Source organism: Aggregicoccus sp. 17bor-14, assembly GCF_009659535.1.
Lineage (GTDB): Bacteria > Myxococcota > Myxococcia > Myxococcales > Myxococcaceae > Aggregicoccus.
Genome location: NZ_VJZZ01000012.1, coordinates 56,718 through 260,516 on the forward strand (window position 1 = coordinate 56,718; position 203,799 = coordinate 260,516).

General features: G+C 73.6%; 178 protein-coding genes. 90 read left to right on the forward strand and 88 right to left on the reverse strand.

The window, feature by feature from the left end:
- Positions 1-182: 182 nt before the first annotated feature.
- Both FGE12_RS21635 and FGE12_RS21640 read left to right on the forward strand, forming a co-directional pair.
- On the forward strand, positions 183-1,397 hold the full coding sequence (locus FGE12_RS21635) for a right-handed parallel beta-helix repeat-containing protein (RefSeq protein ID WP_153868450.1): 1,215 nt from the start codon (positions 183-185) through the stop codon (positions 1,395-1,397).
- 11 nt (positions 1,398-1,408) lie between these two features.
- Positions 1,409-2,089 (forward strand): DUF4336 domain-containing protein, encoded by a 681-nt coding sequence (locus FGE12_RS21640; RefSeq protein WP_153868451.1) that lies wholly within the window; start codon positions 1,409-1,411, stop codon positions 2,087-2,089.
- Here the strand turns inward: FGE12_RS21640 and FGE12_RS21645 are convergent.
- The 6 genes from FGE12_RS21645 to FGE12_RS21670 all read right to left on the reverse strand — a co-directional run bounded on the left by FGE12_RS21645 (position 2,086) and on the right by FGE12_RS21670 (position 9,457).
- Positions 2,086-3,075, reverse strand: coding sequence for a DUF1028 domain-containing protein (locus tag FGE12_RS21645; protein WP_153868452.1), 990 nt, complete (start codon positions 3,073-3,075; stop codon positions 2,086-2,088). The genes FGE12_RS21640 and FGE12_RS21645 overlap by 4 nt on opposite strands.
- Positions 3,075-3,779, reverse strand: a complete 705-nt coding sequence (locus FGE12_RS21650) for a dihydrofolate reductase family protein (protein ID WP_153868453.1) — start codon at positions 3,777-3,779, stop codon at positions 3,075-3,077. The genes FGE12_RS21645 and FGE12_RS21650 overlap by 1 nt, the downstream gene beginning before the upstream one ends.
- A gap of 93 nt (positions 3,780-3,872) precedes the next feature.
- Positions 3,873-7,490 (reverse strand): transcription-repair coupling factor, encoded by a 3,618-nt coding sequence (gene mfd, locus FGE12_RS21655; protein ID WP_153868454.1) that lies wholly within the window; start codon positions 7,488-7,490, stop codon positions 3,873-3,875.
- A gap of 106 nt (positions 7,491-7,596) precedes the next feature.
- Entirely contained in the window at positions 7,597-7,908 is a 312-nt protein-coding gene (locus tag FGE12_RS21660) for a hypothetical protein (protein ID WP_153868455.1), read from the reverse strand.
- Between the two features lie 64 nt (positions 7,909-7,972).
- Positions 7,973-8,335, reverse strand: coding sequence for a GFA family protein (locus FGE12_RS21665; protein ID WP_153868456.1), 363 nt, complete (start codon positions 8,333-8,335; stop codon positions 7,973-7,975).
- A gap of 24 nt (positions 8,336-8,359) precedes the next feature.
- On the reverse strand, positions 8,360-9,457 hold the full coding sequence (locus tag FGE12_RS21670; protein WP_153868458.1) for a fibrinogen-like YCDxxxxGGGW domain-containing protein: 1,098 nt from the start codon (positions 9,455-9,457) through the stop codon (positions 8,360-8,362).
- 174 nt (positions 9,458-9,631) lie between these two features.
- On the opposite strand from FGE12_RS21670, the gene FGE12_RS21675 reads away from it, so the two are divergent.
- The gene (locus FGE12_RS21675; RefSeq protein ID WP_153868459.1) at positions 9,632-10,195 is read left to right on the forward strand and encodes a DUF2378 family protein; all 564 of its coding nucleotides are present in this window, start codon (positions 9,632-9,634) and stop codon (positions 10,193-10,195) included.
- A 13-nt stretch (positions 10,196-10,208) separates the two neighbouring features.
- Here the strand turns inward: FGE12_RS21675 and FGE12_RS21680 are convergent, their stop codons facing one another.
- Positions 10,209-11,741, reverse strand: a complete 1,533-nt coding sequence (locus FGE12_RS21680) for a hypothetical protein (RefSeq protein WP_370459099.1) — start codon at positions 11,739-11,741, stop codon at positions 10,209-10,211.
- 26 nt (positions 11,742-11,767) lie between these two features.
- On the reverse strand, positions 11,768-13,108 hold the full coding sequence (locus FGE12_RS21685) for a bifunctional glycosyltransferase/class I SAM-dependent methyltransferase (RefSeq protein ID WP_153868460.1): 1,341 nt from the start codon (positions 13,106-13,108) through the stop codon (positions 11,768-11,770).
- A gap of 115 nt (positions 13,109-13,223) precedes the next feature.
- On the opposite strand from FGE12_RS21685, the gene FGE12_RS21690 reads away from it, so the two are divergent.
- Positions 13,224-14,198 (forward strand): nucleotidyltransferase family protein, encoded by a 975-nt coding sequence (locus FGE12_RS21690; RefSeq protein WP_153868461.1) that lies wholly within the window; start codon positions 13,224-13,226, stop codon positions 14,196-14,198.
- Positions 14,199-14,306: 108 nt separating this feature from the next.
- Complete coding sequence (locus tag FGE12_RS21695) at positions 14,307-15,605, forward strand: UDP-glucose/GDP-mannose dehydrogenase family protein (protein WP_153868463.1); 1,299 nt, start codon at positions 14,307-14,309, stop codon at positions 15,603-15,605.
- A 21-nt stretch (positions 15,606-15,626) separates the two neighbouring features.
- Here the strand turns inward: FGE12_RS21695 and FGE12_RS21700 are convergent, their stop codons facing one another.
- Complete coding sequence (locus FGE12_RS21700; RefSeq protein ID WP_153868464.1) at positions 15,627-15,968, reverse strand: hypothetical protein; 342 nt, start codon at positions 15,966-15,968, stop codon at positions 15,627-15,629.
- A 66-nt stretch (positions 15,969-16,034) separates the two neighbouring features.
- Entirely contained in the window at positions 16,035-17,357 is a 1,323-nt protein-coding gene (gene astB, locus FGE12_RS21705) for an N-succinylarginine dihydrolase (protein WP_153868466.1), read from the reverse strand.
- Between the two features lie 55 nt (positions 17,358-17,412).
- Here astB and FGE12_RS21710 point away from each other — a divergent pair, with 55 nt between their 5' ends.
- The 11 genes from FGE12_RS21710 (at position 17,413) to FGE12_RS21760 (ending at position 26,741) form a co-directional block, all read left to right on the forward strand.
- Complete coding sequence (locus tag FGE12_RS21710) at positions 17,413-18,360, forward strand: lysophospholipid acyltransferase family protein (RefSeq protein ID WP_370459100.1); 948 nt, start codon at positions 17,413-17,415, stop codon at positions 18,358-18,360.
- 14 nt (positions 18,361-18,374) lie between these two features.
- On the forward strand, positions 18,375-19,022 hold the full coding sequence (locus tag FGE12_RS21715) for a hypothetical protein (RefSeq protein ID WP_194798147.1): 648 nt from the start codon (positions 18,375-18,377) through the stop codon (positions 19,020-19,022).
- Positions 19,019-19,606 carry an LptA/OstA family protein gene (locus FGE12_RS21720; RefSeq protein WP_194798148.1) on the forward strand — a complete coding sequence of 196 codons (588 nt, stop codon included), beginning with the start codon at positions 19,019-19,021 and terminating at the stop codon, positions 19,604-19,606. Before FGE12_RS21715 ends, FGE12_RS21720 begins: the two co-directional genes overlap by 4 nt.
- Entirely contained in the window at positions 19,603-20,337 is a 735-nt protein-coding gene (gene lptB, locus FGE12_RS21725) for an LPS export ABC transporter ATP-binding protein (RefSeq protein WP_194798149.1), read from the forward strand. The genes FGE12_RS21720 and lptB overlap by 4 nt, the downstream gene beginning before the upstream one ends.
- Before the next feature lie 311 nt (positions 20,338-20,648).
- The gene (gene rpoN / locus FGE12_RS21730; RefSeq protein WP_153868469.1) at positions 20,649-22,163 is read left to right on the forward strand and encodes an RNA polymerase factor sigma-54; all 1,515 of its coding nucleotides are present in this window, start codon (positions 20,649-20,651) and stop codon (positions 22,161-22,163) included.
- A gap of 101 nt (positions 22,164-22,264) precedes the next feature.
- On the forward strand, positions 22,265-22,516 hold the full coding sequence (locus tag FGE12_RS21735) for a DUF1059 domain-containing protein (RefSeq protein WP_153868470.1): 252 nt from the start codon (positions 22,265-22,267) through the stop codon (positions 22,514-22,516).
- A 19-nt stretch (positions 22,517-22,535) separates the two neighbouring features.
- The gene (locus tag FGE12_RS21740) at positions 22,536-23,300 is read left to right on the forward strand and encodes a hypothetical protein (RefSeq protein ID WP_153868471.1); all 765 of its coding nucleotides are present in this window, start codon (positions 22,536-22,538) and stop codon (positions 23,298-23,300) included.
- 99 nt (positions 23,301-23,399) lie between these two features.
- Entirely contained in the window at positions 23,400-24,281 is an 882-nt protein-coding gene (locus FGE12_RS21745; RefSeq protein ID WP_153868473.1) for an SDR family oxidoreductase, read from the forward strand.
- Positions 24,282-24,376: 95 nt separating this feature from the next.
- Positions 24,377-25,066 carry a ribosome hibernation-promoting factor, HPF/YfiA family gene (hpf, locus tag FGE12_RS21750; RefSeq protein WP_153868474.1) on the forward strand — a complete coding sequence of 230 codons (690 nt, stop codon included), beginning with the start codon at positions 24,377-24,379 and terminating at the stop codon, positions 25,064-25,066.
- Positions 25,067-25,203: 137 nt separating this feature from the next.
- Positions 25,204-26,124, forward strand: a complete 921-nt coding sequence (locus FGE12_RS31025; RefSeq protein ID WP_153868475.1) for an ABC transporter substrate binding protein — start codon at positions 25,204-25,206, stop codon at positions 26,122-26,124.
- A 155-nt stretch (positions 26,125-26,279) separates the two neighbouring features.
- Complete coding sequence (locus tag FGE12_RS21760; protein ID WP_153868477.1) at positions 26,280-26,741, forward strand: PTS sugar transporter subunit IIA; 462 nt, start codon at positions 26,280-26,282, stop codon at positions 26,739-26,741.
- A 25-nt stretch (positions 26,742-26,766) separates the two neighbouring features.
- Here FGE12_RS21760 and FGE12_RS21765 read toward each other — a convergent pair whose 3' ends face one another.
- Together FGE12_RS21765 and dtd are read right to left on the reverse strand one after the other, a co-directional pair.
- The gene (locus FGE12_RS21765) at positions 26,767-27,162 is read right to left on the reverse strand and encodes a hypothetical protein (RefSeq protein ID WP_153868479.1); all 396 of its coding nucleotides are present in this window, start codon (positions 27,160-27,162) and stop codon (positions 26,767-26,769) included.
- A 41-nt stretch (positions 27,163-27,203) separates the two neighbouring features.
- Complete coding sequence (gene dtd / locus FGE12_RS21770; protein ID WP_153868480.1) at positions 27,204-27,665, reverse strand: D-aminoacyl-tRNA deacylase; 462 nt, start codon at positions 27,663-27,665, stop codon at positions 27,204-27,206.
- Between the two features lie 304 nt (positions 27,666-27,969).
- On the opposite strand from dtd, the gene dacB reads away from it, so the two are divergent.
- Positions 27,970-30,279: a D-alanyl-D-alanine carboxypeptidase/D-alanyl-D-alanine-endopeptidase gene (gene dacB / locus FGE12_RS21775; protein WP_194798150.1), complete on the forward strand. Its 2,310-nt coding sequence runs from the start codon at positions 27,970-27,972 to the stop codon at positions 30,277-30,279.
- 39 nt (positions 30,280-30,318) lie between these two features.
- Here dacB and FGE12_RS21780 read toward each other — a convergent pair whose 3' ends face one another.
- Positions 30,319-30,930: a DUF488 family protein gene (locus FGE12_RS21780; RefSeq protein ID WP_370459101.1), complete on the reverse strand. Its 612-nt coding sequence runs from the start codon at positions 30,928-30,930 to the stop codon at positions 30,319-30,321.
- A 219-nt stretch (positions 30,931-31,149) separates the two neighbouring features.
- Between FGE12_RS21780 and FGE12_RS21785 the strand changes: the two genes are divergently transcribed.
- Both FGE12_RS21785 and FGE12_RS21790 read left to right on the forward strand, forming a co-directional pair.
- The gene (locus tag FGE12_RS21785) at positions 31,150-32,481 is read left to right on the forward strand and encodes an MFS transporter (RefSeq protein ID WP_153868483.1); all 1,332 of its coding nucleotides are present in this window, start codon (positions 31,150-31,152) and stop codon (positions 32,479-32,481) included.
- Between the two features lie 196 nt (positions 32,482-32,677).
- A complete protein-coding gene (locus tag FGE12_RS21790) occupies positions 32,678-33,184 on the forward strand; it encodes a single-stranded DNA-binding protein (protein WP_153868484.1) in 507 nt (168 codons plus the stop codon).
- A 109-nt stretch (positions 33,185-33,293) separates the two neighbouring features.
- Here the strand turns inward: FGE12_RS21790 and FGE12_RS21795 are convergent, their stop codons facing one another.
- The gene (locus FGE12_RS21795; RefSeq protein ID WP_153868485.1) at positions 33,294-33,965 is read right to left on the reverse strand and encodes a succinate dehydrogenase; all 672 of its coding nucleotides are present in this window, start codon (positions 33,963-33,965) and stop codon (positions 33,294-33,296) included.
- Between the two features lie 268 nt (positions 33,966-34,233).
- Between FGE12_RS21795 and FGE12_RS21800 the strand changes: the two genes are divergently transcribed.
- The 6 genes from FGE12_RS21800 to FGE12_RS21825 all read left to right on the forward strand — a co-directional run bounded on the left by FGE12_RS21800 (position 34,234) and on the right by FGE12_RS21825 (position 43,018).
- Positions 34,234-35,118 (forward strand): Hsp33 family molecular chaperone HslO, encoded by an 885-nt coding sequence (locus FGE12_RS21800; protein WP_153868487.1) that lies wholly within the window; start codon positions 34,234-34,236, stop codon positions 35,116-35,118.
- Between the two features lie 89 nt (positions 35,119-35,207).
- Entirely contained in the window at positions 35,208-36,239 is a 1,032-nt protein-coding gene (locus tag FGE12_RS21805) for an amino acid dehydrogenase (protein WP_153868489.1), read from the forward strand.
- 111 nt (positions 36,240-36,350) lie between these two features.
- Complete coding sequence (locus FGE12_RS21810) at positions 36,351-37,043, forward strand: phosphoribosyltransferase (RefSeq protein WP_370459102.1); 693 nt, start codon at positions 36,351-36,353, stop codon at positions 37,041-37,043.
- Between the two features lie 25 nt (positions 37,044-37,068).
- The gene (gene selB / locus FGE12_RS21815) at positions 37,069-38,985 is read left to right on the forward strand and encodes a selenocysteine-specific translation elongation factor (protein ID WP_153868490.1); all 1,917 of its coding nucleotides are present in this window, start codon (positions 37,069-37,071) and stop codon (positions 38,983-38,985) included.
- Positions 38,982-41,504, forward strand: a complete 2,523-nt coding sequence (locus FGE12_RS21820) for an ATP-binding protein (protein WP_153868491.1) — start codon at positions 38,982-38,984, stop codon at positions 41,502-41,504. The genes selB and FGE12_RS21820 overlap by 4 nt, the downstream gene beginning before the upstream one ends.
- Before the next feature lie 107 nt (positions 41,505-41,611).
- Positions 41,612-43,018 carry a sigma-54-dependent transcriptional regulator gene (locus FGE12_RS21825; RefSeq protein ID WP_370459111.1) on the forward strand — a complete coding sequence of 469 codons (1,407 nt, stop codon included), beginning with the start codon at positions 41,612-41,614 and terminating at the stop codon, positions 43,016-43,018.
- Between the two features lie 349 nt (positions 43,019-43,367).
- Here FGE12_RS21825 and FGE12_RS21830 read toward each other — a convergent pair whose 3' ends face one another.
- The 8 genes from FGE12_RS21830 to nuoE form a co-directional block, all read right to left on the reverse strand.
- Entirely contained in the window at positions 43,368-44,117 is a 750-nt protein-coding gene (locus tag FGE12_RS21830) for a hypothetical protein (RefSeq protein WP_153868493.1), read from the reverse strand.
- A 978-nt stretch (positions 44,118-45,095) separates the two neighbouring features.
- On the reverse strand, positions 45,096-46,655 hold the full coding sequence (locus FGE12_RS21835) for an NADH-quinone oxidoreductase subunit N (protein WP_153868494.1): 1,560 nt from the start codon (positions 46,653-46,655) through the stop codon (positions 45,096-45,098).
- A gap of 27 nt (positions 46,656-46,682) precedes the next feature.
- A complete protein-coding gene (locus FGE12_RS21840; RefSeq protein WP_153868495.1) occupies positions 46,683-48,383 on the reverse strand; it encodes a NuoM family protein in 1,701 nt (566 codons plus the stop codon).
- Positions 48,380-50,599 (reverse strand): NADH-quinone oxidoreductase subunit L, encoded by a 2,220-nt coding sequence (gene nuoL / locus FGE12_RS21845; RefSeq protein WP_153868496.1) that lies wholly within the window; start codon positions 50,597-50,599, stop codon positions 48,380-48,382. The genes FGE12_RS21840 and nuoL overlap by 4 nt, the downstream gene beginning before the upstream one ends.
- A 33-nt stretch (positions 50,600-50,632) precedes the next feature.
- Positions 50,633-50,935 (reverse strand): NADH-quinone oxidoreductase subunit NuoK, encoded by a 303-nt coding sequence (gene nuoK, locus FGE12_RS21850; protein WP_153868497.1) that lies wholly within the window; start codon positions 50,933-50,935, stop codon positions 50,633-50,635.
- Between the two features lie 30 nt (positions 50,936-50,965).
- Positions 50,966-51,475, reverse strand: coding sequence for an NADH-quinone oxidoreductase subunit J (locus FGE12_RS21855; protein ID WP_194798151.1), 510 nt, complete (start codon positions 51,473-51,475; stop codon positions 50,966-50,968).
- On the reverse strand, positions 51,472-52,806 hold the full coding sequence (gene nuoF / locus FGE12_RS21860; RefSeq protein ID WP_153868498.1) for an NADH-quinone oxidoreductase subunit NuoF: 1,335 nt from the start codon (positions 52,804-52,806) through the stop codon (positions 51,472-51,474). Before nuoF ends, FGE12_RS21855 begins: the two co-directional genes overlap by 4 nt.
- Before the next feature lie 42 nt (positions 52,807-52,848).
- Complete coding sequence (gene nuoE / locus FGE12_RS21865) at positions 52,849-53,337, reverse strand: NADH-quinone oxidoreductase subunit NuoE (RefSeq protein ID WP_370459112.1); 489 nt, start codon at positions 53,335-53,337, stop codon at positions 52,849-52,851.
- Between the two features lie 301 nt (positions 53,338-53,638).
- Between nuoE and FGE12_RS21870 the strand changes: the two genes are divergently transcribed.
- From FGE12_RS21870 to FGE12_RS21880, 3 genes are read left to right on the forward strand one after another with little or no spacing between them, the layout of a single operon-like run.
- Complete coding sequence (locus FGE12_RS21870) at positions 53,639-54,088, forward strand: response regulator (RefSeq protein WP_228530980.1); 450 nt, start codon at positions 53,639-53,641, stop codon at positions 54,086-54,088.
- Between the two features lie 10 nt (positions 54,089-54,098).
- A complete protein-coding gene (gene serB, locus FGE12_RS21875; protein ID WP_153868500.1) occupies positions 54,099-55,331 on the forward strand; it encodes a phosphoserine phosphatase SerB in 1,233 nt (410 codons plus the stop codon).
- A 5-nt stretch (positions 55,332-55,336) separates the two neighbouring features.
- Positions 55,337-55,687, forward strand: a complete 351-nt coding sequence (locus tag FGE12_RS21880) for a DUF309 domain-containing protein (protein ID WP_153868501.1) — start codon at positions 55,337-55,339, stop codon at positions 55,685-55,687.
- Between the two features lie 32 nt (positions 55,688-55,719).
- On the opposite strand, the gene asd is transcribed toward FGE12_RS21880, so the two are convergent.
- Entirely contained in the window at positions 55,720-56,847 is a 1,128-nt protein-coding gene (gene asd / locus FGE12_RS21885; protein WP_228530981.1) for an aspartate-semialdehyde dehydrogenase, read from the reverse strand.
- A gap of 234 nt (positions 56,848-57,081) precedes the next feature.
- On the opposite strand from asd, the gene FGE12_RS21890 reads away from it, so the two are divergent.
- The 3 genes from FGE12_RS21890 to FGE12_RS21900 all read left to right on the forward strand — a co-directional run bounded on the left by FGE12_RS21890 (position 57,082) and on the right by FGE12_RS21900 (position 60,226).
- Positions 57,082-57,951 carry an ABC transporter ATP-binding protein gene (locus FGE12_RS21890; protein ID WP_194798152.1) on the forward strand — a complete coding sequence of 290 codons (870 nt, stop codon included), beginning with the start codon at positions 57,082-57,084 and terminating at the stop codon, positions 57,949-57,951.
- Positions 57,948-59,513, forward strand: a complete 1,566-nt coding sequence (locus FGE12_RS21895) for a hypothetical protein (protein WP_228530982.1) — start codon at positions 57,948-57,950, stop codon at positions 59,511-59,513. The genes FGE12_RS21890 and FGE12_RS21895 overlap by 4 nt, the downstream gene beginning before the upstream one ends.
- 89 nt (positions 59,514-59,602) lie before the next feature.
- Complete coding sequence (locus FGE12_RS21900; RefSeq protein ID WP_153868504.1) at positions 59,603-60,226, forward strand: carbonic anhydrase; 624 nt, start codon at positions 59,603-59,605, stop codon at positions 60,224-60,226.
- Between the two features lie 33 nt (positions 60,227-60,259).
- Here the strand turns inward: FGE12_RS21900 and FGE12_RS21905 are convergent, their stop codons facing one another.
- Entirely contained in the window at positions 60,260-61,087 is an 828-nt protein-coding gene (locus FGE12_RS21905; RefSeq protein WP_153868505.1) for a YihY/virulence factor BrkB family protein, read from the reverse strand.
- Positions 61,088-61,425: 338 nt separating this feature from the next.
- Here FGE12_RS21905 and FGE12_RS21910 point away from each other — a divergent pair, with 338 nt between their 5' ends.
- Together FGE12_RS21910 and FGE12_RS21915 are read left to right on the forward strand one after the other, a co-directional pair.
- A complete protein-coding gene (locus tag FGE12_RS21910; RefSeq protein WP_153868506.1) occupies positions 61,426-62,244 on the forward strand; it encodes an alpha/beta fold hydrolase in 819 nt (272 codons plus the stop codon).
- Positions 62,245-62,415: 171 nt separating this feature from the next.
- Positions 62,416-62,613, forward strand: coding sequence for a CPXCG motif-containing cysteine-rich protein (locus FGE12_RS21915; RefSeq protein ID WP_153868507.1), 198 nt, complete (start codon positions 62,416-62,418; stop codon positions 62,611-62,613).
- Here FGE12_RS21915 and FGE12_RS21920 read toward each other — a convergent pair.
- Positions 62,610-62,813, reverse strand: a complete 204-nt coding sequence (locus tag FGE12_RS21920; RefSeq protein ID WP_153868508.1) for a hypothetical protein — start codon at positions 62,811-62,813, stop codon at positions 62,610-62,612. The genes FGE12_RS21915 and FGE12_RS21920 overlap by 4 nt on opposite strands.
- A 111-nt stretch (positions 62,814-62,924) precedes the next feature.
- Positions 62,925-63,419, reverse strand: a complete 495-nt coding sequence (locus FGE12_RS21925) for a VOC family protein (protein ID WP_153868509.1) — start codon at positions 63,417-63,419, stop codon at positions 62,925-62,927.
- Between the two features lie 292 nt (positions 63,420-63,711).
- On the opposite strand from FGE12_RS21925, the gene FGE12_RS21930 reads away from it, so the two are divergent.
- Positions 63,712-64,161 carry an Hsp20/alpha crystallin family protein gene (locus FGE12_RS21930; protein WP_153868510.1) on the forward strand — a complete coding sequence of 150 codons (450 nt, stop codon included), beginning with the start codon at positions 63,712-63,714 and terminating at the stop codon, positions 64,159-64,161.
- Positions 64,162-64,253: 92 nt separating this feature from the next.
- Here FGE12_RS21930 and FGE12_RS21935 read toward each other — a convergent pair whose 3' ends face one another.
- The 6 genes from FGE12_RS21935 to FGE12_RS21960 form a co-directional block, all read right to left on the reverse strand.
- On the reverse strand, positions 64,254-64,841 hold the full coding sequence (locus FGE12_RS21935; protein ID WP_153868511.1) for a response regulator: 588 nt from the start codon (positions 64,839-64,841) through the stop codon (positions 64,254-64,256).
- A gap of 102 nt (positions 64,842-64,943) precedes the next feature.
- Positions 64,944-65,459, reverse strand: a complete 516-nt coding sequence (locus tag FGE12_RS21940) for a KdsC family phosphatase (RefSeq protein ID WP_370459103.1) — start codon at positions 65,457-65,459, stop codon at positions 64,944-64,946.
- A gap of 50 nt (positions 65,460-65,509) precedes the next feature.
- The gene (gene kdsA / locus FGE12_RS21945) at positions 65,510-66,337 is read right to left on the reverse strand and encodes a 3-deoxy-8-phosphooctulonate synthase (protein ID WP_153868513.1); all 828 of its coding nucleotides are present in this window, start codon (positions 66,335-66,337) and stop codon (positions 65,510-65,512) included.
- Positions 66,334-68,016, reverse strand: coding sequence for a CTP synthase (locus FGE12_RS21950; protein WP_153868514.1), 1,683 nt, complete (start codon positions 68,014-68,016; stop codon positions 66,334-66,336). Before FGE12_RS21950 ends, kdsA begins: the two co-directional genes overlap by 4 nt.
- A gap of 119 nt (positions 68,017-68,135) precedes the next feature.
- Entirely contained in the window at positions 68,136-68,369 is a 234-nt protein-coding gene (locus tag FGE12_RS21955) for a hypothetical protein (RefSeq protein ID WP_194798153.1), read from the reverse strand.
- 422 nt (positions 68,370-68,791) lie between these two features.
- A complete protein-coding gene (locus FGE12_RS21960) occupies positions 68,792-70,555 on the reverse strand; it encodes an ABC transporter ATP-binding protein (protein WP_370459104.1) in 1,764 nt (587 codons plus the stop codon).
- A 100-nt stretch (positions 70,556-70,655) separates the two neighbouring features.
- Between FGE12_RS21960 and FGE12_RS21965 the strand changes: the two genes are divergently transcribed.
- Positions 70,656-71,501, forward strand: coding sequence for an aldo/keto reductase (locus FGE12_RS21965; RefSeq protein ID WP_153868516.1), 846 nt, complete (start codon positions 70,656-70,658; stop codon positions 71,499-71,501).
- Positions 71,502-71,566: 65 nt separating this feature from the next.
- On the opposite strand, the gene kdsB is transcribed toward FGE12_RS21965, so the two are convergent.
- Positions 71,567-72,298: a 3-deoxy-manno-octulosonate cytidylyltransferase gene (kdsB, locus tag FGE12_RS21970; protein ID WP_153868517.1), complete on the reverse strand. Its 732-nt coding sequence runs from the start codon at positions 72,296-72,298 to the stop codon at positions 71,567-71,569.
- Between the two features lie 94 nt (positions 72,299-72,392).
- Here kdsB and wecB point away from each other — a divergent pair, with 94 nt between their 5' ends.
- From wecB to FGE12_RS21985, 3 genes are all read left to right on the forward strand, one after another.
- Positions 72,393-73,523 carry a non-hydrolyzing UDP-N-acetylglucosamine 2-epimerase gene (wecB, locus tag FGE12_RS21975; protein ID WP_153868518.1) on the forward strand — a complete coding sequence of 377 codons (1,131 nt, stop codon included), beginning with the start codon at positions 72,393-72,395 and terminating at the stop codon, positions 73,521-73,523.
- Positions 73,524-73,765: 242 nt separating this feature from the next.
- On the forward strand, positions 73,766-74,209 hold the full coding sequence (locus FGE12_RS21980; RefSeq protein ID WP_153868519.1) for a hypothetical protein: 444 nt from the start codon (positions 73,766-73,768) through the stop codon (positions 74,207-74,209).
- 27 nt (positions 74,210-74,236) lie between these two features.
- The gene (locus FGE12_RS21985; protein ID WP_153868520.1) at positions 74,237-75,193 is read left to right on the forward strand and encodes an RluA family pseudouridine synthase; all 957 of its coding nucleotides are present in this window, start codon (positions 74,237-74,239) and stop codon (positions 75,191-75,193) included.
- Positions 75,194-75,218: 25 nt separating this feature from the next.
- On the opposite strand, the gene FGE12_RS21990 is transcribed toward FGE12_RS21985, so the two are convergent.
- Positions 75,219-75,851, reverse strand: coding sequence for a LysE family translocator (locus FGE12_RS21990; protein ID WP_153868521.1), 633 nt, complete (start codon positions 75,849-75,851; stop codon positions 75,219-75,221).
- 9 nt (positions 75,852-75,860) lie between these two features.
- Positions 75,861-76,769 carry a DMT family transporter gene (locus FGE12_RS21995; RefSeq protein ID WP_153868522.1) on the reverse strand — a complete coding sequence of 303 codons (909 nt, stop codon included), beginning with the start codon at positions 76,767-76,769 and terminating at the stop codon, positions 75,861-75,863.
- A 114-nt stretch (positions 76,770-76,883) separates the two neighbouring features.
- Between FGE12_RS21995 and FGE12_RS22000 the strand changes: the two genes are divergently transcribed.
- Both FGE12_RS22000 and FGE12_RS22005 read left to right on the forward strand, forming a co-directional pair.
- Positions 76,884-78,275: a PLP-dependent aminotransferase family protein gene (locus FGE12_RS22000; protein ID WP_153868620.1), complete on the forward strand. Its 1,392-nt coding sequence runs from the start codon at positions 76,884-76,886 to the stop codon at positions 78,273-78,275.
- Positions 78,276-78,337: 62 nt separating this feature from the next.
- Positions 78,338-79,198: an NAD-dependent protein deacetylase gene (locus FGE12_RS22005; protein WP_153868523.1), complete on the forward strand. Its 861-nt coding sequence runs from the start codon at positions 78,338-78,340 to the stop codon at positions 79,196-79,198.
- Between the two features lie 58 nt (positions 79,199-79,256).
- Here the strand turns inward: FGE12_RS22005 and purF are convergent, their stop codons facing one another.
- Positions 79,257-80,708 carry an amidophosphoribosyltransferase gene (purF, locus tag FGE12_RS22010; protein ID WP_153868524.1) on the reverse strand — a complete coding sequence of 484 codons (1,452 nt, stop codon included), beginning with the start codon at positions 80,706-80,708 and terminating at the stop codon, positions 79,257-79,259.
- Positions 80,709-80,896: 188 nt separating this feature from the next.
- Here purF and FGE12_RS22015 point away from each other — a divergent pair, with 188 nt between their 5' ends.
- Positions 80,897-82,201: a hypothetical protein gene (locus FGE12_RS22015; protein WP_153868525.1), complete on the forward strand. Its 1,305-nt coding sequence runs from the start codon at positions 80,897-80,899 to the stop codon at positions 82,199-82,201.
- Positions 82,202-82,243: 42 nt separating this feature from the next.
- On the opposite strand, the gene yhbY is transcribed toward FGE12_RS22015, so the two are convergent.
- From yhbY to FGE12_RS22040, 5 genes are all read right to left on the reverse strand, one after another.
- Positions 82,244-82,534, reverse strand: coding sequence for a ribosome assembly RNA-binding protein YhbY (gene yhbY / locus FGE12_RS22020; protein ID WP_153868526.1), 291 nt, complete (start codon positions 82,532-82,534; stop codon positions 82,244-82,246).
- Between the two features lie 89 nt (positions 82,535-82,623).
- On the reverse strand, positions 82,624-85,038 hold the full coding sequence (locus FGE12_RS22025) for a DnaJ domain-containing protein (protein WP_153868527.1): 2,415 nt from the start codon (positions 85,036-85,038) through the stop codon (positions 82,624-82,626).
- Between the two features lie 119 nt (positions 85,039-85,157).
- Positions 85,158-86,105: an alpha/beta fold hydrolase gene (locus FGE12_RS22030; RefSeq protein ID WP_194798154.1), complete on the reverse strand. Its 948-nt coding sequence runs from the start codon at positions 86,103-86,105 to the stop codon at positions 85,158-85,160.
- Positions 86,106-86,301: 196 nt separating this feature from the next.
- Complete coding sequence (locus FGE12_RS22035) at positions 86,302-87,078, reverse strand: VOC family protein (RefSeq protein ID WP_153868529.1); 777 nt, start codon at positions 87,076-87,078, stop codon at positions 86,302-86,304.
- A gap of 56 nt (positions 87,079-87,134) precedes the next feature.
- Positions 87,135-87,929: a hypothetical protein gene (locus tag FGE12_RS22040; RefSeq protein WP_370459105.1), complete on the reverse strand. Its 795-nt coding sequence runs from the start codon at positions 87,927-87,929 to the stop codon at positions 87,135-87,137.
- A gap of 116 nt (positions 87,930-88,045) precedes the next feature.
- On the opposite strand from FGE12_RS22040, the gene FGE12_RS22045 reads away from it, so the two are divergent.
- Positions 88,046-88,816, forward strand: a complete 771-nt coding sequence (locus FGE12_RS22045; RefSeq protein WP_153868531.1) for a TSUP family transporter — start codon at positions 88,046-88,048, stop codon at positions 88,814-88,816.
- Positions 88,817-88,835: 19 nt separating this feature from the next.
- Here FGE12_RS22045 and FGE12_RS22050 read toward each other — a convergent pair whose 3' ends face one another.
- From FGE12_RS22050 to FGE12_RS22130, 17 genes are all read right to left on the reverse strand, one after another.
- Positions 88,836-89,042, reverse strand: coding sequence for a hypothetical protein (locus FGE12_RS22050; protein ID WP_153868532.1), 207 nt, complete (start codon positions 89,040-89,042; stop codon positions 88,836-88,838).
- Positions 89,043-89,135: 93 nt separating this feature from the next.
- Positions 89,136-89,651 (reverse strand): YfbM family protein, encoded by a 516-nt coding sequence (locus FGE12_RS22055; protein WP_153868533.1) that lies wholly within the window; start codon positions 89,649-89,651, stop codon positions 89,136-89,138.
- A gap of 13 nt (positions 89,652-89,664) precedes the next feature.
- Entirely contained in the window at positions 89,665-91,332 is a 1,668-nt protein-coding gene (locus tag FGE12_RS22060) for a methylmalonyl-CoA mutase (RefSeq protein WP_153868534.1), read from the reverse strand.
- A 6-nt stretch (positions 91,333-91,338) separates the two neighbouring features.
- Positions 91,339-91,848 (reverse strand): biotin/lipoyl-containing protein, encoded by a 510-nt coding sequence (locus tag FGE12_RS22065; RefSeq protein ID WP_153868535.1) that lies wholly within the window; start codon positions 91,846-91,848, stop codon positions 91,339-91,341.
- Between the two features lie 24 nt (positions 91,849-91,872).
- A complete protein-coding gene (gene accC, locus FGE12_RS22070; protein WP_153868536.1) occupies positions 91,873-93,381 on the reverse strand; it encodes an acetyl-CoA carboxylase biotin carboxylase subunit in 1,509 nt (502 codons plus the stop codon).
- An 88-nt stretch (positions 93,382-93,469) separates the two neighbouring features.
- Positions 93,470-94,099 (reverse strand): hypothetical protein, encoded by a 630-nt coding sequence (locus FGE12_RS22075; RefSeq protein WP_153868537.1) that lies wholly within the window; start codon positions 94,097-94,099, stop codon positions 93,470-93,472.
- Between the two features lie 121 nt (positions 94,100-94,220).
- Positions 94,221-95,318: a chemotaxis-specific protein-glutamate methyltransferase CheB gene (gene cheB / locus FGE12_RS22080; protein WP_153868538.1), complete on the reverse strand. Its 1,098-nt coding sequence runs from the start codon at positions 95,316-95,318 to the stop codon at positions 94,221-94,223.
- Complete coding sequence (locus FGE12_RS22085) at positions 95,315-96,181, reverse strand: protein-glutamate O-methyltransferase CheR (RefSeq protein WP_194798155.1); 867 nt, start codon at positions 96,179-96,181, stop codon at positions 95,315-95,317. Before FGE12_RS22085 ends, cheB begins: the two co-directional genes overlap by 4 nt.
- The gene (locus FGE12_RS22090; protein ID WP_370459106.1) at positions 96,178-96,825 is read right to left on the reverse strand and encodes a chemotaxis protein CheW; all 648 of its coding nucleotides are present in this window, start codon (positions 96,823-96,825) and stop codon (positions 96,178-96,180) included. The genes FGE12_RS22085 and FGE12_RS22090 overlap by 4 nt, the downstream gene beginning before the upstream one ends.
- Positions 96,822-98,492 (reverse strand): methyl-accepting chemotaxis protein, encoded by a 1,671-nt coding sequence (locus FGE12_RS22095; RefSeq protein WP_153868539.1) that lies wholly within the window; start codon positions 98,490-98,492, stop codon positions 96,822-96,824. Before FGE12_RS22095 ends, FGE12_RS22090 begins: the two co-directional genes overlap by 4 nt.
- Entirely contained in the window at positions 98,489-100,180 is a 1,692-nt protein-coding gene (locus tag FGE12_RS22100) for a chemotaxis protein CheA (protein WP_153868540.1), read from the reverse strand. The genes FGE12_RS22095 and FGE12_RS22100 overlap by 4 nt, the downstream gene beginning before the upstream one ends.
- A gap of 16 nt (positions 100,181-100,196) precedes the next feature.
- Entirely contained in the window at positions 100,197-100,694 is a 498-nt protein-coding gene (locus FGE12_RS31030; protein ID WP_153868541.1) for a chemotaxis protein CheD, read from the reverse strand.
- Positions 100,691-101,533, reverse strand: a complete 843-nt coding sequence (locus FGE12_RS22110) for a GAF domain-containing protein (RefSeq protein ID WP_153868542.1) — start codon at positions 101,531-101,533, stop codon at positions 100,691-100,693. Before FGE12_RS22110 ends, FGE12_RS31030 begins: the two co-directional genes overlap by 4 nt.
- Before the next feature lie 11 nt (positions 101,534-101,544).
- Positions 101,545-101,919 (reverse strand): response regulator, encoded by a 375-nt coding sequence (locus FGE12_RS22115; protein ID WP_194798156.1) that lies wholly within the window; start codon positions 101,917-101,919, stop codon positions 101,545-101,547.
- A 306-nt stretch (positions 101,920-102,225) separates the two neighbouring features.
- Positions 102,226-103,788 carry an acyl-CoA carboxylase subunit beta gene (locus FGE12_RS22120; protein WP_153868543.1) on the reverse strand — a complete coding sequence of 521 codons (1,563 nt, stop codon included), beginning with the start codon at positions 103,786-103,788 and terminating at the stop codon, positions 102,226-102,228.
- A 58-nt stretch (positions 103,789-103,846) separates the two neighbouring features.
- On the reverse strand, positions 103,847-104,443 hold the full coding sequence (locus FGE12_RS22125) for a PilZ domain-containing protein (RefSeq protein ID WP_153868544.1): 597 nt from the start codon (positions 104,441-104,443) through the stop codon (positions 103,847-103,849).
- A gap of 114 nt (positions 104,444-104,557) precedes the next feature.
- Positions 104,558-105,994 carry a hypothetical protein gene (locus FGE12_RS22130; RefSeq protein ID WP_153868545.1) on the reverse strand — a complete coding sequence of 479 codons (1,437 nt, stop codon included), beginning with the start codon at positions 105,992-105,994 and terminating at the stop codon, positions 104,558-104,560.
- A 249-nt stretch (positions 105,995-106,243) separates the two neighbouring features.
- Between FGE12_RS22130 and FGE12_RS22135 the strand changes: the two genes are divergently transcribed.
- Together FGE12_RS22135 and FGE12_RS22140 are read left to right on the forward strand one after the other, a co-directional pair.
- Positions 106,244-108,412 (forward strand): TonB-dependent receptor plug domain-containing protein, encoded by a 2,169-nt coding sequence (locus tag FGE12_RS22135; protein WP_153868546.1) that lies wholly within the window; start codon positions 106,244-106,246, stop codon positions 108,410-108,412.
- Positions 108,413-108,518: 106 nt separating this feature from the next.
- Positions 108,519-110,027 carry an ATP-binding protein gene (locus FGE12_RS22140; RefSeq protein WP_153868624.1) on the forward strand — a complete coding sequence of 503 codons (1,509 nt, stop codon included), beginning with the start codon at positions 108,519-108,521 and terminating at the stop codon, positions 110,025-110,027.
- A 60-nt stretch (positions 110,028-110,087) separates the two neighbouring features.
- On the opposite strand, the gene FGE12_RS22145 is transcribed toward FGE12_RS22140, so the two are convergent.
- The 7 genes from FGE12_RS22145 to FGE12_RS22175 all read right to left on the reverse strand — a co-directional run bounded on the left by FGE12_RS22145 (position 110,088) and on the right by FGE12_RS22175 (position 120,070).
- On the reverse strand, positions 110,088-111,470 hold the full coding sequence (locus FGE12_RS22145; protein WP_153868547.1) for a sigma-54 dependent transcriptional regulator: 1,383 nt from the start codon (positions 111,468-111,470) through the stop codon (positions 110,088-110,090).
- Positions 111,471-111,539: 69 nt separating this feature from the next.
- Positions 111,540-114,353: a FrgA protein gene (locus FGE12_RS22150; RefSeq protein ID WP_153868548.1), complete on the reverse strand. Its 2,814-nt coding sequence runs from the start codon at positions 114,351-114,353 to the stop codon at positions 111,540-111,542.
- A 50-nt stretch (positions 114,354-114,403) separates the two neighbouring features.
- Positions 114,404-115,069 (reverse strand): RDD family protein, encoded by a 666-nt coding sequence (locus tag FGE12_RS22155; RefSeq protein WP_370459107.1) that lies wholly within the window; start codon positions 115,067-115,069, stop codon positions 114,404-114,406.
- A gap of 342 nt (positions 115,070-115,411) precedes the next feature.
- Positions 115,412-115,678 (reverse strand): GlsB/YeaQ/YmgE family stress response membrane protein, encoded by a 267-nt coding sequence (locus tag FGE12_RS22160; RefSeq protein WP_153868549.1) that lies wholly within the window; start codon positions 115,676-115,678, stop codon positions 115,412-115,414.
- Positions 115,679-115,829: 151 nt separating this feature from the next.
- The gene (locus FGE12_RS22165) at positions 115,830-116,576 is read right to left on the reverse strand and encodes a 16S rRNA (uracil(1498)-N(3))-methyltransferase (protein WP_194798157.1); all 747 of its coding nucleotides are present in this window, start codon (positions 116,574-116,576) and stop codon (positions 115,830-115,832) included.
- Positions 116,577-116,579: 3 nt separating this feature from the next.
- Positions 116,580-117,452 carry a 50S ribosomal protein L11 methyltransferase gene (locus tag FGE12_RS22170; RefSeq protein ID WP_153868550.1) on the reverse strand — a complete coding sequence of 291 codons (873 nt, stop codon included), beginning with the start codon at positions 117,450-117,452 and terminating at the stop codon, positions 116,580-116,582.
- Between the two features lie 14 nt (positions 117,453-117,466).
- A complete protein-coding gene (locus FGE12_RS22175) occupies positions 117,467-120,070 on the reverse strand; it encodes a pitrilysin family protein (RefSeq protein ID WP_153868551.1) in 2,604 nt (867 codons plus the stop codon).
- A gap of 200 nt (positions 120,071-120,270) precedes the next feature.
- Here FGE12_RS22175 and FGE12_RS22180 point away from each other — a divergent pair, with 200 nt between their 5' ends.
- The 3 genes from FGE12_RS22180 to FGE12_RS22190 are packed head-to-tail and all read left to right on the forward strand — an operon-like array spanning position 120,271 to position 124,533.
- Positions 120,271-122,457, forward strand: coding sequence for a hypothetical protein (locus FGE12_RS22180; protein WP_153868552.1), 2,187 nt, complete (start codon positions 120,271-120,273; stop codon positions 122,455-122,457).
- Positions 122,458-122,479: 22 nt separating this feature from the next.
- Positions 122,480-123,715, forward strand: coding sequence for a radical SAM family heme chaperone HemW (gene hemW / locus FGE12_RS22185; protein ID WP_228530983.1), 1,236 nt, complete (start codon positions 122,480-122,482; stop codon positions 123,713-123,715).
- A 20-nt stretch (positions 123,716-123,735) separates the two neighbouring features.
- Positions 123,736-124,533, forward strand: a complete 798-nt coding sequence (locus tag FGE12_RS22190; protein ID WP_153868553.1) for a hypothetical protein — start codon at positions 123,736-123,738, stop codon at positions 124,531-124,533.
- A gap of 3 nt (positions 124,534-124,536) precedes the next feature.
- Here the strand turns inward: FGE12_RS22190 and FGE12_RS22195 are convergent, their stop codons facing one another.
- Positions 124,537-125,289, reverse strand: a complete 753-nt coding sequence (locus tag FGE12_RS22195; RefSeq protein WP_153868554.1) for a hypothetical protein — start codon at positions 125,287-125,289, stop codon at positions 124,537-124,539.
- Positions 125,290-125,436: 147 nt separating this feature from the next.
- On the opposite strand from FGE12_RS22195, the gene FGE12_RS22200 reads away from it, so the two are divergent.
- The 4 genes from FGE12_RS22200 to FGE12_RS22215 all read left to right on the forward strand — a co-directional run bounded on the left by FGE12_RS22200 (position 125,437) and on the right by FGE12_RS22215 (position 130,749).
- Positions 125,437-126,852 carry an amidase family protein gene (locus tag FGE12_RS22200; protein ID WP_153868555.1) on the forward strand — a complete coding sequence of 472 codons (1,416 nt, stop codon included), beginning with the start codon at positions 125,437-125,439 and terminating at the stop codon, positions 126,850-126,852.
- Positions 126,852-127,478, forward strand: coding sequence for a TetR/AcrR family transcriptional regulator (locus FGE12_RS22205; RefSeq protein WP_153868556.1), 627 nt, complete (start codon positions 126,852-126,854; stop codon positions 127,476-127,478). Before FGE12_RS22200 ends, FGE12_RS22205 begins: the two co-directional genes overlap by 1 nt.
- A gap of 220 nt (positions 127,479-127,698) precedes the next feature.
- Complete coding sequence (locus FGE12_RS22210; protein WP_153868557.1) at positions 127,699-129,102, forward strand: hypothetical protein; 1,404 nt, start codon at positions 127,699-127,701, stop codon at positions 129,100-129,102.
- A 78-nt stretch (positions 129,103-129,180) separates the two neighbouring features.
- Entirely contained in the window at positions 129,181-130,749 is a 1,569-nt protein-coding gene (locus tag FGE12_RS22215; RefSeq protein ID WP_370459108.1) for a tetratricopeptide repeat protein, read from the forward strand.
- Positions 130,750-130,755: 6 nt separating this feature from the next.
- Here FGE12_RS22215 and FGE12_RS22220 read toward each other — a convergent pair whose 3' ends face one another.
- The 3 genes from FGE12_RS22220 to FGE12_RS22230 all read right to left on the reverse strand — a co-directional run bounded on the left by FGE12_RS22220 (position 130,756) and on the right by FGE12_RS22230 (position 136,457).
- Positions 130,756-131,937, reverse strand: coding sequence for an ABC transporter substrate-binding protein (locus FGE12_RS22220; protein WP_153868558.1), 1,182 nt, complete (start codon positions 131,935-131,937; stop codon positions 130,756-130,758).
- A 17-nt stretch (positions 131,938-131,954) separates the two neighbouring features.
- Positions 131,955-135,791 (reverse strand): hypothetical protein, encoded by a 3,837-nt coding sequence (locus tag FGE12_RS22225; RefSeq protein WP_153868559.1) that lies wholly within the window; start codon positions 135,789-135,791, stop codon positions 131,955-131,957.
- Positions 135,792-135,854: 63 nt separating this feature from the next.
- The gene (locus tag FGE12_RS22230) at positions 135,855-136,457 is read right to left on the reverse strand and encodes a phospholipase D-like domain-containing protein (RefSeq protein ID WP_153868560.1); all 603 of its coding nucleotides are present in this window, start codon (positions 136,455-136,457) and stop codon (positions 135,855-135,857) included.
- A gap of 82 nt (positions 136,458-136,539) precedes the next feature.
- Here FGE12_RS22230 and FGE12_RS22235 point away from each other — a divergent pair, with 82 nt between their 5' ends.
- A complete protein-coding gene (locus FGE12_RS22235; protein ID WP_370459109.1) occupies positions 136,540-138,036 on the forward strand; it encodes a phytoene desaturase family protein in 1,497 nt (498 codons plus the stop codon).
- Positions 138,037-138,054: 18 nt separating this feature from the next.
- On the opposite strand, the gene FGE12_RS22240 is transcribed toward FGE12_RS22235, so the two are convergent.
- A complete protein-coding gene (locus FGE12_RS22240) occupies positions 138,055-139,098 on the reverse strand; it encodes a hypothetical protein (protein ID WP_153868562.1) in 1,044 nt (347 codons plus the stop codon).
- A 94-nt stretch (positions 139,099-139,192) separates the two neighbouring features.
- The gene (locus FGE12_RS22245) at positions 139,193-140,224 is read right to left on the reverse strand and encodes a hypothetical protein (protein WP_153868563.1); all 1,032 of its coding nucleotides are present in this window, start codon (positions 140,222-140,224) and stop codon (positions 139,193-139,195) included.
- Positions 140,225-140,379: 155 nt separating this feature from the next.
- Between FGE12_RS22245 and FGE12_RS22250 the strand changes: the two genes are divergently transcribed.
- Positions 140,380-141,069, forward strand: coding sequence for a hypothetical protein (locus FGE12_RS22250; RefSeq protein WP_153868564.1), 690 nt, complete (start codon positions 140,380-140,382; stop codon positions 141,067-141,069).
- 3 nt (positions 141,070-141,072) lie between these two features.
- Here the strand turns inward: FGE12_RS22250 and FGE12_RS22255 are convergent, their stop codons facing one another.
- Together FGE12_RS22255 and FGE12_RS22260 are read right to left on the reverse strand one after the other, a co-directional pair.
- Positions 141,073-143,565 (reverse strand): ATP-binding protein, encoded by a 2,493-nt coding sequence (locus FGE12_RS22255; protein ID WP_153868565.1) that lies wholly within the window; start codon positions 143,563-143,565, stop codon positions 141,073-141,075.
- Positions 143,566-143,685: 120 nt separating this feature from the next.
- Positions 143,686-145,548, reverse strand: a complete 1,863-nt coding sequence (locus FGE12_RS22260) for a serine/threonine-protein kinase (protein WP_153868566.1) — start codon at positions 145,546-145,548, stop codon at positions 143,686-143,688.
- Positions 145,549-145,670: 122 nt separating this feature from the next.
- Here FGE12_RS22260 and FGE12_RS22265 point away from each other — a divergent pair, with 122 nt between their 5' ends.
- From FGE12_RS22265 to FGE12_RS22275, 3 genes are all read left to right on the forward strand, one after another.
- On the forward strand, positions 145,671-146,297 hold the full coding sequence (locus FGE12_RS22265) for a uracil-DNA glycosylase family protein (RefSeq protein WP_153868567.1): 627 nt from the start codon (positions 145,671-145,673) through the stop codon (positions 146,295-146,297).
- A gap of 71 nt (positions 146,298-146,368) precedes the next feature.
- Entirely contained in the window at positions 146,369-147,187 is an 819-nt protein-coding gene (locus tag FGE12_RS22270; protein WP_153868568.1) for a hypothetical protein, read from the forward strand.
- Positions 147,188-147,329: 142 nt separating this feature from the next.
- Positions 147,330-148,247, forward strand: coding sequence for an OmpA family protein (locus FGE12_RS22275; RefSeq protein WP_228530984.1), 918 nt, complete (start codon positions 147,330-147,332; stop codon positions 148,245-148,247).
- A gap of 36 nt (positions 148,248-148,283) precedes the next feature.
- On the opposite strand, the gene FGE12_RS22280 is transcribed toward FGE12_RS22275, so the two are convergent.
- Together FGE12_RS22280 and FGE12_RS22285 are read right to left on the reverse strand one after the other, a co-directional pair.
- The gene (locus FGE12_RS22280; protein ID WP_194798158.1) at positions 148,284-148,700 is read right to left on the reverse strand and encodes a secondary thiamine-phosphate synthase enzyme YjbQ; all 417 of its coding nucleotides are present in this window, start codon (positions 148,698-148,700) and stop codon (positions 148,284-148,286) included.
- Positions 148,697-149,425 carry an alpha/beta hydrolase gene (locus FGE12_RS22285; protein ID WP_153868569.1) on the reverse strand — a complete coding sequence of 243 codons (729 nt, stop codon included), beginning with the start codon at positions 149,423-149,425 and terminating at the stop codon, positions 148,697-148,699. The genes FGE12_RS22280 and FGE12_RS22285 overlap by 4 nt, the downstream gene beginning before the upstream one ends.
- Before the next feature lie 60 nt (positions 149,426-149,485).
- Here FGE12_RS22285 and FGE12_RS22290 point away from each other — a divergent pair, with 60 nt between their 5' ends.
- The 4 genes from FGE12_RS22290 to def all read left to right on the forward strand — a co-directional run bounded on the left by FGE12_RS22290 (position 149,486) and on the right by def (position 153,126).
- A complete protein-coding gene (locus tag FGE12_RS22290) occupies positions 149,486-150,175 on the forward strand; it encodes a PilZ domain-containing protein (protein WP_153868570.1) in 690 nt (229 codons plus the stop codon).
- Positions 150,176-150,289: 114 nt separating this feature from the next.
- Positions 150,290-151,339 (forward strand): GlxA family transcriptional regulator, encoded by a 1,050-nt coding sequence (locus tag FGE12_RS22295; RefSeq protein WP_153868571.1) that lies wholly within the window; start codon positions 150,290-150,292, stop codon positions 151,337-151,339.
- A gap of 13 nt (positions 151,340-151,352) precedes the next feature.
- Entirely contained in the window at positions 151,353-152,492 is a 1,140-nt protein-coding gene (locus FGE12_RS22300) for a DJ-1/PfpI family protein (RefSeq protein ID WP_153868572.1), read from the forward strand.
- Positions 152,493-152,526: 34 nt separating this feature from the next.
- Positions 152,527-153,126, forward strand: coding sequence for a peptide deformylase (gene def, locus FGE12_RS22305; RefSeq protein WP_153868573.1), 600 nt, complete (start codon positions 152,527-152,529; stop codon positions 153,124-153,126).
- A 7-nt stretch (positions 153,127-153,133) separates the two neighbouring features.
- On the opposite strand, the gene FGE12_RS22310 is transcribed toward def, so the two are convergent.
- The gene (locus FGE12_RS22310) at positions 153,134-153,430 is read right to left on the reverse strand and encodes a hypothetical protein (protein ID WP_153868574.1); all 297 of its coding nucleotides are present in this window, start codon (positions 153,428-153,430) and stop codon (positions 153,134-153,136) included.
- A 55-nt stretch (positions 153,431-153,485) separates the two neighbouring features.
- Here FGE12_RS22310 and FGE12_RS22315 point away from each other — a divergent pair, with 55 nt between their 5' ends.
- The 5 genes from FGE12_RS22315 to FGE12_RS22335 all read left to right on the forward strand — a co-directional run bounded on the left by FGE12_RS22315 (position 153,486) and on the right by FGE12_RS22335 (position 161,343).
- The gene (locus tag FGE12_RS22315; protein WP_228530985.1) at positions 153,486-154,214 is read left to right on the forward strand and encodes a DUF1990 family protein; all 729 of its coding nucleotides are present in this window, start codon (positions 153,486-153,488) and stop codon (positions 154,212-154,214) included.
- Positions 154,215-154,220: 6 nt separating this feature from the next.
- Positions 154,221-155,537, forward strand: coding sequence for a DUF1990 family protein (locus FGE12_RS22320; RefSeq protein ID WP_153868575.1), 1,317 nt, complete (start codon positions 154,221-154,223; stop codon positions 155,535-155,537).
- Between the two features lie 201 nt (positions 155,538-155,738).
- Positions 155,739-158,663 carry a serine/threonine-protein kinase gene (locus FGE12_RS22325; protein ID WP_153868576.1) on the forward strand — a complete coding sequence of 975 codons (2,925 nt, stop codon included), beginning with the start codon at positions 155,739-155,741 and terminating at the stop codon, positions 158,661-158,663.
- 59 nt (positions 158,664-158,722) lie between these two features.
- Positions 158,723-160,195, forward strand: a complete 1,473-nt coding sequence (locus tag FGE12_RS22330) for a M28 family peptidase (protein WP_153868577.1) — start codon at positions 158,723-158,725, stop codon at positions 160,193-160,195.
- Positions 160,196-160,359: 164 nt separating this feature from the next.
- Positions 160,360-161,343, forward strand: coding sequence for an aldo/keto reductase (locus tag FGE12_RS22335; RefSeq protein WP_153868578.1), 984 nt, complete (start codon positions 160,360-160,362; stop codon positions 161,341-161,343).
- A 22-nt stretch (positions 161,344-161,365) separates the two neighbouring features.
- On the opposite strand, the gene FGE12_RS22340 is transcribed toward FGE12_RS22335, so the two are convergent.
- Positions 161,366-162,334 carry a lipase gene (locus FGE12_RS22340; protein ID WP_194798159.1) on the reverse strand — a complete coding sequence of 323 codons (969 nt, stop codon included), beginning with the start codon at positions 162,332-162,334 and terminating at the stop codon, positions 161,366-161,368.
- Positions 162,335-162,464: 130 nt separating this feature from the next.
- Between FGE12_RS22340 and speD the strand changes: the two genes are divergently transcribed.
- The 9 genes from speD to uvrA all read left to right on the forward strand — a co-directional run bounded on the left by speD (position 162,465) and on the right by uvrA (position 172,879).
- Positions 162,465-162,794 (forward strand): S-adenosylmethionine decarboxylase, encoded by a 330-nt coding sequence (speD, locus tag FGE12_RS22345; protein ID WP_194798160.1) that lies wholly within the window; start codon positions 162,465-162,467, stop codon positions 162,792-162,794.
- On the forward strand, positions 162,791-164,698 hold the full coding sequence (locus FGE12_RS22350) for a DUF4178 domain-containing protein (protein ID WP_194798161.1): 1,908 nt from the start codon (positions 162,791-162,793) through the stop codon (positions 164,696-164,698). Before speD ends, FGE12_RS22350 begins: the two co-directional genes overlap by 4 nt.
- Positions 164,698-164,859, forward strand: coding sequence for a hypothetical protein (locus FGE12_RS30085; protein ID WP_194798162.1), 162 nt, complete (start codon positions 164,698-164,700; stop codon positions 164,857-164,859). Before FGE12_RS22350 ends, FGE12_RS30085 begins: the two co-directional genes overlap by 1 nt.
- Positions 164,860-164,906: 47 nt before the next feature.
- Positions 164,907-165,086 carry a DUF350 domain-containing protein gene (locus FGE12_RS22355; RefSeq protein ID WP_370459113.1) on the forward strand — a complete coding sequence of 60 codons (180 nt, stop codon included), beginning with the start codon at positions 164,907-164,909 and terminating at the stop codon, positions 165,084-165,086.
- A 13-nt stretch (positions 165,087-165,099) separates the two neighbouring features.
- Positions 165,100-166,599, forward strand: a complete 1,500-nt coding sequence (locus tag FGE12_RS22360; protein ID WP_194798163.1) for a polyamine aminopropyltransferase — start codon at positions 165,100-165,102, stop codon at positions 166,597-166,599.
- Complete coding sequence (locus tag FGE12_RS22365; protein ID WP_153868635.1) at positions 166,590-168,248, forward strand: FAD-dependent oxidoreductase; 1,659 nt, start codon at positions 166,590-166,592, stop codon at positions 168,246-168,248. Before FGE12_RS22360 ends, FGE12_RS22365 begins: the two co-directional genes overlap by 10 nt.
- 147 nt (positions 168,249-168,395) lie before the next feature.
- Entirely contained in the window at positions 168,396-168,872 is a 477-nt protein-coding gene (locus FGE12_RS22370; RefSeq protein ID WP_153868580.1) for an Lrp/AsnC family transcriptional regulator, read from the forward strand.
- The gene (locus tag FGE12_RS22375; protein WP_370459110.1) at positions 168,869-170,095 is read left to right on the forward strand and encodes a PLP-dependent aminotransferase family protein; all 1,227 of its coding nucleotides are present in this window, start codon (positions 168,869-168,871) and stop codon (positions 170,093-170,095) included. The genes FGE12_RS22370 and FGE12_RS22375 overlap by 4 nt, the downstream gene beginning before the upstream one ends.
- Before the next feature lie 165 nt (positions 170,096-170,260).
- Positions 170,261-172,879, forward strand: coding sequence for an excinuclease ABC subunit UvrA (uvrA, locus tag FGE12_RS22380; RefSeq protein WP_153868581.1), 2,619 nt, complete (start codon positions 170,261-170,263; stop codon positions 172,877-172,879).
- A 24-nt stretch (positions 172,880-172,903) separates the two neighbouring features.
- Here the strand turns inward: uvrA and FGE12_RS22385 are convergent, their stop codons facing one another.
- Together FGE12_RS22385 and dusA are read right to left on the reverse strand one after the other, a co-directional pair.
- Positions 172,904-173,341 (reverse strand): hypothetical protein, encoded by a 438-nt coding sequence (locus tag FGE12_RS22385; RefSeq protein WP_153868582.1) that lies wholly within the window; start codon positions 173,339-173,341, stop codon positions 172,904-172,906.
- A gap of 79 nt (positions 173,342-173,420) precedes the next feature.
- Positions 173,421-174,425, reverse strand: coding sequence for a tRNA dihydrouridine(20/20a) synthase DusA (gene dusA / locus FGE12_RS22390; protein ID WP_153868583.1), 1,005 nt, complete (start codon positions 174,423-174,425; stop codon positions 173,421-173,423).
- Positions 174,426-174,656: 231 nt separating this feature from the next.
- Here dusA and FGE12_RS22395 point away from each other — a divergent pair, with 231 nt between their 5' ends.
- Positions 174,657-175,055 (forward strand): hypothetical protein, encoded by a 399-nt coding sequence (locus tag FGE12_RS22395; protein ID WP_228530987.1) that lies wholly within the window; start codon positions 174,657-174,659, stop codon positions 175,053-175,055.
- A 20-nt stretch (positions 175,056-175,075) separates the two neighbouring features.
- Here the strand turns inward: FGE12_RS22395 and FGE12_RS22400 are convergent, their stop codons facing one another.
- A complete protein-coding gene (locus FGE12_RS22400; protein WP_153868585.1) occupies positions 175,076-176,527 on the reverse strand; it encodes a lipase maturation factor family protein in 1,452 nt (483 codons plus the stop codon).
- A gap of 178 nt (positions 176,528-176,705) precedes the next feature.
- Here FGE12_RS22400 and FGE12_RS22405 point away from each other — a divergent pair, with 178 nt between their 5' ends.
- Entirely contained in the window at positions 176,706-178,100 is a 1,395-nt protein-coding gene (locus FGE12_RS22405) for a hypothetical protein (protein WP_153868586.1), read from the forward strand.
- A gap of 12 nt (positions 178,101-178,112) precedes the next feature.
- Here the strand turns inward: FGE12_RS22405 and FGE12_RS22410 are convergent, their stop codons facing one another.
- From FGE12_RS22410 to FGE12_RS22425, 4 genes are all read right to left on the reverse strand, one after another.
- Positions 178,113-178,712 (reverse strand): hypothetical protein, encoded by a 600-nt coding sequence (locus tag FGE12_RS22410; RefSeq protein WP_194798164.1) that lies wholly within the window; start codon positions 178,710-178,712, stop codon positions 178,113-178,115.
- A 71-nt stretch (positions 178,713-178,783) separates the two neighbouring features.
- On the reverse strand, positions 178,784-181,096 hold the full coding sequence (locus FGE12_RS22415) for a BamA/TamA family outer membrane protein (RefSeq protein WP_153868587.1): 2,313 nt from the start codon (positions 181,094-181,096) through the stop codon (positions 178,784-178,786).
- 129 nt (positions 181,097-181,225) lie between these two features.
- Positions 181,226-182,599, reverse strand: coding sequence for a sigma-54 dependent transcriptional regulator (locus tag FGE12_RS22420; RefSeq protein ID WP_153868588.1), 1,374 nt, complete (start codon positions 182,597-182,599; stop codon positions 181,226-181,228).
- Positions 182,596-183,777 (reverse strand): HAMP domain-containing sensor histidine kinase, encoded by a 1,182-nt coding sequence (locus tag FGE12_RS22425; RefSeq protein WP_153868589.1) that lies wholly within the window; start codon positions 183,775-183,777, stop codon positions 182,596-182,598. The genes FGE12_RS22420 and FGE12_RS22425 overlap by 4 nt, the downstream gene beginning before the upstream one ends.
- A gap of 448 nt (positions 183,778-184,225) precedes the next feature.
- On the opposite strand from FGE12_RS22425, the gene FGE12_RS22430 reads away from it, so the two are divergent.
- A complete protein-coding gene (locus FGE12_RS22430) occupies positions 184,226-185,146 on the forward strand; it encodes a helix-turn-helix domain-containing GNAT family N-acetyltransferase (protein WP_153868590.1) in 921 nt (306 codons plus the stop codon).
- A gap of 5 nt (positions 185,147-185,151) precedes the next feature.
- On the opposite strand, the gene FGE12_RS22435 is transcribed toward FGE12_RS22430, so the two are convergent.
- Positions 185,152-187,605 carry an ABC transporter permease gene (locus FGE12_RS22435; RefSeq protein ID WP_153868591.1) on the reverse strand — a complete coding sequence of 818 codons (2,454 nt, stop codon included), beginning with the start codon at positions 187,603-187,605 and terminating at the stop codon, positions 185,152-185,154.
- Between the two features lie 156 nt (positions 187,606-187,761).
- On the opposite strand from FGE12_RS22435, the gene FGE12_RS22440 reads away from it, so the two are divergent.
- Together FGE12_RS22440 and FGE12_RS22445 are read left to right on the forward strand one after the other, a co-directional pair.
- Positions 187,762-188,700 carry an ABC transporter ATP-binding protein gene (locus FGE12_RS22440; protein ID WP_153868592.1) on the forward strand — a complete coding sequence of 313 codons (939 nt, stop codon included), beginning with the start codon at positions 187,762-187,764 and terminating at the stop codon, positions 188,698-188,700.
- Positions 188,697-189,989 carry an ABC transporter permease gene (locus tag FGE12_RS22445; RefSeq protein ID WP_153868593.1) on the forward strand — a complete coding sequence of 431 codons (1,293 nt, stop codon included), beginning with the start codon at positions 188,697-188,699 and terminating at the stop codon, positions 189,987-189,989. The genes FGE12_RS22440 and FGE12_RS22445 overlap by 4 nt, the downstream gene beginning before the upstream one ends.
- A 14-nt stretch (positions 189,990-190,003) precedes the next feature.
- Here the strand turns inward: FGE12_RS22445 and FGE12_RS22450 are convergent, their stop codons facing one another.
- Positions 190,004-191,110: a nitronate monooxygenase family protein gene (locus FGE12_RS22450; RefSeq protein WP_194798165.1), complete on the reverse strand. Its 1,107-nt coding sequence runs from the start codon at positions 191,108-191,110 to the stop codon at positions 190,004-190,006.
- 115 nt (positions 191,111-191,225) lie between these two features.
- Between FGE12_RS22450 and FGE12_RS30090 the strand changes: the two genes are divergently transcribed.
- Both FGE12_RS30090 and FGE12_RS22460 read left to right on the forward strand, forming a co-directional pair.
- Positions 191,226-191,567: a hypothetical protein gene (locus tag FGE12_RS30090; protein ID WP_194798166.1), complete on the forward strand. Its 342-nt coding sequence runs from the start codon at positions 191,226-191,228 to the stop codon at positions 191,565-191,567.
- Between the two features lie 156 nt (positions 191,568-191,723).
- The gene (locus FGE12_RS22460; RefSeq protein WP_153868596.1) at positions 191,724-193,649 is read left to right on the forward strand and encodes a propionate--CoA ligase; all 1,926 of its coding nucleotides are present in this window, start codon (positions 191,724-191,726) and stop codon (positions 193,647-193,649) included.
- Positions 193,650-193,689: 40 nt separating this feature from the next.
- Here FGE12_RS22460 and FGE12_RS22465 read toward each other — a convergent pair whose 3' ends face one another.
- Both FGE12_RS22465 and FGE12_RS22470 read right to left on the reverse strand, forming a co-directional pair.
- The gene (locus FGE12_RS22465; RefSeq protein WP_153868597.1) at positions 193,690-194,922 is read right to left on the reverse strand and encodes a benzoate/H(+) symporter BenE family transporter; all 1,233 of its coding nucleotides are present in this window, start codon (positions 194,920-194,922) and stop codon (positions 193,690-193,692) included.
- A gap of 20 nt (positions 194,923-194,942) precedes the next feature.
- Positions 194,943-195,515, reverse strand: coding sequence for a helix-turn-helix domain-containing protein (locus FGE12_RS22470; protein WP_153868598.1), 573 nt, complete (start codon positions 195,513-195,515; stop codon positions 194,943-194,945).
- Positions 195,516-195,600: 85 nt separating this feature from the next.
- Between FGE12_RS22470 and FGE12_RS22475 the strand changes: the two genes are divergently transcribed.
- The 9 genes from FGE12_RS22475 to FGE12_RS22515 all read left to right on the forward strand — a co-directional run bounded on the left by FGE12_RS22475 (position 195,601) and on the right by FGE12_RS22515 (position 203,624).
- Positions 195,601-196,323: an SDR family oxidoreductase gene (locus tag FGE12_RS22475; RefSeq protein WP_153868599.1), complete on the forward strand. Its 723-nt coding sequence runs from the start codon at positions 195,601-195,603 to the stop codon at positions 196,321-196,323.
- The gene (locus FGE12_RS22480; protein ID WP_153868600.1) at positions 196,320-197,342 is read left to right on the forward strand and encodes an S-adenosylmethionine:tRNA ribosyltransferase-isomerase; all 1,023 of its coding nucleotides are present in this window, start codon (positions 196,320-196,322) and stop codon (positions 197,340-197,342) included. The genes FGE12_RS22475 and FGE12_RS22480 overlap by 4 nt, the downstream gene beginning before the upstream one ends.
- A 139-nt stretch (positions 197,343-197,481) precedes the next feature.
- Complete coding sequence (locus FGE12_RS22485; protein WP_153868601.1) at positions 197,482-197,961, forward strand: RNA polymerase sigma factor; 480 nt, start codon at positions 197,482-197,484, stop codon at positions 197,959-197,961.
- Positions 197,962-197,963: 2 nt separating this feature from the next.
- Complete coding sequence (locus FGE12_RS22490; protein WP_153868602.1) at positions 197,964-198,770, forward strand: hypothetical protein; 807 nt, start codon at positions 197,964-197,966, stop codon at positions 198,768-198,770.
- Positions 198,767-201,109 (forward strand): caspase family protein, encoded by a 2,343-nt coding sequence (locus tag FGE12_RS22495; protein ID WP_153868603.1) that lies wholly within the window; start codon positions 198,767-198,769, stop codon positions 201,107-201,109. The genes FGE12_RS22490 and FGE12_RS22495 overlap by 4 nt, the downstream gene beginning before the upstream one ends.
- A gap of 113 nt (positions 201,110-201,222) precedes the next feature.
- Positions 201,223-201,642: a hypothetical protein gene (locus FGE12_RS22500; protein WP_153868604.1), complete on the forward strand. Its 420-nt coding sequence runs from the start codon at positions 201,223-201,225 to the stop codon at positions 201,640-201,642.
- 60 nt (positions 201,643-201,702) lie between these two features.
- A complete protein-coding gene (locus tag FGE12_RS22505; RefSeq protein WP_153868605.1) occupies positions 201,703-202,416 on the forward strand; it encodes a MotA/TolQ/ExbB proton channel family protein in 714 nt (237 codons plus the stop codon).
- 3 nt (positions 202,417-202,419) lie between these two features.
- Positions 202,420-202,845, forward strand: a complete 426-nt coding sequence (locus tag FGE12_RS22510; protein ID WP_153868606.1) for a biopolymer transporter ExbD — start codon at positions 202,420-202,422, stop codon at positions 202,843-202,845.
- Positions 202,846-202,853: 8 nt separating this feature from the next.
- Positions 202,854-203,624: an energy transducer TonB gene (locus FGE12_RS22515; protein WP_153868607.1), complete on the forward strand. Its 771-nt coding sequence runs from the start codon at positions 202,854-202,856 to the stop codon at positions 203,622-203,624.
- Positions 203,625-203,799 lie beyond the last annotated feature (175 nt).

A 203,799-nucleotide genomic window follows, 5' to 3' on the forward strand; every position in this document is an offset into this window, starting at 1 on the left:
CCGTTGTGCGGGCTCTCCCCGCGGGGGCCGGCGACCGCTTTCGGGCGATGGGCTCGGCGCTGCGGAGCGCATCCGCACCTGTTCGAAGCGCGATGCTGCGCTCGCACTGGCGAGCGAATGGTGCGGGGCTGGCCTGAAGCGCAACTGTCCGGGCTCCTCCTTCCAGCCTGGAGCCTCCGCGCATGTCCCTGCCGTCCTGCCGCACCGTGCTCTGCTGCGCTGCCCTGCTCGTCCTCGCCGCCTGCGAGCCGGACTTCCCCGGGCCCGGGAGCCCGGGCTACTTCCGGGTGGACACGCTCGTGGACGGGGCGGACCCCACGCCCGGCGACGGGCTCTGCGGGGTGGGCGCGCGCGGCTCGTGCACCCTGCGCGCGGCCGTGATGGAGAGCAACGCCCGGCCCGGCCCCAACACCATCGAGGTCCCCGCGGGCACCTTCACCCTGCGGGCCTCGGGCAGCGGCGATGCGGAGCGCGGGGACCTGGACGTGCACGGCAGCATCCGCGTGCTGGGCGCCGGCATGAACGCGACCCTCATCGATGCGGGCCCCATCTTCGACCGCCACTTCGAGCTGCACGACGGCCGCCTCGAGCTCCTCGACCTCACCCTGCGCCACGGGCAGGGCGAGGGCGCGGCGGTGGCGGTGAACGCAGGCCTGTTGCTGCTGCGCCGCGTGGCGGTGCGCGACAATACCGCCGACTTCAGCGGGGGCGCCCTGCGCAACAGGGGCGTCGCCACGCTCGAGGACTGCCTCTTCGACGGCAACGCGGGCCCCCGCGTCGGTGCGGTGGCCAACCTGGCCACGATGGGGGTCGAGCGCTGCACCTTCAGCCACAACACCAGCGGCGCCACCGGAGCCATCACCAACGAGGGCGGGTTGACCCTCTCCAACAGCACCGTGAGCGGGAACAAGGCCAACAGCGGCACCGGCGGCATCACCAACCTGGGCCCCGCCTCCCTCACCCTCGTCAACGTCACCATCACCGACAACGAGGCGGGCAGTGACGACACGGATCGCGCCGGCGGCCTGGCCAACAACGGCGTCGCGCGGCTGAGCAACACGCTCATCGCGGGCAACCGCAACCGGTTCGGGGGCCAGGTGGACTGCGCCGGCACGCTGACCTCCGGGGGCTACAACCTCGTCCAGAACCCAGGCACCGAGTGCAAGCTCGTGGGGGACCTCACCGGCAACCTGCTGGGCAGCGTGGCGGAGCTGGGCCCCCTGCAGGACAACGGCGGCCCCACCCCCACGCACCTGCTCGCCGCCCGCAGCCCGGGCCGCGACGCCGCGAACCCGGCCGCCCCCGGCAGCAGCGCCACCGCGTGCCGGACGGTGGACCAGCGCGGCGTGGCCCGGCCCCAGTCGGGCCGCTGCGACATGGGCGCGACCGAGCAGTAGGCTCCCCGCCCATGCAACTGCACGCGCTGGGTGAAGGGCTGTGGTCGCTGGAGCAGACGCTGCGCTTTCCCGGCGGCGTCACCCTGCCGCTGCGCGGGCTCGCAGTGCGGCTCGCGGACGGCGGGCTCGCGCTCATCAGCCCGCCGTCGCAGCTCGCCCAGGGGCGCAGCGGGCTCGAGACCCTGGGCCCGGTGCGCGCGCTGGTGGCGCCCAACCTCTTTCATCACCTCGGGCTGCCGGCGGCGCAGCGGCTGTTCCCCGAGGCGCGCGTGTTCCGCCGCCCGGGGCTGGACGCGAAGCGCAAGGAAGTGCGCTTCACCGACCTGCTCACGGAGCAGCCGCCGGAGCTGTGGGCGGACGTGCTCGCGCACGTGGAGGTGGGCGGCATGCCGCGCGTGCAGGAGATGGCCTTCGTGCACGGGCCCAGCCGCACGCTGCTGCTCACCGACCTCTGCTTCAACGTCCACCGCGCGCCCAACCGGCTCACGCGCTTCTTCATGAGGCTGAACGGAGCCTGGGAGCGCTTCGGCCCCTCGCGCATCGCGCGCGGCGCGATGAAGGACCGCGCCGCGGTGCGCGCGGCGGTGGACCGGATGCTCGCGCACGACTTCGAGCGCATCGTGGTGGCGCACGGAGACGTGGTGGAGACGGGCGGGCGCGCCGCGCTCGAGCGCGCCTTCGCCTCCCTCTAGCGCTTGATGGCGCGCTCGAAGCCCGGCTCCTGGCGCAGCGCCTCCAGGTCCGGGTCTCCGCGCGCCTGGTGGGCGAGCTTGGGGTTCCCCTTCACCGCGAGCTGCAGCGCCTGCAGCGCCTCGGCCTTCTTCCCGGCGCTGGTGCGGATGACGGCGAGGTCGTAGCGCACCTCGGGGAGGATGCTCTTCGCACCCGTCTCGGCCTCCTTCGCGGTGCGCTCGATGAGGGGCAGCGCGTCCGCGGGGCGCTTCTGGGTGTGCGCCGTCCAGGCCATGTTCCACAGCCCGTTCACCCGGCCGATGCCCACCAGCCGCCGCAGCTCCACGAGCGGGCGCGGGTGGTCGTCCACGCGCACGTCGATGTAGCGGTCCGTGTAGCCGCCGAAGCCGCCGTGGGGGCGCGCCACCACGAGCGCCGCGGACTGGCGGCCGCGCGAGTCGCCGCCCTTCGCGTCCCCGGCCTCCACCGCGGCGAGCATGCGCGCGGCGAGGTCTCCCTTCGTGCCGAGGAAGGCCTTCTCCATCGCCTCCACCACGTCTGCACCCGTGAGGATGTTGCCCTGCACGGCGTAGTTCGGCCCGTGCCGGCCGCCCGCCCAGGCGTTCGCCGCGGGGCCGGTGTAGGTCGCGGACTCGCCCTTCGCGGACACCATGCCGAGCTGGCGCGCGGAGGGGTCCGCGTCCTCCTTCGTGAGCCGCTGCACCACCTGCTCGGGGGGCAGCCCCTGCGCGAGCAGCTCGAGGCCGTGCGTGCCGTACAGGCCGTTCACGTTCGCCTGCGTGGCGACGGCGCCCACCCCTGCGCGCACGTAGGGCACGGCGGTGCCCACGGCGAAGAAGCGCGAGGCCACTGCGACGCCCACCTCGCCGGACTCGGGGTCCGCGGCGACGATGGAGAAGGTGGCCACGTTGTCCGGGCGCTTGGGGTCTCCCGCGTGCGCCACCGGCACGCACAGGAGCGAGAGCAGCAGCAGCGCGCGCGCCATCACTTGGCACCTCCCCGGCCGAGCACGCGGTAGCGCAGCCACACCACGCCCTTGGGCAGCTGCCGCACGCTGGTGAGGCGCAGGTTCATGGGGCCGTGCTTGCGGCGGCCCGCCACGTCGAACACGGTGGGCACCTCCATGGTGCCGTCCACCACGGGGGCGAAGACGAGGCTCAATTCGTCGATGAGGCCAGCGTTGAGGAAGGCGCCGTTGATCTTCCCGCCGCCCTGGATGGACACGCGCCGGATGCCGAAGTGCGCGCGCAGCTTCTCGAGCGCGAGCGCGAAGTCCACGTCCTGCTTCCCCGCGAAGAGGTAGGAGATGTTCCGCTCGCGCAGGAAGTCGAGGTAGGCGCCCGTCGCGCGCTCGGTGAGCACCACGATGAGCCGGTCGCCGTTGACGTCGTTGGAGCGCCAGTTGAGGCGGCCGCTCGCGTCGATGGCCACCGCGAAGCTCTTGGCTCCGTCCTCGACGACCCAGTCCGTCTTCGGCGTGCGGCTGCGCGAGGCCCGGGCGCCCGCGCGGAAGCGCCCCGGGCCCGAGAACTCCTGCATGGTGACGGTGCCGCACACCCAGGCCTGGGTCTTCAGCTGGTCCGCAGTCTTGTCGTACAGCCCCGGCGTGGCGACGCCGCGGGGCCACTCGTCGATGACGATGCGGCCGTCCACCGAGGGCATCATGTGGCAGATGACGTAGGGCTTCATGCGAGGGCCTCGAGGTGAGGGAGATGCCCAGTTTCACCGAGCCCCCCCGGGCCAGCTGCCCCTTCTGTGCCCTGCGGTGGACTGCCGGACAGCTCAGGCCTGCGGCAGTGCGCAGGTGCCCAGGTCGCGCAGCACCTTCTTCGCCTCGTTCACCGCCTCGCGGCCCTTCACGCCCTCGGGCAGGCGCGCCACGAGCTTCATGTCCGGCGTGAGGCGGTACAGCCCCTTGGAGCGCTGCACCAGCGCCGCCACGCGGTGGCCGTCCAGCAGCGCGTCACCGCCCAGGGTGACGACGAGGCGGCCGGGCCCGGCCTCGAGCGCGCGCAGGCGCAGCTCGCGCATGTCGATCTTCAGCAGGGTGGTCTCGCAGAGGTTGTCCACCTCGTCGGGCAGCTCTCCGTAGCGGTCCACCAGCTCGTCGCGCAGCTCCTGCACCTCGTCCGGGGTGCTGGCCTGGCTGAAGCGCTTGTAGAAGACGAGCCGCTGGTGCACGTCCGCCACGTAGTCGTCCGGGATGAGGCTCGCGAACGGGAAGGTGACCTCGGGCTCGATGTGCGTGCGCGGCGGCTCGCCGCGCATCTCGCTCACCGCCTCGTCCAGCAGCTGCGTGTACAGGTCGAAGCCGATGGCGGCGATGGAGCCGGACTGGTCGGGCCCGAGCAGGTTGCCCGCGCCGCGGATCTCCAGGTCGTGGCTCGCGATGCTGAAGCCCGCGCCCAGCTCGGTGAAGTTCTGCAGCACCTCGAGCCGGCGCTGCGCGTCCTTCGTCACCCCGCGGCGCGCGGGCACCATCAGGTACGCGTACGCGCGCTCCTTCGAGCGGCCCACGCGGCCGCGCAGCTGGTAGAGCTGCGCGAGGCCGAAGGTGTCCGCGCGGTTCACGAGCATGGTGTTCGCGCTCGGGATGTCGATGCCGCTCTCGATGATGGAGGTGGCGAGCAGCACCTGGAACTTCTTGTCGGTGAAGGCGAGCATCACCTTCTCCAGCTCGCCCTGGTGCATCTGGCCGTGGGCCACGCCAATGGAGACCTGGGGCACCAGCTCCTTGAGCGTCTGCTCCATCGCGTGGATGGACTCCACGCGGTTGTGCACGAAGAACACCTGGCCGCCGCGGGCGACCTCCCGCTCGATGGCCTCCTTGATCTGCGGCGGGTCGTACTTGATGACGAAGGTGCGGATGGCGCGCCGGTCCTGCGGCGGCGTCGCGATGATGCTCATGTCGCGCACGCCGGACATGCTCATGTGCAGGGTGCGCGGGATGGGCGTAGCGGTGAGGGTGAGCACGTCGATCTGCGTGCGCAGCCGCTTGAGCTGCTCCTTGTGCTTCACGCCGAAGCGCTGCTCCTCGTCCACGATGAGCAGCCCCAGGTCCTTGAAGGCCACCTCGCCGCCCAGCAGCTTGTGGGTGCCGATGAGCACGTCCACCTTGCCCTCCTTCGCGCGCTGCAGGATGGCGCGCACCTCGGGGGGCTTCTTGAGGCCGCTGATGACCTCCACGGTGACGGGGTAGTCCTTGAAGCGCTTCTTGAACGACAGGTAGTGCTGCTGGGCGAGCACGGTGGTAGGCACGAGCACCGCCACCTGCTTGCGGTCCAGCGCCGCCTTGAAGGCCGCGCGCATGGCGACCTCCGTCTTGCCGTAGCCCACGTCGCCGCAGACGAGCCGGTCCATCGGCTCGGGCTTCTGCATGTCCGCGAGCACGTCCTCGATGGCCTTGAGCTGGTCCGGCGTCTCCTCGAACTCGAAGTCCGCCTCGAACTGGCTGAAGTAGCGGTCCGGCGCGCTGAAGGCGTGGCCGGGGTGCGCCTTGCGCGCGGCGATGATCTGCAGGAGCTCCGCCGCCATCTTCAGCAGCTGCTCCTTCACCCGCCGCTTCGTCTTCTCCCAGCTGGTGCCGCCCAGCTTGTCGAGCGCGACCTTGTCGGGGTCTCCGCCGGTGAACTTCTGGATGAGCCGCATGCGGCCCACCGGCAGGTAGATCTTGTCCTTGCCGGCGTACTCGAGCACGAGGAAGTCCCCGGGCACGCCGTTCACCTGCATCTTCGTCAGGCCCGCGTAGCGCCCGATGCCGAAGTCGGTGTGGACGATGAGGTCCCCCTCCTTGAGGTCCCCGAAGCCCGCGCTGAACGCGTCCGTCTTCTTGCTGCGGCGCACGCGGCGCCGCGCGCGCACGCCGAAGATCTCCTCGTCCGCGAGCAGCGCGAGCCCGCTGCGCGCCCCCTCGAGCTGCGGCGCCACGAAGCCCGCGCTGATCTCCATGGGGAACAGGTGCGCGCTCACGCTGGGCTCGTAGAGCGCCGCGGGGTCCCCGAGCGGCTCCTGGTGCACGCGCACCATCACGTTGCGGTCCAGGAGCAGTCGCTTGAGCCGGTCCGCCTGGGAGAGCGTGCCGCAGGCGACGGCCAGCGCCACGCCGCTCTCGCGCCAGCGCTGCATGCGCTCGATGAGCGGGCTGAGCGCGCCCTCCTCGCCGTGGTGCGCGAGGATGGCCTCGCGCACGTCGTGGGTGGTGCCGAAGGAGAAGGCCACCGGCGCCGCGGCGTCCTCGGCCGCGGTGAGGCTGAGCCCGCCGCCCTCGAGCACCCGGAAGGCCTGCAGCTGCGCGCGCACCTGCTCGGGGGAGAGGAACAGCTCGGGCGGAGGCTGGGTGAGGTCGCCGCGCGCGTCCGCGTCCGCGCTCTCGCGGGCGAGCTCCTCCCAGAGCTCGCCGGCTGCCCGGTCCACGCTGACGGGGTCGTCCACGTAGAAGAGCGGCGCCTCCTTCGTCCACAGCCCCAGGTACTCGAACACCGTGCCCAGGCCGCCCTCGAAGAAGCCGGCGAGCAGCCCCTCCATGCCGAAGGGGGGAAGCCCCTCGCGGATGGCATCCAGGCGCTCGCGCAGCTTGATGGTGGGCAGGTTGATGCGCTCGGCGGCGGCGCGCGCGGCGGCCTCGGCGCGGGGGCGCGTCTCGTCGTTGAAGAGCACCTCGCGCGCGGGGGCGAGATGGACCTCCTGCAGCGCGTCCGTGGTGCGCTGGGTGTCCGGGTCGAAGAGGCGCACGCTCTCGATGGTGTCGCCGAAGAACTCGAGCCGCACCGGCTGCGTGTACAGCGGGCTGAACACGTCCAGGATGCCGCCGCGCACGCTGAAGGTGCCCGGGTCCTCCACCAGGGGGCTCGAGAGGTAGCCCATCGCGGCGAGCTTTCGCGCGAGCCCGTCGCGGTCGTGGTCCTCGCCCACGCGGATGCGCGCACTGAGGCTCGCCATCACCCCGGGCGGCACCATGCGCCGCATCAGCGCGCCCACGCTGAGCACCAGCGCGGGGAAGCGCGTGCCCTGCGCGAGGTGGAAGAGCGCGCCCAGCCGCTCACTCACCGTGACGGGCTCGGGGCTGAGCTCGTCGTAGGGCAGCACCTCGTCCGCCGGCAGCCGCACCACGCGTGGCGCGAGCGGGGTGCCCTCGCCGCCCAGGAAGAACGCCAGGTCGTGCGCCAGGCTCTCGGCCGAGTCCTCGTCCGCCGTGACGCAGACGAGCGGGACTTGGAGCTGCCCGGCGAGCTGCGAGAGCGCGAGCCCGCGCGCGGCGCCCTTCAGGCCCTGGGTGCGCACCCTGCGGCCCGGGCCGAGGAGCGCGCGCACGCGGGCGATGGGGTCCGAGACCTGCGGCAGTGCCCGGAGGCCCGCCGCATCACCTGTCACCTGGAGCTTCTGCGAGAAGGGAGTGTCCATCCGTCGGCCGGGGGCCGTACGGGTAAATAGGAGCCGGGCAGGGGTGGGTCAACGGAAGAGCAGCCCGCAGGGGCACCCCCGCGCGAGCTGCCTCCCCAGCGGGCGACTAGTGCCGGGCGGCCAGGCGCAGCCGCAGCACGTCCTGGGCGGCGCCCGGGTCCACCAGCTCCAGCGCGGCGCGGCCCGTCACCCGCAGCTCCTCCTCGTCGCGCTCGTCGTCGTCGCCGCCCTTGTCCCCGCCCTTGTCGCCGCCGCTGCCGCCGTCCCCCTTGCCGCCGCCGTCCGCCAGCAGCTCAGGCGCCGCGAGGCCCCCGGGCGCGGAGGTGATGGCCACGCGGCTGCGGGCCTCGGCGCGCGCGGCGAGGCCCGCGCTGCACAGCGAGAGGGCGAAGAGGAGGGCGACGGCGAGGGTCTTCATGGGCGGGGCTCCGGGCTCTGGGACCTGGACGGCCCCATGCCCTGCGTATTCACGCGGGCCCGCGCTAACGGCTGCGGCCGTCGTAGGGATGGAGCTTCAGCCCCTCGAGCGCCACGCCCTCCAGGCAGCGCACGTTGACCGCGCGCATCTCCCGGCCGTCCGGCGTACGGCCGGTGGAGTAGGAGCGCACCCCGCAGGTGCGGCAGAAGAGGTGGTGGATGCTCTTCTTGCCGAACTGGTAGTCGCTCACCGCCTCCTCACCGGACTTCAGCTCGAAGTTCTCCACCGGCGCGAAGGCCAGCATCGAGCCGGTCTTCTGGCAGATGGAGCAGTTGCAGGTGACCACGGGCTGGCTCAGGTCCAGCTTCACGCTGTAGCGGACCTGGCCGCAGTGACACCCACCCTCGTAACGCTGGAGCTCGCTCATGGGCGGCATCTTGCCTGCGCGCGCCTAGCGCAGCCACCACGTCCAGTGGTCGGTCGTGGGGTCCTGGCTGAAGCCGCTGAAGTTGGCGCGCGTGTCGGTCATGAACGGGTGGTAGAGGTGGCAGCCCTCGTACCACCAGCCGATGTTGCGGTGCACCGAGGCGCAGCTGCTCCCGGAGGTGTCGCTGTCGGTGGTGCTGAAGGGCGGCGCGAAGTTCAGGAAGCAGCCCGGGCTCTGGCCGCACAGGGCCGCGTTGACCTCGGTGGTGTTGGAGCCCGAGAGCCCGAGGTTCTCCGCCATCTTCACGTCGTCGAGCTGCGCGAGCCGGGGCGTCGCGTCCGACTCGAAGCGCAGCGTGGAGGCGCCGTCCGCGAGCTCGCGCCAGGTGTCCAGGGGCATCACGTAGAGGGGCGCGCTGCGGTGCCCGCCGTAGTCCGTCGCCTGGCCGACGCCGCTGCTGCGCCACGCGGCGATGCCCTGGGTGAGCGCCGGGTGCGCGGGCACCACGCCGGTGAAGGCGCTGTGCAGCACCAGCGTCCAGCCGCCGCCGTCGTAGTTCATGTTGCAGTAGACCTGCAGCTCCCGGCCCCCGATCGTGAGGGTGTGGAGGCCCGTCGCGGCGTCGGGCTGGGTCTGCTTCAGCGTGCGGCAGCTGCCCACGAAGGGCGTCACGGTGTCGGAGGCCTCCGAGGTGGCCTCCCGGGTGCCCTCCGGCGTGCGCGCCGTCACCGTGAAGGCGTAGGGCTTGCCCGGAACGAGGCCGGTGAGGCGCACCTCGTTGTCCAGCGTGGTCAGCGGCTCCAGGGCGGTGGAGCCATCCGTCGTGCGCACCGTGTAGGAGTACCAACGGGAGGGGTTCTCCCGGCTCCAGCGCAGCCGCACCTGACCGTCGCCCGCCACCGCCGAGGTGATGACCGGCGTCTGCCATCCCGGCTCCGTCGACGGCTCGGTGGGCGGGGGCGTCTGCTGCTCGGGCTGCGCGGGCTGGTCGGGAGGCGACTGCGTCTCGGGCTTCTCCGTGGGCGGCGGCGCGAGGCACGCGGCGGTGAGCAGCGGGAGCAGGAAGAAGGCAGAGACTCGGAAGCTGCGAAAGCCGGGCATCATGGGGAGTGCGTTTAGCATCTCCCGCTGCGGGTTGCTCCCGGGGGCCCTGGCCTGCGGTGGGTGGAGGTGCGCGGTGTGCGATGCGGGTCGCCGGGGACCTCCCGGCCCCCTGTCGATTCCCGCACACTTCTATGGCTAGAGTGCGCGGCGTGGCGGCGGGCAGGCTCCGCGGCCAGCACCGGGGGGGAATCCATGACGCAGGCCGCAGTGGAGCTGCAGCTGCCCGAGGGACACGTGAAGCAGAGCGTGTTCGAGGGGCTCTTCGTGCACGTGCTCAAGGTGCAGCCGGGCTCCCCGTTCGCGCGGGACCTGAAGGCCGTGGGCTTCGACCTCGCGCACCAGGAGGTGAGCTACCCCACGCCGGTGCTCAAGGCCGTGCTCGAGGTGGCCGCGCGCCACGTGCTGCCGGGCCGCCCGCTCGAGGAGGCGCAGCGCGAGCTGGGCCGGCGCTTCCTCGAGGGCTTCCTGCAGACGCTCGCGGGCAAGGCGCTGGGGCTGCTGCTGCCCGTCTTCGGTCCCGAGGGCATCATCAAGCGCCTGCCGCGCTTCTTCTCCATGGGCACGGTGGGCTCGGAGATGACCGTCTATCCGGACAGCCCGCAGTGCTGGCGCTTCGAGCTGCGCGACCGCCATCCGCTCGCGGACTTCGACGCCGGCATCATCGAGGCGGCGCTGCTGCGCGTGGGCGTGCAGCCCGACATCACCGTGCACGCGCGCGGCGCACAGCACTTCGCCCTGCTGCTGCGCTGGAAGTGAGCCTGCGCGCGCGCTAGTCCGCGCGCACCAGCCACACCGACTGCAGGAAGCGCACGGCGCCCGCGTCCGCCGCATCGTGGCGGGCGCTCGCCGCGTGCAGCACGAGCACCGCCGCCACCACCGCGAGCCCCGCGGCCACGGCCGCCGGCGTGCGCGAGAGCCGCAGCAGCGCCCACGCCGCCATCGCGACGACGCCGAGCACGAGCAGCGCCCCGGGCAGGGCCGACGCCACGCCGAAGAGCGAGAGCACCGTGGGCGGCAGGGACCCCGCGCGAAACAGCGGCAGCGCGAGCGCGAAGAGGCCGTCCGACACGTCGTCCGGGACGTAGTTCACGAGCGTGAGCAGCCCGGTGACGAGCACGCTCGCGGCGCACAGCCCCGCGCCCACGCCGGCCCACGGCCCCCCTCGCCGCTGCAGCCCCGCGAGCGCGAGCCCCACGGGCAGCATCAGGAAGGGCACGAGCCCCGTGAGGTGGCGAGGCCCCGTCGTCCAGCCCCAGGACGCGTAGGAGAAGGACGCGGTGAAGTACGCGTAGCCGAGGCAGAGCACCCCCGTGAGCCAGAACAGCGCGCGCCCCTCGCTGTCCTTGCGTCGCCCGAGCAGCCACAGCCCGGGCAGCGCGAGCAGCAGCACGGGCGAGAGCGCGAAGAGGCCGCGCAGCGGGCTGAAGAGCGAGAGCTCGAGGGCGCGCGGGTCCGGCAGCCGGATGCCGAGGAAGCCCCCCAGGTGCCAGGGCTGGTAGGCCGCGTCCGCCAGGTGCTTGTAGCCGCTCTCCAGCGGGTGGCCGAAGGCGGCCTGGTGGTAGGCCATCAGTCCCAGCACGAAGGGCAGGGCGCCCACGAGCGCGAGCCCCCCTCCTCGCGCGAGCCGCACGAGCCGCTCGCGCAGCGGCAGCTCCGGGCGCAGCAGGACCTGAAGCGCCGCGTAGAGCACCAGCGCGAGCACCGCGAGCGCGCCCGTGTACTCGGCCGCGAGCGCCGCGCCCGCGCACGCGCCCGCGGCCAGGTAGCCGCGCTCGCGCCACGCGCCGCGCCCCACCTGCCACAGCGCGTAGAAGCCCGCGAAGAGCAGCACCGCGCTCGCCTGGTGGCTCATGAAGAGCAGCGAGTAGCTGAAGGCCAGCGTGCCCAGCGCGTACGTCGCCGTGAGCAGCAGGGGCAGGGGCCAGGGCAGGCCTTGCGCGGCGAGGAAGCGGTGCAGCAGCAGCAGGAGCGGCAGCGTGGGGGCCACCGTGAGCAGCAGGCGCGAGAGGTACACGAGCCACAGCTCGGACACGCGGTGCCCGTCCCCGCCCGCGAGCGCCTCCAGCGCCGCGTACACCGGCACCGCGGCGAGCGAGAGCAGCGGCGCCTTGGACGAGTAGTAGCGCCCGTCCTTCACCGAGAGGTCGCCCACGCGCCCGTAGTCCTGCAGCGCGCCGTTCATCTCGAGCGTGCCGTGGTCCACCCACGCGCGCGCCTGCCACAGGCGCGCCAGCTCGTTGGGGGAGCGCAGGCCGGGGTGGTACGGGAACGCGAGGACGTAGAGCGCGAGCAGGAGGGCCACGGGCGCTCGCGCTGCGCCCCTGCCGCTCACCCCTGCGTCCCGCCGGTCACGCGCGCCACCGCGAACAGGCTCATGCCCACCGGCAGCTTCACGTGGCTCTCGGCCTCGGCGAGCAGCGGCGCGAGCCGGTCGTAGAGCTTGAGCTGCAGCTTGGGCACGCTGCGCCGGCGCATCACGCGGCTGTTCATGAACCAGCCGGGGATGCCCACCAGGTTCATCCACTCCAGCTGCTCCACCTCGAAGCCGTTCGCCTCGAGCAGCCCCTGCAGCTGGGGCCGGGTGTAGCGGCGGTGGTGGCCCACCGCCTCGTCGATCGCCCCGAACAGCGCGGGCAGCGCCGGCACCAGGATGAGCACCCGGCCGCCCTCGGGGAGGATCTGCCGGAAGCGGCGCAGCGCAGCGGCGTCGTCCGGGATGTGCTCGAGCACGTTGGACAGCACGATGGTGTCCAGCTTCTCCGCGCGCAGCTGCTCCCAGTCCGCGAGCGCCACGTCCGAGAGGTAGGGGCGCACGTGCGGCTTGCCGCGGAACTTGTTGCGCAGCCGCTCCACGTAGAAGCGCTCCACCTCCAGCGCGATGAGCAGCTCGAGCCCCGGCTCCAGCTCGCGGGTGATGGTGCCGATGCCCGCGCCGATCTCCAGCACGCGCCGGCCCACGTGCGCCTTGAAGCGCCGGGCGATCCACTGGTTGTAGTTGACCGCGCCGTCCATGCGCTCGAGCGTGTTGTAGCCCTCGTGCTGGTTGTCCGCGTCGTTCTGCACCGTGGCGTAGCGCACCAGCGCCTTGAGCCGCGCGAGCTGCGCGCTCAAGCCCTGGCGCGGCGCGGTCACCAGCTCCACCGGCACCTCGGCGAGCCGGTACAGCTGCGCCGCCAGCTTCACCACGATCTCGGCGTCGATTGCCTCGTCGTCGCTCGAGAGCGCGAGCCCCTGCAGCGCCTCCGTGCGGAAGGCGCGCAGGCCGCTGAGCGGGTCCTGCAGCGCGAGGTCCGCCACGAAGCCCGTGAAGCGCCCCAGCGCCCGGTCCGCCACGGGCCCGCCCGCGCCCGAGCGGCACGCGAACACCGCGTCCGCGCTGTCCTGCTCCAGCGGGCGCAGCAGCTCGTCGTAGGCGGAGATGGGGTACGCCACGTCCGGGTCCTGCACGATGGTGAAGCGGCCCGCCGCCTGCGCGATGGCGCTGCGGATGGCGGCGCCCTTGCCGCCGGTGGCCGGCACCTGCAGCACGTTCGGCTGCTCGGGCATGGCCAGGGGGGCATCACCCGCGAGCAGCACCTGCGCGCGCGGGGCCAGCTCGCGCGCGAAGAGCGCTGCGGCGCCAGAGGAACGGTGGCTGTAGGGGATGATGACGGAGAGCGTGGGTTCCAAGGTGCCGCCTGCCTATCACACGCCGGGGCCGCCGCGCCTGCCTGCCTGTGCCGGGGGACCCCTCGCGCGCTTGTGCATTGCACCCGTGCGCCGTGCCCCGTAAGAGCCATGCCCCATGGCGCCGCCCAGCCTCCTCGACACCGTCCGCGTCCTCGCCTCGCTCGACCCGCCCCGCACGGACCTGCGCGGCGCCCCCTGGGAGCAATACGTGGACTGGTCCATCGGCCAGGGGCTCGCCCCGCTGGCCGCCTACAACCTGCAGTACCGGCTCGGCGCCGCGGGCGCGCCGGAGTGGGCGCGCGACCGGCTCCTGAGCATCTACCAGGGCTCGCTCAACGACAACGTGATGAAGCTGGTCAACTTCAAGCGCGCCGTGGACGAGCTCGAGGGGCGCCGGCTGCTCATGCTGGGCGGCGCCGCCTTCGCCGAGGCGCTCTACCCGCACGTGGGCTTCCGCCCGGTGCTGGAGATCCAGCTGCTGCTGCAGCGCACGGACCTGGACCCCTTCGCCGCCTTCCTCGGCCAGCACCAGTTCAAGCCCGAGCCGGACGACATGGGCTCGGGCGCGGCGCGCGTGCTCTCCGACGGGCGCACCCCCGTGTTCCTCTTCTCGGACGTGCTGGGCGCGCGCGGGCGCGAGGCGCTGCGCGGCGTGTTCGAGCGCGCGCGCCCCATGCGCGTGTACGGGCCCTCCTTCTTCCGGCCCGAGCAGGAGGACGCGGTGCTGCTGCTGTGCCTCGAGCACGCGCGCCAGGGCTACGAGGTGCCGCTGCTGTCCTTCGTGGACCTGCGCGAGCTGGTGACGGGCGCGCAGGGGCTCAACGGCCCCTACTCGCGCCCGCTGGACGCAGCCAGCCTGCAGGAGCGCGCGCGCGCCTGGCGCCTCGAGCGCGCGCTCTACGCCTCGCTCGCGGTGGTGGCCGGGCTCTTCCCCGAGGCTGCCGCCGCCGCGCGCGCCGCCCAGCCGCCCCTGCGCGGCGCCACGCGCCAGCTGCTCGACCGGCTGGTGGTGGCGCCCACGCTCGCCCTCGGGCGCACCCGCACCCTGCGCGGCGGAGACCGCCTCCGCCGGCTGCTCACCGGGCAGTAGCCGCACCCCTCCCGGGGGGCCCTTGGCGCAGCCCCGTCCCGGGCGTATACCGCCCCCGCGCCGCGCCCCCCTGGCCGGCCCCTCGCTCGCTCCTGGAGTAGGAACACCATGAAGATCTCCGTCATCGGCACCGGCTACGTGGGCCTGGTGGCCGGCACCTGCCTCGCGGACAGCGGCAACGACGTCGCGTGCGTGGACATCGACGCCGGCAAGATTGCGCGCCTCAACGCGGGCGAGGTGCCCATCTACGAGCCGGGGCTCGAGGAGCTCATCCGCCACAACGTGAAGGAGGAGCGCCTCTCCTTCACCACGGACCTCGCCAGCGCGGTGGCGCGCAGCCAGGTGGTGTTCATCGCCGTGGGCACGCCCGAGGGCGAGGACGGGGAGGCGGACCTCACCTACGTGCTCAGGGCGGCCGAGCAGGTGGGGCGCGCCATGACGGGCTACACCGTGGTGGTGGACAAGAGCACGGTGCCGGTGGGCACGGCGAAGCGGGTGCGCGAGGCGATTCGCGCGGTGACGAAGCATGACTTCGACGTCGTCAGCAACCCCGAGTTCATGAAGGAGGGCGCGGCGCTCGAGGACTTCCTCAAGCCGGACCGCGTCGTCATCGGCGCGGACAGCGAGCGCGCGGCGAAGGTGATGGGCGAGCTGTACGCGCCCTTCGTGCGCACCGAGAACCCCGTCCTCTTCATGGACACCGCGAGCGCGGAGCTGACGAAGTACGCGGCCAACGCGATGCTCGCCACCCGCATCTCCTTCATGAACGACATCGCGGCGCTCTGCGAGAAGGTGGGCGCGGACGTGGACTTCGTGCGCAAGGGGCTGGGGAGTGACAGCCGCATCGGCTACCCCTTCCTCTTCCCCGGCGTGGGCTACGGCGGCTCCTGCTTCCCCAAGGACGTGAAGGCGCTCGTCAGTACGGCGCGCGAGCACGGGGTGGAGTTCGACCTGCTGCGCGCGGTGGAGCGCACCAACGAGCGCCAGAAGCGCCTGCTGCTCAGCCGCGCCCTCAAGCACTTCGGCAGCCTCGAGGGCCGCCACTTCGCCGTGTGGGGCCTCGCCTTCAAGCCCAAGACGGACGACATGCGCATGGCGCCCTCCATCGAGCTCATCGAGGGGCTGCTGGCCAAGGGCGCGCGCGTGAGCGCCCACGACCCCGTCGCCCACGGGACGGCCGCCCGCGTCTTCGGCAACCGCATCACCTACGCCCCCACGCCCTACGCGGCCCTCGAGGGCGCGGAAGCCCTCTTCGTCGTCACCGAGTGGAACGAGTTCCGCCACCCCGACTTCGAGCGCATGAAGCGCACCCTGAAGGCGCCGGTGGTGTTCGACGGCCGCAACGTCTTCAGCCCGCAGAAGATGCGCGAGCTGGGCTTCGAGTACTTCGGGCTGGGGCGCAAGTAGCGCCCGGGTGGCGCCTCAGCCTCAGGGGGTCCCGGCGTCCGGGCCCGCTGCGGTGAGGCCGCAGGCCACCTTGCGGTCCACACTGCGCTCGAGCTCGTCGCAGAGCGCCACCCGGTCCTTGCCGCCGTTGGCGGCCGGGTCCGGGCAGGTGTCCAGCTTCTGCTCGCACAGGTCCTGCTGCTCGCTGCTGGGCTCGAGCCGCCCCTCGTTATTGCCGGCGTTCTGGGCGCAGGCCTCGCGCTCGATGCGCGTGTCGCGGCACTCGCACACCCGCTGGGACAGCTCGCGGCAGGGACTCGTGCACGCGGCGAGCGAGAGGAGGGTGAGCGGCAGCAGGAGGGCGAGCGGGCGGCGGTGGAGCATGAGGGCCGGCACGATGCCAGAAGGGGCGCGGGACGCAAGCGCACCTTCTCGGGGGCTCGCTGCTCCCTAGCGCTGGAAGTCGTACACCGGGCCCAGGCGCAGGATGCGCGTGAGCTCGTCGAGCGCCGTGAGCACCTCGCGCGCGAGCGCCGGGTCCTGCAGGTCTGCGGCGCGCAGGCTGTCGCGGTAGTGGCGGCGCACCCAGGCGGCGAGCTCCTGGTGCAGCGCCTCGCCGTAGAACACGTTCGCCCGCACGGCGCCGCGCTCCTCCTCGGTGAGCCAGATGCGCTGGCGCAGGCAGGCGGGGCCGCCGCCGTTGTTCATGCTCTGGCGCACGTCCAGGTAGTGCACCGCCTTCACCGGGTTGTCCTCGGCCACCACGCGCTCGAGGAAGGCGCGCGCGGCCGGGGTCTCCTTCGCCTCGAGCGGCGCCACGATCGCCATGCTCCCGTCCGGCAGCGTGAGCACCTGGGAGTTGAAGGGGTAGGCGCGCACCGCGTCCGCCGCGGGCAGCTCCTCGCGGCCCGCCATCGCCCACCGGAAGCGCTCGCCCAGCAGCGCCCGCAGCCGCGCGAGCAGCCCCTGCGCGTCCACGAAGGCGAGCTCGTGCAGCATCAGGAAGCTGTCGTTGCCCACCGCGAGCACGTCCGTGTGGAAGGCGCCCGCGTCGATGCCCTCGGGCGCCTGCTGCGGAAAGAGGCTCTGGGCCGGGTCCACCTGGTGCAGCCGCGCCAGCGCCTGGCTCGCCTCCAGCGTCTGGCGGGCGGGGAAGCGCTGCGGGCCCACCACGTCCTGGAAGGCGCTGCGGCCCCAGGCGAAGAGGTGCACCGCCTTGTGGCCCGGGGTGGCGAGCCGGGTGTGGTTCGCCGCCCCCTCGTCCGCGAACTGGCCGCCGCCCGGCAGGGGCTCGTGGATGGCGAAGCGCGCCTCGTCCGCGAAGATGGCGCGGAAGACCGAGTGGGTGGTGTCCGCCTCCAGCATGCGGTGGAACATCTGGTGCAGGTTCGCCGGGGTCGCATGCATGCGCCCATCGGCCGTGTCGCAGGAGGGGGCCACGGTGGCGGCGTTCGCCGTCCACATGGCGGCGGCGCTCGAGGTGAGGCGCAGCAGGTGCTCGGCCTCCTTCGCCGCGCGGGTGATGACCTGCTCGTCCGTGCCGCTGAAGCCCAGGCGCCGCAGCATGCGCAGGGAGGGGCGCGGCTGCGGCGGGAGCACCGCCTGGCCCACGCCCAGCGCCGCCACCGCCCGCATCTTCTCCAGCCCCTGCAGCGCCGCCTCGCGCGGGTTGCTCGCGCTGCCGCCGTGGCGGGCGCTGGCGAGGTTGCCCACCGAGAGGCCGCCGTAGTTGTGCGTCGGACCGACGAGGCCGTCGAAGTTGTATTCGCGCATGGCTCAGGCCTCCCTTAGCAGACCCGCCCCGGACGGTGTACACCCGGGGCCGCCCGTGTCCTCGTCCCCACCCCTCAAGCGCCTCAAACGCCTGCTGCGCTACGGCCTCGTGCGCCTGGCGCTCGCCCTGGTGCGCCCGCTGCCGCTCTCGCTCGCCCGGCCGCTGGGGCTCTGGCTCGGCGCCGTGGCCTACCGGCTCGCCGGGGGCGAGCGGAGGAAGGCCCTCGCTTCGCTCGCGCGCGCCTTCCCGGAGGCGGCGCAGGCGGAGCGCGAGCGGCTCGCGCGCGCCTGCTTCGGGCACCTGGGGCGCGCGCTCTTCGAGGCGGCGTGCGTGGACGCGGCGGACCGGCACCTCGCGCAGCTCGTGCGCTGGGAGCCCGCGGACCGCGCCGTGCTGGACGGGGCGCTCGCGCGGGGGCGGGGCGTGGTCTTCGTCTCCGGGCACGTGGGCAACTGGGAGCTGCTCGCGCGGCGGGTGGCGCGCGCGGGCTACCCCTCGCAGAGCATCGCCAAGGAGACGAGCGACCCGCGCCTCACGGGGCTCGTGGAGCGCTTCCGGGCGCGCGGCGGGGTGCGCAGCATCTGGCGCGGCCACGAGGGGGCGGCGAAGCAGATGCTGCGCGCGCTCAAGGCGGGGGAGATATTGGGCCTGCTCATCGACCAGGACACGCGCGCCCAGAACCTCTTCGTGCCCTTCTTCGGGCTGCCGGCCGCCACCCCCCGCGCCGCCGCGGACCTCGCCCTGCGCACGGGCGCCGCCGTGGTGGTGGGCTTCTGCCAGCGCGAGGGGGGCCCCGTGGGCCGCGAGCCCGGCTACCGCCTGCGCATGGAGGAGGTGGCGGTGCCGCAGGCCGGCCCGGACGCGGCCGCGCGCGAGGCGGCGGCGCTCGCGCTCACCGCGGCGCTCTCCGCGCGCATCGAGGCGGCCATCCGCCGCGCCCCCGAGCAGTGGGTGTGGATGCACCAGCGCTGGAAGACCCGCCCCAGGGGCGGGGCGGGGTGATAGAGAAGAGCGCCGTGCCCTCCTGCCTCCGCCCCCTCGCCGCCTTCCTGCTGCTGCTCGGGCCCGCCGCCTGCGGCCCGGGCGCGGGGAGCGCGGCCGGCGGCCCGCCGCCCGAGCAGGTGCCGGACGTGACGCTGTACGGGGTGCGGCTGCAGTCCTTCGAGGGCGAGCAGCTGGTGGCGGCCGGCCGCGCCGAGCGCGCCACCTACCAGCGCGGCACCGGCGGCGTGGTCGCCTCGCAGATGGTGCTGCGGCTGCCCAGCCGCCCCGGCGCGGGCGGCGCCGCGGCGAGCTCGTCCCATGCCGGCCTGGAGGTGCGCGCGGTGCGGCTCGAGGGCAACCTCGGCAGCCGCCAGGCGGTGGCGGGCGGGGGCGTGGTGCTGCGCACCAGCACCGGCATCGTGGCGCGCAGCGCGAGCGCCGCCCTGGTCACCTCGCCGGACGGCCACCAGCGGAATATCCGCGGCCAGGAGCCCGTCACCGTGCAGGGCCCGAACTACCGCCACCGCGCGGACGCCTTCGACCTCGCGCTGGGCAGCGAGGTCTTCACCTTCTCGGGCAACGTGCAGAGCGAGTTCGAGGGCGTGAGCCCCACCGCCTCGAGCGGCCCGAAGCCTGCTGCGGGTCCGGCCCCCCGGTCCCAGAACGGAGCGATGCAGTGATCGAGTTCTTCGCCTCGGCCCTCCTGCTCGTGCAGCCCGGCGCCCCGGGCGGCGCGCCGGCCGCTGCCGCCGTGGCCGCGCCCGCCGCGGCCGCTTCCGCCCCGGCTGCGGCCCCGGGCACCCCGAAGGCCGCCGCCACCCCGGCCCAGCGGCTGAAGAACCCGGTGGACATCAAGGCCCAGCTCTTCGAGCTGCTGGGCAACAAGAACCAGGCCTCCTACAAGGGCAACGTGGTGGTGCGCCACCGCACGCTGGTGCTCAAGTGCGACGAGCTCACCAGCTTCTACTCCAACGGCAACGCCCAGCAGGTGCGGCGCGTGGAGTGCGTGGGCAACGTGGAGGCGGTGGACGGCGACCGCACCGCCAAGGGCGAGCGCGCCGACTTCGACGTGGCCAGCGGCATGCTGGTCGTCACCGGCGCTCCCGAGGCGCGCCAGGGCAACAACTACATGCGCGGCACCAAGGTGACGCTCACCCTGGGCAACCGGCGCATCCTGGTGGAGAACGCCGAGACCCTCTTCGAGACCACGCCGGGGGGGATGCCGCAGCTGCCCGCGCCGGCGGGTGGGGCCAGCCGGCCGTGAGCGCGCTGCTGCAGGCAGAGGGCCTGCACAAGGCCTTCCGCGGCCGCAAGGTCGTGGACGGCGTGAGCTTCCAGGTGCGCCAGGGCGAGGTGGTGGGCTTGCTGGGCCCCAACGGCGCGGGCAAGACCACCAGCTTCAACATGGTGGTGGGGCTGGTGGCGGCGGACGCGGGGAGGGTGCAGCTGGAGGGCGAGGACCTCACCCGCCTGCCCATGCACCGCCGCGCGCGCCAGGGCCTCGGGTACCTTCCGCAGGAGGCGAGCATCTTCCGCAAGCTCACCGTGCGGCAGAACTTCCTCGCGGTGCTCGAGCTGCAGCGCCGCTACGACCGGCGCGCCCGCGAGGCGCGCGCCCAGGAGCTGCTCGAGGAGTTCGGCCTCACCCACGTGGCGGACAGCCTGGGCGAGACGCTCTCGGGCGGCGAGCGGCGGCGCGCCGAGATCGCCCGCTCGCTCATCCCCGGCCCCCGCTTCATCCTCTTCGACGAGCCCTTCGCCGGCGTGGACCCCATCAACGTGGGCGACCTGCAGCGCCAGATCTTCCTGCTCAAGCAGCGCGGGCTCGGGGTCCTCATCACCGACCACAACGTGCAGGACACCCTCGGCATCTGCGACCGGGCCTACATCATCGCCCAGGGCCGCATCCTCGAGGAGGGCACCCCGGAGCAGATCGCCGCGAGCCCCCGCGCCCGCGCCGTGTACCTGGGAGAGCGCTTCCGGCTCTACTCCTGAGTCGCGAAAGCCCCGGGCCCGGCCCGGGCTGCCGCCCGGTGGCGCGAAGCCCCCGGAGTGTTCAGCGGCGGGCCCGCTACAGCCCTTGGCCCGGCATTTGCGTTGCCTGTTGAACGTCCAGGGGGTGTCCAACCAGGGCCCGCAAGTGCCCGATTCTCAAGAGGAATCGGGGCTATGCAAGCAGGGGACCAGGCGGTGGTGGGCTTTACGCCCTTGCGCCGTCTTGATAGCTTGGCACGGTCCTTGAGGCGGTGGTCGCCATCAGGGAGCACGGACTGCAGCCGTCCGCACACCGAGGTCGAGCAAGCCCCATGGCGATGGAACTCAAGCAGAGCCTGAAGTTGAGCCAGCAGCTGGTGATGACGCCCCAGCTCCAGCAGGCGATCAAGCTTCTGCAGCTGTCCCGGATGGAGCTGCTCGAGCAGGTGCGCGAGGAGATGGAGCAGAACCCCCTGCTCGAGCAGCCGGACGAGCAGGCGGTCGGCGACGTCACGGACAAGGAGCCCGGCGAGGCCTCGCTCGAGGCGGAGAACCTGGAGGCCCCCCGCGACCTGGAGGCCCCCCAGCCCGAGACCGCCCAGGAGTTCAAGCCGGAGAACAGCGACGGCCCCCCCGAGATCGACTGGGAGGCCTACCTCAACAGCTACCAGTTCAACGAGCAGACCACCGCGTCCAACAAGGGCAACGTGGCCACGGACGACCTGCCGTCGTTCGAGGCCAACCTCGTGGAGAAGGAGGACCTGGTCGACCACCTGCAGGAGCAGCTGGGCACCCTGCGCCTCAACGAGGCCGAGCGCCGCATCGGCATGCTCATCCTGGGCAACCTGGACGACGACGGCTACCTCAAGCTGCCGGACGTGGAGGGCGACCCGCTCATCCGGCTCGCCAACGAGGCGGACGTGCCCATGCACGTGGCCGAGCGCACCCTGCGCCGCATCCAGAGCCTGGACCCCAAGGGCTGCGGCGCGCGCGACCTGCAGGAGTGCCTCCTCATCCAGGTGACCGCGCTCAAGGACCCGCACTCGGCGCTGCTCGGCACCATCATCAAGCGCCACATGCGCCACCTGGAGAGCAAGAACCTGCCGGCCATCGCCAAGGAGCTGAAGGTCTCCCTGGACGAGGTGGTGGCCGCCGCGAAGCTGCTCACCAAGCTGGACCCCAAGCCGGGCCGCAACTTCAGCGGGGACGACGCGCAGTACATCTCCCCGGACGTCTTCGTCTACAAGATGGGGGAGGAGTACACGGTCGTCCTCAACGACGACGGCCTCTCCAAGCTCCGCATCTCCGGCACCTACCGCAACGCGCTGAAGAACGGCGCCGTGGGCCCCGGGCAGACCAAGGACTTCATCCAGGACAAGCTGCGCAGCGCGATGTGGCTCATCCGCTCCATCCACCAGCGGCAGCGGACCATCTACAAGGTCACCGAGAGCATCGTGAAGTTCCAGAAGGACTTCTTCGACAAGGGCATCGCCCACCTCAAGCCGCTCATCCTGCGCGACGTGGCCGAGGACATCGGGATGCACGAGTCCACCGTCTCGCGCGTGACCACCGCGAAGTACGTGCACACCCCGCAGGGCATCTTCGAGCTGAAGTACTTCTTCAACTCCTCCATCGCGCGCGTGAGCGGCGAGGACACCGCGAGCGAGGCGGTGAAGCACCACATCAAGCAGCTCGTGGCGCAGGAGGATCCGAAGAACCCCTACTCGGACCAGAAGCTGGTGGAGCTGCTGCGCGCGCAGGGCACCGAGATCGCCCGGCGCACCGTGGCCAAGTACCGCGAGGTGCTGGGCATCCTCCCCAGCAGCAAGCGCAAGCGCTACTTCTAGCCGGCGCGCCCGGCGCTCAGGCTGCGGCCGGGGCGCCTGCGCGCCCGTGTCTTGCCCCGGGCCGCGCCCGTGGCCACCGCGAGGGCAGGAGGACCTGCCCCATGCCCCGCAAGATGATCGACTGTCGCGACCAGCCCAGCGAGTCGAACTGCACCCTCACCATCGCCGGCGAGCCCGACGAGGTGCTGCGCGCCGCCACCCAGCACGCCATCTCCGTGCACGGCCACCAGGACGGCCCCGAGCTGCGCGAGGGGCTGCGCGCCGCGCTCAAGGACGACCCGTCGGCAGACGCGGCGAGGATGCCGGGCCGCGGCGCCCCCGCCGCCTCGCCGGACCTGTCCGCCCGCCACTAGCAGGTGCTAGAGGAGGCGCATGAAGCCTGCCTCGCTCACCGCGCTGCTCCTCCTCGCCACCGCCTGCGGCTCGGCCGCCCAGCCGGAGCCCACCTCGCTCGGAGCGCTCTCCGGGCGCAGCGTGCGGCTCGTCCTCAACGACACGGACGTCGCCGACCGGGCCACCGCCGTGCTCGGCGACCACCGGGTGACGGTGGTGCTGCAGGACCTGCCGGACGGCACCTGCACCCGGCTCGCGGAAGGGGTGAGCGCCACGCTCGGCGGCGAGCCGATGCGCCTGGAGCGCGGCGGAGTCGCCAGCACCCCCGGACGCACGGTGTGCGTGCAGCCTGCCGCGACCTTCGACTTCGACCCGGCGGTGTGGGCCGCCGAGCCCGCGGCGGACCTCGAGGTCCTCCTGCAGGAGGCGGGGCAGCCCACCGTGCGCCTGCGCGTGCTGGGGGGCAAGGCCAAGCGCCGCTTCACCATCGTGCCGCCCACCCCCGCGGGCACCGTGCGCCCGGGCCAGACGCGCCTCTACACCTACGCGCCGGGCACGGACGCGGGCGGCGAGGTGGCGGCGAGCCTCAGCCAGGTGGGCAGCAGCGTGGGGGGCCCGCTCACGGCCTCGCTGGACCCCGACGGGCGGGTGCGCGTGGGGGTGCCCACCACGGTGCCCGCGGGCACGCAGGAGCTGCACCTGAGCCGCACCGCGCCCGCCACCTTCCTCGCCTGCGAGGGGCTCGCTGCGTGCGAGGGCGCGCTGTTCCACGCCGAGACGGTGCCCGTGGATATCGTCCCCTGAAGGGCTTCCTGAGCCGGGCCGCAGGCCAGGGGGGCAGGGTGCACCCCCCGCGCGGGGCCACCGTTGCCCGCCCCGGCGCGCGCGCTCAGCTTCAGGGGCATGGCCAAGAACCCGGACCCCCGCAGCGTCGAGCAGAAGCCTCCGTTCCCCCCGCAGCACCAGGACTCCCCCGGGAGCGAGGCGGCGATGCGCCCCGCGCCGGACTTCGGAGAGCAGAGCTACAAGGGCATGGGCCGGCTCACCGGCCGCGTGGCGCTGATCACCGGCGCAGACAGCGGCATCGGGCGCGCGGTCGCGCTCGCCTTCGCGCGCGAGGGCGCGGACGTGGCGATCGCCTACCTCGACGAGCACGAGGACGCGAAGGAGACGCAGCGGGTGGTGGAGGCCGCGGGGCGCAAGGCGCTGCTCTTGCCCGGTGACCTCGGCGACCCCGCCCACGCCGAGCGCGTGGTGAAGCAGACGCTCGAGCGCCTGGGCAAGCTGGACATCCTGGTGAACAACGCGGCCTACCAGGGCGAGGCGGTGCAGAAGCTCGAGGAGATCACCCCCGAGCGCGTGGAGCGCACCTTCCGCACCAACATCATGGCGATGTTCTTCCTCACCCGCGCCGCGCTCCCGCACCTGAAAGCCGGCGCCTCCGTCATCAACACCGCGAGCATCCAGGCCTACCAGCCCTCGCCCAACATCCTCGACTACGCCAGCACGAAGGGCGCCATCGTCGCCTTCACCAAGGGGCTCGCGGGCGAGCTGGTCGAGCGCGGCATGCGGGCGAACGCGGTCGCCCCGGGCCCCGTGTGGACCCCGCTCATCGCCCAGTCCTACGACGCCAAGAAGGTGAGCGAGTTCGGCAAGCAGTCGCCCATGGGACGGCCCGCCCAGCCCGCCGAGCTCGCCCCCTCCTACGTGTTCCTCGCCTCCGACGAGAGCCGCTACGTGAACGGGGACATCCTGGGCGTGACGGGTGGAATGCTGCTGGCCTGAGGCGAATTGCTTTCGGTGGGCCGAAGGTCTCTGATCCGTCCCGCAGCGCTTGGACGGGTCTTCAACCTCGCAGGCATCACCGGAGGCAGGCACGCATGCAGCTGACCATCACGTTTCGCCAGTTCGGTACGTCGGAGGCGCTCAAGGAGTACGCGAAGGAGCGCGTGGAGCGGGTGAGCCGCCTGCTGGACCGGGCCAGCGAGGCGCACGTGGTGCTCTCGCTCGAGCGCCACCTGCACCACGCGGACATCACGCTGCACTCGGGCGCCTGGGTGCTGCGCGGGCGCGACAAGAGCGACGACATGTACGCCTCCATCGATCTCGCGATGGACAAGATCGAGCGCCAGCTGCGCCGCTACAAGGACAAGCTCAAGACCCGCCACGGCCCCGAGCGCACGCACCACCACCACGGGGTGATGAACGCGCTGCGCGTGCGCCACGACGTGCTCGAGCTGCCGTTCGAGGTGGAGGAAACGGAGGCCATGGCGGCCGCCGACGCCCCGGCCCCCGCCGCGCCCGCCTCCCCGCCGCGCGTGGTGCGCTCCAACGAGTTCCTCGCGCGCGCCATGACGGTGGAGGACGCGCTCATGCAGATGGACCTCATGGGCAACGACTTCCTCGTCTTCCAGAACGTCGCCTCCAACGAGATGAACGTCGTGTACCGGCGCAAGGACGGCCAGTACGGCCTGCTCGAGGCCCGGCCCGCTGCGGCCGCCGCCACCGCACAGCCCGGCGCGCCGGCGGGAGCCGCGACGGCCGCCGCCGCTCCGCCCCCGGCCCGCTGAGCGCGCCCGTTCCGGGCGCCCGTTGCTCACGTTGGCCCACCTCGGCGCTGATCGCAGGCCGCAGGCGCCTGCGATAGGCTGTCCGCTGCGCAACAGGCTCCACGGGGGTGGACGTCGTGCGCGACGGGAGCCGTGCGGTGGGTTCGTGGAGGCACCAGGCGAGGGACGGAGGGTGCTGCGGCGCCTGGCTGCGGGCACTCGCGTGCCTGCTGCTGGTGGGCGCTGCGGGCTCGGCCCGGGCGGCCGGAGGGGTGCTGGTGGTGCGCTCGCAGGACCTCCCCCCCTACGCCGCGGTGGACCAGGCCTTCACCCAGAGCATCGGCCAGAGCGTGACCCACCTCACGCTGGGCGGCGCGAAGAACGAGCTCGCGCGCGCGCTCGCCGAGCGCCCCACGCTGGTGCTCGCGCTGGGCCAGGAGGCGGCGAGCCGGGTGGCCGCGCTGCGGCCGGCGGCGCCCGTGCTCTGCGCGCTGGTGCCCTTCCCGGCGAAGATCGACGGGCGGCTGCTCCCGGTACCCATGTTCGCCTCGCCCCAGCGCCAGGCGCAGGCGCTGCGCCAGGCGGTGCCCTCGGCGCGGCGGGTGGGGCTGGTGTACGTGCCGGGCAACAGCCGCGCCCTGGCGGACGCGTACGCGCGCGCCGCCGAGACCGCGGGGCTGGTGCCGGTGCGCCACGAGGTGGCGGGGCTCAAGGACTTCGCCGGCGCGGTGCGCACGCTGGTGGGGCGCGTGGACGCGCTCTGGCTGGTGCCCGACCCCAGCCTCATCAACGCCGAGACCTTCAAGTTCCTCGTGCAGACCTCCTTCGAGTCGAAGCTGCCGCTGCTCGCCTACAGCCAGGCGATGGTGAAGGCGGGGGCGCTGATCGCGATGGAGGCCGGGTACGCGGACATGGGCAAGCGCGCGGGGGCCACCGGCCGGCGGCTGCTGGGCGGCGATGCCGGCGCCACGCCCGAGCACCCCGAGGCCGCGCTCTACGTGAACCGCCGCAGCGCGCGGCTGCTGGGCGTGGACCTGCCGGACGCGGTGCGCGCCCAGGCCGCCCAGGTCTTCGAGTAGCGCACGCTCCGCGGGGTCCGGCCGCACCCTTGCGTTTCGCTCGCGGCGTTGCCCTCCGGACGCTGGACAGCGCGCGCCGCGCCGCGCTTGCGCTCTGCGGGGACGAGGAGTAATTGCCCGGGGTTCGCAGCAGCGCCATCGCGGGAGCGCCCCGTTTGAGAATCGCCGAGTTCCTCAGCCCCGAAGCGGTCGTTGCGAGTCTCTCCGCGCGCAGCAAGCAGGACGTCCTGCGCGAGCTGAGCGCGGCGCTGGCGCGGGCCCACCCCTCGCTCCAGGAGGAGCGGCTGGGCACGGTGCTGCGCGAGCGCGAGAAGCTGGGCTCCACCGGCATCGGCGAGGGCGTGGCCATCCCCCACGGGAAGCTGCCCGGGATGGACCGGCTCCTGGCCACCTTCGGCGTCAGCCGCGAGGGCGTGGACTTCGAGTCCATCGACGGCAAGCCCACGCACCTCTTCTTCGCGCTGGTGGCCCCGGAGAACAGCGCCGGCGTGCACCTCAAGGCGCTCGCGCGCATCTCGCGCCTCTTCAAGAACCCGCGCTTCCGCAGCTCCATCCTCGGGGCGAAGAGCGCCCAGGAGATCTACGCGCTGATCCTCCAGGAGGACGCGGGACCCTGAGGTCTGCTGCAGCCCGGGCGCAGCCCTAGAGCGCGCGCCAGCGGCGCCACACCTGGGCGTCCTCGCGCGTCTCGGCGGCGCGGTAGTTGGTGAGCACCCACACCGCCGCGACCGCGAGCCCCATCCCCACGAAGAAGTTGCGCGCGCGCGGCTCGCCCCCGAAGCGCAGCAGCCACGGCGCGGCGACGAGCGCCGCGGCCACCACCGCCTCCAGCCGCCCGTGCGCCACGAAGGGCACCCGGTGCACCCGCCCCAGCGGGAAGTGGGTGAAGAGGGTGAGCCCCAAGTGGACGAGGGCGAGCAGCCAGCACAGTGCCCCGGGCAGCCCCCTCAGCCCGAAGGCGAGCGGGCCCAGCGCGAAGAGCGCGGAGGTCGCATAGTCGAGCAGGCCGTGGGCGCGCGGGGTGAGGAGGCGGTGCATGGGCCCAAGAATTCCGGGGAGCCTGCCGCCGCGCAGCGCTTTCAGGCAGGGGGGCGGGCAGGGGGCGGGCTGTCCAGCAGCAGGGTGACGGGACCGTCGTTCACCAGCGCCACCTGCATGTCCGCGGCGAAGCGGCCCGTGCCCACGCTGAGGCCGCGCGCGCGCAGCCCCGCGCACACCTGCTCGTAGAGGGCACGCGCCCGCTCCGGCTCCTCCGCGTCCGTGAAGCTGGGGCGGCGCCCCTTGCGCGCATCCGCATAGAGCGTGAACTGGCTCACCACGATGAGCGCGCGGTGGGTGTCCTCGAGCGAGAGGTTCATCTTGCCCGCGGCGTCCTCGAAGATGCGCAGCGTGGCGAGCTTCTCCACCATCCACGCCACGTCCGCGCTGCCATCGCCCCTGCCCACGCCCAGCAGCACGAGCAGGCCCGGGCCCTGCGCGCTCACGCGCTCGCCCTCCACCGTCACGCTCGCCTCCTTCACCCGCTGCACCACCGCCCTCATCGCGCGCTCCTGTCGGCTCCGGCTCTCACGCCTGGCTCCCCACACCGTGCGTGGGGGCGCGCAGGTTGCGGCACCCGGGGGCGTCCCTGCAACCGCGCAGCGGCCCGCGCGCGGGCGGAAGAGAACGCGCGCGGGCGGGGTTTGTCCGCAGCCTCAGCCCCCGAACGCACGGCCGCTCTTCGTGCGTACCGGAGCTTTCCAGTCCGGCGGCAGGACAAGCACTCTGCCAAGCACGCGGGAATGGGGCGCGCTTGCTCTGAAACGTCTTTCATCTTCTCATCCGCCCGTGAGTTTCCCCTTCGGAGTGCGAGTGCTGCGCCCCCGCCTGACCCTCCCCGCCACCGCCCTCGGAGTTGCCCTCGCGCTGGGCAGCGCCCACGCCGCCCCGGCCCCCGCGCCCATCGCCGCGGCGACCGCCTCCCCGTCGGCCGCGTCGAAGGCCGCCGAGCGCGAGGCGCTCAAGGCCACGCTGCTGCAGGTGCTCGAGCGCCAGCCGCTGAAGCAGAGCCACGTGAGCATCCACCTGCAGAGCCTGGATGACGGCAGCGTGGTGTTCAGCCAGAACGCGGACGACCTGCTCAACCCCGCCTCCAACGTGAAGCTGGTCACGGCCGCCGCGGCCCTGGTGACGCTGGGGCCCGAGTACCGCTTCGACACCGAGTTCCTCGTGGAGCCGGAGCTCTCCGGCGGCCGCGCGAAGACGCTCTACGTGCGCGGCAAGGGCGACCCCTCCATGACCACCGAGCGCCTCTACGGCGTGGTGGGAGAGTTGGTGCACGCGGGCCTGCGCGAGGTGGGGGACATCGTGCTGGACGACACCTGGTTCGACGCCGAGCGCACCGCGCCCGGCTACGACCAGGAGGACACCGACCGCGCGTACATGGCGCCCACCGGCGCGCTCAGCCTCAACGCGAACACCGTGGGCATCTACCTGCGCCCCGCCGAGGCCCCCGGCCAGAAGGCCTCCGTGGAGGTGGAGCCCGCGAGCGAGTTCTTCCTCGTGGAGGGCGGCCTCGCCACCGGCAGCCGCCGCGCGCGCCGCATCAGCGTGAGCAGCGAGGCGGCCGGCGACAAGCAGAAGCTGGTGGTGCGCGGCGTGCTGCCCGCGGACAAGAGCGGCGCGGTGAGCGTGTGGAAGAAGGTGGACAACCCGCCCATGTACTTCGGCTACACGCTCAAGAGCCTGCTCGCGCAGCGCGGCGTGAAGGTGAAGGGCAAGGTGAAGCTCGGCGGAGTGAGCGCGAACGCGCGCCTGCTGCACGTGAGCCAGAGCGAGACCTTCGACCTCGTGCTCAAGCGCCTCAACAAGCACTCCTCCAACTTCGTCGCCGAGACGCTGGTGAAGACCATGGGCGCCGAGGTCCACGGCGCGCCGGGCAGCTTCATGAAGGGCATCGACGTGGTCGAGGGCTTCCTCGAGCGCGACGTGGGCATCCCGCGCGGCAGCTACGTGATGAAGAACGGCAGCGGCCTCAACGACACCAACCGCTTCAGCAGCAGCCAGCTGGACCGCATCCTGCGCCACATGTGGGTGCGCTTCCCGCTCGCCCCCGAGTACCTGAGCTCGCTGGGCATCGCGGGCAAGGACGGCACGCTCAAGTACCGCTTCGAGGGCTCGGACGCGGTGGGCCGGCTGCGCGCCAAGACGGGCACGCTCGCCAACGTGTCCGCGCTCAGCGGCTACGTGCAGGCGGCCGGCGGCGAGCGCTTCACCTTCTCCATGATGGTGAACGACTTCCCGGGCCGCACCGGCGCCGTGGTGCAGGGGCTGGACGCGCTGGGCGCGGCGGTGGCCGCGGCGGGCAGCGCCAGCGGGCCGCAGCGCGCCGTGGCGCAGCTCACCCCGGGTGCGGGCGACGTGAGCCCGCTCGCGCAGGTGAAGGGCCACATCGTCACCTACCTCGCGATGAGCAAGCAGCGCGACCCGCGCAACCTGGGCTTCCTGCGCACCGCGTGGCGCAGCGAGAAGGACCCCGCCGTGCGCGCCGTCGTCGCCGAGGCGCTCTACCAGTCCAGCTCGAGCGACTACCAGGGCGTGCGCGCGCTGCTGGACAGCTTCAGCGCGGGCGACGAGGTGTACGGGCGGCTGCGCGCGGTCGCCCGCGAGCTCAACGTCGAGGTGCCCGGCGTGGGCAGCGTGATGGAGCTCGCGGCGGGCGGCAACGCCGAGGCGCTCACCCGCGCGGTGGAGCTCTCGCGCGCGGCGAACAAGGACGCGCAGGCGCAGGGCGAGCTCGCCACCAGCCTCGCCGAGGTGGCCCGCACGGCGCCCCACGAGCTGCTGGGCACGCTCAAGGGCGCCGCCGAGGCGGACCGCACCGCGGCCGTGGCGCTGCTCGCCCAGGGCCTGGTGCGCAGCGACGACGCGGACCACCCCTTCTGGCGCGCGCTGCGCCAGAGCCAGGGCGCCCAGGACGCGGAGCTCGCCACCTTCGCGCGCAACCTGGACGGCTCGCTCTCGCAGGCCGTGGCCCAGGCGAAGGCGCCCGCGGCAGGAGGCTCTACCGTCACGGTGAGCGCCACGGCCGGCGCGGTGCCGGTGCTCACCCCGGACCTCAAGGGCTTCCTCAACGCGCTGCCGCAGACCACCGCGGTGGACCGTCCGGGCGGGTAGCAGCGAGTCCTCCCTGTGAGGGTGCCGGGCGAAGCCGCGTCAATGCGCCACTCGCCCGGCGCTGCGCGTCCGGCGCCTCGCATGGGGCAGCATGCTGCGGCCGCTGCTGGACGAGCGCCGCACCGGGGCCTCCTGCTCGATGGCCGTCGCGGGGTAGGTGACGCGCAGTCCGCGGATGCGGGCGAACGCCGTGGGCACGTGCTCGCGCACGCGCGTGAGGCTCTCGATGTGCCCCACCACCACCCCGCGCGCCCACAGCGCGTCGGCGAGCAGCGAGCGGTGGCAGCGCCAGCGCAGCGCCTCGGCGCACATCACGGCCACCGGCCCGTGCTGGGCGAGCTCGCGCAGGCGCTCGAGCCCGCGGGCGAACTCCTCCGTGAGCATGTGGTCCGCGTAGCCCTGGAAGCTGCGGTTGCGCCACGCGCCGTTGGGAGAGCCCGGCTGCGGGCGGCGCAGGCCTCCGAGCTCCGCGAGGTGCAGGTGCCCCAGGTCGTGCGCCGCGAGCGTGCGCGCGAAGGGCTGCAGGTTGAACTGGGGGTTGGTGCGCGAGCGCGGCACCGTGCGGATGTCGGCGAGCGTGCGCACCCCGTGCGCCTCGAGCAGCGCGATGAGCTCCTCCGCGCTGCGGGTGGAGTGCCCTACGGCATACACGCGCACGCCCTCCCAGCCGTGTGCGCACTTTCGCCTCCGCGCTGCCATCGTCCCGGGAAGGTGCGCCCTGCGGAGGCGTGTTGCAGCGGCCTGCCCGCCCGCCGCGGGCCCCGGGCCATCAGTGGCCTGCCACACGGCCGGGCAGACGACCGCGCGGCGCCCGGGTGTCACGCCCCTCGCATCCCCCTATAGTCGGCCCCCTCCGTGCCCCAGCCCTCCATGCCCTCCTCGTCCCCGTCCGCTCCGCGCTCCGTCTACCTCAGCCCGCGCGTGTGGCTCATGTTCGCGCTCGGCTTCTCCTCCGGGCTGCCGCTGTACCTGACGCGCACCACGCTGACGGCGTGGCTGACGACCATGGGGCTGAGCCTCAAGACCATTGGCTACTTCTCGCTGGTGGGCACCGCCTACACGCTCAAGTTCCTCTGGGCGCCGCTGATGGACCGCTACGTCCCTCCCTTCCTGGGACGGCGGCGTGGCTGGATGCTCGTCACCCAGGTGCTGCTCGCGGTGGGGCTGCTGGTGATGGCGTCCATCAACCCGCAGGCCACGCCCGGCCTGATGGCGGCCGTCGCCGTGGCGGTGGCCTTCTTCGCTGCGAGCCAGGACATCTCCATCGACGCCTTCCGCACCGACTCCCTCACGGAGGAGGAGCGTTCGATGGGCATCGCCACCTTCAACGTGGGCTACCGCGTGGGCATGGTGGTGGCGATGTCGCTCGCGCTGATCATCGCGGCCAAGGCCAGCTGGCGCGTCAGCTACAGTGTGATGGCCGCCTTCATGCTCGTGGGCGTGGTGGCCACCTTCCTCGCGCGCGAGCCGCTCGCGCTGCGCCCGCCGCGCAATCTGGTGCAGGCGGTGGTGCTGCCCTTCCGCGAGTTCATGTCGCGCGGCTGGGCTGCGCTGGTCGCCATCGCCTTCATCCTCATCTTCCGGGTGGGCGACGCGGTGGCAGCGGCGATGAATACGCCCTACGTGCTGCGGCTGGGCTTCACCCTCATCCAGGTAGGCACCATCCAGAAGGGCGTAGGCATGGCCTGCGCCATCGGCGGCGCGGTGCTGGGCGGCATGCTGGTGAGCCGCCTGGGCGTGCGGCGCAGCCTGCTGCTCTTCGGCTCGGCGCAGGCGGCCACCAACCTGCTCTACATCGCGCTGGGCACGCGCGGAACGGACGCCGTCTTCCTCGGCTTCGCCGTGGGCGCGGACAACTTCGCGGGCGGCCTGGGCAGCGCGGCCATCACCGTGTTCATCACGGCGCTGTGCAACAAGAACTTCTCCGCGACCCAGTACGCGCTGCTCTCCAGCCTCTCCGCGGTGCCGCTGCAGCTGCTGGGCGGCTTCTCCGGCGTGCTCGTGGAGTGGCTGGGCTGGCCCGCCTTCTTCACCGCCACCGCGCTCGCCATGGCGCCCGCGCTGCTGCTGCTCCTGCTGCTGCCGCCGGACCTGGGCGCGCCGAAGCCGGACCCGGAGCTCGCCCCCGAGCTTCCCGAGGCGGACGACACCGGCACCGCCGCGGCCCCGCGCCTGGGCGAGACCGGCACCGCGCGCCGCTAGCGCCCCCGCTGCACCACAGCCCTGTAGCGAAAGAGGGGGCAGGCAGCCGACCGGACGCTTCCGGAGCCGATTTACCGGCCTGGAATTCGCGGCGTGTCAGCCCCCGCTGCTATAGCTCTCCTTCAGCCGCCGGGGAGGTCCCGGCGGTACGTACAACCGGCCCGCAACGGACCGGTTCTCGAAAGGAAGGGCAGTCATGGCTGGAGGCGTGAACAAGGTCATCCTCATCGGCAATCTCGGCGCGGACCCGGAGGTGCGCTTCACCCCAGGCGGGCAGGCGGTCGCGAACTTCCGCATCGCCACGAGCGAGAGCTGGCAGGACAAGAATGGCCAGAAGCAGGAGCGGACCGAGTGGCACCGCATCGTCGTCTGGGGAAAGCTCGCGGAGCTCTGCGGCGAGTACCTGAAGAAGGGGCGGCAGTGCTACATCGAGGGCCGCCTGCAGACGCGCGAGTGGACGGACAAGGAGAACAAGAAGAACTACACCACCGAGGTGGTGGCCAACACCGTCCAGTTCCTCGGCAGCCGTGACGGCGCGGGCGCAGAGGGTGGCGGTGGCTTCAGCCGCGGCCCGCGCACGGGCGGCGGTGGCGGCGGCGGGGCCTCTCGCGGCGGCGGGGACGACTACGGCGCGCCGCCCCCCGGCATGGACGACCACAACCAGGGCGGCCACGGCGGCGGGGACGACGACATCCCGTTCTAGGCGCCTCCGCCCTCTCCTCCGGGAGAGGGCACCGAACCCCTGAAAAGCGAAACGGCCGCTCCGGACTCTCCGGGGCGGCCGTCTTGCTTTCGGACCCTCGCGGGAGCGACTACCCGCCGAAGGCCTCACCCGCGCGGTACAGCGCGTAGACCGCGCCCCAGCTCATCGCGAGCAGGAGGGCGAAGAAGCCGAGCGCCACCGGCTCGAAGCGGCGCATGGAGCGCTCGGTGGCGAGGATGCCCCAGCTCATGCAGAAGCCCTGGATGCCATTGGCCAGGTGGTAGCTCACGGCGAGGGTGCCCAGCAGGTAGACGATGAGCGTAGGGGTGTGGTGGTGCATCTCGCCCGCGATGTCGCTGAAGGCCTCGGGGGCGCCGCCGCCCAGGCGCGGGTGGAGGAAGGCCAGGTAGATGTGCGCGCAGAGGAACGCGAGCAGGCCCACTGCGCTCAGGCGCTGCAGGATGTACTTGGTGTTGCCGTAGTTGTTGTAGCTGCCGTTGTTGGGGCGGAAGCTGAAGAGGCGCTGGATGCCCCAGCCGGTGTGCATGAGCAGGGGCAGCAGCACCACGAGCCAGGTGAGCACCTGGGCGAAGGGGTGCTTGTACTCGGTCACCGAGCGCTGCCACGCGCTCGCGCCCTGGAAGGCGGCGAGGTTGTTCCACAGGTGCACCACCGTCCACACGCCCAGCGGCACCACCGAGAGGAAGCTGCCCAGGCGGGAGGTGAGGAGCGAGTTCTTCTGCGGGACGGCGGAGGCGGCAGGGGTGCTCGGGGTGCTCATCGGAGGCTCCAGCGAGGCCGGGCGCGCGCGCGGGGGCGCTCGCCCGGGGATGACGTCGTACGGGGCTTATATCCGCACCCCCCGGCCGCCCTGATCGCCTTTTTCGCGCCGGGCGCCCGCAGTGCCCGTCCCAAGCATTAGCCCCACCCGGGGGCTCCAATGAGGCTTGAACGGGCCCTGGGTGAGCCCCCGCCCTCCAGGCACAAGGGCGGCAGGGCGTGCTTTCGCGTTGGCGGCGGGGCAGGGCGCAGGCTAGTGAACCGTCCCTATGGCCGACGAACTCGTCAGTGGACTTCTCAAGGACGTGGACCTGCGCGTGGTGCTGGTCACCGCCGGGACCCTCGTGCGCAAGGCGCGCGCCCTGCACTCCGCGGAGCCCGCGGCCGCGGCGCTGCTCGCGCAGGGGCTCACGGGCGCCGCGCTGCTCGCGGCGCTGCAGAAGGAGAAGGGCCGCATCAACCTGCAGCTCGAGTGCGACGGGCCGGTGCGCGGCATGTTCGCGGACGCCGAGGCGGGCGGCACCGTGCGCGGCTACCTCAAGAACCCCTACGTGAGCTTCACCGGCGGCGAGGGCCGCTACCACTGGCGCCCGGTGCTCGGGAACAGCGGCTTCCTCTCCGTGCTGCGCGACCTGGGCAAGGGCGAGTACTACCGCTCGAGCGTGGAGCTGCAGGCCTTCGACTTCCCGCAGGACCTCGAGCGCTACTTCACCACGTCCGAGCAGGTGCAGACGCGCCTCGCCATCGAGCTGCTGCCTTCGGGCAGCGAGCCCCTGGGCCAGGTGGTGGGCGTGCTCGTGCAGCCGCTGCCGGACGGGGACCTGGAGGCCTTCCGCGAGCTGGGCGCCGGGCTCTCGGAGCGGCTGGTGCGCGCCGCGACCGAGCAGGCGGGCGAGGGCGGGGCGGCCGGCCTCCTGCGCGCGCTCTTCCCCCGGCCCGACCTCGAGGTGATGAGCCGCTACCCGCTCGACTTCGAGTGCGGCTGCAGCCGCGAGCGGGTGAAGCGCGCGCTGCTCGCCATGGGCCGCGCGGAGCTCGAGGACGTGCTCGCCACGGACAAGAAGGCCGAGGCCACCTGCCAGTTCTGCACGACGCAGTACGTCATCTCCGAGGAGGAGATCCGCGAGCTGGTGGAGAGCGCCACCAAGCCCTGAGCAGGGCGGGAAAGGGCTCCGGGCAGGCCTGCCGGCGCCCGTGCGTGGGCGATTGACTCGCGGCGGAGCGCCCGCTACAGCGCGCCGCCATGAACTACTTCACGCACCTGCTCGAGGGCAGCTTCGAGGCCCTCCACTTCCTGAGCGACAAGAAGACGGGCCTGCGCGCGCTGGTGGGCGTGCACTCCACGAAGCTGGGCCCTGCGCTCGGCGGCACCCGCGCGCTCGCCACCTACGCGTCCGAGGAGGACGCGGTGATCGACGTGCTGCGGCTCGCGCGCGGCATGACCTACAAGGCGGCGCTCGCGGGGCTGCCGCACGGCGGCGGCAAGGCCGTCATCATGCTGCCCAAGGGCAGCTTCGACCGCGCCGCGCTCTTCGAGGCCTTCGGCCGCGGGGTGGAGTCGCTCGGCGGGCGCTACATCACCACCGAGGACAGCGGCACCAGCCCGGACGACATGGAGTTCGTGAAGCGGCGCACCGACAGCGTGGTGGGCCTGCGCGGCAAGTCGGACGACCCCTCGCCCGTCACCGCCTACGGCGTGGTGCGCGGCATGGAGGCCACCGCGAAGCACGTGTTCGGCACCGCGGACCTCAAGGGGATGCGCGTGACGGTGCTCGGCGTGGGGCACGTGGGCATGCCGCTGGTGAAGGAGCTGCACCAGCGCGGCGCGAAGATCTTCGTGAGCGACATCAACGCGGCCGCCGCCGAGCACGCGGTGAAGACCTACGGCGCCACCGCGCTGAGCGCCGAGCAGCTGCTGCGCCAGGAGGCGGACATCTTCGCCCCCTGCGCGCTGGGCGGGGCGATCAACGACAGCACGCTGCCGCTGCTGCGGGTGAAGGCGGTGGCGGGCGCGGCGAACAACCAGCTGCTCGAGCCGCGCCACGGCCAGCTGCTCGCGGAGAGGGGCATCGTGTACGCGCCGGACTACGCCATCAACGCCGGCGGCCTCATCAACGTGGCCCAGGAGGTGGTGGGCTACGACCGCGACAAGGCGTACGCGCGCGCCGAGAAGATCTACGACACCATCGAGATGGTGCTCACCCGCGCCAAGTCGAGCGGCCAGCGCCCCGAGCAGGTGGCGGACCGCATCGTCGAGGAGCGGCTCGCGGCCTGAGTGCCCAGCGCCGGGCACTCGGGCGCCCCCGCCCCCCGCACGGCAGTGGCGGGGGGCGCGCCCCGCGGCTAAGACTGGGGCCTCCACCCGACGTTCAGAGGCGACACAGCCGTGGCGATCAAGCGGGCATTGACGAAGGGCAAGACCTCCGGGGCCAAGGCTCCGGAGCAGAAGGCGTCCCGGAAGGTCTCCGAAAAGGCCGGTGGGCGCGAGCAGGCCCAGCGCATCGTCTCCGTGCCTGCGGACTTCGTCTACGCGCCCCAGGTGGAGGTGCCGCGCCAGCTCACCGGGCGCGACCAGAGCCGCCAGAAGACGAGCGTGCAGGAGCTGACCTGGGCGGACTTCGACCGCCACGTGCAGGGGCTCGCGCGCTCGGTGCAGGCGGTGTTCAAGCCGCAGGCGGTGGTGGGCGTCGCGCACGGCGGGGTGTTCGTGGGCGGCGCGCTCTCCAGCGCGCTGGGCTGCGAGTTCTTCCCCGTGCGCATCAGCCGCCGCAGCCGCGACAAGGCGGTGCGCAAGCAGCCGCGGCTCGCCGGCGAGATGCCCGCGGAGCTCGCCGGCAAGCGCGTGCTCGTGGTGGACGACGTGGCGAGCAGCGGCGACACGCTGGAGCTCGCGGTGGAGCTCGCGCGCAAGGTGGGCGCGAAGGAGACGCGCACCGCGGTGATGGTGGCGCGCCCCGGCGGCTTCGCCCCGGACCACCACGCGCTGAGCACCCAGGGGCTGGTGGTGTTCCCCTGGGACTACGAGCAGGTGAGTGAGGACGCCCGCTTCGACGTGGACCCGGACAAGGCGGGCGCCTGACCCTCCCGCAGCGCCACACCCGCCCATGATCATCGGGACCGCCGGCCACGTCGACCACGGCAAGACGGCGCTGGTGAAGGCACTCACCGGCGTGGACACGGACCGGCTGCCCGAGGAGAAGCGGCGCGGCATCACGCTGGAGCTCGGCTTCGCGCAGCTGCGGCTGCCGGACGGGCGGCTCGCGGGCGTGGTGGACGTGCCGGGCCACGAGCGCTTCGTGCGCGCCATGGCCGCGGGCGCGGGCGGCGTGGACCTCGCGCTCTTCGTCGTCGCCGCGGACGAGGGCGTGATGCCCCAGACCCGCGAGCACCTGGACATCTGCCGCCTGCTGGGCGTGCAGGCCGGGGTGGTGGCGCTGACCAAGAGCGACCTGCTGCCGGAGCTGGGCGAGGAGTGGCTCGCGCTCCTGCGCGCAGACCTCGCGGAGCTCACCCGCGGCAGCTTCCTCGAGAGCGCCCCCGTGCTCCCGGTCTCCGCGCGCACCGGCGAGGGGCTGGACGCCCTGCGCGAGGCGCTGGGCCGCGCCGCCGCGCACCCGGGCGCGCGCCCCGCGGAAGGGCCCGTGTTCCTCCCGGTGGACCGCGCCTTCAGCCTCAAGGGCTTCGGCACGGTGGTCACCGGCACGCTGCTGTCCGGCACGCTCGCGGCCGAGGACGCGGCGGCGCTGCTGCCGGGGCTGGGCGGCCCTTTCCGCGTCCGCGGGCTGCAGCAGCACGGCGCCGCGCAGGCGCGCGTCGCGGCTGGCTCGCGCGTGGCGGTGAACCTCGCCGGCGTGGAGCCGCAGCAGGTGCGGCGCGGCATGGTGCTCACGCGCGAGGGGGAGCTGCCCGAGGTGCGCACCCTGGACGTGGAGCTCACGGCGCTCGCCGCGCTCGAGCGCCCGCTGCCGCGCCGCCAGAAGCTGCTGCTGCACCTGGGCACCGCGCAGGTGCAGGCCTCCGTGGCGCTGCTGGACCTGCCCCAGCTCGCCCCCGGGGAGACGGGGCTCGCGCAGCTGCGGCTGGAGGAGCCGCTCGCGGCGCTGGTGGGCCAGCGCTTCATCCTGCGCGCCGCGCGCGCGCTGCCGGGGCGCGGCGCCACGGTGGCCGGAGGCCGCGTGCTCGCGGTCGGCACGCCGCGCCGGCGCCGCGGCGCCTCCGCGCTGCTCGCGCCCCTGCAGGCGGGGGACGCGGGGAGCCAGCTGCAGTGGCTGCTCGAGCAGGCCGGCTACCGCGGCCTCACCCAGGCCGAGCTGTTCGGGCGCTCGGGGCTGGCGCCGCGCACCCTCGCGCGCACGCTGGAGCTGCTGGGCGCGCGCGGCGCCGCGGTGCTGGTGGACCGCGAGCGCCGCCTCTACCTCGCGGGCGCCGTGCTCCACGCGCTGCAGGCGCGCGCGCTCGCGCTGCTCGAGCGCTTCCACCAGGAGGCCCCCGCGGCGGAAGGGCTGCCGAAGGAGGAGCTGCGCCAGCGGCTCTCGGACGCGCTGGACCCGCGCGCCTTTGCCCGCGTGCTCGCGGCGCTGCAGGAGGGGGGCCGGGTGGAGCTCGCGCACGAGCGGCTGCGGCTGCCGGGGCAGGGCGGGAGGCTGAGCGGGGACGAGGCGGGCGTGCAGGCCCGGGCGCTCGAGCGCTTCCGGGCGGCGCAGCTCGCCCCGCCCACGCTCGCCGAGCTCGCGGCCGCCCTGGGTCAGCCCGGCCCCCGGCTCCTGCCCCTGCTGCTGCAGCTCGCGGGCACGGGCGCGCTGGTGCGGGTGAGCGAGGAGCTCTTCTTCGATGCGGCCGCGCTCGCGGCCTTGCGCGAGCGGCTGGTTGCTCACCTTCGTGAGAAGAAGGACATTTCCACCCAGGCGTTCAAGGAGATGGTGGGGCAGACGCGCAAGTACGTCATCCCGCTGTCCGAGTACTTCGATCGGGAGAAGGTGACCTTGCGGGTGGGCGACAAGCGGGTCCTGCGACGCGGATGACGACCAAGCGCTACAGCCGGGAGGAGCTGGCCGCGGGGGTGGAGCTGATGCCCAACCCCGTGGTCTGCGTCCACGAGGAGCGCATCTGGGTGGCCAACGCCGCCTGGCTGCAGCTCGTGGGCGTCACGCGCGAGCAGGCGCTGGGCCGGCCCTACACGCAGTTCACCGCGCCCGAGGAGCGCAGCCGCCTCGCCGCGCAGCACGCCGCGCGCAGGGCCGGCGAGCTCGTGCCCGCGCCGGGCCCGGTGGCCTACACGCTGCGCACCCCGGACGGCCGGCTCGTCGACCTGTTCATCGAGCACCGCCAGGTGGAGGTGGAGGGCGGCGGCAAGGCGGTGCTCGCGAGCCTCGTGCGCACCGCGGAGCAGCGGCCCGAGGTGGGGCTCGCCGAGCACCTGGTGGAGATGTCCGCCTCGCTCGTGTCCGCGCACTCGGAGGCGGCGGTGCGCCGCGTCGCCTGCGACACGCTCTCGCGCCTGGGCTTCACCTGCCGCTTCTTCCCCTTCGACGGCGGAGCGCTGGTGGCGCAGGACGGCGGGCCGCTGCCCGAGGACCTGGGCCTGGGGCTGGAGGCGCTCGCCGAGGAGCGTCCTACCTTCGGCGGCACGGAGGGCGCGCAGCCCGGGCACGTGTACCTGCCGCTGGTGAGCGCGCAGCCGGAGGTGCTGCGGCTCGAGGGGGCGGGGCTCTCGCTCGCGCACACCAGCGTGCTCAGCCTCTTCGCGAAGGTGGTGGCCGCCTCGCTCTCGGACGCGCGGCTGCTGGGCAGCGTGGAGCGCAGCAAGTGGGAGATGGAGGCGGTGGCGGACGTGGCGCGCTTCGTCGCGCAGCCGGTGCCGCCCGCGCCCGAGGCCTTCCTCGCGCGCATCGCGGGGCCGCTCGCCGCGGACGCGGTGGCGCTGCACCTGCCGGAGGCCGGCACGGGCGACTACGTGCTGCTCGCCGAGTACTGCCTGGACGCGGACGAGCGCGTGGCGCTCGAGCGCGAGCGCAGCGGGCAGGGGCTGTCCGCGGCCGCCGCGGCGCGCGAGGGCGGGGTGCTCTCGGACGTGCTGGGCGAGGCCGAGCGGGCGCGGGCGCTGGGCACGCGCTTTCGCTCGGGGGCGGCGGTGCGCCTCACGCGCGGCGGCCAGGTGCGCGGCGTGCTGCAGGCGCTGCGCGGCCCCGGGTCGCCCCCCTTCGGCCCGGATGACCTGCGCCTCATGGGCACCTTCGGGGACCTGCTCGTGGCGCTGCTCGAGCAGCGGCGGCTGCGCAGCGAGAGCGCGCGCCAGCTCTCGGACACGCGGCTGCTGCTGGACCTCGCGCGCACCACCTCCGGCACGCTGGAGACGGCGAGCATCCTGGACGTGGCGGCCGACTTCCTGGTGAAGCTGCTGGACGTCTCCAACTGCTTCATCATGCTCTACGACGAGAAGGCCAACCTGCTGCGCGGCGCGGCGGCGAGCGCGGCGCACCGCGAGGGCTTCCGCGACGTGGTGGCCCCGCTCACCGCGAACACGGTGGCGGCGCGCGCGGGGCGCGAGCGCCGGCCGGTCGCCGTGGAGGACGTGTCGCGCGCGGGCGGCCAGGTGAACCAGGAGCTGGTGCAGCGCTACGGCGAGAAGGCGCTCCTGGGCGTGCCGCTCACCAGCCGCGAGGAGCTGATCGGCGTGGTGATCGTGGACGACGTGCGCGGCCCCCGCGCCTTCACGCCCGCGCTCATCGAGCTCGCCGAGGCCACCTGCGGCCAGCTCGCGCTCAGCATCGCCAACGCGCGCCTCTACGAGAGCCTGTGGGCGAGCTACGCGGAGCTCGCGGCCACACGCGCGGAGATGGTGAAGCGCGAGCGGCTCGCGGCGCTCGGCGAGCTCTCCGCCATCGTGGCCCACGAGGTGCGCAATCCGCTGGGCGTCATCTTCAACGCCGTGTCCAGCTTGCGCCGGCTGCTGCACCCGCACGGGGACGCGGCGATGCTCCTGGACATCCTCGCGGAGGAGAGCGACCGGCTCAACCGCATGGTGGGAGACCTGCTGGACTACACCCGCCCGCGCGACCCGGTGCTACAGCCCGAGGACCTCGCGCGGGTGCTGCAGGACTCGCTGGACGCCGCCTGCCAGCAGACGCCCGGCGCCGGTGAGCGCCACGTGACCATCGACCAGGAGGTGGAGCCGGGGCTGCCGCACGTGCCCATGGACCGCCGCCTCATCCGCCAGGCGCTGGTGAACGTGGCCGTGAACGCGCTGCAGTCCATGCCCCAGGGCGGCAAGCTCCAGGTGCGCGCGAGCCGCGAGGACCGGGACGGGCGGCCGCTCCTGCGCATCGACGTGGCGGACGAGGGCCCGGGCATCCCCGCCGAGCTGGTGCACCGCGTGTTCGAGCCCTTCTTCACCACCAAGGCCCAGGGCACCGGCCTCGGCCTCGCGGTGGTCAAGCGCATCCTGGACGAGCACCACGGGGAGATCGCCGTGGCCAGCACCCCGGGGCGCGGCACCACCTTCACCTTCCGCCTTCCCCTCGCTCCCCCGGAGGCCCCATGAGCCCCCTCACCCCCGTCCCCTTCAGCTCCGGCGACCCCGGCGAGACCGGGGGCGGCGCCGGCCCCCTTCCCAAGGGCCGCATCCTCGTGGTGGACGACCAGCGCAACATGCGCGCCACCACCGCCATGCTCCTGCGCGCCGAGGGCTACACCGTGCTCGAGGCCGCCACGGGCGAGGAGGCCCTGGGCGTGCTCTCGCAGGGCGGCGTGGACCTGCTGCTCACGGACCTGAAGATGGAGCCCATGGACGGGCTCACCCTGCTCAAGCGCGGCATGGAGACCAGCCCGCGGCTGCAGGCCATCGTGATGACGGCGTTCGGCTCCATCGAGAGCGCCGTGGAGGCGATGCGCCTGGGCGCCTACGACTACGTGACCAAGCCCTTCAAGGAGGGCGAGCTGCGCTACCGCGTGGAGCGGGCGCTCGAGCGCGCGAAGCTGCTCAGCGCGGTGGACCTCTTCGCCGGCGAGTTCAACAGCCGCCACGGCCTCTCCAGCCTCGTGGGGCGCTCGGCCGCGATGCGCGAGCTCACCGGGCGCCTGCTGCGCGTGGCGCAGTCGGACGCCACCGTGCTCATCCAGGGCGAGAGCGGCACCGGCAAGGAGCTGGTCGCGCGCGCGCTGCACACGCACAGCCGGCGCAAGGCGCGCCCCTTCGTGCCGGTGAACTGCGCCGCCATCAGCGAGAGCCTCCTGGAGAGCGAGCTCTTCGGCCACGCGAAGGGCGCCTTCACCGGCGCGGTGAAGGCGCGCCGCGGCCTCTTCGAGGAGGCCCACGGCGGCACGCTCTTCATCGACGAGGTGACCGAGACCAGCCCCGCCTTCCAGAGCAAGCTCCTGCGCACGCTGCAGGAGGGAGAGGTCCGGCGCGTGGGCGAGAGCACCGCGCTGAGCGTGGACGTGCGCACGGTGGCCGCCACCAACCGGGACATCGAGCAGGAGGTGGAGGCCAAGCGCTTCCGCCAGGACCTCTACTACCGCCTCAACGTGGTGACCCTGCGCGTGCCCCCGCTGCGCGAGCGCCTGGACGACGTTCCGGCGCTCGCCGAGCACTTCCTCGAGCGCGCCAACGCCCGCAGCCCCCGGCCCAAGCGCCTGTCCGCCGCGGCCGTGGAGCACCTGATGGGCTACGGCTTCCCGGGCAACGTGCGCGAGCTGGAGAACCTGGTGGAGCAGGCGGCCGCCCTGGGCGAGGGCGAGGAGCTCCTGCCCGAGGACTTCCCGCTGCGCCCCTCGGGCCGCTCGGGCGCCGGGGGCCGGACGGAGACGCCCATCCAGGGGCTCTCGCTCGCGGCCATCTCGGGGGCGACCGGTGGGCTCGGCGGAGGGGCCGGGGGCGCCTCGCTCGCGGCCGCGGTGGAAGAGGCCGAGCGCCGGGCGATCGCCCAGGCCCTGGAGCGCAACGGGATGGACCTCGCCCGCGTCGCCGAGGAGCTGCAGGTCTCCAGCACCACCCTGTGGCGCAAGATGAAGCGGCTCAACCTGCGGCCGCCCGGAGGGCGTGAGGGAGAGCCCTGATCCGGCTGTGGCGCGGGCGCTGCAAACGTGAAAAAGCCAAGTGCCCGAGATTGCTCGAAATTTTCAGAGTTGAAACCCCATTGCAGCGATGAAATGGGGTCGGGGGGCCCCTTCAGTGTCGCTTGCTGATCTAAACCCTTGAGATCGCTCGGGTGGGCCACTTCCGGGGCGCTGGCACGCAGCCTGCTAAGACACTCCCCGGGACACATCGAAGGCCCGCTGAAGGCGGTTCCCCCCCACCCCTTCAGCACTTCAGGTGCGTTTCCTGTAGAAGACCCGCGGCCCGACGCTCCTCGTGAGTGTCGGGCCGCCTTCTTTTTCGGGGCCTGGGTCCTACCACGCCCCCCTGTCAGTGCCGCGCCCGCGCCGCCTGGCTCTCGCGGTAGGGCAGCACCCGCAGGGAGTGCACGAAGCCCACCGGCCTCAGCCCCCGCCCGCTGCGAAAGGGGCTGAAGCGCAGGCGCGCCGGGTCCAGCTGCAGCTCGCGTCCCAGGACGAGCTGGACGACGGGGGACCACACCCCGGCGCTCGCTCCGCCCAGCGGCTGCACCTCCAGCGCGAAGCGGGCGTGGCCCTCCCCGGCCGCGGCGAGCAGGCGCTGCACGCGGCTCGTGCCCAGCGCCCCCTGGGAGCCCGGCCCCTGGGCGACGAGCCTCAGCTTCGCGCGGCCCAGGCCCTCCACCTCGAAGGGGGACACGCCGTAGTAGTCGTTGGCGAGCCAGTCGTGCACCTGGGTGGTGAGGGGGGCGAGCCCCAGCGTCCAGGGCGAGCGAAGGGTCGCGCAGAGCAGGTCCTGGTCGCCCGGCTGCGCCTCCTCGGTGAGGGGGCCTTCCTTCCGGAAGCGCACCGCGAGCCCGAGGATGTCCGGCCACTCGCGCCCCCCGCGCCAGAGCGCCGTGGACAGGCGCACCAGGGCCGCGCCCGAGAGCCGCTGTGCGAGGGGCGCGAGGGCGGGGCGAACCGGCACCGGCTGCACGTGGGCCTGCATCATCAGCCCCTCGGGGTGCAGCACCCGCGCGTGGCGCAGGGTGGAGCCCACGCGCGCGGCCGGCGCCCACGTCGCCCCCACCCACTTGCCCAGCGTCTCCTGCACCCCCATGCGTGCGCCTCCCGCGCGGACCGTGGGGGGAAGGTGGCGTGGGAACGGCGGGGGAGGAAGGGGAGCGCCCTGCGGGGTCGGCTGCTCGCCCGACGGCCGGCACCTGAGGGGCACGCGCGCTCGACGCGCCGAGCGCGCTCGGAGGCGGCGCTACGTCGCGCCATCTCCCGGGACGCAGCGGAGTGGGGGCTGCGTCGATGCGGGGATGCGGTGCGCGCCCCTCCGGTGTCGCAAGTCGAGCCCGGGCCGCTTCGGCTCGATCGGTTTCCGCGCTTGAGCGCAGAGTTCAGGGCGCTGACGGCACAGACGCGCGAGAGTGGCGCGAGGGGCACGGCTCAAGAGGGAGAGGCCGGGTAGGGGACGAGGCATCTCCGGATGGGTGAAGCCGTCCGCGGAGGCCTCTCTCAAAGTGAGAGCCACCCCTCGGACGCCCTTCTCAAAATGAGAGGCCCCTCCAGAGGCCGAGGGTCGCGTGATGCAAAAACGTAAAATCCTATTTTACGTTCTTGCGCGAGCCGGCCGTCCGCTCCCGAGGGGGGACACACGCAGCGTGAAGCGCGGCATCGAGGCGCAGCCCTCGCGAGGGGAACGGACGTTTCGCTCCACGCGGGAGGCCGCGCGCGCGGGCGTGTCACCCCTGAGCGCGGCATGCGGGCAGCGCCCCACCGCGAGGGGCGCAGGCGCTCCGCCACCCTTCCGGTCCCGACGCCCCATCGGGCAGGTCAGCGCCCCGTGCGGGAGACGACGCCTGGGAAGCGGCGATGCCTGCGCAGACTCGCCGCGGTGGCGAGCGTCTGTTGGACGAGCCTTCCAGTCCGTGACGCCGGTGCTCCTTTCGCGACCCACCTGAAGCGGGCCAGCGCCATCGCATGTGACCCGCCCCTCGCGATGCGGGAGTCGGAAGACCGAAAGCAAGAGCCCCGGGAGGCCTCCGCGAAGAGGCCTGCCGGGGCTCGGGGAGCTGCGGCCCGCTCGGGGCTAGCGCGTGAAGATCGTGCTCGCGGTCTGCAGCCAGCCGGTGAGGGGGCCGGGGAGGATGCCCAGCACCACCACCGCGAGCGAGCACGCCACCAGCGCCACCTCGGTGGCCACGCTGCGCTCGAGCGCATGCGCGCCGTCCGCCACCGGGCGCATGTACATGTAGACCACCACGCGCAGGTAGTAATAGACGCCCGCGGCGCTGGAGAGCACGCCCACGATGGCGAGGCCCACCAGGCCCGCGTCCACCGCGCTCTGGAAGATGAGCAGCTTGCCCAGGAAGCCGATGGTGGGCGGGATGCCGCCCAGCGACAGCATGAACACCGCCATCGCCAGCGCCCAGCCCGGCTTGCGCTGCGCGAGGCCGCTGAAGCGCTCCAGGTCCCACGCAGTGCCGCGGTCCTCGTCCTCGCGGCGCTCGAGCGCCGAGAGCAGGCCGAAGGCGCCCACCGCGCTCACCGTGTAGGCGAAGAGGTAGAAGAGGATGCCGCGCAGCGCGTCCGCGCGCATCCCGGCGCCCTGCAGGCTGCCGGTGAGCTGCGTGCTGCCCAGCAGGCTGAACTTCTCGCCGGGTGCCGTGACGAAGAGCGCCGCCACCGCCACCAGCACGTAGCCCGCGTGCGCGATGGAGGAGTAGGCCAGCATGCGCTTCACGTTGCGCTGCGGCAGCGCGAGCAGGTTGCCCGCGATCATGGTGAGGAAGGCGAGCGCGCTGAACAGCATCATCGGCGCCTGCGGATCAAGCCCCGCGCCCAGCGTGACGAACACGCGCACCAGCGCCGCGAAGGCGGCCGCCTTCACGCCCGCGCTCATCAGCGCGGTGACCGGGGTGGGGGCGCCCTCGTACACGTCCGGCGTCCACATGTGGAAGGGCACCGCCGCCACCTTGAACGCGAAGCCCGCGCCCACCAGCAGCATGCCGCAGTACACGAGCGCCGCGTTGTCCTGCAGCGCCGCGCGAAGCGGGCCGCTCATGTTGCCCAGCAGCGTGGTGCCGGTGGCGCCGTAGAGCAGCGCCGCGCCGTACAGCAGCACCGCGGAGGAGAAGGCGCCGAGGATGAAGTACTTGAAGCCCGCCTCGGAGGGGCGCGTGCCGCGGCGCAGGTAGCTGGTCAGCGCGTAGGTGGCCACCGAGAGCACCTCGATGTTCACGAACACCGTGATGAGCTCGTTGCTGATGGCCAGCAGGCTCATGCCCGCGGAGGCGAAGAGCATCAGCGCGTAGAACTCACCGCGCTCGGCGCCGCGCCGGCGCAGGAAGCCCTGCGCGGTGAGCGTGGCCAGCGCGAGCCCCACGCACACCGTGAAGGTGAGGAAGGAGCTGAAGGGGTCCAGCACCGCGAAGCCCAGCAGCACCTCGCGCGCCGGCTCGAACACCAGCTTCAGCGCGAGCGCCGCGGCGAGCGCCGCCGTGACCGCGGTGAGCACCGCCTGGTAGCCGCGGCTGGAGCCCGGGCGGAGGAAGACCTCCGAGAGCAGCAGCACGCAGGCCCCGACGACCAGCAGCAGCGCCGGCAGCAGCGGGAGGAAGTCTGCCTGGGAGAGAGAGGGGAGGTTCATGGCAGGTCGGCTTTCGGGGCGCGAGCCTTACGGCCGGGTAGAGGGGAGGTGGGGGGCGGCGTCCGCAGCCACGGCGAGGCCGGGCGTGCCGGAGTCCTCGGCGGGCAGCGCCATCGCCTGGATGCGCAGGGTGTCGTCCGCGGCGGGGCGGGCGCCCTTCAGGCCGAGCCCCGCGCGGGCGATGAAGCGCTCCGTGGAGGGGTTGAGGCGGTCCAGGAAGGGCTGCGGGCGCAGGCCCATCACCAGCACCAGCACGAGGAAGGGCAGCACGGTGACGAGCTCGCGGCCGTTCATGTCCCGCAAGGACATGTTCTCGCGGTGGGTGAGGCTGCCGAAGAACACCTTCTGCACCATCCACAGCATGTACGCCGCGCCGAGGATGACGCCCGTGGCGGCGAAGACGCCGAAGGGCAGGTGCAGGCTGCTCTTGAAGGTGCCCAGCAGCACCAGGAACTCACCGACGAAGCCGTTGGTGCCCGGCACCGCGATGGAGCTGAAGGTGGTGATGAGGAAGGCCGTGGTGAACACCGGCATCACCTTGGCGATGCCGCCGTAGTCGCTCATCAGGCGCGTGTGGCGACGCTCGTAGAGGAAGCCGAAGAGGAGGAAGAGCGCGCCCGTGCTGATGCCGTGGTTGAGCATCTGGTACGCGCTGCCCGTCGCGCCCTCCGCCGTGATGGCGAGCATGCCCAGCATGCAGTAGCCCAGGTGGCTCACGGACGAGTAGGCGATGAGCTTCTTGATGTCGCGCTGGGCGAGGCACATCAGCGCCCCGTACACGATGCCGATGACGGCGAGCGTGGCGAGCAGCGTGCGCGCGCCGGCGGTCGCGTTGGGGAAGAAGGGCATGGCGAAGCGCCAGAAGCCGAAGGTGCCCATCTTCAGCATCACGCCGGCGAGGATCATGGAGCCTGCCACCGGCGCCTGCACGTGCGCGTCCGGCAGCCACGTGTGCACCGGGAACATCGGCACCTTGATCGCGAACGCGAGCGCGAAGGCCGCGAACATCCACGGCCCCCAGGTGTGCAGCGTGCGCGCGAGCCCGGTGAGGCTCTCGCAGGTGCCGGCCGCGGCGCAACCCGCCACCTCGCGGTTCGCGGGCAAGAGCGCGTTGTAGATGCTCGCGTAGTCGAAGGAGCGGCCGCCCGGAGGACCCGAGAGGAAGTAAAGCGCCACCACCGCGACCAGCATCACCAGCGAGCCGGCCAGCGTGTAGAGGAAGAACTTCATCGCCGCCATCTGGCGGTCCTCGCTGCCCCACACCCCCACCAGCAGGTACATGGGGATGAGCATGGCCTCGAAGAAGATGTAGAAGAGCAGCACGTCCAGGCTGACCAGCGCGCCCAGCATCACGGTCTGCAGCACCAGCAGCGCGAGGTGGAACTCCTTGCGCCGCTCGGTAATGTACGTGGTGGAGGCGAGCACGACGAGCGGCCCGAGGAACACGGTGAGCAGCAGCAGGCTCGCCGCGAGCCCGTCCACGCCCACGTGGTAGCTCACGCCCAGGCTGTCGATCCAGCGCGCGCGCTGCTCGAGCTGGAACTCGGGGCCCGCGGGGTCGTAGGCCAGGTAGGCCCACACGCCGAGCGCCGCGTCCACCAGCATGCCGATGAAGGTGACGGTGCGGATCTGCCCGTGCTCGCTCGCCGGCAGCAGGGCCACCAGCAGCGCGAACGCGAGGGGGACGAAGACGACGAGGCTGAGCAGGTGGGAGTCGAAGAAGCTCATGAGAGCACCCGGATGAGCGCGTAGGCCACCCCGCCCAGCAGGGCGAGCGCCATCACCGCGGCATAGGACTGCGCATCCCCCGTCTGCACGTAGCGCAGCGCGCTGCCGACGCGGGTGGTCACCCAGGCCGTGCCGCGCACCATCACCGTGTCGATGAGGAGCGCGTCGAACACCCGGTAGAGGATCATGCTGAGGAACTTGAGCGGGCGGATGACGACGAACTCGTACGCCTCGTCCACGTAGAACTTGTTCTGCGCCGCGCGCCGGATGGCGCGCGCCCACGCCGGAGCGGGCTTGCCCGCCTGCGCCGGGAAGAAGCGCATGTAGAGGAAGGCCGCCAGCGCGCCGCCCGCGAGCGCGATGAGCCACGCGATGAAGTAGTCCAGCGCGTGCGGCAGCTCGTGCTCGAGGCGCAGCTCGCGGCCCGCCGCCGCGATGCGCTCGGCGCTCGCGAACACCGGGTTGAGGAAGTTCTCGAACACCGGCTGGTGCTCACCCGAGGGCAGCTGCATCAGCGGGAAGGCGTACACGGCCGCCACCACGCTGAGCACCGCGAGGATGACCAGCGGCAGCGTCATCAGCCAGCTGCTCTCGTGCGCGTGCGCGAGCCGCGCTTCGCTGCTGCGGCGGCCCTCGAAGGTGAGCAGGTAGAGGCGCGTCATGTAGAACGCGGTGCTCGCGGCGATGACGTAGCCGAGGATGCCGCACAGGTGGCTCACCCACTCGAGGCTCTCGCCCAGCTGGTTGTGGTGCACGCCGTGGAGGATGGCGTCCTTCGAGAAGAAGCCGGAGAGCGGCACGATGCCGGTGATGGCCAGGGTGGCGATCATGAAGGTCACCCAGGTCCAGCGCATCTCGGTGCGCAGGCCGCCCAGCTTCTTGATGTCCGTCTCGTCCCCGTTGCCGTGCATCACGCTGCCCGCACCGAGGAAGAGGCAGGCCTTGAAGAAGGCGTGCGTCACCAGGTGCAGCGCCGCGGCCCAGAAGATGCCCGCGCCCACGCCCATGAACATGATGCCCAGCTGGCTCACCGTGGAGTAGGCGAGCACCTTCTTGATGTCGTCCTGGGCGAACGCGATGAGCGCCGCGAGCAGGCTGGTCAGCGTGCCGATGATGAGGATCACGGCCATGGCCGTGGGGCTGAGCACGAGCAGGAAGCTCATGCGGCAGAAGAGGTACACGCCCGCGGTCACCATGGTGGCCGCGTGGATGAGCGCGGAGACCGGGGTGGGGCCGGCCATCGCGTCCGGCAGCCACACGTACAGCGGCAGCTGCGCGCTCTTGCCGCTCGCCCCCAGCAGGAAGAGCAGGAGGATGGCGGTGATGACGCCGCCGAAGGTGTAGCCCGCGAGCGGACCCTCGACGATCTCGGAGTGCAGCGTCACCTTCGCCGCGCCCTCGTGCGGCAGCGCGTTGGCCATGGCCTCCAGGCCCTGGAAGGTGAGCGGGCCCTTGGCGGACAGGCCCTGCGCGTAGCGCTCGGGGCGGTTGTTGTCCGGGGCGAAGTTGGTGTTGTCCGCCTGGCGCTGGAAGGCGCCCACGGTGAGCACCAGCAGGAAGGTGGCGATGAGGAACGCGAAGTCACCCACGCGGTTGGCGATGAACGCCTTGCGCCCCGCCCAGGCCTTGGCCGCGTCGTTGTACCAGAACCCGATGAGCAGGTAGCTGCACATGCCCACGCCCTCCCAGCCCACGAAGAGCAGGACGAGGTTGTCGGCGAGCACCAGCGTGAGCATCGCGGCGACGAAGAGGTTGAGGTACGCGAAGTAGCGCCAGTAGCCTTCGTCGTGCTCCATGTAGCTGGTGGAGTACAGGTGGATGAGGAAGCCCACGCCGGTGATGACCAGCAGCAGGATGGCGTTGAGGTGGTCCACCATCAGCCCGAAGTTCACGCGGAAGTCGCCCGCGCTGAACCAGGTGCCGAAGTCGTGCGCCATCGCGTAGCGCACCGAGTTGAAGCTGAAGGAGCTGGTGAGCGACACGGGGCGGCCGCCCTGCACGTGGCTCACCGCCCAGAACGCGAGCACGCTCAGGACGAAGGAGCCCGCGACGGCGCCCAGCGCCACGAGGTGCACGTTGCCGCGGCCCAGCTTGCGGCCGAACACGCCGCAGATGAACGCGCCGAGCAGGGGCAGCGCGATGATCAGCCACAGCGAGGGCGCCAGGGTGTCGGGAGGCACCGGGGCGGTCATGAAGAACTGGCGGATTGCGTCCATGAGGGGGCTCTGGGGAGGCGCAGAAGGTTTCGACTAGTGCTTCATCGTCTTCATGTCGTCGATGTTGACGCTGCCGCGGCTGCGGAACACCGCGATGACGATCGCGAGCCCGATGGCAGCCTCCGCGGCAGCCACCGCGATGACGAAGAAGGCAGAGATGTGGCCGATGCTGTCACCGCGCTGGCGCGCGAACGCGAGGAAGGTGAGGTTCGCGGCGTTGAGCATCAGCTCCACGCACATGAACACCACCAGCGCGTTGCGGCGGGTGAGCACGCCGAACATGCCCATGCAGAAGAGGGCCGCGGCGAGGAAGAGGTAGTATTGGGTGGGGACCATTCGCGCGCGCTCGTTGAGGGTCGTTGAAGTTTAGATACGGCTCTTGGAGACGACGACCGCGCCGACCATGGACACCAGCAGGAGCAGGCTCACCGCCTCGAAGGGGAAGAGCCAGCGGGTGTAGAGGTCCACGCCCAGGGCGCGCAGCGTGCCGAAGCTGGCGGCGCTGCCCGCGTCCATCACGCCGGCCACCTGCGGCGCATGCGCGATGGCGAGCGCGAGGCCCGCGAAGAGGCCGAGCGCCGCGAGCCCGCCCGCGATGCGGCTGAGCGTGAGGCGAGGGGCCCCCAGCTCCGTCTCGCCCAGGTTCAGGAGCATGATGACGAAGAGGAAGAGCACCATGATGGCGCCCGCGTACACGAGCACCTGCAGCGCCGCGATGGTGTGCGCCCACAGCAGCACGTAGATGCCGGCGAGGAAGAAGAAGCTCGCCACCAGGCTCATCGCCGAGTTGATGGGGTTCTTGGCGAAGATGACCAGCCCCGCGGACAGCAGGGTGGCGACCGCGAAGACGAAGAAGAGGACCAGCTCGACGTTCACGACCACTCTCCGAACTCGCCCCACGGCTTGTCGCCGAACGGGCAGCGCTTCTCGTGGATGTGCGCCTCGAACTCGGCGCGGAACCGCATGAGGAACGAATGGGTGGGCAGCGCCGCCGCATCGCCCAGGGCGCAGATGGTGTTGCCCAGGCCGATGGGGGGGTAGGGCGCGATGGAGGTGGCCACGTTGGAGAGCAGCTCCAGGTCCTCCATGTCCGCGCGCCCCTCCTCGATCTTGCGCAGCAGGCGCGTCTGCCACGGGGTGCCCTCGCGGCAGGGGGTGCACTGGCCGCAGCTCTCCTCGGCGTAGAAGCGCGCCACGCGCCACAGGCTGCGCACCATGCAGGTGCGGTCGTCCATGACGATGACGCCGCCGCTGCCCGCCATGCTCTGCAGGGGCTTGAGCGCCTCGAACTCCATCGCGGTGCCGAGCTCGTGCGGGCTGAGCACCGGCGCGCTGGAGCCGCCGGGGATGACCGCCTTCACCTTGCGGCCGTTGGGCAGGCCCCGGCCGTACGCGTCCCCGAAGATGAGGTCGTTGAAGGTGGTGTGCATGCTGCACTCGTAGACGCCCGGGCGGTTCACCGTGCCCGAGAGGCAGACGAGGCGCGTGCCGCCGCTCTTGTCCGTGCCCAGCTTCGCGTACTTCTCCGGGCCCATGGCGAACACGTGCGGCACGCTCGCGAGCGTCTCCACGTTGTTCACCACCGTGGGGCAGCCGAAGAGGCCGACGACGGCGGGGAACGGAGGCTTGAGCCGGGGCCAGCCCTTCTTGCCCTCGAGGCTCTCGAGCAGCGCCGTCTCCTCGCCGCAGATGTACGCGCCCGCGCCGCGCACCAGGTAGCAGTTGAGCTCGAAGTCCTTGCCCAGCACCTTCTTGCCGAAGATGCCGGCCTTGTAGGCCTCGTCGATGGCGGCCTGGCAGCGCTCGGCGGGGAACTTGAACTCGCCGCGCAGGTACACGTAGCAGGTGTGCACGCCCAGCGCCCACGCGGCGATGGCGATGCCCTCGAGCATCATGTGCGGGTCCAGCTCGAGGATGTAGCGGTCTTTAAAAGTCCCCGGCTCGCTCTCGTCACCGTTGACGGCGAGGTACTTGGGCTTGGGGCTGTCCTTGGGGACGAAGCTCCACTTGAGGCCGGTGGGGAAGCCCGCGCCGCCGCGGCCGCGCAGGTTGCTCTTCTTCACCTCGTCGATGACGGCGGCCGGGGCCATCTCGAGCGCCTTCTTCAGGCCCTCGTAGCCGCCGCGCTTGCGGTAGGCGTCCAGCGTCCAGGACTGGGGGCTGCCCCAGTACTTGGAGATGAGCGGTTCGATCACGGGTGCCGCCATGGGATGGGTCTTCCTCGGCTGAGCTGAAAGGAAAGGAATGCGCTACGGGAGCTTGTCGATCAGCGCGTCCAGCTTGGCGCGCGTGAGGCTCTCGTGGTGGTCTTCGTTGATCTGCAGGCAGGGGGCGGTGCCGCAGGAGGCGAGGCACTCGGTCTCGCGCAGGAAGAAGCGCTCGTTGGCCTCGCCCGCCTTGAGGCCCAGCTTCTGCTCCAGGTAGGCGAGCATCTTCTCCGCGCCCCAGAGGCTGCAGGAGAGGTTGGTGCACACGTCCACCGTGTACTTGCCGGGCTTCTTCAGGTGGTACATCACGTAGAAGCTGGCCACCTCGTAGGCGCGCTCGCGCGTGGTGCCGAGGCGCTCGGCGACGAGCGCGAGGCCCTCGGGAGGGCACCACCCCTTGATGGCCTGCAGCGCGCGCAGCGCGGGCAGCATCGCGGCGCTCTTGCGGTCCGCGGGGTAGTGGCTCAGGAGCTCAGCGATCTCCGCGTCGAACTTCTTCTGCTCGTCGGGAGTAAAGAGGGGGGTGTTCAGGGGCTCCGCCATGGCGGGCGGGTACGTAGGCCCCCGGGCCCCGCCTTGTCAATGAAAAGCCTGATCGCCCGGGCGGCATTCCATCAGTGATTTGCCCAGGGATTCCAAGCCCTTGTTATGGAAGAGGGGCGGGGAGGCCCGGCGGCGGGGGCGCATTCCGTGACTTTCTTTCCCGAAGGGCGCCTATCGGGTACAAGGCGGGTCTCCCCGTACACGGCGCGGCGGCGGGCAGGCCTCCCGACGCCCGTTTTGGCAGCTGTAGAGACGCCCTCTGGCGCCGAGGCCCGGCAGGTAGGACCCCTTGAGCTCGGCAGGATCTGACGCGCGCGGAAGCAGCAGCCCGGCCCTCCCGGCCGAGGGCTACCGCGTGCTCATCGTCGAGGACAACCCGCACATCATCGAGATGTACAGCTACGTGCTCAAGAAGCTGGCGAGCGGCGAGCTGGCGGGCAAGGTGCCGCTCGAGGTGCACTTCGCCCCGGACGGGCACCACGCGCTCTTGCAGCTGCGCGAGGGCACCTTCCACCTGGTGATGACGGACCTCTACATGCCGGTGATGGACGGCTTCGCCCTGGTGGAGCGCATCCGGCACGAGGAGGCGCTCAAGAACATCCCCATCATCGCGATCAGCGCGGGGGGCAAGGAGGCGCAGGAGCGCGCGCTCGAGCTCGGGGTGGACATCTACCTGCGCAAGCCGGTGCGCTTCGTGGAAGTGCTGGAGACGGTGAAGCAGCTGTTGCGCATCAAGTAGGGTGGCGGCCATGTCCGCGCCCTCCGGCTCTCCCTCCGCTCCGCTGCTGCTCACCGTCACCGGGCGCGACCACCCGGGAATCGCCGCGCGCCTCACCGGGCTGCTCGCGCACGCCGGGGCGCAGCTCCTGGACGTGGAGCAGGTGGTGGTGCAGGGGCAGCTCACGCTGTGCCTCCTGGTGCGCCTGCCCAGCGCGCGCAGCGTGCTCGCCGAGCTGCTCTTCGCGGCGAAGGAGCTGGGGGTGGCGCTGGACTTCCAGGTGATGGACGCGCCCGCCACGCCCCCGGCCCCGCGCGGCCGCTACGTGGCCACGCTGGTGGGCCGCGGCCTGGGCGCGGGCGCGCTGCACGCGTTCGCCACCTGCGTGGCGGAGCACGGGGGCAACATCGTGCAGGTGAGCCGGCTGAGCGACGGCGAGGCGCTGGAGCGCGGGGCGCTCGCGGCGGTGGAGGTGCGGCTCACGCTCGCGCCGGGAGCGAGCAGCGAGCCGCTCAAGCGGGGGCTCTTGCAGCTGGCCATGGCGGCGCAGGGCGCCACCCAGGGTGCCTTCGACGTGGCGCTGCAGCGCGAGGGGCTGTACCGGCGCAGCAAGCGGATGGTGGTGATGGACATGGACTCCACGCTCATCCGCATCGAGGTCATCGACGAGCTGGCGCGCGCGCACGGCGTCTACGAGCAGGTGAGCCGCATCACCGAGCGCGCGATGCACGGGGAGATGGACTACGACGAGAGCCTGCGCCAGCGCGTGGCGCTGCTCGCCGGGCTGGAGGTGGGCGTGCTGGAGCAGCTCGCCGCGCAGCTGCCGCTCACCGAAGGAGCGGAGACGCTGGTGCGCGTGCTCAAGCGCCTGGGCTACCGCACCGCCGTCATCAGCGGGGGCTTCTCCGTCGCGGCCGAGGCGCTGCAGCGGCGGCTCGGCATCGACTTCGCCTTCAGCAACGTGCTGGAGGCGAAGGACGGCAAGCTCACCGGGCGCACCGTGGGCCCCATCGTGAACGCGCGGCGCAAGGCGGAGCTGCTGGAGAAGCTCGCGGCCGAGCAGGGGCTCTTGCTGGACCAGGTCATCGCCGTGGGGGACGGCGCGAACGACCTGCTCATGCTGCAGCGCGCGGGGCTGGGCATTGCGTTCCGCGCGAAGCCCAAGCTGCGGGAGGCGGCCGACACCTCCATCTCCGCGGGCGGCCTGGACACCATCCTGTACCTCCTGGGCCTCAGCGCCCGCGAGCTGCAGGAGGTGGGGTAGGGGCCGTGAGCGCCGCGCAGGAGGCCGCGCTGCAGGAGGGCGTGCGCCTCTTCAACGCAGGCGCGCACTGGGAGGCGCACGAGGCGTGGGAGGGGGCGTGGCGCGAGGCCGGGGGCGAGCGGCGCGCGCTCCTGCACGGGCTCATCCTCGCGGCCGCCGGCTGGGTGCAGCGGGGCCGCGGGCGCGAGGCCGGTGCGCACACGCTGTTCGGCCGGGCGCTGCAAAGGTTGAAGGGGCTGCCCGCGGACTGTGGCGGGCTCGACGTGGCGGCGCTGCGCGCGGACCTCGAGGCGTGGCGCGCGGGGGACCTCGCTCACCCCGCCCGCGTCCGCGCGTCCGTCCATCCCTCACCCTGACCCTCTCCCAGAGGGAGAGGGGACTCTCCTGCTCACGCCTCGAGCAGGAAGCGCAGGGTGCGGCGCAGCGGCTCGGCGGCGCCCCACAGCAGCTGGTCGCCGATGGTGAAGGCGCCCAGGTACTCGGGGCCCATGGCGAGCTTGCGCAGGCGGCCCACCGGGATGGTGAGGGTGCCGCTCACGGCGACGGGGGTGAGCTCGCGCAGCGTGGCCTCGCGGTCGTTGGGCACCACCTTCACCCAGGGGTTGCCGCCCGCGATGAGCGCCTCGAGCTCGGGCAGGGGCACGTCCCGCTTGAGCTTGAAGGTGAGCGCCTGGCTGTGGCAGCGCATCGCGCCGATGCGCACGCAGAAGCCGTCCACCGGGACGGCCGGCGTGCCGAAGCCCTCGCCCTGGCCGAGGATGCGGTTGGTCTCGGCCATGCCCTTCCACTCCTCGCGGCTGGTGCCGTTGCCGAGGTCGCGGTCGATCCACGGGATGAGCGAGCCGCCCAGCGGCACGCCGAAGTTCTTCGTCTCGCTGGCACTCAGCGCGCGCTGCTTCGCGACCACCTGGCGGTCGATGTCCAGGATGGCGCTCGCGGGGTCCGCGAGCAGGTCCTTCACCTCGGCGTGCAGGGTGCCGAACTGGGTGAGCAGCTCGCGCATGTGCTGCGCGCCGCCGCCGGAGGCCGCCTGGTAGGTCTGGGTACTCATCCACTCGACGAGCCCCGCCTTGAAGAGCGCGCCAAGGCCCATGAGCATGCAGCTCACGGTGCAGTTGCCGCCGATCCAGTTGCGGCCGCCGCGCTCGAGCGCGCGCTGCATCACCGGGAGGTTCACCGGGTCCAGGCAGATGACCGCGTCGTCGCGCATGCGCAGCGTGGAGGCGGCGTCGATCCAGTGGCCGTTCCAGCCCGTGCCGCGCAGCTTGGGGAACACCTCCTGGGTGTAGTCGCCGCCCTGCGCCGTGATGACCACGTCGCAGGCCGCGAGCGCCTTGAGGTCGAACGCGTCCTGGAGGCGGGGCTCGCCCTTCGCGAAGGCCGGCGCCGCGCCCCCGGCGTTGCTCGTGCTGAAGAACACGGGCTCGATGACGGCGAAGTCGCCCTCCGCCTGCATCCGCTCCATCAGCACGGAGCCGACCATCCCGCGCCACCCGACGATTCCTACGCGCTTCATCCCGGCCATGGGCTCCTCAACACGCGGGACCTGCCCCGCGTTCGCGGCCCGCATGCTCTCCTCCGGGGCACCGGCAGGCAAGCACGCGCAGGGGGAGTTCCTTCCCGCCAGGCGGCCGAGCCCCCGGGTGTCCTCGCGGCCAGGGCCGGGCCCGGGCGCGCAATCGGGGCAGCGGACCCTGCGTAGGGAGCACTGAGGCGCCCCCGCGCCCCCTTGCCCCTCTCGAGGAACGCCGTGCTCCAGCTGCAGAACGTCACCAAGACCTACGGGAAGAGCGTGCACGCGGTGGCCGGCGTCTCGCTCACGCTCGAGCGCGGCGTCATCGGGCTCATCGGCCACAACGGGGCGGGCAAGACCACGCTGATGCAGATGGTGGCCACGCTCACGCGCCCCACGAGCGGCCGCATCCTCTTCGACGGCGTGGACATCGCGGCGAAGCCGGAGGCGATCCGGCGCCGGCTGGGCTTCCTGCCGCAGGACTTCGGCGTGTACGCGAACCTCACGGCGCTCGAGTTCATGCAGTACTTCGCGGCGCTCAAGGGCGTGCGCGACCCGGCGCGCATCCGCCAGCTGCTCGAGCGGGTGAACCTGCACGACCAGGCGCACCGGCCCGCGGCCGCGTTCTCGGGCGGGATGCGGCGGCGGCTCGGCATCGCCCAGGCGCTGCTCAACGACCCGGACATCCTCGTGGTCGACGAGCCCACCGCGGGGCTCGACCCCGAGGAGCGGCTGCGCTTCCGGCACCTGCTCGCCGAGGTCGGCTTCCAGAAGCTGGTCATCCTCTCCACGCACATCGTCTCGGACGTGGAGAGCATCGCGAGCGAGCTGGCCATCCTGCGCGCGGGGCGGCTCGTGGCCTTCGAGACGCCCGAGGCCATCCTCCAGAACGCGCGCGGCCAGGTCTGGTCCGCACGCGTGGAGGCGGAAGCCTACGAGGCGCTGCGCGAGCGCGTGCACGTGCTGCAGGCCCAGCGCCAGGGCAGCGCCATCAGCCTGCGCATCGCGCACCCGCGCCAGCCCTGCCCCGGCGCCTCGCTCGCAGAGCCCACGCTCGAGGAGGCGCTGATGGCCCAGCGCTACGCCGTGCAGGCGGTGGCGGCGTGAACCTCCCGCTCCTCGCGACGCTCGCGCATGCCGAGGTGCGCCTGCGCATGCGGCGCCTCTCGACGCTGGTGGTGCTGCTCGGCGTGGTCGCCCTCAGCTGGCTGATGATCGGAGACCCCGCGGACGGGGTGACGCTCATCTCGGTGGGCAATGCGCGCGTGCTCTACACCAGCTCCGCGCTCGCGCTGGGCGGCGCTGGGCTCGGAGGGATGCTCTTCAGCCTCGCGGGCTTCTTCCTCGTGCGAGGGCGCATCGCGGAGGACCTGCGCAGCGGCACGGGCGGCGTCATCGCGGCCACCCCGGTGGGCAACGCGGGCTTCCTCCTCTCGCGCTGGCTGGGCGGCGTGGCCTACCTCGGGGCGCTGGTGCTCGCCTTCCTCGGCGCCCTGCTCGTGTGCCACGCGCTGCGCGGGGACGGCCCCATCCAGCCCGGGGTCTATCTGGCGACCTTCCTCCTGGTGTTGCTGCCCACCGTGCTCTTCGCGGTGAGCTGCGCGGTGCTCTTCGACGCCTGGGCGCCCCTGATGGGCAAGCGCGGCGACGTGCTCTACTTCCTGCTGTGGATGGCGCAGCTCGCGCTCGCCTCGCAGCTCGCGGGCGCGGTCCACGGCGAGGTGCCGGGCGGGTTCGTCTTCGACTTCCCGGGCATCGCGACCGCCGGAGTCCTCTTCCAGGCCACGCTGCACACGGACCAGCTCATGCTGGGCGGCGCGTCCTTCGATCCACACGTGGCGCCCGTGACCCTGCCCGCGCAGCTGTGGACGGGGTCCGCGGTGCTCGTGCGCGCGGTGTGCGCCGCGCTGGCCCTGCTGCCGCTGCTACCGGCCGCGGGCCTGTTCCACCGCTTCTCTCCGGACCGGGCGAGGCCCGCGCACGCGCGCAGGCGCCGCTCGCCGCTCGCGCTGCTGAACGCGTGGCTGCGCCCGCTCGCGCGGCTCGCGCAGCCCCTGTTCCGGCTCGCCGCGCTGCTGCCCGGGACGGCGGGGCAGGTGCTCGCAGACGTGGCCCTCACGCTCACGATGGCCCCCGCGGCCATCGCCGCGCTGCTCGGGTTCTGGCTCGTCTCGCTGTGCGCGGCGCCGGCGTCCCTCGGGGGCGTGCTCGCGGCGGCGGTGGCCGTGTGGGGCGTGCTCGTCAGTGAGCTGGGTGCGCGCGATGCGCAGGCAGGCGCGCTGGAGCTGACGGGGGCGGTGCGCGGCGGCCTGCAGCGCAGGGACCTGCGCCTCACCGCCGCCACCTTCGTGCTCGGGCTGCTCTTCACGGGCGTCATCGCCCTGCGCTGGGCCCCGCTCTCCCCGGTGCGTGCGTGCGCCGTGGTTTCCGGAGTCTTCGCGCTGAGCGCGGTTGCCACCCTGCTGGGCCGCCTCACCGAGACCTCGCGCGCCTTCCTCGCGCTGTTCCTCTTCGGCCTCTACGTGGCGCTCAACGCGACCCGGGTCCCGGCGCTCGACGTGGTGGGCTTCAACGGCGTGGCGCACGCGGGCACGGTGCTGGGCGTGCTCGTCACGGGGCTGGCGGCGCTCGCGGGTGCCACGGCCTGGAGCCAACGTCGCTGGGCCTGAATCTGCTGCGCTGCCGGGTTGCCGAGCAGGCGGGGGTGCCCTATGTGTGCGCCCATGACGACCTACGAGAGCGGCAGTGGAGGTGGCGTATGAGCGCGCAGGAGCAGACGGAGGCCCTGCAGCGGCTGCGCGACGGCAACGCGCGGTTCGTGGCGCACGTGCGCAGCGCCGAGACGCTCGCGCGCCAGCTGCTGCGCGCCGAGCTCGCCCTGGGCCAGAAGCCCTTCGCGGTGCTGCTGGGCTGCTCGGACTCGCGGGTGCCCGCGGAGCTCGTCTTCGACCAGGGGCTCGGCGACCTCTTCGTCATCCGCGTGGCGGGTAACATCGTCGCGCCCTCGCAGATCGGCAGCGTGGAGTTCGCCGTGGAGGCCTTCGGCACCCAGCTGGTGGTGGTGCTCGGCCACACGCTGTGCGGAGCCATCACCGCCACGCTCTCGACGCTGCTGGACGGCGCCACGCCCTCCACCCGCAACCTCAACTCGATCGTGAACCGCATCCGCCCCGCGCTCGAGGGCTGGGTCACCAAGGGGAGCACGGAGTCCCGCGAGGAGCTGCGCACGCGCGCGGTGCGCGCCAACGTGCGCGCGTCGGTGAGCCAGCTGCGCCACGGCTCCGAGCTGCTCGAGGCCCGCGTGCTCGCGGGCGAGCTGCTCATCGTGGGCGCGGAGTACGACCTCGAGACGGGCGTGGTCGACTTCTTCGAGATCCCCTGAGCGCCGGGCGGCGGCGTGCCCCGGCGCTGGCCCTCAGGCCGGCTGGGGCCGCCGGCGCCGCCGGATGTAGTAGGGCGGGCGCGGCTTCTTGTGCTCGCCGTCGTCCTTCCCGGCACTGCCCTCGTCGAGGTCGCGCGCGGCAGCGCTCTGCTCCTTGCGCTGGTGGGCGAGCACGTCGTTGATCTCCGCGCCCAGCAGCAGCGAGAGGTTCGACAGCCACAGCCACGTGAGGAAGACGATGACGCCCGCGAGCGTGCCGTAGGTCTTCTCGTAGCTGCCGAAGTGCGACGCGTAGAGCGCGAACAGCTTGCTCCCCGCGAGCCAGAACAGCACCCCGACGAAGGCGCCCACGGTGAAGACCTTGAGGGGTGCCTTCGTGTTGGGGAGCCAGCGGTAGAGCAGGGCCCAGACGAGCATGATGAGTGCTCCAGCGCCTACCCAGCGCACCAGGCCCCAGACCACGTCGAAGGCCGTTCCCAGCCCGAAGCGGTCCGCGAGGGCGTGGCCCACCAGGGGCCCGGCGAACAGGAGCCCCAGCGCGAGCAGGATGAGCGCGGCCACGGCGAGCGTGGTGCCCACCGCGACGAGCTGCCGCTTCCACCACGGCCGCGTCTCCTCCTTGTCGTACAGGTCGTTGAGCGCGACGGAGAGCGACGCGGAGCCGCGCGAGGCGCTCCACAGCGCGAGCAGCGCGCTGCCGATGGCGAAGCCGCCGTGCGCCGCCTCCTTCATCCGCGCCATCTGCTGGGCGAGCAGCTGGCCGGCGTCCCCCGGGATGGCGCCCTTGGCCAGGTTCAGGCCCTGGTCGAACACCGAGTCGGGCATCACCAGGAGCCCCACCGTGATGACGAAGACGATCATGGGAAGAGGGCAAAGAGGGCGTAGTACGTCATCATCGCGGCCACGTCGCCGATGCGGTCGTCCGTGGCCTCCTGCTTCAGCTGCTTGAGGAAGGGGCCGAGTTTCATGCGTTCAAGGTGTGACCGCGCCCGCCCGTGCAAACCCTGGCCGCGCGGCGGGGACGCGCTTCCCACGCCCGTCCGTCCGCCGGTGCGGGGCGCAGGCGGCCAGAGGGGGGGTGAGGCCCCGGGAATACGCAGCGGCGACGCTGCGATGCGCTCAGGGCATTACCTCGCAGGTAATCGCGGCTGCGCTGCGGGGTGGCGAGAGTAGCGCCGTCACCCTCTCAGGAGCCCTCGATGCCCTCTCTCCAGACCTCCGATGGAACCCGCCTTGCGTACGAGGACTACGGCAGCGGCCCCGTGCTGGTGTTCGTCTCCAGCTGGGCGCTCAACGCGGACATGTGGGAGTACCAGGTCCCCTTCTTCCTCGAGCGCGGCTACCGCTGCGTGCTGCTGGACCGGCGCGGTCACGGCCGCTCGGAGCGGCCCTCGCGCGGCTACGACGTGGACACGGGCGCGGACGACCTCGCGGCGCTGCTCGCGCACCTGGACCTGCGCGGCGTGACGCTCGTGGGCCACTCGGTGGGGGGCGCCGAGGCCGCGCGCTACCTCGCGCGCCACGGCGAGGCCCGCGTGGCGCGCGTCGCCTTCGTGTCCGCGCTGCTGCCCTTCCTGAAGCAGACGCCAGACAACCCCGAGGGCCTGCCCGCGCTCGCGTGCGACGCCACGATTGCCCAGTTCCACCGCGACCGGCCCCGCTGGTTCGCCGACCGCGCGCAGGGCTTCTTCGCCACCCACCTGGGCAACGACGTCTCGCCCGCGCTCATCGAGCACACGCTGCGCCAGTGCCTCTCCGCCTCGCCCGTGGCCACCTCGCAGCTGTTCCGCTCCGCCTTCGAGACGGACCACCGCAGCGCCCTGCGCGACCTGCGCCTGCCGACCCTGGTGCTGCACGGCGGCGCGGACCAGTCCACGCCCCTGGAGCTCACCGGCCGGCGCACCGCGGCGCTGGTGCGCGGCGCCGAGCTCAAGGTCTATCCCACCGCCGGCCACGGCCTCTTCGTCACCCACCGCGAGCAGCTCAACGCGGACCTGCTCGCGTGGATGGAGGGCTGAGCGTGAGGACGAGTGCAGCGACGCGCAGCCGACAGTGACGGTGTAGGCACCGTGATGCGGGTGTCCAGCCCCAGGCGCTCGCGGCCGGCCGGCGCTGGGGAGTGCGCCGCGCGCGACCTAGGTTGAACGGTGGGCGCACCCCTCGCACCGGGTGCGCCGGAGGCCACGCGTATGCAGCCCTTCGTCGCGGACGAGAACGTGCAGCAGTGCCCCTACTGCGGCGAGCCGGTGGACGTGACGGCCGACGCCGTGGGCCCCTCCTCGGAGACCTACGTGGAGGACTGTCCCGTGTGCTGCCGCCCCTGGCGCGTGCACGTCACGCGGCAGGGCGAGGACGTCCTCGTGCGGCTCGAGCACGAGGACTCCTAGCGCTCGTCCTCCCGGTGCTTGTTCTCCGCGTGGGTGGCCTCGTCGTGCTCGGCGTCCTGGCTGTAGTCGCTGCGCTGGTAGTCCACGCCGTAGTCGCCGCTGTTGAGCGCGTCGCGCAAGGAGCCCTCCACCACCTCGGGCTCGGTGCGCGCCGGGCCCTCCGCCGCCTCGCCCTGCTGCTTCTTCTCCGCCGTCGCCATCACGTCCTCCGGTTCCGGGTCACTGCTCCTGCCCTCAAGGTGAGGGCGCAGCGCGCGCGGCGGCAGCGGCCGCGGGACGTACCTGCCCGGGCGTGGGGCAGGCGGGCGGGCCTAGTGGCCTGCGCGGGCGAGCGCGTCGAAGGCGCTCACCACCTCGGGCGGCGCCTGCACCAGCTCGATGAGCACGCCCTCGCCGGAGAGTGGGAACTGCTCGTTGCCACGCGGGTGCACGAAGGTGACGTCGAAGCCCGCCGCGCCCTTGCGGATGCCGCCGGGCGCGAAGCGCAGCCCCTGGGCCTCGAGCCACTTCACCGCCGCCGCCAGGTCGTCCACCCACAGCCCCACGTGGTTGAGCGGGGGCTCGTCCACCTTGGGCTTCTTCGCGGGGTCCAGGGGCTGCATCAGGTCCACCTCGACGCGGAAGGGGCCTGCGCCGGCGACCGTGATGTCCTCGTCCACGTTCTCCTTCTCGCTGCGGTAGGTGCCGTGCGGGGCGAGCCCCAGCAGGTCCACCCAGAGGCGGCGCAGGCGGGTCTTGTCGGCGGCGCCCACGGCAATCTGCTGCAGGCCGAGGACGCGGAAGGGGCGGGCGGCGGGGCTGGTCATGGCGCCGCACCCTGCCGCAGCGCCCCGGGCCTTTCCAGCGCCCCGTGCGCCGCCCTGTCCGGAGCAGGCAGGCAGGCGCGGTCAGCGGGGGACGCCGGACGCGCGCCCTGCGCGCCTTGACAGGTCCCGAAGCATGGTTCTGTTGAGGGTGTCGGAGCGATGCCCCCGGCGCCGGCCCCCGACAGCCGGCGCCCGCGGGGGCGACACGAGAGACACGCAGTCCCTTCTTTTCCACGCACCCCTCTTCACCCACCGCGTGCGCCCTGCTGCGCGCGCGCGACAGGAGACGTCCATGCTCAGCCGCTACAACAGCCGCACCGCCAACACCCCCGACAGCACCCATCCCTTCGACGCGCTGCTGCGCGACTTCGCCCTGCCGTTCAACAGCGCCTGGGGCTTCGCCGAGCCGCGCTCGCTCGCGCCGGCCGCCGACATCCAGGAGACCGAGGCGGGCCTCACGCTCGAGCTCGACATGCCCGGCCACGCGCCCGAGGGCATCGAGGTGAAGGTGGAGAACGACCGCCTCACCGTGCGCTCCGAACGCAAGAGCACCCGGAATCCCGAGCAGAGCGGGCAGCTGCTGAGCGAGCGCCGCTTCGGCACCTTCGAGCGCGCCTTCGTGCTGCCGCGCACCGTGGACGCAGGCCGCGTCGAGGCCCGCTACGAGCACGGCGTGCTCACCCTGGTGCTGCCGCGCCGCGAGGAGTCCAAGCCCCGCACCGTGCAGGTGCAGGTGAAGTAGTCCGGCGCACCGGGCGCAACCGGGTTGCAAATGCGAACGGGCCGCGGGGGTTCTCCCTCGCGGCCCGTCGTGTCTCTGCAGGGGTTTCCCGCCTACTTCTTGGGGGCGTTGAGGGCGAGCGGGACGCGGAACAGCTCGAGCACCTGCTGCACCTCGAAGGGCTTGGCGAGGCACGCGAGCGCGCCGGCCTCGCGGCTCTGCTCCTCGAGGTCGGGGGTGAGGTTGCTCGTCATGGTGATGAGCCGCACGCTCTCGAGCGGCTTGCGCGCGCGGATGCGGCGGCACACCTCGAGGCCGTCGATGTCCGGCATGTTCAGGTCGATGAGCATGCCGTGCGGCTTGTTCTCGCTCACCACGAGCAGCGCCTCGACGCCGCTGCTGGTGAGCGTGAGCTCCACCTGGCTCGCGTAGGGCTTGAAGGCGCGCTTGATGGCATCCAGCTGCTGGCGCTCGTCGTCCACCACCAGGAGCTTCACCGTGCCGCTGCCCAGCTCCTCGGGCACCGGCATCTGGTGCGTGATGAGGAAGGTGCGCAGGTCCGCGGAGCGGACGCGGCGGTGACCGCCCGGCGTGCGGAACGCGAGCAGGATGCCCCGGTCGATCCACTTGCTCACGGTCGAGGGATCCACCTGGAGGAGGCGGCTGATGTCGTGCGTCGTGTACAGCGTGTCCGTTGCCATTTTCCTGCTCTCCCTCGGCCCCCCAGGCCTACAGCACTGTCGCAATTAGTGGATAATGCAGGATTGCGCAAATGCTCGCGAATGGGGGTATCCCCTAGCCTCTCAGGTCGCTCGCATGAGATCCAGTACGGCGGACCAGCGCCCGGTTGCCCTTAAGCACAATTCCACCAGCTCCCGGACCGCGCCATGGCCGCCGGCGCTGCGGGAGACGAGGTGCACGGCCTGGCGCACCTCGGGCACGGCGTCCGCCGGGCAGGCGCTGAGCCCCACGCGCGAGAGTACGCCCAGGTCGTTGAGGTCGTCGCCCATGTAGCTGCAGGCCTCGGGGGGCACCTGGAGCTGGGCGCACAGCTCGTCCAGGGCCTCGCTCTTGTGGCGGCGGCCCTGGAGGATGGCGGCGAGCCCCAGCTCCTTGCCGCGCACCTCCACGATGCGCGAGGTGCGGGCGGTGATGATGGCCGCGGGCAGGCCGGTGAGGCGCGCGAGCACGAGCGCGTGGCCGTCCTTCACGTCGAAGCGCTTGAGCAGCTCGCCCGCGTCCCCGTAGTACATGCCGCCGTCGGTGAGCACGCCGTCCACGTCGAACACCATGAGGCGCACCTGGGCGGCGCGCCTCATCAGCTCGTCGGCAGAAGGCTTGTCGGGGCCCATGGGCGGGGTCGGCGGGCTCAGGCGGGCTCGTGTCCCAGCACGCGGCGGATGGCGAGCACGTCCTTGATCGTGTCCTCGAACATCTGGGGATTGAGCGAGCAGGGCCCGTCGCACAGGGCGCGGTCCGGGTCCTCGTGCACCTCGGTGAAGAGGGCGTGGATGCCGGCGGCCGCGGCGCTGCGCGCGAGCAGCGAGACGAACTTGCGGTCGCCGCCGCTCGCGCCGCCCGCGGCGCTGGGCAGCTGCACGCTGTGGGTGGCGTCGAAGCAGACGGTGAGCCCCGCCTCGCGCATCTGCGCGAAGCCGCGCATGTCCACCACCAGGTTGTTGTAGCCGAAGGTGGCGCCGCGCTCGGTGACGAGCACGTTGGGGTTGCCCGCCTCCACGGCCTTGCGCGCCGAGTGGACGATGTCCTTGGGCGCGACGAACTGGCCCTTCTTGAGGTTCACGCCCTTGCCCGTGCGGGCGACCGCCTCCACCAGGTCCGTCTGGCGGCAGAGGAAGGCGGGGATCTGGATGATGTCCACCGCCTCCGCGGCCGGGGCCACGTGGGAGATCTCGTGCACGTCCGTGAGCACGGGCACGTCCACCTCCTTGCGGATGCGGGCGAGCACGCGCAGGCCTTCCGTCAGGCCGGGGCCGCGGAAGCTCTTGCCGCTGGTGCGGTTGGCCTTGTCGTAGCTGCACTTGAAGGCGTAGCCGACGCCGAGCTTCTGGGCGATGCCCTTGAGCAGGCGCGCGTGGCGCAGCGCCATCTCCTCGGACTCGATGACGTCCGGGCCCGCGATGACGAAGAGCTTCTGCCCGTCGCCGACCTTCTGTCCGGCGAGCTCGATGAGGCTCATGACGCCTTCACCGAAGAGAGCGCGGGGGCCAGCGCGGGTGCGGCCGCCGCGGGCTTCGCGGCCCCCTGCGCGTCGCGGTGGCTGCGGGCTGCCGCGATGAAGCCGCTGAAGAGCGGGTGGGGCGCGAAGGGCTTGCTCTTGAACTCGGGGTGCGCCTGGGTGCCCACGAAGTAGGGGTGGTCCGGCAGCTCGATCATCTCCACCAGGCCCAGCTCCGGGTTGTGGCCGCTGATGACCAGGCCGGCCTCCTCGAGGCGGGCGCGGTAGGCGTTGTTCACCTCGAAGCGGTGGCGGTGGCGCTCCTGCACGGCGTCCTGGCCGTAGAGCTTGCGCGAGAGGCTGCCGGGCTTGAGCGCGCAGGCATAGGAGCCCAGGCGCATGGTGCCGCCCTTGTCCTTCACCTGCACCTGGCTCTCCATCAGCGTGACCACCGGGTGCGGGGTGCGCTCGTCGAACTCGAGCGAGTTCGCGCCGGCGAGCCCCAGCACCGAGCGGCTGAACTCCACCACCGCCATCTGCAGGCCGAGGCAGATGCCGAAGAAGGGCACCTTGTTCTCGCGCGCCCAGCGCACCGCGGCGATCTTGCCCTCGGTGCCGCGCACGCCGAAGCCGCCGGGGACGAGCACCGCGTCCACGCCGGCGAGCAGCTTCTCGGCTCCCTGCGCCTCGACGTCCTGGCTGTCCACGAAGTGCAGGTTCACCTTCACGTCGTTGGCGATGCCGCCGTGGAGCAGGGCCTCGTTGAGGCTCTTGTAGCTCTCCTTGAGGTCCACGTACTTGCCCACGATGCCGATCTGCACCTCGCCCTTGCCGGGCGAGTAGATGCGCTCGCAGATCTGCTCCCAGCGCTCGAGGCGCGGGGCGCGGCTCCAGATGTTGAGGACCTCGGCGAGCCGCTCGTCCAGCCCCTGGCGGTGCAGCTCGAGCGGCAGCTCGTAGATGCTCTTCACGTCCGGGCTCGTGAACACGTTGCCGTTGTCCACGTTGCAGAACATCGCGATCTTGTCCTTCAGCTCGCGGCTGATCTCGCGGTCGGTGCGGCAGAGCAGGAAGTCCGGCTGGATGCCGATCTCGCGCAGCTTCATCACCGAGTGCTGGGTGGGCTTGGTCTTCACCTCGCCGGCGGCGCCGATGTACGGCAGCAGCGTGAGGTGCACGTAGACCACGTTCTGGCTGCCCACGTCGTAGCGCATCTGGCGGATGGCCTCGAGGAAGGGCAGCGACTCGATGTCGCCCACGGTGCCGCCCACCTCGACGATGACTACGTCCACGCCCTGGGAGGCCTGGTGGATCATCGACTTGATCTCGTCCGTGATGTGCGGAATCACCTGGACGGTCTTGCCCAGGTACTCGCCGCGCCGCTCCTTCTGGATGACGGAGTTGTAGATGCGGCCGGAGGTGAAGTTGTTCAGCCGGCTCATCTGCGCGCCGGTGAAGCGCTCGTAGTGGCCGAGGTCCATGTCCGTCTCGCCACCGTCGTCGGTGACGAAGACCTCGCCGTGCTGGAACGGGCTCATCGTGCCCGGATCCACGTTGATGTAGGGGTCCAGCTTGAGCAGCGTGATGCTCAGGCCCCGGTTCTCCAGCAGCGCCCCGATGGAGGCGGATGCGAGACCCTTGCCGAGAGAGCTAACCACACCGCCGGTGACGAAGATGAACTTGGTCTTCTTGCTGCGCATGCGCCTTCCTGCCAAACGGGCGGGGCGCGCGTCAACTTGATCCGTGTAGGGCCATGGCGGCCGCAGGCGGCCGGTGGGCCGCCCGCCCTGGCCGGCCCTCCGGCGCTAGCAGCCGCTCATCAGGGCGCCTCGTAGCTGCGCGGGCGCGAGTGCGCGAAATCCTTGGCCGTGGGCTCGTGCCCCTTCTGGCCGTGGAACACGCAGGCGCGGCAGGTCCAGCCCTCCCAGCCCTTCTTCACCGCCACGTGCAGGCAGGTGTCGTAGCTGGGGCAGAAGAGGTTGCGCTCCTGGTGGACCGCCGCCTCGTCGCGCAGGGCGGCCGAGAGGGGACTGGGACAGGGAGTAGTGGACACGGAATTCTCCAGACGGAAAGAAGCGGGCCCCCCCACTCGTACCGGCCGCGACTGAACGCGGCCGTCACGGGTTCATTCCCGGGTGCCGGTGGCCCGGCGAGAGTGTGGGCAAAGAGCGGGGTGCAGCGGGAGGGGGAGGCTCGGACATAAAAACGGGCCCGCTCCGCCTGCGTATCGCTACGCGAGAAGGAACGGGCCCTTGCAGCTCTTTTGGCGTCAGCCTTCCGCTGGGCGGTCTTAGCGAACCGTGCCAGCGGAGGTGGACGCCTGACAGTTGCTATCGGTCAAGGCATCACCTCCTTTGCGGCCGCATGTGTAACGGAGCGCGCCGCGCCGCGCCAATGAGTCGCGCGCGACCTGTGCGCCCGGCTACGCACAGGGCAGGCGGGCAGGCGTGCAGGGCGGTGTAGGTGGATGGGCGCTCAGGCCGCGACGAACTGGCGCTCGACGAGGCGGCGGTAGAGCCCGTCCTCGGCCATGAGGCTCTGGTGGCTGCCGCTCTGCACCACGCGGCCCTTCTCCAGGACGAGCACGCGGTGGGCGCCGGCCACGGTGGAGAGGCGGTGGGCGATGATCAGCGTGGTGCGCCCACGCATCAGGTGGTCGAGCGCGTCCTTCACCAGGTGCTCGCTCTCGGCGTCCAGGGCGCTCGTCGCCTCGTCCAGGACGAGCAGGCGCGGGTCCTTGAGCACCGCGCGCGCAATGGCCACGCGCTGCTTCTGCCCGCCCGACAGCTGCACGCCGCGTTCGCCCACGCGCGTCTCGTAGCCCTGCGGGAAGTGGCTGATGAACTCGTGCGCATGCGCGGCGCGCGCGGCCGCCTCCACCTCCGCGTCGCTCGCGCCGGGGCGCCCGTAGCGGATGTTCTCCGCGAGGCTCGCGCTGAAGAGCAGCGGCTCCTGCGCGACGATGCCCAGCTGCCCGCGCAGCCACGCGGGGTCGAGCTGCGCGAGGGGCCGGCCGTCCAGCAGGAGGCGGCCGCCCTGCGGGTCGTAGAGGCGCGCGAGCAGCGCCGCGAGCGTGCTCTTGCCCGCGCCCGAGGGGCCCACCACCGCCACGACCTCTCCGGGCGCAAGCGAGAGCGACACGTCCTGCAGCACGGGGGCCGCGGGGCGCGAGGGGTAGGCGAAGCGCACGCGCTCGAACTCCACCCGGCCCTCCACGCGGGAGGGGCGCTCGCCGCCGCCGGGAGGAATGGCCGGCGTGCGGTCCACCAGCTCGAAGACGCGCTCGGCCGCGCCGCTCGCGCGCATGAAGTCTGCCCACAGGTCCGCGAGCGCGCCGAGCGAGAAGGCGACGAGCAGCGAGTACACGAGGAAGGAGGTGAGGCCGCCCACGCTCAGGCGCCCGTCCACCACGAGCCGCCCGCCGTACCAGAGCACGATGGCCGCCGCCGCGTAGCCGCCGAAGGAGGCCGCCCCGAGGAAGGTGGCGGACTGGCGCGCGCGCCGCCGTGCGAGCTCGTAGGCGTGCTCCACGCGCGCCCCGTAGCGCGCCACCTCCGCCGGCTCCGCCGCGAAGGCGCGCACCGTGCGGATGCCGGCGAGGCCCTCTTCTGCCACCTCGTTCGCACTCGCGAGCGCGTCCTGCACCTCCTTGGAGAGCCGGCGCACGCGCCGGCCGTAGGTGACCGCGCCCACCGCCACCGCCGGCACGATGGCGAGCATCAGGAGCGTGAGCACGGGCGAGGTGTAGAAGAGCAGCGCGACGGCGCCCACGGCCGTGGCCGCGTTGCGCAGGCCCATGCTGATGTTCGTGGACACCGTGCTCTGCAGCACCGCGGTATCGCTCGCGAGCCGGCTCGTGAGCTCACCGGTGCGCCGCTCGTCGAAGAAGGCCACCTCCTGGGACATGAGGCTCGCGAACAGCCTCTGGCGCAGCCGCGTGACGACGCGCTCTCCCGCCGTGTTGAAGAGGTAGGCGCGCAGGGCCACCGCCACCGCCTGCACCGCGAAGATGAGCGCCATGCCGAGCGCCGCGCGGTCGATGAGCTGGCGGCTGCGCGCCCCGAGCGCCTCGTCGATGATGAGCTTCATCGCCTGCGGGTAGAGCAGGCTCATCCCGCTGCCGATGACCAGGAACAGCGTTCCCCAGAGCAGCCGCCGGCGCTCGGGGCGCGCGAGCGAGAGGAGGCGGGCGAGCGTGGCGCGCGAGGGCGGGCGGGGGCGGGCGGGGGTTTCGGTCACGGCCGGGGGTGTAACGCGAAGCGGGCGGGCGTGCAGCGCGGCCGCGTGTGAAGAAGTGCGGAGCGCTGCGCAGCTTGAGGCGCACACGGGAGGTTTGGCGATGCAGATGCGCGCGTGGGGCCGCACGGGACTCGAGGTCCCGGTGCTGGGGCAGGGCACCTGGCAGATGGAGGAGGACGACCGCGCGGGCTGCATCCGCGCGCTGCAGGCGGGACTCGACGCGGGCCTCACCCACGTGGACACCGCGGAGCTGTACGGCCACGGCGAGGTCGAGAGCCTGGTGGGCGAGGCGCTCGCCGGCAGGCGCGACGCGGTGTTCCTCGTCTCCAAGGTGCTGCCCTCCAACGCAAGCTACGAGGGCACGCTTCGCGCCTGCGAGAAGAGCCTCAAGCGGCTGCGCACCGACCGGCTCGACGGCTACCTGCTGCACTGGCCCGGCTCGCACCCGCTCGAGGACACCGTGCGCGCCTTCGAGAAGCTGCAGCAGGACGGCAAGGTGCGCAGCTGGGGCGTGAGCAACTTCGACGTGCCCGAGCTCGAGCAGCTGCTGCGCCTCGCGGGGCCCGGGCGCATCGCGTGCAACCAGGTGCTCTACCACCTGCTCGAGCGGCGCATCGAGCACGCGGTGGTGCCGTGGTGCGAGGCGCACGGCGTCGCCGTGGTGGCCTACAGCCCCTTCGGCAGCGGGCAGTTTCCGAAGGCGACGTCCAAGGGCGGGAAGGTGCTCGCGGAGATTGCCAAGGCCCACGGCGCGAGCGAGCGGCAGGTGGCGCTCGCGTTCCTCGTGCGCAGGCCCTCGGTGCTCGCGATTCCCAAGTCGAGCAAGGCCGAGCGCGTGCGGGAGAATGCGAAGGCGGCGGAGGTGCGGCTCTCGGACGCGGAGCTCGCGCGGCTCGATGCGGCGTTCCCCGTGGGCGAGGACACGGGGGAGCTGCCGGTGCTCTGAGGGACACGGTGGGGCGGGCACGTCCCTCACCCCGACCCTCTCCCAGAGGGAGAGGGAGGACACGGTCAGCGCAGTAACACTTCGACCTTGGCGACGTCCTCCGGCACGTCCACCGCGACGGTGTGGCCCTGCACCTGGCCGCAGCGGATGCGGATGCCGTGCTCGAGCGCGCGCAGCTGCTCGAGCTTCTCGGCGCGCTCGAGCGGGGTCTCGGTCAGCGCCGCGAGCCGCAGCAGCGTGTCGCGCCGGTAGCCGTAGAGCCCCAGGTGCGCCCAGCGGCGCACGCTGCCCACGTCCGCCGCCTCGCGCACGAAGGGCAGCGTCGCGCGGCTGAAGTAGAGCGCGTCGCCGTCGAGCGCGAGCACCGCCTTCACCACGTTGGGGCTCACCGCGTCCGCGGCCTCGAGCGGCCGCACCAGCGTGGCCATCTGCACGTCCGCGTCCTCGAAGAGCCCCGCGAGCGTGCGCAGCGAGGCCGGGTCCACGAGCGGCTCGTCGCCCTGCACGTTCACCCACACGTCCACGTCTGGTCGCCCGCGCGCGACCTCCGCCACCCGGTCCGTGCCCGTGGGGCACGCGGGGCTGGTCATCACCGCGCGCCCGCCGAAGCCCTGCACCGCGTCCGCGATGCGCGCGTCGTCCGTGGCCACCAGTACCTCCGTGAAGCAGCCCGCCTCCTGGCAGCGCGTCCACACGTGCTGGATCATCGGGCGCCCGCCGATGAGGGTGAGCGGCTTGCCCGGAAAGCGGGTGCTCGCGTAGCGGGCGGGAATCACGGCGACGGTGGAGGAGCCCATGATCCTCCGCCTCTATCAAATTCAGGACGCTCGGGGGGCCCTCGACGCGCGCCCCCTAGGCAGCCGCGGGGGCGTGCCTACCTTCGGTCTCGCCATGAAGAAGGTCCTCCACATCGTCGGCGCGCGCCCCAACTTCATGAAGGTGGCGCCCATCTACAAGGCCATTGCAGCGCGTGGCCTCCTCACCCAGGTCCTCGTGCACACGGGGCAGCACTACGACGTGAAGATGAGTGACGTCTTCTTCACGGACCTGGGGCTGCCCGCGCCGCACATCCACCTGAACATCGGCTCGGGCAGCCACGCCGAGCAGACGGCGCGCGTGATGATGGCGCTGGAGAAGGTGTGCCTCGAGGAGAGGCCCGACCTCGTCTCCGTGGTGGGCGACGTCAACTCCACCGTGGCGGCCGCGCTGGTGACGAGCAAGCTGCACATCCCGCTCGCCCACGTGGAGGCGGGGCTGCGCAGCGGCGATCGGCGCATGCCGGAGGAGATCAACCGCCTGGTGGTGGACCGCATCGCGGACCTGCTGCTCACGCCGAGCCCCGACGGGGACGAGAACCTCCTCAAGGAGGGCGTGGAGAAGAGCCGCATCCACTTCGTGGGCAACGTGATGATCGACTCCCTGCTGCAGAGCCGGGAGGCGGCCCTGCGGCTTCCGACGCTCTCGGGGCTGGGCCTCACCGCGGGCCAGTACGGCGTGTGCACGCTGCACCGCGCCTCCAACGTGGACGACGTGAAGACGCTCAGCGGGCTGCTGGGCGCGCTCGCCTTCGTGAGCCACCGGCTGCCCATCGTCTTCCCCGTGCACCCGCGCACCCGCAAGATGATTGCCGAGGGGGGCCTGTCGGCCCTGCTGGAGGCGGCGCCGGGCCTGAAGCTCGTGGAGCCCCTGGGCTACCTGGACTTCCTGTGCCTCACCTCCCAGGCGCGCCTCATCCTCACCGACTCCGGCGGCCTGCAGGAGGAGAGCACGGCGCTGGGCGTGCCCTGCCTCACCCTGCGCGAGAACACCGAGCGCCCCATCACCGTGGACGTGGGGACGAACCTCGTCGTCGGCGTGGACCCCGAGCGCGTGAAGACGGAGGCGCTGCGCATCCTCGATGGCCAGGGCAAGAAGGGCCGCATCCCGGAGAAGTGGGACGGCAAGAGCGCCGAGCGCATCGCGGACATCTACGCCGGGTTCCTCGGGGTCTCGGCGCCGGTGCCGCTCGCGGCCATCGGCTGACGGCGCGGGCCCCCGCGAGAGCGGCACTCCAGGCGGCGCCCACCCGGCGGAAGGGGGGCGCCGTCGTCGCGTGCGGGGTGCGTCGCGCCGGACCCTGACCCACGGGTGGGACGCGCTGCCCTGCACCCGACGCTCTCCCGCGACTTCGGGGGCATGGCCCGGAAGGCTCCCCGCACCCACCTCTGCTCGGCAGTGAGGTGGACTGCAAGGCGGGGCAGGGCGAGCCTCGCCGGGGGGAGTACATGCAGGGGACCTTCCTGGGAGAAGCGGGACCGCTGCTCGCGGCCGAGGGCGTCGAGCGCGCCGAAGAGGAGGAGGGGGCAGGGCTGCACGCCTACCTCACGGCGTACGCGGCCGGGGCGCGCAACGTGGCCGTGACGTCGGCGGAGCCGCAGCAGGTGCTGCAGCGGCTGCAGGGGGCGCTCGAGGACCGGCTCGCGCTGCTGGGCCCCCCGGGGCGCGCCGCGGCGCCGCTCTACGTGGAGCTGGAGGAGCTGCCGCACCACTACCTGCGCGTGGACTTCGAGCTGCAGCTGGTGGAGCACGTGCCGTGGGTGTCCGACCCGCGCCGCTACGCGTTGAGGCTCCCGGTGGCCGACGTGCTCCCGGTGCTCGACGGCATCGTGGCGTGGGACGACCTGCTGAGCTCGCTGCGCCAGCGCCTGGGCGCACCGCCCCTGCGCTGAGCAGAGGTGCTAGAGCAGGGGCGCGCCATGGAAGACGACGCCCGCTACGTGGACATCCCCTTCGTCGTCGAGCCGAACTACGCCGGCTGGCGGCTCGACGACTACCTGCTGGAGAAGCTTCGCCGCATCCCGCGCGAGCGCCTGCACGGCGTCATCCGCCGGGGCGTGCGCGGAGCGCGGCCCCTCAAGCCCTCCACGCTGCTCGTCCCCGGGCTCGCCTTCCACCTGCGCCGCCGCGCGAGCGAGGAGCCCGAGGTCCCCACCGACCTGCGCGTGGTGCACGAGGACGCGTGGCTGCTGGTGCTCGACAAGCCCGCGGGGCTGCCCGTGCACCCCACCGCGCGCTACCACCGCGGCACCCTGGTGTCGCTGCTGCGCGAGCGCTTCGGGCTCGCCTACGCGGAGCCCGTGCACCGGCTGGACCGCGAGACGAGCGGCCTGGTGGTGTGCGGCCGCACCACCGAGGCCTGCCGCGTGCTCGGCCGGCTCTTCGTCAGCCGCGACGTGCACAAGGAGTACCTCGCGGTGTGCGAGGGCCACCCGCCCCGGGACGCCTTCGAGGTGGACGCGCCCATCGCCGAGGGCACCGAGCAGGTGCGCATCGCGGTGCGCATCGACCCGGCGGTGGGCAAGGAGAGCCACACCCACTTCGAGGTGCTGCGCCGCTTCACCCGCGCAGGCGCGCCCTTCGCGCTGCTGCGCTGCCGCCCGCGCACCGGGCGCCAGCACCAGATCCGCGTGCACCTGCAGCACGCGGGCTTCCCGCTCGTGGGCGACAAGATGTACGGCCCGGACCCCGGCTACTTCGACCGCTTCAGCCGCCACTGCCTCGAGCCCGAGGCCTGGGAGCGCCTGCGCCTGCCCCGCCACGCGCTGCACGCCTGGCGCATCGCGTTTCCCCACCCGGAGCACGGCCGGACGGTGCACTTCGAGGCGCCCCTGCCCGCGGACCTGCAGGGCTTCATGGGGGACGCCGCTCCGTGACTCAGCGCGTGCGGTAGACGCCCACTCACCCGGGACGGTGCTCGAGCGCGAGCCGGACGGCGAGGCCGCCCAACACGCTGCCCATCAGGTAGCGCTGCACCCGTACCCACGAGGGGCGCGTCTGGAACCAGCCCGCCACGGTACCGGCGCTCCACACGATGAGCGTGTTGACCGTGGCGCTGACGGCAATCTGCGTGCTGCCGAGCACGAGGCTCTGCGCGAAGATGCCGCCGCGCCCCGCGTCGATGAACTGCGGCAGCAGCGAGAGGTAGAGGACCGCGACCTTGGGGTTCAGGAGGCTGGTGAGCAGCCCCATGCCGAAGAGCCTCCGGGGCGCGTCGATGGACAGCTGCTGCGGGGCGAAGACGGTCCCGCTCCCACGCACCGCCTTCACCGCGAGGAAGAGGAGGTACGCCGCACCCGCGAGCTTCAGCGCCTCGTATCCGTAGGGCACGGCGAGCAGCACGGCCGTGATGCCCAGCGCCGCCGCGAAGAGGTAGAACACGAAGCCCAGGACGATCCCCGCGAGCGAGACCAGTCCCGCCCGCCGCCCCTGGGTCACCGAGCGCGAGACGAGGTACAGCATGTTGGGGCCGGGCGTGCACACCATGCCCAGCGCGACGAGGGCGAAGCCCACCCAGCGCTCCCACGAGACCATGGTCGCTCCCTAGGTCCGCGGGGCGAGGACGGCCGCCCACCGGGTGAAGAGCAGCCGTGCGTTGGTCAGCAGCACGCCCCCCAGCACCAGCACCGCGCCGGCGAGGCTCGTGGCGGGCAGCGGCTCGCCGAGCGCGAGTGAGCCGAGGAAGAGGGCGATCATCGGCGAGACGTAGAGCCAGGTGGAGGGGAACACCGGGCCCGTGCGCTTCACGAGCCAGAAGTAGATGCCCGAGGCGACCATGGAGCCCATCACCGTGAGGTAGGCGAGGGCGCCCAGGGCGCGCGGGGCATCGGCGAGCACGAGCGGCCCGCGCTCGAACGCGAGCGAGAGCAGCAGCAGCCCGGACGATCCGAACACCATCTGGAAGCCGTTCATCGCGAGCGGCTCCACGCCGCGCGAGAGCACCCGCTTCGAGTACACGCTCGCCCCCGCCACGGCCACCTGCGCGAGCAGCACCGAGCCCGCCGCGACCCAGGTGGCGCGCCCGTAGCTGCCCGCGTCCACCGATGGCCCCACCAGCAGCCACACCCCGAGCAACCCCAGGCCCAGGCCCAGCCACTGCAGCCGCTCGGGCCGGCGCCGCTCGAGTGCGAGCAGGAACAGGGTCACCAGCGCGGGCCCGGTGGAGGTGAGCATCGCCGCGATGCCCGAGGGGATGAAGCGCTCGGCGGAGTAGAGGCAGGCGAAGGGGATGAAGGTGTTGCCCGCGCCGATGAGCGCGAGCGAGCCGAGGGTCCGTCGCCCCCGCGGCAGCGCCACGCCGCGCGCACGCAGCAGCCCCAGCACCATCAACCCCGCGACGAAAAAGCGCACCCCCGCGAAGAGGAAGGGTGGGAAGCCTGCGGACAGCCCCATCTTGATCGCCAGGAAGGTGGTTCCGTACACCAGGCACATCAGCAGGTACGCGGGCAGCATGTGGACTCCCCGGGCGCTGCGCCAGATTGTATCGGTACAATCGCGGCAGACTTCCCGGGGTATGGGTACAATCTGCAGCGCCGGCGTACAAACGAAACGAGTGTCACCGTGACAATGTGGGTGCCGAAGCTGGGAGACCGACGGGGCCCGCTGTACCGCATCATCGCGGCGGCGCTGGTGGAGGACATCCAGACCGGGCGGCTGCCGGCGGGCACCCGGCTGCCCACCCACCGCGAGCTCGCAGAGAGGGTCGGGGTGACCGTGGGCACCATCACCCGGGCCTACGCCGAGGTAGAGCGGCAGGGCCTCGTGGGCGGGGAGGTGGGCCGCGGCACCTTCGTGCGCGGCCGCGAGAAAACGCGCTTCCCGCCCCCGGTCGCCGAGTCGGAGGAGGGCGGGGTGGTGAACCTCGAGCTGAACTGGCCGGTGCCGGCCGCCGGCCAGTACGACGCAACCGCGTTCGAGCGCACCCTCGCGGAGATTGCGAAGAGCCCACAGCGCAGCGCCCTGCTCGCGTACCAGCCGCACGTGGGCCTCGCCGCCCACCGCGCCGCGGGCGCACAGTGGATGGGCCGGCAGGGGCTCGCGGTGAGCGCGGGACAGGTCACCGTGTGCTCCGGCGCCCAGCACGCGATGGAGGTCGCGCTCGCCGCCCTCACGCGCCCCGGTGACACGCTGCTCACCGAGGCCCTCACCTACCCGGGCGTGAAGAAGCTCGCCGAGCGGCTGCAGCTGCGGCTGCAGGGGGTGGCGATGGACGCGGAGGGCCTGCGCCCCGACGCGCTCGAGGCGGCCTGCCGGGGCGATGCGAAGGTGCTCTACGTCATCCCCACGCACCAGAACCCCACCGGCGCCGTGATGTCCGAGGAGCGGCGCCGCAAGCTCGCCGCCGTGGTCAAGGCGCGCAAGCTCGCGGTCGTCGAGGACGATGCGTACGGGCTGCTGCTCGAGAAGCGGCCGCGCCCGCTCGCGCACTTCGCGCCCGAGCACACCTACTTCATCGCGGGCACGTCCAAGCTGCTGTCTCCCGGCCTGCGCATCGCGTACCTCGCGGCGCCGGAGGGGAAGGTGGAGGCGCTCTCCCAAGGCATCTGGATGACCACCTGGATGGCGGCGCCTCTGAGCGCGGAGCTCGCCACGCGGTGGATCTCCGACGGGACGGCGGACGAGCTGGTGCTGCGCCGCCGGCGCGAGGCCTCCTGGCGCTTCGCGCGGGCGCAGGCGCTGCTCGGCAAGCACCTGCCGCGCGCCGTCCCGGGCCCGGCCCTGCACCTGTGGCTGCCCTTGCCGGGACGCTGGCGCGCGGACGCCTTCGCCGCGCAGGCGCGCCGCGCGGGCGTGGCGGTGGGCTCCGCGGAGCTGTTCGCCGTCCCGCCCCATGCCTTCTCGCCGGGCGTGCGCGTGTGCCTCGGCCCGCCCACCACCCGTGAGCGCTTCGAGGAGGGCTTGCGCCGGCTGGTGTCGGTGCTCGAGGCCGGCCCCGAGTCCATCCCCTCCATCGTCTGAGCCTCCACGCGCCTGGCCGGGGCGCCTGCGCGCGCGGGGCCTGCGCGTTAGCTTCCGGGGGCATGACGCCCGCCACCATCCTGCCCGCCGAGGCCTGTGACCCCGCCGCGCTGCAGTCCCTGGCCGAGCTGCTGCGCGGCCGCCGCGTCGCGGTGCTCACCGGGGCCGGCTGCAGCACCGAGTCGGGCATCCCGGACTACCGCGGCCCCGCCTCGCGCGGCCGCCTGCGCACCCCCATCCAGGACCGCGACTTCCTGCGCAAGCCCGAGGTGCGCCAGCGCTACTGGGCGCGCAGCCTGCTCGGCTGGCCCCGCTTCTGCGCCGCCGAGCCCAACGCGGCGCACGCCGCGCTCGCCCAGCTCGAGGCGCGCGGCCACGTCTCCGGCGTCATCACCCAGAACGTGGACCGCCTGCACCAGCGCGCCGGCAGCCGCCAGGTCATCGAGCTGCACGGCGCGCTCGCCGAGGTGCTGTGCCTCGGCTGCGGCGCGCTCACCCCGCGCGACCGGATGCAGCAGCGGCTCCAGGCGCTGAACCCGGACTTCGCGCAACAGCTCGTGGAGGTGCGCCCGGACGGCGACGCCGAGCTGCACGAGGAGGCCGTGGCGAGCTTCCGGGTTCCCACCTGTGACGTCTGTGGCGAGGGCCTGCTCAAGCCGCACGTGGTGTTCTTCGGCGGCTTCGTCCCGCCGCCCACCGTGGAGGCCGCGTACGCGCTCGTGGAGCGCTCCGAGGCCCTGCTCGTGGTGGGGACCTCGCTCGCGGTGTACTCGGGGCTGCGCTTCGTGCGCCGCGCGCGCGAGCGGGGGCTGAACGTGGCCGTGCTCAACCTGGGCGAGACGCGGGCCGATGCGCTCGCGCACCTGCGGGTGGAGGCGCGGCTGGGGGAGGCGCTGCCGCGGCTCGCCGAGGCGCTGGGGTAGGGGAGGGACATCCCTCACCCCGACCCTCTCCCAGAGGGAGAGGGAGGACACGGGAGCGCTAGGCGCTCACGAGGCCGGCGGCGCGGGCCGCGGCGGGCGCCGGGACCGAGGGCTCGAGGGCGGCGGGCGTGGGGTGCGTGAGGTCCGCGCGCACCGGGGCGTTGAGCTCCTCGGTGAGGTACTTCCCGCTGAAGCACGCGGTGCAGAAGCTCGAGCGCGCCTTGTCCCCCACCGCGATGCCCAGGCCCTCCTCGGTGAGGTAGGCGAGGCTGTCCGCCGTGACGTAGCGGGCGATCTCCTCCACGCTGTGGCTGCTCGCGATGAGCTCCTGCCGGCTCGGCGTGTCGATGCCGTAGTAGCAGGGCCACTGGGTGGGCGGGCTGCTGATGCGCAGGTGCACCTCGAGCGCGCCCGCGGCCTTGAGCAGCTTCACGATCTTGCGGCTGGTGGTGCCGCGCACGATGGAGTCGTCGATGACCACCACGCGCTTGCCCTTGAGCACCGAGCGCACCGCGGACAGCTTCAGCTTCACGCCGAAGTGGCGGATGGACTGCTGCGGCTCGATGAAGGTGCGCCCCACGTAGTGGCTGCGGATGAGGCCCACGTCGTAGGGGATACCGCTCTCCTGCGCGAAGCCGATAGCGGCGGGCACGCCGGAGTCCGGCACCGCGATGACCAGGTCCGCGTTCGGAGCCGGGGCCTCGCGCGCGAGCTGCTTGCCCAGCTGCTTGCGCGTCTCGTACACGCTGAGGCCGAAGAGCACCGAGTCCGGCTTGGCGAAGTACACGTGCTCGAAGATGCAGCGGCCCAGCTTCCCGCCGGGCGCGAAGGGCTGCAGGCTGCGCATGCCCTTCTCGTCGATGACCAGCATCTCGCCCGCCTCGATCTCGCGGATGAACTCCGCCTCGATGAGGTCCAGCGCGGTGGTCTCGCTCGCCAGCACCCAGCCGCCCTTGAGCTTGCCCAGCACGAGCGGGCGGATGCCCAGCGGGTCGCGCACGGCGACGAGGCGCTTGGGGGTGATGAGCAGCAGGCTGTAGGCGCCCTTCACCCGGCCCAGCGCCTCGACGAGCTTCTGCTCGAAGGTGGGCTTCTGCGAGCGGGCGATGAGGTGGATGAAGACCTCGGAGTCCGAGTCCGACTGGAAGATGGCGCCCGCGCTCTCGAGCTCCTCGCGCAGCTCGGTCGCGTTCACCAGGTTGCCGTTGTGCGCGAGCGCGAGCTGGCCGCCCGCGTACGCCACCGAGAGCGGCTGGGCGTTCTTCAGCCCCGCGCCGCCCGCCGTGCTGTAGCGCACGTGGCCGATGGCGCTCTCACCGGGGAGGTTCTCCAGCACGCGGCTGGTGAAGATGTCCGCGACGAGGCCCTCCTCGCGGTGCGCGTGCAGGCGCGTGCCGTCGGAGGCGACGATGCCGGCAGCCTCCTGCCCGCGGTGCTGCAGCGCGTGCAGCCCGAGGTAGGTCAGGTTCGCTGCTTCCGCATGGCCACTGATTCCGAAGATGCCGCACATGCCGTTTGCCTTCTCCCCTTCTCGCCTGTGAAACGGATCAGGAACGTGCCCTCTCGTCAGGGCATTCCGCTCTGGGACCCGGTCCGATGCCGCAGGGCTGGCCGCGATGCGGGGCTCCTATAGCGCGCTGCCCGCCCGGCGGCCAGGGATGGGAGCGGGAGGGGTCGATTGGGGTAGGGTGCCCCCACATGCCCCCCTCCCGGCGCCGCCTGCTGCGCCTCCTCCCCCTCCTGCTCCTGTGTGGGCTGGCGCTCGCCTGGGCGCTCGCCTCGCTGGACTGGTGCGGGCCCTGGCCCGAGCGCCCCCCGAGGGTGGTGGCCGAGGCCCACGGCCGGGGGGCCCTGAGGGCAGGCGCCGCGCGGGTGGCCCTGCAGCCCCCGCGGCCCGCGCCCGGGGGGGCCGGCTACCGGCCGCCCCTGCCGGACATGGAGGCGGGGCCCGTGCCCCTGCAGGCCCGGGCGCTCGTCGTGGAGGCGGGCGGCGCGAGCGTGGGGATGGTGCTGCTGGATCTGCTCAGCGCGCCCGAGCCGCTGGTGGCCGCCGTGCGCGCGCGGGTGGCGGGGCTCGGGCTGCAGGGCGTGCTGGTGCTGGCCACCCACACCCACTCGTCGATGGGCGGCTACGACCCGCGCCTCGTCGCCGAGGTGGCGGGGATGGGGCGCTACCGGCCCGAGCTGCAGGAGGTGGCGGTGGTGGCCGCCGCCCGGGCGCTCACCGAGGCCCACGGCGCCCTTGCGCCCGCGCGGCTGCGGCTGGGCGAGGCGCGGGCGCCCGGGCTCGTGCGCTCGCGCTCCGGAGAGGAGGCCCCCGACGGGCGGCTCCTGCGCGCGGTGCTGCAGGGCGAGCACGGGGGCATCGCCGAGCTGCTCGTCTTCTCCGCGCACCCCACGCTGGTGCAGCGCCACCTGCGCACGCTGGACCCGGACTACCCGGGGCGCCTCGCCCGGGAGCGCGAGGCCCGGGGGGCCGGCGTCAGCCTCGTGCTGCAGGGGGCCGCGGGCAACGCCTCGGCGGCGCTGGACGGCGGCGAGGATGCGCCCGGGGCCTTCGCGGGGGCGCTCGCGCAGCTCGCCGCCGGGGCGCCGCTCGCGCCGGTGGAGGTGGCGGGGCTGGACTACGCGCGCGTGGAGCTGGCCCTGCCGCACCCGGATGCCTCGCGGCTCGCGCCCCTGCCGCTCGAGCGCGCGGGCGAGACGCTGCTGTGCCGCAGCAGCCTGCAGGTGGCCGAGGTGGGCGCGCTGCGGCTCGGGCCGCTGCACCTGCTCGCCATCCCGGGCGAGCCCACGGTGGCGGCGGGCGAGCGGCTCTCCGGGGCTGCGGGGCCGGGCACGGTGGTGCTGGGGCTGGGCGGCGGCTACGTGGGCTACGTGGAGACGCCCGAGGCGGTGGCGGGGGACCGGGGCGAGGCGCGGCGGCAGTACTTCGGCCCCGCGCTGCTCGAGCGGCTCGGCGCGGGCGCCCGGCTGGCGGGGCGCGCGGCGCGGTTCTTCTAGCGGTTCTACTGGGGGCTCTTCTGGGGGCTCTGGAGACGCGCCCTAGAACTTCTCGAACTTCGAGTCCTCGTCGCGCTTCTTGAAGAGCAGCGCGGTGCGGCCCAGCAGCTGGGCGAGCTCGGCGCCGGTGGCCTCGGCGAGCCGCTGCGCGGCCTCCTTGCGGTCCTCGGGGCCCTCGTTGACCTTCACCTTGATGAGCTCGTGATCGTGGAGGGCCTGGTCCACCGCGGCGACGACGGCGTCCGTGACGCCGTTCTGCCCGACGAGGACGACGGGATCGAGGTGGTGGCCGAGGGCGCGCAGGGCGCGGCGCTGCTTCCCAGTGAGGGGCAAGGGGACTTCTCCTGAAGCGAAGAGGGACGGCGATCGGGCGCGCGGGGGCTCGAGGGCCCCCGCGAGGGGAACACCGGAGGGGGTGTACCCTACTTCTTCTGCGCCGCCATCCGAAGCTCTCGCTGGGCGTCGATGTGGTCCGGCTGCAGCGCCACGGTGCGCTGGAAGTGCTTCTGGGCCGCGGCGGCGTCCCCGCACAGCTTGGCGATGACGCCCAGGAAGTAGTGCGCCGGCACGCAGCGCTCGTTGCGCGAGAGCGTGAGCTGCAGGTCCTTGGAGGCCTCGGCCGCGCCCGCCTTCTTGTCCGCGAAGGTGAAGAAGCGCGCGTAGCCGCGCCAGGCGAAGAACTCGGGCTCGTCGGGGTTGAGGAGGATGGCCTGGTCGAGCATCTCCACGGCCTCGGGGAACTTGCGCGCCTTGACCAGGATGCAGCCCTTCTGGAACAGCTCCTCTGCCTTCAGGATGTTGCCGATGTCCACCTCGCCCTCGCCGCCGCTCTGGAGCACCTCGAGGTACTGGGCGCGCGAGGCGTCGTCGAGCAGCGTGCGGTAGGCCTCGCCGATGTAGCCGAAGACCTCGGACTTGAGCTTCTGCAGCTCGGCCGCCGCCCCCGCGGGCAGGGTGTCCGGGTGGTGCAGCTTGGCGAGCTTGAAGTAGGCGACCTTCACGCTGCTCGCGTCCGTCTTCTCGGAGAGCTCGAGCCGCTCGAAGTGGTTCTGCTTCTTGAGCGTGGCCGCGTACGCGCGCAGCTGCGCGAGCTCCGTCTCGGGCGAGAGCGTGGGCGGCGGAGGGCCGGGGCGGGCCGCCGCCGGCGCAGGTGCCGCGGCGGCGGGGGGCGGGCGGGGCGCCGCAGGCGGGGGCGCCGCGGCGGGCGGGGGCCGCGGGGCGGCAGCGGGCGCAGGCCGCGGGGCGGCGGCGGGAGGCGGGGGACGCGGGGCTGCCGCCTGAGCGGGCGGCGGAGCGCTGGCCTGCGGAGGCGGGCGAGGGGCTGCGCCGGGCGCCGCGGCGGCGGTGCCCGTGGGCGGCGTGGCGGTGCGCGCGGGGCGCGAGGGCAGCGCCGCGAAGCTCACCGCGTCCAGCTCGCGCAGGAGGAAGGCGAGGCGCAGCACGTGGTCCGCCTCCGCCGGGAGCTCCTGGGTGAGCTGCGCGAGCGAGCGCACGCCGTCGACGAAGCCCAGGGCGCGCACCTCCTGCGGCGTGAGGCGCAGGTCGCTCACCGGCACGAGGCCGCCGGACTTGAGCATGGGCAGCTCGAGCACCGGCTGCAGCCGCCGGCGCAGCTCGGGCGTGGGGATGCGGCGCACCAGGTCGCTGAGCACCGCCCAGCGGTTGCCGAGCGGCATCGCCTTGTGCGCGGGCAGCTCGCTCGGGACGAAGGTGAAGCGACCGCTCTCGGCGAGCAGCGCGCGCAGCAGCAGCCCCTGGGAGCGCTGCGCGAGCTGCGCGAAGGCGACGGCCGGGTTGAGCAGGCCGAGCCCGAAGAGCGCGCCCACCAGCTCCCCGCCGAAGCGCTCGCGCGCCTCCTCCGCCTGGGCCACCTGCGCGGCGCTCAGCAGCCCCGCGCTCACGAGGAAGGTGCCGAGCGCGTCGTCCGGGTGGCTCGAGGCCACGTGCTCGGGGGCGCCGCGCCGGAAGTGGAGCTCCAGCACGCGGTCGGAGAGGTGCAGCGTGAGCAGCGCGCTCTGGTCGCCCGCAGCGGCGCGCGCGTAGAGGCGCACCGGCGAGAGCTCCGAGAGCTCCCCTTCCGCGGGCGGCAGCTCGACCGCGGGCTCCGCAGGCGCTGCGGCCGGCACCGCCGACGAGGAGGTGGTGCGAGGCGGCGCAGCGGCGGCCGCGGGTGAGGGAGGCGGCGCAGCAGGGCGCGGGGCTCCGGGCTCCGACGGGGTGAGCTTCGGGGGGCCGCCCGGAGGCGGCGCGGCGCCCGCGGGCGCGGTGGAGCCGGGGGCGCGGGTGCCGGGGCCCGCGATGGGTGCTCCGGCGGGCGCCGCGCGCGGAGCAGCGGTGCCCGGTGCAGGAGGTGCCGAGGGCGTCGGTGCTGCCGCAGGCGCTCGAGGCGCGGCTGCAGCGGTGCCCGGAGGAGGGGGAGCGTTCGCGGCCGCGGGCGTCGGCGGCGTGAGGACGGGCGGAGGCCGCGGCGCGGCGGTGGAGGCAGGCGACGGCGGTGCAGGTCGCGGCGGCGCCGCGGCGGCGGGCGGCGGCGCGATGACGGGCGGAGCGCTGGCGGCCGGCGGAGGCGGCGGCGCAATCACCGATGCCGGCGGCGGCGGCGCGAGCGCGGGGCCGGAGCCCTGCGCGCCCGTGCCCCACTTCTCGCGCGGGATGAGCTCGCGCACCGCGGGGAAGTCGCCCGGCGGCGCGAACGCGGTGCCGTCCTCGGACACCTCGAGGCGGCCCTTCATCACGCCGTTGGCGAGGAGCAACTCGATCGTCGACGGCGCGAGGGGGCCCCAGACGGTGCCGGCCTCGTTGCGGACGAAAAACTGTCGGACTTCCCCTTCGGCCATCGCGCGCGCAGCTCCGTTTCCGAGGGGCGAGACCCTACCGCTGTGCAGGGCAGGGGCAAAGCAGCCGAGCAGGGGCGCCGACCCGGGGCCCGGCGCCTGCCCGCAGCCCTGCGGGAGGCTCAGGGGAGGTGGGCGAGGAAGGTCGTCACGTCCCGCTCGAAGCGCTCCGGCTCCTCGAGGTAGGGGAAGTGGGCGCTCTGCGCATACTCCCGCAGGGTGGCATGGGGCAGGGCCTGCGCGAGGGCGCGCGCGGTCTGGGGCCCGATGGCCCGGTCGTGCTGACCGATGATCACCAGCGCAGGCGCCTGGATGCGCTCGGCGGCGCCGAAGCGGTAGTGCAGCAGCTCGCCTGCGAAGAGCGCCCGGGACAGCTCGCCCGTGTTGCGCAGGCCGCTCTGCGCGTCCACCCGCTCCATCTCCGCGAGCCGCGCGGGCTGGTGCCACTGCATCCGGTCGAAGAAGGCCTTGGCATCCAGGCCCTGCAGCGCGGTGGTGACGCGGGTGAAGTCGGAGTCGGCGGGCGGCGCCTTCGCGAGCCGACCCGGGTACCACTCCTCCAGGGTCTGTGCCCAGCTCGCATAGGAGCCGGGGCCATCCCACAGGCCGTCCACCACGATGAGCCCGGCGACCGCCTCGGGGTGGCGCGCGGCGTACTCGAGCGCGAGCGCGCCCCCGAAGGAATGGCCCATCAGCACCCAGCGCGGCACGCCGAGCGAGCGCCGCAGCGCCTCGAGGTCCTCCACGAGCGTGGCCAGCGCGTAGTCGCCGGTCCATGGCCGCTCCGAGCGGCCGCACCCGCGCTGGTCCAGGTATATCCACTGCGCGCTGCGCTCGAGCCGAACGCCTGCGAGCCGCGCGAAGCTCTCGCTGTTGTAGCCCGGGCCCCCGTGCAGGAAGAGCACGGGCGGCCGCTGCGCCGGGCCGCTCCCCGCGACGCGGTAGTACAGCCGTACGCCGTTGAGCACCTGCTCGTGCGAGCCCTGCTGCAGCGCCGGAGGCGCGGCGGGGGCGTGCGCGCAGGCACACAGGAGCAGCAGGAGACCCGGAACGTGGAGAGCGCGGACCATGGTGCGCCGCATTCAACACCATCGGGCCCCGCCCCCGTCACCTGAACACGTGCGCTCGGGCTCCAGGGGAACCCTTCCCTGCACTAGGGCGGGCGCCCAGGCCAGCGCGCAGCACTCCGAGGTGCTCACGCTCGGGTGGGCCTGCTCCTGATCCACCCAGACGCAATCCGGTTGCATCTGGGGGGCTCGGCCTCACTCAGGCACGAGGCGGCGGCATGGGCGCGGGCTTCATCACCGCGAGCGAGGCGCCGGTGGGGTCCGTGAGGATGCCGAAGCGGCCCACGCCCGGGATGTCCGTGGCCTCCATGCACACCTTGCCGCCCAGCTGCCGCGCGCGCTCGAGCGCCGCGTCCGCGTCATCCACCGACACGTAGGGCAGCCAGTGCGCGGGCGCCTCGCCGGGCAGGTGGTTCGTCACCCCGCCGCGGTCCGCGCCGTTGCGGTGCAGGACGTGGTAGGCGCCGGCCTCGCCCATGTCCAGGGCCTTCGAGGAGAAGCCCGCGACGGCCGCGTAGAAGGCGAGCGCGCGCTTCGGGTCGTGCGTGTGCAGCTCGTTCCACAGCCAGTGGCCGTGGTGGGCCCAGCCGTCCGGCGGGTCGCCGCCGAGGCTGCGGAACAGGGTGAGCTCCGCGCCCTCGGGGTCCGCGATGCGCGCGAGCCGCCCCACCTCGGGGATGTCCAGCGGCCCCTCCAGCACCCGGCCGCCGCGGGCCACCGCCTCCTTCGCCGCCGCGTCCACGTCCTCCACGGACACGCACGCGACCCAGCGCGGGGGCTGCCCCCGTCCGGGAGGCAGGTAGCCGCCGATCATCGCCTCGCCGGCGGTGATCATGTCGTACGTGCCGCCCGCCATGGGGTGGGGCTGCACGCCCCAGCCGAGGAGCTGGGCGTAGAAGGCCTGCGCCCTCTTCGCGTCCGGCGTGACGAGCTCGAACCACACGAACTTCCCGGGAAGCTGCTTCTGCATGGCCATGGAATGGCTCCTTTCTCCATGGCGACGAACCGGCCCCCGGGATTTCGACAGGCCCGCTAGGGCCCCTCGAGCGCCGCGAGCCCCAGCAGGCTGAGGCAGCTGCTGTCCGCGGGGGGCAGCAGCGGCGGGTCGAAGCAGGTCACCTGCGCGTCGCTCACCTTGCACAGGCCGTAGGGGGTGCGCGCGCAGGCGGCGCGGCTGAAGGCCGAGGTGCAGGCGTAGCCACACACCGCCTGGCCGTCGCTCGAGCGGCACTGCTGCGGCGGGAGGCTGCGGCCCAGCGCGCAGATGGCGGAGGGGGCGGGGTCGAAGCAGAGCACCCGGCCCGCCTCGCTGCGGCACACGCCCGCGGGCGTCGCCGCGCACGCGACCCCCTCCGTGCCCGACACGCAGCCGTAGCCGCACGCGAGCTTCTGGCCGTAGGCGCGGCACTCGGCCGCGGGCGTGGCGCTGCCCCAGCTCGCGTAGACGACGGGCGGCGGGTCGAAGCAGGTCACCTTGCCGCTGCGCGCCTGGCACACCCCCTTCGGCGTGCGCGCGCACTTCACGTCCCCGAAGTCCGCGGCGCAGTGGTAGCCGCAGGCGGCCTGGCCCTCGAGCCCCTTGCACTCGGGCTCGGGCAGGCTCGCGCCGTAGATGCGCACGAGGTAGGCGGGCGGGTCGAAGCACACCGCCTTGCCGTCCACCACCTTGCAGCGGCCCTGCGGCGTCTGGGCGCACTGGGTGCCGAAGGAGTCGGTGACGCAGCTGTAGCCGCACACTGTCTTGCTGTCCGCGGTGCGGCAGACGGGACCGCCGGGCTCGCCGGGGTTCGCGGAGAGCAGCGTGAGGAGCAGGGGGAGCAGGACCACGGGCGGGAACCTCGGCAGGGCAGGGGAGACGGCCCCGATTGTGCGCCGGGGCGGGGTGGTAGGGGCAAGTTCCCGGCAGCGCTCGGGGGCCGAGGCGTGGTACTCGGCCGGTCGACTTGCACGCCCTCGCGCCGCTCCAGCTCCTGCTGCTGTGCTTTGCCGCCCTGTGCGCAGGGATCGTGGACGCCATCGCGGGAGGGGGCGGGCTCATCACCCTGCCCGTGCTGCTCTCCACCGGGCTTCCGCCGCACCTCGCGCTGGGCACGAACAAGGGCCAGAGCGTGTTCGGCTCCTTCGCCGCCCTGGTGCGCTTCAGCCGAGGCGGCATGGTGGACGGAGGGCTCGCGCGCTGGACCTTCCCGCTGGGCCTGGTGGGCTCGCTGCTGGGCGCCGCGCTCGTGCTCGCGCTCAAGCCCGAGGTGCTCAAGCCGCTCGTGCTCGTGCTGCTCATCGCGGTGGCCGTGTTCCTCACCTTCCGCAGGGCGCCCCCGCCCGGCGGCCACCCGCAGCCCCCGCGCCAGCGGCTGCTCGCCATCGGTGCGCTCGTGGCGCTCGCCATCGGCGCCTACGACGGCTTCTTCGGCCCCGGCACCGGCACCTTCCTCATCATCGCGTTCTCGGGCCTGCTCGGGCGCACCCTGAGCCGTGCGAGCGCGGACGCGAAGGTGGTGAACTTCGCGTCGAACCTCGCGGCCGTGGGGCTGTTCGCCAGCCGCGGTGTCGTGCTCTGGCAGTACGCACTTCCCATGGCTGCCGCCCAGTTCACCGGCGCGTGGATCGGGGCACACCTCGCCGTGCGCGGCGGGGACCGGTTCGTGCGCATCGTCGTGCTCGGCGTGGTGCTCGCGCTGGTGCTGAAGCTCGGGCACGACGTGCTGGCGGGGTAGGCAATCCTTTGAAGTCGCTCTAGCGCCGGCCGCCGCTGCGGGTGCCTGCGCCACCGCCCGCGCCGCGCGAGTCCTTGCGCTTCTGCTGCCGCGCCTGCTCCGCGCGCAGCGCCCCGCCGATGCGCTTGCCCGCCACCTTCGTCATCTTCCCCACCTCGTGGCCGGGGTGGCGGTACTTCTGCGGGAGCTGACTCGCGTCGAAGCGGGAGGGGGGCTTGAAGTTCATGCCGGCACGGTGGGCATGGAGGCGGGGGCGCGCAGCAGGCAGCCAGGCTCCCTCACCCCGACCCTCTCCCAGGGGGAGAGGGAGGACGCGAGCCTACGAGAGGACGACGAGCATCCCGTGGCCCTGCGCGCTCACGCGGGCGAGGAAGGTCTTGAGCTCGGCGAAGTAGCTGAGCACGTAGCCGAGCGGGTCCTTCTCCCCCTGCTGGCCGTCCCAGATGTCCGGGTAGATCTCCAGCATGCGCATGCGCTCGGGGTCGAAGCGCGAGCGCAGCGCCGCGCCGTCCACGGGCGCGAGCGCCTGGGCGATGGCGCGCACGCCCGCGGCGTCGAAGCAGCGCGCCGGGCCGTAGCCCAGGTCCACCTCGCCCACCTCGCGCCCGCCGCGCTCGAGGAAGTCCAGGGGCGCCTGGCCCTCCACCGCGGTGCCGGTGAGCAGGAAGTGGATGCCGTGCCAGGCCTCGTCCAGGTCCAGCTCGAGGAAGGCGGCGCCCGAAGCGTCACCGAAGTCCTCCTCGTCCTCGAGGAAGGCCTCCAGCTGCTCGGGGTCCTTCAGCAGCGCGCGCAGCTGGGCATCCGTGGCGCTGCGCAGGTTGCAGATGATCGCCATCCTCGCGCGCTCCCTACAGGACGACGTGCTCTTTGTGCTCGCCGAACACGCTGCGCATCGCGTCCGAGATCTCCCCGAGCGTGGCGTAGGCCTTCACCGCGTCGAAGATGAAGGGGACCAGGTTCTCGTCCGGCTTCTCCGCGGCGCGCTTGAGCGCGTCCGTGGTGCGGGTGGCGGCCGCGTTGTCGCGCTCGCGGCGCAGCTGCTTGATCGCCTCCACCTGGCCGTGCTCCACGCTCTCGTCCACGCGCAGGAGCCCCGTGGGCGGCGGCTCCTGGATCTGGAACTGGTTCACGCCGACGACGACCTGGCGCTTGTCCTCCATGTCGCGCTGGGCCTGGTAGGCGGCGTCCTGGATCTCCCCCTGCGGGTAGCCCTGGGCAATGGCCTCCACCATGCCGCCCATGTCGTCGATGCGCTGGATGTACGCCTGCGCCTTCGCCTCGAGCTCGTCGGTGAGCTGCTCGATGGCCCAGCTGCCGCCCAGCGGGTCGATGATGTCCGCGACGCCGGACTCGTAGGCGATGACCTGCTGGGTGCGCAGCGCGAGGCGGGCCGCGGCCTCGGTGGGCAGGGCGAGCGCCTCGTCGCGGCTGTTGGTGTGCAGGGACTGCGTGCCGCCGAGCACCGCCGCGAGCGCCTGCAGCGCCACGCGCACCACGTTGTTGTCCACCTGCTGCGCGGTGAGGGTGCTGCCCGCGGTCTGCGAGTGGAAGCGCAGCATCATCGAGCGCGGGTCCTTCGCCTTGAAGCGCTCCTTCATGATGCGGGCCCAGAGGCGGCGCGCCGCGCGGAACTTGGCGATCTCCTCCAGGAAGTTGTTGTGCACGTTGAAGAAGAAGCTGAGGCGGCCGGCGAACTCGTCCACGTCCAGGCCGGCCTTCTGCGCCGCGTCCACGTACGCGATGCCGTCCGCGAGCGTGAAGGCGATCTCCTGCGCGGCGGTGCTGCCCGCCTCGCGGATGTGGTACCCGCTGATGCTGATGGGGTTCCACTTCGGAATCTTCTTCGCGCAGAACGCGAACATGTTGGTGATCAGCCGCAGGGAGGGCTGGGGCGGGTAGATGTACGTCCCGCGCGCCATGTACTCCTTGAGGATGTCGTTCTGCACCGTGCCGCTGAGCTGCTCGAGCGGCACGCCCTGCTTCTCGCCCACCGCCGCGTAGAGGCACAGCAGCGTGCTCGCGGTGGCGTTGATGGTCATGGAGGTGGAGACCTCGCCCAGGGGGATGCCGTGCATCAGCACCTCCATGTCCTTGAGCGAGGCGATGGACACGCCCACCTTGCCCACCTCACCGCGCGCCCTGCTGCTATCCGGGTCGCGCCCCATCTGGGTGGGCAGGTCGAAGGCCACCGAGAGCCCCGTCTGCCCGCTCTTGAGCAGGTAGTGGTAGCGCTCGTTCGCGTCCTTCGCGGTGCCGAAGCCCGCGTACTGGCGCATGGTCCAGAAGCGGCCGCGGTACATGGTGGGCTGCACGCCGCGGGTGAAGGGGTACTCGCCGGGCAGGCCCAGCTTCTCGGCGTACCCGGGGTGCTCGGCGTCCTCGCGCGGGGTGTAGACGGGCTCGGGCTCGATGCCGCTGGAGGTGGCGAACGAGCTCTTGCGCTCGCCGCCCTTGCTCTTCGCCTTGCCGTACACCGAGGCGGCCCAGCGGGCCTTCTGGTCCTTCACGTCTGCCATGACGAGCTACTCCACGACTACGAGCTTGGCGTTGATCTCCACGGCGCTGCCTTCCTTCGCGTGCAGCTCGGTGACCTTGCCGGCCTTGGGGCTCTTGAGCTCGTTCTCCATCTTCATCGCCTCGACGACGACGAGCCCCTGGCCCTCCTTCACCTCGTCACCCACGGCGACCAGGATCTTCACCACCTTGCCGGGCATGGGCGCGACGATGGTCTGCTTGCCCTCGGCGCTGAAGGCGGCGCCGGCGGCGCGCAGGCGCAGCTTGCGCTCGTTGGCCACGTCGATGCGGGTGATCTGGCCCTTGACCAGCACCGCCACCTCGTCGCCCACGTCCTCGAACTCGACGCCGTAGCTCTCGCCGTCCACCAGCATGCTCACCGCGCCGTGCTCGAGCGTGAGCGCGTCCACCAGGTGGGTCTTGCCGTTGAGCGTGAGCTTGTAGCGGCCCGGGCCGGCGGGCTCGATGTCCACCGGCGCGGGCTCCTTCTGGCCCTGCAGCTTCGTGAAGTAGCGCATTGGGAAGTCTCGGGAGAGGGAGATTTAACGGAGCGCGCGGCGCCAGGGGCTGATGGCGCCGCCGGTGCCGCTGCCCGCACCGGCCTTCTCGGTGAGGGTGCGCTTGAGCTTCTCGTCGCGCTCGTAGGCGTGCACCACGCTGGCCATGAGGGCGATCTCGGTGAGGTGCGGGTCCTCGCCGTGGGTGAGCGCCTCGTGGTGGCGCACGAGGAAGCTGGTGTCGTAGTCGCCGGCCTTGAACTCGGGGTGGTCGAGCACGGCCTTGAGGTAGCGCACGTTGGTGGTGATGCCCTTGACCACGTACTCGTCCAGCGCGCGGCGGCAGCGGGCCACGGCCTCGGCGCGGGTGGGGGCCCACACGCTGAGCTTGGAGATCATCGGGTCGTACGTCATCGGCACGGTGTAGCCGGCGTACACGCCCGAGTCGTCGCGCACGTTGGGGCCGCCGGGCACGCGCAGGTACTGGATCTTGCCCGGGCTGGGCATGAAGTTCTGCAGCGGGTCCTCGGCGTAGATGCGCACCTCGATGGCGTGGCCCTGGGGCTCGGGCGCTTCGCTCAGCGGGAGCTTCTCGCCCTCGGCGACCTTGATCTGCAGCGCCACCAGGTCCAGCCCCGTGACCCACTCGGTCACCGGGTGCTCCACCTGCAACCGGGTGTTCATCTCGAGGAAGTAGAAGTTGCGCTTGGAGTCCACGAGGAACTCCACCGTGCCCGCGCCCACGTAGTTCACGGCCTTGGCGGCCTTGACGGCGACCTCGCCCATGGCGCGGCGCATCTCGGGGGTGAGGATGGGGCTGGGCGTCTCCTCCACCACCTTCTGGTGGCGGCGCTGCGCCGAGCACTCGCGCTCGTTGAGGTGGATGGTGTTGCCGTACTGGTCGGCGAACACCTGGATCTCCACGTGGTGGGGCTTGTCGAGGTACTTCTCGATGTAGACCGCGTCGTTGCCGAACGCGTTCATCGCCTCGCTCTTCGCGCCGCGCCAGGCGGAGTCGAAGTCCTCGATGCGGTCCACGCGGCGCATGCCCTTGCCGCCGCCGCCGCCCGCGGCCTTGAGCATCACGGGGAAGTCGATCTTCTGGGAGTAGGCGCGCGCCTCCTCCAGCGTGGCGATGGGCTCCGCGGTGCCGGGCACCACGGGGACCCCCGCCTTGATCATGTTCTGGCGGGCGCGGGTCTTCTCGCCCATGGCGTCCATGGCGGAAGCCGGCGGGCCGATGAACGTGATGCCGGCCTTCTCGCAGGCGCGCACGAAGGACGCGTTCTCGCTGAGGAAGCCGTAGCCGGGGTGGATGGCATCCGCGCCGCTCTTCTTGGCGGCCTCGAGGATGCGCTCCTGCACGAGGTAGCTCTCGCGGCTGGGCGGGGGACCGACGAGGAACGCCTGGTCGGCGGTGCGCACGTGCAGCGCGGAGCGGTCCGCCTCGGAGAAGACGGCCACCGTGGCGATGCCGAGCTCCTTGCAGGTGCGCATCACCCGGATGGCGATCTCCCCGCGGTTGGCGACGAGGATCTTGCGGATCTTGGGCATGGGGCGCCCCCTTAGCACACCGAAGTGCAAAGGGGGCGCGCGCTGCGGGGGACCCGGGAGGGCCCGCCCCGGAGTGTTACGCGCTGCGCTACTTGCGGCTGCTCCTGTACTGCTCCATCAGGGCCTTGGCCTGGGCGAGCTTGGCCTCCACGAAGCGGTCGTCGTCGTCCGGCTCGGGGGGCAGCAGGGGCTCGTCATCGCCGGGGGCACCCGGGGGGCGGGGGGCGCCGGCGGCCTTGGCGAGGTCCGAGCCGAAGTCCGCCTCGGCGGCGAGCACGTTCTTCGCCGGCTCCCCGAGCAGGCGGGCGAGCGACACGGGCTCCACGGCGAGCCAGCGGGCCACCTGGCGCATGACCTCGGGGTACTCACCCTCGCGCACGCGCGGGGGCTGGCCGGGGCCGCTCACGCTGGCGCGCGCATAGCTCATGGCGCGGTCCGCATAGAGCCCCAGCGCCATGTCCCGGAAGTCCTGGGAGAGCGCCGCGGTGACGGCCTCCAGATGGGCCTCGAGGCTGGTGCCGCGGGGCTTGCTGCCCTGGGCGGGGCGAACCTCGGCGACGTGCCAGCCGGCGTCCGCGAGCGGGCCGGGAGCCTCGGCCCAGGCCACCTCGGGCATCGTGGCCTCGACCTCGGCGCACACCCGCTTCAGCGTCTGGCGCAGCGCGGTGAGGTTGCCTTCGACATCGGACAGGAACAGCAGCAAGCGGGGGTGGGACAAAAGCGAGCTCCTTGAGGGGCTTCTGCGGGGGCTTCGTGAAGAAGTGCCCCCAAGAAGCCCCTGCGCCGCGCGAAAATTTCCCCGCATCCCCGGCTCCCTGCCTGGTCTGCAGGCCTGCACGCTACGCCGGGGCGCGCCGGCCGCAGGCGCGCAGCAGCGCCGCGGGCATCTCCGGGAGCCCCACCACGGCCTGGGCCGCGCCGCTCTCGATGGCGACGCGGGGCATGCCGAACACCACGCAGCTCGCCTCGTCCTGGGCGAGCGTGGTGCTGCCGGCCTCGCGCATGGCGAGCAGGCCGCGCGCGCCGTCGTCCCCCATGCCGGTGAGCAGCAGGCCCACGGCGCCTGCCCCCGCGCAGGCGGCCACGGACTCGAAGAGCACGTTCACGCTGGGGCGGTGGCGCGAGACGAGCGGCCCCTGGTCCAGCTCCACGCCGAGGCCGCCCTCCGGCAGGCGGCGCACGCGCAGGTGGTGGTTGCCCGGGGCGATGAGCACCTGGCCCGCCTGCACGCGGTCTCCCGCGGCCGCCTCCTTCACGTGCAGGCGCGAGGCCGCATCGAGCGAGCGCGCGAACGCGGCGGTGAAGCCCTCGGGCATGTGCTGGGCCACGACGATGCCCGGGGTGTCCTCGGGCAGCGCCGCGAGCAGCAGCCGCAGCGCCTCGGGGCCGCCGGTGGAGGCGCCCACCGCGATGACCTGGCGCGCGCCGCCGGGGAGGGCGAGCGCGGCGGGGGAGGCAGCGGGGAAGGGGGCGCGCGGCAGCGGCGCGAGGGCCGGGCGGCGGCGGCGCGTCTGGGCGGCGGCGCGCAGGGTGTCCAGCAGCAGCACCGCGGACTCCTCGAGGAAGCCGCGCACGCCGAGCCGCGGCTTGCCCACCACGTCCGCGGCCCCGGCCTCGAGCGCTTCCAGCGCGCGCGCGGTGCCGGCCGCGGCGTAGCCCGAGCAGATGACCACGGGGACGGGGTTGGGCCCGCGCCGCAGCTGGCGCAGGAAGGAGAGCCCGTCCATGCGGGGCATCTCCAGGTCCAGCAGGATGACGTCCGGCTCCAGGCGCCGCATGCGCTCCATGGCGAAGAGCGGGTCGGCCGCCACGCTCACCTCCACGTCCGCGTGGCCGGAGAGCAGCTGCAGCATGCCCTGGCGCACCACGGCCGAGTCGTCGACGACGAGGACGCGCAGGGGCAGGGTCCGGGAGGGCGGGGGCGGCGCGGTGCTCATCGGGCCCGTCCGTAGATGGTGGGGGCGCGCGGCGCGACGCCGATGCCCGCGCCCAGCCCCAGGAGGCTCTCGGCGTGGCCCACGAAGAAGAGGCCGTCCGGCGCGAGCCGCTCCAGCAGCCTGCGCACCACGCGCGCCTTGCAGTCCGGGTCGAAGTACATGAGCACGTTGCGGCAGAAGACGAGGTCGAAGGGGACGTCGAACAGCGCTTGCGGCCAGGGCTGCTCCACCAGGTTGAGGCGCGCCCAGCGGATGCGCTCGCGCAGGGCCGTGCAGGCGCGCATGCGCCCGGCCTGCGGTCCGGTGCCCTCGAGCATGTAGCGCTTCAGGTAGGCCTCGGGGATGTCGCGCGCGCGGGCGAGCGGCCAGGTGGCGGCCTCGGCGGCGCGCAGCACGCGGGTGGAGAGATCCGTGGCGAGCACCTCCACCTTCCAGCCCTCCTCCGCCGGCAGGTGCTCCATCAGGAGCATGGCGAGGCTGAAGGGCTCCTCGCCGGTGGAGCAGGCGGCGCTCCAGGCGCGCACGGTGCGCGAGCGGGTGCCCGCGGCGGCCTGGGCGCGCCAGGCGGGCAGCACGCGCTCGCACAGGTACTGGAAGTGCTGCGGCTCGCGGAAGAAGTGCGTCTCGTTGGTGGAGACGCAGTCGAGCATGTGCACCCGCTCCTCGGGGCTCTGCTCCACGCGGGCGTAGTAGGCGTCGAAGCTCTCCAGGCCCAGCTCGCGCACGCGCCGGGTGAGCCGGCCCACCAGCAGCGAGCGCTTGGCGTCCGTGAGGGAGATGCCCGCTGCCTCGCGCACGAGGTGCTGGAAGCGGGCGAACCCGGGGTCGCTCAGGGGCGGCAGCTCGGTGGGCCCCCAGCTCACGGCTCGCCGGCCTCGGACGGCGCGGAGGGCTGGGCCGGCTCGGCCGGCGCTTCGGCCGAGGCCTCGGTCGCAGCGTCAGGCGCTGCCTCGGGCGCGGTGATCGTCCCGGCGAGCTCCAGCTCGGAGGCGGTGAGGACGCGGTCGATGTCCAGCAGGAGCACGAACTGCTTGTCGCGCTTGCCCAGCCCCTGCAGGTACTCGAGCCGCAGCCCGGCGCCGAGCGCGGGCGGGGGCTGGATGTCCCCGGCGCCGAAGTCCAGCACCTCCTCCACCGTGTCCACCAGCGCGCCCAGCAGCACCGTCTCCCCCCTGGCCGGGGTGCCCGGGGGGCCCGGGGGGCCCGGGTCGACGGCCACCTCGAGCACCACCACGCAGCTCCACTTGCTCAGCGGGCTCTGCGGCCGGCCGAGCTTCACCGCGAGGTCCACCACGGGCAGCGCGCTGCCGCGGCGGTCGAGCACGCCGCGGATGAAGGCGGGGGTGTTGGGGACGGGCGTGACGGTCTCGAACTGCAGGATCTCGTGCACGCGCAGGATGGGCACCGCGCAGGTGTCCGCGCCGAGGCGGAAGCTCAGGAACTGCTGGACCGGCGCCGGCGCCTCCAGGTCCCTCGTGTCGGCGCGCCTCGCTCCCGGGCGCCTCACTTGGCGGCTCCGAAGGGACGGAAGTCGGCGTCGTCGCTGTGCGGCGCGCTCGCCGTGGCGCTGCGCGTGGGCAGGTAGGTGGGAGCGGCCGGGGCCGCGCGCGGGGGCGGGGCGGAGCGGGGCGGCGCGGAGGGCGCGGCCGGGGGCCGCTCGGCGAGCTCGAAGAAGGAGATGAGGCTGCGCAGGCCGTCCGCCTGCTGGGCCATCTCCTCCGCCGTGGCGCTGAGCTCCTCGGCGGCCGAGGCGTTGCGCTGGGTGACCTCGTCCACGGTGCCCATGGCGCGGCTGATCTGCGCGACGCCGGTGGCCTGCTCGCTGGAGGCGGCGCTCACCTCCTGCACCAGCTCGGCGGCCTTGCGGATGGTGGGCACCAGCGCGCCGAGCAGCTGCCCGGAGCGCTCAGCGGTCCGCACGCTCGAGTCCGCGACGCCGGCGATCTCCTTGGCGGCCTTCTGGCTGCGCTCGGCGAGCTTGCGCACCTCGGTGGCCACCACGGCGAAGCCGCGGCCCTGGTCGCCCGCGCGCGCCGCCTCGATGGCCGCGTTGAGGGCGAGCAGGTTCGTCTGGTAGGCGATCTCCTCGATGATGCCGATGCGCTCGGCGATGCTGCGCATGGCCACCACCGTCTCCTGCACCGCGCGGCTGCCCTCCTCCACCTCGAGCGCGGCCTGGCGCGAGCTGGCCTCCGTCTGGCGGCCCACCTCGGCGTTCTGGGTGATGGAGGCGTTCATCTGCTGCAGGCTCGCGCTGGTCTCCTCCACCGAGGAGGCCTGCTCGCTGGTGCCCTGCGAGAGCGCCTGGGAGGCGGACGAGATCTGCTCGCTGCCGGCCGACAGCGCGCTCGCGCCGGTGCTCACCTCGCCGATGATGCGGGCGAGCTGCTCCACCATGGCGCGCATCGCACGCTGCAGCTTGCCGGTCTCGTCCCCGCGGTCCACCTCCACGCGCTCGCGCAGGTTGCCCTGGGCGATGCGCTCGGCGTGGCGCACCACGGTGTCGATGGGGCGGGTGACGCTGCGGGTGGTGAGGACGGCGAACACCGCCGCGAAGCAGACGGCGAACAGGGTGAAGGCGAAGAGGAGGGCGCGCGTGCGCAGGAAGCGCGCGTCGTTGGCGTTGTCGGTGTCCACCATCAGCGTGTGCTCGTGCTCGATGAGGGCCTTCCAGGTCGCGCGGTAGGCGTCGAGGGCGGGCACCATCTCCTGGTTCATCAGGAGGATGGCGTCCGGGCCCTCGCCGCGGGCGAAGAGCAGCTTCACCCGCTCGCGGCTCTCGATGTAGGGCTTGCGCGCGGCCGTCACCGCCTTGAGCAGCTCGCGCTCGCGCTCGGTCTCGAGCCGCGCCTCGATCCTGCTCACGCGCTCGGTGATGCCCTTCGTGTTCTCGGCCATGTGGGCGGCGAGGCGCTGCTGCTCCTCGGCGTTCGCCCCCACGTTGCTCATGAGGATGAGCCGCATGGTGTTCAGGGCGTTCTCCTCGTGCAGGCTCGCCGCCTCGCTCAGCAGTGCGATGGTCCCGTAGCGCCCGTCCACGAGCTCGGTCGAGGCGTCGTTCATGCGCCCCATGGTGTCCACGGCGAAGAGGCCGGCCGTCAGCAGGATGGCCACGAGCGTGGCGAAGGCGAGGCCGAGGCGGGTTCCGATGCTCCAGTTGTTCCAGTGACTCATGGTGTGCTCGGGCGAGGGGGGGAGGAGGGGAGGACGGGCTGCAGCGCCTGGCGCAGCAGGGTGGGCACGTCCAGGATGAGGGCAACGCGGCCGTCGCCGAGGATGGCGGAGCCGGCGATGCCCGGGAGGCGGTGGAAGAGGCGGCCGAGCGGCTTGACCACGGTCTGGCCCTCGCCGAGCAGCGCATCCACGGCGAGGCCGGCGTGGCCGCGCCCGTGGCGCACCACCACCACGCACTCGCGCGCGGGCGCCGGGCCCGGGACGCGGAAGTGGCTGCGCAGCCGCAGGTAGGGCAGCGCCGCGCCGCGCAGGCTGAAGAGCCCGCTCGCGCGCCCGCGCCCCTCGGCCTCGAGTGGCAGGTCCAGGCACTCGGTGACGCTCTCGAGCGGTAGCACGTAGACCTCGGGGCCCACCTGCACGCGGAAGCCCTGGATGAGGGCGAGCGTGAGCGGCAGGCGCAGGGTGATGCGGGTGCCCTGGCCCGGGGAGCTCTCCACCGAGGCGCTGCCGCGCAGCTGCTCCAGGTTGCGCCGCACCACGTCCAGGCCCACGCCGCGGCCGGACAGCTCGGTGACGGTCTCGGCGGTGGAGAAGCCGGGGGCGAAGATGAGCGCGTCCAGCGCCGCGGGCTCGGGCGTCTCGTCCGGGCCCACCAGGCCGCGCTCGCGGGCGCGCGCGAGCACGCGCCCGCGCGCGATGCCCGCCCCGTCGTCGCTCAGCTCCACGCCCACGGTGGAGCCCTCGTGGAAGGCGCGCAGCATCAGCCGGGCGCAGGGGTCCTTGCCCAGCGCCTGGCGCAGGGCGGGCGCCTCGACGCCGTGGTCCAGCGCGTTGCGCACCATGTGCTGGAGCGGGTCCTTGAGCTGCTCGAGCACCGCGTTGTCGATCTCCACGCTCTCGCCCTGCAGCTCGAGCCGCGCGCGCTTGCCCAGGGAGGCGGCGAGGTCGCGCACGGTGCGCACGAGCGGGCGGAACGCGGTGCCCACCGGCACCATGCGCGCGCGCAGCACCAGCTCCTGCAGGTCGAGGAAGAGGCGGTCGGTGCCGCGCTGGGCCTCGAGCGCGGCCTCGGCCGAGGCGCTGCCGCGCTCCATCAGGTCCGTCACCCGGGCGCGGGCGATGGCGAGCTCGCCGCACAGGTCCAGCATGCGGTCGAGCCGCTGCGCCTCCACGCGCAGGGAGCGGCCCCGGGGCGCGGGCGCGAGCGGCTCGGCCGCAGGGGGCTCGGCCGCGGGAGGCGGGGCGGGGCGCGCGCCGGGCAGGTGCCCCGCGGCCGCGGCGGCGAGCCGCGCGCGCAGCAGGGCGAGCGAGGCGGGCTCGGCGTCCGCTTCGGAGTGAGCTTCGGAGTGAGCTTCGGCGTCACGGCCCTCGATGGCGAGCGCGCCCAGCTGGCGCAGCCCGTCCGCCGCGTCGAGCAGCAGGCTGACCAGGTCCCGGTCCGCGCGCAGGCGCCCGGAGCGCAGGGGCTCGAGCACCTCCTCGAGCGCGTGGGCGAGCGCGCTCACCGCGTCGAAGCCGACGAGCGAGGCGGAGCCCTTGAGGGTGTGCGCGGTGCGGAAGAGCGACTGGAGCAGCTCCGCGTCGTCCGGGCGCGCCTCGAGCAGGAGCAGCCCCTGCTCGAACTCGGCGAGCCGCTCCTCGGCCTCGGCGGCGAAGGTGCGCACCAGCAGGTCGTGGTCGAACTCCATGCTCAGCGGCCCTCCATCAGAAGGCCCTCACGCGGGCGGCGCCGTCGTCGGTGTGGAAGAGGAGCTGGCGGCCGCGGGTGCCCCCCGTCTCGCGCGAGGCGACGGGGATGTTCAGCGCGGCGAGGAAGCGCAGCGCGAGCTGCACGTTGTCCGCGCCCAGGTGGCGCGCGTGCTCCAGCTCCTGCATCACGTGCGCGCCGCCCACCACGTGGGCCTGCAGGTGCGCCGGCGCCGAGCCCAGCGCGGCGAGGCGGGTGACGAGCTCGGGCAGGGCGGCGTCCCCGTAGCGGGCGGAGGGGGCCTCGCCCGCGGGGGCGAAGGGCAGCATGTAGTGGTTGAGCCCGCCCACTCCCAGGCGCGCGTCCCAGAGGCACACCGCCACGCAGGAGCCGAGCACGGTGGTGACGGCGGTGGGCGTGGCGGTGGCGAGCACGGCGCCCGCGTACAGGTAGTGCGCGGCGCGCTGCGGCGCCGGGGCCGCGTGCTGAAGGGAGAGGCCGCGCACGGCGCTCACCGGACCCGCGACTGCTGCTGCAGCTCGTGCAGGCGCGCGCAGTAGAGGGCCGTGGAGGCGTGGGTGCCCAGCTGCTGGAACAGCGCGCGGTCCACCGCGTCCAGCCGCTCCTTGTGGGGCAGCAGCCGGAAGATGGCCACCGCGCCCACCGGCACGGGGCCCACGCGCAGCGGCACGCAGGCGCTCAGGGTGCGCTCGTGGGGCAGCGCGCCGATGTCCGTGTCGTCGTCCGCCACCCACACCTGGCCGCTGCGCAGCGCCTGGCCGAGCAGGCCGCGCGCCGCGCTCACCCGGCGCAGGGGACCAGCGTCCACGCCGAGCGAGCGCGCGAGCTCGAGCGCCTGGCCATCCTCGCTCGCCTCGAAGAGGGCCACCTGCTCGGTGCCCACCAGGTTCACCACGATGTCCTGCAGCGCCTCGAGCACCTCCTGGCGGCTGAGCAGGCCGTGCAGGCGGCTCGCGGCCACGGCGCCGTTGAGCAGCTGGAAGCCCTGCTGCTCCACCGCCTGGAAGCGCTCGGTGAGCTGCTGGTTCTCCGCCTGGATGCCGTCCAGCAGCTGCTGCATGCGCGCGAGCTGGGTGTCGCGCGCGCGCAGCGCCTCGCGCAGCGGGTCCGGCGCGGCGGCAGCGAGCGGGAGGGAGGCCGGGGCGGCGAGCGGCGGGGGCGTGGGCCGCGCGGGCGAGACGGTGCCGAGCCGGTCGCTCTCGCGGCGCAGGGTGGCCACCAGGTCCCTCAGGCCGTCGTTCACCCGCTGCAGGTTCTCCGCCTGGGTCTTCTGTGCGGCCTGGCTCTTCTCGAGCAGGGCGGTGAGGGGCAGCTCCTTCATCGGATCCTTCATCACGGGGGGCTTCAGGAGCCGAGGTGGTTGCGCACCTTCGCGAGCAGCTCGGGGGCGTTGATGGGCTTGAAGACGTAGTCGTTGCAGCCGCTCTCGTAGCCGGCCGTCACGTTCTCCAGCTCGCTGCGGGTGGTGACCATGATGACGGGGATGCGGCGGGTGGCCTCCTGCGCGCGCAGCTCGCGCAGGGCCTCGAAGCCGCCCAGGGTGGGCATCATCACGTCCATCAGGATGAGGTCCGGCCGCTCGCTCAGCGCCTTGTCCACCGCCTCGCGCCCGTTGGTGGCGGTGAGCAGCTCATAGGGCTCGCGGCCCAGGCACATCTGCTCCATGAGGAGCACCGTCCTCGAGTCGTCGACGAGCAGGACCTTCTTCTTGGTGGGCACTCGGGTGCTCCGGGGAGGGCCGCCGCTGCGGGGCAGGGCGGAGCGGAGCTTCTCGATTGCAACAGCCGTTCCCCGCAGGGTCAGGAGCGCCCCGCCCGGGGGCGCCCGGCCGCGGCGGCGCAAGTGCCCGCAATCTCTCGCCGCAGCAGGCCCACAGGGGGCGCGGCTGCGGGGTTCCGGTGGGTCAACCGCGACACGGTGGGGGGTCAATGACCCGCTCCGCGGGACAGGGCAGAAACGACACACCCGCGCACCCGCGGCGAGGCGGGGCGCGGGTGTGGGCGCGCAGCGGGCGCGGGGTGTGCGCTAGAGCGGGATGTTGCCGTGCTTGCGCGGCGGGTTGGTCTGGCGCTTGTCCTTGAGCATCTCGAGCGCGCGGATCACCTTGTTGCGGGTCTCCTCGGGGCGGATGACCTCGTCGATGTAGCCGAGCTCCGCGGCCTTGAAGGGGTTGGCGAACTTCTCGCGGTAGTCGTTCACGAGCCTGGTGCGCTCGGCGTTGGGGTCGGACGCCTTCTGCAGCTCGTTGCGGAAGATGATGTTCACCGCGCCCTCGGGGCCCATCACGGCGATCTCCGCGGTGGGGTAGGCGTAGTTGATGTCCGCGCGGATGTGCTTGCTCGCCATGACGTCGTACGCGCCGCCGTACGCCTTGCGGGTGATGACGGTGACCTTGGGCACGGTGGCCTCGGCGAAGGCGTAGAGCAGCTTGGCGCCGTGGGTGATGATGCCGCCCCACTCCTGGTCGGTGCCGGGCAGGAAGCCGGGCACGTCCACGAAGGTGACGAGCGGGATGTTGAAGCAGTCGCAGAAGCGCACGAAGCGGGCGGCCTTGATGCTCGCGTCGATGTCCAGGCAGCCGGCGAGGAAGGCCGGGTTGTTGGCCACGATGCCCACGGGCCGCCCGTTCATGCGCGCGAAGCCCACGACGATGTTCTTCGCGTAGTGCTCCTGCACCTCGAAGAAGTGCTTGTGGTCCACCACCGCCCGCACCAGCTCCTTGATGTCGTAGGGCTTGTTCGGGTTGCTGGGGACGATGCTCTTGAGCAGCTCCTCGGCGCGGAAGGCGTCGTCGTCACAGGGCTGGACGGGCGGGTCCTCCTGGTTGTTGGACGGGAGGAAGCTGAGCAGCTCGCGGGTGAGGCTGATGCTGGCTTGCTCGTTCTCCGCGGCGAAGTGGGCCACGCCAGACTTCTGGTTGTGCGCGAGCGCGCCGCCCAGGGCCTCCTTGGAGACCTCCTCGTGCGTCACCGTCTTGATGACGTCCGGGCCGGTGATGAACATGTAGCTGGTGTCCTTCACCATCACGATGAAGTCGGTGATGGCGGGGGAGTACACCGCGCCGCCGGCGCAGGGGCCGAGGATGAGGGAGATCTGCGGCACCACGCCCGAGGCGAGCGTGTTGCGCAGGAAGATGTCCGCGTAGCCGGCGAGGCTCTCCACGCCCTCCTGGATGCGCGCGCCGCCCGAGTCGTTGAGGCCCACCACCGGGGCGCCCACGCGGGTGGCCATGTCCATGATCTTGCAGATCTTCTGCGCGTAGGCGCCGGAGAGGCTGCCGCCGAAGACGGTGAAGTCCTGGGCGAAGACGAAGACCTTGCGGCCCTCCACCGTGCCGTAGCCGGTGACCACGCCGTCGCCGAGGATCTTCTTGCCGCCCATGCCGAAGTCGTTCGAGCGGTGGGTGACGAACTTGTCCAGCTCCTGGAAGCTGCCGGGGTCCAGGAGCAGGTCGATGCGCTCGCGGGCGGTCAGCTTGCCGGCCTCGTGCTGCTTGGCGATGCGGTCGGCGCCGCCGCCCAGCTCGGCCTGCTGCTCCATCTTCTGGAGCCGTGCGCGAAGGGGATCGTTCTCAGGGGTTCCGTCCATGGTGCCGCGCACTTATCACGACTGCGGGCGGCAGGAAGGGCCCTGCAAGTGGGAGTGCCTAGCTCAGGAAGGGGCGCAACACCTGGGCGAGCCGCTCCGGGGCGTGGAAGGCCACCCCCACCCCGGCCGGCCCCAGGGCGCTGCCGGGGCTCAGGTGCACCACGCGCCCCTCGAAGGCAAAGCTCTTCTCGAGCCAGGCGAGCTGCACCTGCACCTCCACGTGGGCGTCGCGGGCGAGGCGGTCCTGGGTGGGCACGAAGGCGCCCCCCACGCGCAGCTCGCGCGTCCAGGCCTGGGCGAGCGCGGTGGGGCTCGCGAAGCGCAGGAGCAGGGGGCCGGGCGCCACGCCCAGCACCTCGGTCATCGCCTCTGCCGGAGGGAGGAAGCGCACGCTGAAGCCGCCGCGCGCGGCCGCCGTGAGGCCCGCGGGCACCTGCTTGTGCCGCCGCACCTCGCCCTCGAAGTAGAGGCTGCGCTCGGGGCCGAGCTGCAGCTGCAGGTGCAGCCGCGTGCCCAGGGGCGGCAGGCGCGCCGCGGTGACGAAGCAGCCGCCGCTCGACACGTCCGTGGTGAAGGCGGTGTGGCTCAGGTCCTGCTCGCCGTAGCGAACGGAGAGCCGGCGGCTCAGCCGCCGGTGCCTGCGCTTCTCGGTCATGGTGTCCCCCCGTGCTGCCGCTGCTGCGGGCGGGCACCCTAGTCCGGCCGCGGCGCGCGGGGAAAGCCGATTCGGCGGGGCTTGCGGGAGCTCCGGCCGGAGCGCCGCCGGAGCTCACGGCGCGCCGGCGAGGCGCCAGCGCAGGGCGAAGCGGTGCGGCGCGCTGCCCCCGCCGTCCACCCAGCCCAGGGCCGGCTCGCTGCCGCGCAGCAGCGGGCCCAGCTCGGCGCCCGCGGCGAAGAGGGCCGCGAGCTCGCGGCTCCCCACGACGTCCATCAGCGACACCTGCGCGAGCGCGCGCGCCACGAGGCGCGGGTCCAGCGCGAGCTCCACGCCGTGCGCGGCGGCGGCGGGCGCAGCGCCGGCGGGCGCGGCGGAGAGCTGGCGCACCAGCGCCTCCGAGACGGCCGCGTCCGTGCCCACCACGAGGTGGCGCCCGCCGGCCCCCTCCACGACGCGCAGCTGCAGGGTGCCCGCGGGCAGCGCCACCGCCCAGCCGTCCGGCAGCGCGCTCGCGCCGGGCAGCTTCGCGAGCGGGGCGAGGGCGGCCCTCACCGCGGCCGCGTCGGTGATCTCGGCGGCGAGCGCCTGGCGCGGAGCGAAGAGGCGCGCGGCGGGGCTGCGCAGGGCGCCGCGCGTGCGCACCTCGGCCACCTGCACCAGCACCTGCCCGGTGAGGCGCGCGGCCACCGCGTCCGCCACGGAGGTGAGCGCGGCCCTGGGGCACTCGGGACAGGCCTCCTGCACCTGGAGGCGCAGGGCCGTGACCACCGCGGGCAGCGCGCCCTTCAGCACGTGCGCGCGCGCCTGCAGCAGCTGGGGGCCCGCGGCCGGGGCGGGGTAGGGGCTCGCGCCAGCGGAGGCGAAGGGGGGCAGGGGCAGCGCGCGGCTCTGGCCCTGCAGCTGCAGCGACTGCGCGTCGCCCTCGAGCCCCACCGCGCCCTCCTGCTCGCCGGTGCGCAGGACGAAGAGCGCGCCCGGCAGCTTCGCGAGCCGCGCGTCCGGCCGGGGGCTCGCGCGCACCAGGCGCTTGGCCTCCGCGAGCAGGCGCTTCGTTCCCTCGGGCGTGGGGCCCGCGAAGGCGCAGGCCTCGGCGCCCTGCAGCGCGTAGCCCGCCTGCAGGCCCGTCGTCTCCAGCGTGAGGGTGCTCAGCGCGCCCGTGCGCCGCAGGGTGAGGGGCGCGTGCAGCGCAGCCTCCGCGGCGCGGCGGAAGAGGGCGGCGTCGGAGAGCCGGGTGCAGGTGATGCGCCCCTCGGCGCGCAGCGAGGTGGTGGCCGCGCCTGCGGGGTCGATGCCGCTGGCGCGCAGGCTCTCGGGCTGGAAGGGGTCCACGGGGAGGAAGGGGTGGAAGTCGCCCGTCCAGGCCTCGGGGCGCAGCAGCGGGGCGAGCGCGCCGGCGCGGGTGAGGAAGGCCGCCACCCCGCCGAGCCGGTCCAGGCGCGGCGCGTGGACCACCGTCTGCGCGCCGGCGGCGGCGCGCGGGGTGGGCGTGGGGGCCGCAGGCGCGGGGGAGGGAGCGGCGGCGAGCAGCGCGAGCAGGGGCAGGAGCATGGCGGCTGGTGAGAGCAGCGCCCACCCGGGGCTGTCAAGGCGCGAGGGCGCGCGTGTGGGCGGGTGAAGGCATTGCGAAACGGAGCCCGGCCCCCTTGCTGCGGGCGTGGCGCACGTCACAATCCGCGCGTCCGCCCCGCACGTCTTGGGTCGGCGGACGCTCCCCTCCCCCGTTGTGACGCACGCCTTCGCCTCTCCTCCGCCGCTGGGCCACGGGGGCGGCGCGTGCGCAGAGGAACCCGAGCTTCCGTGAACACTCATCCCCAGGGTTGGAACGTGCACCTGCGCCGCGCCGCGCTGCTGCTGCTGGTGGGCCTGGGGCCCGCGAGCGCGCGTGCGGCCGGTGCGGCCCAGAGCGACGCGGCCGCGCCGAAGGCACCTGCGACTGCAGCGCCGGCTCCGGCGAAGAAGCGCGCGAAGAAGAAGCCGGCGAAGGCGCCCGCGCCGCAGGCCGCGGCGTCCGGGGAGCCCGCGGACGCGGAGGCGCAGGCGCCGGGGATGGACGAGACGGCGCTGTTCGCGCTGGATGAAGTCCTGCTGCAGGAGACGCAGGTGGCGAGCTCCCGGCCGCAGAGCGTGGCGCTGACCCCGGCGGTGGTGAGCCTGGTGGAGCGCGAGGAGATCCTGCGCTCGGGCGCGCGCGACCTGGTGGACGTGCTGCAGCTGGTGCCCGGCTTCTTCTTCGGCGTGGACGTGAGCAACGTGGTGGGGGTGGGCTTTCGCGGCAACTGGGGCCACGAGGGCAAGGTGCTGCTCCTGGTGGACGGCCAGGAGATGAACGAGGGGATGTACTCCACGCTGCCGCTGGGCAACCGCTTCCCGGTGGATCAGATCCAGCGCGTGGAGGTCATCCGCGGCCCCGGCTCCGCGCTGTACGGCGGCAACGCCGAGCTCGCGGTGATCAACGTGGTCACCCGCGGCGCCGAGCAGCTGCAGGGCGGCGCGGCCTCCTTCAGCTACGGCCAGGCGGGCAGCGGCTTCATGCGGCGCAACCTCAGCCTCGCCGCGGGCCACGTCTCGCAGAGCGTGGAGGGCTTGAGCGCCTCCGTCTCCGGCACCTTCGGCCAGGGCCAGCGCAGCACCCGCACCTACGCGGACGGCTACGGCCAGAGCTTCTCGCTGGACGGCGCGAACCGGCTGGACCCGCGCCAGCTCAACCTCGGCGTGCAGTACAAGCAGCTGAAGCTGCGCGTGCTCTACGAGGACTTCGACACCACCACGCGCGACCTCTACGACCGGGCGCTGGCGGCGCCGATGACCATGGGCTTCGGCTCGCTGCTGGCCGAGCTGCGCCACGACCTGCCGGTCTCCGAGCAGCTCACGCTCACCACCCGCCTCAACTACAGCCGCCAGGTGCCGTGGCAGAACGCGGAGCCCGGCGACGCCATGCGCTACAACAAGCGCTTCGCGCGCTACCGCGGCCGCGTGATGCTCGGCTACGCGCCCCTCGAGGGGCTGCACCTGAGCGGCGGCGTGGACGCCTTCGTGGACCACGCGGCGCTCAACGACCTGGACCTCACCGGCTTCCAGACGCTGTTCCGCGACACGGGCACCGCGTCCGTGCAGTACACCAGCGTGGCCGCCGTGGCCGAGGCGCAGCTGGACACCGAGGTGGTGAACGTGGTGGCCGGCGCGCGCCTCGAGCACCACAGCGCCGTGGGCAGCTCCTTCGTGCCGCGGCTCGCGCTGACGAAGCAGCTGGGGGACTTCCACGCCAAGGCGATGTTCAGCCGCGCCTTCCGCGCTCCCGGCGTGGAGAACCTCAACTACGGGGTGGACGTCCGTCCCGAGCACACCACCGCCCTGGAGCTGGAGGCGGGCTACCAGCTGCGCGAGGACATGGCGCTGGTCGCCAACGTGTTCGACATCACCATCCGCGACCCCATCGTCTACTTCTACGAGGAGGGGACGAACGTGGACGGCTACCGCAACTTCGAGCGCAGCGGCACGCGCGGCGCGGAGCTGGAGTACCGCGTGGAGGGCGCGTGGGGGCGCGCGGACCTGCGCTACTCGCTGTACACGGCGGCCGGGAAGGCGCAGCCCAGCGCCTACGCCACGGACCGCAAGGGCTCGCTGCTCGGCCTGCCCAACCAGCGCGTGAGCCTCTCCGGGTACGCGAAGCTGCCCGCGGGCTTCACCCTCGCCCCCACGCTGCACCTGTTCGGCCCGCGCGCGCGCACGGACGGCCTGGATGCCGCAGGCGCCACGCAGTACGCGCGCGAGCCCACGCAGCTGCTCGTGCACCTGTTCCTGCAGCGCCAGGACGCCTTCGTGAAGGGGCTGGACCTGGGGCTCGGCGTCTACAACCTGCTGGGCGCGGACTTCCGCTACGTGCAGCCCTACGACGGCGGCCACGCCCCGCTGCCGGGCCAGGACCGCGAGCTGATGGTCCGCGCGGGCTACACGCTGCCCTTCTAGGCAGGCCCCATGCGCTGGCCCGCGGCCTGCAAAGGCCTGCGGGCACCTGCATCCGGGCTCCGCCCCTTGGTGAGCGGGGAGCGAGAGCCCTACAGTGATGCCGCAGATGACCCCCCACAACTGGATCTCCGTCATCGCGTGCGTGGGCCACCTCACGCTCGCCGTGCTCGCGGTGTGGCGCGACGTGCGCAGCCCGCTCGCGCGCCCGCTCGCGCTGCTGAGCATCGACATGTTCCTGTGGAACTTCGCGGCGCTCGCGCACGCGATGTCGGGGGAGCGCGCGTGGCGCTGGCTCGAGGCGTCCACGTCCCCGCTCGCCACGGCGCTGGTGCTGCACTTCATCCTCACCTTCGTGGGACAGCGCCGCGCGCTGCGAGGGGTGCTCTACGCGGCGTACGCGGCGAGCGGGTCCATCGCGGCGTGCTCGGCCCTGGCCTTCTGTGGCGTGCGCTGGGCGCAGGCCTTCGCGGGCTCGGCCACCTGGGGCGCGGTGCACCTGGCCGTGCTGCTGCCCGTCTCGGTGGGCAGCGCGCTGCTCTTCGTGCGGCACTGGCACGTGGCGCCGAGCCCCGCCGAGCGCGCGCGCACGCTGCTCCTGCTGGTGGCGCTCTCGGTGGCCTCGCCGCTCGCGGTGCTCGAGCTGTGCACCGACTTCGGGGTGCCCGCGCTGCGCTGGGCGAACCTGGGCACGCTCCTGAGCTCGTGCGTGATGGGACTGGTGGCGCTGCGGCTGCACCTGCTGGAGCGCGAGCTGGAGCGCCGGGCCATGGTGCAGGGCGTGGCGGTGGCGCTGGCGAGCGTGCTCGCCTACCTCGCGCTCTTCGAGCTGCTGGGGGCGAACACCGCGCTGCTGGCCTTCGGCACCGTCGCCGTGACGGTGGCGCTGCTCGCCGCGGCCCGCCTCCTCTTCGCCCCCTTCGCCGTGCACAAGGAGCGCCTGGAGCACCTGGCCACCCTGGGCCGCTTCTCCGCGCAGCTCGCCCACGACCTGAAGAACCCGCTCGCGGCGCTGCAGGGGGCGACCCAGTTCCTGCAGGGGGAGGTGGAGCGGGGGGCGCCGCTGCAGCAGCAGCAGGAGTTCCTCGGCCTCATCCTCGAGCAGGTGGGGCGGGTGAACGCCGTGGTGGCCACCTACCAGCGGCTGGGCCGGGTGGAGGCGCTGCGCGCGCCCCACGACCTGAACGCGCTGGTGCGCGACGTGCTCGCGCTGCAGCCCTTCGCGGCGGCCCCCGGCGTGCGGCTCGAGGTGGAGCTGGGCGAGGCCCTGCCGCCGGTGGCGCTGGACCGTGACCTGCTCTCCGGCGCGCTGGAGAACGTGGTGCGCAACGCCTTCGAGGCCCTGCCGGGCGAGGGCTGCGTCACCGTGCGCACGGCGCCCGCCACCCCCGAGGAGCCCGAGGGGGTGGTGCTCACCGTGCGCGACACCGGCGTGGGGATGAACGCGCGGGTGCTCGAGCGCGTCTTCGACGACTTCTTCACCACCAAGGCGCAGGGCAGCGGGCTGGGGCTCGCGTTCGTGCGCCGGGTGGTGGAGGCGCACGAGGGCCGCGTGCAGCTGACCAGCGCGGAAGGGCAGGGCACCACCCTGCGCCTGCACCTGCCGCGCGCGGCCTGAGGCGCAGGTGCCCGTGTGCAGGGCGCTGCACAGCGGGCGTGCAGCGCGCTGCACAGGTGCTCAGCCGCGCTCGCCCAGCCCGTGCTCCTCGAGCTTGTTGTAGAGGGTGCGCCGGCTCACGCCGAGCAGGCGCGCCGCGAGGGTGCGGTTGTTTCCCGCGCGCTTGAGCGCATCCTCGAGCGCCGCGCGCTCCGTCTCGCGCCGCTGGGCGTCCAGGCTGCTGCTGCCGGGCTCGGCAGGGGACCTCGGCGCGGGCGGCTGCGCGACGCCGGGCTGGCGCGAGAGCTCGCGCGTGAGGTCCGCCGCGGTGAGGGTGGGACCGTCCGAGAGCACCACCAGGCGCTCGACGAAGTTCTGCAGCTGGCGCACGTTGCCGGGCCAGGGCTGCGCCTCGAGGAGCGCGAGCGCATCCGGCGTGAGGGTGAAGGGGGGCCGTGCGTTGGCCTTCGCGTGCAGCGTGAGGAAGTGCGCGGCGAGCGGCGCGATGTCCTCGGGGCGCTCGCGCAGGGGCGGCAGCCACACGGGCACCACGTTGAGGCGGTAGAAGAGGTCCTCGCGGAACTCGCCGCGCTTCACCATCTCCTCGAGCGGCCGGTGGGTCGCCGCCACGAAGCGCACGTCCACGGTCTGGGTCTGCGTGCCGCCGAGGCGCTCGAAGGTGCGCTCCTGCAGCACCCGCAGCAGCTTCACCTGCACGCTGGGGGGCAGCTCGCCGATCTCGTCCAGGAACAGCGTGCCGCCGTGCGCGAGCTCCACGCGGCCCGGCTTGCGCTGCACCGCGCCCGTGAAGGCGCCCTTCTCGTGGCCGAACAGCTCGCTCTCCAGAAGGCTCTCCGGCAGCGCCGCGCAGTGCAGCTTCACCAGGGGACCGGCGCGGCGCGCGCTGCCCTCGTGCACCGCCTGGGCGGCGAGCTCCTTGCCCGTGCCGCTCTCGCCGCGCAGCAGCACCGTGGCCTGGCTCGAGGCGGCGCGCGCGAGCAGCGCCTGCACATCGGCCATGGCCGGGCTGCGGCTGACGAAGGCCCCTGCCCGCGCGGGCTCGGGAGCGCGGGCGGCGGCTTCCGCGCGGGCGAGCGCCTTGCGCACGCTGAAGAGCAGCTCGTCGCGGTCGAAGGGCTTGAGCACGAAGTCCGCGGCGCCCGCGCGCATCGCCTCCACCGCGAGCGGCACCGTGCCGTGCGCGGTGAGCAGCAGCACCGGCAGCTCGGGCGCGCTGCGCTGCACCTCGGCGAGCAGCTGCAGGCCGTCCATCCCGGGCATGCGCACGTCGCTCACCACCACGTCGATGGGCTGGCGCGCGAGCACCTGCAGCGCCTGTGCGCCGCTGGTGGTCAGGTGCACGCGCAGGCCCGCCTGCGTGAGCAGGGCGCCGAGCACCTTGCCCACGGCGACGTCGTCGTCCACCACGAGCACGGTGCCAGAGAGAGCGGGAGAGGAGGACATCGGGGCTCCGGAGAGGGAAGGGGCTCGTTGTACCCCGGGGAGCCCTGCAGGAGCAGTGCCGCCTCAGTCCTAGAGGACGGCGAGCCGGCGGGCGCGCTGCGGGTCCTGCAGCGCGGCCTCCCAGCGGCGCACCGCGGCCTCGCGCTCGGGCTCGGAGCCGTCCGCGAGGTAGCCCAGCGAGTCGTTGAGCGCCCGGCTCAGCTCCTCGAAGGCGGCGAGGCGCACGTCCAGCTCGCGGTGGCGCAGCGCGGCCACGAGCCAGTCGGCGCGGCGGCGCGTGCGGTTCTCCGCCCACCACGCCGTCCACTGGCGCGGCTGCAGGCCGAAGGTGGCGCGCGTCACCTCGCGCAGCGCCTCGGCGGCGGCCTGCGCGCACATCTCGTCGTCGCTGCCGGTGAGGTTGATGAGCCCCTCGATGGACTCGCGGTCGTGCAGCGATCCGAGCGCGCGCGCGGCGAGGCTGCGGCGCAAGGGGTCCCGCGCGGCGAGCTCCTGGCGCAGGTCCTTCATCGCCGCGTCGAAGCGGGGCAGGCGCTTGAGCGCCGTGGCCGCCACGCGCGCGGCGCTGGAGATGTCCGGCTCGAGGTCGAAGAGGCCGCGCAGCACGCCGGGCACCAGCTCGGCGAAGGGCAGGCTGCCCGCGGTGAGCAGCGCGAGGTAGCGCGCGTCCGCGTCGTTCGCGTCCAGCAGCGGCGCGAGCGCGAGCGCGGCGGGGCGGCCGAGCCGGCTGAGGGCGCCGGGGATGGGGCCCAGCTCGTCCGCGTGCGGCAGCTCGAGCACCGGCAGGCGGCTCCACGCGGTGGGGCCGGGGAAGCTCCCGGCGAGCACCTTCGCGCTCGCCTCGGGCGTGCGCGCGAGCTCCGCCATCGCGCGCGAGCGCTGGGCCGCATCCGGGCCGACGAGGCGCGCGAGCAGGGGGCTGAAGTCGGGCGGGGGGCGCTCGCTCTCGGACTGGATGCGCGGGCTCAGCGACGCGGCGCGCCCCATGCCGCTGCCGCTGCCGGCGCCCGTGGGGCCCCAGCCCAGCCCGGCGAAGAGCGCGGGCGTGGCCACGGGCGCGGAGGGCGTCGCGTCCTCGGGGACGTTGAGCGCGTGCGCGCGCACCTCTCCGAGGCGCTGCTTGCGGTGCAGGATGAGCTCCTGGAAGGCCGCGCCCAGCTCCTGGCAGAAGAGCGTGAAGTCGCTCAGGCGCCGCTGGCTCACCGGCTTGCTGCCGGCGTCGCCGTACAGCACGCACACCAGCCGGCCGCGCACCTCCACCGGGTAGAGGCACACGGTGCGCGGGGACACGCGCCCGAACAGCTCCAGGTAGTGGCGGCTGAGCGCGTCCGGAGGCAGGGGACCTGCGTAGCTGCCGCGGGTGACGGCCACCGTGCGGAACACGCTCGCCGCATCCAGCGGCACCGAGACCTGCGAGAGCGCGAGCGCGTCGGCGCCCTCGCCGCGCGCCTCCCAGCCCACGGCCGCGCCGCGGATGACGGCGAAGGCCGCCACGTACTCGAAGGTGCGGCGCCCGTAGCGCAGCGCCGTGTCGATGAGCCGGCCGCGGTCGCGCGAGGCGTCCTTCAGCGCCGCGCGCGCCTGGGCCAGCGTCCAGTCCGGCACGTCGGCCGAGCCCGGGGCCGAGCCCGGGGCGGAGCCCGCGCTGGAGCTCGCTGCCGCGCTCGTCGCTGCGCGCGGGGGCGCAGCGGCCGCGGGAGGCGCGGCGGGCGCGGGGGCCGCGGGCGCAGGGTCACTGAAGACGAGGAACTGGGGGTCCGCCGGGCGCGGCGCGGCGACGGGCGGGCGCGCGGGCTCGGGGGCCCGGGGGGCGTTGAGGCGCAGCGGCTCGCGCACGAAGGCGGGCGGCGGGATGGGCTCTGCAGTGGGCGCAGGCGGCGCCGAGGGCGCGGGCGGCTGCTGCGGCGCCGGCGCGTTGAGGCGCAGGGGCGCGCGCACGAACGCGGGTGGGGGGATGGCGTCCGGCGCGGGGGGCGGCGGCGTCGCGGCAGGCGGAGCGACGGCAGCGGGCGCGGGCGGCGATGCAGGGGCGGGAGCCGGAGGCGGGGTGGGGCGGGGCGCGGCCGCCTCGGTGCGCGGGCTCTTGCGCACCTCGAGCGGGATGGGCTCCTCCATCACCTGGCGGGCGATGCGCTCCACCATGTCGCGGGTGAGGTCCTCCTCCAGCGTGCGCTCCTCGACGGGCGCCCTTCCGGGCGGGGTGGCGCCGGCGCGCGGGGCCTCGGGCGTGGAGGCGGCGCGGGGCGCGGGGGCGGCAGGAGCGCGAGGCTCCGGGGCCGGACGCGGCGCCGCGGGCTCCGGCGCGCGCGCGGCAGGGGACGGGGCGCTGGGCTGCGGCACGGCCGGAGACGAGGCGGTGCGCTGCGGCGCGGGCAGGGGCGGCGCCTCGGCGGCGCGCAGCGGGTCCAGCGCGGCGAGGAGGCGCGCGTGGCGCGGGAGGAAGGGCTGCTTGTAGATGAGCGAGATCCACTCGCGCACCCGCACCTCGAGCGCCACCCACAGCTCGAGGGGCTTGCCGAGCAGGAAGCCCACCTCGTCGAGCTCCTTGCGGGGCACCGGGTAGCCGCACGCGACGTGCAGCGTGTTCCCGTCGAGCGAGAGGGGCACCACGCACAGCCGCTCGGCGATCTTCGGCGGGATGAAGGAGGCGACGTCCGGGTTCGGCTCGAAGTCCGCCAGGTTCACCGGCCGGTAGCCGGAGGCCTCACCGAGCGCCTGCAGCAGCCCGGCCTCGTCCATGAGGCCGCGCTCCACCACGCCCAGCTCCAGCAGCACGGTGTCCAGCGCGCCGCCCTCGGCCGCCTGGCGGCGCACCGCCTCCTCGGCCCTCTCCGCCGGGAGAAGGCCGCGCGCGACCAGGGTCTGGGCGAGGCGGGCGGGCATGGGGCGGGCGCGGCCATCTTACGGCTGCGGCCGCAAGGGACAAGGCTGCTTTAGCTCGGTTGCACCACGAAAGTGGAGGTGAGCTTGTCGTGCAGCGTCTGGCCGCGGCGGTCGAAGAGCGCGAGCCAGAAGCCGCCGAGGAAGATCGCGAAGGAGACGCCCGCGAGCACCGCGCGCACCACCGCGCGCGTGGGCGCAGGGGCGAGGCCATGGGTGTCCACCAGGCGCAGGCCGAGCAGGCGGCGCCCCAGGGTGCGGCCGTTCCAGAGGAAGGCGGCGACCGCGCAGTACACCAGCGCGAGCAGCACGGTGAGCACGAGCCCGGGCAGCAGGATGGACTCGTAGGCGCGCGCGCGCAGCACCAGGCCGTCCAGCCCGCCCAGCTCCGCGCGCGGCCCCTGCAGGCCGGTGATGGCCGAGGCGGCGACGAGGTAGAGCGCGGCGAGGCCGAGGATGACGGCCGCGTCCACCGTGAACGAGAGCAGCCGGCGCCACAGCGAGGCGGGGCGCGCGTGCACCTCCACGCCCGTGGCGGGCGCGGGGGCCGGAGCGCTCACGGCCGCCACGACCGGGGCCGGCGCGACGGGCGCGGGAGGGGGCGCGGCCATGGCGGGCGCGGCGGCGAGCGGGAGCCCACTCGCGGGGGCGCGCGCGGCAGGGAGCGGGCCGGCGAGCGGGAGCGCGCTCGCGGGGGCGGCGGCCGGCGGCGTGCGCACGGACGGGGCCGCGGGGTTGCTGCTCCACGCGGGCTCGTTCGCGGCGCGCTCGGGGCCGCGGCGGCGGTCCAGCTGCAGCTCACGGTCGAGCAGACCGGGGGGCGTGGCGGGAGGGGGCGTTCCGCGCGCGGCGTGCGCGCAGCTGGAACAATCCCCGGTGAGGGGCAGGGGGGCGCCGCACTTCAGGCACTTGGACAACGTTTCCTCCGGGATGACGGACGGCTCGAACCCGGATGAAAGAGCCTCCTGGCCCCGGCGGCAAGAAAAGGACAGGCCCCTGGCCCCTCCCCGAGCGAGGAGGCGTCAGGGGCCCACCAGAGGGTCCTGGATGTGTCGTCCGGCTTACGCGTGGACGCGGCGACGGCCGGCGGCGCCCACCAGGAGCAGCACGACGATGGCGCCCACCACGGACATCAGGATGCCGGTCGGGTGCAGGTCGAAGAGCTGACCGTCGCGGCGGAAGAGAGAGCCGATGAGACCACCGATGAGGGAGCCGACCATGCCCAGCAGCGTGGTGGCGACGAGCCCCATGCTCTGACGGCCCGGGAGGATGGCGCGCGCGATGAGCCCAGCGATCAGACCGATGATGATGAATGCGATGATGCCCATGAGTGTCACTCCTTGCGGTGAGTGGGACCCTCGGGTCCCGGACGAAAGAAACGTAGGAACGGGGAATGCAACGCGGCACCAAGGGAAAGGACGGGCGCTGTCTGCCCGCTTGCCCTCCAGGCGTCCCGGTTGACGCGAAGGCCCCGCGTGCCTAGCCGAGCTCGCCGTCCAGGTGGCCCATCACCGCGAGCGCGGCGAGCGCCGCCGTCTCGGTGCGCAGCACCAGCCGCCCGAGGGTGACGGCGCGCGCGCCCAGGGCCTCGAGCGCCTGCACCTCTTCCCGCGCGAGCCCGCCCTCCGGGCCCACCACCAGCGCCACGGGCGCGTGGCGCTCGAGCTGGCGGAAGGCCTCGCCCAGGGGCCGGGCGCGCTCCTCCTCGTCGAGCACCAGCAGCTGCGTGCCCGCGGGCAGCGCGCGCGCCGCCTCCAGCAGGGGCTGCGGCGGGTGCACGCGCGGCACGTCGCTGCGCCCCGACTGGCGCGCCGCCTCCTCGGCGATCTTCTGCCAGCGCGCCGTCTTGCTCTCGGCGCGCTTGTCCCCGAGCGCCTCCACCTTCACCACGCTGCGGCGCGTGGCCACCGGGTAGAAGGCGGCCGCGCCCAGCTCGGTGCCCTTCTGCAGCACCAGCTCCAGCTTGTCGCCCTTGGGCAGCCCCTGCAGCACGGCGAGCGCGCGGCGCGCGGGCGCCTCGCGCGCCGGGCCCAGGCTGAGCCGCAGCGCGCCGTCCGCCGCAGGCGCCAGCACGCGCGCGTCGAAGGCGCGCCCCGCCCCGTCGAACACCTCGAGCGCGTCGCCCTCGGCGAGCCGCAGCACGTGCACCAGGTAGTGGCGGCGCTCCTCGCCGAGCACGAGCTCGGCGGGCGCGTCCGCGGGCACGGGGGCGAAGAGCCGGACCACGGCCTAGGCCTCGCGGTGGAAGTCCAGCCGCACCCAGTCGCCGATCTGCCCGCCCGCCTCGGGCACCAGCCCGTGCGCGCGGTAGGCCGCCTCGACCTCGGCCCGCTGGTGCGCGAGCACGCCGGCGAGCACCAGGCGCTTGCCGACGCGCGGCGCGATGAGCGGGGCGAGCTCCACGAGCGTGTTGGCGAGGATGTTGGCCACGACGAGGTCGAAGGGCCCCTGCACCTCGGTGAGCTCCTTGCCGCTGAGCTCCACCGTGGGCGTGCCGTTGAGCTCGGCGTTCTCCTGGGCGAGCGTGACGGACATCGGGTCGTTGTCCGTGCCCACCACGCGGCCCGCGCCGAGGCGCTTGGCGGCGATGGCGAGCACGCCGGTGCCGGTGCCCACGTCCAGCACGCTCGCGCCCGGGTGCTCCGCCATGAAGGCGTCCACCGCGGCGAGGCACAGCGAGGTGGTGGGGTGGTCGCCGGTGCCGAAGGCCATCTTCGGCTCGATGACCAGGCGCGCCTTGTCCTTCGGCGCGCCTTCCGCCTCCCACGGCGGGCCCACCCAGAGCCGGCCCACCTGCACGCTCTTGATGAGCGCCTTCCAGGCGTTGCTCCAGTCCTCCTGCGCCTTCTCCTCGAGCACCAGGCGCGCCGTGGGGAAGCCCTCCGCGACGAGCCCCTCGGCCCCTTCCGCCTCCTCGCGCGAGTCGTAGAAGGCGACGACGATGCACTCGCCGGGGTTCGGGCCGCGCACGCCCGGCATGGGCGGCGCCTCGCGGTCGCGCACCTCGAGGCCGGTGGCCCCGGTCTCGTGCAGCAGGTCCTGGACGGACTCGCCCTGGTCCTCGGGCAGCTCCACGGTGAGAGAGAAGTAGGTCGAAGCCATGGGCGCGCCCTCTATCACGGGCCTACGACTGCGAGCGCGCTCTTGTCGAAGTCGATGACCCGACGCGCCGCCTCGCGCACGTCCTCGGCCGTGACGGCCGCCACGCGCTCGGCGTAGTGCAGGAAGTTGTCCATGCCCAGGCCGTAGGCGGCGTCCAGCGCCATGAGCGCCGCGCGCGCGCCGTTGCGCTGCAGGCCGATCTCGTGCGTGCCGATGAGGTGCTGGCGCGCGCGCGCGAGCTCCTCCTCGGGCACCGGCTCGTCGCGCACGCGCTCGAGCTCGCGGCGGATGCCCTCGAGCGCGGCGTCCAGCTTCTCGGGGCTGGTGCCCATGTAGACGGCGAAGTAGCCCGGGTCCACGCCCTCCACCGCGAAGGCGCTCACGCTGTAGGCCATGGAGCGCTTGTCGCGCAGCTCCACGAAGAGCCGGCCGCCCTGGCCGCTGAGCAGCGTGCTGAGCACCTCGAGCGCGTGGCGCCACGGCTCGTCCACCCGCGCGCCGGGAAAGCCCATCACCAGGTGCGCCTGGGCGCGCGCGAGCGGGCGGTGCGCCTTGCGCGGGCCCTCGAGCGCGGGCTCGGTGGGGATGGCGGGGGGCGGCTTCGCGCCACCGCGCGCACGGCCAAAGGCCTCGTGCGCGAGCGCGAGCACCTCGTCCGTGCGCACGTCGCCCACCACGGCGAGCGTGAGCTGGCTCGGGTCCATGTACGCCGCGTGGTAGGCGCGCAGCTGCGCGGGGCCGAGCGCCGCCATCGAGGCCTGCTCGCCGAGCGAGGGCATCCGGTAGGGATGCACCCGGTAGAGCGTCTTGGCGAAGAGGTCGAAGGCGAGCCCGCTGGGCTTGTCCTCGCGGGTGAGGATGTCCTGCAGCAGCAGGGTGCGCTCGCGCGCGACCTCGGCCTCGGGGAAGGCGGGGTTCGAGAGGCAGTCCGCGAAGAGCTCGAAGGCGGGGCGCAGGTGGCGCGAGAGGAACTCGCCGCGCAGGCCCACGCTGTTGCGACCGCCCTGGCCCGCGAGCGAGCCCGCGTACTGGTCGATGAGGTGGCTGATCTCCTCCGCGCCGTGGCGCGCGGTGCCGCGGGTGAGGCAGCGCCCCAGCAGCGTGGTGAGGCCGTTGTCCGCCTCGCGCTCGTAGCGCAGCCCGCCGGGGTACACCGCGCGCAGGGCGAAGAGCGGCACCGCGCGCTCCTCGCGGATGATGAGGCGCGCGCCGGAGGGCAGCCGCTCCTCCACGATGCGCCCGGGGCTCCCCACCGCCTTGCCGGCGATGCGCAGGGGCTCCTCGGAGCGCGCCGTGCGGGGCACGCGCCGCTCGGCCGGGGCCGCGGGCGCCTCGCGCGCCACCCGCTCGAGCACGGCCTCCGCCGCGGCCGCATCGAAGGGGCTGCCCTCGGGCAAGAGGCCCGTCACCACCGCGCGGTCGAAGCGGAAGTAGCGCTCGGCCACCTCGCGCAGGCGCTCCGGGGTGAGGCGCGCCACCTCCTCGTAGTAGCGCGCCTCGGCCTCGAGCCCGCCCAGGCCCGTCTGGTAGTAGCCCATCTTGCGCGCGAGCCCCTGCACCGTCTCGCGCTGGTACACGGCCTCGCTCTCCACCAGGGCCTTCACCGTCGCGAGCTCCTCCTCGCTCACGGGCTGCGCTCGCAAGGACGCGAGCACGCGGGCGCTCTCCTCGAGCGCGCGCGGCAGGTGCTCCTTGGGCAGGGTGGCGCTCACGGTGAAGAGGCCGGGGTCTCGCGGCGTGTACGCGGAGGCGTGCACGTCGTTGACCAGGTTGTACTTGCGCTTCACCTCGAGCGTGAGGCGGCTCGCGTCCCCCTGGCCCGCGATCATGGCGAGCACGTCCAGCGCGGGCACGTCCGCGTGGTCCGCCTGCGGGATGGGGAAGCCCAGGTACAGGTAGGCCTCCTTCACCTCGTCCGGCTTGAGCGAGACGCGCCGGCCTGTGGCGGCGGGCTCCTGCGGCCGCGCGACGGCGCCTGCGTAGGGGCGGCCCCAGTCGCCGCCGAAGATCTCCTCCACCCACTGGCGCAGGTCCGCCTCCTGCACGTCGCCCGCGACCGAGAGCACCAGGTTCGCCGGGGTGTAGTGGCGCCGGTAGAACTCGAGCACCTTCTCGCGCGTGAAGCTGCGCACGCTCGCCTCGGTGCCGATGACCGGCAGGCGGTAGGGGTGGCGCGCGTACGCGGTGGCGAAGAGCTCGCGGCTCGCGCGCCGGCTCGGCGTGTCCTGGCTGCGCTTGATCTCCTCGCAGACGACCTCGATCTCGCGCGCGAGCTCCTCCGGGTCGAAGGCGCTGTGGCGCACGGCGTCCCCGAGGATGTCCAGGCCGGTGCGCGCGAACTGGCTCGCGATGACGATGTGGTAGACGGTCTGGTCGAAGGAGGTCCAGGCGTTGATCTCCCCGCCGTGCGCCTCCACGTCGCGCGCGACCTCGCCCGGGGCGCGGCGCTCGGTGCCCTTGAAGAGCATGTGCTCGTGCAGGTGCGCGAGCCCCGCCTGGTCCTCGCGCTCGTCCGCGCTGCCTACCTTCACCCAGACCTGGAAGGCCGCCACCTTGGCGGCGTGTTGCGGTTCGAAGACGACGGTGAGGCCGTTGGGCAGGGTGTAGCGCAGGGGCATGAGGCGTCGGAACCTGTCACCCGCCCCCAGGTGGGGCAAGGTGAACCGCAGGGGGTGTCCCACTCCCTAACGCCACCGGACGTCCGCGGCCCGGGCGCGCGCCCTCTGCCCGTCCGCCCTGCAGGCGGCCGAGTGCACGCGCGTCCCACACGGTGCGAATCTGGAGAATGCGCTGTCCCGGCGCTAACCTGCGCGGACTCATGGCGTCCCTTCCCACAGAGCTGGAGCCCGATCCGCTCGCCGAGCTGCGCGAGAGCTTCGATGCGCCCGCCCTGGCGCCGGTGACGCCTCCGCCCCCCTTGCGCGCAGCGGCGCCCGCCCCGGCCAAGGCCCCGCCGCCCCTGCCACCGCGCCGTCCCGCGACCCTGACGGGCACTGCGCCCGCGCCGGCCGCCGCGAGCACGCAGGCCGCCGCGAGCATGTCCCGGCCGCAGGGCTCGGAGGATCCCTTCGCCGAGCCGCCCGAGCCGCGCATGCCCAAGACGGGCGCGCCGGAGGAGAAGGTCGAGTTCTTCCGCGCGGTGCTGCGCCAGAAGACCGAGACGCTCGCGCGCGCCCGCGCGCTCTACGCCGACCGCGACCTCGAGGCGGACACGCTGCGCCAGAAGCTCGAGGCGGCCACGCGCGCGCTCGCGGATGCACAGGCGCAGCTGCTGCCGCTCAAGGACCTGCCCGCGCGGCTCGCCAAGGCGCAAGGGGCGCTCGCGCGCGAGAGCGCCCGGGCGCAAGGGGCCGAGAAGCGCGCGGCCGCGCTGCAGGCGGAGCTGGACGGCAGCGAGGGCGACCGCAAGGACCTCGCCCGCGCGCTCGCCGAGGTGGAGGTGCAGCTGCCGCAGCTCACGAGCGCGCTGGAGGCCGAGCGCGCGGCGCGCGGCGGGCTCGCCGAGGAGCTGGTGGGCGCGAAGGAGGCGCTCGCGCACGCGCAAGACCGGGTGAGCGAGCTCGCGGCGCAGAGCGCCGAGTCCAGCGGCGCGCTGGAGGCGATCCAGGAGCAGTACCAGGCGGTGCTCGCGGACCTCGAGCGCGTGGGCCAGGAGCACGAGGCGCTCGCGCAGGAGCGCGCGCAGCTCGCCGAGGCGCACGAGGCGCTGGAGCGGCGCGCGGCGCAGCTGGAGGCCGCGCTCGCCGAGACGCAAGGGGCGCTCGGCGCGCTGGAGAGCGAGAGCGAGTGGTCCCGCAGCTCGCTCGAGGAGGCGCAGGCGCGCGCCCAGCAGCTCGAAGCCGAGCGCGACCGGCTGGCCGAGGAGCGCGCGGAGCTGAGCGGCCAGGTGCAGGCGCAGGCCGCGGAGCTCGCCTCGCTGGGGCAGTCGCTCGACGAGCGCGACGTGTCCCTTGCCGAGCTGCGCGCCCAGGCCGCCGAGCTGCAGGAGACGCTGGACCTCACCGCCACCGAGCGCGAGACGCTGCGCATCGAGCTGCTCGAGGCGCGCGACGCCGGAGCGCACGCGGTGGAGGAGGGCGCGGCGCTGCGCGAGGCGGTGGAGCGCCAGGGCGCGGAGCGCGCGCAGCTCGCCGAGCAGGTGGAGCGGCTCGAGGCGCAGCTCGCCGAGGAGCGCGCAGAGAGGGCGGAGCTCTCGGGCTCGCTCGAGGCCGCGCAGGGCGCGCTGGGCGAGGGCGGCGCACGCGAGCGCGCGCTGCAGGCGGAGCTGGAGAGCCTGCAGGCGGCACTGGGCGAGGCGAGCACCCGCGAGCTCGAGCTGCAGGGCACGCTCGAGGCGGTGCAGCAGGAGCTCTCGGGGGCGCAGGGCGGCCTCGAGCTCGCGCAGCAGGAGCTGGGCGAGACGCGCACCCGCGAGGCGGAGCTCTCGGGCTCGCTCGAGGCGGCGCAGGAGGCGCTCTCTGCCGAGCGCGCGCAGGTGGAGGCGCTCACCGCGCAACTCGAGGAGTCGCGCCACCAGGCGGAGGCGCAGCTCGCTGCCCTCAGCGCAGGGAAGGGCGACGCCGAGGGCCGGCTGGGCGCGGAGCTGCAGCGGGCGCGCGGCGAGGCGGAGCGGGCGCAGAAGCTCGCCCAGCGCGTGGCGCAGCTGGAGACCGCGCTCGAGACGGCGCGCCAGGAGGCCTCTGCCGCGAAGCGCGGGGCGGCCGGCGACGCGAGCGCGGCGCAGGAGCGCGCGGCGGCGCTCTCCGCGCAGGTGGCGAAGCTCGAGACGGCGCTCGCCCGCGAGCGCGACGCGCGCGAGGTGGCCGAGCGCAAGGCGGCGAGTGCTCCGGCGCCCGCGGCGGCCGCTGCCCCCTCGCCCGAGCTCACGGCGGAGCGCGACCGGCTGCGCGCGGACGTGGCCGCGATGAAGCGCAAGCTGGTGGCCGCGGAGGCCGCGATCGAAGCGGCCGCGAGCCTCAAGGCGAAGGTGGCCCGGCTCGAGGCGGCGCTGAAGGGGGCGAAGTAGCCGGCCCCTGCCGGCGTGCCCCATGGCCCCTTCTCCGGCTCCCTTCTCGGCACCGGTCGACCCCTACACCGGGATGTCGGCCGCCCGCTTCGGGCTCTACCTGCACTTCCCCTACTGCCTGGCGAAGTGCCCGTACTGCGACTTCGCCGTGGCGGTGGCGCGCGAGCTGCCCGAGGAGCGCTACGCGAAGGCGGTGCTCGCGGAGCTGGAGCTGCGGCTGCAGGCCGAGCCGCACCTGCGCGGCCGCCCGCTCGAGTCGGTGTTCCTGGGCGGCGGCACGCCCTCGCTGTGGCACCCGCGCTACGTGCAGCGCGTGCTCGAGGGGCTGCACGCGCGGCTGCCGCTCGCGCCCGGCCTGGAGGTGACGCTGGAGGCGAACCCCACCGTCGCGGACGCCGAGCGCTACGCGGGCTACCGCGCGGCCGGGGTGAACCGGCTGTCGCTGGGCGTGCAGTCCTTCCAGCCCGAGACGCTGAAGGCCCTGGGCCGCGACCACGACGCCGCGCAGGCGGAGGGAGCCTTCCGCAAGGCGCGCGCCGCGGGCTTTCCCAGCGTGAGCCTGGACTTCATCTACGGGGTGCACGGCCAGAGCCTCGCGCAGGCGCGGGCGGACGCAGAACACGCCGCGGCGCTCGAGCCCGAGCACCTGTCCACCTACGCGCTGACGGTGGAGCGCGAGGAGCTCGCCGAGGACACGCCGCTCGCCAAGCAGCTCGCGCGCGGCCAGCTGCACCTGCCCGAGGACGACGTGGTGGTGCAGATGGCCGCGGCCGTGCGCGAGGCCTACGCCCGGCGCGGCCTCTCGCGCTACGAGGTGTCCAACCACGCGCGGGCAGGGCACGAGAGCCGGCACAACGCGCTGTACTGGACGGGTGGCGAGTACCTCGCGCTGGGCGTGGGGGCCACCGGCATGCTGCACGCGCCTGGCAGCGGCGGGCTCGCCGGCAGCCGCTATACGAACCTGCGCAGCCCCGAGCAGTACCTGCGGGCGGTGGAGGCGGGGCGCCTGCCCGAGGCCTCGCGCGAGGCGCTCGGCGCGCGCGAGCTCTTCGAGGAGCGCTTCGCCATGGCGCTGCGGCTGCGCTCGGGGGTGCAGTGGGAGCCCCTGCTGCGCGCCTACGGCGAGGACCCCGCGGCGCGCGAGGCGGAGCTGGGGCGTCTGGTGGCGCACGGGCTCGCTACGCTAAGAGAGGGGCGCCTCACCCTCACCGACGCCGGCGCGGACGTGCACTCGGAAGTGTGCGCGCGCCTCATCTAGCGGCCTGAACGGGACCTGCGATGCTCTCCAACTGGATGATGTGGATGCTGATCTCGCGCCTGACCGGCAGCCCGCTGCTCACGCTCGGGGCGATGGCGGCGCTGTACTGGGGGCTGGACAGCTTCACGCTGCAGCTGCTGCCCAGCCCGCTGCGCGCGTGGAAGCGCTGGCGGCGAGAGCACTCCCTGCAGCGCCTGCTGGAGGTGAACCCGCACGACCGGCGCGCGCGCTACGAGCTCGCGGACCTGTGGCTCGCGCGCGGGCGCGCGGCCGCCGCGGTCCAGGTGCTCAAGCCCAACCTGGAGGCGGGCGACGAGGACGTGGCCACGCTGTACCTGCTGGGCGCGGCCTACCTCGGCGCGGGCCAGGCGGCGCAGGGCGAGCTGCTGCTGGACGAGGCGGAGCGCCTCGAGCCGGGCTACGGCCTGGGCGCCATCGACCTGGCGCGCGGGCGCTCGCGGCTGCGGCGCGGCGAGCTCACCGGGGACAAGGGCGCGCTCGCGGCGCTCGAGCGCTTCTGCCGCACGCGCCAGGGAAGCGTGGAGGGGCGCGTGCTGCTGGCCCAGGCGCTCGAGCGCACGGGCCGCGACGGCGAGGCGGCGCTCGCGCGCGCGCAGGCCTGGAGCGACTACCGCGCAGCGCCCACCTTCCAGCGCCGCCGCGAGCGGCTGTGGGCCTGGCGCGCGAAGCCCTCGCGGCCACTCGCCTACGCGGCCGCGCTCGCGCTGCTGCTGCTCGCCGGCGCGCTCATCGCCAAGCGGATGCCGGCGGCAGCGCCTGCCGCCCAGCAGAGCGGCTGGGCGGAGGACGGGGACTAGCGCCTACTGGAAGTTGCCCTGGCCCGTGTAGAGCTGGGCCCCGGCCGTGTAGCTGGGGAAGTCGTCCACGTGCTGCTGGCCGTCCACGGCGGTGAGGCGCACGGAGAAGGCGCCGAGCCCGATGCCGTCGTCGTCGTTGAAGGTGCCGTCCGTCTCGCGCCGCAGCGTCTGCCAGCTCGGGTTCTTGCTGCTCTTCACCTCCACCTTGGAGAGCGGCAGGCGCGCATCGCGCACCCAGAAGCTGGTCCAGTCCTGGTGGCTGCCGCTCTGGAACTGGTAGCGCACGGCCTGGCCGTCCGGGCACTTGGCCACCTGCCAGGTGATGGGGGGCGTGGGGTCGCTCTCGCCCTGCGTGAGCAGCGAGTACAGCGTCTGGCTCGTGTCCAGGTAGCCCTCGCCCGTGGTGTCCCCGAAGGTGACGACCCTGCCCACGGCCTGCTTCCCGGACGCCGTGGTGAGGAGGACGCACGCGTCGCAGAGGTTCTCCGTATTGGGGATGAGGTTGCTCAGCCCCACGAGCAGCTCGCCCATGTCCTGCTGCACCTGGGAGGGGTAGGGGCTGCAGGCGTTGTGGAAGGAGCCCGTCCACTCCACCGGGCCCAGGTACAGCTTGCCCGAGTAGGTCTTGCCGAAGGGCTGCACGTCGCCGGCCTGGGCCGCCGGGCCGCCGCCGCCCTCGTCGCCGCCGCCGCTGCACGCAGCGAGGGCGAGGGTGCCGAGGAGACCGGAGAGGAGGAGCGCGGGAGAGGGTCGCATAGGGGCCCAGACCCTAGTGCGCTGCGCCCGGTGCGGGTCAACCCCACGCACCCTGCCTGCCCGGCCGGCGACCGCGACACTTGACGGCGGCCGCGAAAAGGGAATGATTAATTCGCTTTTCGCGGTTCACGGAGCAGGAGGTGTCCCATGGCGAAGCTCGGTGGTCTCTCGCGCCTGGACGGCGTGGCGCAGGCGGAACTCGTGGCAAAGGGCGAGGTCAGTGCGGCGGAGCTCCTGGAGGCGTGCGCGGAGCGCCTCGCAGCGCTCGAGCCGCTCTTGCACACGGTGGTGACGCTGGACCTCGAGCGCGCGCGCGGCGTGCGGCCCGCGGCGGGGCCCTTCTCGGGCGTGCCCTTCCTGGTGAAGGACGTGACGCCGTACCCCGGCCTGCGCTGGGGTCTCGGCTCGCGGCTCTTCGCGAAGAACCTGGCCGCGCCCCCCACGCCCTACGCCGCTCGAATCGACGCGGCGGGCCTGGTGACGGTCGGCAAGAGCGCGACGTCGGAGCTGGGCATGCTGGGCAGCACCGAGACGCTCGCAGAGGGCGTCACCCACAACCCGTGGGACCTGTCCCTCTCGGCCTCGGGCTCCTCGGGAGGCGCGGCGGCCGCCGTGGCCGCGGGGCTGGTGCCCTTCGCGCACGCGAGCGACGGCGGGGGCTCGGTGCGCATCCCCGCCTCGGTGTGCGGCCTGTTCGGGCTCAAGCCGAGCCGCGGCCGCTGCGTGCCGGCGAGCCTCGGGCCCTCCGACTTCGGCGCGCTGGTGAGCGAGCACTGCGTGAGCCGCTCGGTGCGAGACAGCGCGCTCTTCCTCTCCCTCACCGAGGACCGCGAGGGGCCGCTCGCGCCGTTGGGCTTCGTGCGCGAGCCGCTGCGCCGCAGGCTTCGCATCGGGACCTGGACGCGCACGCTGATGGGCGAGGAGCCCACGCCCGAGGTGCGCCGGGCCTACGACGAGGCGGTGGCGCTGTGCACGGAGCTCGGCCACGAGGTGCAGCCCGTGGTGCCTCCGGACATCGACGGGGCGGCGCTGAGGGACGGCTTCTTCCTCATGGGCGGCGCGGCGGTCGCCGGCGTGGTGCAGATGATGGGGCAGATGCGCGGAGCGCCCGTGCAGCGCGGGGAGCTCGAGCCCTTCACCTGGGCGCTGGTGGAGGAGCTGCAGCGCCTCGGGCCGGACGCCCTGCCCACGGCGCGCGCCGCCTTCGCCGCCTGCGCCGAGCGCTACCTCGCGGCGGTGAAGGGCTTCGAAGTCATCCTCACCCCCACGCTGGCCACCGCGCCCTGGCGCCTCGGCCACCTCTCGCCCGTGCTGCCGCGCGAGGAGCTGCTGCGCCGCACGGCGGCGAGCGTGGGCTACACGCCCATCCACAACATCGCGGGCCTGCCGGGGATGAGCGTGCCGCTGCACTGGACGCCCGAGGGGCTGCCCATCGGCACGCACTTCGCGGCGGGCCTGGGTGAGGAGCGCCTGCTGCTGGAGCTCGCGTACCAGCTGGAGGAGGCGCGCCCGTGGCATCATCGCTGGGCCCCCTTCTCCTACCCCCGCCTCTTCGAGCGCTGATGCCCCAGGTCCTCAAAGACGACGTGCGCGAGCGCATCCTCGCCTCGGCGCTCGAGGCCTTCGCGGCCCAGGGCTACCTGGGCGCGACGATGGCGGGCATCGCCCAGCGCGCGGGGCTGGGCACCGCGAGCCTGTACCGCTACTACCCGGGCAAGGAGGAGCTGCTGGATGCCGTCGTGACGCCCGCGCTGGCCGAGCGCTTCGAGGCGCTGCTCGAGCGCCGCGTGAAGGCGCTCGCCCAGCTCGCGCTCTCGCACCCGGCGCCGCCGCCGGACGACGAGGGCGACCAGATGCTGCGCTTCTGGGTGGAGCACCGGCTCGCGGTGGTGGTGCTGCTGGACCGCGCCGAGGGCACCCCGTACGCGCCCTTCGGCGAGCGCTTCGTGCAGCTGCTCGTCTCCGCCACGCTCGCGCAGCTGCGCGCCTCGCAGCCGGGCCTGCGGGTGAGCCCCGCGGCGCGCTTCGTGCTCACGCGCATCTTCGAGAACACGCGGCGCATGCTGGCGGCCATCCTCGAGGCCCACCCGGACGAGCGCGCGCTGCGCGAGGCCATCGCGGGCTTCTGGAGCTACCAGATTCCAGGCCTGCGCGGCTTCGCCGCCTGGCTCGGCGTGCGCGTGAGCTGAAGGCGCGCGCGGCGCCTGGCCGCCCCGCAGCCGAAGGGTCCGCGCTGTCTTGCGGGCGACGCGCTACGTGCCGGACATCGCAGGCCGCTCGTACCGGAGTGCGAGGCCGTGGGGTCCGCGCGCGCGGCCTGCACGCGCCGCGCGGTTGCCGCGTCTTGCACTGCACAGCCCCGCGCCCCGTGTGCACCGTCCCGGGTGGAGCAAAAAAGGGGGGACGCACATGCGGGGACTTCGCGCAGGAGGGGTGCTGGTGCTGGCGCTGCTGTGGGGCGCCTGCGGGGGGACGGCGGCGGAGGGCGGCGGGGCGCCGGTCGCGAGCACACCGCCGCCCGCGGGCACGCTGACGCAGGAGGTGCACGCGAGCGCGCTGAACCCGAGCTGGGTGCGCGCGAGCGACGCGCAGCTGCTCTACGACCACGTGGCGGTGGACGGGGCGGGCAACACCTACGTCTCGTTCCAGTACACCGGGCCGGCCTCGCTCGCCGGGCGCACGCTGCCCTGGAACGGGGACGCCTCGGACGTGCACCTGGGCGTGGCGAAGTTCCGGCCCGGCGGCGCGCTGGTGTGGGTGCGGGGCTATGGGCCGGGGACGCCCTCCACCGACCCGTCCACGTCCTTCTTCGTGCACGCCGCCGCCCTCACGGTGACGCGCGGGGGGACGGTGTTCCTCGGGGGCGAGGCGCAGGGAAGCGGCGTGCAGGTGGGCTCGCGCACGCTGGGCAACGGCTTCTTCCTGCTCAGCCTCGGCTCCGACGGCCACCGCCGCTTCGCCCGCTCGACGCGGCCGGACGCGGGCACCACCTTCAGCTTCCTGGACTTCGCCGTGCACCGCCCGGGCGGCGGCTTCTACGCGCTCGCCTCCTTCCGCGTCCTCTCCGAGTCGCGCGCCCCGCGCCTCATGCTCATCCGCTACGGCAACGACGGCGCGGCGCGCTGGGGCAACATCTACGAGCAGCCGGAGGGCGCGAGCGCGGAGGGCGCGCGCGTGGCCAGCGACGAGGCGGGCAACGCGTACGTGAGCGGGCTGGGCACGGGGGCGGTGACCTTCGGCGGGCCCTCCGGCAGCGGCACGATGACCCCCTTCGTCTTCTCCACCACGGGGCAGGGGAACCACCGCTGGACGCACTTCGTCGAGGCCCCCGAGGGCAGCTTCACGGATGGGCTGGTGGCGCGCGGCGGGCGCGTGGTGCTCGCCGTCACCGACGTCCCGACGGGAGTCGCAGACCTGCTGGGGCTGAGCACGGGCAACGGCGACGAGCGCTGGCGCCACGTGCTGGGGCCGTCTCGCGGCGGCATCGCCGTGGCCACCAGCACGCGCAACGAGGTGGTGACGTGCGTGTCGCACGGGGACGCCTCGGCGCTGGGCGTGCCGCGCAGCCCCTCCGTGCCGGACCCGCTGGTGACCACCTCCTTCGTCGCGCGCTTCCGCCGCAACGACGGCCAGTTCGGGCGCGCGCGCAACCTCCAGGTGGGCTCGGGGGAGGACATCCGCACGGAGGGCTGCGCGGTGAGCGACGGGGGCTCCGTCTCGGTGATCGGCCTGTTCCGCGGCACCGCGGACTTCGGCAGCGGGCCGCTCACGAGCAGCACGCCCCGGGCCTTCCTGCTGCGGCTCACGCCCTGAGGCGCCTGGCAGGTAGGCACGGGTGGGCAGAGGGGGCCACTTAGGGCCCCTCGCCGAAGCGCGCTACGATTGCGTACCGTGACTCTGGACACCGCCCTCTTCCCCCCGCCCGCGCAGCTGCTCAAGCAGCGCGAGGGCTCGCTCGAGGAGCTGCCGCTGCCCTTGCTCCTGCACGCGCTGATGCTGGAGGAGCGCACCTGCACCCTGGAGCTCAAGCGCCGCCAGCTCGAGAAGCGCATCACCTTCGAGGACGGCAGCCCCGTGGCCTGCGCGTCCAACCTGCTGCACGAGACGCTGGGCAAGTTCCTCGTGGAGAAGGGGCGCCTGAGCGAGGCGGACTACCAGAAGGCGCTCTCCGAGAGCGTGCAGAGCGGCCTGCAGATGGGCGAGCTGCTGGTGAAGAAGGGGCTCATCGCGCCCTTCGATCTCTACAAGCAGCTGCAGGCGAACCTCGCCCTGAAGATCCTGGACACCTTCCGCTGGACGGACGCGCGCTTCCGCCTCATCGCGGACGTGGAGGCCCCCGCCACCAGCGTGCGCATGAACAGCGCCCAGCTGGTGCTCACCGGCGTGAGCAGCTTCATGCCCTTCGACGCGGTGGCCACCCACTTCACCTTCACCGACGAGCGCCGCTTCGCCCAGGTGCCCGGCGCCCGCGAGGCCGCCGAGGGACTCAAGCTGAGCGCGAAGGACGCGCGGCTCTTCCAGGCCCTGCGCGCCGAGCCCACCTTCGCCGAGCTGCTCGAGCGCACCGGCCTGGACACGGAGACCGTGCTGCGCCGCCTCTACGCCCTGTGCATCCTGGGCGTGGCGGGCTTCGCGGACGCGCTGCCCGCCCCTGCGCCTCGCGCCCCGGCCGCCGCCGCCGAGCCGCCGCCGCCCCCGAGCCCCGCGCCCGCGGCAGCGCCTGCGCCGGGCCCCAGGGGCGTGCCCTTCGCGGACGAGGACGAGGCGGTGCGCAACGCGCTGATGAGCGCCTTCCTGCAGCACCGCAGCCAGGACCCCTTCGGCCTGCTGGAGGTGCCCGAGGACGTGCAGGCGGTGCCGCTGCGCCGCGCCTTCCTCGCGCTCGCCGAGCGCTTCAGCCCGCTGCGCTTCGCCACCGCGGAGCTGCGCGAGAAGGCCGAGGCGCTGCTCGCCGCGTACGCGCGCGCCTACGGCGCCCTGAGCGACGTGGACCAGGCCGCGCTCTGGCGCAAGCGCCGCGCCGCCGCGCGCGAGAAGCAGGCCCAGGCCGCGAGCCGCCCCAGCACCGCGGAGCAGTTCCGCATCCGCACCGACCTGCTGGACGGGCGCACCCAGTTCGAGGAGGGCCGCAAGCGCCTCGAGGCGGGCAACTTCCCCGGCGCCTTCGAGTACTTCGAGTACGCGTGCGACATCGAGCCGCGCAGCGTGCACCGCGCCTTCCGCGCCTGGGCGCGCTACCTGCTCAAGCCCGAGGCGCACGGCCGGCTCGTGCTCGGCGAGCTGGGCGAGCTCACCCGCGAGGACCCCACCTGCGAGGACGCGCTGTTCTTCCTCGGCGAGGTGGCGCGCGGCGAGTCGCAGTGGGCCCAGGCCGAGGAGGCCTACCGCAAGGCCTTCAAGCTCAACCCCAAGAACCGCCGCTACGTGGAGCTCATCCAGGAGACGGGCAAGCGGCGGTAGCCGGGCTCAGGGCGCCACGGTGGTGACGAAGCGGCGCCGGGTGCCCTCGACCTCGAGGATGACGGCGGGCTTCACCGCGTTGCGGTTCGCATCCAGGGACAGCGTGCCCGCGGCGCCCACGAAGTTGCGCGTGCTCGCGAGCGCGTCGCGCACCGCGGGACCGTCCAGCGAGGGCGCGCGCGAGAGCGCGGCGATGGCCACCCGCGCCGCGTCGTAGCCGAGCGCGGCGCCCGCCTCGGGCACCACCCCGTAGCGCTTGCGGTACGCCGCCACGAAGCGCTGCAGCGCGGGCGCCGGGTTGTCCAGCGCGTAGTGCGCTGAGTAATAGCTGCCCTCGAGCGCGTTGCCCGCGAGCTCCAGCAGGTGGTCGCTCTCCCACCCGTCGCCGCCGAGCAGCGGCTCGGTGAAGCCCAGCTCGCGCGCCTGGCGCGCGATGACGCCCACCTCGCTGTAGAAGCCCGGCACGTAGAGCGCCTCGGGGCGCGCCTTGCGCAGCTGTGTGAGGGGCGCGCGGAAGTCCGTGTCCCCCTTCTGGTAGCTCGCGCGCGCCACCACCTCGCCGCCGAGCCTCCGGAAGGCCTCGTCGAAGACGCGGGCGAGCCCCAGCGAGTACGCGTTCTTGTCGTCCTGGAGGATGGCGACGCGGGACAGCTTCAGGTTCTCGCGCGCGAACTTCGCCATCACCTCGCCCTGGAAGGGGTCGATGAAGCAGACGCGGAAGATGTAGTCGCCCTTCTTCGTCACGTCCGGGTGCGTGGCGGCGGGCGTCACCATGGGCACGTGCGCCGCCTGCGCCGCGTCCGCGATGACCAGCGAGTTGGACGAGGAGACCTCGCCGAGGATGACGCTCACGTGGTCCTGCGAGATGAGCCGGGTGACGGCCGCGGAGGACTCCTCGGGCTTGCCCTGGCTGTCGTAGAAGCGCACCGCGAGCGGCCGCCCCTTCACGCCCCCTTGCGCGTTGGCCTCCTCCACGGCGAGCGCGATGCCGTCGCGCACCGTGACGCCGAAGGTGGCCTCGGGGCCCGTGAGACTGCCCACCGAGCCGAGCAGGATGGGCCCCGAGCCGGACGCGCCCTGGGCTCCGGAGGAGCCTCCGGAGGTTTGCCGAGGAGACTCCTGCACCTTGCGCTCGCAGGCGCACAGCAGCAGGCACAGCGGGAGCAGGAGTCGGAGGGGCTGGCGCATGGGAGTGCGAGGCTACTTCAGCGCCGCGCCTCCTTGCCCGGCTCCTTCGTGAGGGTGACGTCGCGCGACTGCAAGAGGTCCACGTCCCCCGCCCAGCGCGCGAAGCGCTCGTAGTCGCGCGGCGCGATGCGGGCCATGGGCAGCACGAAGTCCTCCTGCAGCGTGGCCACCTCGCCCGTCTGGCTCTCGTGGCGCGTGAGCTGCCCGAAGGCGCTGTTCACGCTGAAGGAGGGCAGGGGGTCCGCCATGCGGTAGCCGGGGGGCAGGGTGAGCTGCACCTGCACGTGGCTCGCCTCGGTGCTGCCGAGGAACAGCGCCGTCTGGCGCGCGCTCAGCTGCACGTAGCGCCGCCCCAGCTGCGCGGGCAGGGTGAGCGGCGGCACGCTGAGGCGGGGCCCGTCCACGCGCGCGAAGCCGGGGGCGCGCAGGCCGTAGCGCAGGGTGAAGGGCTGGCCCACGCCGCGCTCGGCGCTCACCTGCAGCGTGGTGAGCTCCGCGCCGTTGAAGTAGCGGCTCACCGCGCCCTGCAGCGCCTGCTTGCGGCTCTCGGCGCTCAGCGTCTCGAAGGCCTCGGCGAGCTGCGCCGCCTCGAAGCCCACGTAGGTCTCCTCGCCCGTGCCCGTGAGGTTGCCCTGCGCATCCAGCGCGAGCGCGAGCTTCACCTGCTTGCCGGGCGCGGGGCGCGCGGGCGGCGTGGTGAGCTTCTGCAGGGGGCGCCCCGGCTCGGGCAGCAGCATGACGGGCCGCGCGCCCAGCGCCTGCTCGGGCAGCTCGCCGAAGGGGGCGTAGCGCACGCTGGGGTCCAGCCACACGGGCTCGCCGCCGGGCACCTGCACGTACAGGCAGAGGAAGGGCATGAGCGAGTCGGTGGGGAAGCGGTAGGGCGCGGGGTCCGCGAGGAAGGTGCGCACGGCGGCGAGGCGCGCGGGGATGCCCAGCGACTCGAGCCCCGCCTTGAGCACCCACAGCCGGCTGCCGCGGTCCTGCGCGACGGTGCTCGCGGCGGACTGGGCGAGGCCCGCGTCCCGGCCGCTGAAGCGCTGCATCACCGCGCCGTAGAGCGCGCGCACCGCCTCCAGCCCCTTCTTGTCCCCCACCGCCTCGCGCGCGAAGGCCTCCACCTCGGAGGTGAGCACGCCGCGCTCGAGGAAGGCGTCCGCGTAGCCTGCGACGAGGCGCTCGTTGCCCTCGTCCCCGGCGCCCACCTGCACCCAGGGCAGGTACTCGTTGCCGGAGGGCGGCCCCTCCGGCTCGGGCACGTAGGGCGGCACCCGGCGCTCGTCGTGGCGGAACACCTCCTCGTCGCCCTCGGGGCCTTTCTCGACCGTGGCGCGCGGGGCGGGGCCGTTCAGGTTGTGCGCGTCCACCTTGAGGCCGGTGCCCTTCGGAGACACCACCGTGTACGTGCTCCAGTTGTTCGGCTGGTTGGCAATCTGGAAGTAGAAGCTCGCGAGGCTGAAGCCCGGCTGCGCGGGGCCGCGCGCGTCCTCGGCCAGCAGGTACTCGTACTCCACGTAGTCGCCCACCTGCACGCCCGGCAGGCTCACGGTCTCCTTGCCCTCGATGCTCTCGGGCTCCAGCGCGCTGCCGTCCGGCTTGATCGTGCGCAGCGCGAGCACCTGCGCGCCCGGGGGCAGCTCCACCTCGGCGATGTCCGCGACGCCGCTCTGGTCCAGCGCCTTCTGGATGACGTGCACGCGGTTGACCACCGAGCCGTCCGGGTAGGTGCGCACCGCGGCCGCGTCCAGCACGTAGGCGGCGGGGCTGTCCTCGGGGCCGTGGTTCGCCTCGTAGGCCTTGATGGCCTCCTTCCCGTCGATGGCGCGCTCCTGCAGCAGCTCCTTGCCGGTGCGCGCGCGCTCCACCATGCGGCGCAGCGGCAGGTCGCTGCCGTCCAGGTGCAGCGCCTCCTCGCGCAGGGAGAGCGCCTGGGCGCGGTCCCCCGCGAACTCGCGCACGTCCGCGAGCCGCTTGAGCAGGCCCGCGTTGCGCGGCCACAGCGTGCGCAGCGAGGAGAGCACGCGGGTGGCGTCCTCGTAGCGGCGCAGGGAGACCTGGGTGCCGGCGAGCGCGAGCCCGCTCGCGACGTCGCCGGGGTCGCGCGCGAGCAGCTTCTCGTAGGCGGCGGCCGTGGCCTGCAGGTCGCCGCGCACGCGGGCGTGGTCCGCGGCGCGCACGAGCGCCCCGGGGCAGCGCTCCATCTGCTGCAGCGCCTGGTCCGCCTCGCCCACGGCATCGCGGCGGCGGGCGAGGTCGTAGCGGATCTGGTGCGCCTCGCACAGGCCCGCCTGCGCCGTGAGCGCGTCCTGCGCGGCGGCCTCCGCCTGGGCCTCCACCTTGAGCGCCAGCGCGGTGCGCGCGAGCAGCAGGTGCACCGGGTAGCCCACGGGGGTGGCCGCGCCGCGCGCCCGGGTGAGGGTCTCGAGCGCGGCGGTGGGCTGCGGCTCGTCCAGCTGCAATGCGGCGCGCAGGAGCAGGGCGTTCACGTCCTTCGGGTCCTTGGCCAGCGCCGCCTCGAGGTCGCGCGTGGCGCGCCCGCGCGCCACCTTGGCGGGCACGGTGCGGTCGGTGGCGTTGAGCTCCGCGCGCAGCGCGAGCACCGCCGGGCTGCCCGCGGCCTTCGCCACCCCGTCCAGCAGCTGCTTCGCGCCGTCGCGGTCGCGGCCCATGCCGTCGCGCACGGCGATGAAGCCCGCGAGCAGTGGGCCCGCCTCCTGCTGCAGCGCGGCCGCGAGGTCCTTCGCGTCCGGGAAGAGCAGGGCGGCCGCGGCCCCGGCCGGAGCCCCCTTCGCGGGGGCCTGCGCGCTCCAGTGCGGCGCGGGCCCCCGCGCGGGGCGGAAGCGGATGGCGGAGGGGGCGCCGTCCGCGCGCATCAGCGAGAGCGAGAGCGTGCCCGCGCGCGCCTCGCGCACCAGCTTCACCAGCAGCCGGTGGGTGCCGGGCGCGAGCTCCAGCGGGCGCGCGCTCACCGTGGACTCGGCGCGCGCGAAGCTGCGGCGCTCGAGCACCGCCGCCCCGTCCAGCAGCACGCGGTGCGCGCCGGTGGAGACGGTGCGCAGCACGTACTGCCCGCCCGCCGGCACCTCCGCGTCCACCGCGAGCAGGAACACGTCCCCGTCCCCCGTCTCCCCGGAGAGGTCCAGGCGCCCGTCCGGCGCGTGCAGCGTGCGCAGGGCGAGCGGCCCGAAGGGGCCCTTCAGCCCGTCCGTCAGCGCGCCGTCCTTCTCGGGCTGCGTGGGCTCGTCGAAGCCCAGCCACTGGTAGGGCGAGAAGGGGCCCACCAGCGTGGCCTCACTCAGCGAGCCCATCTCCTGCAGCGCCTGGGACTGCGCCGCCGTCTCGCCGCGCACCCCCTGCACCGCCACGCGCGCGCTGCGCAGCAGCTGGGCGGCCTCGCCGGCGGCGCCCGCCTCGAGCCCCGCGCGCGCGCCGGAGAGGATGCGCTCGTCCAGGGGCACCGCGTTGCCCGCCTGGTCCAGCGCGAAGCGCGCGCCCACCACCGCGAGCGGGTGGCGCGGGGCGCGGCGGGGCAGCTCGAGGGCCGCGTCCAGCGCGCGCTCCGGGTGGCCTGCGCGCTGGGCCATCAGCAGCTGGCCGTAGAGGGCGTAGGGCTCGGCGGGGTCCTGCGCGAGCGCCGCGTCGAAGAGGCGCTGGGCCTCGGCGGGGGCGCCCTGCACCAGCAGGGCGTGGAAGCCGGCGAAGGCGCGCGTGCGGGCATCCGCGTCCGGCTTCGCCGCCCGGGCGGCGGCCTCCTGCAGCGCGTCCGTAGGCGAGGGCGGGCGGTGGGCGCAGTGCAGAAGGGCAGCGGAGAGGAGCAGCAGCAGCGCGAGGGGGCGACGGGAGGGCGTGCGCATGTGCCGGCAGGGATAATGCAAAGCCGCAGCGCCGGCCACCGCCATTCTCGGAGCTGTTGGGCGCTAACGCCGCAGCCGTCGCGAGCGCCCCAGCCGCACGCCGCTCCCTCTCCGGGGTCCCTCGCGCAGCGCGGGCGGCAGGATGGGGTCCGGGCACAGCTTCACCAGGCCGCAGCCGCGGCACTCGGCGCCGCTCCACACGCTCTCGAAGAGCGCGGTGGCGCGGTCCACCACGTCGAAGTCCTCGGTGACGAAGCCCAGCTCGAAGTTGCGCTTCGCCTCGCCCTTGGCGCCCAGGCCCGCGCCGGTGAGGTTGGCGCTGCCCAGGTAGGCCCAGGCGCCGTCCACGATGACGGCCTTGAAGTGCACGCGCGGACACACCTTGAGCTGCAGCCCGCCCCTCACCAGGCGCGTGCGCGCGTCGAAGGCCTCGCGGAAGGGGCGGCTGGGCAGCTCCGCGTGCAGCAGGCGCAGCTCCACGCCGCGCTTGGCGAGCCGGTCGAAGAGCGCGAGCACCGGCTTGAAGCGCCCGTCCAGCTCTACGTACATCGCCTTGAGGTTCGCGGTGGAGATGAGCACCGACTCGCGCGCGTGCGCGAGCTTCTCCTGGATGACCTCCCGGTGCAGGGCGCTCCCACTCAACAGCTCGGCTTGCAGCGTGCGCATGGCGGAGCCGGCCACCCTTCCACGCGCCCGGGCGCCCCGCCAGTTTCCGAAACCCCCGCGCCGCTCGCGCATCCGCCCTCGCGTGCACACCCAGTACGACGCAGTGGTGGTGGGGGCGGGGTTCGGAGGCTTGGGGGCCGCGCTGGCGCTCGCCCGCCAGGGTGCCCGGGTGGCCCTGTGCGAGACGCTCGCGTACCCCGGGGGCTGCGCCTCCACCTTCCGAAGGGACGGCTACGCCTTCGAGTCCGGCGCCACGCTCTTCTCCGGACTCTCCGAGGCGCAGCTGTTCGGCCGCTGGGTGGCGGAGCTGGGGCTGGACGTGCAGCTGGACTGGCCGGACCCGCTGGTGGAGCTGCGCACCCCGTCCCTCGTGCTCCCGGTGCACCGCGACAAGGCGCGCTTCGTCGCCGAGCTCGAGAGGCTCCCCGGGGCGCCGGTGCCCGGCCTGCGCCGCTTCTTCCGCCTCCAGGAGCAGGTGGCCGGGGCGCTGTGGCCGCTCTTCGACGACCCCACGCTGCTGCCGCCGCTGACCCTCCCCGCCCTGCTGCGCCACTCGGCGCGCGCCTTCCAGTACGCGCCCCTCTTGCGCTGGATGGGCCGCCCGCTCGCCGCGGTGCTCGCGCACTGCGGGCTCGAGGGCTTCCGGCCGCTTCGCACCTTCCTCGATGCGCTGTGCCAGATCACCGTGCAGTGCCCGGCCGGCGAAGCCGAGGCCCCCTTCGCGCTCGCCGCGATGGACTACTACTGGCGGGGCACGGGCCACGTGCGCGGCGGCATCGGCCGGCTCGCGGAGGCGCTGGTGGGGGCGGTGCGCGCGAGCGGCAGCGAGGTGCTGCTCGCGAACCGGGTGCGCGCGCTCGCGCCCGAGCCGGGCGGAGGCTGGCGCGTGCACACCCGCCGCGGCGAGCTGCGCGCGCGCCAGGTGGTGGCCAACGTGCTGCCGCAGGGGCTGTTGCGCCTGCTGCCGGAGAGCGGGGAGAAGGCCGAGGGCGCGGCGCGGCTGCGCACGATGGCGCGCGGCGTGGAGGAGGGGTGGGGCGCCGCGATGCTCTACCTCGTCGCGGCCGCGCCCGCGGGCGCTTCCCCGGGGCCGCACCACCTGGAGCTGGTGCAGGACGAGGGCGCCCCCTTCGTCGAGGGCAACCACCTCTTCGCCTCGGTGAGCGGCGCCGAGGACCCGGGCCGCGCCCCCGCGGGCCTGCGCACCCTCACCGTGTCCACGCACGTGCCCTTGCGCGCGCTGCGCACGCTGGATGCGGCGGCGCAGGGCGCGTACGTGGCGCGGGTGCAGGCGCGGATGCGCGAGGGGCTCGAGCGCCTCGCCCCCGAGTGGATGGCGGACGTGCGCCACGTGCTCACCGCGAGCCCGCGCACCTTCGCGCGCTTCACCCAGCGCGAGGGCGGCGCGGTGGGAGGGGTGCCGCGGCGCGCGGGGCTGCACCAGTACCGCGCGCTCTCGCCCAGGCCCGTGAGGCCGGGGCTGTGGCTGGTGGGCGACTCGGTGTTCCCCGGGCAGAGCACGCTGGCCACGGCGCTGGGCGGCGTGCGCACGGCCGCGGCGCTGCTCGCGCGCGGCTAGGGCGCCTGGCGGATCGCCTCAACGCGAGAGGGCGGGGGCCCCGAGCAGCTCCTCCACGGAGTAGGTGGCGATCTCCGTGCCGCGGCTCACGGCGAGCCGCGCGCCGTCCGGGGAGAGGGCGAGCGCGTTGAAGGCGCCCTGCTCGAGCAGCGGCGCGAAGGCGCGGCGCTGGACGTCGTAGCGGGAGAGCGCTCCGACCTGGCGCCGCTGCCCCACCTCCTCGCGCCCGAAGAGGAAGCGCCCGTCCTGCGTCGTCGCCACGGGCGGCGCATCGTGCGAGAGCTGCAGCCCGCGCTGCTCGGCGTCCAGCAGCGTGAGCGCGCCGGTGGCCGGGTCCAGCGTCCCCAGCGGCTGCAGGGGCAGGGTGGCCGCGAGCGCGGCGAAGGGCGCGGGCGAGGTGGTCCAGTACACGGCCGCGACCGGGGGGCGCTCGGCGCTGCTGCCGCCCGCGTAGTGCCAGCGCACCTCGCCCGTATGGGCATCGCGCGCCTCCACCTGGCCACCGGGCAGGCTGAGCAGCAGCAGCGCGCCGTCCGGTGAGAGCGTGAGCGCGCGCACCTCGCCCGTGTAGAGCACAGCCCCGAGCGCCTGGGCCCCGGTGGCTCCGGGCACGAGGCGCACCACCTGCGGCGCGGCGCCCTCCTGCGCGACGAGCGCGGCGACCACGGTGCTGCCGTCCGCGCTCGCCACGAGGGAGCCGTAGCCCGGCGTGAGGGCCACCGTGCCCGGGATGCGGGTCTCCGGCGCACAGCTGAGGCAGGCGCCGTCGTAGTCGAAGAGCAGGAGCTCGTAGGGGTCGGCCTCGATGCCGTAGACGTGCTGCTGCGTCACGGCGAGCTGCACCAGCGTGACGTCCAGGGCCCGCCCGAGCGCGCGCCCGTCCGGGCTGTACGAGAGGAAGTGCGCGCCGGCGACGAAGAGCCGCTCGCCCGAGGGCGCATAGCGCAGCGCCACCACCGGGTGCGTGCCCTGCGGGGTGACCGGGAAGTTCTCGCGGCCGAAGTCGCTGCAGCCTGCGAGCCACAGCGACAGGAGGATGAGGCAGGAAGCGAGAGCCCTCATGCGACGCGTGAGACTCGCTCCGCTCCCGGGCGCGCGAGCGCAGAAGCCCATCGGAGCGTGCACGGGCGTCAGAAGCGCCTCCCCGGTGCACCGCTCATGGCGCGTGTGGGGGGGCATCGAGCAGGTCCTGGACGTCATAGGTGTCGATCTCGCTGCCTCGGCTCACGGCGAGATGCTCGCCGTCTGGCGAGAGGGCGATGGCCTCGAAGCGGCCGCGCTCGGCGAGTGGGATGAAGGTGCGGCGCTCGAGATCGTAGCGGCCGAGCACTCCGACGCGGGGCTGGAAGTCGACGTCTTGCCTCCCGAGGAGGAAGCGCCCGCCCAGCGTGCCCACCACCGCCGGAGTCTCGTTCGCGAACTGCATGTCGCGCTGCTCGGGAGCCAGCACCGTCAGCGCACCCGTCGCGGGATCCAGCTGCCCGATGGGCTCGAAGCCGCCGCGGGCGGAGAGCCCAACGAGGGGGTTGGCGCCCACGTTCCAGAGCGCGAAGAGCGCGAAGGGGCGGCCCGCGGCCTCGTCCGTCTCGTAGCGCCAGCGCTGCGCGCCCGAGCTTGAGTCGAGCGCGGTCACGTTGCCCACGTAGTCGACCACGAGCAGCAGCGCTCCGTCGGGGGAGAGCGCGATGTGGCGCACGCCGGCGCTGTTGCCGTAGAGCAGCCGCCCCCGGGCGCGAGCCCCCACCGCCCCCACGCCCACGCGCCACACCCACAGCGAGGTTCCCTTCTCGTCCGCCTCCGCGGCGACCACCCTGCGTCCGTCCGCGCTGGCGACCACGGCGCTCACCTTGCCGGGGATGCGGTCATCGGGCGCGCAGCTGCGGCACTGCCCGTCCGGGTCGTAGAGGCGCAGCTCCGCCGTCCCGGCCGTGAGCGCGTACACGAACTCCCCGGCGACAGCGACCTGGCTCAGGGTGACGTCCAGGCGCCGGCCAAGGGGGGCGCCGTTGCGTCCGTATGCGAGGTAGCGCGCGCCGGCGACGTAGAGCCGGTCTCCCGTGTCCGAGTACGCGAGCCCGAGCACCGGCTGCTCCGACTGCAGCTGGACCGGGAAGCTCTTCAGGCCGAGCTCGCTGCAGCCCGTGAGCAGGAGGAGCACGAGCACGGCGTACGGAGTGGGAAGGCGCATGGGCGGACGCTAACGTGGCTCCTTCCGAGCGCCTAGGCGAAGGACGGGGAATCGAAGAGATGCGGACAGAGCGGGATTTGCAGCGAGCGCCCGCCTCGGGGTAGAGACAGGCGCCCGCGCGGCCTCCGCTGCCCGGCCATCCCAGGAGAGAAGAGATGTCCCTGCTTCGCCACGCCGCCCTCGCCGTCCTGCTCTGCTCCGCCGCCGCTCGCGCCCAGTCCGCGGCCCCCACCGAGGCGGGCAGCGCTCCCGCGCCCCAGACGGGCTTCCAGATGGCGCTGCGCACCGGCTACGGCCTGCCCTTCGGCAACAGCTCCGGGGCGCCCGGTGACACCTACAAGGGCCTCGTCTCCGGCCAGGTGCCCGTGATGCTCGACATCGGTGGGAAGCTCAGCCACCACGTCTTCCTCGGGGGCTACCTGGGCCTGGGCTTCGGGGGCGTGGGCAGCGAGCTGAAGGGCATCTGCGCCACCCCCGACGTCACCTGCGTCCACGCCTCCTTCCGGCTGGGCGCGCAGCTGCAGTACAACTTCGCGCCCGCCGCCAAGGCGAACCCGTGGCTCGGCTACGGCATCGGCATCGAGAGCACCGGCGTGGGGGCGAGCGGCCCGGCCGGCGACACGACGATGACGGCCGTGGGCTGGGAGCTCGCGCGGCTCATGGCCGGCGTGGACTTCCGGCTCTCGCACGCGGTGGGCATCGGGCCCTTCGCGGACTTCAGCGTGGGCCGCTACAGCCGCGTCACCCTGAAGGAGGCGTCGGGCAGCGAGACCTCGGGCGACCTGCAGGACAAGGCCGCCCACGAGTGGCTCACCCTCGGCGTGCGCTTCGTGCTCTTCCCGTAGCGCCTAGCCTGCGCGCAGCTGCTCGCCGGCGGCGAGCCCGGTGGGCAGCCGCACGCGAAACAGCGTGCCCTGCCCGACCCCGGCGCTGTGCGCCTCGATGCGGCCGCCGTGCCGCTCGACGATCTCCCGGCAGATGGCGAGCCCCAGCCCCACGCCGCCCGCGTGGTGGCGCGCGGCGTTGTCCGCGCGGAAGAAGGGGGTGAAGAGCCGGCCGAGGCTCTCGGGCGGCACGCCGATGCCTTCGTCCTGCACCTCGAGCAGCGCGCTGTCGCCCTCGGCGCGCAGCCGCACGCCGAGGCGCGCCGGCGCGGGCGAGTAGCGCAGGCCGTTCTCCAGCAGGTTGGTGAGCACCTGCTCCAGGCGCTGCTCGTCCCAGCGGCCCACCAGCGGCCCCGCCGGCAGCTCGAGCGAGAGCTGCGCCGAGGCGCCCGCGGGTGACAGGCGCACGCGCTCCACCGCCTCGTGCGCGAGCGCCGCGAGGTCCACCTCGCGCGGCTGCAGGGTGAAGCGGCCCGCCTGCAGGCGGGTGACGTCCAGCATGTCCCCCACCAGGCGGGTGAGGCGGTCCACCTGGCGAAGGCTGCGCTGCAGCAGGGTGCGCGCGCGCTCGGGCTCGGCGCCCTGCGCGGCCTCCGCCTGGCGCAGCAGCAGCTCCAGCCCCATGCGCAGGGGGGTGAGCGGGGTGCGCAGCTCGTGGCTCGCCACGCTCAGGAACTGCTCGCGCACGGCCACCGCGTCCCGCAGCTCGGCCTGGCTGTGCGCGATGCGCGCCACCATCTGGTTGAAGCCCTCGGTGAGCTGCGCGAGCTCGTCGTCGCCGCGCGGCGGCAGCGGGTGCTGCTCGAGCGGCCCGCGCTCGAAGGCGGCCACCGCGTCGCGCAGCGCCTCCACGCGGCTGGCCATGTCCCGGCCCACCCAGTGCGCGAGCACCACCGCGAGCGCGCCCACCCCCAGCGCGATGAGCACCACCGAGAGCCCCAGGCGCGTGATGGGCGCGTACGCGCTCTGCAGCTCGGTGGTGGTCACCGCCACCCACGGCGCCTCGGCGGCGCGCGCGGAGGCCTGCAGCAGCAGTCGCTCGCCCTCGCCGAAGGCCTCGCTCGAGCCCCCTTCCGCCGCGCGCAGCGGCGCCGGCAGCCGGGGCAGCGCCAGCAGCGCGCCGCTCCCCGTATCGCGCAGCACGCGCCCGTCGCGCACGTCCAGCACCTGCACCCGGTAGCGCCCCGAGGCCAGCGAGGAGGCGTGGGCGAGGCGCTCCAGCGCGAGGCCGCCGGTGAGCACCGCCACGCGCCGGCCCTCGTGGAACACGGGCACGGAGAGCACGACGAAGGGGTGGCCCACCGCCGCCATCAGCGGCTCGGAGATGAAGACCGAGTCGGGCCGCACTGCCTGGCGGAAGTAGTCGCGGTCCGCGAAGTTGCCGCTCACGCTGCCCACCCGGGGCGAGGCGCCCACGAAGTGGCCCTCGGCGTCCATCACGGTGAACACGTCCACCATTCCGCCGTTCGCCTCCAGGCGCGCGAGCCTGCGCTGCAGCGCGGCCGTGTCCCGCGCGAGCACCTCCCGCACGAGCTGGGGGGACGCCGCCTCCGCGGCGAGCAGCGCGCGCGCCCCGCGAACGCCCTGGTCCAGCCACGCCGCCTCGGCGGAGGCCGCCAGGCGCGCCTGCGCGTGCAGCTCCCGCTCGATGGCGCGCTGCGAGACGCCGATGGCGAGCCCGCCCAGCGCGAGCAGCGGCAGCACGGCGGCCAGGGTGATGCCGCGCAAGAGGCGCCAGCGCACCCCGGAGGGGCGCGGCAGCCAGCCGGGGCCCAGCAACTCCAGCGCGCAGGTCAGGCTGAGCAGGGCGTACAGCTCCATGCCCGTCCAGGCGCCGCCCCGGCCGAGCGCCGTGGCCAGCACCGCGAAGAGCACGCCGAGCAGCCCCAGGGCGAGCGCCCCGGCGCGCCGCGCGGGCAGCGCGGGGCGCAGCTGGGAGGCGCCCAGCAGCAGCGCGACCGCGAGGAAGCACAGCCCCAGCGGCTGCATCACCGCGCGCAAGCCCCCGTACATGGTGGCCCCGTAGTCGCCCGGGCGCAGCGCCATGTTCGCCCCGAAGGCGGCCGCGACCGCGCAGAGGAAGGGCCGCAAGAGGCTGCGCCGGCGCCAGCCCGGCAGGGCCTCCACGACCAGGCCCGCGGCCATGAGCGGGTAGATCAAGATGCCGGTCCTGCCGCCGCCGCCCACCGCCACCCACCACCAGTACGCCGCGAGCGGCGCGAGCAGCAGCGCGCGCGCGCCGGCGGCGACCCACGCCCGCCGCCCCGGGTACAGCAGCGTGACGATCACCGCCGTCGCGCCCACCAGGAAGCACGCGCCCAGCGGCCGCACGTGCGGGTACACCGCCCGGAACGCGCTCGCGGTGAACGCGTAGGGCACGTACACCATGGTGAGCCCCATCAGCAGCCCGAAGGCCGCGGCGAACCACTCGAGCCTCAGGGGGGTGGGGCGGTGCATCCCCTTACCCTCCCATGCGGCGGTGCGCGGTGCACGGCTCACGAGCCGCACCTCGGCCCGGGCTGCGGGATGAGGGCCCGCGCTGTCCGCCGGCTGACGCAGCGCGCTCGCGCCGAGCGTCTAGCGGCGCTTCGCCCGCACGGGGGCGGGCTTGGCCACGGCCTTCTTCTGCGGCGCGGGCGCGGCGACGGGCTTCTTCACCACGGCGCGCGCGGGCTGCACCGCGGCCGCGTGCGGCACGGCGGCGGGGACCGGGGGCGCGGCGGCGGCGGCCACCGGCGCGGGCGCCGCGGCGGGCGCAGGCGGCGGGTCGCGGCGCACGGCGTAGGCGAGCTTCTCCGCGCGGCAGCCTCCCTCGATGCAGCCGAGCGCGGGCGCGGGCGGCTCGCCGAACTGACGCGTCCACTCGGGCCCGAGGTTCAGGGGCTCACCCACGGCGCGCCGGTCCTGGCCCGCGCCCACGTACGCGCGCAGCAGCCCCTCGTCGTCCACCGCGAGCTCCAGGCGCGCGGGGCCCTGAGGGCTGGGCAGCCCGAGCATGGTGCCGCGCCGCTCGCCCAGGGCCCACTCGAGGCGCAGGGGCGCAGCGCTCTCGCCCGAGAGCACCAGCGCCACGTAGCGCCCGGCGCTGCCCTGCAGCATGAGGGCGGCGCGCGCCGGCGGCGGCGGGCCCAGGAGCGCGGCGCGCGCGCGGGAGAGCAGGGACGGGGCATCGCCGTCCGCGCTCACCACCGCGCTGAGGCGCGCCGAGCGCCCGTCCACGTCCACCACGTCCACGCGCGCGAGCCCCACGCGGCTCTGCCCGGACACGGGCGCGAACGCCAGCGCGCCGGCCTCGACCGTGAGCGGGCGGCCCGTCACCACCAGGCCGAGCTGGTCCGGGCCCTCGCCCACCAGCACGCGCCGCTGCTCCGCGCCCTGCTCCAGGCGCCCGGGCAGCGCGAGCACCGAGGGCGGGCCCAGGTCCGCGGCGAGCGCGGCGCCCGGCTGCACCTCGGGGCGCTGCTGCGCGTTGCGCAGGGCCGCCACGCCCAGCACGCCCAGCGCCGCGAGCACCACCAGCAGCGCCGCGGTGCGCACCGCCACGCGCACGGCGCGCCGCACGCTGAGGCCGAGCCGCTGCACGCGCGACAGGCGCTGCGGCACCTGCGAGGGGCCCGGGGGCGCGAGCGGCTCCAGATCCGAGATGAGCGCCGCCATGCTCGGGTAGCGGTCCGAGGGGTCCGGGCGCAGGCAGCGGAACACCACCGCGTCCAGGCGCGGGTCCAGGCCCGGCTTGCGCTGGCTGGGCGGGTCGAAGTTGCCCATGGGCAGCTCGCCCACCAGCATCTCGTAGAGGATGACGCCGAAGCTGAAGATGTCCGCGCGCCCGTCCGCCGTCTTCGCGTCCACGCGCTGCTCGGGCGCCATGTACGCGAGCGTGCCCATGGCCACGTGGGTGGCGGTCACCTCGAAGCGCGCGTCGTTGCCCTCGAGGAAGGAGGCGAGGCCGAAGTCGCTCACCTTGGGGATGCCGCCGGCCTGCTCGTCGAAGAGGATGTTCTCCGGCTTGAGGTCGCGATGGATGACCCCGCGGCCGTGCGCGTAGTCGATGGCGCGCGCGATCTCCATCATGATGCGCAAGACGCCGTTCGTATCGAGCAGGGGCGAGCGCATCACCTCGCGCAGGGACGGCCCGTCCACGAACTCCATCACCAGGAAGTACGTGTCCTCCGTCTGGCCCTTGTCCACGATGGAGACGATGTGCGGGTGACGCAGGGTGGCGAGCGCCGCCGCCTCCTTCTGGAAGCGCGCGACGAAGCTCTTGTCCTCGGCGAGGTCGCGGCTGAGCAGCTTCACGGCCACCGTGCGGCCCAGGGACAGCTGGGTGGCGCGGTGCACCTCGCCCATGCCGCCGCGGCCCACGAGCTTCTCCAGGCTGTAGCCCGGCACGTTGCCGGTGGCGCGGGTGCGACTGATGGCAGTGGTGTCGAGGTCGGGCATGGCGGGGCCGCGGGAAGCTAGCAGAAGCGGGGTATCCGAGTCCCTCCGCGCTCGCCTGCCCGCTCGCCCTTTCCGGCGGCCGCTGCGCCGCCGCTTCGACCCCGCTATCCCTTTGCACCCGCATGCTCCCCGCGCACCCACATGAGGCGCTGCTCGCCGTACACGCGCAGCTGCGCGCCTGCCGCCGCTGCCCGCGCATGGTGGGGCGCGCGGTGCACGGCCCCGCGGTGGCGAGCCCCGTGCTGCTGGTGGGCCAGGCGCCCGGGGTGCACGAGGAGGGGCTGGGCCGGCCCTTCGCGTGGACGGCGGGGCGCACGCTGTTCCGCTGGCTGCACGAGGCGCTGGGGGCGGACGAGGAGGCGGTGCGCGCGCGGCTCTACTTCAGCGCCGTGGCGCGCTGCTTTCCGGGCAAGGCGAAGGGGGGCGGGGACCGCAAGCCGGACCCGGAGGAGGTCCTGGCCTGCCGCCCGCACCTGGCGGGAGAGGTGGCCGCGCTCGCGCCCCGCCTCGTGCTGCCGGTGGGGGCGCTCGCCATCGCGGAGGTGCTGGGGCATCGCGGGCCGCTCGCGCAGGTGGTGGGCACCCAGCAGCGGGTGCGCTTCCACGGGCACGAGGTGGACGTCATCGCCCTGCCGCACCCCAGCGGCGCCTCCACCTGGCACCGCACCGAGCCGGGGCAGGGGCTGCTGCGCCGCGCGCTCGCGCTGCTCGGGGCGCACCCCGCGGCGCGGGCGCTCTTCGCGCCCTAGAGCGCGCGAGCCGGCGGCCAGGCGGCCTCGCGCTGCCTGCGCGGGTCCCCGTGCCTAGCTTGCACCTCGGTATGCTCCCGCGCTCCCTGTACTCCCTCGCCCTCGCGCTGCTGCTCTCCCTCGTGATGCTCGCTCCCGGAGGCGCGCGGGCCCAGGCCGCGGGCGCTGCCAAGACGGCCGCGGGGCGATGCGGAGCCCAGAACTGGACCTGCGTGGCGCTGTGCGTGGACCGCAAGTGCAGCAACGAGTGCCTCGCCACCGGGTGCGAGCGCACGCTCGCGACGCTCAAGAAGTGCACGGCGCAGAAGGGCTGCCCCTCGGACGACCCGAACTGCAGCGAGCAGCGCTGCCGGCCCCTGTGCCAGAAGTCCTTCGAGCCGGCGCCGCCCAGCCCCCAGAAGGAGCAGCCCGACCCGTGCGCGAGCCTCGCCCTGAAGGGGCCTCCGCCGGAGGACAAGTACGTGGGGAACTGGGTGCTGCAGGCCGCGAGCCTCCCGCCGCGCACCGAGACCGACCGCGTGGCGAGCGACCCGGACGTGCGCGCGGACTTCGACCTCTCGCTGGAGGTGACCCCCACGGGCTGCTTCGTGCTGCGCACCCCGCTCGACGACGCGACGCTGGGGCGCGGCAACTCGCTCGAGGTGCGCGCGTGGGGCATCTTCGACACGACGAAGCGCAAGCACCACGTGCTGCTGGTGGGCCGCGGCGGCCAGGCCGTGGGCGCGGTGTGCGGCGACCGGCGCGTCATCCCGCTCAACCACGAGAAGTTCAACGTGACCTCGTACGAGCTGAAGATGGAGGACGGCTTCCTCATCCTCACCGGCGAGACCGCGGCGAAGCAGGTGTTCCAGTTCGAGAAGCAGAAGGGCCCGGAGTCGGTGCCGCGCTAGCGTCCCGCAGCGCCCTGCTGGAAGTTTTCCGCGCGCTTGCGCGAAGTGCGCTGTGTGCCGCACCCCGCAGCCTTGAGGCCTACCCGCACGCCATGGGTACGGTGTCTCCCCTGAATCGACGGATTCGACGGAGGAGCACGCGATGGCGGACACGGAGTACGGCATGTCGGAGCGGCGCAGCGGAGGCGGGGCGATGCCCTGGGTGCTGCTGGTCGGGGTGGTGGCGCTCGCGGGCGCGCTCGGCTACTTCGGCTTCGAGGCCTACTCGGCGCAGCGCTCGGCGCACGACACCGCGGAGAAGCTGAACCGGGAGCTGGAGGCGAAGGTGGCCGAGCTGGACGCCACGCGCGCGGGCCAGGCCGAGCGGCTCAAGCAGCTGGAGGCGCAAGGGGTGAGCCTCGCCTCCGAGCGCGCCGCGCTCGCCGCCCAGGTGCAGGAGAAGGACGCGCAGCTGGAGGCGCTGCAGGCGACCTACTCGAGCCTCGAGGAGAAGATGAAGGCGGAGATCAAGGACGGGGAGATCCGCCTCACCCAGGCCAACGGCCGGCTGCAGGTGGACCTGGTGGACAAGGTGCTCTTCGCCTCGGGCGAGGCGGCGCTCTCCCCGCGCGGCGAGGAGGTGCTCGCGCGCCTGGGCACGGTGCTCGAGGGCGTGAAGGACCGCGACATCCAGGTCTCCGGCCACACCGACGACAGCCCGCCGAGCGACAAGCTCAAGGCCATCTACCCCACCAACTGGGAGCTCTCGGTGGCGCGCGCGGTGAACGTGGTGCGCTTCCTCGGCGAGAAGGCCGGCGTGCCGCAGCGGCGGCTCGTGGCGACGGGGCACGGCGAGTACGAGCCGGTGGCCTCCAACGCGACGCCGCAGGGCCGCGCGCGCAACCGCCGCATCGAGATCCTGCTCACCCCCGAGGTGGCGGCGCAGCCCGCGCCCCAGGTCGCGCGCGCCGCTGCGCCGGCCCCGGCCGTGAAGCAGGCCTCGGCGGTGAAGCCTGCGAGCGCGCCGGCGAAGAAGGCGGTGGTGAAGGCCGCGAGCGGCACCGCCCCGCGCAAGCACTAGGGCGTCACTCCTGGGCGGGGCGGGGGGGAGAGCCCTCTACCCCGTCACCGTGACGCTCACGCGCCTCCGGTGCGCCGCCGTGCGGTGCTCCCACAGGTACACGCCCTGCCAGGTGCCCAGGTCGCACCGGCCCTCGCGCACGGGCAGGCCGAGCGAGTTGCCGGTGAGCACGGCGCGCACGTGGCTGGGCATGTCGTCGGGGCCTTCGGCGTCGTGGCGGAAGAGCGGGTCTCCGTCCTTCACCAGCCGCGCGAAGAAGGCCTCGAGGTCCCGCTGCACGTCCGGGTCGGCGTTCTCGCACAGCAGCAGCGAGGCGCTGGTGTGGTGCAGGAACACGGTGCACAGCCCGGTGGCGATGCCGCTCGCGCGCACGGCGGCCTGCACCTCGCGGGTGAGATCGTGGAAGCCGCGGCCCCGGGTGGCCACGCTCAGCTCACTCGCGTGGCAGCTCACGGCCGCTCCACGCGCTGCGCGAGGAAGGCGGCGAGCCCCTCGAGCACCTCGGGGAAGATCGTGTGCGGCCCGTCGAAGGGGACGAACTGCACGGGCATCCCGGCGGCCTCGAGCAGGTGGCGCAGCGCCTCGCCGCGGGCGAAGGGCAGGATGTCGTCGTACTGACCGTGGGACTGGAACACGGGCAGGCCGCGGCGCCGCTCGGCGCGGGCGCTCCAGTCCGACTTCGTGATGAGGATGCCGGAGAGGATGGCGAGCGCGGCGGGCGGCTCCTCGAGGCGCAGGGCGAGGTCGGTGGCGAGCATCGCCCCCTGGCTGAAGCCGCCGAGCACGATGCGCCCCAGGGGCAGCTTCATCCCGCGGCTCACCGCCTCCACGCAGCTGAGCAGCGCGCGGCGCGCGGGCGCGAGCCCCTCCACCACCGCGTCCGCGTAGCGCTCCCAGTCGCGCTCGCCGAACTGGAACACCTCCGGGGGCAGGCGCCACCACGCCCGCGCGCCTGGCATTCCCTCGAGCTGCAGGGGTGCGGCGGGAAAGACGAAGCGCACGCTGCCAGCAAGCGCGGGGGCCTGCGCGAGCAGCTCCGCGGCGAGCGGGACGAGGTCCTCGGCGGGAGCGCCGAAGCCGTGGCAGAGGACGACGGCGAGCCGCGGGGCGCTGCCCTCGGGGAGGGCATCCACCACCTGGCACTGCAGCTCTCCGAGCTGGGTCACGAGTCGAGGCATGGTGTACCTGAGGGTAGGGCGGCGCGGGCGGTGGGGCCAGTGCTGTTAGGGTGCCCGGCCATGAGCCGCAAGAGACGGCAGTACGCCCGCGTGCGGGCGCAGAGCCTCGTCGCGCACCTGCACCTGGACGGCAAGCTGGTGGGCGGCGGCCCGGTGGAGAACATCTCCGCGGGCGGCCTGCTCGTGCGCACCGGGCAGCAGCTGCCGGAGGGCGCCGAGCTGCAGCTGGACCTCGTGCGGCCCGGGATGAAGAAGCCCTTCCGGCTCGCGGGCCATGTGGTGGGCGGCGGCGGGCCGAGCGGCACCCCGCCCGCGCTGCGCATCGCGTTCGAGCTGGGCTCGGACCTCCCGGCGGCGCGCCTGCACGGGCTGCTCCACGAGCTGGGGCTGCGCGAGACGGTGGAGCCGCCCGCAGCACCCCCGCCGCAGGCGCCTCCCGCTCCCGCCATCCTGCGCCAGGCGGCTTCCGCGCCGGCGGCGACCGCCGCGCCGCTGCCTCCGCGCGCTGCCGCGCTCCCGGTCCCGGTGCTGGCGCCGCGGCCCGTGCTGCTGCCCGCGCCGGCCGCGCTCACGCCGTGGGCGCCCCCGGCGGCCGCGGCCTCCGTGGCCCGGGAGCCGGAGGCCGCCCTCTCGCTGCAGCAGCAGGTGCAGGAGCTGCAGCAGCAGCTGCGGACGGCGCGCGCCCAGCTCGAGCGGCACGAGCGCGAGCTCGCGGCGCTGCGCGCGGAGCTCCGCGGCCCGCGCCAGTAGTCCCCCTCCGAGGAGCGGAGTCCCCCCACGAGGGATCGCCCGCGCCCGGCGATGGCAGAAAACGTGGGAACGCTGTCGTTGTCCCCACCCCACTGGGAGCGGCATGGTGCCGCCATGTCCCCGCGAGCCTCCCCGCTGCGCAAGTCTCCCCGCCCCACCGCGCGGCCTCCCCGCACGCGGCGCGTGGCGATGCTGGCCTTCCCGGACGTGCAGATGCTGGACGTGATGGGGCCGCTGGAGGTGTTCGCGCGCGCCTCGCGCCTGCTGCAGGAGCAGGGCCTGCGCGAGGACGACGCGTACCAGGTGGAGATCCTCGGGCTCGAGCCCGGCCCCTTCACGGCGTCCTCCGGGCTGCGGCTGCACGCGGACCGCGGCTACGCGCAGGTGGGGCGCGGGCTGGACACCCTGCTCGTCGCGGGAGGGCGGGGCACGGAGCGCTACTGCGCCCACCCTCCGCTGCTGCGCTGGCTGCGCCGCCAGGCGGGCCTCGTGCGCAGGCTCGCCTCGGTGTGCACCGGCGCCTTCTTCCTCGCCGAGGCGGGGCTGCTCGAGGGCCGCAGCGCCACCACCCACTGGGCCTGGTGCGACGCCTTCGCGCGCCGCTTCCCGCGCATCCGCCTGGAGCCGGACCGCATCTTCGTGAAGCAGGGCGCGCTCTACACCACCGCGGGCGTCACCGCGGGGATGGACCTGGCGCTCGCGCTGGTGGAGGAGGACCACGGGCGCGAGCTGGCGCTGGAGACGGCGCGGGCCCTGGTGATGTTCCTGCGCCGCCCTGGCGGCCAGGCGCAGTTCAGCGCGCAGCTCGCGGTGCAGCTCGCCGAGCAGGAGCCGCTGCGCGAGCTGCAGGGCTACATCCAGGACCATCCGCGCGCGGACCTCAGCGTGCCCACGCTCGCGCGGCGGGTGGCGATGAGCCCGCGCAACTTCGCCCGCGTCTTCACGCGCGAGGTGGGCATGACCCCGGCGCGCTTCGTCACCTCCACGCGCGTGGAGACGGCGCGCCGCCTGCTCGAGGAGTCCTCCGAGAGCCTCGAGGCGGTGTGCGCCCTGAGCGGGCTGGGCACGCCCGAGGCCATGCGCCGCGCCTTCCTCCACAAGCTGGGCATCCCGCCCGGCCGCTACCGCGAGCGCTTCCACCCGCACGCCGCTTCCACTCCCTGACACCGGAGCCCTCATGAGAGCCCCCACGAGAATCCCTCGCCTCTTGCTGCTCACCCTCGCCCTCGTCTCGGGCCTTGCCTGGGCCGCGGAGCCCGCCGCGCAGCACGCGAAGCACTACGTGTGCCCGCCCTGCAAACACCCCTGTGACGACAAGGTGCACGACACGCCGGGCACCTGCCCCGACTGCGGCATGAAGCTGGTGGAGCGGCCGGACGCGGCGGAGCAGACCCCGGCGCCGGCGCGCAAGAAGGTCGCCATCCTCCTCTTCGACGGCGTGGAGATCATCGACTCCATGGGCCCCTACGAGGTGTTCGGCGGCGCGGACTACGACGTGTACACGGTGGCGGAGACGCGCGCGCCGCTCACCACGGCGATGGGCCAGACGCTGGTGCCCCGCTACGCCTTCGCGGAGGCCCCGCAGGCGGACGTCGTCGTGGTGCCCGGCGGCGGGGTGACGGAGGCGCAGCACCGCGCGCCCATCCTCGCGTGGGTGAAGCAGCAGAGCACCCGCGTGCAGCAGCTGATGTCGGTGTGCAACGGGGCCTTCATCCTGGCGAACGCGGGGCTCTTGGACGGGCTCAGTGCGACCACCACGGCGGGCAACCTGAAGCGGCTGCAGGCCCTGTTCCCCGAGGTGAAGGTGGTGGACGACCAGCGCGTGGTGGACAACGGCCGCATCGTCACCACCGCCGGGCTCTCGGCCGGCATCGACGGCGCGCTGCACGTGGTGGAGAAGCTGAGTGGCCGCGGGCTCGCGCAGCAGGTGGCGCTCAACGGCGAGTACGACTGGCGCCCGCGCACCCCCTTCGTGCGCGCCGCGCTCGCCGACCGCCTCATCCCGCCGGTGGACGTGAGCGCGCTGGGGGACTGGAGCGTCGCGAGCACCGAGGGGGACACCGGGCGCTGGGAGCTGGTGCTCGAGGGGCGCTCGGCCCTGGGGGCGCCGCAGCTGATGGCGAAGCTGGGCGAGGCGCTCCAGTCCGCGGGCACGTGGACGCGGGCGGAGGGCAGCGCGGCCTCCGCGTCGCGCAGCGAGTGGCGCTTCCGCGGGCGCAAGGGCGAGCCCTGGAGCGGCGTGCTCACGCTGAAGCCCGGCGCCGCGGGCCAGTACACGGTGACGCTCGCCATCGCGCGGGCGGGGCAGGGCGCCTGACGTCGGCGGGGCGCCCGTGCGATGCTCGGGCGCCATGGTGCTCAAGATCGTCCAGTGCGGGGAGCCCGTGCTGCGCCAGCGCGCGCGCGAGCTCTCGGCCGAAGAGGTGCAGTCCCCCGCGGTGCAGCAGCTCATCGCGCTGATGCGCGACACGATGCGCGATGCGCCCGGGGTGGGGCTCGCCGCGCCGCAGGTGGGCGTGGACGTGCGGCTCGTGGTCATCGAGGACCGCGCGGAGTACCAGGCGGGGCTCGGCGCCGGGGAGCTCGCGGCGCGCGAGCGCGAGCCGGTGCCCTTCCACGTGCTGGTGAACCCGCGGCTCACCGTGGAGGACGCGACGCCGGTGGAGTTCTTCGAGGGCTGCCTCAGCGTGAGCGGCTTCGCGGCGCTGGTGGCGCGCGCCCGCGGCGTGCGGGTGGACGCCCTGGACGAGCAGGGCCGCCCCTTCAGCCGCAGCGCCCGCGGCTGGTACGCGCGCATCCTGCAGCACGAGGTGGACCACCTGGACGGCGCGCTCTACCTCGACCGCATGCAGCCGCGCACCTTCAGCACGCTGGAGAACCAGCGCCGGCACTGGCTCGGCCAGAGCGCCGAGCAGCTTCGCGCGGCGCTGCGCCTTCCGGAGCCGCGCTAGGGCGCCCTCAGCGCGGCCCCAGCGTCTTCACCAGCTTGTTGTACACGCCCATCACCAGCAGGGGCGTGACCCACAGGCCCACGAAGCGCGCCACGCGCGGCCGCTGGGCCACCTCGAGCCCGAGCGAGCTCGCCATGGCGCACAGGCTCGCGAAGAGGAAGTAGTGCGAGGGCACCTTGGCCGTCTGCTGCTCGAGCAGGCGGGTGAAGGAGTCCTCCACGTGCTCGGCGCGCACGACGGGGGGCGCCACGTAGTCCTTCACGTAGTCCTGCTTCGAGGCCTCACTGGCGGGGTTGACGTCCATCGGTCTGCTCTCTCCCTGGGCAGGCAAGGTGGCTGCGCCGCGGTGCCGCTGCGCCATGCAGCGCGCCCGGGCGGTCCCCATCATGGTGGGGTCGACCAACCGAAAGGGCGAGATGCAGGGCACCACATCCGCCACCGAGAAGGTGGCCGAGAAGGTCAACCAGGCGAAGGAGGCGGCCGAGGAGAAGGTCGAGCAGGCAGCCGAGCTGCTGCTGCCCGACCAGGGCTCGGGCCCGCTGCTGCAGCGCGACTACTGGGCGGTCATCCAGAACAGCCAGCGCTCGCCCTCGCAGCTGATGGAGTGGGTGGCGCGGCGCTTCCCCGAGTTCGCGCCGAAGGAGCTGTGCGTCTTCGAGCGCTCGGATCCCGAGCGCGAGGGCGAGCCGGTGGAGGAGGGCGAGGAGCTGCACGTGAAGATCCAGGGCGCGGGCACCTTCCAGGTGCGCTGCATCCACAAGGACGCCCAGAGCCTCACGCTCGCCACGCTGCCCGGGCACCCCGAGGCGGGCCGCATCACCTTCGGCGCCTACCGCAACGAGCAGCGCGACGTCATCTTCCACATCCGCAGCCGCGCGCGCTCCGGCTCCACCTTCCACTACGTGGGCTTCGTGGCGGGCGGCGAGGCGATGCAGACCAACACCTGGACGGAGTTCGTGCTGCGCGCGGCGGTGAGCGCAGGGGAGGGCGTGGTGGGCGCCATCCACGCGGACACCACCGAGCTGCAGGGCGAGCCGGACGACGGCGACCCGGAGCACGGGCCCACCTTCGTGGCGAAGGGAGACTGAGAGCGCATGGCAGACCGCGTGACGAGCGAGGGCGGAGCGAAGAAGGAGCCCACGAAGAAGGGCCTCATCGAGTGGCGCTACTTCCGGGGCTGGAGCGAGCAGGAGCTGCTGCCGCGGCTCGCGCTCGCGCGCACCCTGCCGCGCAACTTCCCCGACGAGCCGGAGAAGATGTCCCTGGAGACGGGCTGGAGCCAGGTGCGCAGCGTGTCGCGGCTGGGGCGCGAGGAGCCGGGTCCGCCTGCGCCCGACGGGCTCTTCGAGCGGGCGCGCGCGGTGTTCGAGACCTTCGACTTCTCCGACCCGCGCATCGTGCGCTGGCACTTCAAGCAGGACGAGCCCCTGCGCGGGCGCGCGGTGCTGCTCGAGCTCAAGAGCCTGGACGAGAAGCTGCGCTTCCTGTGCGCGGTGCGCGTGGGCGGCACGCGGCTCGAGCGCGGCGAGAAGTGCAGCATCTACGGCTTCAGCTTCGAGACGCTCGCGGGCCACATCGAGGCGGGCTGCGAGTGGTTCCTGCTCCAGAAGGATCACGCGAGCGGCGAGGTGAGCTTCACCATCGAGGCGAGCTGGCGGCCCGGGCAGTTCCCCAACTGGTGGACCCGGCTGGGCTTCAGCCTCGTGGGCCGCCGCTACCAGCGCGCCTGGCACCGGCTCACCCACGTGCGCGTGCGCGAGCTCGCGCGCCACCGCCCGGAGCTGGTGGGCAAGGCCGCGCACAGCGGGGCGCTCGAGCACTCGGGCCACGAGGTGGAGACGGCGCCCGTGCAGTTCTTCGCGCAGCCCGCGCAGGGACGTCACAAGACGAAGGTCCACGAGGAGGTGGAGGCCGTGAGCAGAGGATTATGGTTGACGCCGTTGGGGCTGGGGGTGCTCGCCGGGATGCGCAGCATGAGCGCGCCCACGCTGGTGAGCCGCCGGCTCGCAGAGGCGCCGGGGCCGCTGAACAGCGGGCTCGCGCGCACGCTGGCCAAGCCCTGGGTGCCGCAGGCGCTCGGCCTGCTCGCGCTGGGCGAGCTGGTGGTGGACAAGCTGCCGATGACGCCCGCGCGCGTGAAGGCGGTGCCGCTCGCCGGCCGGATCTTCGCGGGCGCGCTCGCCGCGGCGGCCTCGGTGGCGGGCAGCTCGCGCGGGCGCACCCTCGCGGCCGCGGCGCTGGGCGCCACCACGGCGGTGGTCTCGGCCTGGGCCTTCTTCGAGCTGCGCACGCTGGTGACGCGCCGGCTCAAGGTGCCGGCAGTCGCGGCGGGCCTCGCCGAGGACTCGCTGGTGGGGGCGCTCGCGAGCCGCCTCATGCCGGTGGTGTCCGGCGCCAGCGCGAGCGCGTAGGCGTCCCCGCTCCCTCTGGGCCCCCGACCCAGGCCCTGCGGCCCGGGTCGCCGCGGCCCCGCCCGCCTGCTCCCCGGGTGCACCGCGCACTGCGCACCCGGCCTCACCTTGAGCGCCGACGGGCGCTGCGTTCACACTGCCCCCTCGGGACGCGTAGGAGCGGGAAGCGCCGCTGCGCGCCGGGAAGAGGACCGCGGGCACATGGGCAGTCTGGGCTGTCTGGACGAGGGGCGCCTGTGGGCGCTCGCGCAGGGCGAGGCGACGGCGACGGCCGCCGAGGCGCGCCACCTGGAGACCTGCGAGGCGTGCGGCGAGCGCAGCCGCACGCACCTGCTGCCCGGCTCGCTCGCGCAGCCCGCGCCGCGCGCTGGCGACGCGAGCGGCGAGGACGAGCCCACCCCGGAGATCGGCGCCCCGCAGCCGCTCGCCCCGCAGCCGCAGGCGCTGCCGCGCGGCAGCAGCCTCGGGCGCTACCTGGTGCTCGAGCGCCTGGGCGCGGGCGGCATGGGCGAGGTGTACGCGGCCTTCGACCCGCAGCTCAACCGCAAGGTGGCCCTCAAGCTGCTGCTGCCGCGCGCCGCGGGCGCGGACGGCAAGGCGCGCCTGCTGCGCGAGGCGCAGGCGATGGCGCAGCTGTCCCACCCCAACGTGCTGCCGGTGTTCGACGCGGGCGAGGCGGACGGGCGCGTCTTCATCGCGATGGAGCTGGTGGAGGGCACCACGCTGCGCGCGTGGCTGCTCGAGCGGCGGCGCCCCTGGCCCGAGGTGCTGCGCCCCTTCCTCGAGGCGGGCCGGGGCCTGGCGGCGGCGCACGCGGCGGGGCTCGTGCACCGCGACTTCAAGCCGGACAACGTGCTGCTGGGGCCCGGCGGCCGCGTGTACGTGATGGACTTCGGGCTCGCGTGCGCGGGCGAGGAGCGCGCGCCGGCGCCCGACCTCGAGCTGCAGGCGCCCGAGGCCGAGGCCCGCGCCTCCGGCACGCTGCTGCACGCCTCGCTCACCCACGCGGGCAGCCTGGTGGGCACGCCGGGCTACATGGCGCCCGAGCAGTACTCGCGCGCGGTGCTGGACGGGCGCGCGGACGCCTTCGGCTTCTGCGCCGCGCTCTACTTCGGGCTCTACGGAAAGAAGCCCTTCGTGGGGAAGGACGCGCGCAGCCTCATGCGCGCCACGCTCGCCGGCGAGGTGCAGCCGCCGCCTCCGGACGCGCACGTGCCGGCGTGGCTGCAGCGGGTGGTGCTGCGCGGGCTCAGCGTCTCGCCGGACGCGCGCTTCCCCACCATGGAGGCGCTGCTCGCGGCGCTGCAGCAGGACCCGCGCGCCCGCCAGCGGCGCTGGGCGCTCGCGAGCGCGGCGGCGCTGGCGCTGCTGGGGGCCTGGGGCGTGCAACGCCACCTCGCCGGCCGCGAGCGCGCGCAGTGCGAGAGCGAGGCGCAGGCGGGGCTGGGGGGGGTGTGGTCGCGGGCGCAGCAGGGCGAGGTGGCGAGCGCCTTCGCGGGCTCGGGCAAGCCCTACGCGCAGGGGGCGCTCGCGCGGGTGCGCACGGCGCTGGATGCGTACGTGGAGCGCTGGCGCGCCCAGCGCGAGGACGCCTGCCTCGCGACGCACGTGCGCGGCGAGGCGAGCGCGCGCGTGCTGCAGCTGCGCACCGGGTGCCTCGAGCACAAGCGCGCCGAGCTCTCCGCGCTCACCGACGTGCTCGCGCACGCGGACGCGCAGGTGGTGGAGAAGGCCGTGTCGCTGGCCAACGGGCTCTCCAGCCTCGAGGCCTGCGCGGACGTGGACGCGCTGATGCACCAGGTGCCGCCCCCCGAGTCCCCCGCGCTCGCTCAGAAGGTGGAGGACCTGCGCGGCCGGCTCGCCCGCGGCCGCGTGCTGCGCGGGGCGGGCAAGTTCAAGGAGGGAGTCGCGCTGGTGGAGCCGCTGCTCGCCGAGGCGCGCGGCCTGCACTACCGCCCCCTGGAGGCCGAGGCCGAGTACCTGCTGGGCCTCCTGCAGGGCAGCTTCGGGGACAAGGACGCCGGGGAGCGCCACCTGAAGCAGGCGGTGTGGGCCGCGGAGGCGACGAACCACGACGAGACGAAGCTGGACGCGCTCACCGGCCTCGTCTCGGTCATCGGCTTCGACAGCACCCGCGCGAAGGAGAGCGAGGAGTGGTTCCAGCTGGCGGAGGCGGTGCTCTCGCGCCGCCCCGGAGACGTGGACGCGGCGCAGCGGCTCTACAGCGTGCGCGGCGCGGTGCTCCTGGTGAACGACAAGTACGTGGAGGGCGAGGCGCTGCTGCGCCGCGCGCTCGCGCTCGTGGAGCGCTCGGCGGGGCCCGACTCCATCGAGGCCGCGGACGTGCACCAGCGCCTCGGCCAGGCGCTGGAGAACCAGGGCAAGTACGAGGAGGCGCTCGTCTCCTACGGCCGCTCGCGCGCGGTGTTCGAGCGCGTCTTCGGCCCCGAGCACCCGCAGGTGGGCTACGCGCTCATCACCACCGCGAGCGCGCTGGGGGAGCTGCGGCGCCAGGAGGCGGCGGAGCTGGCCGAGCGCGGGGTGGCCATCCTGGAGAAGGCCCTGTCCGCGAGCAGCCCCAAGCTGGGGGCGGTGCTCAACAACGCGGCCGTGGTGATGGAGCAGCTGGAGCGCTACCCGCAGGCGCTCTCCATGTACCAGCGCGCGCTCAAGGTGAAGGAGGCGGGCTTCGGCCCCGAGCACCCGAGCAGCGCCATCACCTGCACCAACGTGGGCATCGTGCTCACCCGGCTGGGGCGCGCGAAGGAGGCGCTGCCCTACCTGCAGCGCTCCATCGCGGTCTTCGAGAAGGGGCCGGACCCCGAGGGCGCGAACATGGCCCACCCCCTCACCGGCTACGGCGAGGCGCTCCTGAACCTGGACCAGCCCGCGAAGGCGGTGGCGCCGCTGCAGCGCGCGCTGCGCATCCGCGACCGCGCCGAGGTGGCCCCCCGGCTCAAGGCCCAGACGCGCTACCTCCTCGCGCATGCCCTCTGGGAATCGCGGCAGGACCGGCCCCGCGCCGCTGCGCTCGCGCACCAGGCGCTCGAGCAGCTGGTGAGCGAGGACGGCCAGCCCCTGCGGCGCGAGGTGCAGCGCTGGATGGCCGAGAGCGGCGTGCCCTGAACAGGGGCGCAGGCAAACCTGCTTGCGGTGCGGGGGCTTCCCCGGAAGAGTGAGGGACCATGCCCCTCTCCCCGCTCGCCCTGCCCACCGCCGCCCTCGCCCTCCTCTCCGCCGCGCCGGCCAAGGCCCCGGCCGCGACGCCTGCCGCGCAGGAGCTGGACCCGCGCGTGGCGAGCCGCCTCATGGGCCCGGCCCTCACCGAGGGCCACGCCTGGGCGCTGCTCACCGAGCTCACCGACACCATCGGCCCGCGCCTCTCCGGCTCCGCGGGCGCCGAGGCCGCGGTGCAGTGGGCGCGCGCGCGGCTGGAAGCGGACGGCGTGAAGGTGCGCCTGGAGCCGGTGCAGGCGCCGCACTGGGTGCGCGGCGTGGAGACGGGCGAGGTGCTCGCCGCCACAGGCCGCCGCGCCCAGACCCTGCACCTCACGGCGCTGGGCGGCAGCGTGCCCACGGAGAAGGAGGGGCTCACCGCGGAGGTGGTGGAGGTGCACTCCTTCGAGGAGCTCACGGCGCTGGGGCAGGGGGCGCGCGGGAAGATCGTCCTCTTCAACCACGACATGAGCACCGCCGAGGGCTACGGGCGCGCCAGTGCGCTGCGCACCCGGGGCGCCTCGGAGGCCGCGAAGCTGGGCGCGGTGGGCATGCTGGTGCGCTCGCTCGCCACCGCGTCCCTGCGCACGCCGCACACCGGCGCCATGCGCTACGAGGAGGGCGTGGCGAAGGTGCCGGCCGCCGCCGTCACCACCGAGGATGCGGCGCTGCTGCACCGGCTGCTCGCGGCGAACCCGAAGGAGCCCGTGCGCGTGAAGATGGTCCTCGGCTGCCAGACGCTGCCGGACGTGCCCTCCTCCAACGTGGTGGCGGAGATCCGCGGCCGCGAGCGCCCCGACGAGGTGGTGGTGCTCGGCGCGCACCTGGACTCCTGGGACCTGGGCACCGGCGCGCACGACGACGGCGCCGGCGTGGTGATGGCCATGGACACGGCGCGCCTGCTCGCGCACCTGGAGCGCCCGCCGCGGCGCACCGTGCGCATCGTGCTCTTCATGAACGAGGAGAACGGGCTCGCCGGCGGCCGCGCCTATGCCGCGGCGCACGCGGGCGAGCTCGCCAAGCACGTGGCCGGGCTCGAGTCCGACGCGGGCGGCGGGCGCCCGCTGGGCGTCACGGTGAAGGCAGGGCCGGGCGCCGACGCGCTCATGCGCCGCCTCCTGCCGCCCCTGCAGGCGGTGGGCGCCGCGCAGCTGCTCGAGGGCGAGGCGGGCGGCGCGGACCTCTCGCCCATGGCGAGCGCGCAGGTGCCCTTCGCGGGCGTGCGCGTGGACACCAGCCACTACTTCGACGTGCACCACACCGCCGCGGACACGCTGGACAAGGTGGACCCGCAGGCGCTCGCGCAGAGCACCGCCGCCTTCGCATGGGTGACGTACGCGCTCGCCGAGATGCGCGACGTGCTGCCGCGCCCCGAGGCCACCGAGCGCACCGCGGGCGCGCCTGCGCCCACCGCGCCCGCCTCGAAGCCTGCGGCCCACTGAGCCCGCTGCGTCCTCCCTCTCCCCCTGGGAGAGGGTGGGCGTCCCCCCGCCCGCCCAGCGCTCGGCTGTCGGAGCCCTCACCCGGTCGGCTCGACCCGGATGCACTCCGGGCGCTGCCGATACACCGTCAGCCCCGCACGCACACACGCGCGAGGAGACATGGGATGAAGCAGCGCACGCTGGGCAAGCAGGGGCTGGTGGTCTCGGAGCTGGGGCTGGGTTGCATGGGGATGAGCGAGTTCTACGGCGCCGGGGACGAGGCGGAGAGCATCCGCACCATCCACCGGGCGCTGGAGCTCGGGGTCAGCTTCCTGGACACGGCGGACATGTACGGGCCCTTCACCAACGAGGAGCTGGTGGGGCGGGCGATCAAGGACCGCCGGGACCGGGTGGTGCTGGCGACGAAGTTCGCCAACGTGCGCGGGCCGAAGGGGGAGTTCCTCGGCATTCGCGGGGACCCCGCGTACGTGCGCCAGGCCTGCGACGCTTCGCTGAAGCGGCTCGGCGTGGACCACATCGACCTGTACTACCAGCACCGCGTGGACCCGAAGGTGCCCATCGAGGACACGGTGGGCGCGATGGCGGAGCTGGTGAAGGCGGGGAAGGTGCGCTACCTCGGCCTCTCCGAGGCGGCGCCGCAGACCATCCGCCGCGCGCACAAGACGCACCCCATCACGGCGCTGCAGACCGAGTACTCGCTGTGGACGCGCGACGTGGAGGAGAACCAGGTGCTCGCGACCGTGCGCGAGCTGGGCATCGGGTTCGTGGCGTACAGCCCGCTGGGGCGCGGCTTCCTCACCGGGCAGTTCAAGCGCTTCGAGGACCTGCCGGAGGACGACTTCCGCCGGAGGAACCCGCGCTTCCAGGGGGAGAACTTCCAGAAGAACCTGGACCTGGTGAGCAAGGTGGAGCAGCTGGCGAAGAGCAAGGGCGTGACGCCCGCGCAGCTCGCGCTCGCGTGGGTGCTCTCGCGCGGGCCGGACGTGGTGCCCATCCCCGGCACGAAGAAGGTGAAGCGCCTGGAGGAGAACGCGGGCGCCTCGACGCTCGCGCTCTCGGGCGCGGACCTCGCGCAGCTGGACGCGGTGTTCCCGGTGGGCGCGGCGATGGGCCAGCGCTACCCGGACATGAGCACCGTGCACCGCTGAATCAGGTGCAACCGGGTTGCACCTACCGCGTCAACGCGAGCGCCACCAGCGCCTCGGTCAAATCCCCCGGGCTCCACCGTGAGAGCCCGGGCAGGCTCCGCATTGCGCCCTGCGCATGGTCCACGTCGTCCAGGCGCACCACGCGGGCGCCGGGCACCAGCGCATCCTCGGGCACCACGAAGCCATCCGAGGCCCAGCCGTAGCGCCGGCGCGTGTAGCGCGCGACCGGCGCGAGCAGGGACAAGGGTGAGCCCCGGCTCGTGGCGAGCGCCACGGTGGGAATCTCCGTGGGATACGGATGCGCGCGCACGAAGCGCATGCGCTCGGCGTAGGTGAAGTCCTCCACCGAGACGCTCTGGCCCTGGAAGACGCAGGGCATCACGGTGTCCACGAGCCGGCGCAGCCGGGGAATGGTGATGAGGTCGTTCGCGATGGGCGAGCCGCCGTACGGGGCCTGCAGCGCGACGAGCGCGCGCACGGGACCCCGCAGCTCCGGGTGCAGCGCGAGCGCGGCCATCGCCTCCACGGCGCCCTTGCTGTGGCCCACCAGCACCACGCTGCGCCCGAAGTACACCGCATCCCGCAGCGCCTCGCAGACGCGCAGGACGTTCGCGCTCAGCGCGCCCTCGGTGTCCACGGCCACCTCGCGCACGTCGAGGCCGCGGCGCACGAGGCGCCCCACGTTGTCCTCGAAGTAGCCGGGCAGCTCGTCTCCGAGCAGCCCGCGCAGGAGCAGGTACTGGTGCTCGCGCGCCTCGGCGGGCAGCACGCTCTCGGCCGCGCGCACCCGGGCATGCACGCGGCGGAACTCCGCCGTCACGTCGGTGGTCGGCGCGCTCTTGGCGCGAAACCACCCGGCGAGCCCCGCGCAGCCCGGGCCCCACCAGCCGTCCGCGCCGTCCAGCACCGCCTCCGGGCGCAGCACGTTGCGCGGCGCGGGGACGGAGAGCGAGGTCTCGGGAACGGGGGCTTCGGTGAGGCGGGGAGGCATGGCGCGTGGGGAAGGTGAGTAGAGAGGAACAGCACCGCTCCGGTCAATCGGGGGCAGCGCAGCTCCCGTGCTAGAAGGACCTCCGTCGGAGAGGAGGGGGCGCACGCTGACGACCGGACAGGAGTGGCTGGTGGATGTGAGCGGCGCCGAGCCCGCGCGCCTGCGCAGCCAGGCGGCGCTCGCCGCGCTCTTCGAGGAGCTGGTGGTGGTGCTGGGGCTGCACGTGGTGGGGCAGCCGCAGTGGCATGTGTTCCCGGAGCCCGGGGGCGTCACGGGGCTCGCGCTGCTCGCCGAGAGCCACCTCGCGGTGCACACCTTCCCCGAGCACGGCTTCGCGGCGCTCAACCTCTACTGCTGCCGCGCTCGCCCGCGGCCGGACTTCGCGGCGCTCGTGGCGCGCCACCTGGGCGCGGGCGCGCGGGTGCAGGTGCGCGAGCTCGCGCGGAGCGTGGCGCCGTGACGCAGGGCCAGTGCCCCTCGTGCGGAGCGCCGGTGGCCTTCACGGCCGGCAGCGCGCGCGTGCTGGTGTGCGAGCACTGCCAGGCGGTGGTGGCGCGCAAGGGCGAGCAGCTCGAGGCGCGCGGGCGGGTGGCGGCGCTGGTGGACACGGAGAGCCCCTTCCGGCTCGGGCTCTCGGGCACCTTCCGCAAGGTGCCCTTCACGCTGGTGGGTCACCTGCAGAAGGACTTCGGAGCAGGGCCCTGGGACGAGTGGTACCTCGAGTTCTCGGACGGGCGCACCGGCTGGCTGAGCGAGAGCGAGGGTGCGCTGCACCTGAGCCACTTCGCGGGTGAGGAGGCGGAGCTCTCGCTCGGAACCTTCCGCCCCGGGCACCGCTTCGTGCTGCAGGGCGAGCGCTACGTGGCCGAGGAGGTGGGCCGCGCGCGCACGGTGAGCGCCGCGGGCCAGCTTCCCGACGACGTGGACCCCTCCGTCGAGTCGCGCTACGTGGACGCCACCGGCACCGAGGGGCGCTTCGCTACGCTGGACTTCGGCCCGCGCGACTCCGCCCCCGAGGTGTTCCTCGGCGAGCGCGTGCAGCTCGAGCAGCTGGGCATCCCGCTCTCCGACCTCCAACCCCGCGTGCGCAAGGTGGCGCTGCAGCAGGCGCGCTGCACGCAGTGCAACGGGCCGCTGGAGCTGCGCGCGCCGGACCGCACGAAGCGCGTGGGCTGCCCCTACTGCGGCGCGCTGCTCGATGCGAGCACCGGGCGGCTCTCCTTCCTGCAGCTGCTGGAGAAGCCGAAGCACGCGCCGCCCGTGCCGCTGGGCAGCACGGGGCGGCTCGCGGGCACGGAGTGGGTGTGCATCGGGTACCTCGTGCGCTCCTGCCGGGTGGAGGGCACGCGCTACGCCTGGGGCGAGCACCTGCTCTTCAACCGCGCGCGCGGCTTCAGCTGGCTGCTGGTCTCCGAGGGGCACTGGAGCCACCTCATCCCCATCCCCGCGGGCGAGGTGAGCGTGCGGCGCGGCAGCGCGGCGCACTACCGCGGCGAGCGCTACCGGGCCTTCAGCCAGGTGACGGCGGTGACGGAGAGCGTGCTGGGCGAGTGCTACTGGGAGGTGCAGGCCGGAGAGCGCGCCGAGGCCACCGACTACGTGGCGCCGCCGCACTCCCTCAGCGAGGACGCGACCGAGAGCGAGGTGACCTTCAGCCACGGCACCTACCTCACGCCCGCCCAGGTGCAGCAGGCCTTCGGGCTGAAGGAGAAGCTGCCGCGGCCGCGCGGCGTGGGCGCGAGCCAGCCCAACCCGGGCAAGGCGCGCGCGCGGGCCACCCTGCGCTGGACGGGGCTGTGGGCGGCGCTGCTGCTCGCGGTGCAGATCGCCGCGTGGGTGCGCTCGGCGAACGCGCACGTGCTGGACGTGGTGGTGGCGGTGGCGCCGGACGCGCTGAGCGGCGAGCCCAGCGCGATGCACTTCAGCGAGCCCTTCGAGCTGCCGCGGCGCGGGCCGGTGGAGGTGCGGCTGGAGAGCGCGCTGGACAACGACTGGCTCGGCGTCCAGGGAGACCTCGTCAACGACGCCACGGGCGAGGTGGTCAGCTTCTACGAGGAGCTGAGCTACTACTCCGGGCGCGACAGCGACGGCGCGTGGACGGAGGGCTCGCGCGAGGGCACCGCGCGCCTCGGCCGGCTCGAGGCCGGGCGCTACGTGCTGCGCACCACCGCCTCCTTCGATCCGACGAAGGGCCCGCGCGAGCGCAGCTTCCACGTGCAGGTGGTGGATGACCCTCCGCCCAGCGGCACGCTGTTCCTCGTCTTCCTCGGGCTCCTGCTGGTGCCCGTGGGCTTCGCCCTCCACGGCGCCAACAGCTTCGAGACGCGGCGCTGGGCGGAGAGCAACCTTCAGGAGGGTGGCTGATGCGCTTCCTCGGTGGACTCGTGGTGCTGCTCTTCGCGTACCTGGCCTTCACGGGCTGGCGCCCCTACACGGCCGAGGAGCGCGGGCAGCTGCCGGGGGACGCACGGCGCGGCCCCGGTGGCGCCATCTTCTGGACCGGTGGCTTTCAGGGAGGCAAGTGATGGGTCTCTTCTGCGTGCTGGTGAGTGTGCAGGGCTTATTGGCCAGTGTGGTGTACGCGCTGGTGGGGCTCCTGGTGTTCGTGCTCGGGCTCTGGGTGTTCCGCCGGGTGATGCCCTTCGACGTGCAGAAGGAGATCGAGGTGGATCAGAACGTCGCGCTGGGCGTGGTGATGGGCGCCTTCATCATCGGGCTCGCGATGATCGTGTCCGCGGCCATCCAGGGCTAGGCCTCTTCCGAACGTGAACCGCGCACTGCTCTTCCTCACCGTGCTGGTGGTCGCCACCTGCGGGCTCATCTACGAGCTCGTGGTGGGGGCGCTCGCGAGCTACCTGCTGGGCGACTCGGTCACCCAGTTCTCCACCGTCATCGGCGGCTACCTCTTCGCCATGGGGGTGGGCAGCTACCTGAGCCGCTTCGTGGAGCGCGGGCTCGCGCAGCGCTTCGTGGAGGTGGAGCTGGGAGTCGCGCTGCTCGGCGGCCTGTGCGCGCCGGTGCTCTTCTTCAGCTTCGGGCTCACCGACCTGTTCCGCGTGGTGCTCTACGCCACGGTGGGGCTGGTGGGCACGCTGGTGGGGCTCGAGATCCCGCTGCTCTTGCGCATCCTGCAGGACCAGCTGCGCTTCAAGGACCTGGTCTCGCAGGTGCTGACCTTCGACTACCTCGGGGCGCTCGCCGCGAGCGTGATGTTCCCGCTGCTCTTCGTGCCCAAGCTGGGCCTGGTGCGCACCTCCCTGCTCTTCGGGCTGATCAACGCGCTGGTGGGGCTCTGGAGCACCTGGCTGCTCGCGCCGGTGCTCGGCAACCCCTTGCGCCTGCGGGTGAAGGCGGTGGCGCTCTCGGTGCTGCTCTTCGTGGGGCTGCTGCTCGGAGACCGCATCACCAGCCTCGCGGAGGAGCAGCTGTACGCGGACGAGGTGGTGCACGCGCAGACCAGCGCCTACCAGCGCATCGTGCTCACCCGCGGCAAGCGCGGCTTCTCGCTCTTCCTCAACGGCAACCTGCAGTTCGCGGCGGTGGACGAGTACCGCTACCACGAGGCGCTGGTTCACCCGGCGATGACGCGCGCCCCGCGCCGCGCGCGCGTGCTCATCCTCGGCGGAGGTGACGGGCTCGCGGCGCGCGAGGTGCTGCGCTACCCCGAGGTGGAGTCGGTGACGCTGGTGGACCTGGACCCGGCGATGACCCGGCTGGGCACGGACTACGTGGACCTGGCGCGCCTCAACGCGGGCAGCCTCAAGGACCCCAAGCTGCACGTGCTCAACGCGGACGCGCTGCGCTACCTCGCGGAGACGCAGGACGCGCCCTACGACGTGGCCATCGTGGACTTCCCGGACCCCAACAACTTCTCGCTCGGCAAGCTCTACACCACGGGCTTCTACCGGCTCCTGCAGCGCCGGCTCGCCCCGGACGGGGTGGCGGTGGTGCAGAGCACGAGCCCCCTCTACGCGCGCCAGTCCTACTGGTGCGTGGAGGCCACGCTGGCGAGCGCGGGCTTCTGGACGCTGCCCTACCACGTGCTGGTGCCCTCCTTCGGTGAGTGGGGCTACGTGCTCGTCGCGCGCGCGGAGGCCCTGCCCCAGCGCGCGCTGCCGCCGGGCCTGCGCTTCCTCGACGAGGACACGCTGGCCACGCTCACGCGCTTTCCCCAGGACATTGCGCGCGTGCCGGCGGAGGTGAACCGGCTCAACAACCAGGTGCTCGTGCACTACTACGAGGACGAGTGGCGCCACTGGAACTGAGCCGGCGCGAGCTGCTCGCGGCCTTCCTCGGAAGCGCCGTGGCGGCGCAGGCCTGCCGCAGGCCCGAGGCCAGTGGCGCCCCCGTGCCCGGAGCACTGGTGGACCGCGCGGTGCAGTCGGGACACCGGCTGCGCGCAGGGGGCCCGCTGCCGCGCGCCGCCGAGGCGGAGCGGGTGGACGTGCTCGTCGTGGGCGCGGGCATCGCGGGTCTGAGTGCGGCGTGGCGGCTCGCGGGCGCAGGCGTCACGGACTTCCGCGTGCTCGAGCTGGACGCGAAGGCGGGCGGCACCGCGCGCTCGGGGAGGAGCGCCGTGAGCGCCTACCCCTGGGGCGCGCACTACCTGCCTGCGCCGCTCGAGTCCTCGGGGCCGGTGGTGCGGCTCTTGCGCGAGCTGGGCGCGGTGGTGGGGGAGGATGCGCGCGGGCGGCCCGAGTACGCCGAGGCGCTGCGCGTGCAGGAGCCCGAGGAGCGGCTCTTCTACCGCGGCAGCTGGTACGAGGGGCTGTATTTGCGCGCGGGCGCGAGCCCCGAGGACCTGCGCCAGCTCGCGCGCTTCGAGGCGCGCATGGCCCGCTTCGCCGCCGCGCGCGACGCGAAGGGAAGGCGCGCCTTCACCGTGCCGGTGGGCGCGTGCAGCGACGACGCGGAGTGGACGCAGCTCGACCGGCTGAGCATGGCCGCGTGGCTCGCGCAGGAGGGCTTCACCTCGCCGCGCCTGCGCTGGCTCGTGGACTACGCCTGCCGCGACGACTACGGCGCCGAGGCGGCCTTCACCAGCGCGTGGGCCGGCATCTGGTACTTCGCCGCGCGCCAGGACGGCGAGTCGCAGCAATCGGGCGCGGAGGGCTTCCTCACCTGGCCCGAGGGCAATGGGCACCTGGTGGCGGCGCTGCGCGCGGCGGCCGGAGCGCAACGCGTGCGCACCGGCGTCCTCGTGCACACGGTGGAGCCGGAGGGCGAGGGCTGGCGCGTGCATGGGCTCGAGGGCGACACCCCCCGCGCCTGGCATGCCCGGCAGGTGGTGTTCGCCGGCCCGCGCTACGTGGCCCAGCACGTGGTGGCGCCGTGGCGCGCCGAGCGCCCCGCCTGGGCGGACGCCTTCGCGTACAGCCCCTGGGTGGTGGCGAACCTGCACCTGCACCGCAAGCCCGCGGGCCGCGGCTTCCCGCTCGCCTGGGACAACGTCCTCTACGAGAGCCGCTCGCTCGGCTACGTGGTCGCGACCCACCAGCGGCTGCAGGCGGTGGACGTGGGGCCCACCGTGCTCACCTGGTACCTGCCGCTCTCCGGCGAGGACGTGAAGGGCGAGCGCGCGCGCATGCTGTCCGCGGGCTACGCCGAGTACGAGCGCCTGGTGATGGCCGACCTCGCGGTCGCGCACCCGGGCGTGCGCGAGGACGCCGAGCGCCTGGAGGTGATGCGCTGGGGCCACGCCATGGTGCGCCCGCGCGTAGGCTTCCTCTGGGGTGGCGCGCGCGAGGCCGCCGGGCGCAGCCTCAGCGCGGGAGCGGGGCCCAGCCTCCACTTCGCCCACAGCGACCTGGGCGGGCTCGCGCTCTTCGAGGAGGCCCAGTGGCACGGGGTGCGCGCCGCGGAGGCCGCGCTCGCGGGGCTGGGCCGGGCGCCCTCCGGCTCGAGCTGGCTCTAGCGCCGGCCCCGCCCGCAGCCTGCCTGCCTGGAGACGGGCCAGTGGGCCCTGGCCCGCGGACGGGGGACTGTCTTCTGCACTTGCCGTGTTGGCAGGCAGGCAATACATTCCTCGCGAAGCTGCCCCGGCACCTTATTTTTATAAGCCATGGACGACCTCGACCTCAAGTTGTTGGATTTGCTGCAGAGCGACGGCCGTCGCACGCAGCTCGAGCTCAGCCGCGAGGTGGGCCTCAGCCAGCCGGCCGTGGCGGAGCGCATCCGCAAGCTGGAGGGGCGCGGGGTCATCACCGGGTACGCGGCGCGCGTGGACGCGGCGCGCCTGGGCAAGGACATCACCGCCTTCATCGGCGTGAGCATCGAGCACCCGAAGTACTTCGAGGGCTTCGCGAAGAAGGTGCTCACGATGACCGACGTGCTCGAGGCGCACCGGGTGGCGGGCCAGGACAGCTACCTGCTCAAGGTCCGCACGGACAACACGGGCACCCTGGACACGCTGCTCGTGGACAACCTGCGCACCATCCCCGGCGTCACCCGCACGCACACCACCATCGTCCTCTCCTCGATGAAGGAGACGACGCACGTGCACCCCGCCAAGCGACTTCTCGAAGGAGACCGGCCATGAGCCTCGCCGCCCCGCTTCCCATGAACACCGTGAATCCCGCCACGCCCATGACCCTGCCGCTGGCCTCGCGCATGTCGCGCATGACCACCTCCGCCGTGCGCGAGATCCTCAAGGTCGCCGAGCGCCCGGACATCCTCTCCTTCGCCGGCGGCCTGCCCGCCCCCGAGCTCTTCCCGGTGGACGCCATCGCGCGCGCCCACGCGGACGTGCTCGCCACCGAGGGCGCCCAGGCGATGCAGTACAGCATCACCGAGGGCTTCCTCCCGCTGCGCGAGCACATCAGCGCGCTGCTCGCCCAGCGCGGCATCTCGGCCAGCCCCGAGCGCATCCTCGTCACCAACGGCTCGCAGCAGGGCATCGACCTGGTGGGCAAGGTGCTGCTCAACGCCGGGGACCGCGTGGCGGTGGAGAACCCCAGCTACCTCGCCGCGCTGCAGAGCCTCGGCGGCTACGAGGTGCAGTTCGACCCCGTGCCCAGCGACGCCGAGGGCATGCAGGTGGAGGCGCTGGAGGCCATGCTCAAGGGCCCCACGCCCCCGCGCCTCATCTACGTGGTGCCGGACTTCCACAACCCCACCGGCCGGCAGCTATCCCTCGCGCGCCGCAAGCGCCTCGTGCAGCTCGCGCAGACCTACCGCGTGCCCATCCTCGAGGACGACCCCTACGGCGAGCTGCGCTTCACCGGCCAGGCGCTGCCCAAGCTCGCGGCGCTCGATGACCAGGGCGTGGTCATCTACCTGAGCACCTTCTCCAAGACGCTCGCGCCCGGCCTGCGCGTGGGCTGGATGGTCGCGCCGCCCAGCCTCCTCAAGGGCTTCACCATCGCCAAGCAGGCGAGCGACCTGCACACCGGCACCCTCTCGCAGCGCGCGATCGCGCGGCTGCTGCAGACCTTCGACTACGCGGGCCACATCGGCATGCTGCGCCAGGTGTACGGCGAGCGCTGCAACACCATGCTCGAGTCGCTCACCGAGCACATGCCCGCGGGCAGCCAGTGGACCGCGCCCGCAGGCGGCATGTTCGTGTGGGTGGAGTTCCCCGAGGGCCTCAGCGCGGACAAGCTCTTCCACGCCGCGCTCGCGCAGAAGGTGGCCTTCGTGCCCGGCAGCCCCTTCTTCGCGGGCCCCTCCAACGGCCGCTTCCTGCGCCTCAACTACTCCAACCGCACCCCGGAGCTCATCCGCGAAGGCATGGCCCGCCTCGGCCGCGTCACGCGCGCCTGAGCCTGCCGCTCCAGTGAGCGCAGCCCGCGCGCCCGTCCCCTCTCCCCCTGGGAGAGGGCCGGGGTGAGGGATTGCGCCGTCGAGCGTGCCCGCAAAGCGACCAGCCGGCCGCTTCATGCCGCAGCCGTACTCCCGGTCCTAGCTTGAGCCAGGACGGGAGGCCTCATGGCGAAGCTGCGCAGCGTCCAGCCGCACGACGAGCATCGAGAAGAGTCCCGAGAAGACGCCCATGAGCGCGCCCGCTTCGTGCGGGTGCGCGGCGCGCGCCAGCACAACCTCAAGGACGTGGACGTGGACATCCCGCGCGAGGCGCTGGTGGTGTTCACGGGCGTCTCCGGCTCGGGCAAGAGCTCGCTCGCCTTCGGCACCCTCTACGCCGAGGCGCAGCGCCGCTACTTCGAGTCGGTGGCCCCGTACGCGCGCCGCCTCATCGACCAGGTGGGCGTGCCCGAGGTGGATGCCATCGAGGGGCTGCCGCCGGCGGTCGCGCTGCAGCAGCACCGCGGCGCGCCCACCTCGCGCTCGAGCGTGGGCAGCGTCACCACCATCAACAACTCGCTGCGCCTGCTCTACTCGCGCGCCGGCACCTACCCGCGCGGCCAGGAGCACCTGGACGCCGAGGCCTTCAGCCCCAACACGCCCGCGGGCGCGTGCCCGCGCTGCCACGGCCTGGGGCGCGTGTACGAGGTGACCGAGCGCTCCATGGTGCCGGACGACTCGCTCACCATCCGCGAGCGCGCCATCGCCGCGTGGCCCCCCGCATGGCACGGGCAGAACCTGCGCGACATCCTCGTCTCGCTCGGCTACGACGTGGACCGCCCCTGGCGCGAGCTGCCGAAGAAGGACCGCGACTGGATCCTCTTCACCGACGAGCAGCCCCAGGTGCCGGTGTATCCGGGCTACACGCCGGCCGAGACGCGAAGGGCCCTCAAGCGCGGCGAGGAGCCCAACTACCTGGGCACCTTCACCAGCGCGCAGAAGTACGTGCTGCAGACCTTCGCCACCACCCAGAGCGCGCTGATGAAGCGGCGCGTGAGCCAGTACATGGTGAGCGGCGAGTGCCCGCTGTGCGAGGGCAAGCGGCTCAAGCGCGAGTCGCTCTCCGTCACCTTCGCGGGGCTGGACATCGGCGAGCTCTCGCGCCTGCCGCTCACCCGCGTCTCCGAGCTGCTCAAGCCGATGACCGACGGCACGGCCACCGGCGCGGCGAAGCTGCAGCGCGAGCACCCGGAGAAGGCGCTCGTCGCCGAGCGCATCGCGAAGGACCTTTGCGGGCGCATCAAGGTCCTCATCGAGCTGGGGCTGGGCTACCTCACGCTCGAGCGCAGCACGCCCACGCTGTCCCCCGGAGAGCTGCAGCGGCTGCGGCTCGCAACCCAGGTGCGCAGCAACCTCTTCGGCGTGGTGTACGTGCTGGACGAGCCCAGTGCGGGCCTGCACCCCGCGGACACCGAGGCGCTGCTGCGCGCGCTGGACCAGCTCAAGGGCGCGGGCAACTCGCTCTTCGTGGTGGAGCACGAGGTGGACGTCATCCGCCACGCGGACTGGATCGTGGACGTGGGGCCGCTCGCGGGCCAGCACGGCGGGCGCATCCTCTACAGCGGGCCCACCGAGGGCCTGCGCCGGGTAGAGGCCTCGCACACGCGGCGCTACCTCTTCGAGGGAGGCCCTGACTTCCGGCGCACCCCGCGCACTGCGCGCGGCTGGCTGCGCCTGGAGGGCGTGTCGCGCAACAACCTGCACGGCCTGGACGCCGCGTTCCCGCTCGGCGTCTTCACCAGCGTCACCGGCGTGTCCGGCTCGGGCAAGAGCAGCCTGGTGAGCCAGGTGCTGGTGGAGCTGGTGGGGCAGCACCTGGGCCACGAGGTGGACGTGGGCGCGGAGGAGGAGGGTGTCGACGAGCTGGAGCGCACCGTCATCGTCACGCGCGGCGGGCGCATCGTGCCCACGCCGGGGGAGGGGATGGATCAGATCAAGCGCCTGGTGCGCGTGGACCAGCGGCCCATCGGCCGCACGCCGCGCTCCAACCTCGCCACCTACACCGGGCTCTTCGACGGGGTGCGCAAGGTGTTCGCCGCGACGAAGGAGGCCCGCGCGCGGCACTACGACGTGGGGCGCTTCTCCTTCAACGTGGCCAAGGGGCGCTGCGAGACCTGCGAGGGCGAGGGCTTCGTGATGGTGGAGCTCATCTTCCTGCCCAGCGTGTACGCGCCGTGTCCCACCTGCCACGGTGCCCGCTACAACGCGAAGACGCTGGAGATCCGCTACCGGGGCAAGAACATCGCCGAGGTGCTGGGGATGACGGTCGACGAGGCCCACGCCTTCTTCGTGGAGGAGGGGGCCGTGCACCGCTCGCTGGGCGTGCTGCGCGAGGTGGGCCTGGGCTACCTGCGCCTGGGGCAGCCCGCGACGGAGCTCTCCGGCGGAGAGGCGCAGCGCATCAAGCTCGCCACGGAGCTGCAGCGCCAGCAGCGCGGCAACACGCTCTACGTGCTGGACGAGCCCACCACCGGGCTCCACCCGGCGGACGTGGAGAAGCTGATGGCGCAGCTGCAGGGGCTGGTGGACGCGGGCAACACCGTGGTGCTGGTGGAGCACGACATGAGCGTCATCGCGCAGAGCGACTGGGTCATCGACATGGGTCCGGGCGCGGGCGAGGACGGAGGGCACATCGTGGCGCAGGGCACCCCTGCGCAGGTGTCCGCCTCGAAGAAGAGCCGCACCGCGCCCTTCCTCTCGCGGGTCCTGAGTCCTCCCGCTCCTCCGGGGAGAGGGGCGGGGTGAGGAGGCCGGGCGAAGCCGTGTCCCCTAGGGGGTGCTCACCGGCGCGACCTTCACGTGCACGAGGGTGACGCGTCCCTCGAGCGCGAACTGCATCTCGCCTCGCAGGTCGCCCGGCCGCGGTTGGCAGGCGTCGCTGAGCACGTCCTGGCACTCGGGGCGCGGCTCGGAGCCCGGGGCCATCCAGGCGATGGCCGTATAGTGCGCGTCGCTCTCGGTGAGCAGACCCCAGGAGCAGGTACGCGTGCCCAATTGGGTCGGAACCTCGAAGCCGCCGCCCGTTTTGCTCGAGGCATCGGCGTTCTGGACCTTCATGTACGCGATGCCCTGCACGCCCGCGGGCGCCTCCACTGCGAGATCCATGCAGTGCTCTTCGCTGCCTCCGCCGCAGCCGCTGGCGAGCAGGACCGCGGTGGTACCGAGGGTGAGGCGAAGGAGGCGCAGCGCAGCAGGGAGTCGGGTCATGCCCAAGACATCCCACGCCCCCGCGCTCGCCCGCAAGCCGACCTCTCAGAATAAACGGTGAAACGGGTGGCGCCCTGCGTCAGGCCGCCTCGACCGCTGGCCGCAGCTGCGCGAGCGCGGCCTCCAGCACCTCGGGTCCCGCGCCCTTCTTGTGCGCGTTCTCACTGAGATGCCGCCGGAACGCGCGCGCTCCGGCGAGCCCCCCGAAGAGCCCGAGCATGTGCCGCGTCATCGCGCCCAGCGGTGCGCCGCGGCTGCGCTGCTGCTCCACGTAGGGGAGCATCGCCTGCACCACCTCGTGGCGCGTGCGCACGGGCGTCTCGTCGCCGTAGAAGCGGCGGTCCACCTCCGCGAGGAGGTACGGGCTCTCGTACGCCGCGCGGCCGATCATCACCCCGTCCACGTGGCGCAGGTGCTCCTCGGTGGCCTCGAGCGTCTTCACGCCGCCGTTGATGCTGATGTCCAGCTCGGGCCGCTCCTGCTTCAGCCGGTACACGAGCTCGTAGCGAAGCGGGGGCACGTCCCGGTTCTCCTTCGGGCTCAAGCCCTGCAGCCACGCCTTGCGCGCGTGGACGATGAAGCGGGTGCAGCCGGCGGCGGCCACCGTGCGCACGAAGCGCTCGAGCGTGGGCCACTCCTCCATGTCGTCGATGGCGATGCGGCTCTTCACCGTCACGGGCACCTTCACGGCCTCGCGCATGGCGGCGACGCAGCGGGCCACCAGCTCGGGCTCGGCCATGAGGCACGCGCCGAAGCGCCCCGACTGCACGCGGTCGCTGGGGCAGCCCACGTTGAGGTTCACCTCGTCGTAGCCCCAGGCCTCGCCCACGCGCGCGCTCTCGGCGAGGGCGGCGGGGTCCGAGCCCCCCAGCTGCAGGGCCACCGGGTGCTCCTCCGGGCTGAAGCCCAGGAGCCGCTCGCGGTCGCCGTGCAGGATGGCGCCCGTGGTCACCATCTCCGTGTAGAGCAGCGCGCGGCGGCTGATGAGGCGGTGGAAGTAGCGGCAGTGCCGGTCCGTCCAGTCCATCATCGGCGCGACGGACACGGGGGCGAGATTCGGGGCCTGGGTGGAGAGGGCAGCCATCGGGAAGGCCACGTCTAACCGGTCGGAGGCGATTCGGCCAGGGGCGCCGGGCCCGCCGTCCGGGTGGCGCGGGGCGCAGGGACGCCGCACGACGGGCGGGCAACGGCCTGGCTGCCTGGCTGCCCAGCGCGGGGCGGGGCAGGGGGGCGGGCATCCTGGCGCGGGTCGCTCCACCTTGTGGCCATGGTGAACACGTTCCAGCTCCTCGCAGTGTCGGCGGTGGTGATGGGCATGTCCCAGACCGTCGCGAAGGAGCGCATCTTCGCTCCCGTGCGCGAGCGGCTCGGCGGCAAGGACACCTTCTTCGGCTACCTCGTCTCCTGTCCCTACTGCGTCTCGCACTACTTCGCCTTCGCGCTGGTACCGCTGACGAACACCTACGGCATCGACGTCGCGGTGGGCGGCTGGGTGGGCGCCGTGGCGCGCTGGTTCCTGTCTTCCATTCTCGTCGCCGTCATCGCGGCCTTCTTCCGCGTCGTCTTCTGGTTCGTGGACGAGACCCAGGGCCTGGTGCGCCGGCGCCAGCGCACCGAGGAGGAGGAGATCCAGACGAAGCGCCTGCTGCGCAAGAAGGTGGAGCGCACGCTGCCTTCGCCCGTGCGCGAGCCGCGCGAGCCCGCGGCGCACTGAGCTGCAATCCCTCACCCTAATCAGGGCTCCACTTCCTCCAGGTGACCGTCCACGAGCTGCAGCTCCGGGCAGAAGGGCCCCGCGGGCTCGCGCGACCAGAAGGGCGCACCCTCGCGGCGCTCCGCGGGCGTGCTGAAGCGGTACTGCCAGGCCGTGGTGCGCAGGTAGCGCGGCGGGGCGGTGGGGAAGGGGTTCGCGGCGAAGAGGGACGCTGCGGCCGAGTCTCCACCCAAGAGCCCCGCCTGCAGCTCCAGCAGCCAGCGACTGGAGCCGCAGTCTCCCAGTGCCGCGAACCACATCATCCAGTCGAGCCGCGGCATGTGCCCGAGCAGCAAGGGTGGCGTGCGATCGAGGCGCCCCGGCTTGTAGCGGAACTCGTAGGGCCTCCACGCCGTGCCGTCCGCGCTGCCCTCGAGGAGGATCTCCGAGCGCGTGGTGGTCATCACGGCGAAGAGGCCGTAGCTGCTCACCAGCCCGAGGCCCCGCGCGCGCTCGGGGACGAAGGGCCCGACGCCCACGCGCTCGACGAGCTCTCCCACCCCGAGCGCCGCGAGCAGCGCGGCCAGCACTCCGGCTGACACGCGGCGCCAGCGCGGCGCGGGCCGCGGCGGTGCAGCCGGCTGCAGCAGGCCCCGGGGCAGGAAGCGCTGCAGGGCCGCGTCGTCGAGCAGGGTGAGGCAGAGCACCAGGGTGAGCAGGTTGAAGAAGCCGTAGTTGCCGGTGGTGAGGATCATCCCCTGCAGCCCCGCGAGCGGCACGAAGGCGGCGAGGCGCAGCCGGCGCGGCGCGAAGATGAAGAAGGGCACCACCAGCTCGACGAGGAACATCGCCACCGCCTCCGCGGTGTGCACCCCGCGCGGCTGGAAGTGGGCGAAGGCGCTGAGCGGCCCGGGCAGCGGCTGGGTCCAGTAGTGGAAGTCCATCGCGCGGAAGGAGCGCCAGGTGGGGTCTCCGCTCAGCAGCTTCACCAGGCCCGAGCTGAACATCAGCCGGAACAGCAGCAGGCGCAGCAGCCACAGCCCCGCGCGGTTCTCCGTCTGCGGCCGGTCGTGCCGGAGTCGCCAGCTCCACGGCGCGAAGAGCACCGAGAGCGCGGCCGTCTCCACCAGCAGCGCGTCCCACTGGAACTGCAGGAAGACGCTGCCTGCGCCCATCAGCGAGAGGTAGAGCGCCCAGAGCGCCACGAGGACGGGGCGCGGAGCCACCCCCGCGACGAGCAGCACCGAGAGCGCCGCGCCACCCCAGCAGGCCGCGTGCAGCGCCGCATCCGAGGCGCCGAGCCAGAACACCGAGGGCAGCTGCGCGAAGGTGAGCTGCGCATGCGCGAAGGCGAAGAGCCGCTCTGCGGGCGCGATGCCGTGGCTGCCGATGAGCCCGTCCACCTGCACCGCGAGCGAGGCGAAGGCACAGAGGAACACGAGTCCGAGCGCGCGGAGGTACAGCGAGCGGGTGAGCTGGGTGGAGGGGGGCATCGCGCGGAGTCCTGCGTCACGCGTATGTGAGCCGAAGCCGCGGTGCAATGCGGCCGAGGGGAGCGCCCGTGCCGCGGAAGCCCGCTGCAAGCACGCGAAGGCGATCGTGCCGCAGGTCCCGGAGGCCTGCGGCACGCGTCGCTCAGGGGAGAAGGGCAGTTCGGGCTATACGGAAGCCATGCTCCTTCCGCTGCTCCTCGCGGCCTCCCTCCTTGCGCAGTCGCCCACCCTTCCTCCTGCACGCGCCGCGGAGACGCTGGGCCTGGGTCCCGTCACCGACAGCGCCGTGCGAGAGACGCTCGCGTACGTCGCGCTCGAGCGCGGCGGCATCGCGGTCATCGACCTCTCGGCCTCGCCGCCGCGTCTCGTGCGCCGCCTCGAGGAGGGCCGCCACTTCGTGCGGCTCGTGCTCGCGGGGGAGTCACTGCTCGCCGTGGAGCTGCGCGAGGAGGCGCACGCGTTCACGCTCGCCTCTCCGGAGGCGCCCGAGCCCACCACGCTCGCGCGCGCCCTCTCCGCACCCCTGCCGGTGGCGAGCGCTCCTGCGGCCCCCGGCGCGGTGGCGGGCGCCCCCGGGGCGCCTCCGGCCGCAGCTCCCGGCACTGCCCCGGTGGCGCCGATGGGGCTCAGCGTCACCGCGGTGCAGGGCGGCGACGTGACGCTCTCGGGCGGGCGCAACCTCGGGCTCGCCGAGGGCGCGCGCGTGCGCATCGTCCCTCTGGTGGAAGCGTCGCGCGGCCGTGAGGCGGTGCTCGAGGTGGTGGACGTGCGCGAGCGCGATGCCGTGGCGCGCCTGGGTCGCGGGGAGCGGGCGCAGGTCGGTGACCGTGCAGAGCCCACCTCCGCACCCGCGACGGCGCGGCTCATCGCGCCGCCCGGGCCCGACTACCGCATGCGCTTCGGCTTCCACGCGCGGCCCTTCCTCGCGCTCGATGCGACCACGGCCTCGGGGAACAACGCGCGGGCGGGCGGCGTGCTCGCCGACCTCTTCGTCGCCTACCGGCTCGCGGAGCTGCCGGTGACGCTGCACGCGCGGCTCGAGCCCGTGGGGGTGGGGCTGGGCACGGGCGACCGGCACACGCCGGGAGTGGCCTTCGTCGCGGCGACCTACACCTCGGACGTCCTGGAGGTGGGGCTCGGCGCCTCGGCGCTGTTCGGCCAGGAGCTCACCCAGTGCTACCCGACCTACGGCCCGATGGGGGAGGACCTCGGCGAGCAGTGCCAGAAGGACTCGGGCTTCGGCGTGCAGCAGCTGCTGCGGCTCGGTGCGCTGGACGGCCTGCACCTCGAGTGGAGCTCCTCCATCCTCTCCCGCTCGAACCAGTTCGTCTTCGGCTCGGGGCGCGGCGAGCTGCAGCTGCCCGTCACCACGCGCTTCTCCCTCTTCGGCGCGGGCGGCGGCGGCCGCAGCGGCTTCGGCTTCGGCGAGGTGGGCATCCGAACCTTCCTCCAGGGCACCGGAGGCCCGGGCAGCCTGCTGCTCACCGGCAGCGTGGGCTACGTGGCGCTCACCGACAACGCGCGCGACCTCGGGGGGCCCTCCGTGGCCCTCGGGCTCGAGTGGCGTCGGTGAAGCCCGGCTCCCTCACCCGGACCCTCTCCCAGGGGGAGAAGGAGGACCCGGTTGCACGCGGCAGCGCGCCCGCGCGCGGCGCTGCAGGTCGTCCGCCACCGTGCGCAGCAGGTTCTCCGTCACTGCCGAGCGCGTCTCGCTCTGCGTGAGCCAGCTGGCCATGCGCCCCAGGCTCGCGCGCGTCACGACCTGCAGCCGCACGTCGAGCTCCACCTCGAGCACCGCGTCCGGCGCGGGAGGGGACTCGAGCTCCAGCGCCGCGCGCTCGAGCTGCAGCGCCGCAGGGCCCTCGGAGAGCGGACGCCCCGAGAGCTCGTAGCGCCCCGTGGACTCGTCGAAGCGCAGCACCTCGGTCAGGTGCTGCTCCGCGAGCCGCGCGTCGAACCACGCGGGGCGGCGGCGCAGCAGGACGAGGCCTACCTCCAGGCGCCCCGCGAGCCCGAGGCGCAAGAGCCGGTCCAGCTCCGCGTCGATGAAGGCGCGCGCTTCGGGACGCACGAGCACGCGCGTGCCCGTGCGCTGCGCAGTGCAGGTGACGTGTGGCTCCTCGGCATGCGCAGGCGTGACGAGGGTGAGCGCGAGGAGCGTGGTGAGGAGGCGGACATCCCTCACCCCGACCCTCTCCCAGAGGGAGAGGGGACGGTGCTCCCGCCGTGTCTCCCCTCTGATCAGAACCACCTCGCTCAGAACGTCCTCACCCAGAGCAGACGCACCGTGGGCGCCGCCTCCGCGCGCTCGTCCGTGCGCCACGCGGCCGAGAATTCCACCTCGTCGCCCAGGTGGAGGCTCGCGCCCAGGCCCAGCTTCGCGTCCGACCAGCCAGCGGCGGGCGCGTGCACCATGCCCACGTCCGTGAAGATGCCGAAGAAGCCCCACTGGTACTCGGCGCTGAAGAGCAGCGACGTGTCCCCGCGCAGCTCCTTGAAGTCGTAGCCGCGCAGCGCGTTCCACCCGCCGAGCCCCTCCTGCTTCTGCGCAGGCAGGTCATGGCCCCCGGCGCCGCGCGCACGCACCCGCAGCCCGTCCTGGTCGTCGTTCACCGGCAGGTACAGCGTGTTGTCGCTCACCAGCTTCCAGAACTCGAACTGCGAGTCGCCGCCCAGCCCGGGCACGCCCACCTCGAGGGTGAGCAGGCTGCGCAGGGCGACCTCCTTCGGCCAGTCCTGCTTCAGGAGGGACACTTCGGGCCGGCGGAAGAGCGAGCCCACGCGCTGCACCTCCGGCGCGTCGCTCGCGTACTCGAGCCGCGCCACCACCGAGGCCATGCGCCCCTCGAGCGCCGGCGTGTTGACGAAGGGGCCGTCGTCGCGGTCGAAGAGCGAGAGCGGCGGGTCCATGGACACGAGCGAGCCCTGCGCATCGCGCCGGTACTCGAGCCCCGCGTACAGCCCCTTGCCGAGCTGCTCCGTCGCGAAGACCGCGAAGCCCGTGCGCCGGAAGTACTCGCGGTCGGGGCGGTTGATGAGCGCGGAGTAGAACCAGGAGTCGAAGTCCCCGAGGCGCCAGCGGTCCTGCGTGTCGATGAAGTCGTGCGCCTGCACGCCCACCTCCGCCAGGTGCAGCCGCGACACGCGCGCCTTCACGCCCCCCAGCACGTTGAGCCGGCGCTGTTCCGAGGTCTGGTCCGGGTCTCCGGGCACCTTCTGCCCGCCGAGCCGCAGTGGGATGAAGAGCGCCGCATCCAGGGTGAGGTGCGCGCGGTCCTTCGGGTCCCACACCGTCACGCTGCCCGAGAGCCCCGGCGCGAAGCCCGTCACCTGCGTGTGCACCGGCAGGAGCCCCAGGTCCACCTCGGGGCGGCGCGGGCGCAGGTGCACCACCACCTTGCGGCCCTCGGTGGTGATGCCCTCCTCGTGGCCGCGGCGCACCTCGTCGTTCCACCAGTCCGAGAGCGCCCCGAGGCTCAGCTCCACCTCGTGCTCCTCGGGCGCGCGCTCGCGCTCCTCGGGCGTCAGCTCCACCGGGCGGTAGCGCGTCGTGCCTCCGGCCGCAGCCTCCTCGCGAAAGCGCACCTGCGGGCGGGCCTTGCGCTCCACGTCGCGCAGCTCGAGGAAGGGCAGCTGCGCCTCCACGCGCTGCGCCGCCGAGCGCGAGGTGCTGCGCAGGAACACGTCCCCGGACTTCAGCCCCAGCGCGTCCTTCACCCGCGGCACCATCTCGGGCGCGACTCCCCGCACTTCCACGTCTTCGATGCGACCCTCGTCCACCGTGACCTCGAGCAGCCCGTCCGGGCGCAGCTCCGCCTCGAGCGAGGCGAGCAGGTAGCCCTCGTGGCGCAGCGTGGCCAGGGCCCGCTCGAGCGCGCGCGGAATTCCGCCCCAGGCGAGACCGGGACGCAGGTCGTCGTTCTCGTAGCGTGCGAGCAGTGCGCGCGGCGGCACCGGCGCGGGGCAGCGCTCGCGCGTGGTCACCTGCACCCCGCCGCGCGGCGAGCTGCGCACGTGCACCGTCGTCTCGCCGTCGTCATCGTCCTCGTCCGGAGGCGAGGGGAACATGTCGCGCAAGAGCTCGTGCGGCGCCACCTCGCGCATCCCCGTGAAGTGCACGCGCTTCACGTAGGGCTGCTCCTGCAGCTGCACCTGCAGCACCGCCTCGCCGCCCTCGCTCACCTGCAGCCGCGGCTGGATGTGGCGGAAGAGCCCCGTGCGCGCGAGCCGCAGCAGCCCCGCGCGCGCCGCCTCCGCCGAGAGCGGGCCCTGCGCGGGGAGGTATGCGAGCCTGCGCACGTCGGCCTCCGGGAGGCGCTCGAGCCCGTGCAGCTCCAGGCGCGTCACCTCGCGCGTCTGGCCACCCACGCTCAGCTCGGCGGGGGCGAGCACCTCGGCGAGCTCCTCGTCGGCCGGCTCGATGCATGCCGGGGCGGCGGCCTCCGGCGGCGTGCCGGCATCGGGGGCAGCCGGGGCCTCGGCCGCGGGTGGGGCGGCGGTGCCGGCGTCGGGCGCCTGGGCGAAGGCGGGGAGGGAGAGCAGAAGCAGGGGGAGAAGTCGTCGGTTCATGGCAGGACGCAAGAGCACGGGGCAGGCCAGCGGGCAGCGCGGGCCAAGTGCCCGGAACGACGGGGCACAGTGTGCCCGGGGCGTGTCGAAGTCACATCGCGATGTGGGGGAGGCGATGTGAAAGACACATCAGCGCTCCGGCCCGGGCTCCACGCCGAGCGCCTTCAGGCGGCGGTGGAGGTTGCCCCGGTCCACCTGCAGCAGGCGCGCGGCGGCGGCGATGCTGCCCCCTTGCGCGAGGGCCGCGCGCAACAGGGCGCGCTCGAAGTCCTCCACCTGCTCGCGGTAGGGCCGGCCGTCCAGGAGGGGCGCGGGGAGGGAAGGGGACGGAGCGGCCGCAGGGCCCTGCAGCGAGGAGACGGACTCGGGGGTGAGGCGCAGGGGGCCGCCCGCGCGCAGGAGGTTGAGGCGCTCGAGGAAGTTGCGCAGCTCGCGCACGTTGCCCGGCCATGCGTAGGCGCGCAGGGCGGCCTCCGCGCCAGGGGCGAGCTCGAGCGGGACGGAGGGGCCGGCGAGCTCTGCGGCGAACGCGCGCGCGAGCGGAAGCAGGTCCTCGGGGCGCTCGCGCAGCGGGGGCAGGTGCAGGGGCAGCACGTTGAGGCGGAAGAAGAGGTCCTGCCGGAAGCGCCCCGCCGCCACCGCCGCGGGCAGCCCCTGGTGCGTCGCCGCGAGCACGCGCACGTCCACCGGCACCGGGCGGCTGCCGCCGAGGCGCTCCACCTCGCGGGTCTCGAGGACGCGCAGCAGCTTCGCCTGCAGCTCGAGCGGCATGTCGCCGATCTCGTCCAGCAGCAGCGTGCCCCCGTGCGCCTGCTCGAAGCGCCCCGCGTGCCGCGCCGTCGCGCCGCTGAAGGCCCCCTTCTCGTGGCCGAAGAGCTCGCTCTCCAGCAGGTGCGTGGGGATGGCCGCGCAGTTGACCGCGACGAAGCGGCCGTTGCGCCCGCTGGCCAAGTGCAGTGCACGCGCGACGCGCTCCTTGCCCGTGCCCGTCTCGCCGGTGATGAGCACGGGGGACGTGCTCGGGCCCACCTGCGCGATGAGCTTGCGCAGGGCCTCCATCGCCGGGCTCTCGCCCACGAGGTGCCCGGGCCGCGCAAGCGCCGCCTGCAGCCGCTCGCGCTCCTGGGCGAGCTCCCACAGCGAGAGCGCGTTGCGCAGCGCCGTGAGCAGGCGCTCGGGCGCGGGCGGCTTCTCCACGAAGTCCGTCGCCCCGAGGCGCAGGGCCTCCACGGCTTCGGCCGGGGAGGCCTCGCCACTGAGGACCACGACGGGCAGGGGCAGCGGCTTGCCCAGGCGCTCGAGCAGCTGCAGCCCCGTCTCCTGCGGCATGCGCAGGTCCAGGAGCATCAGCGCAGGGGACTCACGCTCGAGCAGCACGCGGGCCTCGGCGGCGCTCGCGGCCTCCAAGGTGCTGAAGCCCTCGTCCGCGAGCAGGCCGCGCAGCGCGCGCAGCACGTTCGCGTCGTCGTCCACGAGGAGGATGCGGGGCGCGTGGGAGGTCATGGGGTGGGGCTCTCCAGCCGGGGCAGCTCGACGAGGGCCACCGTACCTCCCCCCTCGCGCGGCAGCAGCCGCAGCGTGGCCCCGTGCTCCTGCGCAATCTTCTGGGCGATGGGCAGCCCGAGGCCGCTGCCGCCGGGCTTCGTGCTGAAGAGGCCGCGGGTGAGGGCAGCGCCCTCGAGGATGCCGGGGACGCCGGGCCCTGCGTCCTCCACCTTCACGCGCACGCGGACGCCGTCGGGCTCGAAGCTCACGCGCACGGGCGCAGCGCCTGTGGGCGTGGCCTCGGCGGCATTCTTCACGAGGTTGCCGAAGAGCCGGCGCAGACCGTCTGCGTCCGCCTGCAGCTGGGCGTCGGGGCCGGGAGTGAGCTCCACCGCGACGGGGCCCTGCTCGCGGTAGAGGCGGCACACGTCCTCGAGGAGGGGACGCAGCGACACGGGTGCGAAGCGCGGGGCGGGAAGACGCGCGAAGGTGCTGAAACTCTGGGTCATGCGCAGGAGCAGCTCCACCTCGTCCTGCAGCAGGGTCAGGGCCTCGGCCTGGGCGGGCGGCAGCGGGGCCTCGGGGCGGGCGAGGCGCGCGAGCGAGAGGCGCATCGCGGTGAGGGGGTTCTTCAGCTCGTGGGCGAGCGCGCGCGCCACGTCCTGCCAGGCGGCGACCTGCACCGCGGCGGTGAGGCGCTCGCGCTGCAGGCGCAGCTCCTCGCCCATCTGGTTGAATTGCAGCAGCAGGAAGTCCAGCTCGTCGCGCGGCTTCGTGGGCGCAGGGAGCGCGTGCGCGAGGTCTCCTCGGGAGAACGCCTCCATGCCGCGCGTCAGCGTCTCAACGGGACGGGTGAGCGCCCGGCCAAGCACCAGCGCCGCGGTTGCGAGCGCGAGCGCCGCGGTGAGCACCACGGCCCCGGCCCACAGCGGGACCCGTGCGACCAGCGCCCGGCGCGCGAGCTCTGCCTGCGCGAGGTGCAGGCGTGCCTCGCGTATCTCCTGCGTCGACCGCCCCTCCCTCGCGAGGTCTGCGGACACGCGCTCCAGCACGCCCTCCACCGGCGCTACCGAGATCGAGAGCAAATCCGAGAGCGCCTGCTGCCCCACCCAGCCGAGCACGAGCAGCGGCACCAACCCGGTGATGAGCATCACCGTGAGGAGGCGGCGTCGGAAGGCGCGGGGCGGGGCGATCATGAAGGGTAGGCGTTTGTACCGCACGCGTGGGCGCCACTTCGATGTGGATCGGCATCTGGCGCTCGGCCTGCTGCATCGGCGACCCCGGACTGCAGCGGAGGGCTGACCATGGGAACTTTCCGCGCTGTGCTCGTGTGCTGGTTCGGGCTCGCCCTCGCGAGCGAGGTCCTGTTCCGGGCCACCCTGGCCGTCGTCCTATGGAGGAAAGACGTGCCGTACGACCCCCTCCTTGCGGGTTCGCCGGGCTACCTGGAGGACCAGTACTGGGCCTGGATGGCGTCGCAAGGCCGACCCGTGGGACGTGCCTGGCGGGCCGTGAGGAGGCTCCGGAACGTCAATCTGCTCATCTGCTGCTTTGGCCTGCTCGTCTTGCTGTCGGCGAGGAGATAGCTGGCGAAGGGGAATTGGTTGACTCCGTCAAGCAATGTGCTTGACGCTGGCATCCAACATGCCTGCCCCTTCCCAGGTCGAGTCCGTCCGCCGCTTCACCCGCTTCTACACGCAGCGGATGGGGGTGCTTCAGCGCCAGCTGCTGGGCAGCGCCTTCTCGCTCTCGGAGGGCCGGGTCCTCTACGAACTCGCGCAGCGCGAGCGCACCTCGGCGGTGGAGCTGGGGCGGGAGCTGGGGCTGGACGCGGGCTACTTGAGCCGCATCCTGCGCGGCTTCGAGCAGCAGGGGCTCCTGCGCAAGGAGCGCTCGCAAGAGGATGCGCGCAAGAGCGAGCTCACGCTCACGCGCAAGGGACAGCAGGCCTTCGCGGTCATCAACGCACGCTCGGCGCACGAGGTGGGCGAGATGCTCGCGCGCCTCACGCCCGCCCAGCGCGAGCGGCTCGTCGAGGCGATGCGCACGGTCGAGGAGTTGCTGCAACCCGCACCCTTGCGCCGCGCGCCCTTCATCCTGCGTCCCCCGCAGCCCGGGGACCTCGGCTGGGTGGTGCAGCGCCACGGCGCGCTCTACGCGCAGAACTACGGCTGGGACGAGCGCTTCGAGGGGCTGGTCGCCGGCATCGTGGGAGAGTTCGTCGCGCACCACGACCCCAAGCGCGAGCGCTGCTGGATTGCCGAGATGGACGGCGCTCCCGTGGGCTCGGTGTTCTGCGTGCGCAAGAGCGACACGGTGGCGAAGCTGCGCCTCTTGCTGGTGGAGCCCTCCGCGCGGGGCCACGGCGTGGGCGCGCGCCTGGTGGAGGAGTGCATCCGCTTCGCGCGCCAGGTGGGCTACCGCAAGCTGACCCTGTGGACGAACGACGTGCTCGTCTCTGCGCGCCGCATCTACGAGGCGGCGGGCTTCGTGCTCATCCACTCGGAGCCCCAGCCGAACTTCGGCAAGCCGCTGGTGAGCCAGACCTGGGAGCGCAAGCTGTAGCGCCGCTACTCGGCCTTGATCGCGAGCACCGGGTCCACCCTCGCCGCGCGCCGGGCAGGCAGCCACGAGGCGAGGAGCGAGATGCCCGCGAGCACGAGCGCGAGCCCCGCGAAGGTCACCGGGTCTCTCGCGCTCACGCCGTACACGAGGCTCTCCACCAGCCTCGAGAGCGCGAGCGCGCCCGCGATCCCCAGGCCAATCCCCCACAGCGTGAGCCCCGCACCCTGACGCATCACCAAGCGCACCACGTCCCCGGCCTGCGCGCCCAGCGCCATGCGGATGCCCAGCTCCCGGGTGCGCTGAGCGACCAGGTACGAGATGACGCCGTAGAGCCCGGCCGCCGCGAGCACCAGCGCGATGACCGCGAAGCTGCCGAGCAGCAGCAGGGTGAGGCGGCGGTTGGCCACCGAGCGCTCGATGACCTCCTGCATCGTCTGCACCTGGTAGAGGGGCTGGTCCGCATCCACGCTGCGCACCACCTGGCGCAAGCTCGCGGCGAGCGAGTCCGGGGGCAGCGCGCTCTTCACCACCAGGGTCATGTCGTTGAGCCAGCCCGAGAGCTCCGGATGGTTGTAGGGGATGTGGATCTCCGCGAGCGGCGCGAGGTGCAGCCCCGCCTGGTGCACGTTGCCCACCACGCCCACCACCTGGGCGAGCGTGTCCCCCACCCGCAGCTGCTTTCCAATCGCCTCCTGGCCGCCGAAGTGCCGGCGCGCGAGCGCCTCGTTCACGATGACCGGCATCACCGCGCCCTTCACGCCGTCCGCCTCGGTGAAGTCGCGGCCCGCGAGCAGCGGGATGCCCAGCGTGGCGAAGAAGCCGGGGCTGGTGCCGCGGTACTCGGCGATGGGCTCCTGCCCGGCCTGCGGCGGCGCCTCGCCCACGATGGTGTAGCTGCCGTTGGTCCAGGCGCTCTGGATGGGCAGCATGGAGATGAGCGCGGCGCCCTGCACGCCGGGCAGTGCGCGCGTGCGCTCGAGCACGGGGGCGAGCAGCCGCGGGCCCGCCTCGCCCTCCTTGTAGCGATCCTGCGGCAGCGCGAGGTGCGCCGTGAGCACGCCCTCGGGGTGCAGGCCCGGGTCCGTGTTGAGCAGCGCGACGAAGCCGCGCACCAGCAGCCCCGCGCCCACCAGCAGCACCAGCGAGAGCGCGAGCTCCGCCACCACCAGCGCGCTGCGGAAGCGCTTGTGCCCCCCGGAGGCCGTCGCCTTCCCGCTGCCGTCACTGAGGCTCGCGCGCAGGTCCGCGCGCGAGCTCTGCAGCGCCGGGGCGAGCCCGAAGAGCAGCGCGCTCGCCACCGAGAGCACGAGCAGGAACGCCATCACCCCACCATCCAGGCCGATGCCCCCGGTGCGCGGCAGCGCGCGCTCGGCGAGTGAGGCGAGCGCATCCAGCCCCCAGTGCGCGAGCAGCACGCCGAGCAGCGCGCCTCCCAGCGAGAGCACCAGGCTCTCCACCAGCAGCTGCCGCACGATGTGCCCGCGGCTCGCCCCCAGCGCGAGCCGCACCGCCACCTCGTGCTGCCGCCCCGCGCCGCGCGCGAGCAGCAGGTTCGCCACGTTCGCACACGCGATGAGCAGCACCAGGAAGACGGCGCCCAGGAGCACCAGCAGCGCGGGCTGCACCCCCTGCACCACCGTGCGGGTGAGGCTCACCGCGCTGGCGCTGCGGCCGGTCTGCGCGTCCGGGTTCGCCTGCTCGATGCGGCGCGCCACCTCGCGCAGCTCGGTGTTCGCGGCCTCGAGGCTCACTGCCGGCCTGAGCCGCCCCACCACCGCGAGGCCGTGCGAGCCACGGCTCGTGGCCACCTGCTCGCTCGGCACGAAGGGCACGAACAGCTCGGCGTCCGAGGTGGGCAGGAAGCGGAAGGTGGCGGGCATCACCCCCACCACGGTGACGCTCGTGCCATCCAGGGTGATGCTGCGGCCGAGCACGCCCGGGTCCGCGCCGAAGCGCCGGCGCCACAGCCCCTCGCCCAGCACGGCCACGGGCGCGGCGCCCGGCGCGTCCTCGCCGGGAAGGAAGGTTCGCCCGAGCAGCGGCTGCACCCCGGCGAGCGCGAAGAGGTTGCCGGTCGCCGCGGTGGTGGGCACGCGCTCGGCGCCGTCCGGGCCGCTCAGGTTCTTGCTGCGCACGTCCACCGCGACGAGCTGCTCGAAGCTGCGCGTCTGCTCCACCCAGTCGCGGTAGTTGGGCCAGGACACCGAGCCCGTCCAGCTCGCGCCCCGGCCCGGCTGCGTCTCGTACAGGCGCACGAGGCGCTCGGGCTGCGCGTAGGGCAGGGGGCGCAGGAGCACGGCGTTCACCACCGAGAAGATGGCCGCGTTCGCGCCGATGCCGAGGGCGAGGCACAGCACCGCGACCGCTACGAAGGCCGGGCTCTTGCCGAGGCTGCGCAGGGCGAAGCGCAGGTCCTGCTTCAGTCCGTCCAGCCAGCTGCCAAAGCCCGGTGCACGCATCGAACGCCTCCTCGCGTCTTCGTCCGTCCGAGCCTACGCCGCGGTGGAAAGGCGATTGCAGCGTTCTCTGGGGCAGGGCGGGGGGGGGCATGCGATGGTGGCGCCGGCAATCCCGGCCCGCGCCGGGCGTAGGGCAGAGGCTGCAAGGAGGGGTGGATGCTCGAGGTCAGAGGCCTGGTGAAGCGCTACGGCGCGGTGAAGGCCGTGGATGGCGTCTCGTTCAAGGTGGGCCCGGGCGAGAGCGTGGGGCTGCTCGGTCCCAACGGCGCGGGCAAGACGACCACCCTCTCCATGGTCGTGGGGCTGCTGCAGCCGGACGGGGGCGAGGTGCTACTGGAGGGGCGGGCGCTCCGTGGAGACACGGACCCGCTCAAGCGCACGCTCGGCTTCGTGCCGCAGGAGCTGGCGCTCTACGAGGAGCTGCCCGCGCGCGCGAACCTGCGCCTCTTCGGGGCGCTGCAGGGCGTGACGGGCGCCGCGCTGGACGAGGCGGTGGAGAGCGCGCTCGCGCTGGTGAGCCTCTCGGACCGCGCCGGGGACAAGGCCGGCACCTTCAGCGGCGGGATGAAGCGACGGCTGAACCTGGCCGCGGCGCTGCTGCACGGGCCGCGCGTGCTGTTGCTGGACGAGCCCACGGTGGGCGTGGACCCGCAGAGCCGCAACGCCATCTTCGACAACCTGGAGGCCCTGCGGGCCCGCGGCATCGCGCTCGTCTACACCACCCACTACATGGAGGAGGTGGAGCGCCTGTGCGACCGCGTCATCATCATCGACCGCGGCCAGGTGGTCGCGGACGACACGCTGCGCGGCCTGCACCGCCGCCAGGCGGGCGCCTGCGCGATGACGCTGGAGCTGGAGGCGCCGGGCTCAGGACCTTGGCTCGAGGACCTGCGCGCGCTGCCCGGGGTGCAGCGTGCCGAGCTGCACGAGGACCTGCAGCTGCAGCTGACGCTCGCGGACCTGGGCGCCGATGCCCCCCGGGTGCTCGCGTGGCTGCAGTCCCAGGGGCGGCGCTACACGCACCTGGTCACCGAGCGTCCAAACCTGGAGAGCCTCTTCCTCGGCCTCACCGGCAGGAGCCTGCGCGACTCATGAGCTTCCCCGCCTTCAGAGCCCTCGTGGCCAAGGACCTGCGCCTCTTCCTCTCGGATCGGCGCAGCCTCGTCATCAGCTTCGCAGTACCGCTCGCGCTTGCGGCCTTCATGGGCTTCGTCACAGGGGGGCACGGCAAGGAGGGGACCCCCCGCGTGGCCCTGCTCGTGGTGGACGAGGACGGCAGTGCCCTCTCGCGCGAGGTGGTGGCCGGGCTCGGCTCGGACAAGGCGCTCGCTGTGACCCGGGCCGAGCGCGCCGTGGCGCGCGAGCAGGTGCGCGCGGGCAAGACGCCCGTCGCGGTGGTCCTCCCCGCGCGCTTCGGCGAGGCGGCGGGCCAGGCCTTCTTCGGGGGCGCGACGAAGCCGGAGCTGACGCTGCTCTACGATCCCTCCCACGGCGCGGAGGTGGCCATGGTGCGCGGCATCCTCACGCAGCACGTGATGCAGGCGGTGAGCAAGAGCGCCTTCAGCCCCCAGGTGCAGGGGGGGCCGGTGCGCGACGCGCTCGCGCGCCTGCAGCAGGACGGGAAGTCGCGCCCCGAGCTCGAGCAGATGCTCAAGAGCGTGCTCGCGTGGCAGCAGAGCGAGGCCGCCCAGCCCGCCGGAGCCCGCGCTGAGGCAGGCCCCACCGGCGGGCTCAGCGTCCCCTTCGAGGCGCGAGAGGAGGAGGTGACCTCCGGCGAGGTCCGCTACAACGCGTACTCGCACTCCTTCGCCGGCATGGGCGTGCAGTTCGTGCTGCTCGCCGCCACCGACGCGGGCATCGGCATCCTCACCGAGCGCCAGCGCGGGCTGTGGCGGCGCCTGCGCGCGGCGCCACTCTCGCGGCGCACCCTGCTGCTCTCGCGGCTGGTGAGCGGCGCGCTCACCGCGCTGATGGTGCTGCTCGTGCTCTTCGGCTTCGGGGCGGCGGTGTTCGGCGTGCGCGTGGAGGGCAGCCTCCCCGGCTTCTTCCTCGTCGCGGTGGGGATCGCGCTGATGTCCTCGGCCTTCGGGCTGCTGGTGGCCGCGCTGGGGCACACCCCCCAGGCGGCGCGCGGCATGGCCATCTTCGTGGTGCTGGTGATGGTGATGCTCGGCGGCGCGTGGTTTCCCTCGTTCCTGTTCCCCGCGGCCCTGCAGAAGCTCACGCTCGCCATGCCCACCCGCTGGGCCGTGGATGGGCTGGACGCGATGACCTGGCGGGGCCTCGGGCTCACGAGCGCGCTCGGAACCACCGGCGTGCTGCTCGCCTTCGCCGCCCTGTTCGCCTCCCTGGCGCTCGCGCGCTTCCGCTGGGACGCGGACTAGCGGGCGGCCGCCCTTCAGCGCAGGCGCGCGAGCACGGCCTGGGCCTCGGCCACCATCCGCTCCACCACCTCGCCTGCGCCCGGCACGTCGTGCATCAGCCCCACGCCCTGGCCGCCGAAGAGGGGGAAGTGCTCCGCGTCCCCGCGTGCCGTCGCCTCCTTCACGATGTCCTGGATGGCGCCGCGCTGGCCGTAGCCGGACAGCCCCGCGATGCCGTCTGCGCCGAAGGCCTCGGCCAGCGGGTTGCGCAGCGCGCGGCCCCATAGCCCCGAGGCCATGCGGGTGAGCACGGTGTCGTCCGCGCCGCGCGCGAGCAGCGCCTGCTTCCAGAGGTCGGGCGCCTCGGACTCGCGCGTCGCCACGAAGCGGGTGCCCAGCAGCACGCCCGAGGCCCCCAGCGCGAGCGAGGCCACCAGCCCCCGCCCATCCGTGATGCCGCCGGCCGCGACCACCGGGACGCGCACCGCGTCCACCATCGCGGGAACCAGCGCGAGCGTGCCCACCAGCGCGCGCTCGTGCGGCGTGCCGCCCGTCCACGTCGAGCGGTGCCCGCCGGCCTCCGAGCCCTGTGCCACGAGTACGTCCACTCCTGCCGCCTCCAGCGTGCGCGCGTCCGCCACGCTCGCGGCCATGCCCACCACCTTGATGCCCGCCGCGTGGCAGCGCTCCACCTGCGCGGCGGAGGGCACGCCCAGCCCCACGCTCCACACGGGCACGCGCTCCTCCACCAGCACCTCGAAGTCCTCGTCGATGTACGCCGGGGGCGCGGGCGGCGGAGGTCCCTGCACCGGCTGCAGCCCCAGCTCCGCGCGGAAGGCGTTGAGCTTGCCCTGCACCCGCTGCACCTCCTGGGCGGGCAGCTGCGCGGGCGGCGTGGGCGCGCGCACCAGCGGGTGCAGCCAGAGGTTCACCCCGAAGGGTCGGTCGGTGAGGCGGCGCACCTCGCGGATCTGCGCGCGCAGGGTGTCCGGCGGGAGCGAGAGCCCGGCGAGGATGCCCAGGCCACCGGCGCGCGAGACCTCCGCCACCAGTGCGGGGCCTGCCACGCGCAGCATGCCGGACTGCAGCAGCGGGACGCGGAGGCCGAGCAGGTCGCAGAGCGGGGTGTGAAGGACGGGCATGGGCGTGCTCCTGACGGTGGGAACGTCCACCGTAGTGCAGCCCGGGGCACCCCGGAGTACGACCGGAGGAGGGGCCTGTCGGCTCGCGGACCCGGCCGGTGCTAGAGCGGCGAGCATGCCCCTGCGTGCGCCCCTGGCCCTCGGCCTTCTGTTCCTCGGCGGCTGCGTGACCTCGCCGCCGGTCTCCTCCTCCATGCACCTGGACACCAGCGTGCGTGCCCAGTGCGAGCAGCACTGCTCCCAGCTCGGCCTGCGGATGACGGCGGTCGTCATCTACGCGAACCGCCTGGGTTGCGTGTGCGAGCCGCAGGCTCCGGCGGGGGCACCGGCGCCAGCGACCTCGCAGTCGACGCGCGCAGGGGCGGCCGTGGCGACGGCCGCCGAGGCGGTGAGCGACGAGGAGGAGGACGCGGCAGCTGCCTCGGCGGCGCAGACCGGGACTCCCGGGCACCACTAGGCGCACGGCGCACAACGTGCGTCCCTCGCCCTTTCCCTCTCCCAGGGGGAGAGGGGACGGTTTCGTCCAGAGGGCCCCCTTCTCGAGTGAGGCCCCTTGCGGCCCTGGGTGGGCCGGGTCCACCCTGAGGGCAGCACCCTGCTCCGGGGAGTCCCCATGGCGACCACGTACGCGGCGTTGCACCGGCGTTCCGTCGAAGACCCCGAGGGCTACTGGGGCGAGGAGGCCCGGCGCATCCACTGGGAGCGCCCCTACGAGCGCGTCCTCGACTACAGCCGGCCCCCCTTCACGCACTGGTTCGTGGGCGGGCAGACCAACCTCTGCCACAACGCGGTGGACCGGCACCTGCCCGCGCGCGCGGCTCAGGAGGCGGTGGTCTACGTCTCGAGCGAGACGGGGCAGGAGGCCACCTTCACCTACGCCGAGCTGCACCGCGAGGTGCAGCGCTTCGCGGCGGTCCTGCAGTCGCTCGGCGTCTCGCGCGGCGACCGCGTCCTCATCTACCTGCCCATGGTGCCCGAGGCGCTCTTCTCGATGCTCGCCTGCGCGCGCATCGGCGCCATCCACTCGGTCGTCTTCGGCGGCTTCGCGGCGCACAGCCTCTCGCGCCGCATCGACGATGCGCGTCCCACCGTCATCGTCACCGCGGACGCCGGCATGCGCGCAGGCCGCGTCATTCCCTACAAGCACCTGGTGGACGAGGGCATCCGCCTCTCCTCCGCGCCCCCGCGCCACGTGCTCCTGGTCAACCGCGGCCTCGACCCGAAGATCCCGCTCACGCAGGGACGGGACGTGGACTACGCGGGCCTGCGCGAGAAGCACCTGGACGCGCAGGCGCCGGTGGTGTGGCTCGAGTCCTCGGACCCCAGCTACATCCTCTACACCTCGGGCACGACCGGAAACCCCAAGGGCGTGCAGCGCGACACCGGCGGCTATGCGGTGGCGCTCGCCGCGTCCATGCAGAACATCTTCACCGGTCAGCCCGGCGAGACGATGTTCACCGCCTCGGACGTGGGCTGGGTGGTGGGCCACTCGTACATCGTCTACGGGCCCCTGATTCAGGGCATGACGACGGTGGTCTACGAGGGACTGCCCATCCGCCCCGACCCGGGCATCTGGTGGCGCATCGTCTCCGAGCAGCGCGCGAGCGTGATGTTCACCTCGCCCACCGCGATTCGCGTGCTCAAGCGGCAGGACCCTGCGTTCCTCACGAAGTACGACGTGAGCTCGCTGCGCTACCTCTTCCTCGCGGGTGAGCCGCTGGACGAGCCGACGGCGCGGTGGATCAGCGGCGCGCTGGGCGTGGAGATCATCGACAACTACTGGCAGACGGAGACGGGCTGGCCGATCCTCTCCGCCATGCCGGGCGTGGAGAAGCTGCCGCGCAAGTTCGGCTCGCCGGGCTTCGCGACGCCGGGCTACCGCCTCAAGCTGCTGCACGAGGAGACGGGGCGCGAGGTGGGCGTGGGCGAGAAGGGCGTGCTCGTCGCCGTGCCGCCGCTGCCGCCCGGCTGCGCCTCCACCGTGTGGGGCCACGACGATCGCTTCGTGGAGACCTACTTCCAGAACTTCCCGGAGCAGGTGTACTCGACCTTCGACTGGGCCACGCGCGATGCGGACGGGTACTACTTCATCCTCGGGCGCACCGATGACGTGATCAACGTCGCAGGGCACCGGCTCGGCACGCGCGAGATCGAAGAGGCGGCGAGCGGCCATCCTTCCGTGGCGGAGGTGGCCATGGTGGGCGTGCAGGACGAGCTCAAGGGCCAGCGCGTGGAGGGCTTCGTGGTGGTGAAGGACCCCGCGCGCACGGCCTCCGCCGAGGCGCGCGAGGGGCTGGAGCGCGAGGTGTGCGAGACGGTGGTGGGCGCGCTCGGAGCCCTCGCGCGGCCCTCGCGCATCCACTTCCTCACGCTGCTGCCCAAGACGCGCTCGGGGAAGCTCCTGCGCCGCAGCATCCAGGCGCTCGCGGAGGGGCGAGACCCGGGAGACCTCACCACGCTCGAGGACCCGGCAGCGCTCGAGCAGATCCGCGCGGCCGTCGCGAGCCCGCCCTCTCCCGATAGGAGAGGGCGGGGGTGAGGGAAGTGGGCTCGGGGTGACGTAGCTTCGTCCGGCACCCTCACCCTCTCCCAGGGGGAGAGGGGACGGCTGCGCCCGCGTGCATCACGGTGCGGACGAGCAGCCCCGCGACGAGGCCCCAGAACGCCGCGCCCACGCCCCACAATGAGAGCCCCGAGGCCGTGACGAGGAAGGTGACGATGGCGCTCTCCCGCTCGCGCTCGTCCTTCGCCGCGATGGCGAGCCCATTGCCGATGGTGCCCACCAGCGCGAGCCCGGCAATCGCCAGCACCAACTCGCGCGGGAAGGCCGCGAGCAGCGCGCCCACCGTGGCCCCCAGCAGCCCGAGCACGAGGTAGAGGCCGCCCGCGGCCACCGAGGCCACGTAGCGACGGCGAGGATCCTCGTGTGCCTCGCGCCCCATGCAGATGGCCGCGGTGATGGCCGCCAGGTTGATGGAGAAGCCGCCGAACGGTGCGAGCACCGCCGTGGCCGCGCCCGTCCAGGTGACGAGCGGCGAGATGGGTGTGTCGTAGCCGTTGGCGCGCATCGTCGCCACGCCCGGCACGTTCTGTGAGGCCATGGTCACCACGAAGAGCGGCAGGGTGACGCCCACCAGCGCGGCCCACGTCGGGTGCGGCGTCGCGAACACCGGCCGCGCGAGCGTGAGCGAGACACCCGCGAGGTGCAGCGAGCCCGCGCCCGCGGCGACGGCGATGCCCACGGCCAATGCCCCCGGCACCGCGTAGCGCGGCCACAGCCTTCGTCCCACGAGCCACGCCGCGAACATGCCGAGCACGAGCAGGGGCGAGGTGCGGATCGAGGCAAAGGCCTCCAGCCCGAAGCGCAGCAGCACGCCAGCGAGCATCCCCGAGGCGAGCGGCAGCGGGATGCGCGAGATGGCGCGCTCGAAGCCGCGCGTGACTCCCGCGAGCAACACCAGCAGCCCCGAGGCGAGGAAGGCCGCCGAGAGCGCCCCCGGGCTCAGGCCCGGCACGCTGGTGACGAGCAGCGCGGCGCCCGGGGTGGACCACGCGGTGACCACGGGCCTCCGGTAGCGCAGGGAGAGCAGGATGCAGGTGACGCCCGAGCCCATGCCCAGCGCCCACATCCACGAGGCCACCACGCCCGCGTCTCCACCGGCCGCGCGCGCCGCCTCGAAGACGATGACGGCCGAGCTCGTGTAGCCCACCAGCACGGTGACGAAGCCGGCGACCAGCGCCGAGAGCGAGGCATCCGCCCAGAAGCTGCGCCGCTCGAGCGGCGCCGGGGTGGCAGGGGAGGGCGAAGACATGAGGCGCGCTCTATCAGGGCTCAGCGCGGGAGGGGAGTGCGGCCCGCGGCGAGTACCACCACCGAGTAGCCCACGGCGGTGCGCGCGCCGATGTTCTCGTACGAGTGCTTCTGGTCGCCGCGAAAGACGACCACGTCCCCGGGGGCAAGCTCGAAGCGCTCGCCGCTCGCCACCAGCGCGAGCTGTCCGCTCTCGCAGACGAGGTACTCGCGGGTGCCGGGCGTGTGCGGCACGCCGGTGAGGCGGGCGCGCGGCGGAAGCTCCATCCGGTCGAACTCCATGCCGGGCAGCGGGTCCGGCAGCAGCCGGCGCACGAAGCCGGGTCCGCGCTGGCGCACCGGGAGGCTCTCGCGCGGGTAGTGCCGGGCGCTCGCGCGCGGCGGGGCCACCAGCTCCTCGAGCGACACCTGCAGCACCCCGGCCACCCGCTGCAGCACCGCGAGGGTGGGGTTTCCCGCCCCGGACTCGAGGTGCGCCCACGTCGCGCGCGGGATGCCCGCCAGCCGGGCGAGCTGCGCCTGCGTCACGCCGCGGGCCTCGCGCAGGGTGCGCAGGTTGCGGGCGAGCCGGTCCGAGAGGTCCATCGCGTCCATGCATTGGCAATGTTCCAAGCTATTGGCCGATTTGCCATCCCTTCGTCGCGCCCTTGCCATTCCTGCGTGCAAGGAGGAGTCGGACATGAACCTGAAGGACAAGGCAGTGCTGGTGACGGGCGCGAGCCGGGGGCTGGGGCGCGCGCTGATGGAGGCCCTGGCGCGGGAAGGCGCCCGGGTGGTGGGCGTGGCGCGGGGGCGCGAGGCGCTGGAGGCCGCGGTGGCCCGGCTGCGCAAGGAGGGGCTCGAGGTGCACGCGCTCGCCGCGGATGTCGGAGTGAAGGAGGCCATCTACCCGCTCGCCGGGGCGGCCCAGGCGCTGGTGGGCCCCTTGGACGTGCTCGTGCACAACGCGAGCCTCCTCGGCCCCACGCCCCTGCGGCTGCTGCTGGACACGGCGTGCGAGGACCTCGCGGAGGTGCTGGACGTGAACCTCGTCGGCCCCTTCCGCCTCACGCGGGCGGTGGTGGGCGGGATGGTGCTGCGCGGGAGCGGGCAGGTGCTCTTCGTCAGCTCGGACGCCGCGGTGAATGCCTACCCGCGCTGGGGCGCCTACGGCGTGTCCAAGGCGGCGCTCGAGCAGCTCGCGCGCACCTGGGCCGTGGAGCTGGAGGGCACGGGCGTGCGGGTGCTCACGGTGGACCCGGGGGAGATGGACACGCGCATGCACGCGGACGCGATGCCCGAGGCGGACCCCGCGCAGCTCGCGAGGCCCGAGGCCGTGGCCGCCCGGCTCGTGCGGCTGCTTCAGGACGAGGCGCCTCCTTCCGGAGCCCGCGTGGAAGCGGGCCGTGCGGAGGCCGCATGAGGCCCGCCCCTTCCCCGCGTCCCTCACCCGAGCTGCGGCTCCTGCACCTGCAGCCCTCGGACGGCGAGTACCAGCTGCACGGGCTGGAGGCGCTGCCGGGGCTCCTGCGCGCGGGCGACCTGCTGGTGGTGAACGACGCCGCCACGCTGCCCGCCTCCCTGCGCGGCCGCACCCGCGAGGGCAGCACCGTGGAGCTGCGCCTGCTCGCGCGCGAGGAGGACGGCCGCTGGACGGGCGTGCTCTTCGGCGCGGGGGACTGGCGCACGCGCACCGAGGACCGGCCGCCGCCCCCGGCCGTGGCCGCGGGCGAGACGCTGTACTTCGGTGCGCTGGAGGCCCGGGTGCTGGCGCTGCTCCCGCCCTCGCCGCGGCTCGTGCGCGTCGCCTTCTCGCTGGAGGGTGCCGCGCTGTGGAGCGCGCTCTACCGCACCGGGCGCCCCGTGCAGTACGCACACCTCACGCGGCCGCTGGCGCTCTGGGACGTGCAGACGGCGTACGCGGCGAGGCCCTGGGCCGCGGAGCTCCCGTCCGCGGGGCTGCCCCTCACCTGGGAGCTGCTGCTCGCGCTGCGCAGACGTGGCGTCGAGCTCGCCTCCGTGACCCACGCGGCCGGCCTCTCGTCCACCGGAGACCCGGCGCTGGATGCGGCGCTGCCCCGCCCCGAGCGCTTCAGCGTGCCGGCCGCCACGGTGGAGGCCATCGCCCGCACGAAGGCCCGCGGGGGCCGCGTCGTCGCCGTGGGCACCACCGTGGTGCGCGCGCTCGAGGGGCGCGCCCTGCAGGGAGGCGGGCGGCTCGAGCCCGGGGAGGGGGAGACGGACGTGCTGCTGGGCCCGGGCTTCCGGCGCCAGGTGGTGGACGGGCTGCTCACCGGGGTGCACGACCCCGGCACCAGCCACTTCCTCCTGCTGCAGGCCTTCGCCCCGCTCGCCCTGCTGCGCGAGGCGCACACCTGGGCGGAGGGGGCCGGGCTGCTCGGCCACGAGTTCGGCGACGTGTGCCTCCTGCTGGACGGCTGAGCCGGTAGCCCGGTAAGCCCGGCAAGTCCCGCGCGGCGCCCCTCGGAGACGGGGGGCGCTTTCCTTTTTCGCGAGGACGTGGTGACAGCTGCGGCCGCCTGCGGTGTTCCAGGCCCCAGGAAGCAGGAGGAGCGCGACGTTGGCCATCGATGTGGACGCCACCTACCGACGGTACGGGCCCATGGTGCTGCGGCGCTGCCGGTTCCTCCTGCGCGACGAGGAGAAGGCCGTGGACGCGATGCAGGACGTGTTCGTGCAGCTGCTCAACCACCAGGAGGCGCTGGAGGCGAGCGCCCCCTCGAGCCTGCTGCACAAGATGGCCACGAACGTCTGCCTCAACCGCCTGCGCACGCAGCGCCGCAAGCCCGAGGACGCCCAGGACGAGCTGGTGCAGGAGATTGCCGCCCTGGAGGACCTGGAGTCGCGCACCGGCGCCGCCGCGCTGCTGCAGCGCCTCTTCGGCGGCGAGCAGGTGAGCACCCGCACCATCGCCGTGCTGCACCTGCTGGATGGGATGACGCTCGAGGAGGTGGCCCGCGAGGTCGGCCTCTCGGTGTCCGGAGTGCGCAAGCGCCTGCGCACGCTGCGCTCGCACCTGCACACGCTGGAGGCCGCCTGACCATGAGCACGCCGATCAAGACCCCGGACTGGCTCCTGGAGCGCATCGCGCTCGGAGAGCTGCCGCCCGAGGAGCTCGCCCGCGCCCGCGCGCAGCTCGCCCAGGAGCCGGACGGCCTCGCGCGCCTCGCTGCGCTGGAGGCGGACAATGCCCGCGTGCTCGAGCGCCTGCCGCCCGCGGAGCTCGCCCGCGAGGTGGCGCGCCGCGCGCACCTGCAGGACGTGCAGCGCCGCGCCGCCCCGCGCCGCAGCGCCCTCCCTTTCGCGCTGGGCCTGCCGCTCGCCGCCGCGCTGGCCCTGCTGGTGGTGCTCTCGGTGCGCGAGCCCGCAGAGCGAGGCGCAGGTGACTCCGCGCTCGCCCAGGCGGACACCACCCGCATCAAGGGCGACCCGCGCCTGCTCGTGTTCCGCCAGGGGCAGGGCGAGCCCGAGCAGCTGCGCACGGGCGCTTCCGCCCGGGCCGGGGACCTGTTGCAACTGGGTTACGTCTCGGCGGGCCATCCCTACGGCGCCGTGCTCTCGCTGGACGGGCGCGGGCAGGTGACGCTGCACTTCCCCGAGCGGGCGGATGCGGTGCCCGCGCTGGACCCCAAGGGCGCGGTGTCCCTGGGACACGCCTACGAGCTGGACGATGCGCCCGCCTTCGAGCGCTTCGTGCTGGTGACCTCCGACAAGCCCTTCGACGTGCAGACCGTGCTCGAGGCCGCGCGCGCGCTCGCCCGCGACCCCGCGCAGGCGCACACCCTCCCGCTCCAGCTCCCCGCGGGCCTCGAGCAGTCCTCCTTCACCGTGGAGAAGCCCTCGCGATGATCGCCCCCGCTGTCGTCCTCCTCGCTGCGGCGCTCGCCGCCGCGCCCGCTGCCCCTCCGCGCGAGGTGCGCCGCGTGGCGCTGCTCGTGGGCACCAACGACGGCGGCCCCGAGCGGGTGCGACTGCGCTACGCGGCCTCGGACGCCGAGGCCCTGGGCCGCGTGCTCGACGAGCTGGGCGGCGTCGCACCGCAGGACGAGGTGCTCCTGCTCGAGGTGAACCGCAAGGGCTTCTACGAGGGCCTCGAGAAGCTGCGCACCCTCCTGGGCGAGGCGAAGCTCTCCGGCCGGCGCACCGAGGCGCTCGTCTACTACTCGGGTCACTCGGACGAGGAGGGGCTGCTCCTGCGCGGAGACCGCGTGAGCTACGGCGAGCTGCGCCAGGCGCTCGCGGAGCTGCCGGCGGACGTGCGCATCGCCATCCTCGACTCCTGCGCGAGCGGCACGCTGGCGCGGCGCAAGGGCGGTGTGAAGCGGCCCGCCTTCCTCGTGGACGCCTCCAGCACCGTGCAGGGCCAGGCCATCCTCACCTCCAGCAGCGCGGACGAGGTGAGCCAGGAGTCCGACCGCGTGGGCGGCTCCTTCTTCACCCACAACCTCGTCTCGGGCCTGCGCGGCGCGGCGGACGTGACGGGGGACGGCCGGGTGACGCTGCACGAGGCCTACCAGTTCGCCTTCCACGAGACGCTCGCGCGCACCGAGAAGACGCAGGCCGGCGCGCAGCACCCCGCCTACGACATGGAGCTCGCGGGCGCGGGAGATCTCGTCATGACGGACGTGCGCTCCACCTCCGCGGGCCTGGTGCTCTCGGACTCGCTCGAGGGGCGCCTCTTCATCCGCGACGCGGAGGGCCGGCTCGCGGTGGAGCTGAACAAGCTCCCCGGGCGCCCCATGGAGCTGGGGCTCGCGCCGGGCGCCTACACGGTGGCGCGCGAGCTGGGCGGGCGCTCCTCGCGCGCGGCGCTGCAGCTGCGCGAGGGCGGGCGCACGGCATTGCGCACCGAGGACTTCGGCGCGGTGACGGGTGAGCTCACCGTGTCGCGCGGGGACGTGCCGAAGGAGGTGACGGCGGACGTGCCCGGTGAGGCGCCGCGGCACCGGGCGCAGGCCTTCAACATCGGCTTCGTGCCGGGCCTGCAGACCAACTCGCTCTTCGAGGGGCCGGTGGACAACCGCGTCTCGCTCTCGCTCGGCGTGGCGACCAACGCGCGCCTGGACGGGCTGGCGCTCGCGCTGGGCGCGAACTGGACGGCGGCGGACGCGCACGGCGTGCAGGCCAGCATCGGCGGCAACCACACCGGCACGGACCTCAACGGCGCGCAGTTCTCGGTGGGCTTCAACCACGTGGGCGGGGACGTGCACGGCGTGCAGGGCACCGTGGGGGTGAACCACGCGGGCGGCAACGTGGGCCTCGGGCAGGTGGCGGTGGGAGGCAACAGCGCGGGCGGCGGGCTCGAGGGCTTCCAGCTCTCCGTCGGCTACAACGCGGTGGCCGGCAGCACGCTGGGCCTGCAGACCGCGGTGGGCGGCAACGTGACGCGCGGCTCGCTGCGGGGCGTGCAGCTGGGCGTGGGTGCGAACGTGGTGGGCACCGCGGTGGAGGGGCTGCAGCTCGGCGTCGGCGCGAACGTGGCCGGAAGCGACCTGCAGGGCGTACAGGTGGCCGCGGGGGCGAACGTGGTGGGGCGCCGGCTGGACGGGCTGCAGCTGTCCTCGGGGTTCAACCGCGCGGCGGACCTGCACGGCGTGCAGGTGGGCCTCATCAACGTGGGCGGGGACGTCTCGGGCAGCCAGGTGGGCCTCATCAACGTGGCCACCCGCGCGAGCGGGCTGCAGCTGGGGCTCGTGAACGTGGCCGGGACGATGAAGGGCGCGCCCGTCGGCATCCTCAACTTCATGGGCAACGGGCAGCTGCACGGCGAGCTGTACGGCAGCGACATCACGCAGCTCAACCTGGACGTGAAGCTGGGCAGCGAGCACGTCTACACGGTGTTCACCGGGGGGCTGGGGGAGAAGCGCGGCGGGCAGGATGAGTTTGCCTCGCTGGGCATCGGCCTCGGCGTGCACCTGGTGGCCACCGAGCGGCTCTTCGTGGACGTGGACGCGCTGGCCTCGTCCATCTACGTGGACCGCAAGTGGGACTCGCACTGGCTGCTCGCGCAGCTGCGGGTGAAGGCCGGCTACCAGATCGCGCGCCGCTTCGCCGTCATCGGCGGGCCCACGCTCAACGTGCAGACGGCGTTCGACGACCACGAGCCGCTCCCCTTCGGCAAGCTCGTCATCACCGAGGGGCACCAGGTGCGCATCACCCCCGGCCTGCAGCTGGGCGTGCGCATCTAGCCTGGAGACAGGGGCGCGCAGCCCCCGTCAATGTCCCCTCCCCCCTGGGAGAGGGAAAGGGTGAGGGAAGAGGGCTTTTCCAGGGTGCCTCCGCGCTGAACTAGCGTAGCCGCATGTCCCCTGAGCTCACCGTCGAGCGTGATTACCTGCGCGTGGCCACGTGCCTCATGGCCGCCCATGGCGTCGGCGTGACGCTGATCATCCCGCTCGTGCTCACCGCACCCGAAGTGCTGGAGATGGGCCTCGCAGCCTGGGCCTACCTGCTGGGGCCCTTCATCCTCGCGCTCGTGCCCTTCTGCTGGCGGTGTCAGAGGTGGGCGCTGCTCGCGAGCCCCCTGCTGGTGGCGCTGTATGGCATCGCGCCCATGCGGCACCTCGCCACGCTGCGCGGGAGCCTGCATGGCGGAGAGGCCATCTTCTGGATGATGCAGTGGGGCTCCTGGCTCGGTGCCGCGGTGGTCCTCGCGTTCGTCGCCGCCGGGCGTCGGGCGCTCCAACCCGTGGGCCTGGCAAAAAAGAACGGGGGCAGGTGACACGGTGCAGCGCCTCCGGTGTTTCCCTCGGCGTCACTCCTTCCGAGGAAGCACCGAACCATGTCCTACCTCCCCGCCGTGCTGGCCCAGGCCGCACCCGCCAACCATCTCGGTTGGCTCACCACGAAGCTCCTCGGCGTCACGCTCAGCAGCGCCGAGTGGGTGCTGTGGGTGCTGGTTGCCCTCTCCATCCTCTCCATCGCGCTCATGCTGGAGCGCGCGGTGTACTTCGCGCGTCACCGCCTGAAGGACTCCGAGCTGCTCGCCCTGCAGCTCGCCCGCGGCGAGTACGACGCCGTTCGGGCCGCGGTGGGCAACCGCACGGGCCTCGAGGCCGCGGTGATCCGCGAGGGCCTGGCAAGCCTCGCCAAGGGCCCGGACACGGTGGAGCAGGTCATCGCGTCCACGGTCGCCCGCGAGCGCCCGCAGTACGAGCGCTTCCTCTCGTTCCTGGGGACGCTGGGCAACAACGCGCCCTTCATCGGCCTCTTCGGCACGGTGCTCGGCATCATCAAGGCCTTCAACGACCTGGGCTCGGTCACCGCGAAGGGCGGTGCGATGCAGCAGACCGTCATGGCCGGCATCTCCGAGGCGCTGGTCGCGACTGCCGTGGGCCTCGCGGTCGCCATCCCGGCCGTCGTCGCCTTCAACCTCTTCAACCGGCAGCTGAAGACGCTGACCAGCCGCACGAATGCCCTCGGCTACGCGCTGGTGGGCAGCCTCCGCGCGCAACCCGTCTCCTCCGCGCCGCGCGTCGTCGCGGGAGGTCGCTAGGTCATGGCCGGCGCAGCGCAGGCAGAGGGGGACGAGGAGATCGTCGGCATCAACGTGACGCCGCTCGTGGACATCACGCTGGTGCTGCTCATCATCTTCATGGTGACGGCGAACTTCATCGTGAAGGAGACGGTGGAGGTGGACCTGCCCAAGGCGGCCAACGGCGGCGAGACGGTGCAGGGGCTCGTCAACGTGGTGCTGGACAAGGCGGGGCAGCTCTACTTCGACGGCGCCCCGGTGACGGAGGGCGAGCTGCAGCAGAAGGCGGCTGCGCAGCTGCAGAAGGACCCGCAGACGCGCGCCATCATCAGCGCGGACCAGTCGCTTCCCTACGGCCGCGTGATGCACCTCATCGACGTGGTGAAGGGCCAGGGCATCGCCCGCTTCGCCCTCAACATCGAGAAGGACGTGGCGCCCGCGCGCCCGTGAGAGATGGCATGTCCGCTGCCCTTGCCCACGCTCCTGATCTTCGCGCCCCGCGCCGCTCCGGCTCGGGCGTCCTCACAGGGCTCCTGCTCACCTCGGTGGCGCTTCATGCGGGCGCTCTGCTGCTCGCATCGCGCGCCGAGCGTCCCGCCCCCGTCCTCGCGCGCCCCGTGGAGCTCGTGGTCGTGGAGGTGCAGCGGCCGCCGCCTGCCGCTGCGCCCGAGGAGAAGCCCGCGCCCCCGGCGCCCCGCCCCCGCGCGCCTCGCCCCGTGAAGGTGGCCGAGGTGGTGAGGCCACCGCCCGTCACCGCGCCGCCGCCTCCCAACGATGCGCCTCCTGCGCAGCCCGCGAAGGCGCCCCTGGTGGTGGGCATCTCGATGTCCTCCACCACCACGGCGGGCACCTTCTCCGCCGCCGTGGGAAACACCGCCTACGGGAAGACGGCGGAGCGGGCGGCAGCGCCCTCGGACGTGAAGGCGTACGCCGCGCCCCGCTACGTGCCCGTGTACCAGGTGGACGCGCCCCCGCGCGTCCTCTCCGAGTTCCGCCCGCCGTATCCGCCCGAGGCCCGGAAGGCGAACGTCGAGGGCACGGTGGTGCTGTCCGTCACGGTGGATACCGGGGGACGGGTGGTCGCGGCGCGCGTGGTCTCGGGCCCCGGCTACGGGCTCGATGAAGCGGCGCGCGATGGGATTCGCAAGGCGAGGTTTGCGCCGGCCATCAAGGGCGGCGAGCCCGTGAGCACCGAGTTCAAGTTCAGCTACACGTTCCTTCTCGACTGACAGTTCGCACAGCGAGGGATGCGCTCATCCCTCACCCCGACCCTCTCCCAGACTCGTGTTTCGCCCTTTTGGGCGGCGCGAGGGGGGGAGGAAAGTAAGAGCCGCGCGGCGCGCAGTCTCCCGTAGGGTTGGGGTGTCTAGACCTAACTCTGCGAGCGAGAAAGGAGGCGCCGCG

What these genes read in the sequence shown, in the direction of transcription:
- FGE12_RS21785 (WP_153868483.1), top strand. Translation starts at nt 31,150, where the DNA reads ATGCCCTCCTCGTCCCCGTCCGCTCCGCGCTCCGTCTACCTCAGCCCG.
- FGE12_RS22000 (WP_153868620.1), top strand. Translation starts at nt 76,884, where the DNA reads ATGTGGGTGCCGAAGCTGGGAGACCGACGGGGCCCGCTGTACCGCATC.
- serB (WP_153868500.1), top strand. Translation starts at nt 54,099, where the DNA reads ATGTCCGCGCCCTCCGGCTCTCCCTCCGCTCCGCTGCTGCTCACCGTC.
- FGE12_RS21940 (WP_370459103.1), bottom strand. Translation starts at nt 65,459, where the DNA reads ATGAGGCGCGCCGCCCAGGTGCGCCTCATGGTGTTCGACGTGGACGGC.
- FGE12_RS22170 (WP_153868550.1), bottom strand. Translation starts at nt 117,452, where the DNA reads ATGGCTTCGACCTACTTCTCTCTCACCGTGGAGCTGCCCGAGGACCAG.
- purF (WP_153868524.1), bottom strand. Translation starts at nt 80,708, where the DNA reads ATGTGCGGCATCTTCGGAATCAGTGGCCATGCGGAAGCAGCGAACCTG.
- FGE12_RS22230 (WP_153868560.1), bottom strand. Translation starts at nt 136,457, where the DNA reads ATGCGCACGCTGCAAGCCGAGCTGTTGAGTGGGAGCGCCCTGCACCGG.
- FGE12_RS21790 (WP_153868484.1), top strand. Translation starts at nt 32,678, where the DNA reads ATGGCTGGAGGCGTGAACAAGGTCATCCTCATCGGCAATCTCGGCGCG.
- FGE12_RS21830 (WP_153868493.1), bottom strand. Translation starts at nt 44,117, where the DNA reads ATGGGGGTGCAGGAGACGCTGGGCAAGTGGGTGGGGGCGACGTGGGCG.
- FGE12_RS22340 (WP_194798159.1), bottom strand. Translation starts at nt 162,334, where the DNA reads ATGCCTCCCCGCCTCACCGAAGCCCCCGTTCCCGAGACCTCGCTCTCC.
- nuoF (WP_153868498.1), bottom strand. Translation starts at nt 52,806, where the DNA reads ATGGCGGCACCCGTGATCGAACCGCTCATCTCCAAGTACTGGGGCAGC.
- FGE12_RS22225 (WP_153868559.1), bottom strand. Translation starts at nt 135,791, where the DNA reads ATGCGCACGCCCTCCCGTCGCCCCCTCGCGCTGCTGCTGCTCCTCTCC.
- hemW (WP_228530983.1), top strand. Translation starts at nt 122,480, where the DNA reads ATGGCCCCTTCTCCGGCTCCCTTCTCGGCACCGGTCGACCCCTACACC.
- FGE12_RS22035 (WP_153868529.1), bottom strand. Translation starts at nt 87,078, where the DNA reads ATGGCCATGCAGAAGCAGCTTCCCGGGAAGTTCGTGTGGTTCGAGCTC.
- FGE12_RS21735 (WP_153868470.1), top strand. Translation starts at nt 22,265, where the DNA reads ATGCCCCGCAAGATGATCGACTGTCGCGACCAGCCCAGCGAGTCGAAC.
- FGE12_RS21695 (WP_153868463.1), top strand. Translation starts at nt 14,307, where the DNA reads ATGAAGATCTCCGTCATCGGCACCGGCTACGTGGGCCTGGTGGCCGGC.
- FGE12_RS22250 (WP_153868564.1), top strand. Translation starts at nt 140,380, where the DNA reads ATGTCCCTGCTTCGCCACGCCGCCCTCGCCGTCCTGCTCTGCTCCGCC.
- FGE12_RS22300 (WP_153868572.1), top strand. Translation starts at nt 151,353, where the DNA reads ATGAGAGCCCCCACGAGAATCCCTCGCCTCTTGCTGCTCACCCTCGCC.
- FGE12_RS22290 (WP_153868570.1), top strand. Translation starts at nt 149,486, where the DNA reads ATGAGCCGCAAGAGACGGCAGTACGCCCGCGTGCGGGCGCAGAGCCTC.
- nuoK (WP_153868497.1), bottom strand. Translation starts at nt 50,935, where the DNA reads ATGGTCCCCACCCAATACTACCTCTTCCTCGCCGCGGCCCTCTTCTGC.
- FGE12_RS22145 (WP_153868547.1), bottom strand. Translation starts at nt 111,470, where the DNA reads ATGTCCTCCTCTCCCGCTCTCTCTGGCACCGTGCTCGTGGTGGACGAC.
- FGE12_RS22190 (WP_153868553.1), top strand. Translation starts at nt 123,736, where the DNA reads ATGCTCTCCAACTGGATGATGTGGATGCTGATCTCGCGCCTGACCGGC.
- FGE12_RS21740 (WP_153868471.1), top strand. Translation starts at nt 22,536, where the DNA reads ATGAAGCCTGCCTCGCTCACCGCGCTGCTCCTCCTCGCCACCGCCTGC.
- FGE12_RS21670 (WP_153868458.1), bottom strand. Translation starts at nt 9,457, where the DNA reads ATGCTAAACGCACTCCCCATGATGCCCGGCTTTCGCAGCTTCCGAGTC.
- astB (WP_153868466.1), bottom strand. Translation starts at nt 17,357, where the DNA reads ATGCGCGAATACAACTTCGACGGCCTCGTCGGTCCGACGCACAACTAC.
- FGE12_RS22050 (WP_153868532.1), bottom strand. Translation starts at nt 89,042, where the DNA reads ATGAACTTCAAGCCCCCCTCCCGCTTCGACGCGAGTCAGCTCCCGCAG.
- FGE12_RS21665 (WP_153868456.1), bottom strand. Translation starts at nt 8,335, where the DNA reads ATGAGCGAGCTCCAGCGTTACGAGGGTGGGTGTCACTGCGGCCAGGTC.
- FGE12_RS22175 (WP_153868551.1), bottom strand. Translation starts at nt 120,070, where the DNA reads ATGCCCCTGCGCTACACCCTGCCCAACGGCCTCACCGTCGTCTTCGAA.
- FGE12_RS21645 (WP_153868452.1), bottom strand. Translation starts at nt 3,075, where the DNA reads ATGGCGCGCGCGCTGCTGCTGCTCTCGCTCCTGTGCGTGCCGGTGGCG.
- FGE12_RS21965 (WP_153868516.1), top strand. Translation starts at nt 70,656, where the DNA reads ATGCAGATGCGCGCGTGGGGCCGCACGGGACTCGAGGTCCCGGTGCTG.
- FGE12_RS30085 (WP_194798162.1), top strand. Translation starts at nt 164,698, where the DNA reads ATGCGCTTCCTCGGTGGACTCGTGGTGCTGCTCTTCGCGTACCTGGCC.
- FGE12_RS21825 (WP_370459111.1), top strand. Translation starts at nt 41,612, where the DNA reads ATGCGCGCCACCACCGCCATGCTCCTGCGCGCCGAGGGCTACACCGTG.
- FGE12_RS22435 (WP_153868591.1), bottom strand. Translation starts at nt 187,605, where the DNA reads ATGCGTGCACCGGGCTTTGGCAGCTGGCTGGACGGACTGAAGCAGGAC.
- FGE12_RS22265 (WP_153868567.1), top strand. Translation starts at nt 145,671, where the DNA reads ATGCTCCCCGCGCACCCACATGAGGCGCTGCTCGCCGTACACGCGCAG.
- wecB (WP_153868518.1), top strand. Translation starts at nt 72,393, where the DNA reads ATGAAGAAGGTCCTCCACATCGTCGGCGCGCGCCCCAACTTCATGAAG.
- dusA (WP_153868583.1), bottom strand. Translation starts at nt 174,425, where the DNA reads ATGGCTGCCCTCTCCACCCAGGCCCCGAATCTCGCCCCCGTGTCCGTC.
- FGE12_RS22120 (WP_153868543.1), bottom strand. Translation starts at nt 103,788, where the DNA reads ATGGACGGAACCCCTGAGAACGATCCCCTTCGCGCACGGCTCCAGAAG.
- FGE12_RS22395 (WP_228530987.1), top strand. Translation starts at nt 174,657, where the DNA reads ATGTCCCAGACCGTCGCGAAGGAGCGCATCTTCGCTCCCGTGCGCGAG.
- FGE12_RS22470 (WP_153868598.1), bottom strand. Translation starts at nt 195,515, where the DNA reads ATGGACGCGATGGACCTCTCGGACCGGCTCGCCCGCAACCTGCGCACC.
- FGE12_RS21925 (WP_153868509.1), bottom strand. Translation starts at nt 63,419, where the DNA reads ATGACCAGCCCCGCCGCCCGCCCCTTCCGCGTCCTCGGCCTGCAGCAG.
- hpf (WP_153868474.1), top strand. Translation starts at nt 24,377, where the DNA reads ATGCAGCTGACCATCACGTTTCGCCAGTTCGGTACGTCGGAGGCGCTC.
- FGE12_RS22015 (WP_153868525.1), top strand. Translation starts at nt 80,897, where the DNA reads ATGCCCCCCTCCCGGCGCCGCCTGCTGCGCCTCCTCCCCCTCCTGCTC.
- FGE12_RS21650 (WP_153868453.1), bottom strand. Translation starts at nt 3,779, where the DNA reads ATGAAGCCCTACGTCATCTGCCACATGATGCCCTCGGTGGACGGCCGC.
- FGE12_RS22375 (WP_370459110.1), top strand. Translation starts at nt 168,869, where the DNA reads ATGAGCCTCGCCGCCCCGCTTCCCATGAACACCGTGAATCCCGCCACG.
- rpoN (WP_153868469.1), top strand. Translation starts at nt 20,649, where the DNA reads ATGGCGATGGAACTCAAGCAGAGCCTGAAGTTGAGCCAGCAGCTGGTG.
- FGE12_RS21950 (WP_153868514.1), bottom strand. Translation starts at nt 68,016, where the DNA reads ATGCGCAGCAAGAAGACCAAGTTCATCTTCGTCACCGGCGGTGTGGTT.
- FGE12_RS21915 (WP_153868507.1), top strand. Translation starts at nt 62,416, where the DNA reads ATGCAGCCCTTCGTCGCGGACGAGAACGTGCAGCAGTGCCCCTACTGC.
- FGE12_RS22460 (WP_153868596.1), top strand. Translation starts at nt 191,724, where the DNA reads ATGGCGACCACGTACGCGGCGTTGCACCGGCGTTCCGTCGAAGACCCC.
- FGE12_RS22150 (WP_153868548.1), bottom strand. Translation starts at nt 114,353, where the DNA reads ATGCCCGCCCGCCTCGCCCAGACCCTGGTCGCGCGCGGCCTTCTCCCG.
- FGE12_RS21635 (WP_153868450.1), top strand. Translation starts at nt 183, where the DNA reads ATGTCCCTGCCGTCCTGCCGCACCGTGCTCTGCTGCGCTGCCCTGCTC.
- uvrA (WP_153868581.1), top strand. Translation starts at nt 170,261, where the DNA reads ATGGCGAAGCTGCGCAGCGTCCAGCCGCACGACGAGCATCGAGAAGAG.
- FGE12_RS22325 (WP_153868576.1), top strand. Translation starts at nt 155,739, where the DNA reads ATGGGCAGTCTGGGCTGTCTGGACGAGGGGCGCCTGTGGGCGCTCGCG.
- asd (WP_228530981.1), bottom strand. Translation starts at nt 56,847, where the DNA reads ATGAAGCGCGTAGGAATCGTCGGGTGGCGCGGGATGGTCGGCTCCGTG.
- FGE12_RS22005 (WP_153868523.1), top strand. Translation starts at nt 78,338, where the DNA reads ATGACGCCCGCCACCATCCTGCCCGCCGAGGCCTGTGACCCCGCCGCG.
- FGE12_RS22220 (WP_153868558.1), bottom strand. Translation starts at nt 131,937, where the DNA reads ATGCGCCAGCCCCTCCGACTCCTGCTCCCGCTGTGCCTGCTGCTGTGC.
- FGE12_RS21640 (WP_153868451.1), top strand. Translation starts at nt 1,409, where the DNA reads ATGCAACTGCACGCGCTGGGTGAAGGGCTGTGGTCGCTGGAGCAGACG.
- FGE12_RS22195 (WP_153868554.1), bottom strand. Translation starts at nt 125,289, where the DNA reads ATGCGACCCTCTCCCGCGCTCCTCCTCTCCGGTCTCCTCGGCACCCTC.
- FGE12_RS21675 (WP_153868459.1), top strand. Translation starts at nt 9,632, where the DNA reads ATGACGCAGGCCGCAGTGGAGCTGCAGCTGCCCGAGGGACACGTGAAG.
- FGE12_RS21995 (WP_153868522.1), bottom strand. Translation starts at nt 76,769, where the DNA reads ATGCTGCCCGCGTACCTGCTGATGTGCCTGGTGTACGGAACCACCTTC.
- FGE12_RS21980 (WP_153868519.1), top strand. Translation starts at nt 73,766, where the DNA reads ATGCAGGGGACCTTCCTGGGAGAAGCGGGACCGCTGCTCGCGGCCGAG.
- FGE12_RS22400 (WP_153868585.1), bottom strand. Translation starts at nt 176,527, where the DNA reads ATGCCCCCCTCCACCCAGCTCACCCGCTCGCTGTACCTCCGCGCGCTC.
- FGE12_RS22275 (WP_228530984.1), top strand. Translation starts at nt 147,330, where the DNA reads ATGGCGGACACGGAGTACGGCATGTCGGAGCGGCGCAGCGGAGGCGGG.
- FGE12_RS21835 (WP_153868494.1), bottom strand. Translation starts at nt 46,655, where the DNA reads ATGAACCTCCCCTCTCTCTCCCAGGCAGACTTCCTCCCGCTGCTGCCG.
- FGE12_RS21660 (WP_153868455.1), bottom strand. Translation starts at nt 7,908, where the DNA reads ATGAAGACCCTCGCCGTCGCCCTCCTCTTCGCCCTCTCGCTGTGCAGC.
- FGE12_RS22245 (WP_153868563.1), bottom strand. Translation starts at nt 140,224, where the DNA reads ATGCGCCTTCCCACTCCGTACGCCGTGCTCGTGCTCCTCCTGCTCACG.
- FGE12_RS21985 (WP_153868520.1), top strand. Translation starts at nt 74,237, where the DNA reads ATGGAAGACGACGCCCGCTACGTGGACATCCCCTTCGTCGTCGAGCCG.
- FGE12_RS22060 (WP_153868534.1), bottom strand. Translation starts at nt 91,332, where the DNA reads ATGGCAGACGTGAAGGACCAGAAGGCCCGCTGGGCCGCCTCGGTGTAC.
- FGE12_RS22330 (WP_153868577.1), top strand. Translation starts at nt 158,723, where the DNA reads ATGCCCCTCTCCCCGCTCGCCCTGCCCACCGCCGCCCTCGCCCTCCTC.
- FGE12_RS22295 (WP_153868571.1), top strand. Translation starts at nt 150,290, where the DNA reads ATGTCCCCGCGAGCCTCCCCGCTGCGCAAGTCTCCCCGCCCCACCGCG.
- FGE12_RS22310 (WP_153868574.1), bottom strand. Translation starts at nt 153,430, where the DNA reads ATGGACGTCAACCCCGCCAGTGAGGCCTCGAAGCAGGACTACGTGAAG.
- FGE12_RS22445 (WP_153868593.1), top strand. Translation starts at nt 188,697, where the DNA reads ATGAGCTTCCCCGCCTTCAGAGCCCTCGTGGCCAAGGACCTGCGCCTC.
- FGE12_RS22385 (WP_153868582.1), bottom strand. Translation starts at nt 173,341, where the DNA reads ATGACCCGACTCCCTGCTGCGCTGCGCCTCCTTCGCCTCACCCTCGGT.
- FGE12_RS22240 (WP_153868562.1), bottom strand. Translation starts at nt 139,098, where the DNA reads ATGAGGGCTCTCGCTTCCTGCCTCATCCTCCTGTCGCTGTGGCTCGCA.
- FGE12_RS22495 (WP_153868603.1), top strand. Translation starts at nt 198,767, where the DNA reads ATGATCGCCCCCGCTGTCGTCCTCCTCGCTGCGGCGCTCGCCGCCGCG.
- FGE12_RS21840 (WP_153868495.1), bottom strand. Translation starts at nt 48,383, where the DNA reads ATGAGCTTCTTCGACTCCCACCTGCTCAGCCTCGTCGTCTTCGTCCCC.
- FGE12_RS22370 (WP_153868580.1), top strand. Translation starts at nt 168,396, where the DNA reads ATGGACGACCTCGACCTCAAGTTGTTGGATTTGCTGCAGAGCGACGGC.
- FGE12_RS22490 (WP_153868602.1), top strand. Translation starts at nt 197,964, where the DNA reads ATGAGCACGCCGATCAAGACCCCGGACTGGCTCCTGGAGCGCATCGCG.
- FGE12_RS22255 (WP_153868565.1), bottom strand. Translation starts at nt 143,565, where the DNA reads ATGCACCGCCCCACCCCCCTGAGGCTCGAGTGGTTCGCCGCGGCCTTC.
- FGE12_RS22405 (WP_153868586.1), top strand. Translation starts at nt 176,706, where the DNA reads ATGCTCCTTCCGCTGCTCCTCGCGGCCTCCCTCCTTGCGCAGTCGCCC.
- FGE12_RS22100 (WP_153868540.1), bottom strand. Translation starts at nt 100,180, where the DNA reads ATGGAGTTCGACCACGACCTGCTGGTGCGCACCTTCGCCGCCGAGGCC.
- nuoL (WP_153868496.1), bottom strand. Translation starts at nt 50,599, where the DNA reads ATGGACGCAATCCGCCAGTTCTTCATGACCGCCCCGGTGCCTCCCGAC.
- FGE12_RS21800 (WP_153868487.1), top strand. Translation starts at nt 34,234, where the DNA reads ATGGCCGACGAACTCGTCAGTGGACTTCTCAAGGACGTGGACCTGCGC.
- FGE12_RS21935 (WP_153868511.1), bottom strand. Translation starts at nt 64,841, where the DNA reads ATGGCAACGGACACGCTGTACACGACGCACGACATCAGCCGCCTCCTC.
- FGE12_RS21700 (WP_153868464.1), bottom strand. Translation starts at nt 15,968, where the DNA reads ATGCTCCACCGCCGCCCGCTCGCCCTCCTGCTGCCGCTCACCCTCCTC.
- FGE12_RS22480 (WP_153868600.1), top strand. Translation starts at nt 196,320, where the DNA reads ATGAGGCCCGCCCCTTCCCCGCGTCCCTCACCCGAGCTGCGGCTCCTG.
- FGE12_RS22285 (WP_153868569.1), bottom strand. Translation starts at nt 149,425, where the DNA reads ATGCCTCGACTCGTGACCCAGCTCGGAGAGCTGCAGTGCCAGGTGGTG.
- FGE12_RS22110 (WP_153868542.1), bottom strand. Translation starts at nt 101,533, where the DNA reads ATGAAGGATCCGATGAAGGAGCTGCCCCTCACCGCCCTGCTCGAGAAG.
- FGE12_RS21920 (WP_153868508.1), bottom strand. Translation starts at nt 62,813, where the DNA reads ATGGCGACGGCGGAGAAGAAGCAGCAGGGCGAGGCGGCGGAGGGCCCG.
- FGE12_RS22125 (WP_153868544.1), bottom strand. Translation starts at nt 104,443, where the DNA reads ATGACCGAGAAGCGCAGGCACCGGCGGCTGAGCCGCCGGCTCTCCGTT.
- FGE12_RS22415 (WP_153868587.1), bottom strand. Translation starts at nt 181,096, where the DNA reads ATGAACCGACGACTTCTCCCCCTGCTTCTGCTCTCCCTCCCCGCCTTC.
- FGE12_RS22515 (WP_153868607.1), top strand. Translation starts at nt 202,854, where the DNA reads ATGTCCGCTGCCCTTGCCCACGCTCCTGATCTTCGCGCCCCGCGCCGC.
- FGE12_RS30090 (WP_194798166.1), top strand. Translation starts at nt 191,226, where the DNA reads ATGCCCCTGCGTGCGCCCCTGGCCCTCGGCCTTCTGTTCCTCGGCGGC.
- FGE12_RS22025 (WP_153868527.1), bottom strand. Translation starts at nt 85,038, where the DNA reads ATGGCCGAAGGGGAAGTCCGACAGTTTTTCGTCCGCAACGAGGCCGGC.
- mfd (WP_153868454.1), bottom strand. Translation starts at nt 7,490, where the DNA reads ATGGACACTCCCTTCTCGCAGAAGCTCCAGGTGACAGGTGATGCGGCG.
- FGE12_RS21900 (WP_153868504.1), top strand. Translation starts at nt 59,603, where the DNA reads ATGAGCGCGCAGGAGCAGACGGAGGCCCTGCAGCGGCTGCGCGACGGC.
- FGE12_RS22510 (WP_153868606.1), top strand. Translation starts at nt 202,420, where the DNA reads ATGGCCGGCGCAGCGCAGGCAGAGGGGGACGAGGAGATCGTCGGCATC.
- FGE12_RS22205 (WP_153868556.1), top strand. Translation starts at nt 126,852, where the DNA reads ATGCCCCAGGTCCTCAAAGACGACGTGCGCGAGCGCATCCTCGCCTCG.
- FGE12_RS22315 (WP_228530985.1), top strand. Translation starts at nt 153,486, where the DNA reads ATGCAGCGCGCCCGGGCGGTCCCCATCATGGTGGGGTCGACCAACCGA.
- FGE12_RS22425 (WP_153868589.1), bottom strand. Translation starts at nt 183,777, where the DNA reads ATGATCGCCCCGCCCCGCGCCTTCCGACGCCGCCTCCTCACGGTGATG.
- FGE12_RS22475 (WP_153868599.1), top strand. Translation starts at nt 195,601, where the DNA reads ATGAACCTGAAGGACAAGGCAGTGCTGGTGACGGGCGCGAGCCGGGGG.
- FGE12_RS22420 (WP_153868588.1), bottom strand. Translation starts at nt 182,599, where the DNA reads ATGACCTCCCACGCGCCCCGCATCCTCCTCGTGGACGACGACGCGAAC.
- selB (WP_153868490.1), top strand. Translation starts at nt 37,069, where the DNA reads ATGATCATCGGGACCGCCGGCCACGTCGACCACGGCAAGACGGCGCTG.
- FGE12_RS22500 (WP_153868604.1), top strand. Translation starts at nt 201,223, where the DNA reads ATGTCCCCTGAGCTCACCGTCGAGCGTGATTACCTGCGCGTGGCCACG.
- FGE12_RS22180 (WP_153868552.1), top strand. Translation starts at nt 120,271, where the DNA reads ATGGCGTCCCTTCCCACAGAGCTGGAGCCCGATCCGCTCGCCGAGCTG.
- FGE12_RS22450 (WP_194798165.1), bottom strand. Translation starts at nt 191,110, where the DNA reads ATGCCCGTCCTTCACACCCCGCTCTGCGACCTGCTCGGCCTCCGCGTC.
- FGE12_RS22430 (WP_153868590.1), top strand. Translation starts at nt 184,226, where the DNA reads ATGCCTGCCCCTTCCCAGGTCGAGTCCGTCCGCCGCTTCACCCGCTTC.
- FGE12_RS22335 (WP_153868578.1), top strand. Translation starts at nt 160,360, where the DNA reads ATGAAGCAGCGCACGCTGGGCAAGCAGGGGCTGGTGGTCTCGGAGCTG.
- kdsB (WP_153868517.1), bottom strand. Translation starts at nt 72,298, where the DNA reads ATGGGCTCCTCCACCGTCGCCGTGATTCCCGCCCGCTACGCGAGCACC.
- cheB (WP_153868538.1), bottom strand. Translation starts at nt 95,318, where the DNA reads ATGAGCACCGCGCCGCCCCCGCCCTCCCGGACCCTGCCCCTGCGCGTC.
- FGE12_RS21905 (WP_153868505.1), bottom strand. Translation starts at nt 61,087, where the DNA reads ATGATCGTCTTCGTCATCACGGTGGGGCTCCTGGTGATGCCCGACTCG.
- FGE12_RS22030 (WP_194798154.1), bottom strand. Translation starts at nt 86,105, where the DNA reads ATGGTCCGCGCTCTCCACGTTCCGGGTCTCCTGCTGCTCCTGTGTGCC.
- FGE12_RS21745 (WP_153868473.1), top strand. Translation starts at nt 23,400, where the DNA reads ATGGCCAAGAACCCGGACCCCCGCAGCGTCGAGCAGAAGCCTCCGTTC.
- FGE12_RS22260 (WP_153868566.1), bottom strand. Translation starts at nt 145,548, where the DNA reads ATGCCCGACCTCGACACCACTGCCATCAGTCGCACCCGCGCCACCGGC.
- FGE12_RS22055 (WP_153868533.1), bottom strand. Translation starts at nt 89,651, where the DNA reads ATGGCGATCATCTGCAACCTGCGCAGCGCCACGGATGCCCAGCTGCGC.
- FGE12_RS22095 (WP_153868539.1), bottom strand. Translation starts at nt 98,492, where the DNA reads ATGAGTCACTGGAACAACTGGAGCATCGGAACCCGCCTCGGCCTCGCC.
- FGE12_RS22140 (WP_153868624.1), top strand. Translation starts at nt 108,519, where the DNA reads ATGACCCCCCACAACTGGATCTCCGTCATCGCGTGCGTGGGCCACCTC.
- FGE12_RS21795 (WP_153868485.1), bottom strand. Translation starts at nt 33,965, where the DNA reads ATGAGCACCCCGAGCACCCCTGCCGCCTCCGCCGTCCCGCAGAAGAAC.
- FGE12_RS21690 (WP_153868461.1), top strand. Translation starts at nt 13,224, where the DNA reads ATGGCGCCGCCCAGCCTCCTCGACACCGTCCGCGTCCTCGCCTCGCTC.
- FGE12_RS22440 (WP_153868592.1), top strand. Translation starts at nt 187,762, where the DNA reads ATGCTCGAGGTCAGAGGCCTGGTGAAGCGCTACGGCGCGGTGAAGGCC.
- FGE12_RS22270 (WP_153868568.1), top strand. Translation starts at nt 146,369, where the DNA reads ATGCTCCCGCGCTCCCTGTACTCCCTCGCCCTCGCGCTGCTGCTCTCC.
- FGE12_RS21930 (WP_153868510.1), top strand. Translation starts at nt 63,712, where the DNA reads ATGCTCAGCCGCTACAACAGCCGCACCGCCAACACCCCCGACAGCACC.
- FGE12_RS21765 (WP_153868479.1), bottom strand. Translation starts at nt 27,162, where the DNA reads ATGCACCGCCTCCTCACCCCGCGCGCCCACGGCCTGCTCGACTATGCG.
- FGE12_RS21910 (WP_153868506.1), top strand. Translation starts at nt 61,426, where the DNA reads ATGCCCTCTCTCCAGACCTCCGATGGAACCCGCCTTGCGTACGAGGAC.
- FGE12_RS21990 (WP_153868521.1), bottom strand. Translation starts at nt 75,851, where the DNA reads ATGGTCTCGTGGGAGCGCTGGGTGGGCTTCGCCCTCGTCGCGCTGGGC.
- def (WP_153868573.1), top strand. Translation starts at nt 152,527, where the DNA reads ATGGTGCTCAAGATCGTCCAGTGCGGGGAGCCCGTGCTGCGCCAGCGC.
- FGE12_RS22505 (WP_153868605.1), top strand. Translation starts at nt 201,703, where the DNA reads ATGTCCTACCTCCCCGCCGTGCTGGCCCAGGCCGCACCCGCCAACCAT.
- FGE12_RS22160 (WP_153868549.1), bottom strand. Translation starts at nt 115,678, where the DNA reads ATGGGCATCATCGCATTCATCATCATCGGTCTGATCGCTGGGCTCATC.
- FGE12_RS22210 (WP_153868557.1), top strand. Translation starts at nt 127,699, where the DNA reads ATGCGGGGACTTCGCGCAGGAGGGGTGCTGGTGCTGGCGCTGCTGTGG.
- FGE12_RS21820 (WP_153868491.1), top strand. Translation starts at nt 38,982, where the DNA reads ATGACGACCAAGCGCTACAGCCGGGAGGAGCTGGCCGCGGGGGTGGAG.
- FGE12_RS22320 (WP_153868575.1), top strand. Translation starts at nt 154,221, where the DNA reads ATGGCAGACCGCGTGACGAGCGAGGGCGGAGCGAAGAAGGAGCCCACG.
- FGE12_RS22065 (WP_153868535.1), bottom strand. Translation starts at nt 91,848, where the DNA reads ATGCGCTACTTCACGAAGCTGCAGGGCCAGAAGGAGCCCGCGCCGGTG.
- FGE12_RS21805 (WP_153868489.1), top strand. Translation starts at nt 35,208, where the DNA reads ATGAACTACTTCACGCACCTGCTCGAGGGCAGCTTCGAGGCCCTCCAC.
- FGE12_RS22200 (WP_153868555.1), top strand. Translation starts at nt 125,437, where the DNA reads ATGGCGAAGCTCGGTGGTCTCTCGCGCCTGGACGGCGTGGCGCAGGCG.
- dtd (WP_153868480.1), bottom strand. Translation starts at nt 27,665, where the DNA reads ATGAGGGCGGTGGTGCAGCGGGTGAAGGAGGCGAGCGTGACGGTGGAG.
- accC (WP_153868536.1), bottom strand. Translation starts at nt 93,381, where the DNA reads ATGCCCAAGATCCGCAAGATCCTCGTCGCCAACCGCGGGGAGATCGCC.
- FGE12_RS22130 (WP_153868545.1), bottom strand. Translation starts at nt 105,994, where the DNA reads ATGCTCCTGCCCCTGCTCGCGCTGCTCGCCGCCGCTCCCTCCCCCGCG.
- kdsA (WP_153868513.1), bottom strand. Translation starts at nt 66,337, where the DNA reads ATGAGCCTCATCGAGCTCGCCGGACAGAAGGTCGGCGACGGGCAGAAG.
- FGE12_RS22465 (WP_153868597.1), bottom strand. Translation starts at nt 194,922, where the DNA reads ATGTCTTCGCCCTCCCCTGCCACCCCGGCGCCGCTCGAGCGGCGCAGC.